Below are 230,686 nucleotides of genomic sequence, written 5' to 3'. Positions count from 1 at the left end.
AGCCAAGGGTGCAGGCACTCCAAGTCCTATAAAACTTAAAAAGGCTTCTGTAAATATAGCTCCAGGAACGGCAAAGGTCAGTCTTACTATTATAGGTCCTATAGTATTAGGTATAAGATGCTTCATAATAATTCTTTTACCATCAGCACCGAGAGTTCTGGCTGCAAGGACGAACTCCTGCTCACGAAGCTGAAGAGTCTGACCTCTGACCAATCTTGCCATTCCAAGCCAGTTTGTGAGGGCTATGGCAATAATTATTGTATGAAGACCGGGACCCATAACCATAATAAGGAGAATTACTATAACCAGATTCGGTATGGTATAAAGAACATCCACTATTCTCATCATAATTTCATCGGCATATCCGCCTAAATAGCCGGCTATACCACCATATATGATGCCTATAAAGAATTCTATGACTGCCCCTGCTATACCTATAAACAACGAAATCCTGGCTCCTACCCAAATCCTTACAAATAAATCCCTGCCTAAGCTATCAGTGCCGAAAATATGTCCCCCTATGCCAGGTGCCTTATCTACCATACTGAGATCCTGATCCGAATATGAGTAAGAGTACATCATAGGGCCAAGGACAGCCATGGCCGTGAGCAGCACAAGAAAAATCAATGCCAAAAGTGCGGCTTTGTTATATTTAAGTCTTCTCCAAGCATCCTGGAAATAAGTCATGCTTGGGCGCACTAAAACCTGGCTCTGCTCAATATTCTTTCCTACAACTACAAAATCTTCCTTGATGATTTCCATATAGAACACCTCCCGCTAAGAACTGCGCTTGCTTATTCTTATCCTTGGATCTATCAATCCATATGCAATATCTACAAGCATGTTCATCAATACCAATATACTTCCAAAGAATGCAGTAATACCCGTTATCAGAGTATAATCCTGCATGTTAATACTCTGTACATAAAACTTGCCTAAACCTGGAATGGCGAATACTGTTTCAATAACAAAGGTGCCTGTTATTATCACCGCTATCCATGGACCCAAAATGGTTATAACAGGCAAGATAGCATTTCTTAACTGATGCCTCCATACTATCTCAAAAGGCGACAATCCCTTTGCTTTTGCGGTTTTTATATAGTCTTGACCTATTACGTCCAGCATACTGGAGCGCATAAATCTTGCAAGATTTGCAACTAAACCCAGAGATAGTGAAAATGTAGGCATGATTGTATGTCCAAAAGTTTTCCATTGAGCAACAGGAAGCCACCTTAGTTTAACTCCGAAAACCCATTGAAGTAATGCCGCTATTACAAAGCCAGGTATGGATACTCCGATTATAGCTACAAATATTGAGAATCTGTCCCACCCCTTATTATGATTCAAAGCCGCTATCACCCCAAGGAAGATCCCTGCAATAAGCCCCACTATAAGCGCCCTCATTCCAAGACTTGCCGAAATAGGAAATCCATTTGTGATTATTTCATTCACCGTTCTGTTTTTATATTGGAAGGACATGCCCAGCTTGCCCGTCATAAGATTTTTCATATATATGAAATATTGTTCATGCAAGGGTTTATCTAAACCGTAATATTTTCTGAGGTTTTCTTTTATTTCCGGTATGACCCTTTTTTCATTCATAAAGGGATCCCCGGGTATGGCCTGCATCATGAAGAATGTAGCGCTCACCACTATCCAAATCGTAATAAAAGCATATAACAGCTTTTTTGCAATATATTTTACCACCCTTGACACCTTCCTTATCTAAGAAGGTATATGCATAGCACATATACCTTCTTAATCAATATAAGAATCAGCTATTTGTTTTTGCCCTCTATATATGCATAAACGACGTCAACCTCTACTCCGACTCCTTTTTTATAAACGCCCTTAACATATTCTCTTATGCCATAGTCAGTGTAACCATACCATATAGGACCTATTGGCAGGTCCCTTATAAGTATATCCTCTGCCTGGTGCATCAGCTTAAACTTCTCAGCTCTGTCCGGCTCATTCTGAGCTTTCTTTATCAATTCATCATATTCCGTATTGTAATATCCCGGGTCGTTATTGCCTGACCAGGAGGTATATAGATCAAGATCAGTCATCGGATCAGGGTAATCAGGGCCCCAGCCGCCTAAGGAGATTTCAAAATCATGTTTAGACTGCCTGTCTATCCTTACAGAGGATGGAACAGGTTCAAGCTCTACTTCAAAATCTAAATTTTTCTTCCACATCTCCTGAAAAGCTTGGGCATATAACTGGTTGGTAGCAGTATCATTACACATGAATTTTAACTTAGGCAGCTTTGTCAGGCCTAATTCCTTCATGCCCTGCTCTAAACACTTCTTTGCAGTTTCTATATCATTATCCTTAAAATATTCGCCGCCAACCTCTCTAAAGGTTTTGTTTTCATCAGCATCGGGTATGATATCAGGCTGAACCAGCGCAAATGCCGGTTTCCAAGGCCTTTTAGCAACATTTTCGATAAAGCTTTTTCTATCGATTCCTAAAGTCAGAGCTTTTCTGATGTTTAGATTCTTAAGAACAGGATGGCTCAAATTAAAGTTGAAAAACCATGTAGAGCCATTGTTAAACTGCTCTACCCCGCCCTTTGTCAAGGCAGCCTTCTGATCTCCATTCAAAGCAATAGTCATATCCAACTCTTCTGCTTCATACATATTAAATTCTGTTTGATCATCTGAGATGTATGGTCCAATGATTTTCTCAAGCTTGATTTCTGATGCATTCCAATAATCCATATTTTTTACAAATGTCATTTCAGATTCATGCTTCCATGTCTCTACCTTAAAGGGTCCGCAGGTAACAAAATTCTCTGCTTCAGCATTAAACTTCGTGCCATACTTTTCGACTATATCCTTTCTCGTAGGGTAATAGGTAGCAAAGGAAACCAGATAATCAAAATATGTCACAGGTGTTTTTAGTGTTACTTCCAAGGTTTTGTCATCAATAACCTTTATTGCTACATCCTCTGCTTTTCCCTTATTGCTGTTGAATTCTTGCGCACCGACAATATCGTATAAAAAGTATGCATAATCCATGGGGTCTGCCGGATCTAAGGCTCTTAACCAGCCATATTTGAAATCCTCTGCTTTTACGGGCTGTCCATCTGTCCATTTCGCATCTCTTAAGTGGAAGGTATAAACCTTTCCATCTTCGCTGACATCCCACTTCTCGGCTAAAGCAGGCATTATCTTCCCATACTTATACCTTGTAAGGCCATCCATAACCCAGCTTAGGGTATAGAGTTCAATATTTGCTGTAACTCTCTGCCAATCTAATGTGTTTGGCTCCTGGAACAGGCTTAGCCTCAATACCTGCTCATCCTGTGCCGGCTCTGCTGCTGTCTGCCCTGTCTGTTCTGTTGCTGCGGGCTGCTGCGGAGAGCAGGCCGCAAAGAACATTGACAATACCAGCAGCACAGACAAGATTGAAAATAATCTTTTTCTACTCACAATACTTCCCCCTATAATTTTTATTGGAATATCACTTCCTATTACAAAGGTAATTCATAAAAAAGAATTTTTCCAAAGATTGAGATTCCATTTTCTTGCTAAGTCTTGCTCGCTTTGTCAACAAATTTTATTCAAAAATTTGTCACTTAATTTTAATGAAATGCAGGAATTCACCGTTCAGACCATGAATCTCCTCTCTTTGCCAGATTTTTGTATGATGTTTTTTCTTTTAATAAATAAAATCAATAAATATAAGCAACAATATTATTGGTATAGATTATATTAAATAGGGTGGTGTAAAAATGGAGATCAAGGAAGGAGTTATGGTTCCTCTTGGATATGGCAAATTTGCTCGTTCTGATAAAATAATCAGCCTTGAACCAATTGAAGACGACCGTGGTCCGGGCAGAAGGACAGTTGTACATGTTGAGGAGGTTAAGTCTCCAATAATAGCTTCTCGCACCGAGAATTCAATTCTGGCAAGCATGGTAGAAATACCGAGAAATGAATTGGAGGCCTCTGCGGCTCTAGAGCTTCTATATGACATACGGGATGATATACTGCAAATTGGTCCTATGCTTAGAAAAAGCATAAAGAAGGAGGCCGACTTTGACTTGGACAGAATCGAAAAGCGCATCAATGAAATACTTCAGCATGAGATTGAATTCGATGAAATACACTAATTCATCAAATACGTCGATGAAATAGGCCGATCTTCCAATCTTTTCTTTCTCTGAAGATGATTATACTTACAGCATAAATTTTGTGATTTATTTGATACTAGCTGCCATTAAAAGGAATGAAATGAAAAAATGAGTCTTATAGACTATGCTATAAGACCCCGCTTGTTTTCATATTTTTCATAGACTTTATTGTCCATGATATCTTTTATCTTATGTATTACGACCCATGCATCATGATAAGAAACATAAAGCGGTACAGGGGCCAATCGTATAACATTGGGGCGCCTATAATCCGGAATCACACCCATATCCTTCAAAGCAGCGTTTATCCTCACTGCATCCTCATGCTCCAGCGCGATATGACCCCCCCTTCTCTTATCTTCCCTTGGATTTCCTATAGTGAAGCCATATCGGGATAATTCATTATCTATCAGATACATCATGTAATCAGTAAGCCTTAAGGATTTCTCCCGCAGATTCTCTATCCCTGCTTCATTATACATCTTCAATGAACCCTCCAATGGTGCCATGCTCAGAATATGGGGAGTACCCATCTGCCATCCCCCTGCATTATCAGCCGATTCAAATTCATCCAACAAATCAAACATTTTATCATGCACATATCCATGCCAGCCTGCCATCCCGGGCTCCTTGTCAAAATGCCTCTTGTTTATATAAATGGCTGCCGGTCCTCCGGGCCCTGCATTCAGATATTTATAATTACACCAAACTGCAAAATCTACTCCCCATTCAGAAAGATGATGAGGCACTGCACCCGCAGAATGACAGCAATCAAATCCTATTATTATACCCCTTTTATGCGCTTCGGCAGTTAAGTATTCCATGTCCAGCAACTGCCCGCTTCTATATAGAACTGCAGGCAGAAAAACTAAAGCTACGTCATCACTCATCTTTGCAACTATGTCATTTTCATCAAAGGTTCTCCCATCTTCACTTTTCACAACCACAAGATGCTCTTTGGGGTCCAATCCCCTTAGTGAAATCTGGCTTTCAACTGCATACCTGTCAGTAGGAAAATTTAAGGAATCAACCAATATTTTGTTTTTCTTGCTATCAGGCCTGAAAAAAGTCGATATCACAGCATGGATATTTACAGTAGTAGATGAATGAATTGTAATTTCATCCGCCTCTGCCCCTACCAGAGGAGCCATAAGCTTAGCTAATTCTTTAGAAAAATAAAACCAGGGCACCTCTGCATTTGACCAACCGTTTATCCCTAGATTTTTCCACTCTTCTACAACCCTGAGCAAGCTTTTCTCCGCATCCTTTGACATAAGGCCGAGGGAATTCCCATCCATATAGATTTCATCTTCTTTCAGATAAAATCTTTGCCGAAATGCTGCTATAGGGTCTTGCTCATCCAATTTTGCGGCAAACGCCTCACTCAATTCAAATTTTTCTTTCATTCAAGTCTCCTCCACTATTATTATAATCACTATGCATTTATAATTTAATCTGTTTGCTATATATAACGCAATAAATGCATTTGTAGTTTTAAAAAGACATATGCCGTCATTCTGAGCGTATGCGAAGAATCTTAGCCAGATTCTTCACTCCACTTTGTTTCGTTCAGAATGACAGTTTTGTAAAATATTTAATGCGTTATATATAGCTGATAACAAGTTAATTTTATTTCCTAACATTATAATTATACTTATATATGTTATTAGAATAATAATAGCATGTATTTCTCAACATTGTCAATAATATATATATGGTTAGGATAGTGCATTTATCACTGTACTATGTTAAAATATGTATATCACTGAATGAATTCTCTTTCAATAACTCGGCAACAGGTCATTTATATAGAAAAGGAAGGGTCTTTAATGAACAACAAAACGGAAGATGATGAATTGGTTTTCAATAGGAATGAAGTAGCAAAAATACTTGGTGTTTCACCGGCTACAATATTGAATTGGGAAAAAAACGGCCTTTTTATCGCAAAAAGGAAGGATAATAATTACCGGGTTTATAGCCTTGATGATATTGAGGTTATGAAAAAAATCAGAGCATTGTCCATTGAAGAAAAAATGGGAGGCAAGGCAATAAAAAAATTATTGATGCCCAAGATGCAATCAGCAGATGCATCAACTGAATATTCAAAAAAGTTTTTAGGCAAAAAATGGAGGTCTTATAGAGAGAGCATGAATATAACACTTGAAGAAGTAAGCCGTCAAGTAAATATATCGCCCTCATATCTTAGCAAGCTGGAAAACAACCAGGCCAATGCTTCCTTTGATTTGCTGAACAAGCTGGCTAATTTTTATGGAGGGAGCATTTTAGATTTTTTTGAAAAAGGTGATGACGAAAAGCATATAGTGAAAAGCGGTTCGGGAGAAATGACAGAAATCGGCTTGCCGGGAGTCACCATAGAATCCCTTATATCCCAAAAAAGCCACGCTCTTGATTCTATGCTCTTTACAATCGAACCCGGCAGTAATTCCGCCGAAGCCCACAAGCATCACGGCGAAGAGTTCATCTATGTGCTATCCGGCAAATTGCGCGTAACACTAAACAATAAAGATGTATATCAGCTCACAAAAGGAGACTCTATGTACTTTAAGTCATCGGATTTACACTTCTGGGAAAACCCCGGAAGCAAGATATGCAAGCTGCTATGGGTGCATTCCCATTTTGAGTCTGGTATATGAGGTGAAGAATTATGAAAATTGACCGTTTGCTCGGAATAATAACCATGCTTTTAAACAATGACAAAGTAAAGGCTAAGGATTTGGCTGAAAAATTTGAGGTATCCATACGCACTATACACAGAGATATTGAAGATATTTGCATGGCGGGAATACCGATCGTAACCTATCAAGGAGGAGCCGGAGGAATCAGCATTGCAGAGGGGTATAAATTTGATAAGAGCGTATTGACCATAGATGAGCTTGACAATATAATTACCGGCTTAAAAGGCATTGAAAGCATATCACAGGATATCAAAATAAAATTGCTTATGGAAAAGCTTAGTCCGAAGCAAGAGGATATCATGTCTGTCAGCAATAATATATTTATTGATCTATCCTCCTTTTATAAGACAAGCCTTTCCCAAAAGATAAACCAATTAAAGGAAGCAATGAACAGCAAAAAGGAAGTAAGTTTCGACTATTATTCCAACAAGGGAGTATCTCAAAGATACATGGAACCATATTTCATAACCTTTAAATGGTCTTCATGGTATGTCTTTGGCTACTGTAAATTAAAAAAAGATTTCCGGCTTTTCAAGCTCAACAGGATGGATGATCTGAAAATAACCGATGCGACCTTTGATATGCGTGATATACCAGATGAAAGAGCACAGCTTGATAATTATTTTAGAGATACGCAAACCGTCATTATGCTCATAAACCGATCCCTTGAATATCAAATAGTTGAAAGCTATGGAGTCGGGTCTTATAAAATAACGGAGGATAACCGCATCAAATTTGATTTGCAGTATACCAATCATGATTATGCAATGCAGTTTATACTGGGCTTTGGCGACAAAGCTCAAGTTTTGGCGCCTGAACATATAATTGAAGAGCTAAAAGCTCATGCCAAAAATATTTTAGATATGTATAAATGAACATGACATGCTGTTGACATATTCACTATGGTATCCTTTATTTAACGGAAAGCAGGTATTAATGCAACCTATGCTCTCCCATGCATTATGAAAAAAGAAAGCGGGGTTTTATAATGACAAATGAATTGTTGAAAAAAGCCGAGGACTTTATAAAGAATTCAGAAACGGCTGCATTGTCTTCTATTGATGAGAACGGCTATCCCAGAACTGCTGCAATGTCCAGCATAAAAACAGAGGGAATAAAAACTGTATGGTTTTCGACGGGGACAAAATCAAACAAAACAAAGAATTTCAGAAAGAATAGCAAGGCAAGTGTATGCTATTATTCAGAAGGCAGCAATATTACTCTGATCGGTGAGATTACAATTGTCGAAGATATGGATATAAAAAAACAACTTTGGGTTGACTGGTTTATTGAACATTTTCCTCTTGGGGTAACAGATCCTAATTACTGTGTTTTAAAATTTGAAGCAAAATACATACAAGTTTGGCTTGAGAACAATTTCGAGGAATTCTTCCTTGATTGATTGTGTGGTGAAGAGCAATGGCTGATGATTATACAAATGCAAAAATAACTGAATACGGCAAGTTTCTCGATATAGTGGAGGATGTCGGGTTCATGCCCCTATCCAAAAATTGCATTGATTTTATCAATCTTTCGGATTTAACTCTGACGGAGCAATGGCATACAGGACTGGCATCAGATCCATGGCAATGGAGGATAAAGATAGAAGCAGATAATAAGGCTGGATACGCAAAGCTGTTTGACAAGAAACCGGGATTTATATCTCTCCAATGGTACCCTGTGTTTCTTGCTGCACGAAGAAGGGGACGGAGCTTCGAAGACATGTACTCAGAGGGTCTTATAAGCAATTATGCAAAGAAAATCTATGCTTTGTTTGAAAAACATGAAAACCTGGCCATCTTTGAGATAAAAGCGATGGCAGGCTTTACAAGGGAATCTAATTCAAAATTTGAAGCTGCTATGTGCGAACTGCAAATGGGAATGTTTATCACAATAAATGGAACCAAGCAGAAAATCAGTGCAAAAGGAGATTTATACGGCTGGCCTGCCACAGCTTATTCAACGGTTGAAAAGTGGGCAGGCGAGGAGCTTATTTCAAAAGCACAGCGCATAAATCCCAAGGATGCAGCGGATGAAATCTTAGAAAGAATTGAACAGTTTTCTCCAAATATGGAGTCTAAAAAGGCAAGAAGGTTTGCAGGGTTGTAAATTTTATTCAACCCTGCCATCGTCCACATCAAACATTGGTGGAAAAGCAATGATGCCCGGCTGTATTTCACCTTTTTCAACGAAACGCCTCGTAATTGACGTTTGCCGTACTATTATAATCCGATACTCTTTCACTTCTTATTTTTATATTCATTGTCTATTTCCTCCCTTTATAGTATTGCTTTTGAAACTTGGCAATCTGCTTACCCCATTGTTTTTGCTGCAATCTGAGCTTCCCTTCTTTTCTAGCTTCGAGATGTGCCAATTCTTTTTGCAGCTTGAGCCAGCTCTCCCATCTCACAGCATCCAGGGCACCTGTCTCCAAGGCTTCCCTAACGGCACAGCCCGGTTCATTTCCATGACTGCAATCATGGAAACGGCATGATTGCACCAATTGCTCGACATCGCCAAACATGGCCTCTATGCCGGTTTCTGCTTCCCACAGGGATAGCGTGCGCATTCCGGGCGTATCCAAAATCAATCCTCCTCCAGGTAAAAGCACCAGCTCTCTATGAGTTGTAGTATGCCTACCTCTGCTGTCGTTTTCACGGATTTCGTGAGTCTTCAGCAATTCCTCTCCAGCCAAAACATTTACCAAAGTTGATTTGCCGACACCGGAGGAGCCGAGCAAAGCAATGGTTTTCCCAGGTTGAAAATATTTTTTTATCTCATTTATGCCTTCTCCCGTAATGCTGCTAACCGCGTGGACCTCTATGCCTGGTGCAGTAGCATACACTGTTGCCATCTTGACAGGAATATCGTCGCAGCAATCAGTTTTAGTCAATACAATTACAGGTTCTGCACCGCTTTCCCATGCAGCGATAAGATACCTTTCAAGCCTCCTCATATTGAAATCTCTGTTCAAGGATTGAATAAGGAAAACAGTATCTACGTTTGCTGCTACAATTTGTTCTTTAACCTCTATTCCTGCAGCAGTCCTTGAAAATTTTGTCTTCCTTTGCAATACATATCTGATACATGTTGAAGCACTGTCTATTGACTCCAATGCAACCCAGTCTCCGGCCGCCATGTGGAAGTCATCACCAAATTTTTGCACCGGCCTGTTGACGCAAATCTCACCATGATCACAAGCTACTCGCAGGATCTGACCATAATCTGCAATTATCCTTCCCGGAAACAATCCCTCTTTGAATTTTTTATTCCATTGATTTTCAAAGTATTCATTCCACCCATATTCATTTATGCTCATTTTTTCATCCTTTCTTAATCACTTTTTAACACTATGCCCTAGGGCACCTTCTCTTGCCCCTCTGGGGTAATTCGCCTTGAATAAAGTCTCGTTCAATTTTTGCTTATACCGCAGTCAAGCAAAAAAGCATAGAAAAATCCCGCAGATAACGACCACCTGCGGGATTTGCACAAAAGCAATAAAAAAACACGCTACCAGTGCGTGTTAATATTCATTAGATACACGATTCAGGTTGCTCGTAAGAAGCTGCATAGGCAACGCAAACAAAGCCTTGAATGAGGCACATTGTATACCTATGCCGATATTTTATTAACTAAAAATCACCTCTATATATATTTCAGACATAAAACACTACCCCTTTCCTATGTAAAATTTCTTATTTGCATAAATACTTCAACAATTTTATTATATAAGCGGTGTCAATAATTGTCAATAAGGGTTTCTAGGATATATCTTTATTCCTAAGAAAATATTTTATCGATGGCCACCCAATGTTTGTTATCACTAATCCAAGGATTATTACTAAGCCGCCCAACCACTGCATCTCAGTAAGTTGTTCACCAAGAATGATGCGGGCGGTGACCAGACCTGTGATGGGGACCATAAGAGAAAGCGGGGCCACCTTGCCTGCCGGATATTTTGCAAGCAGCACGCTCCATGTGCCATAGCCAAACAATGTAGCAAAGCAGACCAGATAAAAAACAGCAAATAGAGATGTGGCATTTAAGCTTCTTATTGCTTGCATCAATGCCTGCGGCGTATCCATCATCAAGGCGAGCCCAATAAAAGGGAGCGGCGGCACGAGGCTTGACCAGACCACAAAGCTTAGCATATCTAATTTTTCTTCCTTTAATGCCGCCCTATTCACTGCATACCTGACTATTATATTTGAAAGTCCCCAAAAAACAGCCGCTGATACAGTCAAAAAAAGTGCTCCGAGAGGTATCGAGGTCAATCCGTCCGTACCTGCACTGCTTCCTATTAAGATGAGCCCAAGCGCTGCAACAGCAAGCCCGGATATCTGGTTGGCCTTTAATGGCTCTTTTAGCGCTATCGCTGCAAACAAGGGAGTGAAGAAGGCTTGAGATTGAAGTATGATCGAAGAAATCCCTGCCGGCATGCCTATATCCATTGCATAAAACAAACAGGCAAACTGGCCGACCCCTACGGTCAATCCATATGCAATGCAGTAGCGCCACTCCACAGCGGGACGCTTTACAAAAGCTATTGCAGGCAAAGCCGTAAAGGTATATCTCATAGCGGCAAGCAGCATAGGCGGTACGCCGCCAAGCCCCAGCTTGATGACCGTAAAGTTGGCTCCCCAGACCGTTACTACCAATAAAGCAAAGCTGAGGTCTCTCTTATTCATAGTATCCCTCCAAGTCTAATATGCGTATTGAAATGCTTTCATCTCATGCTTCCCAATGCCCTCTGAATTCTGTATGGTCGTTTCCCAAGTAATCTATATTTGCACTGATCCTCACAACCGTACTGTTGTTTTGATGCTGGATATGAACATCCGACGGCCTCCCGTCATCGCCTCTGTTCTCCAGATGATTTTGTAAAATTTCTGATGCAATCTCATCACTATACCGATCATAAATTTTATTATACTCATCTGCCGGAATCTCAAGCACCACGCTGTGCCGGCCATCATTTACGTTTCTTCTTTCTATAATACTGTTGTACATGTCGGTTATCTCCTTCCTCGGATTATTGTTTATCTATTATTTAGCTTCTCTACAAAAGAGATTTTTATCCGACTTCTTCAGATATCCGGGAATGAGAGATAAAGCCTCCGCTAAAATGCTCATTATTGCAATATTGGAATATCGATCAGGCAATATAAAGCTTATTAAGCCTAAAATTATAATCATAATGACAGAAAGATACTTTAATCTTTTTCTTCTGTCTGTACTGATAATCGGCTTATTGGGATGATCTACGGGAGCATAGATAAACGCTAGAATTATGCTTACAAGCAAAAGGATTATTTTTACTGGCATTGCCATTTGGAAGCTTATACCGATGTATAAGGCTGCGGTAAAAATAGCCAATGTTGTAGTAAAGCATCTCCAGTATGTTTCCTCATGATAGCCCCCGGCAAAAGACCTTGTCACGATAAAAAACATTAATACAGTAATAAATTCCAGAGTGTACGAGAAGAAAGAAAAAATGAACAGGTAAATTATAATTTTTGAGGCTTCGCTAAAAAGGCATTCAAGCCCAAACTTTATCTTTATTAGCTGTAAATCAGTGAGGCCCGGTACGTTATTCTTAATATGCTTTGTCATATATTCTGCAATCTTATTCATGCTTCTCATCCTTTAGGGGAAATTTGATCAAAAATTGTGTCTCTATATCGCTGCTATATGCTTCAATATGTCCGTCATATTTTTTCACCAGATTATTTACAATATATAGACCCAATCCATGCTCGGATTTTTGAGCTTTAGTCGAAAATCCATTTTCAAATATTTTCGGAAGTATGTCTTCCGATATTTTAGGCCCGGTATTTGCGATAGAAATAAAGTATTCATTGCCTTCTATATATGTACACAATGACACAACTCTGTTGTCATGGTCTTCGATGGAGGTTATGGAATCAAAAGCATTGTCCAGTATATTGCTTATAATGCTTATTATATCATTGTCTTTAATATCTAAATGGCTTAATGGCGCCTCAATTTCCACATCTAAGCTTATATCATTCCTATGAGCAAAGTTGCTCTTTACAACCAATAACCCATCTATATAAACATTTCCTGTGTCGAAGACTTTATATGATTCCTTTAGATCATCGGCAAGCTTGCCCACATAGCTTTTTATGCGCTCAGCCGAGTCGGGCTTATTCAGTATGCATAGGGCATTTATAGCATTCAGGTGATTTAGGTAGTCATGCTTTTCCCTTCTTAAAATATTGATTATAGCATCCAGATTGTTTATGTACTCAATCTGTAAAGTATACTTATTCTTTATAGCCAAAAGCTTTGTTCTGTCATGGTAATCAAAAATACCAAACAAAATATAAGCTAAAAATATAAAGAACAGCAATATTTCATACTTGAGTAAATCTTTAGGGTTATATATGATATAGTTTAAGCTTGCAAAAAAAATACTCATCAGAAAAATACCAAGAACAGAATAGTTCAGCAAATTTGTGCTTTCCTTATTTTCAGAGACTTTTATTACCGGTTTTAAGTCGCTTCTGAATAATAATACGCCGATGGTCATTTGAACTATCTTTGCAATCACAGAAAATCTCATTTTTATCGTAGGATTAGATATAATATCGTTTACGCTTATTTGAAAAAATAAATTCAGTAAAACAGCTATCAAAGCTTCCGTTACAATTATAACTATTATAGGTATCGCAAAGCCCACAATTGACAATATAAGACTGTTCTTTGTTATCGCACTCAGTACTACACCAGAGAAAATACTTAATATCAAAGTATGATAACCATTTGGAAAGCTTAAAGTAATCCAAAATGAAAAAATCGTATAGATTGCAATAAAAAGCCATACTTTATGCTTGTTTTCATGTATATACTTTTTCCTTTCACCAATAAGTACTGTTGAAAATATTAAAAAAATAAATATACCTTCCAATATTGCAAAAAATATTTCGTTTATAATAAGCTCCTTCATGAAAATTCCCTCCGCAAATGATTAAAATAAGGGGGTAACCCCCTTATTTTAATAGTTCTTCCGGACACTTTGCTTGCTGCGATAACCAAGCAGTCGCTACGGAAACAGAGGTTGTCCCAACAAATAGTGCGAATAAAGCTAGTATTGATAGCGATTGTCTGTTAAAAAACTTAACTATTTTTTTCATAACGATCCTCCTTTCAACAATATTTAAGCAATTGCGGGTTTTCTACCATCATTGCAATAGTAAACATTTCTATATGTAATCGCAACTGGCAGCTTTCCCACAATGGTTTAAGCTATGGAAAACCTTTCAAATAACTATATCACTTAAATAATAGCAAAAGGCCGTTTAGACTTCAATAGCAGTTTAGCATGAATTAGAGAAAAGTATCTGTGCCAGAGCACAGATACTTCCACAAATTCCTATTCCTTTGAAACAGAGTTTAAAATATCCATAAACTCATCACCCATTATAGTTTCCTTTTGAATGAGATATGATGATATTTTGCCCAATGCCTCCATATTTTCCTTCAGCAAATCCTTTGCTTTTTCATAGCAGTTCTTCAAAATTTCTTGGACTTCCCGGTCGACCTCAGCGGAGGTTTCGCTTGAACAGTTTTGAACCGGTCGGCCGTCAAGATATCTGTTTTGAATGGATTCGAGGCCCATCATCCCAAATTTATCAGACATGCCGTACATGGTTACCATCTGCCTTGCAAGCTGTGTGGCTCTTTCAATATCATTTGATGCTCCGGTAGTTATCTCATTAAACACAAGCTCTTCGGCAGCTCTCCCTGCTAATAATACAACAATTTGTTCAGTTATTTCATCTTTGGTCATCAAGAACTTTTCTTCCTCAGGCATTTGCATCGTATATCCCAAAGCTCCCATAGTCCTTGGTATGATGGTGATCTTGTGTACAGGCTGGGTTTTCTTTTGGAGGGCTGATGCCAATGCATGCCCTACCTCGTGAAAAGCAACAAGATTTTTTTCATTTTGTCCCATAACCCTGTCCTTTTTCTCCTTGCCTGCAATAACAGTCTCTACCGCTTCAAACAAATCATCCTGTCTCACTTTATCTCTTCCCATCCTCACCGCTCTAAGGGCCGCTTCATTGACCATATTGGCTAGGTCCGCTCCTACAGCGCCTGCTGTAGCCAAGGCAATTTCCTTGAGGTTCACCCCTTCATCCATCACTATATTTTTCGAATGAACCTTAAGTATCTCTTCCCTTCCCCTCAGGTCCGGCTTATCAACAATGACTCTTCTGTCGAAACGCCCCGGTCTCAGCAAGGCCTTATCAAGAACCTCAGGCCTGTTGGTAGCTGCTAGTATAACGACTCCCTTTGAAGAATCAAAGCCGTCCATTTCAGCAAGGAGCTGATTTAAGGTCTGTTCTCTTTCATCATTGCCTCCGATATTGCCTTCCCTGCTCTTGCCTATTGCATCTATTTCATCAATAAAAACTATACATGGTGCTTGTTTCTCAGTTTGTTTAAACAAATCCCTTACTCTTGCAGCACCTACCCCTACAAACATCTCTACGAAGTCCGAGCCTGACAGTGTGAAGAACGGTACCTTAGCCTCACCTGCTACAGCCTTGGCCAGAAGGGTTTTGCCTGTACCCGGAGGCCCTACCAGAAGGGCTCCCTTTGGCAGCTTTGCTCCTATCTTTGTATATTTCCCCGGGCTATGGAGGAAATCAACTATTTCCTTTAAAGATTCCTTGGCTTCTTCCTGGCCGGCTACATCATTAAAGGTAACCCCGGTGCTTTTTTCAACATATACCTTGGCATTGCTTTTTCCAAAGGACATGGTCCCGCCGCCCATCTTCTTGCTGAGCGACCCCATGAGCATGGAACTGAACAAGTAAAATATTCCAAACGGTAAAATCCATGAAAGTATGAAATTTACGATCGGGGACTGCTTATTATCAACCGGTGTTTTAAAATCTACACCTGAACTATATAACTTATCATAAATCTCCGGATAGTCCAATCTGCCCGTATAAAACATTTTCTTATCGGCCATGGAAACATCCTTATCAGTCTTAGGGATTATTATGATTCTATCTCCAGTGATTTGAACTGATTTTATCTCATTATTATCCAGCATTTTAAGAAATCTGCTGTATTCGATCTCTTGAAAGGCTGATTGGGAAATCAAAGACATCATCCAATTGATTGCCAGAGTAATAATAAGAGCTACTACAATAAACTTAGGCAAGCCTTCTTTTTTGGGCAACATATATCCCCCTCCTCAGCATCATTATAGTTCCGATCCCGTGCTTGCTAACATTTTTCCGACAGATTGATCAGCCTGTCCTCTATTCTTTTCATATCATCATCAGAAAGCGCCTCAAGGCCAAAAAGATTGGAGAATGCAATTCCATAGCATGCAAAGCAGATAATCATGGCCATTATAGGGTCTTCCATATTGCTGATATTTTGAAACCACTCTTTCCGTTTTTCTCTTACCGGCTCCAAAAGTTCATGATCCATAGCTATCGCCGCAAGAAAACCTGCCATGGTATTTGTATCTGCCGTATTTTGATTGAATTGCTCTTTGATAAAAGATGTTAGCCAATTTGCAGAAGTGATCTGACATTCAAATTGCTCCATATGATATTCAATCAGAGCCTTTATCAGCTTATCTTTGCTCGGATAGTGATATAAAAGGCCACCCTTGCTTACACCGGCTTTTCTGGCTACCTCTTCCAATGTGAAACAATTCAATCCTTTATTCGCAATAACTTTATTTGCTTCACATAAAATTCTTTCCTTAACAGAGATATCCATGAGCTAACAACTCCTCTCAACCGTCTGGACGGTATAGTAATACCGTATCAAATATTGCTATGCCTGTCAAGTATTCGTGGTATAAAAACAGATAAACGCTATATTATTTGCTATCCCCAGGTCAATCTCTCCAAAGAGATATGTTTCCTATACCAATCATCATTTTGCAATAGTGTTTCAGGCGAGCCTGCACTTCTTATCCTCCCGTTTTCCAAAATAACGACTGTATCGCTGAAAGCCACGGAAGACAAGCGATGGGATATGGATAATATGGTATGGGCGTGGCCTGCCTTTTGCAGGACTGACACAATCTTTTCTTCTGTTATCGAGTCAAGGTTTGCGGTGATTTCATCAAGCAATAAAATGGGAGGGCTGGTCACAATAGCTCTCGCTATAGATAAAAGCTGCTTCTGGCCCTGTGAAAAAAGAGAATCGCCGGTAATCTCCGTTTCAATACCATTTTCCAAAGATTCTACATAATCTGCAAGGCCCACAAAGTTCAGCGCATTGCAGATTTGCTCTTTTGTTATGCTCTCATCCTGGAGGCTTATCTGTTCGGCAACAGTGCCTTTTATCATATGAAAGCTTTGGTCTACATATCCGAATATTTTGCGTTTTTCAGAGTTCGGTATGCTGTATACATCATATCCGTTTATGGTGATGCTTCCCTTAGCCGGCTTCAACAGGCCTATGATCAATTTGAATAATGTAGATTTTCCTACTCCTGTCCTTCCGGCAAATGCAACCTTCTCCTGGGGTTTTATCTTCAGGTTGATGTTCTGCAAAACATCAGTATCTTTCTCATAATTAAAGGCTACATCATTAAATGATATCTTTATTTTCTCACGGTTTTGGATGATATCATCCGCTTTTATTTGATCATCCTTGCATTCATCCTCAGGCTCATTGTAGAAGTCATTAACTCTGCGGATGCCGGATACTGCATGTTGAATGCTCTGAAGCTCCATACCCAGGTTTTCGATAGGCGAAAACAAATTTGAGATTAAGTCAATGGATGCAGCCACCATTCCCAATGATATTCCTAAATAGTTGAGTTGTCCGGAGGACAGTATTACCATAAAACCGATTACAACAGCACGGGTGAGCTGTATGATAGGAGAGAATACAGAATCATAAAAATTTACTTTTCCCACCGTTTTGAAATTTTCCAGCAGATACTCAGCATAGTTATCTTCCATATAGCTTTCCTTGCTGCAGGATTTGATCATCTCAATATTTTTTAAGCTTTCTGAAATATGATTGTTCACCTTGCCCACCAGAACCCGGTTTTCCATTTGTGCTTTCAGCATTCGCTTTTGAAAAAGCCTGGTAATCCCATAAATAAAAGGCAGCAGCAGCAAGGTGACAATTCCAAGCTTTCCGCTGAACATCCAGATGGAAGCAATAATGCCTATGATCTTAAAGCAATCGATCATCATCCCCACAATGCCGCCGGTAAACAATGAACTCACAGCTTCAACATCATTAGTAAATCGTGATACCACTGCACCGGATTCATTATAAGAAAAGAAGAGTGCATTTATTTTTTCCAGCTTATGCATCATTTCAAGCCTGATCTCTTTGATAATCTTTTGACCTATGATCGTAAGGATTGCCCCCTTGATAAAATCAAACAAGCCTATAAGCAGCAGCACCGCCATATAAGCGATTGCCAATGCAAACAACCCGCTGCCCTTTTCAGGTACAAGATTGTTATCGATGATATGCTTCAATATCTGAGGGGGAATCAGGCTTGAAATAACAACGCCGCAAACAGCAAAAATTAAAAGCCCGTTTAATAAAATGTTTTGCTTGATCACATTGATGACAGATCTTTTTACCAAGCTATTTTTAGTCATTGTTATCACCTGCCATGCATTGTAAATTAAATATCTCTGCATAGAGCCCGGAGCTTTTCATCAGATCATCATGGGTTCCATAGCTTGCTGTTTTGTCGCTGTGCAGAAATATAATCTTATTGATCCTGCTGAAAATTGTTAAGCGATGAGAGATAAGTATTATTATACTGTTTTTATAATTAGCCTTAAGATTTTCAATGATCCTCTCTTCTGTCTTCATATCAATTGCAGAAAACGGATCATCTAAAATTATGATTTTGCTTTTGTTCAAAAGCGTCCTCGCAAGTGCGATCCTCGCCTGCTGGCCCCCGCTTAACCTTATCCCGCTGCTGCCCACTAATGTATCTACACCATCCGGCATGGATTGCAAATCAATATCGAAACAGACATCTTTCATAACAGAGGTTATGTCCTTCTCATTCCCGAGAGTGATATTGTTGTATATGGTATCGGATAGCAGCTGGGGCTTATGACCAAGATATGAAATCATCATGCTGCGCTCGTATTCGGAATAATCTTTCAGCTCCTTGCCATCTATCCTTATGCTGCCTATATAGGGGTACAGTCCCAGCAAAGAGAATCCGAGTGTAGATTTGCCGGAGGCAATAGGGCCTGTCACGCCGATGATTTCTCCATGATTGGCTTCGAAGCTTATATTTTTAATTATGGCCTCCCTGCCTGCAGGATAACAAAAGCTGAGGTTTTTTACCGATAGCTCAGTGCTGCTTTCATCAATATCTGATGCCTTATCTTTTATTTGATATTCTGCAAGATAAGGCTTGATACGCTTCCATGATACCTGTGACTTTTGCACAGAATTGAACAGTTTGGCTGCTTTGCTTGCTTTATTGGCCATCGCGGCAAACATTACGATGTATGTAGAAAATATGCCTACAGTCCAGCTGCCCTCAATAACCTTTGTACCGCCAAGATAGATTACAGTTATAACTCCCAGCATGGCAATAACATTATATATGGGCTGCATGGAATTTTCTAAAATATTGGCTTTGATTGCCTTTCTTTGCAGATCCTCTAAATCGTCATCATATTTTTGTCCGTTTTGAGCCTCTATGCCATTGGCGCGATAGAGCATGGCATTCTCAATAGCGTCGTACACGATACCGGCTATGTAGCTGCTTTTTGAGCGAAAGGAAGCTGAATATTTATAAATAACGTTTTTCAGCTTTTCGGCAAGGGCCATGGCGACGGGAATATATAGCGTGGAAAGGACCGTTATTTTTGCATCGTACGCCAGCATTGATACGAGATAGGATGCCATAAGCACTCCGGTGTCAAATAACTCTGTAGTAAACTTGCGCATTCCTTCAACACACACATCAACATCCGAAACGGCTCTTGTAATCAAATTCCCTATATTTTCATTCCCCAGTTCCTCAAGGCTTTTATGCATTATATTATTGTATATCATAAACCTCATAACGGCACTGGTATTATTGGCAAAGCGCCTTATATAAAAGCGCTTAAAATAACGCAATAGTTGTATCATTCCGATTAAAAAGACAAAAGACCCAGCCAGCCTTATGACTGAGTCCAAGCTTTCAGCGCCGGCGATGGAATCTATCAGCTTGCCTTGGTAAATAGGACCTAAAACAGTGGCACTGTTAAAGGTAAGGCCGAATATTACAATGCATGCTACAGTAAATTTTTCTTTTTTCCAATAATTGATGATCTTATCGGGCTCTTTCATTGGCTCAATCTTCAATCTTGTCATAATGAACCGCCTATCTTTTCTATCCCACAGCTAACCAACGCTAATACTCCCACTCCTTTATTAAATGTGAGATAAGTGGGCTAAGCTCCTTGATAAAAAGATATTTGATAACCTCCTTTTCCCTTTTAACAAATTATTTAAAGCCATTTATTAATAATACCAATGCAGCAATCCATATTAGGGCAATCATTGCTGCGCCAATTTTTTTGTATTTACTCTCAATACTAAATCCATTTTCCGAATTAGCCTTGCATTCTTCCCATACACTTTGGGGAATGATCTTTATAGCAATGATAACTCCTAATGGTATTAATACAATGTCATCGAGCAAACCTAAAACGGGAATAAAGTCAGGTATTAAATCTATCGGGCTAGCTGCATATACAAGTATTAATAGTAAAAACGCTTTTTTATACCATTTAACATCTTTATGCATATATGCAAGATATACGGTTATGATTTGCTTCTTAAGTTCTTTTGCCCGTGACTTTATATTTTCTATCATAAATATGCTCCTAATATAATATCACTATTTGTTGTTATGTTTATAAACAAGCTCGCTATATTCTTCGAAGGCTTTTTGTATCTGTCCCAGTCTCTCTTTTGCAATGCTTCCAGTAAGAGCGCCGAAGTTGTCTCTTGCCTGAATCTTTACATACCATGAAATGAGTTTTTGAAGTTCTTCCTCTTCTTCTTCAAGCTCGGCAAAGGTGAACTTTTCTATCGAAATTTCCTTTTCCAGTTCTTTAAGATATTCATCGCACTTTTCTATAAATTCCTTATATTCCTCATCTCTGACATTATTAAAAAGCGAAATCACTCTCTCTTCATGCTTGTCATCAAAAAAAACACTTTCCATTAAAAGGGCTTCACCATTGTTCGATTCAATATCTTGGGATATTTTCTGCAGAGCAAGATAATTCTCCTCATTGTACCCAAGAACCCACATTGATTGCTGTATATTAAGGGCTCCTATTTTTTTTAGGGCTCTCCATGTTGCTACTCTGTATCTTGACGGATCCGTAGGAAGATTATAATTTACAACCAGCCACTTTCTCTTTCCCATAACAGTCCCCCCTAAGTAATATCGGTTACAAATATATTAGCATATTGTAACGGCTATTACAACAAGGAATATTGCTATGCCTCCAACTGGAGACAGCCTCAGCAGCTAATGCAAACAGGCACCCAAATTGTATGGATGCCTGTTTACATTAATTTTTAGTATATCGATAAAATTATACTCTACATTAATGGGGCAAAAACGCGCAGCAATGAGCTGATAAGAGCTTTATGCCAATTAATGTTTTCAAAGCCACTTGTTGTTATTTCCTCACACACTTTCAATGTATTTAAAAAATCATTTTTCATATCATGAATGCAACTGTTCTTATAAAGCCAAACTCCACACTCAAAATGCAAGAAAAGGCTTCTATAGTCCATATTTATAGTTCCTACTACGCCATATTCATCATCCACTACATAAGTTTTAGCATGAACAAATCCAGGAGTATATTCATAAATTTTTACACCGCTCTCAATAAGATTTTTATAGTATGATCTGGTGACCTCATGAACATACCACTTATCAGGACAATGGGGAGTGATTATTCGAACATCCACTCCTCCTTTTGCAGCCGTAGATAGAGCTGTTACCATTTCATTATCGATGATCAAATAAGGAGTCATTATATAAACATATTTTTTAGCTTTGTTAATCAAATTCAGATAAATAATTTCCCCAACAGGTTCATCATCCAATGGGCTATCTGCGAAAGGCTGTACATATCCATTTCTTTCAATTTGATCCCCTATGGGAATATTCTTTCTATGCTCATTGAAATCTTCATCCACTCCTCTAAGATAATCCCACATAGATAGGAACATTACAGTCAGACTCCAAACTGCTTCACCTTTGAGCATAATGGCAGCATCCTTCCAATGTCCATGCTTTTCATTTACATTTATATACTCGTCCGCCAGATTAATGCCTCCTGTAAATCCTACATAGCCATCAATTACTGCAATTTTTCGGTGATCCCTATTATTTAATCTTGGAGACAAGATAGGGATTAATGGATTGAAAATACAGCATTTTATGCCCAATTCTTCCAGCTTTTTATCATATCTATAAGGTAGCTTGAACAAACAGCCTGCATCATCATATATCACCCGGACGTCTACGCCTTTGGATGCTTTTTCTGCTAATATTTCCAGTATACTATTCCACATCACGCCTTCTTCAATGATAAAATACTCTAAAAATATATAATGCTTTGCTTTCTTGATTTCTTCCTTTAATCTCTCATATTTTAATTCACCAGTCGGAAGGTATTCGGTTATGGTATTGCTATAGGGAGGATAGTAGGCATAGTTCTGAATATATCTTGATTGATTGGCAGCATTCTCATTTTGCAATAATATTTCATCCAAGATATGTTGCTTAGGAGATAATACCCCTCTTGTCTTATCTTCAATAAACTTCATTCTACGCCTTGTCCTTTTGCTTAATTTGTTGCGGCCAAGAAATATGTAAAATAATCCGCCAAATATGGGAAATAGCATTATAGGAATTATCCATGCTATTTTGTATGCTGGATTATCGTTATTGTTTATGATCCATAGTACCGCAATCATGCTGATAAATAAACTCGCTCCATAGAAAAAAGCAAAATAGTCCTTGAACCCTATTACTGTTCCTATCAAAACAAATACTTGCATTGATATTGCAAAGAATACAAAAGCAGCTCTATGGAATAAAAAATTTTTAATAAATTTCATTTTTTCATCACTTCTCATTTTTTATAATTTTACAATAGCCAGTTAACATCTCTATATTATATATATCATTTAGTACAAATAAAAATCCTATTCTTTCACTATTGGGAAAAAGTGATTTCATCATGTCTAAGAGGCTAATATATTTAGAATCCGATGCTGTAAGGCAGCTCATAATAGCCTAAAGCCATTTTTGAATTGACTCTCATAAGCTATTTTCGACAGAGCCATAGAAATTCCTTCAAAAAAAACCTCCCATAACTACTGACATGCTCATTTTGATACAATAATTTCACGCTATCATACTATATAAGTTGCAATAAATACGTTACATAGCTTTTATCACTGAACTAACCCGCTCTATGAGTTTGTAAGCTTACTGATGTAAAATATTTAATGCGTTATATATAAATTATATTGGAAGCAAGGAATATTATAGTACAAAGGGAATCATATGAGCAAAGATATAACCGATAAGCTGGGTAAAGAGAAGGACTTTTATCTGATGTATGAAGCCCCGCTAGAACAACTGACTACACTATTTCATATTATATATATGAGATGGTGTAGTTAGGAGGAAGCAGTATGTTTGAAAAAATGAAAAAGCGGCCTGTTGAAGTTGTTGACATAACAAGCCCAACAATGAATTCTATACTGGGAAGGTATTTCATTGGGCAAACCGGTATACTTAATTTTGGAAATAGATATAATGCTTGGGGGGGAATAATAAATCCCGATAATTCAGGAGTAAATCTTTATTTTGATATCTTTACCATTACAAACTTTTCAACTCAGGATTTTACCGCAGAAATCTGGTTAAATGTCAGGACACCAAGCAAAGCTATAGTCTCTTCCACAGTTACTCCATCAAATCAATCCATCTCACCTCCTCCTAAACCAAAGACAGTAATGAAATATGCTGATTATCTATCTGAGCCTCTGACAAAAGGAGTGAACATTTTTGGAAGGATAGTCACTTCCAATTCTACTCTTGTAAGCGATTCCCATAAGGGTTCTATAATTATCGGTCCCGGCGGCTCATTTTCAATACTTCTTAAGTCGCCAAGATCTGAAAATATCACAGGGACAATTGTTTTGACCTGGTGGGAGGAAAAAATCTGATGAGTTCGGTCTACAGATATTCACTAGGAGGTAGGTTATGAGCTTGATATTAGTAAAAAAAGAAAAATCGGTCAGAGATGTCATTGTTTTATCAGAGACTGTATATCATTCATATATCGGCAAATATTTTCTAGGGCAGACTGATATTATAACCTTCGGAGATGGCCATCATGCTTGGGGAGGCTTAATAAACCCAGCTAAATCAAATGTAAATATGTTTTTGAATGCTTATACTATCTCCAATTTTTCCAATCAACCAATAACGGCTGAGGGATGGCTAAGCAGCACACTTCCCGGAAAAGGTAAAGCATCACCATATTTTGCTTCTGGAAACCAATCCATTACTCCGCCGCCAATACCTAATGTAGAAATTCAAAATGCTAGTTTTGTATCAAAAAAACCTACAGGCGGAACTTACGCATTTGTGAGAAGGATCGAACCCAACCTGACGCTTACAAAGCATGACTTTCAAGGCATGTATATCATTCCGCCCAACAGCTCCTTTGTATTATTCTTTCTATCCCCTGAAAAAGAACAAGCTCATGTAAGAGTAGCGTTTGGCTGGTGGGAAGAAAAAATTTAATGGGGCAAGAGCAATATGTTACCGTATTGACAAAGCCAAGGCTTGATGATTATGCATATATAGTTGTAAGGGCGGACTCAGGATATCCTGCTATAGAAGCTGCCTATACTCGCGTTAAAGATGACGGCAATTTGTATTTCGGGCCATATTCAAGCAAGAATACTGTAGATAGTGCTTTAGACGGCATAAAAGAATTCTATAAGATACTCTGCAGCAATCCTTTGAAAAAGAATGCCCCATGCTTAAGCTACTCCTTAGGCCTGTGCATCGGGGTGTGCCTCGGGGGATCTGCTGCAGCACGAATATTAAAAGCTTCAAAATAAGTCATCGAATACTAGACGGTTTTATCACAGTGTTGAGGAACTTTTGATTAAACCGGCAGACTTGCATAATACAAGTACGGATTATTAGCTTTTTCCCAGATCTATACACTCCGGGTCAAGATAATAAATCATATCCTTTCTTTCAACTACGATACTGATCCTACTTTTTAGTGCGGGATTTTCCAATACCTTGGTTACCAGCTCCCTCGTCGGGTTAACACATACCGGATGACCAACGGCTTCGAACATTGCATAGTCACCTGTTGTATCCCCATAGCTGTAGCTTTTTGAAAGATCAATATCATATTTTTCAACTAATTCCTTCATCGCTTGCTTCTTGCTTTCGCTATCCCACATGGGGATAATAGTCCCGGAATATATTCCATTTTCGTCAATCTCATAGGTCGCTCCCTTGAAATCATCAAAACCATGCTTCAGAGCCATCTCTTTAACCAATTCAATAGGACTTCCCGATATAGTTATCAGCTTATGCCCGTTCTCTCTATGCCACTTTATCCTGTCTCTCGTATATGTATATACCCTATCGCCCTTCTGGTTTATTACCAACCTGGCAATAAACTCAACCTGAGATCTGTGAAGCCCCTTTATAGCCTGGGTATATATCTCAGCCATCTTTAACAGATAATTATCGTAGTTGCCCTGTCTTTTATCATACCGCTGATACTCAGGCCTTACCTCATTATACCACTTCCCGTTATCGATGATTTCCGCTTTTACGAGCTTCTTAAAAATCTCGGAAATCAAGCCTTCCCTATACAACGTTCCATCTATATCAAAAAAAGCAGCTGCGGCTTTCATAGTATTTACCCACCTTCCTTCAAGCTTTGATATATTCTATCATAAAGCAAGGGAATTTGAAATTTAAATATTCTCTATTCCGTTTTTATAAAAATAAGAGCAGATAGATCGATTCTTATATTCCTACTTAAACCGCTATCTGCTTAAGATTATTATATATAGAATTTTATTGCTAGTTTGTTAAAATTTTATCCTTCACCAGACAACAGAGATCGTTCTTGATCTGTTCATTTATGATACAGTTCTCTATTGCCTCCAGCATGTTACGTCTCTTAAATTCTTTATTTTGAAATAGTTTCTCCAGGCTTTTAAAGGCTTCGGGTACAATGGCATCCGTGAATACCTTGCAATCCTTTATCACCCCGTCAGAAACTTCCAGATTGATCTCAAAGATACCCCAATTGAATTTATCCTCTGCGGTAATTGCAAAATCAGGGCTCTCTGTATGGTTCCATTTCCATGAACCATACTTTCCCATATAGGCTGTGACATCGATGGCTTTCTCATTTAAAAGAATTATTTGAGCTTCGGCTTTGTAAAACTCATTAAAGCTTATTATAAGGGCATCCTTCAAGCTGTCGACAGTTATTTGCGAAGAAAATTCTTTCAGATTTATTACTCTGGATGCCACCGAATCAATGCCCTTTGACTTAAGCTTTAAAGGTGATACGGTCAGGTATTTGGATAGCTTATACAGATCAGCATCAACGAGCAGAGTGCCGTGATGGCAATTCATTCCGTTATCGCTGATAAAAGCATTTCCGGAGAACTTTCTTCCCTGCACCAGCAAATCATTTCTGCCGTTAAAACAGCCATGGACTCCAAAGCGTGAAACCCCGTTCAAGATAATTTCCATATTGCTCTCAACATCATAGCTTTCATCAGAAGCAATAAAGGTAAAGTTCAGGTTCCCATGATCATGATATACGGCTCCACCACCTGATAATCTTCTTACCAGGTGGACATCATCCTCTTTGAGCTTTTTAACATCGCATTCTTTATAAGGATTCTGGTTTCTTCCTATGACAATAGTGTTTGCATTCTGCCAAAGGAAAAACACAATATCGTTAAGCTCATTACATGCCATCAACCACTCTTCGACGGAAAGATTGAACTTAGGATCAAAGGATTCTGAAATATATATTTTAAATTTCTTATGCAAAGTGAATTCCCCTGCCATCTATGCTTAATAATGCTTCATGAATAGATTCGGCTGTTGTAGGATGTGCATAAATCACATGGGCCGCTTTATCTATAGTTAAGCCTGAAGCGATGATATTGCTGATTGTGCTGAGCATATCGGTGGCATGCACCCCCACTATAGTCCCTCCAATTATTTTTCTTGTTTCTTTGCCGGCAATAAGCTTCACGAACCCTTCCGTCTCTCCCATGGCCTGCGCTTTACCGTTTGCCATCAACGGAAACTTTCCAATTATATAATCAAGCTTTTGTGAGACGGCGTCCTTTTCTGTCAATCCGACATGGCCGATCTCAGGCATCGTAAATATTGCACTGGGTACTAAGTCATAACACATCTCATCTTGCATTCCATTGATATGGTCAGCAGCTATAATACCTTGATGTGAAGCAACATGAGCCAATTGAATTTTATTTGTTATATCTCCTATGGCGTATACATTTGGATTGCTCGTTCGCATATGGGCATCCACCGAAATGCCATTACGCTTTTCATTCAGTTCAACCTTGAGCATCTCCAGATCAAGAGATTCCAGATTTGCTTTCCTTCCAACCGCCATAGCCACTTTTTCGCTTATTAAATACTTTGTTTGATTATTTTCATCTATCTCAACAATTTTCGTTCCGTCTAATGCAGTTTTTATCGACAATGCTTTGGCGCCTTCATAGAGATTAATTCCTCTCTGGGCGGCAGATTCTCTTATTATATCTGCTGCATCCTCATCCATAGTGTTTAAAATTTGCGGGAAATACTCAACTACATTTACTTTTGCACCTAAAGCATTATAAATGAAGGCAAATTCCATCCCAATAACGCCGCCGCCAATGATTGTGATTGAGGAAGGCACTTCCGTTAATTCCAATAGATCCTGACTGGTAAGAATATCTTCGCCGTCGGCTCCTTCTATCGGAAGAATGGCCGGTTTAGAACCCGCGGCTATTATCAGCTTTTCGAATTTTATAGTGGCATCAATAGATTTATTTTTAACGGTTAGGGTTTCTATATCTTGGACTTCTGCCTTGCCATTTATATACTCTATTTGGTGAACCTCCATCAAATGCTCAATTCCGGATACCAATGTATCGACCACTTCATTTTTCCTTTGCATTATTCTTTCAAGAGAAGCTTTTACCCCTTCGACTTCTATGCCAAAGCTTTGAGCATTTCTGATCTTCTCTAAAGCATCTATGCTGCTGACAAGGGCTTTTGTGGGGATACACCCATAGTTGAGGCACGTTCCTCCCAACCTGTCTTGCTCAATTATCAGAACTCTTTTGCCGCCCTGGGCTGCCCTTATGGCGGCGACGTAACCCCCGGGACCTCCTCCAACAATTGCTACATCCACCTCATAGCTTTTGCTTAAAGGCTTGGCAAGCCCAAAGGAGTAAGATGTCTTTTTCAGTTCTTGCTGAATCAATTCTCCCTCTACACTGCCAATAACCTGCCCTTTCTTTATAGTATCCCCCTCAGCAATCAATAATTGTTCCAGAGTACCCTTATATTTTGATATATATTTGATGGTTCCCTTGCCGGACTCGATGGTAAATATTATATCGTCTGGGTTTAAAATATCGCCGGTTTTTTTGTTTATTTTGCCTACTTTCCCGGACATGTCATGACCGGAAAGCTTTTCTATAATCAAATCATATTTCATTTCGATTCCTCCAAAATTCAATCAAAGCAAAAAAGGGCAAAGCCCTTTCTATTTGAAATCGCCTTCGAATTCAGCTATGCAATCCTTAAGCAATGTTACCGAATATGCCATAGACGGTCCTCCGCCGAAGGCTACTGCTACCATAGCTGCCTCTAAGATTTCTTCCTTTGATGCACCTGCTTCAAAAGCTTTATAGGAGTGGTATACAATGCAGTATTCACATCTGTTGTAACATCCGATTGCTACACTCATCAATTCCTTTGTTTTTAAATCCAGTGTTTTGGGCTCATATGAGGCTCCTAACAATCCCATAAAGGCACCTACATTTTCAGGATTTGTTGCTGAAAGATTCTCCAATCCTCCCACAAATGAATTAAGCATTTCTCTTACATTATACGCCATCTTACTTCCTCCTTATTTTGTTTGCATATGCAACGTTAAGCATAGCAATCATTTATATTAAGTATAGCAAACAGTTTGTTAAATATCAAACTTTTTTGACAAAATAAAAACACTTGCTTCTAATAGCATCTAGTATGCCATTAGAAGCAAGTGTTTATGCGCTTTCCTATTTACTCGATCACATTTGAAAGCATTTTATTTAGGATCTTTTCATAAATAATAAGTTCTTGCTCGTCAATCCCTTTCAGCAAATCATCATTGAAGTGCAAGCCTATAGGCATTAAATCAGAAATAAGCTGATCTCCTTTATCAGTGAGCTTAATATAAATGACCCTTCTATCAAAATCATTGCGCTCTCTTTCAATCAAACCATCCCGTTCCAGGCGATCGATCAATCTGCCTGCACTTGAATCCTTAACATTCATGAGATTGGATAAATCCCTTTAGGAAATTCTTCCTTTAGCTTTTACATAGTAAAGTGCAATCCATTGAACACGCGTTATACCTGTATCTTGCAGCCTTCGACCGAAGGCTTCCGAGATCTGCTTTATAGCATTCTCAGTAATATGCCCCACTCATTTATCAAGATTAAAAAACATAATTGCCTCCTTCTTCAAGCTTACACATATCTTGTACATGTCGTACAGCTTTGCTGCTCTCCGATTTTGCAAGCCTGCACACCCGATCATCATATCTTACTTCAATGTTGTTATTCAACAGTCAAGCCTATTTTCCTCCATAAAGCTTTAAAATATTATTCTTCCAAGTCCATCAGCGAATATTCTATGGCTTGCATTATCCCATAACTTGCTGGGGAAAGCTATACTCTTTTTCGTCATGTTTTTTTATATTGATGCCCTCAAGGATAAAGTGCAAGTTATCTTCCTTATAAAAGCTTGGAACAGAAAAACAGCTATGCAGCGGTAATCCGTGCAGACCCCGAGGAATTGTTTTTTCCCTGTCATTTCCCGCAAGAAAAATGGCTGTAGGGCCGCATGAGCCGCCAATAATACCAATGGATGAGGCCCCATGAGGGCTGAATCTGCCCTCTTCCGGAGGCTCTGCATATTGTATGCTGCTGCCAAACTGCAGTGAATCCCCCTGAGGCAAAGCGGGATCTATTTCATATGTGGCCTGCACGGTGTAAAGGCTGCGGCTCCCGTCTTTGTCCATTGGCATTTCAACAAGCTCCGAATCCTGGAAGTACAATGTATGTGTGACCCCTGTTTCGGGATGTACAAAGCAAACCTCTCTTGTGCTTTCTTTGTCCGGTATTTCAAAATTTATATCCAACGGTAAAAACCATTGGACAGGCCATGTAGACAGCTTTATGCTTTTTATTCTGGAGAGCCGGAAAAAGCGCAGCAATTTTTGCACTTTGGATCCTGCTTCAGGGTATGGCACGCAAAAGCGTTCACAAGCAAAGCAGGTCCTATCCTTTAGGAGCGAGGAGTATGCCTCTCGCACAAGGCTCAGTTCTTCATCCTGACTGCCCCACGGTATGCTGACGGCACGGCTGGAAGAATGACCGCTTTCTGCTCGTTTTCCGTTTATGCATATTTCTTTGGCCGATATAGACTGATAGGGGTGCTCCTGCTCTGCACAGCGCTGCTGCAATGGAGTCAGCGTTTCCTCAATGGCTTCATATTTTTCAAAAAACCCACGGAGCTTTGCTTCATCCAAAAGGGTTATGATATCAAAAACAATACCTTTTGAAAAGCGGTATATGATAGGGATGAAGTGTCTGGCTCCCGCATGCTCAAACTTCCAGTTTACTTTCTGCGGTACTCCGCAAAGTCCTTTCCCTTTCTCATTTCCCCATAAACTGGGGTTATAATATGTTTTCATCTATACGTATCCTCCTACCCAAAACATACATCTTGTTTTATCCGTAAATATGCTCATATAAATTTAATGGCTTTCGGGTGTTTTCATAAAATCTTCAACCTTCACAGAATACTGAGGAACAAGTTCATCAAGGTAAGTATGCTGACCCAGATCATCATTTATATATTCAATAGCAACCTGTAATGGATCTAAAAGCCATGATTTATGACCATCATCGCACTGCTTTTGTAAATCCTTATAATAATCTGCTGTCAATGCATCAGTCTTTGGTGCAGCATGGTACACAGTACCGTTTTCATCCATCCATCGCTCTACGCACCAGATCCCTGAATCTCCTTGAACAACAGGCTGGGATAAAAACAGCCGGCAGATTTCACCTGTCGATAGCGGGAATTTAACAATTATATGATTTCCGCTGTAGGTTTCATTAGGCAATAATCCAATACCCTCAAAAAATATACGAAGCGCCGCTTCCTGTCCCGATAGCGTAGTAAAATCATTTTCTCCGCTCCAGGTACAGCCTAAATACTTAACCTTTGAGCCTTCATAAGAAAAAATCAACATGGGCTTGCCCATACTGCTGTCTTCAGTGAGCCATCCGTCTACCTCGTTCATACCGCCCGGCAGCACGGCTTTGGTTATGTCATCAGGCTTCATGCGGTATTCAAGGCGCCAAACTTCTACGGGTGATGAAATCAGATTGTCAAAGGATGCGATCTTTTCAAGCCTTGTTATTTTGCTGTCGATAATCTTTACATCATTCCATTCCGAACTTTCATAGGCTTCAATTTCTTGCTCGATAAAACCCTTAGCATAATCTTCCACTGTCAGTAATCTTTCTTGCGGATCAGTCATAAGCCCTATACAAATAGCTGCCACTGCAATAATTGCCACTATAATAACCCAAAACGCAGGCTTCTTATAGTTTAATATATTCTTAATGCGTCCTTTAGTATTATTTTCACCAAAAGCAAGGGGGCAACCCCTCGCCGTACGCCTGCCTGTAGATAGTGACAAAAGAGAAGCTGAGTAGCTTTTTTTAATCTCACTGCCCATTTGCTTAATAACACTTTCATCGCAGGATAGCTCCATATCCTCTTCCATTAGAAAAAAAGCAATCCAAACAAGAGGGTTAAACCAGTGAATGCACAATACTAAAAATGCAAAAGGCTTAATAATATAGTCCAGCCTCTTAATATGAACCTGCTCATGCTTAATGATATATGCCCTGTCATTTTCTGAAAGGATCGGAGGAAGATAGATTTTAGGCTTTAGCACGCCAAAAACAAATGGGGTTTTAACGCCGTCCATCTCATATATATTATCATAAATCCGTTTTGCAGGCTTCAATTTGTTTCGAAGCCTTACAGCCGTGTAAGCACTGTATATAAGCAATGCTGCAATACCAAACAGCCATACCGCTTCGCCCAGAGCAATCCATACCTGCAAAGGGTTCGCACTGACACCAACTGCAGGTGCAGGCAAAGAGTTATTCGCTGCTTGATCTATTGCTGCAATACCGCTATGAATTTGCGGTGCCTGGGAGTACATAATATTATGGGGCACAGTTTGTGTGTTTATAGGCATAAGGCTGAACATGCTTTCAAAGGAAAAGGGACATATGAGTCTGAATAAAACCACAGACCAAAGCGCATATGAAAAAATCTTAGGCGCTTTTTTCAATAGCAGGCGAGCTGCAATGACAAATAGAATAACATATCCCGCCGTAATATTCATATTCAGGATTTGCAAGAACAATTTATCCACAGCTATCCCTCCTTATGTTCATCGATCAGTCTTTGCAGTTCATCAATTTCTTTGTCACTCAACCTCTTGCTTCTCGTAAATGCGGCTAAAAACTTAGGCAGCGAACCATCAAAGGTTTCCTCGACAAACTGCTTGCTTTGTTCTGCATAGAACTCATCCTTTTTTACCAAAGCTGATACCATACCGCTTTTGTTTTTAAATATTCCTTTGTTCTCAAGCCTTTTCAGCATGGTGTAGGTGGTGGACTTTTTCCAGGATAGCTCCTCATCGCACAGCTTTACCAGGTCTCCCGACGGAATAGGCTCATTAGTCCAAATGATATCCGCAAATTTTGATTCCATATCCGTAAGCTTATATTCCCTCATCATAAAAGCTCCTTTCGGTCTACATATTTTAGACTTTCATATCTTTAGTTTACATTTTGTAGACTGATTTGTCAAGAATATTAACCTCACTGAACAAGGGAAAAACTCATAAAAAGGGGCTTTGCAGATATGAAAGAAAAGCATGACATGCATTGGACAACCTTAACTATATGAAATTTTGAAAAATGCCGTTCCCTCATTTCCAGAAACGGCATTTTTCTATAAACTAAGCCTTTGGAATATCGCTTCCAAAGGCTTAGTTTATACTTTTCTGCATATATTATTATTAAAGATCATACAGGTCGCTCTCTTCATCGATAAATTCTGCTTTCAAGCCCATTTTCTTAAAAAAATCCGTCATTGCAATGCAGGCGAATTTTTCCGTAGAGCAATGGGTTCCGCCTATGAGGTTAATTCCATATTGCTTTGCCCTCTCATGGATTTTACTGACCCACTCAGCTTTTTGCGGGTTGGTAACCCCTGTGACAAAGGTATTTACACCTTTTCCTGCCAAATATTCATATATATCGGAATTTGAAGCTCCTCCTGCCATTACGGCAATCCTTCCGCCATCTAAAAAAGCCTCTCCGTAAGAGTACAATTTTGCTCTATGCCCAATCAGTTTCTCCAGCCTTTTCTTTACTTCATAAGCTGTGGTAAAGCTTGAATTACATAATACACCCATAAAAACATTATCTTGAAAGTAAAATTCTTCATAAGGTATCATCCCCATGGCTTTTGCAAGATTATTCCCTGGGGAATATTCTCCGTTCCGGTCTAAAGGAATATGGTATGAAAAGAGCGATACCTTATTTTCTTTCATTTTCATAAGCAAGGACCGTGAGATTTCACCGGACTTATAATCAGGCGCTTTTCTCTGGGGTAATGGATGATGAGTAAACAACAGGATATCTTCTTCTCTTCTTTTTAAAATTTCATTGATGACAGACCCTGCTGCAAAGGTTGCTGTATATACCTTCTCAATCTCTTCGGCATTATCATATTGTATCCCGTTTTTCACCACATCCGTGCAGTGATCCGGTTTAAAATATTCTTCCAATATATCATATACAGCTTTTGCTTTCATACTGACAGCCTTCACTACTTTTCAAGCTTTACTTTACTGAACTCATTAACAAATTCAGCGAAATAATTTGCCGTAGCTTCCAACATCTCTTTGCCCCACTCTATAGTAGCATTGGAGGGATGGTCGGGCCCTACCCAGCCGTTTGCTGTCAGGTTGCGGACCGTTCTTGTTACATTTACATTGATGCCCTTGAATTCTACTGTTTTAAAGCCTGTTGCCTTCAGGTTCTCAGACACATCATTGAGCACCATTGGCTCAATGGCATTCATATCAACAAAATCCGGATTAACTGCCATCACTGCCGCTGTTTCCTCAGCTCCTCCATGGCCGCCCTTCCATGCCGGATTTAAGTCCCATGCAATAAGCCACCAGTTGAAGGTTGCGGCTAATGCGCCTTTTCTGTTTAAATTAAGAGCCACTGCATCCAGTGCTCCTATATTCCCGCCGTGTCCATTTAAAAATACAAATTTCCTTACTCCGAAATTATATAGAGAATCAGTAATCTTGGTCATTATTGTATATAACCCGTCATAACCTATAGATATTGTACCGGGAAAATCGGCCAAAGAATCTGCATTTCCATAGGGTACAGTAGGTGCTATGGCAACATCTGTTTTGTCTTCCATAAGCTCTAGGATCTTATCGGGAACTAATGTGTCCGTTCCTAGGGCGATATGTGTCCCATGATTTTCGATACTTCCTATTGCAATTATAACTGTATCATGAGTTTTAAAATACTCTTCTGCCTTTTTCCAAGAAATGTGCTCTAATCTCATGTCATATACTTCCTTCTATATTTATTTTAATATATTAATTTCACACCGGAACTCACCTGGTGCCAGGTGAATTCCGGTATTATTAATATTATTTTGCAGCAGTTACGTTAAAGTAGCTGTGATATCCTGCCGGCTGAACCTCAAAGCCTTGAACCTTGTTGGATGTACCAACATTTACTTTGTTGTAGAATAATGGAGCAACCGGTGACTCTTCCGCTATTATGCCTTCAAGAGCTTTATAATTTTCAAGCCTTGCAGCACTGTCTGCAGTTATTCTGGCATTTTCGATATATTTGTCAACATCCGGATTTGCGATAAAGGATCTATTGCCAGGTGCACCATGCTGTGATGAATGATAAATGGGATAATAAGTATAGTCGGCATCTGCTGTTGAGGTTGTCCAGCCGAAGAAGCCCATGTCATGTTTAGCTTTGTTGGTGTTTTCAATGAATGTAGCAAATTCAAGCACTACTACTTCTACATTGATGCCTATTTCTTTTAATTGGCTTTGTATTACCTGGCATATCTCAATTCTCTGCTGATTATCATTTACATAAAGCTTTGCATCGAAGCCATTGGGATAGCCTGCCTGTGCCAATAATTCCTTTGCTTTTTCTTTATTGTATTCATACTTGGCAACATCCTGGTATCCGAATGCTATCGGAGGGATGATCGAGCCCGCCACTTCACCTGCTCCGTATAAAATAGTATCAACTATTGTCTGTGAATCTATGGCATATCTGACTGCTTGTCTTACCAATTTGTTGTCAAAGGGCTTATTCTTCATATTGAACTGCAAGAACCATGCGCTTAAGGATGTTCCCTCGAGCAATTTCAAATCCGGGTTTTCAGCAACCTTTGATAAATCGTTTGCCGAAAGATCATATGCTATGTCAACCTCGCCTGTTTCAAGTGCGATGGTTCTTTGTGCTGCTTCCGGTATAACTTTCATTATAACATATTTAGTTTTCGGAGCGCCGTCAAAGTAATCCTGGTTAGCTTCCAATTTTACATATTCGCCCGGTTTCCATTCGACAAATTTGTAGGGTCCTGTTCCGATAGGATTTGTCTTTATTGATTCCGGATTCTTTTCTGTAATTGCCTTTGAAACAATTGCTGCTGATGGGTGAGTCAGATTCATCAGTGTCGGAGCATAAGGCTCTTTAGTATTAACAATAACAGTATACTTATCTGCAACTTCAACATTATCGATGAAGTTAACGATATATGATACATAAGAAGATGCCATTGCCCTGTCTAAAGAGAATTTTACATCCTCTGCCGTTAATTCGCTTCCATCATGGAATTTAACGTCTTTTCTGATATTGAACTTGTAAGAAGTATCAGATAGCATTTCCCAGCTTTCTGCCAAGCAAGGCACAACATTCATATCTTTATCTGTTGTAACAAGCGGGTTAAAAATCTGTCCATGTACGGTTACTGCCGGTGTTTCCTTACCGATATGAGGATCCAAGGATGTTACATCGGCTCCCTGAGCAAAGATTACTGTGTCTTTCAATCCGCCGTCTTGACCTTCAGCAGCTGGTGTCGGCTCGTTAGCCGGGCTTCCGCATCCAGCCAGTAAAAGCGAGATTGCAAGAATAAGTGCAAAGACTCTTTTTGTGTTTTTCATTTCAATTCCTCCTCTTTTTTTCTATAATCGGTTATGCATGTACATAACTAATTAACTCATTTCTTTATATCATCCAATCTGCTGCATGCTGCGAAATGTCCCGGTTCTACTTCCTTTAATGAATATTCCTGATTGAGACATTCCGGTGCGGCATAAATGCATCTTTTTGCAAATCTGCATCCGGGTTCCGGATTGATGGGTGATGTAAGCTCTCCCTGGAGCAGGATTCTTTCCATTATATAATCAGGGTCAGGAACGGGTATGGCTGATAACAATGCATTAGTATATGGATGCAATGGATTTTTGAAAAGCATCTTTGCAGGCGCTTTCTCCACTATTTGTCCTAAATACATAACAGCTATATTGTCCGAAATATGTCTGACAACGGATAAATCATGCGTTATGAACATATATGTCAATCCGAGGTCTTCCTGTAAATCCTGCATCAGATTTAGAACCTGTGCCTGTATGGAAACATCCAATGCAGAAACCGGCTCATCACAAACTATGAACTTAGGATTCAATGCCAGGGCTCTCCCTATTCCAATCCTCTGTCTTCTTCCTCCATCAAGCTCGTGAGGATATGTGTTTATAAGCTTTTGTGAAAGACCGACCAGGTCCATTATCTCCCTTACTTTTTTCTTGAGCCCTTCCCTGTCATTCTTTTTATATTTCCCTTGAATGATCAATGGATCTACGATAGTTTCGCTGACTGTCATACGGGGATTTAATGAAGCAAATGGATCTTGAAATATGATCTGCATTTCCTCCCGCAGCTTTTTCATTCTTTTTTTATCATACTTTAATATATTTTCCCCCTTGAAAATTACTTCACCGAAGGTAGGCTCATGCAATCTCAATATCGCACGCCCCATTGTAGACTTGCCGCAGCCTGATTCTCCCACTACGCCCAGGGTCTCACCTTCCAATATATTAAAAGATACGTCATCAACTGCATGGAGCAGGCCTTTTGGGGTTTTAAAGTATTTCTTCAAATTTTTAACCTGTAAAATCTCCGCCTTCTGTGCATTCTCTTCCATATGTTTTACCTCCGTCTATAATAGCCCCTGCGCTTCAAAACATTTTACGACGTGGCTCCCACCTATTTCTGCCATTTGGGGGGCTTCACATCGGCATTTTTCTCCTGCATATTCGCATCTCGGGTTAAATTTGCATCCTTCCGGCAAGCATGTGGGATCAGGCATCAATCCTTTGATCGGCTTCAGCCTATCCACATCATCGGCCAAACTGGGTATGGAGCCAAACAAGCCTTTTGTATACGGGTGCTGAGGGTTCTTGAACACTTCTCTTAAGGTTCCGTATTCCACAATCTCACCTGCATACATGATCGCAACATAATCGCAGGTCTGTGTCACCACACCTAAGTCATGGGTGATCAATATCATCGAAGTATTAAGCTTATTCTTCAGCTTTTTCATCATCTCAAGCACCTGGGCTTGAATGGTCACATCCAATGCTGTGGTAGGTTCATCTGCAATCAATAAGCTCGGATTGCACGCCAGCGCAATGGCGATGATCACTCTTTGCTTCATCCCTCCGGAAAACTGATGGGGATATTCCTCTGAGCGTTCGGCAGGAATCCCGACCAGCTCTAGCATTTCCTTTGCCTTTTGACTGGCTTCCTTGCTTTTTACCTTTTCATGTATGCTGATGACTTCTGCAATTTGTTCTTCAACTGTCATCACAGGATTTAAAGATGTCATGGGATCCTGAAATATCATCGATATTTTTTTACCCCTAACCATTCTCATCTCAGCATCAGAAAGCTTCAAAAGATCCTGCCCGTCGAATATTATTTCTCCTCCTCCAATTTTGCCCGGAGGGTTTGGTATAAGCCTCATGATACCTTTTGCCAGAGTTGTCTTCCCTGCTCCGGTTTCTCCTACCAGTCCCAGAGTGGAGCCCTTATCCAGCTTCAGCGAAATACCGTTTACAGCTTCTACAACTCCATCGACGGTCTCATATCTTATAAATAAATCACGTATTTCTAAAAGTTCTGCCATTTTTCCCCCTCCAATCCCTAGTTCTTCAGTCTCGGGTCTAAGGCATCACGGAGTCCGTCCCCTACAACATTTAGCGATAGGATGGTCAACATAATTCCTAAACCTGGTATTACAGTAATGTGCCATGCATCTCTGATATAAGTCCTTGCATTTGACAGCATGGCTCCCCATTCCGGCATAGGGGGTTGAATTCCCAGTCCAAGGAACGAAAGCCCTGCTATGGACAAAATCGCACCGGCTACACCCAAAGTTGCTTGTACAATAATCGGCGCTAAAGAATTCGGAATAATATATTTGAATATTATCCTTGCGTCACCTGCGCCCACAGCTCGTGCTGCTTCGATAAACTCCTGATCTTTTATAGACATAACCTTTGCCCGGACAACACGGGCAAAAGTTGGAATATATGATATTGCAATGGCTATCAATATATTTACCAGGCCGGGCCCTAATGCTGCTACGATTGCAATAGCAAGCAATATTGACGGAATAGCCAGAAGTATATCCATAAATCTCATAATAATATTATCTACCTTGCCTCCATAAAAACCTGAAATTGCACCCAACGTCCCTCCTATGACAGTTGATGCTGCAATTCCTATTGCTCCTAAGAATAAAGAGTAACGAGTCCCCCATAACATTCTAAGTAAAATATCTCTGCCAAACTCATCAAGGCCAAGGATATGTTCTGCAGAAGGCCCCTTCAGCCTTAACTTTAAATTCTGGCTGATCACATATGTATCATAAATTCTTTTGTTTGTTGCAAAATCTATAACAGTTGTTGCCACTGAAATTGCTGTCAGCAATATAAGAAACCACATCCCAACCATGGCCAATTTATTTTGCTTAAACCTTCTCCACGATTCCTGAAATAAAGTCTTCTCTTTTCTTTGATCTTTTTCCACTTCATTCACCTCTTCTTCCTGCAGCCGATTGTACCTTGTACTGTGATTTAATTCTCGGATCTACATATGCATATAGAATATCGATCAATAAGTTAACAATGGAAAAAGCTACTGATAAGAATATTACGGCTCCGAGAACGGAAGGCGTGTCTTTCTTCTTGATTGCCTCTACCATGAAACGCCCCAGACCCGGCCAGGAAAATACGGTTTCGGTCAATACAGCACCGCCAAGCAGGTGTCCGAACTGAAGACCGACTACGGTGATAATCGGTATCAATGCATTTTTCAGCATATGTTTTATCGTAATAGTGGATTCTTTTACACCCTTTGATCTTGCTGTATCTATGTAATCCTGCCTGATCACCTCAAGCATTGAGGATCTTGTCATACGGGTCACCATGGCGGCAGACCCTGCGCCTAGTGAAAAAGCAGGCAGTATCAGGCTCTTCAATACCCCGATGAAGCCTTGTCCCATTCCCTGAGAGGGCAGCCATCTCAATTTGAGAGAAAATACTATGACCAAAAGCAATCCAAGCCAGAATACCGGCATAGAAACCCCCATTAGCGCGGTTATCATGGAAGTATTGTCAATCCAGGTGTACTGCTTCTTCGCTGAGATTATCCCCACAGGTATTCCTATAAGCAATGAAACAAAGATCGCTGCTGCTGCCAATATCAAAGTGTTTGGGAATCTATCTGCAATTTGATCCAATACGCTTAGCTGATTGCTGTAGGATTTGCCTAAATCTCCTTTCAGCAGACCTCCCATATAGCGTACATACCTTATAATGAGCGGATCATTCAATCCTAATTCCTCTGTCAGCTTTGCTACATTTTCTGCGGTAGCATTATCACCTAAGATAATGGTTACCGGATCTCCCGGTGTTAACGCCATGATGAAAAATACGATAAAGGTTACCCCAATCAATACCGGTATTAACATAGCAAATCTCTTTAACACATATTTATGCATAATTGCTCCCTCTTCTCTTATTAACAGTATTCCAGTTCAGCCGGACTTAATAAATCCAGATAAACTTTAGAAGGCGTTGTACCCTAGGGTACCTTATCTTGCTAAAAATTTGCAATTGTTTCCTTATTAAGGCATTTTAATATCTCACAAGCCAGCCGCACTCCATTAGTATAATCTTCATAGGAAGATATTCCATAATGTGTATGTGCATAGCGAACAGGTATACCAATAACTATTGTCGGTATGCCATGTTCAGATAGATGTATGGCGGCCCCGTTGGTGGATCCGGACAAGCGCACCGCATCTTGTACGGGTATTTGTAATTTTTCTGCCATGTCAAGAGCGTATCTTTGAAACCTTGGATTTGTTATCATTTTTGCATCGATATGACGAAGCATCGGTCCCTTCTTAATAGCAGTCTGTACTGCGTATTCTTCAACGCATGTATCATCTGCCGGGCATCCCTCAAACACAATCGCTATATCAGGTTTTACAGTTCTTGCCGTAACCGTCGCTCCGCGCACGCCGACCTCTTCCTGTGTAGAAATAGCTCCTACTACATCCACATTTAAATTGCAGCTCTCCAGCTCTTGCAATGTGCTTATAATTGCCGCACAACCAAGCCGACAGTCAAAGCTTTTTCCGATCATAATATCTTTTTTTTCATCATATTCGAATGCCGCATCAGGAACAATGGGTTCTCCCACACGTATTTTAAATTTCTCGATAGCTTCACGGCGTGAAGTAGCACCAACATCAACAGTGATATTATTCATTTCCAATGGTGCCTTTCTTTCCGTTTCACTCATAAAATGCGGTGGCTTACTGGTTACAATCCCGCGTATGTACTTTCCTTCCGCGTTTCTTATCCATACCAAATGTGCGGGTATATTGCTTGTTATCCATCCTCCAATTTGAATAATATGCATTGTTCCATTAGGCCGAATAGATTGAACCATAAATCCAACTTCATCGCTGTGCGCATCCAGTTGAACGATGGGCTGCTTTCCATTATTGCCTTTTCTATAAATATAGAAATTGCGCAGACTGTCTTCCTTTTGCTCACCACAATCTTGTGAATAAGCACGAATCACGTTCACTGCCTCATCCTCAAAACCAGATACCCCCTTAGCATTCGAAATATCAGCTATCATTTCTAATGTCCTTTTTTTATCCATTTCTTTCTCCTATCCTTTTTGATTTTAATATAAAGCAGATTCTCTTAAATTTTTGCTTTCTATAATTCTTCAATAAGGCCGGCAATGTATTAAATATTTATTATAACATCGTCGACAATTATTCACAATTTACCACCATTGTCTATATATTTCAATAATTCGACTTATTTTTTATATGCAACTCGACTTATTTTTTACTTTTATCCAGATTAGGTTGTTTATCAAATCAATTTAGCCTATAATTAACCTATTACAACAAGGGAGGAGAATTTCTGGATGAGAAAAGGAATTCTTATTATTACAAAAAGTTTGTCTACTCAAAACGGTATCTATAAATATCTGGAGCCGATCTTCCAGCCATACCTTCAAGTAGATGCAACCCTTTTCAGCCAACTGGACTCCGTTGACTGGGATAAATACGATCTTTTGATTTTTGCTTCACAGTCTTCGCTTCAACTGGTTCAGCCTATGCTTCCATCAAATATTAAAACAATCATATGTACACGAATATTGAATCACGCATACCTAAGCAAAATTCTGATCATACCGCCCGGATCAAAAGCATATCTTGTCAATGATGCAGAATTCTCGACATTGTTTGTTATTGACCAGTTAAAAGAAATGGGGTTTACCCAATATACATATGTACCTTTTTATCCAGGCTGTACGATACAGGATAAATCCATCAAATATGCAATTACCGCCGGCGAACCGCATCTTGTCCCACAAGGTATTCCGACTGTTATAGACATTGGCAATCGTATAGTAGATATATCTACTATACAGGAAATTGCTTTGCATTTTGATCTTCCTATTTCTTTGTCTAACGAAATAACCAAAAACTATATTATCCATATGGTTCAGATAATGAAACTATCCAATTATCAGTTGTCCATCTCATTGAGCACCCAAAAGCTGACCTCGGATATCATAAATTGTCTGAATATAGGTATTTGTGTATATGACGATTCAAATATTATAAAAATGTTCAATAACCATTTTATTAAACTATTTTGCCTGACAAAGCAATATCTGAACGATACAAATTTGGAAGCTTTGCTGAAGAGCCATTCACTCCCTACCACTTTTCTATCCATCTATAATACAGCAATGTATATACAAAACACTAACGGACAAACAATTCAGATAAAGACCGTGGAAATACCTTCAGACTCTCACCGGCATCTTTATCTCATGATGCTTAATGATGTAAAGGCAGAATCTATTGAACAGCAAGCTATAGCTTATAAAGCAAATGAAAAGATAGCAGCTGACTCTCTTTATAGCTTCGAGGATTACATCACAAAGGATGCAGCAACACTGAAAATGGTGGAGAACGCCAAAAAAATCTCACTTACGGATTATCATATTGTTATACATGGCGAAAATGGTACAGGAAAAGAGATCCTTGCTCGGGCCATCCATAACAATTCACCGAGAAAGAACAATCCTTTTATTAGCATCCCAATCAAAACCCTTATATCTAACTATTTTGAAGTGGAGCTGTTTGGCTATGAAGAAGGAGCTTTCCCCGGAGCAAGAGAGGGAGGAAAGCCAGGCCTTCTTGAGCTGGCGAACAACGGTACGCTATTTATTGATGGAATTGACCATATCTCCTATGATCATCAGCCTATATTGTTAAGCGCAATCAAAGAAGGAAAGATACGTCGCTTAGGAGGTACCACAGACATACCCATAGATATCAGGATTATCGCTTCTACTACTCAGGATTTATATAAATTAGTTGCTGAAAAAAAATTAATGAATGAATTGTTCTATAGCATCAACATTATGTCACTTTATACTGTTCCACTTCGCAACAGGCGTGATGATATACCAATGCTTTTTGAATATTATTTAAAAAATTTATTGAAAAGCTCAAAATTTGCATTTAAGTCAATCTGCTCAGACAGTCTTTATGATTTTCTAATTTCATATAGCTGGCCCGGCAATACAAGAGAAGTATCGAACTTATGCCGATATCTTACATGCATCGGAGAAAAAGGCAAGCTCAATATTAGTGATCTGCCTCGCTATATTATTGATAATTCAAATTTTGTATTGGATGATATCAGTGTCATAAACAAAGAAGTTATCAGATTTATTGATGCTAATCCGAAAATTGGCCGTTCGAAGCTATGTAAATTGATGAAAAATATTGATATAGAAATAACTGAAGGCCAGATGCGCAGTATCCTCCAAGAACTCTCAGAAAAGAAGATAATTATAATAAATCGTACTCGCGGCGGATGCGAGATCACTGAATATGGGAAGCTATTGCTTTAATTTCTCCATCCAGATATGTTCATACTCATTATAATTTCTGCGCCGAGGAAGATATTGACGCTACAGTAGATCTGGCAGTGGAAGTGATCAAAAACTTAAGCGAAGAATCTATCAACCGCATAATGAGAAGATAAGCTTTTTTGCCCGTTTTGAAAGGACAGGCTTTAGCTTGAATAATAAGGAATACAATTATACAATAAAAGAGAAATATTTTAGAAAGGCTTGATTTTTATGCAGATTGATCGGATGCTGCAGATAGTTTATATATTGCTGAATAGAAAAACCATTACGGCAAGCAAACTTGCAGAACGGTTTGAGGTATCCCAGAGAACGATTTATCGCGACATAGACGCTTTATGCCAGGCCGGAATACCTGTTTATACAAGCAAAGGCAAAAACGGAGGTATAAGCATTCTTGATAACTTTGTTTTGAATAAATCCGTTTTTTCAAAAGGCGAACAAAATGAAATAATTGCTGCTTTGCAAAGCTTAAGCGCAGTAAATTACCCTGAAGCCGACCGTGTCCTTTCAAAGCTGAGCAATATTTTCGACAGCAAATCAAATGACTGGATTGAGATTGATTTTTCAGGTTGGGGAAATTTAAAGCAGGAGATGCTGGCCTCGATTAAAAATGCTGTAATAAACAAAAAAGTGATTTCTTTTGAGTACTATAATACCTATAGAGAAAAAGCCCTCCGCACTGTTGAGCCTTTGCAGCTATTGTTTAAAGGAAAAGCCTGGTATTTGAAGGCATTTTGCAGAGCCAAACGATCCATGCGCCTTTTCAAACTTAGCCGCATTAAAAATATTCAAATCCTGGATGAGCATTTTAACAGGCAATTGGAAAATGAAGCTTCGGTTGCATTTGATATAGGACCTGACAAAAATATCGTAGATATTATGATGAAAATCCACTCCTCACAAGCATACCGAGTATATGACGAATTTGATGATGCACAGATATCGTTGAATGAGGACGGGAGCTTTACGATTTGCGTATCCTACCCCGAAGATGAGTGGGTATATGGCTATATATTATCTTTCGGAATGTATGCAGAGGTCATTGAGCCAGCCCGCATCAAAAAAATTATAAAAGAACAGCTTGAAAAAACTTTGGACTTTTATAGATAATATGACATGCTGTTGTCAAATTATCGGGTGTATACTGCAAATATCAAGATAAAATACGAGGAGAGGTGCTAATGAACATGCAAAATTTCTGTCAAAGCTGCGCAATGCCTATGACTGAAGAAAGTCATTTCGGCACAAACGCCGACGGAACAAAGAATAAGGATTACTGCTGCTACTGCTATCAGAGCGGAAATTTTACCAAAGAAGAAAACATGGAAGAAATGATTGAAAATTGTATTCCCTTCACACTTGAAGCCGGGGTATATCCCGATGAAAATGCAGCAAGAGCTGCCATGCTTGAGTATTTCCCTAATTTAAAGCGCTGGAAAAAGATTTAATTACCAAGACGGTTCTTTAAAACTGCTATTATTTCTCAGTTTCAAAGAACCGTCCATATTTTTTCTTTATCCTTATCCAATTCCAGCATAAATATATTTGAATGCTGGTTAATTTTTCATTTATACATTTGCTTATATAAGTGACGGAATCTGTTTTATTTAATCGCTGCGGTCAAATCAATTATTGCTTCCGGCTTCCGAAAGAGTGCCGTTATTTGTAAATGTTCCGCTCTCTTCCGTAAAAATGTTACTATTGTTGATCACAACCGCACCTGTATTATTGATAAAAGCTCCGTTTTCAATGCGAAGAAAGAATCCGTCCACGATGACTACAGCATCATTTGTAAATGTACCGTCTATTACAGCGGCCATACCGCCGTGCGTGTTGACAAGTCCGGCTTCAAGGTAAAGGGACCCTTTGTTCTCAAAGGAACCGTCAAAAACACGGAGCTGACCGCCTACCGGCCCGCGGTCTTCCTCATCCCCGATGACAGATGCGCACAAACTCAGCCTGCCGTTGTTGATCACCTTTCCACCCTTTTGAAGAGCCATCACGGAGTAATTGATAAAATCCGCAGTGTAGGAATCGGCACCCAGGACCTTGATCGTTCCGTTGTTTATCAAGGTACCCTCGATATAGAAATCGTTCCCGCGGTTTACCGTTACGGTGACTCCCTTTGGTATGGCGAGTTCACCCGTAACAACCAGGGGTTTCCCCAGGGAGTCAATAGATATGGACTTCACATTTTTATCCGCCAGAGCCGTCTTAAGCGCCTCATAAGAAGGAACGGAAACGGGTTCGGGCTTTTGTTCGTTTACCAGCTTGATTGCACTTACATGACCATCGCCTGTGAACACGCCTTCCGACAATAATTTCTGGGCGAGAGTCTGGACGCCGCCCTTCAAATCCGCTTCCAATGCGGCCCATGACACGAGCACGGCATCCCCACGCAAGAAATTCACCGTATCCACTCCGTCAGGAAGGATGCCGACCGCCATAGCCAGGGTATCCGGTGCATTCCAGGCAAAATCCCCTGAAGCATCGCTGTAATTCAGCGCGCGGAGCATGAAGGTCAGATACATATCCGAATCTGCATTGCCGGTGCCAAACTTTGTAGCCGAAACGCCCTTGGTTAGCCCCTTTTCGTAGCCATAGCCGATATATTTATCGGCCCATGAATCCACATCCGTAAAAGGGTGCCGCCAACTGCCGCTTAAGGCTTCCGATTCCTTCCCAAGCATACGGATCAGCATGATCAGCGCTTCCGTGCGGCTAGGCGCCCTGTCAAGATCAAAGTCGGTTTCAGATACACCTTTAAATAGCCCAAGCTGTTTAAGAGCTGCGGCTTTCACATTTGCCCCATCAGAATTTGCCCCATATGCCGGCATGAGCGTTGCAAGGCTTAAGGCCAGCATCAGAATAATGGCAATGATACCTTTGGTTTTTTTCTTCATATTTCGTCCTCCTTTTCTTGAATGATTGATAGATTTTCAATACATCACCCTCATTTTACAAAATGGGAAAGTACAAAAGGTGAGCTGTCAGCCCACCTTTTGTACATTTTTCGAGTGGACTTCATCTGTATGATATTGTGAATTTCGCCTTGCCTTCAATTGCTTCAGCCGCATGCCGCATATCCTCGCCCAATATGACATTTTCGAGATATGCCAGCGAAAGCAGCGGCGTAAGGTCGCCATCGATGACGTTTTCAACCTCAATAAATCTAAGTTGCGTCAGTTTTTCAATCCCGGCAAGGGTGTCTAACGTTGTCTCATAAAGATTGAGCCTTTGCAGTCCGCTGAATCCATCAAGCGCTGCCGGAGATCGAATCGGCAGCTTACCTGCGTCAATCTCATAGAGCATGGAGCAGTTTTCTAACGGTGACAAATCAGTAATACGAGTATCAAACAAGCAAGCACGCTTCAAAAACTTTAGTTCACCCAAGGGCGAAATATCTGTAATGGGATTATTCTTTATATCCAAAACCTCTAGATTCGCCAAAACAGTAATGGAGAAATATCCGTAATCCCCTGCATGGAAATGGAAATTTGTTTTAGATTGGACATTTTTGCAAGGTCAGCAAGAGATCGGATAGGACCTTCCTTCATTTTGTTGCTTTTGATAAGACGATCAGCTGCGCTGTGCAGCTCCTCTCCGGTTTTTGCAATCAAAGCATCTCCGAAAATATACAACCCTGTGACCGAAAGCAGATCGCCCTCAGTGATGATTTCATCTTCCCCTTTGTCCAGTTGAAGCCGAACAGCCTTTTCAATCACAGGCTCTTCAAAAGCAACACTCACAGAAGGCTCTAAGGCGGAAGACAAGAAATCAGTATAGCGCCCGATGGAAAAGCCTGCACAAAGAAATGCCATGCAGGACAGTATCGTTGCCATCCATCTCAGGGCAGCCTTTTTGCTCCTGCCATCCACGTGGAGTAAAGCAGATTTTAGTTTTGCTGCCGAAGAAAATCTGTTCTCCGGTGAAAAAGTCGTGCATTTTTTATATATACTTGCAAGCCGGTCATGACCCAGTTTACGGATGACCTCTTCAGCGTTGGTCTCTCCGGTGAGCAGCCAGCCCAACACCACTCCTATGGAATAAATATCGGTGCGGCAATCAGTTTGCGAAAAGCCGTATTGCTCCGGAGGAGCATACTCCCTGGTGCCGAAGAACTGGGTATCAGTATCCGCTCCGCTTCTATAGATTCTGGCAATATCAAAATCAATGAGAATAACCTGTCCATCATCCTTAACGATAATATTCTGAGGCTTGATGTCCCTGTGGATGACAGGATTTTCCCGTCCGTGGATATAGGCGAGGATATCGCAAAGCTGTACGCAAATTCCTATAATGTCCTTCTTTGTCAGATTGTTTTCCGTTGCAAATCGATCGAGAGTCTCACCTTCCATATATTCGCGTACAATGCATACTGCCTTGTCATTTTGGAATTCATCTACAAAGGCAGGAAGGCTGATGTGATGGAGAGATTTCAATATATTGCTTTCATGCACAAAAGAATAGAGATTTTTGTCATAGAATTTTGCAACATAAAACCGTTCACCGTTTTTTTGCTTAACCAAAAATGTCTCCGTACCGTGGCTGCATGCCAGGCACTCCATCTGAACGTATTTCTCCAGAAATCCTGCAGGATATTCCGGTTCATCAAAGGTATTTAAAATATCGGTGACAGCTGCACTTATATCATTCATTTTACTCTGCTGCTTCCTCCAATCAAAGGTAATTCCAATTCGTTGAGAACACTTTGTGTTTCTACAATGGTAAAGTGATTATGCAAGCAGTAGATGACCGCCGCATCCCGTTTAATGCGCGGATATAGAGCGCTCATTCCGGCATGTTTTAAAAGCTCCTGAGCCGTGTCTACATCGGCATCAAACCCAAAGGCCAATTGGAGAACTGTATCCCTTGACGGCTTTCTTGTCCCTTTGAAAAGCTGATGCCCAAAGGAGCGTTCAATATTCGCCCGTTTGATAATACGCTCCGGCACTTGACCTTGATTTTTGCACAGTTTAGTTATGTATTCACTGAAAGACTGTAACTGCATTTGACCTGTGTTCTTTTTCATGAATTGCTCTAAATTTGATGTTTTGAACAGGCGTTTGAATAATGTGCTTGTTCCGATTTTATTTGCTTCTTCATCCATGTTACTCACTTCTTTCTTTGATACGAACCTCTGTTGGCTTCATGGCATATTTGGATACCCGTTTCTGACTTAGTCTTCCGAATTAATGTCAATAAAACGGCTGCCTCTCCCCCAAACTGACAGGATCGGCAATACCTTTACAAATGCAGACTGATCAATTCCCTTAATAAACTTCTGTATCATGATGGATTGATTTGGTGAGCAAACGGATTCTATTTGAATTTTTTCATCATTTGTATAGCCGCCTTTTATTTTAGAAACCGTTACTCCTCTTCCTAATTGGAACATGATGAATCTACTGATCTCTTCATACTTGCTGCTGATTATTTCCAGCTTGTACAACTTGGTACCGAATCCAAACATTATATAATCACAAACCTTTGTAACTACCAATTGACTGATAACAGAATACAATGCTATATTTCTTCCAAAGGCAAAAGCTGATATGAGTATCACAATTCCATCTAAAACCATCATAATATAGCTTATATTTATTGCCGGGAAAACTTTTTTATTTAAAATTCTTGCGATGGTATCTGTTCCTCCGAAGGAAAATCCTTTGCGGAGTATCATTCCTACTCCAATTCCGTAAAAAATCGAGAAATAAATTGAAGCAAGAAGAAGGTCGTTTTCTATAAATTTAAATTTAATATCCTGCATGACCAATAAAACCGTCGGGTATAAAACAGAAAGAAAAACAATTTTCAAAATTTCTTTCTTCCCCATAAGTAAAAATGTAACGATAAGTATAATAAATGTCATAAAATAATAAATATAAGAATAATTAATATTCATATATTTTTCTAAAATAATTGCCAATCCTGTTATTCCGCTTGTAATAAGACCGTTTGGCTTGAGAATATAATTCACGGCAAAGGCGGTAATAAAACAGCCAAGGGTTAAGTAAACAATATTATTTAATAAATTTTTTATATTTATTTTATCCATATGTCACCTATATCAAATTTACTGTGAAACCGTAAATTTTCTGCTCTTATGATTGTTTTTTTACATAACCCATTATACATTATTAGCCGTCACACAACAACTTAAAATAGGTGAAATTATTATTCCAATTCCCGGAGCCTATGCACAACGTTATACCTCGAAATATCATCCTTCTCGTCCCATTTTGCATTTATTTGAGGGGTGACTGACGAAGTAGCCCATGTGTCAAAAACAGAGCTCTCAGGCACAAACTCGTCACCTCCGCAATAACAAGGCTTATCAGGCTTTGCTTCAAGAGGGTTTACAGGCAGCATCTTTTCACTTGCAACTATAACCTCACCACAGTTTTTGCAATACCATACAGGGAAAGGAACACCAAAGTAACGCTGACGGTAGGCGGCGGCGTATCAAAAGTTTTGCATCTCTTTTTCTGCTTGTTTAAAGTCATAGTTTTTCTGCATGGCAATACCTCCTTAAATTTTACGAACACAAAACAAAAATCCGCCCGAAGCTTTTTATATTTGTTTAGGGCGGAACGTATGCGTCCGCGGTACCACCTAAATTCAGATATGACTATCTGCACTCTGACAATACGGGATAAATAAATTATCCGATACTGCTTTCCTTTTAACGGCGGAAATTTCCGTTGAAGCCTACTAAGATTATATCCTTTCGGTTCACAGCTCAAAGACTACTTCCATACTTTCTTCACGAAGATTTTCACCAGCTCAAAAAGTCAATATCTATAATATAAGCAGCGGGCCGATTATGCTCATTTTCTATTCTTAGAAATATATGCTCCTATGCCGCTTCCAATCAAAGCAATTGCTCCATATACTACAGTGTAAATCCAAGCGCTTGAATTATAGAAAATGAATATAGACGGAATAAATAAGATTGCTACAATTACAGAATAAAACAAACTGAATGGCTTTTTTAAACCATATATCATAGAGCAAACAAAACCTATCACAGGGATAATTATTAAAAGGATTAGAATGGCTGATCCTGTATCTTTAATGAATAATGGCAGGAGATAAAAACTAAATAAAGTAACCAATAAAAACGGCAGCATATCTTTCAACTTTTTCATTGTTATTCTCCTTTGCAAATAAAATATTGAAGGTATCTTTGTCTCCATTTATCAGACGAAAAATTTCGTTAAATGTTCTATATAATTAAAAACACAGGCTGACCACCTGTGCTTTATTCTTTATAACTAATAATAGGTATTCCTTCTTCTATGTTATCGAAAATTGTTTTTGCCAAATATAACGGAGCATTTATGCATCCATGAGTCCCATTTCTTTTATATATTTCTCCTCCAAAAGAATGTCTCCAGCTGGCATCATGTATTCCCATATTCCCGAAGAAAGGCATCCAATAGGTTACTTCAGATGCATAATTTGTTCCCCTTAAGGTCGCATCCTTTTGCTTATAGTTAAGCATATAAGTCCCCGTCACAGTGGAATGCCCCCTATTAGGATTTCCTGTTACTACAGGGCCCTGGGTGATCAGCTTTCCATTTTTATAAAACCATAAATACTGTCTCGTTATATTGACCTCCACATAAGTATCTCCTATTTCATCTGCGCCCCTGAATAATGCCTTTTGAGCATATATAGGCTCTTTTTCAAGAGTCTCACCGAGGTCTATATTTTTCAATAATGCTTTTGTTTCAGCAGCGAGATCAATCTTCCACCCATAAAGTCCGCCTTCCACCTCTATTACTTTACCTGTGGATGTTTTAAAACTCCTTTTCATCCCAACCGTATCATATTTTCTGCTCAATTCCTTTATATATCCCATCACTCCTGTTTTGTCTATTAGCACATCCAAATTTTCATCTATAATAAGCCATTTATTTATTTTATCTCCATCCACTATCTCACTCTCACTGCCAAATTTATAATTTATATTTGCGGATACATACTTGTTTAACAGCCTTAATGTTTCAGGTGTCTTATCAGAGTTTAAGGTATACTTAGGATTATTGTAGCAACGCTTTTCATCTATATCCAGTTTCAAATCGCCCTTTAATATGCTTAGCTTTATAGCTTCATACAGTTTATCCTTCAATATTTTATTTCCCTGAACTTCTTCAATCAATTCATAGGAACCACTTGAGTACTTAAAATCCACATTTTGGGGCTCAATTATATCCTTTTTCAAGCAATTTAGATTATTTATTTCATTATCCAAATCATTCACATCATAAACAAACAGATCATTTACATAATATTTTTGTTCTTTAAACAATGAACTTATCCATGTAAGCGGATTTTTCTTGCGCAATATCTCAGGGATGCTGTTTCCTTTATTGTATTGCATCTGTATAGCCTGCCCTGTTATCTCTTGTGTTCCGCCATTTCTTTCTATCAACTGCAGCTTATAGCCTTTAATATAATTTCTTACCACATGGCCCGTCTCATTATGCGCTTTAAGTGAGAGGTCTATCCCGTTTATAACTGTGTTGAAAAAGAAATGATTGATAAAGTATAATGAAATAATTAAATAGATCAGTATAATGGAAAGTATTGGAATGAGGATATTCCCTGTAAATCTATTCATAAAAAGCTTTTTTATATTATTATTCTTCATACCGACTTATACCTACTATTGAATCAGAAAGTTATATCAAGATAATTATATGTTTGTGTTAATGTTATATTCATTTTCCCTATATTTAGTTTGCCATAAGAATACCATGCCCTGTAAAAGGGCAATAGCATACATGAGCCAAACATTTCTCTCTTTCCTTATTATTGTTGTTCTCTCGTCTTCTGTGCAATTTTGAAAATAACAAATTCTTTCAGTTTCTTTACGGAACCTGAATCGTCACTTGCCCCGCATCAATGATCTGAATCACACCACCCCACACACACATCAATTTAGAGGTATTATTCAGGGCTGGCATACCATCAATGAGCACCGTGGGCGAACCGGGCGTCCACGGTGCAACTGCGACAGGGATGCAAGGCATCGGCGTCAATACGCCTAATGCTGCCGCCGTAGCAGCTGCTACCGCCGGATTTGCCAGGGACTGGCACATGCCGAAAGGCAGAACATTAACCATCGGCTTATTGTCCATGATATTGGCAACAGGCCCTCCGGAAGTGATCACCCTGCTTTGGGGCATCACCATAAGAGAAGATGGCGCCGAACCGAAAGAGCACGACAGTATGGCACCATTGCACACACACATTCCCAACGTATTTTCCCCCTTTTTTCTGCGTTTTCAGCAGATCAAGCTAATTTGTTTTATCCAATGCCTGCTGGCTTTCTGCGCCTGGATTGATAAAAATTCGTTCTCAATTGATTTTGATCATTGAGCCTTTCAGATCCAAGATGCCGCAAGATTGAATTCTTAAAGAGGCATTAGCTGTCAGTTCGGTCTCGCTCTCTCCATTTATCTGCAACCTTTGTCGGGCTTTCAGTGAGATGATATCTGCTTTTAATGCGGCTTTCCCACCACTGCCGTCCAGTTCCAGAGAAGCTCTATCTCTGCCTGCGTTGAAGGATATGCTTCTTTCTGCTGCTACCACAATTTTTCCGTTTTTTCCGTCGATCTGCAGCATATTCTTCCCATCTTTATCCTGGATCACGATCATTTGCTTCTCATCTTCCAGAGTGATTTTCAAATTTTTCGGGGTATGTATCTCCAGACGCTCCTTATCTTTTTCTTCCTCAAAAATGATTTCATGCCCGCCCTTGGTCTTGATCCTTTTCACCGCATTTGTTTTATTGGCTGTCTGGAGAGGAATTTTATCTTCCTTTCTCCAGAGTGAGCCGATGACATAATACCGGCTTGCCTCACCCGCATTAAAGGCCAGAAGCACTTCGTCACCTGCTTCCGGCAGCCAATAAGTACCATGGCCATTGCCTGCGTAGGGCTGGGCCACCTGCATCCAATCGGTCATGGTCTTATTTTCTTCCTCCAGGAAAACCTGTACCTTGACCATGCCCGGATGTTTTCCGTCCGCATCCCAGTTTTCTGTCACAACCCCTGTTGTTATCCCATGGACATTCCTAACTTTTTCTTTTTCCATTTTTCTTCCACTCCCTTGTCCTAATTTTATCATTTTTTTACTAAGAGTGGATCGAAATTTGGAAAAAAGTGTTGGCCCGTTAATGAACTATTGCAACATCAAAACTCGTTCTCATATTTTTTGAAGAATTCATAATATGTGCGCACATTTTCCAATTCTGTCCACCGTTTCACATCGACAGGATTTTCATCCAGATCATATATCTTTGCTCCGTGCATGGCAAGCAAAAATGGCGAATGTGTCGATATAATAAACTGACAGCCCAAGAACCTTGCAGAATCCTCAATAAATTTCATCAATTCCATCTGGCGTTTTGGAGAAAGACTGTTTTCCGGCTCATCCAATATATAAAGTCCTTTTTCGGCGATTTTTTCGGTAAAATATAGGAAAGCACTTTCTCCATTCGAATATTCTCGTACATTATCCATCAATTCATGTCTCACAAAGCGGGACTGGGTTTTACTTCTGGCTGAATTTACTTTTTTAAGCTGCTCGTAATCCGCTATAGATTTCATCATAAAATTAGAATATTTCGCATCCAAATATTCATCAAAAAGTTTTTCCCGTTTTTGGTTAATTCCCTCATTGAGATTGCGGATGTTCAGCATATAATCAAATACATCATCACTGGTGATAATCCTGCTGCTTTCAGGGATGCCGGCTTCAATCTCCATATCACACATATTGACATAGTCGGGATAAAAATTAGATTTGTTATATATAGAATCACGATGTATTCCTGTTTTTTCTGCTATCACATTTAAAGCCGTCGATTTTCCCGAGCCGTTTCCGCCATATAAGATAGTAACCGACTCAAAATCAATTCTTTCAAAACCATGCCTTGATAATATCCTAAACGGATAAAACGAGTCATAGCATGTTCTTTTTATACCAATAAAAAAGTTGAATTCCATATCTCCATTTGGAAATGTAAAAGTATTTAAATAAATCATTATCATCTTCCTTTTCCGGCACTGCATATATAATATCATAATCCTGAAATATATCTTTAGACACATTAAAATTCGTCCGGGAGCCATTCATATATACGGCACAGATACATTTGTAACCAGACCATACAAAGGTGTAAAAGCTGCTAAGATAGCATAATACTAAAGGAAGAAATCGGGGTTCCTCACCGCCGGACTGATTCTGCTTCTCATATCTCTTTGATGCTTCAACTAATAATAATTTGCACATAATATTCCTTTCTTTTCATCTGCATCATCTTTATTAATCATATTCCATTACCACCCTTTTTCTTATTATAAAAGAAAAGGTTATATCTGTAAATTGAGTTTTATTTAATATAGCCGTAACGGTTATATTGTCTTTGCCATACGTCTTTGTCAAATCTTTGAACTGTAAAATGGCCATTATTTGCCTCCCTATTTTCTTATGCTGTTGTATACAGCTATTGCATCGGTAATATTAAACTGTTCCGAATGGTTATCTCCTTCTGCACCGGCTGTAACCAAAACATATTCTTGATTACCCACTTTGGCGAGACTTGCGAGACACAGGCCAGCCTCATCAGTATATCCGGTTTTTCCTCCTAAAATTTCTCCGCCAACAATGTTTTGATCACTGAGTCCTTTAAACATGGTACTGTAAAAGGTTATCCCATAAGGATGCCTATTCGTAGGCCGTGTGGAATGACGTGACGACGTAAAAACCTCCCGGAAAGTATCATTTTGCAAAGCATAACTTAGAAGAATAGCCATATCTTTGACTGTTGTGTAATGGTTTTCATCGTGAAGTCCGATCGCATTTTCAAAATGGGTATTATCCATGCCGAGATCGGCCGCCTTTTTATTCATCATCTTTACAAAGTCTTGTTCTGAGCCTGCGATCTTATCCGCCAGCGCAATGCAAGACTCTGCACCGCTTGGAAGCAGCACCCCGTATATAAGGTCAATGCCCCTCACCTTCTCACCCGGCTGAAAACCTGCCATTGATGCATCTGCTTCGTACAGCCCCTGGAACATAGAATTGGTAAGTTTGATTTCTTCCTTCAGATCAGGTAAATTTTCTATCGCAACAATGGCTGTCATCATTTTACTCAAAGAAGCAGGATAGATTTTTTTTTCGCTATTTTTCTGCATTAGGATGGCATGATCTTTCAAACGGATCAAAATTGCATTAGGACTGTTCAGTCTGTCGGAAGATATAGAAAAAGAGGGATGGGGTTCTATCTTTGACGGAGGAACCAGTGTTATTTTATCGGCATATTTTTTCTCAAATATTTGATGGTTTTCTGGAGTAATGATAGATTTATAAACAAAAGCAGCAATGACAACTATCAACAAAAGTGCTACAAATATGCATACTCCTAGCTTTTTCTTTTTTACTTTTCGCACCATAATAAAACAGCTCCTTATTCTGTGATGATATTATTCAATCACAGAACAAGGAGCTATGTTGGAATTCCATCTTATGAACTTCTTAAGATTTTCTTATACCGAATAGGAGATTTCAACTTTTTCTTGAAAAAAGCTTCATTGATCTAATAAACTTCGATATAAGCCTTTTTTATAATGGAAGATTTACTGTAAATGTAGTGTTTTCTGGGTTGCTTTCCACAGATATTGTTCCACCGTGAGCCGTGATAATTTCTCGTGCGATTGCCAAACCCAGCCCTGCTCCACCGGTATTTGTGGAACGTGCAGAATCTAAGCGGTAAAATTTTTCAAAAATAGTTTCAAGCTTTTTCTGCGGGATTGGATTTCCCTGATTCGTAAAAGTTATAACCATAGTTTTGTCCTGCTGTTCAGCAGAAATGTCAATGACGCTGTTTTCATAGCTATAGGCTATTGCGTTTTTCAGAATGTTATTGAACACACGGGCCAGTTTGTCCGCATCCCCGCACAGAGTGAGGCCGTCAGGCACATTGACTGACACCTGCTTCCCTTGTGGAGTCAGCATTGGATAGAATTCATCTGCCAGCTGCTGGAGCATGAAAAGTAAATTTATTTTTTCTTTATTCAAAACAATAGTTTGAAGATTAAATCTTGTGATTTCAAAAAACTCATTGATAAGCTGCTCTAAGCGATAAGCTTTTTCCAAGGTAATACCGACATATTTTGCCTTCTGTTCAGGAGGCATATCAGAGGCTTCATCGAGAAGACTTAAGTATCCTATAACGGAGGTCAGAGGTGTCTTTATATCATGAGCCAAATAAACGACTAAATCATTTTTGCGTTGCTCGGCCTCAAGCGCGGCTTTCTTTTGTTTTTCCAAGTTGTTTTTTATCTGATTTAGCTTATTTTCCATAAAATCCAATTCCGGCGATAATGTAATTTCATCAACGGATTCCTCGGCAAGTTTATCCATTCCGGCACTGACCTCATCGAAGTATTTAGTAAACCAGGAAGTTGAAAATTTAAATATAATAACCAAAAATACAAGAATTACAATTAATGTAATAACTTCTATATTGTTGTAAAATATTAACCGGTAAATTGATAAAGCAACGTTTTCGCGCAAATGTAACGTATCCTTTAAAAATTGTACAATACTATCCCCAACACTAAAGTTTTTTTGAATTACAAAACGCAGGAGGATAACAGTTGCAGCCGTGGCAAAAATAATAAGAAACATTCGAAAGAATACTTTTCTTTTTAATTTTGTATAATCATTCCTTCTTTTATCTCTCCTACTTTTCAATTTTATAGCCAACCCCCCATACCGTTTTGATATATTTAGGATGTTCTGCGCTGTCGTGCATTTTTTCTCTCAAATGTCGGATATGGACCATTACCGTATTATTGCTATTGGTGAAATACTTGTCTCCCCATACCTCATGGAACAATTCTTCCGAACTGACCACACGTCCGCGATTGGAACAAAGGACCCAGAGAATTGAGAACTCTGTAGGAGTAAGAGATAGCTTTTTTTCATTCAGCGTACATTCATGGGTATCCATGTCCAATACCAAACCGGAAAAGGCAATCAAGTGTTCTTCTCGGTTTGGCTCCCCAGAATTATATTTGGTAAATCTTCGGAGCTGCGCCTTTACACGGGCAATAAGTTCCAAAGGGCGGAACGGTTTAGTGATATAATCGTCCGCACCTAATGTCAGCCCGGTAATTTTATCGATTTCTTCTTCTTTGGCTGTCAGCATGATAACCGGAAAATTATGCTTTTCCCGGATTTGCTGACAGATTGAAAAACCGTCTACATCAGGTAGCATGACATCCAAAATAGCCAAATCCAATCTTTCATTTTCAATGCAGTTAAGAGCATCCTTCCCGTTATAAAATTTAAAGACCTTATAATTCTCATTTTTCAAATAGACTTCAACCAAATCGGCAATTGCTTGCTCATCATCAACTATTAAAATATTTCCAGCCAAAAGCGTCATCTTCTTTCTTTTAAGTATATATCCCCATGATTATTATATCACGAAGCAAAAATCCATTTTATAGCTTTTTACTTATTAAAATCTTAAGATTTTCTTAATATCGCAATAATGACGCTTAACATAATTTAACCCTTCCGGCCCTTTTTCCGCAAATTCCGCTATTCCTGTTTCAAGAATTTCCGCCAGTTTTTCTTCTGTCAGCTTTTTCAGCATATATTTTACCTCATTATTTTTTCATCTTCGAATATTTCTTTACATATATAATTCGTTGAATGCAAGCATCCGCTGTGCTTAGCCGGTCTGTCCTATGCAGTGCGGCAGCATATAAATCTGCCGCGCACCCCTTCCTCAGCACCATAGCCACCGCTTCCGCATCGCTTTCGGTTATTCCCGTACACAGGGCACCTTCATTCTCCAGCAAAACAGCGTTTTTATTCTTTAATTCCTTTGCCACAGCTTTTATATTTATAAAGCCGTTTTTTACCGTCTTGATATTTACGCCTGCAATCTGGGCAAGGTCATCTAACAATGGCTTTAAAATCCGTCCGGTGCTGCTGGCTTCCACTACCTCATCCTCTGTGGAATGGATGATATGAATAGCATTGCCGCATTTATAAATTTCAGCATGAAGCACCGCCGCTTTTGGGGCACCTTCAGGCAGCCCGTCTATCTTGTATTCGGCAGTATGCCCGCCGCATTCCAGAATAAATATATTCCCTTCCCGTTTACTCCTTCCGTAATCCGGAATGGAGACCGGCGGCTTTTTATTTTCTCCGCATGCCTTTCGGTACCTTTCTTCTGCCATATTTTCAAGAGCCAGCGCAATTTCAAAGGAGTTCTCAAGGTCTTTTCCCATACACATTGTTCCGTGATACTTCATCAGTACAGCTTTACTCCCGGGATAATTGCATACCGCTTCCGCCACCTTCTTACGAAGCTTCCCGGTTGACGGCATTCCATAGGCTGCACAGGGAACTGTGTCTCCCAATATTCTTTTATATTCGTCATCATGCACTTCAATGTCTTTTCCTTCAATGCTTAGGACAGAAGCCATTACCTGGTGCGTATGGATTATAAAATTAACCTCCGGCCGCATCCGGTAGGCTTCCGCATGTATCCCCTTTTCACTGGAGGGTTTTATGTTCCCCTCATAGGAGCAATCCGCGATATCAACCGCCACTATCTGCTCTGGGTTGAGTGTCTCATAGGCCAAGCCGCTTGGAGTTACTACAAATTGTTCATCTGAAATCCTAGCGCTGATATTTCCCCATGTCCTTGCTATAAGGCCCTTTTCCACCAGTATTTTTCCTGCTCGGATTACAAGCTCTTTTGCCTCTTCTATTGAATATGCCATATTAACTCCAATCTATGCGCTCACGCGCATGTACAAATCAAGAAATATCAACAGGTTCGCATTTTGACAAAACACGTTGAAACCTTACTAATACATCATCTATCATATCTTCAGCATATGCAGCACTTGTATATAATCTTGAGCCGGCCAATGTTACAATTCCTTCCGCCATATATGCGGCTCCCATATGCGCCATACAATCTTTGTGGCCTCCTACTCCGCCTGCAGCAAGTCATAATACCAATTCCCGTCAATATCATATAATTTTGCGCCTTCAGCTTTCGTTATTACGATAGGAAACGGATAATTAAACGCCAGATTATGCTGTACCCCATCGGGTATTATTTGTTTTGCTTCATCAATACTGGCTTATAGTCATCAGGCAGTTCTTCTTCACTTAAAAATTTGAAATTGTCATCATTAAGTATTGGTATAAATACTTCGTATGGAATCCTGGAAAACTCACAGGCATAATCACTGGCTCCGAACCACATACCTTCTTTGCTGCTCAAATTTAAGCCTCGAGCAAACTTCGTATAGTTTGAGCAATCATGAACTGCTAAATCCCAGCTCTCTTCATCGGCTATTTTCATGAATTTCAGAGTTAATTCCCTGCTCCAAATCGGGGATATATAGCCTTGCCTGGAAATATACATGTTTTCTCCGTAATAATTGTATATGTTATTCTCATTTAAATGCAATTCTGCACAATTGATAAAATCGAGTTTTGTCTCTAAAATCGCTTGCTTTTTCTTAAAAAATGCTTCGAAAAACTCAAGAGTCATGGGAGTTTCAATACCTACATTTTCAATATATTTTTTGGCTATTCCAATATTTTCAATAACTTTATCTGAACAATTAGTAGCACCCAGGTTGAAACGTATCTCATCAAGACCGGCTTCACCTAATGCTTTCAATGTCTCTTCCGCAGCTAAAGTGCCATTTGTATATAGATGTTGATAAATTTGAGCATCACTAAATTTCTTTATAATCGAATAGTATTTTTCAATTTCTATGAATGGCTCTAAATAAACGTAGGAAATGCCAGTGGGCTTCTGTTGGATAGAAAGAAGCAAATCAATATCCTTCTCATAAAATTTAGTGCCTCCGATTTCCCACATACCTTCGCCAACGGGAGAAATATCATCTAGTTCTCCATAATTATAACAGAACTTGCACTCTAGGTTGCATTTGTTCGTTTTCCTAATTGCACCCAAGCCAGTGCCCAACAGGCAAGAACGGCATCCTTTTGGAAATTTATTTTCATTTCCTACAAAAAAAGTTCTATTCTCTAAAGTTTTCAAACCTCTAATTCCCAACATTAACGCATCATTTCTATGATCTATCGCTGCCTCAATTTGTGCAAAGGTAGAGCAAATGATTTCTTCATGTTTTGTACTAATCTTCGCTTTCTCAGGCAATTGTGAAAAAAAATCAAACCATATCAAAGCATCTTTCTTTGAAATTTTCATAACGTATCATCCCCTAATTAAATGATTGCTGTAAAGTGATTCTAAATAACCACTAAACCTTTATACCTGTCTTTTGGCAAAACTCCCGGAATTACCCGCTGCCATTCCAAGCCATTTTCACACCGTTTACAACTATTTTGGAAGGTATGGGCAATCGCAAACCCCTCGCTGAACCGAGCTATTGCTATGAAAGTTTTACGATTCATATAAATGATTCCTCATATTTTAGCTACCACGTTCCGAATAATTCAGACACAACTTATGGAACATGATCTTATTAAGCCATCCATGAATGTCCATTAAATAAATATTCTGCTTTAACATTATGACATTTAGTGGCTTATTTTTCAAGTTTAGTTTAAAATACAAACCTCGAGGCTATTCCGTTTATTTCCTCTGCTGCCCCCGCTATTACAAGACCCAGTGGCATGTATCTATATAATACTATTTTGGATTTTGATGCTGCAGAAATGGACAGCTTTATAAAATTATTGAAAAAGCAGGACTAAACTACACTGATGGCCTGCTGCAGAAATACAAAATCGTATTGAGCTATATAAAAAGCAAAGGCATCGGAGCTTTTGGTTTCAATGCCTTCGCTTTCATTTGTTTTTTGAACTTCATTATCCAGCAGCATATGCTTCAGCTGCAAAGCAGATATAGTAGCTTAAACCTGTCTGTTGTCCTTCGATCATTTGCCTATGGAAATCATCTGTCATTAAAAACCTCGTTTGAGCTGCAAAACCATTTGCATCGATGCTCATATCCTGCTGCATGAACTTGATATGCTTTTCAATTGCATCTGATACATTCTTGTCATTTACACTGACACCGTTCTTCAGCGAGGCTGCCATAAACGACATGAATTCAGCTGCTTCATGGGCTTTTTGGTTCATTGCATCTGCATTGATTTCGCTTGTATCAATCTCATAGCCGTATTTTCCCCGCAAATGCTCATTCTGACCAGCAATTGCTTCCTCCCATTCCTTTTTATTTAATCCGTTAAACATTTTTTCCTCACTCATAGGTACTCCTTTCTCTTCATGTTGGATCGTTTCCTCCAGGGTACGCAAAATGCCGACAAGCCTTTGCTCTCTTGCTTTTAACAGTGAATACTGTTCGCTAAGACAATTCAGCCGGTCCGGTTCATTGTCCAATGTGTTTTTAATATTTTCCAAAGATAAATCCAACTCGCGATAAAATAAAATCTGCTGCAATCGTTTTAGTTCCTTATCGCCATAATAGCGATAACCATTTTCGGCTATACTTTCCGGCATTAATAATCCGATTTTCTGATAGTGGTACAATGTCTTAATTGTCACACCGGAAAGTTCAGCTACTTCATGTACTGTATAGGGCACTTGACTTCACCTCGTTATCAAGTATAAACTCTTACCTTAGGTTGGAGTCAAGCATTTTTTGAAGATTTTATTTCTAACTGTCTCGCAGTTCGGTCTTTTAATGTAACAGCTGTAAAGCTTGGGTTTATTCTAAGCAGCAGTCATCGTATTCCCATGGACTGACCGTTGGATCCTTCCGGATATGGGAATATATATTTTTCTTTATTTTCTATTGTGAATTTGGCTAATTTTGCAGCGATACTCCATTTTTTATACAAAAATTATACCCCCGATACGTTCCCATGAACGCATATCGAGGGTTGAAGTTAATCTAGTAATTTTTAATCACGTGAAGGAAGAATTAAAAATTGATTCCTATATAATTGGATAGCAGCAACACCTAGGAGGATTGCCATTCCACCAAGGGATACCATTTGCACAATAGGAAATTCCCCGTTAAAGCCTTCTGGTGAACTTAAGAATTGATAAATTCCAAAGTAAGCCCATGCAACCGGAAGGGGAAAAGCAGCATTAAGGTTCTTTAAAAGCGTTGCAATGATTAATAAGACTGCTACTATAAGAATGATGATAGCCCAAACATCATCAGAAATACCGAATCTGCTCCATTCTAACTTGATAAGTGTAGCTGCTATATTAACAACTGTTGCTATAAATAACCAACCTGTATAAAGCCCAAAGCTTAAAGGAAGAATCCAGTGTTTTCCTTTCTGTATTTTAAGAAGTTTCTGGCATATTAAGGATAATATTATTACAAATCCTAGAATAAAAAGTACGGATAGTTCAAGCAGCATATAAGAGAAAGCAATAATCCAAGCTATATTTAAAATACAAGAGATTCTAAATAGTAATGTAATTTGATCTATAGCGCTCTGATAATACGGATCATTTCTTTTAACTATCATTACAATAACTGAAATAATCAATAATGAGTAGATAACACTCCATATACTGAAAGTAGTTGGACTTGGTGTTATTAAAGTAACATACATATCCGATATTTGTTTTTGTGTAAAGCCATTGATTAACCCTATAGCACCTAATAAATTAATTGCCAGGGCAGCTACCAAAAATATAAGATTAATCCATGCGTCTTTGACAATATTCATATATTTCCTCCTCAAATGAGTATTTAGATATTATTACCTATCCTAAGTCAATTATATATCACGCATAGTAATATCTCAAGATTTATATTTATTATTATTATGTTCTGTGATATATTATATCTTGAAAAGAGGTGTAAAATGAACATAGAACTTTCGATGCAAATAAAATCCCTGAGAAAATTAAATGGATACACTCAAAGAGAATTTGCGGACCTCCTTGGTGTGGGTCAAGCCACTGTGTCCAACTATGAGAAAGGCATCAGGGTGCCAGACACAGAAAAACTAGCTAAGATTGCAAGCCTCTTTGAGGTTACTTTGGATTACCTTTTAGGAAGAGATATAGATAGCCTCTCTAAAAAGGAAATTAATACAAAGATTATGGCTTTTAAATCCCTTGATGAAGCCTGCAGAATATTCTTGCGCCTTCTCATTGAGGGAGACCGTAAGGAGGCAGAGAGACTTATATATAATCTTCGTGAAAGTAAAGTTAATATAAGAGATATTTATTTTGGGATTCTCGGCAGAGCACTTAAGGAAGTTGGCGTACTTTGGGAAAGGGGCAATATAGATGTTTGGAAGGAGCATTATATTTCTGAGGTAGTAATGGATATTATGAGGGAACTGAAGGTTAGGGAGAGAAAAAACAAGAACGAGTCCCACTCAGTGCTAGCCCTCACTCCAGGTCCCGAAATGCATAACATTGGCCTTAAGATGATAGCCGACCTTCTTGAGCTAGAGGGCCGGGAGGTAACCTATATTGGCTCTAATGTACCTGTTTTGAGTATTATTAAAGCTATTGAAATTATTAAACCGAATATAATAGCCTTTTCTGTTACCATGCCCTATCATATAGAAGCTGCAAAGAATACCATAGCAGCACTTAGAAACTACTTTGATAATAAAGTTCCAAGGATAATAGTAGGCGGTTTAGCCTTTTTAAACTGCAAGGACCCTTGTGGAGAGAGCGGAGCAGATTTTTATGGTTTAAGCCTTGAAGATGTAAGCAGGGCAATAGAGAAGGGAGGAATTTAATTGATCACCAATGGTCGGATCGGTTATGCCTGTACTCCCATTTCCATACCTTATAGAACCTCTAGAAGCTTTCTTCTTAAGAATTTTAAGGAGGAAGTTTTTAAGGAGTGTGTTATGGACAATTTAAATGATTTAATGAACATACTCAGATGGAACGTTGATAGTAATATATACCTTTTTCGAATAAGCTCCGACATAATCCCCTTTGGTAGCCATTCAATAAATAAAATAGCTTGGTGGGAGATTTTTAGAGAAGAGCTTTCAAAAATCGGTGTCTTTATCAGGGAGAACAAGATCAGGATATCCATGCATCCCGGTCAATATACTGTCCTTAACTCCCCGAAGAAAGAGGTACTTCAAAAGAGTCTTGCAGATCTGGAGTATCACTGCAGATTTTTAGATGCACTTAATGTTGACTACACAAACAAGCTAGTACTCCATGTTGGTGGTGTATACGAAGACAAGAATTTCGCTATCAAGAGGTTTGTTGAAAACTTTCAAAGGCTTTCTCCTTCCGCCCAGAAGAGGCTTGTAATAGAGAATGATGATAAGAGCTACACCATTGAGGATATTCTTGAGATTTGTAACCTTCTTAAAATTCCTGCTGTCTTTGACAACCTCCATCATAAACTCAATCCCTGCAGCCTTAAATGGAAGAATATCATCTCATGTGTTAAAGATACTTGGAAAGAAGATGACGGAAGGGTCAAGTTTCATTATTCGGATCAGGATACGGTGAAAAAAGGGGGAGCCCACTCAAAGTCCGTAGTAACAGAAAATTTTTTGAATTACATGGAAAGCATCAAAGGTATTGAAGCGGATGTAATGCTAGAGGTCAAAGATAAGGAAATATCGGCAATAAAATGCATATACTCCTTAGATGAGATTCTGCCCGTCTCAAAAAGAACAGATCAGTGGGCAAAGTACAAATACTCTATAATGGAGAAAAACTATTCCTTTTGTAAACAATGTAGCAATCTCATAAATTCAAATATCCCAATATCTGAGGTTTACATTTACATGGATGAATGCCTGAGCATGCCCTTTCAAGAGGGAAGTTTTGTAAACACTGCCCATCATGTATACGGATATGTAAAGAATAGAGCAACAGAAAAGGAAAAGGAAATTTTTAATAACCTTTTAAGAGAGCCTGTGGAAAACAAGGATAAGATAAAGGGCCATTTAAGAAAGCTATGCAAGAAATATGATGTTAAGTATATGAACAAGTCCTATTACTTTATTTTGTAATTTGGATTTCCAGTACCTTTAGAAAGATGAATGATTCTGATTGATGAAAATAACTGTATTTATCTCAGCAAACCACCTTTTGTCTCAATGATTAGACCTATGAATGGCAGTATGTAAGCATATTCCCGATTTTCATCAAATGATATTGCCGTCCATGCCTCGATGGCCTTGAGTATATCATCATATTGATTATGAGTACACCAAGTATAATAACGGCTGACCTTAGGCCTGATATAAACAATATCCGGTTTCTGCTCATACCGTCAGCCGCCATCAGTACCGTGAGCATAAGGATGACAGCAGCTATTCTTCAATGTTTGCACGAACTGAATAGGCCGAGATCCTCTTCTGATATCTTATCGTCGGTATGGAACATAATATTCCCAAAATGCCAAATGCAATTACCCCCTTGGAAATAAACCCTTTATCAATAAATTGCCAAGCAACGAAGGTTAAAAGCATAACGACAGTTACCAGCCACGCGTTTCTTAAGGACTTGTAATAATTGAATTTATCGGAATTTGTGGTATGCAGCTCGAAAGGTTTGCCGGTATTCCTTTTTTCAACAATAAATAATTCTTTATTATAGTTCCCGGGTTTAGTGGAAATCTGCCCCATACCGCTGCCATATGGTCTCCATCTCAATTTGATTGCTGAAAAATTGAGATTGGCATTTTTATAGAACACTTTATAACCGAGTTCCTCTAAAAAAGCCCTATATTCTCTTTCTTTTTTAAAACTCTGTTGAGCAACAAACTCAATAGCATATTGATATTCAGCAGGCTGGCACTCTTCAAAATCATAAGTCATTTTCCCTGTTTTTATTAGTCGATACCCTTTTTGTGCCATTTGATTTAACCAGTTTTCCTGAGTATCCAAAAATCCGCCAAAAAAACGATAACATTTTTTCATTGTTCTTGCCCCCCAATAATTTCTTCCGCTATATTGATTAAGCTTTTTAGTCTTTTCATCTCTGCTTCTGCTATTTCCTTACCAATCTCTGTAATAACATATTCTTTTTTTCTGCCGCTTCCATCGTCAACAGGCATTATCCAATTCCGTTCCTGCAAGGTGTTTATCGCACCGTAGAGCGAACCTGCTCCCAAAATTAAACGGCCTTGTGTTTTATCTTCTACAAATTTCATAATTCCATATCCATGACTTGGAGTATATAAAGACAGCAATATAAAAAAAGTTACTTCTGTTAAAGCACCGCCTTTTGCGTTGTCTCTCATCATTTCCCCTCCTGTATAGTTATTACGGTTACTGTAATAACTATATCACTAACTGTAATATGTGTCAATAGAAAAAGCATTATCATGCGATAATGCTTTTAAGCCCAATTTTTGTTTCAAAACCACAATATCTTGTGGTTGACTCCTCTTCCTTTTAACCCCAATACGTCATCAGAATTATACTCTCAACGTGACTTGCGGATACAAAAGCGTCAATTTTCGATTCAATAAATTCTGTTGATTCAGAATTAGACAAGTCAAAAAATTCTACCGACTTTATTACTTACTCAGTTCTTACAAGTCCTGAATAAATAGTCACAACGCTAATATTATCTATTGTTGATTACCATCCAACCCTAAACTGAGTAAAAGGTCTATGGTTATAAGCTTGTTTCCTTTTTTAGTCTGTGCAATGCCCATGAAAAACTAATACTGCACATAACCGCAAGTAAAAGAAATACAAATGTAACATCGCGGACAGCAATATTTCCATGTAAAATCAAATCTCTTAACACATTAATTACTTGAGTAAACGGGTTTAGATTAACTGCGATTGCCAAGCCCCCTGATAATCTGTCTGCCGGAAATAATGCCGTGCTTAGAAAGAAGATTGGCAAGACAATTGCGTTCATCACGGTTTCGTAAATGACCTCATTAGGAAGGCAAAGGCTAATCGCATAAGTAAGTCCTGCTATAAAAAATGCTGTCATAAATATCAACAAAGCAATTAGGAGCGCTCCTATAAACCCAGAAGCAATTTTTACAGAAAATAACAGACTGACAATGCACATAATAGCAGCTTCAATAAAAGTACATAATACTGCTTCTAATACTTGACCCAGTACAATTGAGCTTCTTTGAACCGGGGCAATCAACACCCTGTAAAAACTCCCATCGGTTTTCATCAGATAATTCATGATACCGCTGCTGCTGCAAGCTCCAAAACTTACAAGTACAACAAGCCCAGGAAGAATAAAGGCCGTATAGTTTTCAATTCCAATACCCTGCATGGACTGTCCGGCAACAGCGCTATATAAAACCAGCCAAAGTATAGGCTGCAGAATTGTCATTACAATAGTAAAAGCGTTGTGAAAGCGCCACTTAATATTGCGCTGAAGTAGAGTAAAAACATCCATCAGCATGCCCCCTTACCATCTTCACCGGTTAGCCTGATAAAAACGTCTTCCAAAGTAGGCTGCATAATTTCTATCCCCAAGAAAGGAATAGCATGCTCCAGCAGCCACCAATTCGCTTTTTCTAAATCGTTATGCCCGTTTTTTAAACCGGCAATAATTTTATCACGGCGCAAGTCAGATTCTTTCAGATCTACAACACTTTTTAATGACTCAAAACAGTTTTGAGCTTGTTCTTTTGATGCAAAGCTTATTTTCAGCATGTCTTGTCGCAAGTATTCTCTGAGAGCATGAGGAGTACCTTGAAGTATATCTTTCCCATTCTTCATAATGCATATGGTATCACTTAATCGGTCAGCTTCCTCTAAATAATGGGTTGTCAAAAAAATCGTGGTTCCAAAATCATTTCTGATTTTTTTCATCATGTCCCACATTGCCGTGCGGGATTGAATGTCCATACCGACGGTTGGCTCGTCCAAGAATAATACTTTTGGATTTGACATCATATTCAGTGCAATATCAAGCCGTCTTTTTATTCCCCCGGAATAAGAGGAGACAGGGTGTTTTAAATATCGCTCTAATCCAAAGCAGGCAATCAAGGTTTCCATCCGCTTTCTTGCTTCGGCTTTCGGCACCTTGTAGAGCTTGCTTTGAAACATCATATTTTCCGTAAGGGACAAATGCGTATCAATGGAAGTCCGCTGTGCCACGCAGGATATTTGTGTGCGAATTTCGGGCGCTTCCCTGTAAATGTCTTTTCCAAACATGGTAACAAGACCGGAGGTAGGAGCCAGATAAGTGGTCAGTATATTAATAAGCGTTGATTTTCCCGCACCATTTTGTCCTAAAAGTGAGAAAATTTCTCCTTTCTTGACTGTTACGTTCAAGCCATTTAATGCCTGTACGCCGTTCTTATACTTTTTTATTAACTTTTCGGTTCGAATAGCGAGCATATTATTCCTCCTTAATAGGGAATAGAACTTCCGTAACATATTGGGCGGGGTTCCCTTTCAGGAACATTCCGGGTCCTTTGATGAAAACCTCTCTAAATGGCAGCCTAAGCTGGAGATTATGTTGAGCCGCATATCGGTCAATTGCTGTATAAGCATTATGCAGGGTCTCATAAGAACCAGTATGTGTAACGCTGATTGCTTTAATAGGAGGAAATTCTTTTATTTCAATTCCATTTTTGACGGGTGTTTCCTCAGTTGGTACGCACAGGTCCATTTCACCCATTTTTGTTTCAGGATTCATCACATAATAGCAAAAAAATGGCGCGCCGCTTGTCTTTCCTTTAATAGACTGAAAAACACTGGGAAAAACCTTGTTGGCCTCTGCTGCAATTCCCTTGTATCTCAGAAAAGCAACTCGAATCGGTTCAATATCTCTGATTTCAATTTGGTATTCCATTTTTTAATTCCCCTTTTCCTTTTTTATAGCAATCCATACTTCGGAATGCCCCTCTTGTGGTTTTTCTTTACTGATGGGATACACTTCTACGTCCGGCAGTTCTGCGTAAGCATACCCTGAAAACGGAAGCCATTCTGTAAGAAAACGTCTGAAGATATTTTGAATGGATTCTTTGAAATGTCCGTCACTTTCAAATATCACCCATGTTGCTGCCGGGATTTCATATTCAGACATTCCTGCAGGAACGGGCTGATCCGTCGCAGCTGCAATATAATAATAAATCTCATCCGGATTTTGATAAACAGTAACACCCAGCACTGCATCCGGATTTTTATTAGACAGTTCGCAGACTTCTGTGAATCGGTTATCCTGTAATGCTCTGTTCCAAAAAGGCGGAACCAGTTTTTGGTTTTCCTCCATGTCCTCTGTTAATGGAATGCGTATACCTACAATCCTCATAGACTCTTTTTCTTCCATACGATATGGCATAGCATCACCTCCTGTAACTTTAACGGAAAATTTAATGGAGGGATATGCATGAAGCACACACCCTTGAGATTTGGCAGCAGAGGGAGAAATTCCATGAACGCTCTGAAACGCCCGGTTAAAAGATGTCGGGGAATTGTATCCGTATTTAAGTGCAACATCCAGTACCTTTGTATCTGTGGATTGCAATTCAAAGGCAGCCTGTGTCATTCTCCGGCGGCGGATATATTCAGACAACGGAATACCGGCTACATAGGTAAACATACGTCCGAAATAATAAGGCGAGCAACACGCTATTTTTGCTGCTTCCTCACATGAGATCTCGTTATCCAAGTTCTTTTCGATATAATCAATAGCGTTGCTTAACTTTTTTAGCCACTCCATTTCTCCACCTCCTTGTAAAAATCATAGTCGGTGTTCAGCAAAGCTGAACCCATTGATTTTACTTGATTTATAGTAACTGGAAACAAGTAACTTCACCTCACATGCTCCAAACCTGCTAAAATAGGGGTTTAGGAAGGGGGATGAGGTCATTTGTTACCACCAAATCAAAGCCATTTAGCTTATAGATTAAATCTCTATCAGAACGTTAAACAAACTGATAGTATTGCAAAAATTCTTTCACATATTGATCTTTCTTGTGTCTATGACCTTTGTAAACGTTTTTACTCCAGCAATCCATGGGGACGTATCGCAAATTATCTTCCTCAAGATGCTTTAAGGTCACTATTAGTGATGTATCTTGCAGGTTTTACATCCATTAACAAATGGGTCAAAGAACTAAAAGATACACCCCGGTATGCTTACCTATCCGGATTTACCCCTGAGAAAACGCCCTCAAAAGCCTATTTCTCTTGGTTTATGTCTAACCTGTTTGGAGAGGATTTTGACATAAATGATATCATGACTCAGGGTACGTTGCTTAAGAAGATATTTGAACTTGTATTCGTCAATAAATCCATTGCGCTTGGTATTATTGATCCCCATGATAAAGTGATTTTTGATGGTTGCAAGGTCAAGACTTTCTGTAAGCAGAAGTATGTTCCGGAAAAGTACTGTAGGTGCTCCAGCAATAGCATTAAGCCTTTTAAATGTTCTATGTGTAAAGACCCAGAAGCCACCAAAGGATATGACCATAACCTTGACCGATATTTAATAGGCTATGGACTACATTTTGCAGCAACCCCTATAGTTGATAATCAATCCAAATGTTTACCGCTTACTTTTTTTGTTGCAGGAGCCGATGTCCATGATTCCAAAGTAGCTTCACATCTTTTAATGTACCTTTATCACGATATGAAAGTGGATTTTAACCATGTCATCCTGGATTCAGGCTATGATGCATACTACATTTACTGGTGGATCTCTTTGCTGGGTGGTAAGCCGATTATCGCGATCAACCCAAGAAACTCGCAAACTCCTACACAAGAGAATAAATACGGGTTACCTGTTTGTTCTGCCGGTCATGTTTACTATTACTGGGGAATTGATAGAAAGAAGCGTAGATACAAGTGGCGATGCCCTTTGAAAGCATCAAAGAAATTAGCTAAGAAGCTTAAGTGTGATAAACCTTGTTGTGATTCCAACTATGGCAAGACAGTCTATACTCACATTGAAGATGACATCCGCTGGTTTACACAAGTCCCTAGAGGCTCGCAACTCTGGAAAGACCTATACTCAAGAAGAGCACGCATCGAATCTGTGATCGGCGATACGGTCCTCAATAACGGATTAAAGTCCCCATTATTCCGGGGTACAAAAAACTTCTTCGTGAGGACTGCCTTGGTATGCATGACCCAACATGCAAAAGCCATAGCTGAAGTCCTTGAGAGTATAGATTACCAGAAAAATGCCGCTTAATCCATAGGAAATTTAATCCTTTACTCCTATGTTTAGCTAAGCTCTGCCATTTTACAATGGTAAACTCTTCCTATCAACTGCACCTTTTTTAATTTTCAATGATCAGTCCTTTTGTTATTGCTTTACTGTTAATTACTGTTACTTTTTGGTGTCCGTAACCAATTTATTTCACTTTACTGAACACCTACAAAATCATACTATGTAAAGTAAATTTATTCCTCGCTTTTTATGTCCTCTTTTGTAAACTCTACTTTATCGCAATAAAATTTATATATCAACAATAGCAGCCCACACTTTTTATAATAAAAGTGTGGGCTGCTTGCTACTAAACTACATCTCTATTAATTTTTTTAACGTAGAAAGAATTTTTGAAAGCCTTCGGCTGACCGTATATTGGCTTAACGTAAACTCTCAACAAGATAAACGGCAAGACCACGTCCCCTCTCACTAGGCAGTTTATCTTTCCGGATGATTGCAAGGATTTTATCCTCCAGACTGCTGACATTTTATGTATGTAAACAGCCTGAGCTATTTATTAAAAATAGACTGCATATTTTTTTCTACTGCTTTTAGCAGTTCTTTCGGCAGTTTTTCTACTTGTTCACCAATCATTACCCCGTGTGGTTGTTTGTATCCTTCATTCCATACGAAATTAAAAATCTTTTCATTTGTTTCGCTATTTTTTCCTATTTGGAACGCATAGACTTCCACATTTTTGGACAACAATCCCTGTACAGCTTCTTTTGCTGCTCCTGGAAAACTTGATGCACCGTCTGTAATTTCGAAGACTATCTTTATTTGCTTTCCATTTTTGAGTTCCCTTTCCTGCATGGGCGCAATTCTATCGGATATTTCCCTAAGACAGCTTCCATCATCGGTTGCTCCATCTGTTGCATCCAGCTTTACGATTGAGCTAATTATGTCGCTTTTTTCTTTTTTCTTTGCATTTTTAGTGTTAAATTCTTTAACATTATAATACTTACTGCCAAAAAACCAGGTTTCGCTTAAAACTTCTACTTTTTGATTCAATTGTTCTGCATTGCTTTTCAAATATCGATTAAAATCATCAATTGACAGCAATGTCACTGCCAGAGCTTTTCTTGCCGCCTCAATTTTTGACGCATTCATTGACCCTGAGTTGTCTATCACAAAAGAAATCTCTATTCTTTCAGGCATTATATCTGTCTGAGGCTCTAGTAAGTATCTATTAAAAATAGGGATATTTTTGTAATTCCCCTTTTTTTCCGCTTCTATAAAATCTGGATAGTATTTAACTAAGCTATCGACATCTAGTTTTCCCTTTGTTTGACCATCCTTTTTTACGCTTACTTCCTTTTTTGCATCCCCTATCAGCTTTTTCCAAAATTTACGCATTTGTTCTCTTTCCGATTTCATTTTATTTGAATAAAATTGAAATAACTGTTGATCGGCCTGGCTAACCCCATAAGGCTCTAAATCTACCTTACCTTGTATTGTATTTTTTACGTTTGAGCTTATTTGGTCTTGTTGATCTAACATTTCTTCTAGTATCTCTTTCTCTTCTTCCTGCGTAGATTCCAGTGAATCCACTATGTCATCCGCTTTAGATTGTTCAAAAGGATTTTCACTTCCTTTGCCTTGATCTTTATTCTGTCCTTCTGATTTATAAAACACCATTTCATCGATTTCTTCTTTCCACAATTGCTCAAAAATTGGAAAGGTAAAAGAACGAATAAATGGATCTCTTTCTATAATTCCTTGACCGTTATTTATCTGTCTAACTAATTGATAATGAATAAAGTCAAAAAAAGGTTGATTGAAAATTTTTCTGTCAAATGGATTTTCTACACATCCTTCGATCTTAGGCTCTCTTTTGTATAATTCAATAATTAGGAAACTGTTTGCAAAAGCTCTATGCCTAGGCATTTGAGAAATCGACTCAATGGTCCTGCCTGTTTGTCTCATATATGAAACAATTTTCCGGAAATCTTCTTCATCCCTGTATATAGGACACATCTGCAAAACTCTCAGAAATGATATCTGCTTATCCAATAGATATAACAAATCAAGAATTTCTTTTCTTACATAATTCGAAATAATTTTGGGTTGATATGCTTGATCTTTTTCCATTCCTTCTTTTTTTATCCTATCTAGAATATAGCTTGTCATGCGATCAATTTCTTTCTGCCAATCTTTTTTTCTATTCAGATATTTTTTAGTTTGCTTTTTCCAATCAGGGTATAGGGCTAACTCGTAGTAGATATGCCACATGATTTGATTGTCATCTAATTTTTCACCCAAAAAGCTTTGAAGCGGCAAGTATAAAACTCCTTTGGATGGATCTAATAGAAATCTTTCTAATTTTGGGTCAGGAATATAAATCAAACTAGGATCTCTCGTAAATGTGGCCAATGAGCGCTGTTCTCTTTGCAAAAATTCTTCGCAATGATTTTTAGATTCTTCAATTAAAGTTTGTTCATCGAAGTCAAACATACTCATTTCCTCCTAATGATACAGCGGCATAGCCCACAAGTCTTTTGGTGTATCAATTCGATCAATGTCCAACAGATTTAATTTACCTTCTACATCCATAAGCAAATATTTTGAAATATCTAGTTTTATGACATTTGTAAAAAAGACATCCTTGATTGCCGCCTCATCATTTAGATACCAATTTCCGAAATTCTCTTCAAGTAAGTATATGATTCCATCTTCACTTAAAACTACAGCTGTACCTTTTTTAGATTGAACATCAAACAAATTGCCTTTTAAATTGCCCAATTCTATTTTTACGGTTTTTGCATCTTCATATAGAGAAAATATCTTAAGATGCCCTTTATTTCCTATCGCCATAAGGGAACTCTTGCTGCCATTTTCATCCTCCAGGCATCTAATTTGCCTTATTTCATCATTTAGAAAATTAATTTTTTCTGTAATAGTAAGCTGCTTGTTCTCATATTTGATAAAATATAATTCCCCCATTTTTGTCCCAGCTGCAAAATAATCGTCACTTATTTTTTCCAATGCAGTCCAATTTGGAATAGTGCAACATATATCTTTATGAAAAACAAGACGATATTCATCTTTTTCTTTTATTATTTTAAGTAAGTTTAACTTTTCGTCTCCATTTTCCACTGCAAATAAATTATCATTAATTGCTAAACACCTTCCAAATCCATTAAAATCATGTTCTGTTTGAATCCTTTTAACTTTAACCTGTCCATTAACATCAGGCATTTGGCTAAAATTATCGCTTGAAAGCAGATAGCATCCCCCTCTGACTCCAAAAAGCAAAATTTCTTTATCATTCAATTTATATATAAAGGAAACCCTCTCTTTTATTTCTTTAATAGGGGAGCTCCACTCTCCTTCAATTTGATTATTATCAGAATCATCTGCAATATAAAAAAATTGAACTTTTCCATCTATACCGCTTGTAATAAAAAGATTTTCATTAATCCTCAATGCAGTTTGTAAGAAACTATCAAAACTAAAGGCTCCCAATTGTTTTATGGGTTTTATCTGCATTGATGTCTTTTTTATATTATTTGCATAAACCCGGTAATAGGGAATTAATTCAGTTAATAAATCTTGTTCTATTTGTGAAAGTTTGTCCAATTGTTCTTGGAAGCTATCATCCAAAATCCCGTTCGTTAGGCATCCATCCAGCTTTTTTCTTAAATCTTTAACCTGATTCTTGAAATCCTTTCTGTCTACTGACAAATTCATTTTCACTTTTCTCCTTCATTATCTTCTAAGTATTCAAGCAGATCTTTGGAATGCTCTAAATGAGATAATTGCTGATCTAGTTTTTGATATTTTTTCGCATCAATCCGCAGTGAATCATCAATATCAGTTTTAAAGCGTTCCTTTAGTCCTTTTGGCAAAGTTCTCCTCAGGGTTCCTTTCCCAAATACCAGATGAACTACGTCTAAATAGCTTAAAGTTTCTATTGCTGGGCGAACATAGTGATATGGGCGGGTACGAATTTCGTCATATGTTGTCGTTGATTCTCCTATGCCTTTTGTCTCAATCTTCCATCCTTCTACTGCAGGGAAAAAGCCAAAACGCACCGCTTGTGAGAGAATATAGTTTTGGTCGTCAGGATAAGTTATTGAACTAATAAAACCATCCCACAAAGCCTTGCTCAAGTCTTTTTCTTCGCCTTGATTCCAATCACCTAATACGTGCAAAATATTTCGGATTGATAATACAGATTCTCTAAGCTCCGGTTCATCCAGCCCGGAATCTTTTTCAACTTCATTTTCCTTCCACTTGCCCATAAAAACATTCTGAGTAACCCTGCACAACTGAGAAAAGCGAAACAATTCTTCTAATGTTCTTTTGGAATCAGGAATATGAATATTCCCATTTTTGTCAGCCAATTGTGCTATTATTATTCTAAAAAGTTCATTCTCCCACAGGAACTCTTGATCTTCCAACGAACCAGTTATCTTTTGAGGCACATAATTGTATTCAATCGTTACAAATCGTGATTTAAAGGCTGGATTCAGCTCATTTGTTCCATCATAATTGACCATTTGGGTTGATAGATTTCCTGTGCCGATAAATCCAAATCCAGGTTTAATCAAAATAGGGCCAACTCCTGTAATGTAAGCCGTACTTCCTGCATGACGCTGCAATATATCATTCAAAGCAATTAAGTTTTGCATGGCAATTGTATTTAATTCGTCTACGATTACAGGGCGGCCTTCCTTTACTGCAATCAAAATTTCTCTTTCTATTTTTTTGATTACAGTACCAAAGCTACTATTACTTGCTACCAATAAATCAGAAAAACTCTTCCATATCTGAATCTTAAGCTGCAGCTGCTCTTCATCTGTCATCTGCTCCAATCTTGCTTTGTGCTCATCCATCCACTTATAAAAATCTCCTATAATCATATTCAGATAATCCGCATAGGATCCCTGTGAGAAACTGTGTGTAAGGGACAAGGTTTTCTCCACAAACATATCTTCGTAGGTTAAATTATGTGAACCAGATATAAATAGCGGCTGTAAAGCTTCTATTTCCTCTTTACTTCCATTGGTTAATATATTTTTATAGTAGAGCTTTCTTTCTTCATTAAATTCTTTAAATTTTTGAATGGCATCTTTTTCTTTCACATTTGGATTGGCAGAAAACCATTCCTCCATTTTGTCTTCTAATTCTTTTTGCATTTTATTTTGGATAGTAAAATCCATAGCTGCTTCAGTTGCTAATTGGGTTTTACCGCTTCCTAAATGTCCTACAATATATACAGGAACACCTAAATTCAGTGAGTCTATTACTTTTTGTTTTGCTTTAACTACATAAGGGACAGTTACTAAACGCTGTTGGTGTTGAGTCTGTATATCTCTTATCAATTGACGTTTATAATAAAATTCCCAGGCTTCCGGAGAGTTTTCTAGGATTTTCTCTAATTCTCTTTCCAGTTTTTCTATGCGATCAATGCGATATCTTGTAGCTGAATTACTCCCGTATGGGCCGTAATTATTACTCTCGCTATTAACTCTCCTCTCGAATCGAAGAAAAAACCTTTCATATTCTATTAAATTTTCAATTTCTAGTATCTTTTTTCCCACATTTACTGTTTCTTCTTCTACATAAGCTTTATACTTATCGTAATAAATATTATTTTTTTTAGAATCAGGAGCATTTTTGTCATCTCCTTCTTCAAATTTTCGAAAAGTTTTAAAAAACGATCCTTGTTCTTCTATTTTTTTATTATTCTCGTATTCTAATGATTTTAAGGCTTCCCTGCGCAAATCATCTTCATACCAGCTTTGCATTTCTTCTATAGTAGGAATATAATCTTGCTTAATATTTTTTTGCTCTTTCATAGAAGTTTCCTCCATTTTATGATGTTTATTATAATAATTGCATATAAATTAAAATCCCGATTTTTTTGAAATTCGGGATTTTAATCAAATTATCTAATTCTAAATGTAATTAAATAATTCCATATTCTTTCAATAACTTTTCAATTTCTGTTCCAGCTATTTGCTTTTGAATTTTACGTTTAACTAATGGCGGCAAATCCATTTTTGGTTTTTCACCATCCAATAAGTTCAAACCTGCATTTAACAAATAGCGGATATCATATCTCGAAGCAAATACCTCGGGAACTCCTTTTTCAACTCCAGTCAATACATATACTGCTTCCATTGCTGTACGTCCTGAGTATTCGATAGTAAATACAGTATCACGTCCCGGATCATCCAATGTTTCAGTAAATTGTCCAAGGAAAGCAAAGTTTACTGCATTCTTTGGTACAACATAAGGACGATCTCCAAATTCACGAGGCATAAACATTGATGTAATAAATGGCATCATAACAGGAACTGCAGTACAGCTTTCTGCCAATTCTTCTATTTTATCTGTAGGAACCCCTATATGATATAACCATTCTTTTGTAATTTCCTTACCGGTGCAATCCCTTAAAGGTTTTTTAATATAATCTCCAGGAACATCAGTGAACAATCCATATACCCAAACAACAACGTCTTTTTCAGGTTGACCATAGTATTGTTCTTGACGGTTTATAGTCCAGCTCATCAACCAGGAAGAGTCAACTGCTGTGACTATACCGCCTGTTACAGTGCGTCCAGTATATGGGGAACGTTTTGTAATCTTTTCAATATATTCAGGAACACGTTCATCATGACAAGTTACTGTACAAGATTCCCAATTAGATTTTTCTGTACTTGTGCAGAACTTATCTGGATTTCCAAATTCATCACATTGAGCTGCTATATTTCTCCACAAAGTCCAACATCCTTTTGGTTCCTTGTTAAATGGAGCTGGAGTATTGTCATCACCATATCCACTACCTTCAGTCATGGAACCATTGGTAATAAGTACTAAGTCATTTTCTGTTAAGTCAATAGAAATATCATTTCCTCTTTTATCCCTTGCAACTATTCTATTTGCAACTTTTTTATCATTTGAAATTGAGAACTCAACGTTATCAACAGTGACTCCATATTCAAATTTAGCACCATGGTCTTCCAAATATTTAACCATAGGCTTTACAAATGAAGTGTACTGATCATGGCGTGAAAATTGTAGTGCTGAAAGATCTGTTAAGCCGTCAACATGATGGATGAAACGATTCATATATAATTTCATCTCTAAAGCACTATGCCAGTTCTCAAAAGCAAACATTGTTCTCCATATTGTCCAGAAATCAGTGTTTAAAAGCTCTTCAGAAAAAATATCTTCAATGGATTTGTTTTGAAGTTCTTCATCTGTCATCATTGTAAAAGCAGCTATTTCTTTTGCCAAGTCTTGACCTAAATTGAATTTTCCATTATCATAGCGTTCGCCTTGGTTATTAGTAATACGGCAATTGCTAAAATTTGGGTCGTCATGATTTGTATAATAGAAATAGTCTAACACGGTCATATTGGGATCTTCTGTAGATGGCAAGGAACTAAACAAATCCCATAAAACCTCAAAATGATGTCCCTGTTCACGTCCGCCACGTGCCACATAACCAATGTTTTGGCGAACTTGGCCGTCCAAACATCCTCCAGGAATATCTAATTGCTCTAAAAAAGTAATATTACTTCCATCCATGTGAGCGTCACGAATCAAAAAACAGCCCGCAGCCAAAGCACCAATTCCTGTACCAATTAAATAAGCCTTTTTATCATCAATTCCTTCAGGCTTTCTTGCATTTACTAAAGAATGATAATTTCCATTTGTAAGTGTAAGCCTATCATCATGTGTTTTTAGTTTCATTTTATCTCCTTCTTTCTAAATTTTTAATAGTCTTCTAAAGACTATAATCATATTTGGATTTCTTTCTTTAACTTTGTGAATAGTTGCTGTCTGTATGATTTGCTTATACTTATAATATAGCTTCTTTATGTCTTTCACATTAGATAAACAAACTGCGGTGTTCGAAATTCGAACACCGCAGTTAATTTGTCTAATATTAAGGCATTGAGATTAAACCAGCACTTCGCTTAAGGGATAGGGCAATGTATCCATCGAAGAGCTGCCCGATTCGTCTGACGATAGTATCAGGGTCTTCCTTCATTCCGGAAGCAATCCAGCGTAATACCATTTCAGTGAGGGCACACTGATAAAAGGAGGCAATCAGTTTTTTATCCCCTGAAGAGGCTGGGATATCGCCGCTTACTTTTTCAACATACCGAATCATGACATTTCCTGATACATTGTATATATAGTCCTCTAATTCTTCTCTTTGCATGGAATTATATACATGATAAATAGCTTTTTTGTTTTCTAAAGCAAACTTAGCAGCCACAATAAAGCTTTCTTCCCAAGAGAGTGTATCATTATATTCATCAATGACTGTCTGAAGTTCTGTTTGGAAGATCTCTGACAGAATTGCATAAATATCTGTATAGTAATAATAAAAAGTATTTCTGTTGATCTCACATTCTTTAACAATAGCCGTAACTGTGATTTTGTTAAGCGGAAGCTCATTCAGCATCTTTATGAATGCCTCACGAATCATTTTTCTGGTATATTGCTGTGCCAAGTCGCCGCCTCCTTAATGCATTGTCTGCATTCAAAATTATAACACATGGTAAGTTATTTGCAAATAAACTGCTATCACATGATCACGGCAAAATTTAGTCCAAGCTTTTTTAGCTAGGTTGAGTAAAGCTGCATGCTCATTGGGTAATTGAGGTATTGCCCATTCTGGCTAAAGTTAAAATTACATTGCGTTCATCACCTTTAATATCCGCTATCAACCCGGGTAAAGATTCTTTAATCGCTCTTCGTATGTCTGTCATTGGTACAGGCTCAAGTACTTCTGTTGCTTTTGGTCCAGAAAGATTAATGCCATTTTTTCTTACTTGATTTATAACTGTAACTTCAAGTGGTCTCATAGCATTTGTGTTTCCTATTTTCCCAGATATAGTCATTAGCCTATCTGTAAGTTCTCTTCGAGTTCTTTCAGATAAACTATGATTTGTTACCACCAAAATATCTACATCGCTATTAATGCGTAAACCTTCCATTACAGCAGAACCATATAAATATACCCCAACTAATATACTATCAAGCAGTTCCTCTATAATTTTTAATGCTTGAATTGCTTCTTTCGGTATTTTTTTGTTACTCAAATATATACTCAACTGAGATCTCCTTTCATCTAAAACTATATTTAACACTCCTTTCTACCTCTTATTGGTGCTTTAAAAATATTTAATGCGGTCATAATGCTACTTAATACCATTCGCTCGTTCCATGATTTCCTGGACTATTGATGTTTTGGCATCTGCGTAGTGCTGTACATGCCGCCACTTATTCTTTTCTCGCTGCATCGATCACCTTTTGAATAAATTCTGTTTTTGAGCGTGTATATTCCTCCATGGTGTTGCCATTTTTTATAGCGGCTCTCTTTTTTACTTATCCATATCTGAATCCTCTAAAGCTACAACTCAGGTTTAGAGGCTGGCTTCCCTGCCTCAATCAGCACTTTATTACAGAGCATAAATATACCAAGTACAAAAATCAGTAAGCCTGTACCTATGAAAAGCCATTTTATCTTAATAATGTCCGAAATTATTCATTTCCTTTATCAAGAGAACTTTTTACATAATTTGAGATAGCCTCTTTAATAAACTCAGAAAAGCCTTCTTTTATCTCTTCAAGATGGTTTCGGAAAGCTTCGCTATTTATATAATAATTGCCAAGCTTCGCAAAGCGATCGAGAGTATAAATGCCACCATGAGTTTTGTTAAGATAGTTATGGTATTCCTTTACAGCCTTTTGAACCTTGATGGATGACGGTTCCTGTCCCACCAACTCAGCAAGCTTCTGCATATGCTTTTCCATTGCATCTGATATATCCCGTTTCATGTCACCGGGCATACTGTTGAGAATCTCTGCACCGTAATTCATTTCTTTTTCACTAAATAGCGCCGGATATTCTTTGACATCTTGCTCTAGGCTGCTCCACATAGCTTCATATGGTCTTTCTAAAATATCCGCTGTTTCAAATACTGCCGTTTGAAGTAATATGAGCTTTTTATCGATCTTTTCTTTCTCTTTTTTTAGATGTTCAATTTGCATTTTAATTGCTGTTGCCCGATCATATGCAGGATCATCCATAATGGCCTTAATCTGCATAAGAGACAAGCCCATATCCTTTAAAAACAGGATCAGGTGCATCTGCAAAAAGTCGTTGCCGCTATATTCTCTTCGATTGTTTATATCACATCTGGATGGGGAAAGCAGACCGATTTCATCGTAATAGTGCAAGGTACGGATGCTTACTCCCATTAACTCAGCAAATTTTGTTATTTTCATAAATTCCCTCTAAAAAATACTTGAACATAACGCTACGTTATATTTTAAACTTTATAAGAAACAGTAATTTATGTCAAGGAGTGATTGCTATGAATAATTATGTTATAAATGCACTTGGATATAATAAACGAGCCCGCATTTTTTACAGTGAAACAACCGACCTCATAAGACAGGCTCAGGGTAATTTACAACTTAACCAAACACTTGAGCCGGTATATCTGGAATTTATTACTGCAATGAGTATCCTCTCCGGTTCGCTTGTGGATAATGAAAAATTGTTTATTAAGTTTACAGGTGACTGTTCTAACCGGCAAATGACAGGCTTAATTGATGCCAGCGGCAATATACGCGGCTTAATCAAGGAAGGGTTCACCCCTGCGCAAACTAAAGCAGTGTTTGGCAACCGCGGTTTTATCACTGTAAATCGAGATAACGGACGTTTCAGTGGATATACAGGAATTGTGGAAATGTCCTATGCCTCTGTTGCTAAGAATTTGGAGAATTATTTCAGAAAAAGTGAACAGCTGCCGACATATATGCGGTTGTTTCTGAATTTTGACAATAACAGAAATGCGGTATTGGCAAGAGGAGTAATGCTTCAGCTTTTACCTGGAGAAACCAAATCTATTATTTCGGATTTTAATAGCGTAATTACAAAAAATATAAGTCTTTTTCATAATCCGTATATTAGGATCGATGTAGATATGTGGGATAAACTTCTGAACTCAGACTTTGATTATATGTCTCAAAAACCTGTTCAGTATAAATGTGATTGTGTAAAAGAGCAGTATTATGGCATTATCTTTTCGCTTTCACCGGCTGAAATAGATGAAATTATAAAAAACAAACAAACGCTTGAAGCTGCATGTTCCTCATGTGGCAAGAAATATTGCTTTCCTTATAATGAAATTGCAGAGTTGTTCGGTATATCCGTTGCAAAGTAATATTTGTATTCAGGATTACCTTTGATTAGATGTCTAAAAGCCTTTAACCATGAGCTTTTTGACATCTAATCTTTTTATGCTCAAGTGCATCCGCAGAGATCAATTCTCTGCCTAAATCCTGAGAACTAAAACAATTCATCCAGTAAAATATAATATTTTATCTTCTCCCAATCAGGCTCAATCCCCAGTAAGTCAAAAAATAGCTTAACATACTTTTCCTCTCCAATATCCTCTCTAATAGACCTGATGCAGAAAGCAATATCATACCACCTGTCCGCCTTACCGCTTCTCCCAAGATCAATAAAGCCGCTTATCTTGCCATTTTTCACTAATATGTTGCTGTCTCCCAGATCGCCGTGGGAAAAGACTAATTCCTCTTTGGGCTTTTCCATCTTCAAAAAATTATGCAGCTCGCGCGGATCTTTAAATGGTGTGTCTTCTTCCCAGTTTTCCCAATCCACATCAGCCAAATTGTTGTTCAGCAAATAATCCAGCTCGGCCAAGCGCCTGTCTATATTATTATTAAATGGACAATCAGATATGTCGATGGATTTAAAGAGCCTGATACACTCAGCATACAGTTCGATAATCTTTTCAGGGTTTTGTTCAGCTTCATACTCCTCTGAGCATATGAAACCATCGGCCTCGCTCATGAGCAGATTGTTCCAGCCATCATGCTGTTCAAAGTACAGAACCTTTGGGACAGGCAGCTTTCCTTCCAGCCATAGCATCATGTCCTTTTCCCGTTCCACATCATATGTGGTTCCTTTATACCGGCTGTCCGTCATTTTTAAATATAAGCTTTCATTTTCTCCGACCAATTTATATACTTTGGCAGGAGACATTCCTTCCGTATCTTTTACACATCGGTATTCTTTAATCAGTTTTTTCAATTCCGGTGATATTCCCAGTATAGCCATTTATATTTTCCTTCCTTATATTAGTTTGCATATTTTTTATACATGTCCAGGGTATATTTTGTTATATTTTCATCATATTCCGGGTAGGCATAATGAAGCCTTTCTCTTCAGCCAGAAACAACTCCATATCCTCCGGTTTTTGCATCATTATAATATTCCCGAAGCTTTTAAGCCATTCATCGTTTGAAATAAAAGCTTCCATATCTGTTACAAAGTATGTGACATCGTAGTCCTGGAATTCGTCATTAGGAATATTAATGTTGGTACGTGATCCTTCTATTGTCATGATCCTGATACGGCTGTCCTGCCGTGCTATATCAAGTATCAAATCCATCATTTCCTGCTCAGTCCTCATAAAGCCCTCCAATTTTATTAATATGTGCGTTGAAGTTTCTTTTATATATTGACTATATAATACCTTAACAATAAATAAAATTCTATTTATTAATATAAGCTCTATAAAGTCTTCGCCATAGCCCATGGGACAAATCAGTGAGGCGATGTCGATAGCAGGGTCATCAACGGATGTCTGTCCAAAGTCAATGATCCCGCTGACTCTTTTTTTCTCTGCATCAAAAATAATATTGGATGATCCCAAATCTCCATGGATGATTACCGGCTCATATCGGAAATTTTCTCTGTCAGTTTGTCGATGTTGTCATATTTTCGGAAGGTAGCCAAAAACGGATTTTCAATGTCTAAGCTGTTTTCCAGTTCGTCCCGCTCTTTTTCTTTTGCAGAAATCAATTCACTCAGCCGCACAGATTGACTCTTTTTAAGCGGAGTCAAGTTGATTTGGGAAACGATAGCGGAATAGCTAACCGCAAGGTGTACTTGTTGCCTGATTGCGTACAATATAGCCGCTCCATTCATCATGTTTGCAAATTGCTTCCCGGGTAACAGGTTGATGAATGGAGAAAAGCGGCTTTGGTTTTCGTTCTTCAAAACCGCCGTTTGGCTACTACTTTTTAATTACATAACTATCGGCCAATCGCCACAATACGGCTCATAATTGTTCGTTTGTTTTCCAAATATTTACCTCTGGCCGCCTAAATACTGTTTTAGATGAACACTTGTAACGGATTGTTTACAATTAAGCAGCTCTTGCGGTGTTCCCTCAAACATAATTTTGCCGCCCTGTTCTCCGGCTCCGGGGCCTAAATCAATTACCCAGTCCGCATGACAAATCATCTCTAAATTGTGTTCAATTACAATTAGTGTACAGCCATGATTTAATAATTCTTCAAACACTGCTAACAGTGTTTCTATATCAGAAAAATGCAGCCCTGTTGTTGGTTCGTCAAACACATATATTTTTCCCGGCTGTCCTAATTCAGTGGCTAATTTTAACCGTTGCAGTTCTCCACCAGATAATGTGGTAAGAGATTGCCCTAAACTCAAGTATCCTAAACCAACTTTTTTCAGTTGGCTTAAGCTGTCGGTTATTTGCGGTTCCATGAAAAATCTTACCGCTTCATCAACATCCATATCAAGCACATCGCTAATGCTTTTTCCGTGCCACAAATATTTCAGCACTTGTTTAATAAAGCGTTTCCCACCACAAACCTCGCATACATCTGTCACACTTTCCATAAAGGCCAAGTCAAGCTCGACTAAACCAAGCCCCTTACAATTCGGACAGGCTCCCTTTGAATTGAAGCTGAAACATGCATCGCTCACACTATTCTTACGCGCAAACAAATTTCTTATATCATCAAAGATGCCGGTGAAAGTAGCAATGTTGGAACGACGGTTAGTTGTAATCGGTTTTTGATTGATAACGACACATTCGGGATAGTGCTGCGGAAGTATTCTATCAAACAAAGTGCTTTTCCCAGAACCAGCAACACCGGTCACCATTGTTAATATACCTTTTGGTATCTGTACATTTACATTGTGAATGTTGAACATAGAAGCATTGCTGATTTCAAGCCAGCCGCTCGGTTTTTTGTAATTGCTCTTAATACTATGCTTTTGCAGCATGTATCTTGAGGTCAGGGTGGGGGTCGCGTAAAAAGCGTTCATATCCCCTTGAAACATAACTCGCCCACCGTTTTTTCCCGAATAAGGCCCTATTTCAATTATGTTGTCCGCAATTTGAATAACGTCTGGGTCGTGTTCTACAATCAGAATAGTGTTGCCCTTATCCCTTAGCTTGAAAAATAGTTGGTTAATTTTATAAATATCAGCCGGATGCAGACCCACGCTCGGTTCATCAAAAATATAAATAAGTCCATTCAGGCTGCTTCCAAGTTGTCGTATCATTTTGATACGCTGTGATTCGCCCCCCGACAAAGTTGAAGTGGCACGATTCAGCGTTAAATATCCAAGACCAACACTTTCTGCAAAGGCAAGCTGCTGTAAAATAGCCTGTGTCACAGTATCAACTTGATTGACTTTTATAGCCTCAATAAAAGCAATTAGTTCCGTAATTGACATATTGGCGCAATCCGTAATATTTTTCCCGTTAATTTTGCAACTGGATACTTTAGGATTCAGCCGGCTGCCGGAACAGACCGGGCAAACTTTTTCCATCACAACCCGGTTAATATCTGCTTGATATAGCTTTGCGTCACGGCAGCTTTTTGACAAGTACGTTCTTTTAATACGCGGTATCACACCCTCGTATTTTGAGGTAGGAGGCCATTCGCTTGTCGGATTTTTAGGTTTGAACCCGGATTTATAAAGCAAGGTGTCAAGTTCATCAGGCGTATAGTCTTTCAGCTTTTTATCATTGTCAAAAAGTCCTGTGTGTATATAGCGTTTCCATCGGACGCCGCCGGGATAAAAAGTAGGAAAACGGATAGCCCCCTCATTAAGGGATTTCTCTTTATCCAATAATTTGTCAATATCAAAATCCTGCACAACTCCAAGCCCTTGACATTCTTTGCACATCCCCTGCGGATTATTGAACGAAAATACATCAGAGTATCCAACAAATGGAGTGCCGATTCTTGAAAACAAAAGCCTCAGCAAGCTATAAATATCTGTAACCGTGCCAACAGTAGAACGATTGTTGTCACCAAGTCTTTTTTGATTGATGATAATGGAAACAGACAGGTTTTGTATAGACTCCACATTGGGCTTTCCATAGTGAGGCAGGCGATTCCTGATAAAACTGGAGTAGGTTTCATTTAATTGCCTTTGTGATTCCGCTGCAATAGTATCGAACACCAATGCGGATTTTCCAGAGCCGGAAACACCGACAACGGAAGTTATCTTGCTCTTGGGTATGGATACGCTCACATTTTTTAAATTTTTTTCTTTTGCTCCGCTTATAATTATTTCATTAGTAATGATAATACTTACCTCCAATCTTGATATGTTCTCATTCTTATTGTATAATAAAACCATGACAATACTTGTCATGGTTTTGCAAAGAGGGTAAGAAAAATGAGTAAAACTACAAAGCTGTTTGATTTGCTGCTTTATGTGAATACAAAACGAAGCTTTACGGCAAACGACGTTGCCCAAGAGTTTGGTATTTCCGTTAGAACAGCACATAGATATTTGCTGGAATTAGGAGAAATGGGTGTGCCGCTATACACAGAGCCGGGGAGAAATGGCGGGTATCGGATTTTATCCAGCCGGGTGTTACCTCCCATCATTTTTAACGAAGACGAAGCACTCGCAATCTTTTTTTCATTTCAATCTTTGAAATACTTCAAGTCCTTACCTTTTGAAGTGGATATTGAATCTGCATCCAGAAAGCTATTAGCGCGATTGCCCGAAGATGTAAAAAAGCATGTGGACAATTTAGAAACCACATTGTTATTTTGGAACCATAAGCGAGATATAGAAACACCTTTACTAAAAAACGCCATTAAAAAAGCAGCCGACAAATCAATAATTGAAATCAAATATCAATCAAAGCAACAACTCACTACCAGAACGGTAGCCCCCATCGGCGTATATACAAACAACGGAATATGGTACATGCCCGCTTACGACTATCAAAATAAAGGAGTACGCTTATTTAGGGTCGATAGAATTTTAGAAATCACCGATTCAAAAAAGGAATATCCTTTCCCCGACACAACCTTGGAAGACATATTATATTCATATAAAATAACGGAACCAGTTCACTTATATGTGAAGCTGTCCGATAAAGGAATGATTTCTTGTAAGGATAATCCGTATTTTCAAACGAGTGTTTGTGTTAATACTGATGGTAAAGGTGGATTTATTGAACAAACAATTGACCAAAGGGACTTAGATTATGTCAGTCGCTTTTTTATGGGCTTGGGTGTAGATGCGGAGGTTATTGAGCCTTTAGAAATACGCAAAACCATTTACAGTATGGCGCGAGATATACAAGAACAATATAAATAAACAATAGATTAGCATGTATGATCTGTATCAATATACTTTCTGTTTTATTAGGTATATAATTCTCTTCAGCTCTATTATTCCGCAAAGTGTAACAAAATGTCCTCGACTGATTGTTCGGGGGACTGTTCCGAGGTATCCAGCCAAAAGCCGATTTTCGGAGTCTCCTTCATAAAATCCGCATATAAAGCCTCTATCGTAAAGCTAGTATAACCGGCCTTTCCCCGCATCTTTTCACGCTTTTTTACAGTCTCCGCATTCGGGCAGAGTACTATTGTTCATTGTTCCTTATTATTAGAAAATCTCACATAAACCGTCGAGATATTATTCAAGTCGTGGCAACTATAGCAAATGAAATAGCCTCGAACAAGGAAAGATTCCCAAAGAAACTGTTTTTAATACGCGTTTCAGCGAGTTTTTTAAACTTTATGATATCAATGTTGATGGTAGGGATATAGAAAAAATATATGTGGAGTCCATAATACATCGATAATCATGGTAGGCGATAGTCCTACTTCTGATATACAGGGAGCCGTTAATGCAGAAATTGATTCCTGTTTCTATCAACATAACAAAAGCGTTATATGTACCTATGCGAAATACACCATCCGTGACATTTCCGAACTCTTGGATATAGTTTAGCTGATTTGAATAAGAAATGATTGTAACACAATTAAAATACTTCTTAATCCAAAGGCCCTCAGGGTTATTGTGAAAGACATGCTTTCTCCAGGTAACGTGTCCCTGTAGAATAAGATTATGCAATAACTCCGAAAGCCAGCATGGCAATCCCTGCCCATGCTGGCTTCAGTGATGAATTATAGAAAGCAGCTATTTATATTCAGATAGTAAGTTATACAGCATCTGTGCCATTTCTGCCCTGGTAGTTGTATCTATCGGGAAGAGTTTGCCTCCGTTTCCTTTGATGATTCCGGTTTCAACCAGCAATGCTGTAGCCTCCTTAGCCCAGGATGCAATGTTCTCTGCATCACTGAAGGATGATAGCGGTTTGCCGGCTGTTCCTTCCGGCAGCCTTCCAATAGCTCTCAATGCATTGTACAGAAGGGCTAACATTTCCTGACGAGTGATCTCCCTGTCCGGTGCAAAATTATTGTCTCCAACACCGTTGGATATGCTTAAGTGTTTTGCAGCCGCCAGATAGCCAGTATACCAGGTGTTACCTGCGTCTGAAAAATTGTCTTTAGAATCTGCATCGGAGGATATATCGTATGCTCTCATCATCATGACGATGAACTGACCTCTGGTCAGCTTTGCTTCCGGACTGAAATTGCCGCCTCCCGTGCCTGTGGTGATGTTTCTCGCTGCGATAAAACTCACCGCTTTGTCATACCAGGCACCCGCCATCACATCATTGAAGCTCACCTTGTTATAGCCCACTGCATAATAGCTGAAATGAGCGGTTGTGAAGGTTACAGTCCCTGTAGCAGGGTCATAATGACCGTTAGGCACGGAAACCACCTTGCCAGCGCCGTCGATATACCAAATGATGATGCTTTCAGAGTGAGCAAGCTCTTCTGCTGTCGGTGTATAAGGAATGGATACCGTTACCGGTGCGGCCGGATTGTTCCAGCCGGTCTGTTGTCCATCCATGGTTAGTATAAGCTGAATCAGCGGATGTTTGCCTATAGCGGCCTTAGTATCATCAGGGAGCTTAGATTTGTCACCGACAGCGATTGTGATATTTGCAGTTCTTCCTCCCTGGTATGACATCCCTGACAGCATTCCTGATGGAATAGTAATACTCCCTATACCGGTATTTAGTGTCAGCGAAGCCTTACCGTACCTACCGTTCAATGAATCTGCAGGTATTTCAAGAGTATAGGCACTCACATTTGGAATTACAGGAATGTTAATTACAACGCTTTCGTCGCCGGAAAAGATATCTGCAGCGTGGCCTGCCAAGTTTATTCTTGCCCCGTCAGGGCCAATGCGAATGTTAATAATCCGTTGACTTCTGCCAATGAATATACTGATCCTGCTATTATTATCTCCATCCCCGCTATCTTCTTCCTTTCTGATGCTATCTTCGTCCTCTTCTCCTTCACCGCTAGGCTTATCATTTCCTCCACCACCAGGCCCATCATCTCCTTCACTTGCGTCGCCTGTGGTGAATACCAGCACATAATCCTCATACAGTACTTCTCCGTTGTCATTTTGCACTGCTCCTCTGGGTACTTCGAGAGAGTAAGTGGTGTTTTCACTAAGGCTTCCGTTATAATCCAAAGTCAGGAACTCCCCTTCTATGGCTGCGTTAACAGGAATCATCCTGTCTTCAGGTCCAGACAGGGAAATGTCTGAAAAATTGTTCCCCTTGAGCATCTTCTGGTTGAACTTCAATCGGATATCGGTGTCCAATGCCGTATTTTCCATGAACTCTCCAGGATATGCAGAGATGATCTCCGGATTAGTTAGAACCGTCCTAAAACTAAGACTGAAGTCGCTCTTCATGGAATGTCCATAGGCATCACCCAGAGCATCGGCGGGTATGATCAGGGTATATTCGGTCCCATTGTCCAGAACATGCTGTGGTGTTATGGTTAAGGTATTTCCCTGAATCACTTTATTTACTGCAATTTCATTTAGGTCTTCATCCATCAGCCTTATGCGGTCATATCCTGCATCTTGTGCAATATTCATGTTAAATGCGATGCTCAAGGCACTGGACGGAGCAACATGCTTGTCACCCGGGCCTGGGTTTACCTTGTCTACAGTAATCGCTGCCGGTTCCAAAGAAAAGCTGCGGGTATTGTTCTCGGTGAAATCCTCCTTTACCCCTTCCGGCGGGTTGACACGAATACGCAGGTTGATTTGTCCCTTTCCATCCCTTGCCAGCCCCGCTGAAGATACCATAGTTGTCAAAACGGTCTGCTGCCCCGGTTCCATGAGTTTAAGTGGTGAAGTCTTCAATATCTGGTCATCGTTAACATTTTCCATCACCACCGTGGCTCCCTCCAGTATCTTGCCTCCACTGTTTGCGATGGTTGCCGTCACCAAATAATCATCCTGCGCCATGTTTTCACAGATCAGACCCGTAATGGAAAGATCCGCAGTTGAAAATTCTAAATTGAGGGTATTATTATCGGTATTTATCTCCTGTACACCTTCGCCGGGCTGAACCACTGCATATAAATCATATGCATCTTTTTCTTCCGGGCCAACCAGCCACGCTATCTCCACCTCTTCGTATGAGCGTGCAGGTATAAGCCTCCAAGGTGCCTCACCGATGAGTTCTCCTCCGTCATCAGGATCTCCATCATAGATGCAGATCCTTGCATTCTCCGCAAAATCCCCTTCATTCCGAAGGGTCGCATATACCGTTGTCACCGTACCGGACAACGGGAATTCTGTCGACAGGAAGATGCCATCTTTCTCCGAAAGTGCTACATCATGCACCGGTGTATAAGTCAGCAGCTTCATGTCCACTTTGTTGCTGACATTAGGTTGTTCAACCAACTGCTCAGCACCGTCAATCATTACCGGCACTGCTTCGGTAATGATATCTGCCTGTGAAAAAGCTACATTCAACTTTCCATCCTCTGTAAACAACGCGCTGATGGCATCAGCATACTTGTTCCCGGCTTCTAGTGAAACTCCATCACCCCATCGCCCATTGTCCAAATCGTAGAAGGATGTTGAAATGCCCACTGCTTTATCTTCGCCAGGCTGCATGTACACCAGCGAAATCAGCGGTCTTGTACCTGATTTAGCGGCAAGCTGATAATCACCTTGAATGTTTTTCAGTCGTTCCTCTGCTTTTGTCTCCCCGTTCAAACCTACCTTGTACAGAACGTTCCCCTCCTGCAGCCATGTAATGAACCATTGTCCATCTGCATAAACTGCCTTTGGAGCAGAATCATCGAAAGTATTACTGGTAAGCCGAATTGCTTCACTCCAGGCTTCTCCTTCATAAAGCCTTGCAAAGACCTCCCTGTCTTCAAACGTGAAAAGATTGTTATCCATATCCAGGGTATAAAGGAGCAAGCCTTTCTCCCCAACCATGGACAAGCTGGAATCAAGAACTGTAGAAGATGCATCTCCAACGGGTTTGGGTGCACTCCATGTACTATTGTTCCATGAAGAAAAGTATAATTGGTTACCTTTCTCTGATTCCGAAACTTCTTCATCACCAATACTAAAGCCCATTGATTTCGATTTGGTCCATACCAGCAACGCTTTGTCACCGTCTGCTGCAAGTTTTGGTGAGTGGTCTATGAAATCATCATTTGTCAGAGTAATGATATTGGGACTTATGCCATCTGCTGTATAAACGCTTTCAGTAACGCTGATTTCAGAATTTTCAAGCATTCCTGCAAGACCTTCCTCTTCGGCTACTGCTTTTCCGATATTATGCCATGCCATAAGGACTCCGTTTCCGGCAGCTGCCACTGCAGGGGTAAAATCAGCTGTTCGGTCATCACCTACCCACACAGGTTCACCCCACGCACCATCCTTCAAGACAGAATAGCGAAGCTGTGTCCGGTTTACCGCATCCCTTGCGGGATTGTCATCAGACCACACCAGCCATAACTCATCCTGGTTTCTAATCAGCTGAAGCTCGGTGTGAGGATATATATTTTCCATCATTACACTGACAGCCGGATTAGCCACTGCTGCAGCCTTCCAAGTTCCAGCCATCCCTATGCTTCTTAGGGAAGCCAGGACACCTATCTTCTCTTCCGGTACAATTTCTCTATCCCCAGCCAGCCAGCTGGACTGCCTGTTGCTGTAGTCTCTTGATATCAACTGTAGAGACGTATTGTCTTTGCCTGCAAAATCCTCCATCCGCTCCTGCAGGGATCCTAAAATAACCTTTTCCTTTCCATTGTCCCAATGCACCTTATATAGATCTTTTTTGTATATGTAATCCCCCCACAATAACGCTCTTGCGTAGATTTCAGCATAAGCTCTGATATCCGCCCCGATATAGCCCGTTGGGAAATGTATTTCAGCTGGAAGACGTGCGTTCAAATATCCGTCCACTCTGGCCAGTACAAAGTCTCCCGATACCCTGAGATAAGCATGAGGTGCAATCCCTATGATTCCACTGTATTGGGTTTTATTTTTACTGTTATCAATCTTCAAGCCCCCATACACTTCAGATCCAATGCCTACTCCTGCCGAAAATCCAATGCCCATGAATTCATATCCCTTGGACCACTCCTTTGTACCATCTCCGGCAAGTAAAATATAAAAGTTATACATGCCCCACTCTTTAGTTTCTGAATTATAAATAAAGTTTAATTCGCCCTCAACCGATATTTCAAATTCATAGCCCACCACAGTGACTTTCTTCAGTTTTTTGTATTTTGTGTCTGCTTTTGTCTTGCTCTTTTCTCCATAGCCCCCGCTTATTCCAAATTCAAGATCGATAAAGGGATAAATAACGTTCCCTGTAAGATATCCCTCAAATTTAGGCATACCGCTGCCAATACCGAAGTTTCCCCCGCCTACGACAGGGATGCCATCAAGAATACCAATGGTTCCTCCCAAAGCGCCATCAAACACTGTAGGCCAGTTTACTGCATATTCTCCGCTCTGAATCGAAATTGGTAGTTCTTTTCCCAAAAAGCTCGGCTGAGTAATAACATGAATATAAGGGCAATAATACCAGATGGACGCAACTCCATATTTTGTCACCATACGAATAATTAACGTATCTCCGGCTTTAAGCTGGAGACCGGGATCAAGCGTGATTTTCTGAATCCCATCTCTGTTATTGCAGTTTACTTTCAGGATAAATTTGTCATCCTTCCAGGTTTTGATTTCATAATATCCCTCTTCAGCGTTCTTCCAATCCCCCTCCACGTTTAATACCAGTTTGGCCGACACACCTTCAAAATATAGATCTCTAAAATAAGGATCCTTAACAGTGTTTTCAGAATAATCGACACTTACGTTTTTTATACCTTCTGGTTTAATGGATCTTCCATATATTACGAAGGGATCGGAAGTATCCTTTCCCACATAAACATTTTTATGAATGTTCCCGCTTATCCAGGCCTCCACCTGAAATTCATAATATGTATTGGCATAAATAGACTCATTTACTATGGTATAGGCATAATAATTTTTATCCGGGTACCATTTTTTAACCGCATGCATCTTTTTACCATTTAAAAACACATTAAGCGATTCCGGTGCCTCATAATAGCCTGCCGTATCCACGTCATACAATCTGAATTTGAACTCCTCGGCTATGGCAGGTTTACCGGATATTACATTTACCGGTATGCGGATAACCTGATCATACCCTATGCCTTTATAGGTAAACTCCAGCTCATAGATACCATGTTCCCCGTATTGAGGTTTAAATGTAAATTTATAGACATCCTCTCCGTATTGAGCGCTGATTACATTTAATGCTCGTTGTCGGACTCCATCCTTGAACAGCTCTACCAAAATCCTTTCACCGTATATAAACTGACCCTCCTGTAGCAGTTTCAGCTCATAAACAAGGCCGGGCTGACTGCCGATTTCCTCTGCAATTACGCTGCGGGGAAATAATTCGCTGTCTTTTATGGTCATCCTTATGTCTGTCAAATTCTGAATTTCAATGTTCTTTTTGAATACATAGGAAATGCCCTTATTATCCTTAATGGTTAATTCCACCTCATGGGATCCTGCAGAGCGGAATAAATGGTAGATATAACTCTTAGTACCTGCAGCTTCACCATCAACGCTCCATTCATAGGATACAATCTTGCAACCTGTTCTTCTGGCAATGTTCTCAGCTTCGGACGCATCAAACATGGCATGCTTGTTTACAAACCCCATATCGGGTATATGTATGTTGCGCAGGTTTAAATCAAGCTTATTTACAGTAGAAAATGTAAACTGATATGGGTCATTGGTGGTATCCCTCTCACCTTTAAAGGCTTCCTCGGGGATTGTTACCGTATAGCTCTTTGATGGTGAAAGCATGGAAGCAGGTGTTAAAATTACTTTTTTCCCTGCTTCCTGCCCGGTGAACTCCACAGAAACCCCTTCAGAATCTTTTATGGTGATATCTGCAAAAGAAGAGCCTTTTTCACAAGGGGCACTAAACATGACTTCCACAACAGCATCAAGAGGAACTTCTCTCTTCCATGCAACAGGAGTTGTGCTTTCCAATACCAGCTCATTTGTACTGGTTGTAAATTGGCAATTGAACTCCATCTGGGATGGATTTTCCATGGTACCATACTGACCGGATAAGGTATACACCGTATTGGGCCGGAACTGTTTGATAGCGTTCGGCACTAACCTCAGTTTATTTTTATCGGGTGTGGTATACCCTGTTAAGACATATTGATTTCCCTTATCATCGTTAAGCGTAAACTGATGATAGAAGGGTTTTACTTCCTGTGAAAAAAGCACTTCCATTTCAGCTGTGTTTACGTTCACACCAGTCTGTCCATTGGTAGGACTTGTACTGATGACCAGCGGATTTCCTGCAGCATATTTTGTTCTGAACTGAATAACCTTTTCTTCGTTTATATTATCAAACCTATCCCGGACAACACCTGCCGGTATGACAATTTCATATACCGTTCCGGGGTCAAGAGGTCCGAATACCTTCAGAGTCGCTATATCTCCTGTCAGTGAACCCACGTTGGACCTCATGAATCCATGCCTTTTGTCCCTCAGCATCATCATGTAATATTCTTCACCCAGCACCAGATCCCTTGAATCGAAACGGATTTGAATTTCTTTGATATTGATATCCACTTCTTTTTCAAGATCCTGCGGTGTTGCGGAAACAACGGCTATTTTTCTGACTGGCTTCGGTTCTACGGTAAACTTCAATTCATATGCCTCTGCCGGATTTCTCGCCGCGTCGGTAACAGCGCCTGCAGGTATGATAAGCCTGTTTTCTCCCGGGCTTAAGTCGCCATAGGGTGTTATCAACAGCTTATTTCCTTCAATTGCGGCATCAAATCGTACAGTGCCGGATGCCTTAAGATCTATGCCAAAGGTTTGCGGACTATCATCGGCAGCCGACCCCCGGACAATGTTCTCGCTGAAAGTTACGGTGATCGTATTGATATCCCATGGAACTTCCGTGCTGTTATTCTCCGGTGTTGTACCCACTACCGCAGGAGGAGTGGTATCGGGTTTTTCCAAGACAACGCAGGTGAAGGTTCTTTTAGTTTGAGACTCACCCTTAGTCAAAGTGGCGGTAACTTTTACAGATTTATGTCCCGCCCCGTTTTCAGGTCGTGTGACGGTGCCATCATTGGAAATAACAGAGGGCATATCAGACTCCCAGGTGATGGAGGAATTGTTTGGACCTGAAACAGGCTGGGACAGATTTCGTGTCACAGAATTCGCAGAAGGATTCAGAGCCAATATATTATACCTGTATAGCCATTGTTCGTCTAAAAATACGACTTCTCCATCGGTTATATCAAGGGGCTTCACAGTAAGTACAAAAGTTTTCCTTGCGAAGGTACCGGACCCCATGGTAATGGTTGCTGTGATGGTCACTGTCTTGCTGCCGGCGGTGAATGACGGCCTTGTCACTTTCCCTTCGGCAGATACCACATTGGGATATACGGAGTACCAGGTGATGTTACTACCATTTTCACCGAGGATCGGAAGCGCTAAATCGGTTGTAATATTATCCAAAGCACTGTTCCCGTTCAGGATTTGTGCATCGGTCAGCCATGCGGCATCTGCTTCCACTTTTTCCTGGGCATTTTGAGGAAGTTTTTTAACAATAACCGTGAAGTCCTTCCTAGCTGTGGCCGACGTACCCTTGCTGATTGTAGCTGTGAGGGTAACCTCCTTATCTCCGGCGGTAAAAGTCGGCCTTGTTACCTTGCCGGTGCTATCCACAACAGCGGTATTGTTTGATGCCCAACTGATAGTGACCCCGTCTGGACCACTGGCCAGAAGGGTTATATTTTGGATAACATTATCCAAAGAACCGTTTACGCCCGTCATAAAGTCTGTCAGCCACGGAACAGCGGCATTCACCGCTTCCAAATCCGTTTGTTCAAGGGCTTTTACGATTACTGTGAAAGCCTTTGTTGTGGTGAACGAGCCCTTGCTGATCGTCGCTGTCAGGGTTACAATCTCGTCTCCATGCGTAAATGTTGGCCTTGTTACCTTGCCGGTGCCGTCTACAATAGCTATATTGCCGGATTCCCAACTGATATTGCTTCCATTGGGGCCTTCGCCAGGCAGGTTCAGATTCCCCACAACATGGATTAAAGAAGTGTTGCCATTTAGAATTTGAAGTTCGGTCAGCCATTCTTTATCTGCCTCGAGAATCTCAGCATCGGTTTGCTCAAGTGCTTTTACTGTGACTGTAAAGGTTCTGGTGATGGATGAACCGTTACTGATGATTGCTGTCAGGGTCACAGTTTGATCGCCATAAGAATGGGGCTGCCTTGCTACAGTACCATCGGTGTTCACAACTGCGGGATTGGAAGATGACCAGCTAATGCTGCTCCCGCTGGTTCCAAGGCTGGGAAGGTATAAATCTCCTGTTACATTGTCCAAGGCACTGTTTTCTTTCAGTATAAGTGTTTCAGTCAACCATAAATCATCAGCAGCTAACTTTTCCGCATTGGTTTGTTCAAGTTTTATTACTGTTACTGTGAATGCCTTTGTTGTTGTGAACGAGCCCTTTCTGATTGTCGCTGTCAGGGTTACGATCTCGTCTCCATGCGTAAATGTTGGCCTTGTTACCTTGCCGGTGCCGTCTACAATAGCTATATTGTCGGATTCCCAGCTGATGGTGCTTCCATTGGGGCCTTCGCCAGGCAGGTTCAGATTCCCGACAACATGGATTAAAGAAGTGTTGCCATTTAGAATTTGAAGTTCTGTCAGCCATTCTTTATCTGCCTCGAGAATTTCAGCATCGGTTTGCTCAAGTGCTTTTACTGTGACTGTGAATTCTTTTGTTTTGGTGAATGCCCCCTTGCTTACTGTTGCTGTCAGGGTTACAGTCTCATCCCCATTTGTATATGCCGGCCTTGTTACCTTTCCTTCCGTATCCACAAGCGCGTCATTGCCGGATGTCCAACTGATGGTGCTTCCATACTGACCGGATGTGGGAAGGTTTATATCCGCCGTCACATAATTTAAATCAGCATTTCCGTTCAGCAGCTGTGTACTGGTCAGCCATGAATAGTCGGCTTGCATGATGTCTTCATCGGTCATTCCCAATGCTTTTACAGTGATATTGAAAGTCTTTTCCAATGTCACCGTATTCATAGTGATATAAGCCGTAAGGGTAACCTCCTTGTCGCCATCGTTATAGGCAGGTCTGGACACAGTTCCATCCCAATCCACCACGACAGTATTGGTGGAAGACCAACTTATGGTGCTTCCGCAACAACCGGAGGTGGGAAGAAATAAATCGGAAACAATATTATCCATAGCATCATTCTCATTCAGTATCCTGGAATTAGTAAGCCAGTCGCAATCTGCAGTTACTATATCAATATCAGGCACTTTAACTGTAATTGTAAAAGATCTTGTTTTGCGCTCTGCAGATCCTTTTGTTATCGTTGCTGCCAGTGTCACAGTCTGGTTCCCCTGCTCCAGAGATGGTGGTTTTACCGTTCCATCTGCCTCCACCACATCGGTATTGCTGGATGCCCAGCTGATGATGCTTCCGTATTGGCCAATAAGAGGGAGAAAGAAATTATCAACAGGGTTATCTTCAAGTATTTCCATCTCGTCGGTCAGCCAAGCTGCATCGGCATCTACTATGGCTTCATCGATAATGCTCAAATCGTTTTTGAAGTACCAACTGCCGATTTCACTTGTATTACCGGCATTTCCCAATGATCCCATAAAACCTGCATATACTTCATTTGTAACCGTTTTATCAGAAAGATCCAAACTATTGCTAAAATATGTATACTCGCCCGAGGGACCTAAGTACAAACTATAAAGAGACTTTTCTACACCGTCGTACCCGATCCATACATTATAATATTGGGACGTTTCATCAACCGCATAATATGTATCTATCGGCCATCGGGATGTGGCGCTGTTGAAATCTCCATCAATGTATGGCACAGCAGATATCTCGCAACGGGTTATGGGCCCCCCAGCTAACTTAAAGCCAGTCAGAGAAGCAAGACGCAAATTCCCGAACTGCTGAATTAAGCTGGCTGTACTGCCTGTCTCCATATAATCCGAAGTAAAAGCAATACTAAGACTGGGCTCAATACTTTCATCGTGGAAATCATTTGTGGCTGCAGTATTGCCAACCGACTGCAGGGTAAAGGTAAATCCGCCTTTTGTTCCGGCTGCGGGCGTGAATGGTGAGATATTTCTGAAAGAAAAAGCTGTACTAAAGGAAAGGTCCGTGCCTAAGGTGACCTTGTCTTTGGTAAAGACGCTTTCTCCAGTGCCCCCACCGCTTTCAAACTTTATGGCATTGTCTTCAATCAGGGAATCGCCATTCAATTGCAGATTCTCTGTATTGGCAAAATTGTCATAGCTTAAGTCAACAGTTGGTGTACTTTCAGCAGCACAGGCATATGGAATTGCGTCAAAATTCATAAACTGAAGAGGCAAGCCAGTAAAAACCAGAATAAAAGCAAGAGCAATACTAATGACTTTCTTACATAATTTCATAATGATTTCCCCCTTTAATGCCTCACAATAAAAGGCACAATCTTATTTCGGCTATAGAAACATGGCTACAAAAAATATAAAATATATGGTATAATTATTTTTGATAGCTTTAATGACTTTAGTCACATACTATAGTCATTATATTGTGTTTGCATATAAAAGTCAATTTTACAAGGAGAAAAAAGATGAAAAAAGAAAGCATGAGCAAAAGAAAACTACAGGCGATCGAAACAAAAAAGAAAATTTATGAAGCCGCCCGGCAATTAGTTATAAAACATGGATTTGAAAATGTAAGCGTGGATTCAATCGTAGAAGCTGCAGCAGTATCCAAAGGTGCTTTTTATGTGCACTTTGAATCCAAGGACGCTCTGGCAGCTGCTTTGGTCAATGATTACACAAACATAGCAGATATAGATTATAAATCCTTTTTGATAACTCATTCCGACAGTAAGTCCGCCCTTGATATTCTTATTCTTTTGACAGAAAAAATCTCCGATTTTATAGTTATAAATATTGGATTTGAAAATATGAGGATACTCTATAAAGCCCACTTAACAAAAACTATCAACACAGAATCTGCTATGAGCTATAACAGGGAGCTCTATAAAATGTTTACCGAAGTATTGGAAAGAGGAGTTCGTCAGGGAGAGATAAGAGAAGACTTACCTGTTGATTCTCTGGCAAAACACTTGATTCTATCTATCAGAGGTATTACCTTTGAATGGTGTATTCGTTATCCCGATTTCGATTTGAAGGAGCAAGTTATGGACCACTTTAAAATACTGCTGTACGGCTTGAAAAAGTGAAAATAATGAGGGTCTGCTGAACTGACCCCAGCTTTTATCCAACCGTACACAGTAGTTTTAGAAAGATTATGATGCCTTGCAACAAGGGAAATGTTACATGAATCACCAGCAGTAGGGTAATGCTCGCCTCTCTCATATAAGCCATGTAAGCCAATCCAAGAATTACGCACGCACTCCACATGGCTCGAGAGGACAGAATAAATGTCATTTGAGTATGTCCGTTCCCGGAAACATATCCACCCTCGCTCGCATTGTTTACGAAAAGGGCACTCTAACTAGGAGCGCCCTCAATCATAAACATTGATGTAACTAATATTCTTTTTTCTTTACTGGAATCCAGATTTCGCTTCGATACTTTGGATTTCCAGTGTCTGGACTCTCGTTCCATAAAATTTCAGGACCTTCAACTGCTTCATATCCTGAAGATGGAAACCACTCTGAGTATATCCTTCCCCATACATTTTGAAGTGTTTCCGGGAATGATCCAATGGATTCGAAAACTGCCCAGGTACTGGCTTCTATTCTCAATACATCGAATTCTGCTGTTTCATCACTTGAAGTTGCTATACCGATATAATGATCCAGCTTACCCTTTTCTTCCATTCTTCCTTCCGAGAAGTTAGTAGATGCACTAATAATCCCTGTTGGTTCTACATTTGAAAGTGCTTTTAATTCATTAATAACCTCAGGGGTTAAAAGTTCAGTCATTTTTGCAATCTCTGGATTGACACCTTCAAAAATAATTGGGACTCTCTTCTTAAATCCTACTAACTTAAAAGGTCCTTTCTCAACAATACGATAATTCATTTCGCATCCTCCTTTAATTGATAATTGAAAGGTCATTCTAGGATAGGCTTTTAACTGTGTATTCTCACTTCTTGCTTCAGAAGGAAGAATACCATGCATAGAATGAAAAGCACGGGAGAATGAATCAGCTGAATCATAACCATATTTGACAGCAACATCTATTATTCTCAAATTTGTATCTTTCAAATCAAGGGCAGCCAGCGTTAGTCTCCTTCTTCGAATATATTCTGACAAACCAATTCCTGATAAAAAAGAAAACATCCTTTTAAAATGATACTCTGAGCAGTAAGCTATTTTTGATACTTCACTATAATCAATATCCTCCGTTAGGTGCTCTTCAATATATGACAAGGCTTTATTCATACTACTTAACGAATCCATCAAACAACCTCCTTTCATCATCGATATTATCAAAGGATGCGCTTACCCATCCGACAATCTGTGCACAGTATAGTCGACTCATATTATTAAGGTTTTAATGCACCCTGTTGTCAAGACATATTTTTTCAGAATTTAAGTTATGTAATATGCCTCGTTTTATAGTGTAATTTTACAGGTAAAGTTAAAGAAGTATAACTATTGTAGCGGCCGTTTGACTTGACACGAAGCCTCTATGTGCATGGTTTGTTGCCAAAGGAGCAAGCGATGAATGACTTTGGCTTTGCCCCAGAGAGCATACCATGCACATCTCTTCATGTTCTGCCATCCATGCTTATATTGATATTGTTAGATTTGAGCAACTCGATATATTTATTGCTGGTAAACTGACAGCCCTAATGGCTGTTTATTATCTGAGGCTTAGCTTTAGAGAATGCTTTCATAAGGCATCTTGTAATAAAGGCTGTATCTAAGGTATTGGATAATTCCCAGGCGACTATGCAGCGGGAATACCAGTCTATTACTGCAAACATGTACATCCATCCATTTTTCATGGGTAGATAAGTTATATCCACTCCCCATACTTGATTGGGGTGAGTAATTTCAACATTCCTCAATAGATAAGGATATGTGTGGTGCATCATATTTCTAAAACGCTGCCACAAATTTTGCATGAGAATTCCTTATCCAGTTTAAACTGTATGAGCAAAAAAGCAAGCATATCCTAAACTGTGCTTGCCTTGTTCGCTTTATATAAATATTGCGAAACAGACTAAGCATTATGGTACTCTAAATAATCAACCCTTTTCCCAGTCTTTATAGCGTATTCTATTTCACCTTTTGTACTTTCGCCTATATAACCATTTTTATTAATCACATAAATTTCATCAGACATATCGATTTTTCTTTTATGTATATCGTCAAGCATTACTTTAATTTCAGGAGTGATAACATTTTCAAACTCACCATCAGCATGTTCAAAAAATCCTACTGAAATAATTATATTCCCTTCTAGAGTTAATTGTTTTTGCACTTTCAAGAACTCATCTTTAAACCTTGTACTCCCGCACAAAGTTATTATTTTATACTTTCCTATCATAATATCCTCCATTCAATTCGCAATTTTCTACTAACATGCATTAGCATACCTTCCTCCGGTCTGCAGTTTTTGAATAATATAAATAATAAACGGAATGTGGCCTTAAACGAAAACCATAGCATGAGGCTTATATAGACTGTATACAAGCCTCATGCTATAAACTATTTTTTCTTAGCTGAGATTATCAGCATCATGGGTCTGCGAAGCTCATCTTCCATCCCTCTAACTGTATGAAGTAAATATTCTGATGGCTGAGGTTCTACAATCCCGGTTAATTCAAAGCCTCCCTGTATCAAATCATTCAAATAGGTTGTAAGCGTTTTATGATATTTGATCACTTTTTCTCCAAGAAAGTTTGCGGTTCTTTTGCCTTCAAAAAAATAATTATCAACCGGAAAGTGAAGTATATTTCCGTTTTCATCATAATACCAATCCTGGTTTCCGTATGCAGTAAAAACCGGGTGCTCAACAGAGAAAACAAAATCTCCATCAGGTATAAGGCAGCCAGAAACCCTCTCTACAATTTGTTCAAAGGATTCAATATAGTGAAAAGCAAGCGAACTAATTACTGCGTCAAATGAGTTTTCACCAAAAGCGATATCTTCAATAGGCATCTGGATATAGCGAATTTTCGAATCTGTTTTCTCTTTTGCAACCGTCAGCATTTTTTCGGAAATATCAACTCCTGTGACGGCCTTGGCACCATGCTCGATGGCATATTGACAATGCCAGCCGAATCCGCAGCCTAAATCCAGTACGCGCTTATCCTTAAAATCAGGAAGTAACTTTTGGAGTGTTTTCCATTCGCCCGCACCTGCAAGCCCTTTTGTTGAGCGATCCATTTTGCTGTATTTCTCAAAGAACATTTTGTCATCATATTTATTCTGTTTCATTTTTAATTTCTCCCATACAAATTAATATTTTTATCTTTTATTTGTATGGGTATCTGCAATCTTTTGACTGATTATCATTTGCATCACTTCCTTTGAAAATAATTATATCATAGTTGGATGACTTATCTTATTCCAGTAGAATTGGTTGTATTTCATTAGTCAGACCCTCAACCTCACCATGCAACTCATCCAAAACTTGATAAGCTTTTTCTGCATCCCCATCTGCAAAAAACTTGTAAACAGTCCTAACTCTTACTTCCATATCGATCGGTTTCATTTCAAAAGCATCTACCCATTTTAGTGCTCCTTTTTCATTCATTAAGTAGCGGTTATTTAAGGCATACAATACTTCAACCCAAGAGCAAACCGCCCTAAACACTGAACCCATAGCGTAGTTAATATCGCCCTTAAATGCTGCCTTGCGTCCGCAAGTAAGAGAAAACCATGCCTCCCACAAGAATTTCTTTACCACAGCTTCCCTCATTTGAGGCGAATATTCACCTTTTGAGTAAAGCAGAGCTTTCAGCCTGTTAAGAGGCTCAGATTTATCTTGCCAAAGTGGCTTACAGTAATGAGTTTCGGCAGCGTAAATGGTGTTTACAAAACCGAATGGATGTCCACACTGGTAATCGATTGTTATGTTTCCTTCAATGCAGTCCTGCAATACTGCTTCAACTCTTTTTATGTCGCGGAGAAGTATATCAACGGGCATATCATTGAAGGTAATCCAGGCACCTCCATTAATCCACGGCCCCCATTGACCCAGGGGGTTTAATAGGTCATCTTTATGACCATCGTCCAATTCTTTCAAACGTTGTTCAAGGGCAGTTATATCCAATGTATCTGCATCATAATAAACCCCAATGTCATAATCGGACTGTATATCCGCTTCGCCCCTGCTTTGAGAACCACCAAGAGCAATAGCCTTTACACCCTGCACTGTCGATATTGATTCAACGATTTTATCTATCAGCATAGCTAATACCTCCTTTTATGCTTCTGTATTTCATGTTTTGCTAGAGAATAATACGAATTGTATCCTTTCTAGGGTCAGCCAGTTTTGATTCATATGCCGGATACCCTATTTCACAATTGAGCCATGTATTATTTCATTAACTGATTTATACTGCCTTCGGATGTTAACTTTTCAAGATTATCGAATATCTTCTCTTCGTCCCAGTTCCACCATTGAAGCTTTAGTAAGAACTCAACTTTTTCATCACTGAATCTTTTCTTAATAAATTTAGCTGGATTACCACCATATATTGCATAAGGCTCAATATTTTTTGTTACAGTTGAGTTAGCAGCAATAATAGCACCATCACCAACTTTAACACCCGGCATGATAGTAACATTTTGGCCTATCCAAACATCATTGCCGATCACTGTGTCCCCCTTGAAAGGCAGCTGTTCTATTGTGGGGGTAACCTTTTCCCAACCACAGCCAAAGATGTTAAACGGATAGGTTGTAATTCCATCCATTCTGTGGTTTGCCCCATTCATAATAAACTTAACACCCTCTGCAATTGCACAGAACTTGCCTATAATGAGCTTATCCCCCAGGAATTCGTAGTGGTGCTCTATGTTATCATAAAATTTCTCTGGAGATTTTTTATTATCGCTATAATAAGTATAATCTCCAATCTCAATATTGGGTCTTTTAGGTAGATTGCTTATATAGCAAACCGTCTTTATATTTTCATTCGGATAAAGTTTTTTCTTATCTGGTCCAGCCATAGAATGCTTCCTCCTTTTTCATCTCTTACATATTTTATCGGATTAAGTTCAATCTCTTATCTTTGATTTCATAAATCACATCAGCCACATTATCAAGCAGCCGTTTGTCATGGGTGATAAACACTATAGTTCCAGCATACCCTTTCATCAGCATTTCCAAAGCCTCTAAACTTGGCAGGTCAAGGAAATTGCTCGGTTCGTCCATTAACAAGATATTATACCTATCCATAAGCATTTTTGCCAGCAGCAATTTAATAATTTCACCGCCGCTTAAAACAGATAACCTTTTTCCAATATCATTTTGCACAAAACCCATGGAGGCAAGTACTGAACGGATTTCTGACACATTGTAATCACAATCCTCCTCCATAAATTCCATGACCTCCTTATTACGGTTGTACTTATAACCATTTTGGGCAAAGTAACCTATTTCAGCCTTAGGAGAAATTGAGATACTATCTTCGCGATTTAATCTAATTTCCTAATATCGTTCACCAGCGGACAAATTGTAGCAATGCCGATAATTAAAATACCTGATATTAGAAACCAATAATTTACGCCGATTCTATCAGCAAATGCTCCTGAAAGGATTAATCCAATAGGCATGGCAAGTGATATAATGCTTCCCGTCAGAGAAAACACACGCCCCAAATATTCAGGCTTAATTTTCTCCTGAAAAAGAGCTGTTTGAACACCGCTGTAAAACGGAACTGAAAGGCCCATAATTACACAGCAGACTACAAATATCACAAATCCGCTTGAGGGAAGTAACCCTGAAATAGTCAAACTGACTCCCATCATAAAAATAGATGCCGTTATTAATGCAATTCGCTTTTTAAAGCTGCCGAACTGTCCCAGTAGCAAACCACCTATCAGCATACCAGAGGCATAGGCAATTTCGGTAATAGAGACATGTATCGGTGTTCCATCAAAATATTCCATGGTGATTAAAGGATAAAGCGCATTGATTGGCATATAAACAAACATATATAGCGTGCCTATAAGCAGCAATGCAAATAATCCTCTGTTTTCTTTCAAAGCAATTAATCCTTCTTTCATCTCTTTTATAAAATTCCGATTCAAGCTTTGTTCGTCGATACTCAGCTTGGGAATACGTACAAACGCTAAAGTGATACATGCAATCACGGCACCTAGGACATCAACGGCTATAATCGCATTTAGTTCCCAAACAGAATATAAAAACGCCGCAGCAACTGGACTAAGAATATAGCTTATGGACTGCAGGGATTGGCTGTAGCCTGCACATTTGGTTAGCTGTTCTTCTGGTACTAAAAGAGGCATAACCGCACTTAGTGCCGGGGAATGGAAAGCTGTCCCAATGCTCCGGATAAACAATACTGCCATAACCATCCAAACTGGCAGTTCCATATATAGGGCGATCATAGCCAGTGCTGCACCACCTGCGGCAATAATTAAATCAGCGCCAATCATTATCTTTTTTCTGTCATAGCGGTCAACTAATACTCCTATCATAGGCCCAAAGACTGCATATGGCAGAAACCCAACTAACGAAGCAATTGATAGCACCATCGCTGATCCTGTTTTTTCTGTAAGATAAAAAATTATCGCCATTTGCAGGATGGCACTAGTGATAAGCGAAATTGCCTGTCCTGTCCATATCGTAAAAAAATCTCGTTTCCATTTTGAAGTTCTATTTATCATATCTGTTTTCTCCTTGCCTTTTTGTTTTTGGTTTATTTCTGTTTATAGGCAATAAAAAATGCAGACTAAAATCCACAGTGCGAGCTTTTAGTCTGCATTTTAACGTAAAAAGACATTGGCAAAAAACATATAACCTCAAATGGTTACACTTTACCCGTATCTATGTCTCAATTCGTAAAATAAGCACAACAAAAAAGCCCACCGTTGTGGATGAAATTACCGCTTTTTCATTGCCAGCTTATCTTAAACGAACAGAATACATAGATAGAATGTCCTCCTTTAATTAACTAAGTACAAATAATTTTATCATAAATAAAATAATTTTGTCAATTTCCTAGCACTGTATGATTATACAACTGCTAATCTTAATATTAGCAATATATCACAATAAATGTACAGTAGTGTTTATATACTGTATTTATCTTGATTTATTAAGCTCCGTAACTGGGGCTCTTTCTATATTTGCGGTATAGCATCGCTAGGAGGGTAAATCAAGTTTACCATACTTACTATATTGCATGCCATGTTTGCCAGCATTATATGAACTTTTGCACCTTTGAGCCTTAAGTATCTGCACCTTCTAAGCGCATGGGTCCTTACCATCGTCGCAAATCTTCTTTCTACCTTGAATCTATTGTTGCTGGCTTCTTCGAATGCTTGCGTATCATTCCTTTTCATATCTCTCAAAATCGCATCATACCTTAACGGAACTTCCAATCGCCTTCCTTTATGCAAAAGCTTCACGATACTTGTTATTTGTCTGAAGCTCGATATCAGTCTTAAGATAAAGCTGCTACATCTGTATTTATTCTATCTCAAACCTCTACAGTAGAAGGGGTTTAAGCTTACCTAAACCCCTTCTACTGAATAATTATTTTTTTGCATTGCATATTTATTTAGGAACTTTCGTTTTTCGGAGATTTCACTGGCACAGTAACTCCCATAACTCTTATATACTGAAATAGCTGTGAGGGCGAATTCATTTTTATTGCGGCTCTGTATTTTTAGATGAGCTTTGCCTGTTTGAGCAGTCCTCTTACTATTGTATCAAAGCTTTATTTATCCATTCGAAGAGTATCTTAGCAGCTTCTTCTCTTTTTATACTGTTTTGGGGCTTGAAGCTTCCGTCATCGTATCCGTTTATAATTTTGCTGAGACTGAAGTTCTCAATTGCTTCTTTTGCATATTGTGATATTTTATCGCTGTCTTTAAATGTTGTTTTGCCTTCGGCTTTTGCAGCTGCTTTTATTGTAAGCTTGGGTATTTTCCTTATACTGAGGATACCCACAAGGCTGATGCCTCTTAAGCCTAATGTCAGGTCGAAATCCCCGTCCAATGTTTCTACTACTTTTACGCCTGCCTGGAGGTTCATAGTAAGCGGCGGCACTATGGAAATGCCTGCTTCTGTCGCCGCCCGGAAGTGAAACTGATTCAGAGCAGTTCATAAATTGCTCTGCTACGTAATAGTCTATCTTGCTAGAAAGATTGTTTTCAATATATTCCATAGCTCGGTTCATGCGCTTCTGCCAATCCATAGCCTCACCTTGTGTAAGGATTATATCAAAGAGTTGAAAGACATTCTTTGCAGTAGGTGTATTTAAATGTAAAGTACATCATGCTAATAATATTTTTTAATCTACTATCCCTAAACCAATGAACTAATTCTAATTTGTCTTCGTGACAGACTACTATTTCTTCACCCTTCAACCTTTTCTAAGCCTTCCTAAACCTTCATAAACACCCGTCACTTCACATTGGCAGCTTGATTTCAGTGTTTTTCTCAAAGGGTATGCCTTGAGTAGACAAAAAAGATGCTGACAAAGCCTGGTAATCCCTTGGCTGAAGGGTGGATTTCTAAAATCCGAGCCTATATACACATTTGGAGATTTTTACTTCCAATCAGATATATTATATTTAGTCAATAATTCCCTTGACAATTTCATACCCTCATCTGTAATTGCCACCGACTTGGAGCGGTGGCTTCCCTGCCGTATATAGCCTTCTTTATCAAGTTCATTAATAATGTCAAAATCATATCCCTTCCATGCCATATCCAAATCTGACTCGAAACGACTTTGTTCATTGAATCTTGTCAAATACATAAGCAGTATGGTCAATTCTTTAGCTGCCTTCTCCGGGCTAGTTTTATCCGTCATGAAACTTCCCCTTTCTCTATTTTAATATTACAGATGTTCACTTTTATTCATGACATCACTTTCACTCCAAATTTCATTCCAAACTTGTAATAATCCCGTGTTCTATCGCATTATCATACATCTCACGGAAAGCCGCCTTTGCACCTTCCCCAAATCCTATAGACATGGAACTTATAAAGCTGTCGTAGATAATCTTGCCTTTGAATGGAAGCAAAACCGTTTCAATTTGAGCGGGCAAGCCCCGTCGCAACGTGTTTGCTACCGAATTACTTATCCCTTTTATCCCATAAAGTCTGTCTTCGCCTTGTTCATCCGAAGCGAGCATAACGGCGTATTCGGGACGATACTCCAAAATAAAGAACATCCCTTTTTTATGTTTTGTTCTCCACAGCTTCAGAATGTCGATTTTCTCTTGCGGAAGTTCTGTTTCATTGATATATTCGTCTATCAGTTCCGGCTTTTTCCACAGTACTTCTCTGACTTTGTGCACCATCATATCGTTGACGACGTTAGGATATTCCGACTTGATTTTGGCTTTAATTACACCCATTTGTTCATTGACAAAGCCCATTAAGCCATACCACGTCTCATAGAAAAGTCTGCATTCCTCAGAGTTTAACTGTGCCGATTTTGTATCGTCAACCATGGCACAACATTTCTTGTATTTCTTTCCGCTTCCGCACGGGCATGGGTCATTACGCCCAACTTGCGGTCTTTGCAATGTTGGAAATTTAACAATATTTTCATTACGTTTCCTAATAATCTCGTGAAGCTCGGACGGTGTGTACCCGTTGTTTTCCCAAATGCGTGTGTTGTTCTTTGCAATCATAATAAGATTTATAAACTCCTGCAGCTGTTTTTCACCGTCAAATATGAGATTATGGCTGTCCAGAATGGACCCCAATTCACTTATCCCGTCACCGTAAGTTATATAACTCCTAACTTTCTCATAGCCTTTCGAGGTATTTTTACTGTAGCCAAAAACGTCAAACATAAAACGACGTACATTACACCAGTGGTCGTTATCCGCATAATCTTCAATTATGTATTTGAGAAATTCGTCTTTTTTGGGTATGTAGCGTGGCTTGTCCGCTTGGTGCTTCAGCAAATAATCTGCGTGGTCAAAGTTGTCAAAAAATAAATAATGAACAATGTATTCTTTATAAAAACAGTACCAGCCATCTTTTAACACAAGCGGCAGAAGGAGAATATAAATCTCTTCGCCGGTCGTCTGGTCGATGTTTTGTTTGTTGAAGATATCAACAAAGTCTTCACGGCTTATAATGCCATATAGGTTTACCGCAGCCCTTGCATAAGAATCAAGCAGCTTGCGGGTAACTGCCCTTCCGTTTGGGCAACGGACGATATCTGACGCGCGGTTATATTGTTCAAAAATTTTCTTTGCCTTTTCTCCTATCATATATTCCCTCTCCTGTCCTCTGAAGTATTTTATTACTATATCATATCGGGATATTCAAATGAGATTTAATAGTAATTATTATATGCCTCACAGTCGTCCTGCCAGATTTTTATATTTTCTTTAATGATATCACATAAATTCGTATAATCGTCTTTAAAAATGTAACCATGCTCATTCATGCTTCTATAAAAACTTCTTTATACTCGCTGCTGTTGTTTTTATAGTGCCTGACGTCGACCACATACACTTGCGAATGAAAAAATAACCTAAATAAATATCTATTCTAAATCCACATTAATAAGATGTTTTCTTATTGTCTTTTGAGCTAAACCTGATTGAATTAAATCTCTATTCAAACACATTAAGGTATTCTTAGTTCTTTTCGTGTTGTTGTTTGCATAATTTTTCATACTCTTCGTAAGTCATATATTCATCTCCAAATGTTTAATATAAACAAACTTGAATTCTAATTGTGGCGGATTCGCCTTAATGCCTTCATAATTTGCATTTTCTTATACCCTTTTGTAAATCATAAACTTGCCATAGTATCGATATATACGGCTAGTTTTCTTTTTTATAGTTTATCAACGTCTCAGGTTCTAACAGGATTACGGCTTCCGTATGGAACGATAGGCTCACCTCGATGTCTGGTCTGTATTTTTCATTTTGTCCGTTCGCGGAAATAGGTCGATACTGGATTTGATGGGTACTATCTGTTCGCGGGAACAGTTCAACAGCTTTTGCCCGTTCGCGGGAATAAGTCAATGCATGTTCAAATCTCGCCAACTCCAACACCTTCGCACCACATAGAGGGATGCAAAGATTAGATGGGTCAGTGTCAATAGTCTGTCACTAGGTCACAATCATATTACTTCAATATTTTCATCAATGTAGCTGCGATGGTATTAACATCATCAGCAGTGTTATTCTTTCCAAGAGATATACGAATTGTACCCTTTGCATGTTTCTCATCCAAGCCGATAGCCTTAAGCACATGTGATATTTCTGTGCTCTCACTATTACATGCAGACCCTGTGGATATGCAAATACCAGCCAAGTCCATGCGATGAAGAATTGCTTCGCCGTCAGCACCAGCAAAGGACAAACTAATCAATCCGGGAAGCGTTTTGTCTCCACCATTGCGTATATACGAGATATGCGCATCGGAGAGCATACTAAGCAGCTGATGTTCCAGCGTACAGATGCTTGTCGAATGATCATCCAAACAATCACAGTTTTCCTTCAGTGCAACTGCCATTCCTACTATGGATGCGATATTCTCTGTGCCAGCTCGACGCGATTTTTCCTGTGCACCGCCATCTACATATGAAGTAATTTCTGTCCCTTTGCGTATGTAAAGGAAACCAATTCCTTTAGGACCGTTAAACTTATGCGCAGATGCCGATAGCATATCGACACCGAGTTCCCGGACATCAATTTTAATATGACCGACGGCTTGTACAGCATCCGTGTGAAATAATGCGCCATGAGCGTGAGCTACATCACAGAGTTCTTTAATCGGCTGAATTGTACCAATTTCATTATTTGCAAACATTATCGACACGAGTCGCGTGGAATCACAAATCATATTGCTCAGCGAATCAGGCGTAATGATGCCTGTCACTGTCGGCATAAGATAGGCAACGGGGTATCCGAGTTTCTCAATTGCGGCGCATGAATGTAGCACGGCATGATGCTCAAATGCAGATGTTATCGTAGCTCGCTTATTGGAGTCAGCGAAAGCTGATCCTTTGATTGCCCAGTTGTCGCTTTCAGTGCCACCGGAAGTAAAGATAATCTCCTCTGGCTGCGCATTAATACATTCAGCTATAATATCCCTTGCTTCTGCGAGGGCTTTTTTAGGTTTCCTTGAAAAAGAATAGGGCTGTGATGCGTTACCGTATTCATCGATCAGCCACGGCATCATCGCTTCAAAGGCAGCTTTATTTAGTTGTGTTGTTGCCGCGTTATCGGCATAAATCATCTATGACCACCTCACTTGAAAAGCGTACAACCTTCATCTTTGAAATCCTGGATTTTATCAAGAAGTTCCTGCACCGTACAGCCAAGATATTCAGCCAAACACTCCATACAATAAAAATTGGTTATATCTATACCCAAGAGTTTTTTATTTATCCCAATTGCGTCCTTATCGAGATCCTCTTTACCACAAATGACACAATTAATCCTCATCACTTACCTCCCTTAGAGAAAATGTCGGCATCTGCTTTTCTTCCTTTGCATACTCCTTGTCAAGAATAGCAAGCTGTTTTTGAATAATACCACGCATCCTTACAGCAGGACGTAAGCAGTATTGTTGAAATTTTTTCGCATTAATATCCTTAACACTTCTGACATTCGGAAATAGCAATTTCAGATATGCGGTTGCAATGCGCTTCACAGCTTCAATATGCCTTTCATAACCATTATCAGATACTTCAACAAGCTGTTCTACAATGGCACGATATGTTATATCATCGCGAAGAGCGTGCAGTATTGTACAGAAATACTCTGTATTAAGCGCCCAGCCGGACACTTTTAAGCCGGGCTGCATAGGTGGAATGTCCCAACCTTTTATAAATCCGTGAATTCTGTCTACCATTGCGCTTTCTTGAAAAAGTGAAGGCAACTCGGTAAGCATATTCCTATACTCATCCATGTTATCAGTTTCAATGTTTCCGAGGAAGACAATGCCTGCATCGGATGCCACCTCGAAGCCGTTGACATCGCATCTGCCTTTTTCCATATATCCCTGGAGAATAGAGCGCATTTCATTCACATCGCTAAATTGAACCAGCTTTACCTCATCAATCGCGACATAATCATGTCCAGTAATATAGCCAAGAGTTTTTCTGGCGGTATCATAAAACATTTTTGCTCTTGACACTTTACCACCGTCTGTAAGAAGCCCGTATTTGCTAATATTCCCATACACATAGGATTTCCCTGTACCCTTAGGCGCTAACTCAATCAAATTTAAATTTTTTTCTACGAAAGGAAGAAGACGAGTAAGCATGGCTAGCTTCTGTTCTTCGTTGGCATACCCTTCGGCGTTATAATCCATTGCACCGAGAAGAATATCGATCCATTCGTCAGTAGTAAATTCTGAACGAACATCTTTATAGAAATCCATGTCAATCGAATACGGACAGAAGTCGGTGAAGCCTGTTAACATTATCTTTCCCGGGATTTTTGGTTTTGCAGAATCATCTGGCTGTCTGTACCCAAGTTCCACGATTCCCCATGTTTCATGACCTTTAACCAATTCTTTTTTAAATGTATCCCAAATGTGGGGCTCTATAACAGTTTCCTTGTTCGACAATCCAAAGTCCGGAAGACTGAAAGTAATCTCCTCGGTCTTAATGTCAATATCAATCGAAATCTTTGTAAGTATCTTAACACGTTCATTTTCAACGATGATTCGATTTTTTATCTTCAGCCATTCTTCCTTCTTGGGCATATAGGCTTCAACAAAGCTGGACAATTCATCAACATCAAAATGTCCATCTTCATCTTCAAATTTTTTGAGAACCCAATCCCGCAAAAAGGAGGGTAGCTTCAAAGCCTTAAAAGTGCTATTCTGCTTCAGGTCTTTGTATACCACCATTTCATCGAAACAATCTCTTAATTTATCCATTATGATTCCCCCCTTACAGTAGGTCTTTTACACTGGAACCTTCGTTTCTAACAACGATAGGAAGATTTGATGCAACCAAATTTCCACACGCATATACATCTACAGAGTATTGCCTTGCACGTTTGATATCTGGCATTTCCACTAAGAAGAAATTACCGTCTATTGGCGTTGCGTCGTAGTACTTACCGTTAACACACACGCTTACATCCTGCAGTGTTCTTGTAGAGAACAGTTTTACAGCCGCTTTTTTACGATAGCTAACAAGAATTTCAGGTACTCCAACAAAGCTGGCTGGGGCATCAGACGGCATCAGCTTAATTTCAATTGTCCCAGGCGTATAAGTAATTTCTATTATCGGTACGGTTACTTCTTCGAGAGTCGCGCCGCCATGTACTTCAAAATTCGCCTTGCGCCCCCCTTTGAAACGGTCATAATTCGCAAGTGCCCAGAAATCATCAGCATCTGTTGCAAAGTCAGGCTGAACGTCAATTTCAGATTTAGGGCAGCATCTGCCGGAATGGATACCATTACTGCCCATTTCCCACTGGTTTTCCGTTTCGTGGATAACTGCAAGTCGGCTAGCCCCGTGGTCTGATATTATTATAGCTTTATCAATTGTACCATTCGCTAATTTAACTTTTATCTTGTCGATTACATCCTCGATAATTGATAGTTCCTGTGAAATATAAATTGGAGGTTTCACCGGCTGATAATCATAGTCATCTTTGCCATGGTGTTTGATTTCATCGATATCTTTTATTGAAATAATCGGATGCGTTGAATTTGCAAATGCATCAATGAATTCCTTGTTACGGCTTGTAATCGACGGCAATTCACAGCGACACACATCCACACGAGCCATCATTCCTCTATCGTGGCATAAAGACATGATAAAACCGAGGTATTCTACACCAAGAGCATCGATGAAATATAACTGCGCCCCATGTTTGTCAATAGCCTCGACTCGTGAAGCGCGAGGTTCAAGAATGCTATTATATTCTCGCTTTTCTGCTTGCTCCATGACAATGGCCTCGAATTCAGGAAGTACCTTGTTGATGATTTTTTCATACTTGTATGCCTGGAAGTAATCATCAAGCAAAGAATTTTTAAATCTAAATGGCAATAGATATGCATGCAGTTTAGGATATACGATTTTCAAAATTGCGGTCAGTTCTTCCTTACTAAATTCAAGACCATACCTATCAAGCAAGAAGAATATCGTTTCCTTTTCCTGTTGAGTGTTATCAGTTAAGTAATAAATCGCAGTCTTTTCCTTACTAATAACAATTTTACAGAAATCGACAACATCATCAATCGGATTGCCAAATGCATTTAGTAACGCTTTTCTTGTATTGTAGCAATCCATGAAAGTGCTGCTTGTTGGCTCGACTTCCAAGATATCTCGATATGCATGACGAACCAAATCGACTACGCTTGCGGCTCTGGATGCAGCAGTATTAAGGCACCAATTATTCTTCGCTCCATATAATTTCAATGCAATAAAGTACAACCACTTTTTCTCGGAATCAAAGTTTAAGTAATTGGGTATTACAAGGTCAAGAGTTTTAGTATTGCCAAACTCAGCTGTTATGAGAGCCTCCCAAGTGCCACTTTTCTTTAATTTCTCAAGAGCGTATTTCCAATCTATATCAGTACCCAGAGCTTCAGTCAGCGTCTGCGTTGCGGTATCTTTGAATGCGAGAGCATCATAAGCTTTTTTTAGATCTGATATTAGATAGAGAGAATCTGGGAAGTTTTTTCGTTCCTTCTCTGTGTTGATATAAATTGTAGCAACTTTCTTCGTTTCTACTACATCCGCAAAAGCATGAATTCCTGAAACAATAGTAATACCCTTCGGAAGCGGCAACTCGCTTGATGTGAAGATGAGTTTTGTATGGTCATCTTCGACGCCGTCTACTATACAGATACGCCCAGAGAGACGCGGGTCGGAGAAATTCAAATACACCCTGCATTGAAACGACAGAACAACAACGTGACCAGCAATAGTCATAGCAAGGAGATTTGATAATTCACTTTTAAGTTCTGTTTCACCCTTGAGCTTCAAAAAGGAAGTCAACCCCGTCAGAAAAACAGGTTCCTCCTTTTTCGCAATAACATCAAGTAATGTATCCATACGTGGAAGCTCATCGGTTTTGCAATAGTCGGCTGTAGCAATAAAAGTATTGCCACTGACTTTGAAGTGAGAAACAATATCCGATAAATCGGCAGAGTTTTGCACATCAACCACAAGCACGCCAACATCGCTTTTTGAAAGGTACTTTTCTATTTTCTTTATACACGCCTCGGTGTTCATGTGCTCGCCTCCTTTACTTTCCTTTGATAATCTCCATACCGACAATCATATTGTCTTTGATAAGGCTCTTTAGATACTCTCGTGCATCCTCAATACCCATCTTGTCAATTTTCTCAAGCGCGCGGGTACAACCACTTTGAGAGTATTTTGCCTCAGCCATTTGTTTTAGACGCTTGTCGACTTCAGGTAAACCAAACCAATCATATGGATCTGATGTTAAGGTTCGGTCAAGATAATCCTTGACTTCTTCAATATTTGTAAGCAGAACAGCATAATCCTTAATAATTGCATCGCGAAATGCAACATCCAGTGCATTATCATTGTTCAGCGATTCAAAAAAATCTGCCGTTTCAAGATACTCTATAGCCTTATCAATAGACTGCGCATCAGGATGGCTCTTGTTTATGGTACCAAATGCAGCTCGTGCCTTTTGTACTTCTTCATCACGGATTAAGCAGAGTATCGGCATTTTATGCTTCTTCGACCATTCTCTCGGAGAGCTGGAGCCAGTTTTATCCTGCCATAATTTCTTCAGCTTAGCACTTCCGAGCGTTGCCTTATATGCTTTAACCTTATCTTCGACAGAAACAAAATAATCATTTTTCTCTTGCGTGAAGGCACCAGCGGGCATAGTAGCATAGAGTTCACGGATTTCATCGTCCGATAGGTCGCTCAAGTAGTAAGTGCAAACGCGCTTGAACAGGTCGGCTTGATTATTATACAGATTGCGGAAAGCTTCACCATTTAACACAAGTAAATCATAGAATTTTTGCTTCTGGGAATCTAGAAGTTGTCCCGATTTTTTTATTGCACATAGGAGTTCCATGAAAGGCGATATTTCGTCAAGATAATTTTTTGCGGCAGCAAAAGAAACCCGAATGTATCCACACTTGGTACACCATTCTTTTATGGTCGCTTCAAAAGTGATGTTTTTAGAAAGTGTCTTATTGCTTTCATCAATAATTTTATATTCAAGAATTACCTCGCGGATTTTCTGTTGTACGGTGTCAACATTCCATACCCAGTTAGCGGCATCCGCATCGAATTTACGGCGCAGAACGTTGATATACTGCCCGCCATCACCGATGGTTGATGCGAGTGAAATAAGCTCGCCATTTTCAAATGTCTTCAGGTATTCTGTCATACCTTGAGCGCATTTTTCTTTAGTAAGGATGCTCTTCAAATCTTCTGCAGCATTCGGATGGTCAATACAAGCGTGACCGATACACATGGCAATATCGCTGTCTGTTTTGGTTGCGCCCATATTATTGCTGTTCGCAATACCACAGAAACTATCGATAATCGTTTCAAGAACATCAGTATCTGTCTTAAGACTTTCGTTTGACAGAATGTATTTCAACGTCCAAATCGGGAAAGCGAATTCCTTCATTCTGTTACGAATACGTTCACGGGTCTGTTCCACAGAAGTGCAGAGATTGAGTGGAATATTGAAGGCAATAGACGTTGCTTCATTAAAGGCCTTTTCATCATCGGTCATTGCGACGATATACTTGTCCCTGTATCGAGGGTTAGGCGTGATTTGCAACCGAATCACTTCGTCGACCATTTCTTTGAGCTTATTAATGTCAAGCAGGTCGTTGGTAAGCCCGTCACTCCAGCTATACGAACCAGTAGCATATTCTTTTAACACGAATCCGAGGATAAATGCCGAAAGATTGCAAGGCATAAAGCCATAAGGTGGTAGACTCAATGTATCATATATCCGTTTAATAGAAACGCGACCACCGCCGGTTTCAAAAGCATCAGTGATAATTTTATCAACAAGCAGTTTAATCTTTGATATGAGCAGATGTGGAGATGCTATCCAATACTCATCAACTTTCCATGCTCCATCAAGGGCGTTTTCAAGTTTCGTCGATGGGCTTCCAGAAAGGAATGTACCGGACGTTTTCTGAGTTGCACCACACTCAACACCCTGCTTCAGGCTACTTGGTGTAAACATATTGGCTATAACACTATATGTTCCTTCAAGGCAACTTGGGAACCTCTGTTTATTAATCTCTTCCAACGCCAAATAAAGTGCCTCAATCGTGGTAACTCTTTCTCCATTTGGCTTGCTTTCAGAGAAGACCATAAACTCGCCGTTGGAAATACGGTTTTTCCATCTTTTTAGCGCTTCCTTTGCATTGTTGGCATATTGTGTAGCAAGGGTATTGTCTTTGCCCTGTTGATACATGGACTGTGCCATATCGTTACGATACTGGGTATACCCATCAGCACCGAATGGGGTCCGAGAGGCATCGATGAAGACAATATGATTGTCACTGCTGTTGACTACATCGCTAATCTTCTTACCAATGACAACACTTTCCGCGTCGTCTTTTGCAAAGCATACAACAGCAACTATTTTATTTGTAAAATTCGCTTCCTGATTGCGGAGTAGGCGAACAGTTGAATCAAGGTCGGTTGACGATACATATCGAAGTTCATAACGGAGTTTTAGCGCCCCACCGAGAGTAATTGCGTCAGTGATTCTTGTCCTGTCGACAAGCTCCTCGGTGACAAGCTGTGTCGTTGTTTTTTTATCAATCTGGTCTAAGAACGGCTTAAGGTCGGCACCACTGACTTCATTCACATAGGCGCAATATTGAAATTTGCCACCGCCGAGCTGCTTTTTGAATAACACTTTATCGCGCACCAATTTTTCGGCGCAACGGCCAGCTCTGCTTCCATCAAGGTCAGAACCTTCAAAGGCGTTATTTATGTTGCGTTCATTCGGAATGAAGAGCTCGACAGAGTCGCCGGCATTCTGAGAAATAGCCTGCAGGAGCAATACTGTTTTTAGCACTCTGGTTTCATCTGGTTGCAAGTGCTGATTTCCGGCACGAGTGAAATAATCAAGAATAGCGCGGATATCGTGCGCAAGATATTCTTTGCCCTTTTCATAGAAGAATTCCCATAACATATCTATTGTTAGGAGCGGATTTTCATCATCAGGACCGAAGTTGTCGATAAACCACTGGAAGCCCTTTATTTCATCACCACGGTCGTTTTTAATAAAGTCAAACATGCTGCGCTGATTAGAGTCAAATGCAGAGGAGATATACTTGAGCAGCAGTGCCGTGTAAGGATGAATCGGGAGAATATCCAGCATCTCTGAGTCGCTAATACGTGCAGCATTCTTAACGAGTTTGCGTGATTCGGTAGTACGACCCGCCAAATCGCCTGTCGTAATATTCCAATCTCTTACAACTTCGGGATCTTTGTTTTTTTCCATTGCTGCACCCATCAGCTTAAAAGCGATGTTTTCTGGCAGACTAATTAAGCAGTGCGGGTTAACGAAACGCCCGTTTAGCTTTATGAAATCCTGATCGCGTTCGTGGAACAAACCGGAGCTTACATGCGTGACGATAATAAAATAGAAAGGTTCTGTTTCACTGATTTCGCACAATTCTTGGAAGCCTGTCAGATTACGCGCATTATTATAAAAATACTCTGTGAACTCATCCCAAATGAAAACAATAGCCTTCAGATTGTTCGCATGGATGATTTCACGAATCCAGTCACAAAGCGCTGTTGTACTCAGAGAAAGCGCTTTGATTTGACGCTCGTCCGAAACCTTAAATATTTTATCCATCAACTTGGCAAGCGCATCACCCGTGAAGGTAGAAAGCTTTTCAAGAACAGCATCGACATCATCTCCGCCAAAAAGGTCGGAGTACTTGCCGGTCATCAGACTGTTAAAGTAGTTCTTGTTATCTGTATCGGTCAGCCATTTGATAGTGGCGCTTTTAAGTGCATTGCCGCCCTTGTTTTCTATTCCGCTATCAATCATAGCTTTCTCAATGCTTTCTTGAATAGCAAAAACAAGGTTGTGGTCACTGCGAATAGTTGCCGAGCCATAACGATGAACCGTCAAAATCTTACCGCTGTTTTTTACGCGCTGGAAATTAGAGCAAAGGTCTTTATCCATGACGTACCGTTCAAAGTACGCGCGGGTATCCTCTTCACTTGCGTCGAGCAATTTCTTGAGAGTCAACACTGCATGGGATTTTCCGGTGCCATAAGCACCCTCAACCCAAAGGGAGAGCTTTTGTTTACGATCGAGCATACTTACCGTATTGCGAACAAGCTTAACGAAGGTATCATGAGGAAAAAATTTCTTCCACATTTCAGGATTCTTTGAAATAACAGCTTCATTTACAGCCGGAAAGTAATCCGGATCAATGTCAAAATAATGACGATATTTCTCAAGCATCGGCATATCTCATATCCTCCTTACATTAACGACAGAACATCCTGCGATGTTTTGTCAGCATTTAACGTGATATTATCCAAATCAAGCGTGAAGCTGGTCGTAATGAAGTCAGGATAGTTTACGGAGAGTCCGTTGAGCAGTTTTTCCATTTGGTCGCGTTCAAGTCCGAAGATTTGCGTAGGACTTACGCCATCGCTGTCAATATCGTGAGCAAGCAAGCGGTTTAATGTGAACTGATAATAATCACCACAAGCTTCAGCAAATTTGTAGAGTGAGTAGAGAATAACAAGCGGGTCAGGGTTTTGCCATCTACCACGATTTAATGACCTAAGTGTTATCGTTTCATTGCCAAGTGCATTGGTTTTTTCATCATAATCACAGCGCCCCAGTCCAATTTCTGCACCAAATGGCGTTTTAATTAGGAGCGATTTGAAAGCGTCGGTTATGTTTCTTTTCCCAAGCCCCTTGGTATCATTTTCCATTATATCTTCCAGCATATATTTCAGCTGTTCTGTTGTGACCTCCTCGTGAAAAGGAACATTCTTAATGAACCAATTGAACTCGGGGGTGTATGCCAAATTACACAGAAGCATAGCCCACATTGTCTCAGAATCACAGCCATATTTAAACATAACTATAGCGAAGGAACTCGGTTCGTTCTTAGTATACTTGTCTCCGCCGTTGTTCTTGTTATAAGTTACAAGTCCAGCATCTTTTAAAAAATTCAGAAAAGCATCTTTTTTCTTGTTTGGCACAGCACCATGCCCATCGGTAAGCCAAAACTCAGCGGCACCATGGTCTCTAAAATATGACTCAAGCCAACCTTTTCTGATACCAAAGCTAAAATATCTGTCTAAACCTTTCATTTTTCTTTCTCCGCCTCCTGTTTTATTTCTAATCGAATTATACCGTAAACAATGCTCATGAATATCATGACACTGATAGCAATGAATGCATTTGTTGGAGATTGAAAATCCATGTCGCATATCAATGCATCCAACAGAACAATTTGCTGCACAGACACCACAATCTATACAATACACACTCTTTATAATAACGCTCCGAAACAGTGATATAAACTTAATATCATCTTTTGTTGTCCCACAGTTGGGGAAAGTAAAGGTTGTCCCGTTTAAGCTTTGAGTTAGTGTCACTTCGTATGCTTTTTTGCAATAATCTATAGTGTATTGTGTATCGCTTATTTCAACTAGTTCGCCAATTGTTTTTGCCCATTCTTTCCAACGCGGATTTGCTACAAATACCGAAATAATTGTTTTCCCTTTATCAGTTTCAACAATATGATGGTCGTTTCCAAAATTAAGCTCTCTTCCAGTTTTTCTACTTTTCCATTTTCCCTGTTCAATAAAATCCAGCAATTCTGAGTCAGTAAAGCTAGATTTTCCACTAGTGTTTTTTATTTTATCGACGAACCAGTTTACTTCATTGGTATAGCATTGTTGCTTCATAAACTCATGCTTCCCTGATGACATGGGGCATAAAAGGCATCCAGCACGAGAATTTCCCTTACAATATGTTCTGTTTAGTGCGAGCTTTTCCTGATAAATATATAAGAAAACTTCGGCAGAATTCCACTCGTGTATCGGGTGACAACTATATTGCCCACGTATTTTTTCGCCCAAGCTCACATCAGTATATTCACTTCGGGCAGTACTTTCATCCCCGCGAATTCCTGTAAAAGCCATACCTGTGAAGCCTTGCTTATTTGTTTGTTCCTGTAAGAGCATAATTTGAGGAGATGTTTTATGAACACTGCAACACCAACGATTTGTAACTGCCGGTGGACCAAAGCTGCTCCATGTCAAGTCTGTTGATAAATTTGATTTTGCTCGAAGAAAAGTAATACCTTGCTGTTCACAAAAACTCTCAATAACATCCATAACTTCATATGTGTCAGGAAACTCCATACCTGTATCGCCAAACAACACCTTAAATGCATTATGTGGCAGTGTGCGTTGCACTAAGTCTAGTGTAACGATGCTGTCTTTACCGCCACTAAAGGCAACGTAGAAAACATCTACCTTGTCTTTGTATTCCACATATGTATTGAAAATTCTCTTGATAGCATCCTGTGCAAGGATCTCAAGCAGATTACGGTTTTTGTCTACCATTGCGGCAATGTCCACGAAACGCAGTGGCTGACCATCCGGCTCTGGGTCTTCAACAAGGATAATTTCCGGTGCGGTGTAGAGTGAACCACCCTTCGTTTTGGCTACGAGTCTCCCACGATAAAAGTAATTATTCGATTCAGCCCACATATAAGGGTAGGCATCGTTCTTTTCGTAATTCCATATTTGGTCAAAGCCTAAGATGTCGAGTTCTTCATAGTAAACAGGACGTGGCTCCTTGCTGAATGCCAGTGGTGAGCTATTCAACAGCAACCCTCCTGTCTCAATATCCCATGTGTAAGAGTACATATCAATTCGCTTCCTTTCTGTTTCTTTGCGCGGTCGCTCTGATGAGAAGCTCCTCGATATTGGTATAAATGCGGCGGGCTATGTAGCCTTCATCGCATAAATATTGCAAGGCGTGCTGCTTCTTCAATGTAATGTTGCTGTCTGCGAGAACTGTGACAATGCAGTCGTCGAAGCTCTCGAATCCAGCGCTTTTTTTCACGATAGCACCGACGCATTTGTTGGCGTTAAAGCCAGTATGCAAAAGCGTGTATTTTTCACTATATGCTGCAACATAGTGTTCCAGCAGATACTCGTTCCAAGGAAATCCCGCATTGGGGAAAAGACTATAGCCGTTGATTTTTTCAATAGAGATATAATCTCCCCTGCAAAAACGGTCAAGCACAGCATCGGTTTCTTGCACAAGGAAGTGTGCCCGTTTCTTCGCCACAAAACGGTCATGACTGATTCGTAGCGAATTCTCATAAACAGGATCAAAGTAGATAACTGTGCCAAGTTCACTCGCAAGCACATTTAGTTCGTCAAGAGTAAACGTATCCCTGCTACGACAATAATCCGCAAAAACATCGGACATGGTAAGATCGCTACCAAGCCTGCTGATAATGTTGCCTGAAAAAGAGAACTTGTGGCAGAGATAGTATTTTATCGCATCGCGTAGACCGACCACAGAGAAAGCTGAATTTTTCTCGTATATGTAAGGATACTTCGACTTGATGGCTTCTACGAGCTCGTTACCACTCAGAAATTTCTTCTCTTCAATAGCCGAAGCAATAATTTCTTCGATGTTGTCCATTTCCTCATCAGAGAAATGGACTGCAGAAACATGAAAATATTCTCCGCGACCGTTGCTGATAAATTCACCGTTTGCCGCAAGAATCTGCTTGATTTTCTGTTGTGGTATATGTGGGAGATTTTCAAACATTGAATCATAGGTCATCGGCACGGCATATTCTTTTAGGCAAGTGCGAATTTCATCTATGGGATCTACCGTTGTATTAGCGTTTATAGAAAGATAGCTCCTGCCGAAAAAGTACTTTTCACCCAGCATAAACGAGAGATATGCCTTGAGCATATCCGCATTGTAAATGAAATAATCCAAAAAATCTTCGGAGAATTCATTAAAGAGAGCCTGATAATATAGGGCGGTTTTCCCTTCGTCAAAGCTCTTCTGAATGTATGCAAATAGACACTCACGCGTTTCATCTCCGAGCATGGTTTGTGGTACAAAAACCTTGTCTTCAAACTGAATACCGCAAATAGTAATTTTGCTCTCAACTGTAGCATCATCATCATCGAGTGCTTTCCCGTTCATTTGTTCATAGCAACGCTTAAATTTGCGGAGCTCTATGGGCGAGCCCAAACGGAAACCTTTACGGAAATTCTGAGTGAGAACATCAATATATTTTTCGTCCGCAACCGGTTGCGGCACAGAAAGACCAGTTGCATTGTTACCAGCTGCTGTAATAACTGAAGGGTCTGCTCGTAAAAAAAGAAGCAGCTTCTTCATTGCGGCACGAAAACGATTGTGCTGCTGGTCATTGTATTCGACAAAAACGGGGTCACTAAACAGAGCATCAACCGTGGCTTTTGCTTCACGCCAATCGGAAGTGAAAAGCCGATGGTGCTCAAAATGGTGCTCTTTGGCATAGTGTTCAGCAGTGCCAATAGCAGAAACATAGCTACGGCAAGTACTGTCTGCCATTCCTTCATGATTACTTAGAAACGCAGTAAAACTATTACTGTCGATCATCATGCCTGAATACATAGGGCTATCTTGAGCAGTAGTGACACGGGACATAGCTACTGTATCTGACTTCCTTTGATATTCAATAATGACATTCTCGTAGTCCACTCTGCAAATATCAAGCAGAGCTTTTATTTTTCCTACGATATTTGTCGCACTTAAGTTAGTTTCCAAGTACATCTGCATAAATATAGGTTTAGGCGCAGTCATGGTTCTTGCAATCTCTTTATTTCCAAAATCGACTCGTCCAGATCCTGTGAAAGATTTGCCTACAGGGATAGAGCTCGAATAGTCATCATATAAGTTTGATACCAGCTTTACATATACATCCGTCCAAGAAGTCACGTCTGTTATTCTGTCATCAAAGTAGGAAATGCTAATTGGTTTCGTATATGAGTAATCGCCAATATTATTGAAGTCAACAACATTAAATTCCGCCTTGGGTTGCACAACTTCAAGTTCCAATAAATCCGCCGAAACCTCAACGGGCTCGTCATGACGAGAAATTTCTTCAGAAAATTTATATCGTCTATCTTCGCACGTTGACCAGCTAACATTATCAAGAATATCTTCAATATCAGCGCACCGCGCTATGTGATTTATCCGCTCAGACAACGCTGCAATTGTTGTTCCGCCTTCACCGCGTTCAAACATATCACGCAAGGAAAAGAATATACGCTTGTAAACAAGCGGGTACTTAGCAATAAGTCGCCTGTCCTGCTCTGTTCGAACGTATAGCTCTGGCACATTTTCGGGCACTTTCTGTGGTTTCTCCGAAACTATTTGTGTTTCAGGTTGCTTTGAAGCCAATACATCCTGTGCGGGTGCGATTTTTGCATTGACCTTTTCATGGTTACCTTCTCTAACATATTTGAGCAGACAGAACATAGCTGTATCAATATGCTTTATTTGCTTTTTGTTGACGATGCGAAAAATTTTATTTTGAGATACCGTCTTTTGGACGGCCTTTAATATATCTAAATCTGTCGTTTCAAACAACGGAGTTTTCAATATTTTGAGCTTTAGGCAGAATTGTTCAATCGTGTCATATGAAGCAAGCACCGCCTTTATTGAAGCAGTTGGCATAACTCCGGCAAGCCATGACAAAAAGTTTTCTTTATAATTGAGTTTGCCATCAATCATAGTCCTTGCCTCCTTCAATAGCTTTTCGTATTCTCCACGGTTCTCTTTATATAAAGTTACAATCTCAGTAAAGAGCAATGTTGCTGCTTTCATCACTGTTCTACCACAATACGCGGATTCCATGCTTTGCATCTGAAAAGAGATACCATTCTCATTCCGAAAAATATCGTCAATTTCCATCCCGTTGTTAATAGCCATCTTTCGCAAATCAGCTGATACTCTTTTTATAATGCGCAACCTTGGAAGTTCGCCTTTTAGAACTTCAATGTAGCCGTCCAGTAGGATTGCTGCTTCGTGGCGGCTCCATGCTATTTTAGTTCCCATCGTTAAACAACTCGATTAGCACGGATGTCAATGTTCTAATTTCGTCCTTAGAAAGTGTGACACCTTTACCCATCTTTGTATGATCGGGAGACCATGCGCGAATATCATATTTAGCTTCGTTGCCATTCCAAGAAACAAGATTAATCTCCTTTATCCATCCACCTTTTTCTTCAGATAGGCAAGCTATTTTCTGCTTGATTTCATATTTTAAGTCAGGCATAATTTGTCACACTCCTTTATAAACGCAAGTATTATTTGCTTTCTGCGGCACCGCCGGAGCGAATCCACTCGTCGACCTCGGATTTTTTAAACTTCCATAGGCGTCCGACTTTACTTGCGGGCATACTTCGGTTGCTAATCCATTGCAATACAGTCTCTCTGCTAACATCAAGGTATGACGTTATTTCTTTCATTGATACCCAGTTTTCGGCTTGCTTATTTTCGGACATTTCTTTACCTCCGTATTCATTTTCAAACATTCGCGGCGCATTACGGCTCATACAGGAGTCCGATTCTTCCTGTATCGGGGTCTTTCGTAAACTGCACGATATTGGTTTCCCCATAGTCGATATCAGGAATGTTGTTCTCCAAAATGATTATCTGACAGCACTTCTGATGTTCAACAAAATAATGGAACAGTGACGCTTTCATTGTATCCGACGCTTTTTCTTCTCCCGGTTCCTTTAGCGACAGAATGGGGGAGTCAATTGCTAAAAGCCCTGGTGAATACATGCCATACTCGCTCAAGTACCGCATAAAAGTAAATGCTACGATCGTATTGAGAAAAGCTCTATATCCTTTGCCATATGAATACTTTGTTTTGCCATCAATTACAATATCAAACACCGACTTTATATCAATACGAACTTGACCGAAACTATCAAAATTGCATGCCTTCAGGGTTTCACTCAGGTAGTCATCAATGATATTCATAATATCAGGACCAAAGCGGGTTTTGATATCAAAGAGTGTTTCAGTATCTTCGTCTTCATTTTCCTTTTGGAAAAGTTCGCTTTTGAGGCTTGTCTCATCTTCCTTAAGCATTGCAGCTTCTTTAGCAAGTTCGACCGCATATTTAAAAGTGCGTAGTGCCTGTTGCAAGGTGCTCATTTTGGGTTGCAACTCGGTTTTTATCAGCGATTCAACGTCTTCTCGCTTACTAAGCAAAGCATTCAAATGGTCATACAGCTCATCACGGTCCGATGTGAAAGCGAGCTCTGCTTCGGCGATATCATTTAGCTGCATTCTCAAATTCGTCAGTTCAACGGTGGATGCTGCGACATAGCTCTCTTCCTCCTTTTTCGGCAAGTCGTTATGACAGAGCGGGCATTTATGGAGATGCGATATCTCACATGCATGCGCTTCCCCATCAATGACAAACCCCAATCGCCGGATGTCAGATACATACTGCGACTTCAGCGCGTTTTGTCGTTCTAGCAAATGTTCGCATTCAGTGATTTGGTCATTCACTGAATATATTTCTTCCAATAGACGTTTACTTTTTGCTACAGCATCTATAATCTGGGTTTCAGTTTGAGAAATCTCATCGATAATTTCATGAATCTTCAACTCTATTACATGAGTGTCCAGAGCGGGCAATTCTTCAAGTTTTTTCTTCTTTTCACCAATTACGTTAAGGCGCACGTTGATATAATCAATAACTGCCTTTTTTCGTTCCTCACGGATTGTCTTATCAATGTGCGGTGTAACGCCCTTGAAATCTTCGCCTGTTATCATGAAATACAGGCTTGAAAGATACGCTGTTGACTGGTAGGTCGGTATCAACACAGATGGACGCTGAATCACGTTCTCTTCCTTTACCAACATCATGTGTAGAATGGAACGGATTGTAAGTCGTTGTGTCTTATATTTTTGCGTACTGATAATATCATGGTGCTCGGTTACACCCATGATTTTTAGCCACACATCTTCGTTTAAGTTGGGAGTCCCTTTTTTGATTTTATAATTGCCGGAGTCAATTCTGTTATCGGAGCTAATCACTTCAGCAGTGGTCGTTTTGTCTCCATTCTCGACCTTTCTACGGACAATGACCTTACCACGAGACGTGTGCACATACATTTCAAAAGTATCATAGCCATGCTTCACATCAATCGGGATATGGTCACTGCCAAACAGATAATCTAATATTTCGATAACATAACTTTTTCCAGTGTCAGAGGGTCCACAAATGATATTTAGACCCGGTGTTAGCTCAATAGAGGAGGGCTTTTTCCCTTTGCCGGATATCGTAATTTTCTTTACATAGAAATCAAGCATTTTCATCCCTCCCTATATTTGGCTGAGATTTGTGTAGTATTTCTGACCGAATCACCTTTATTCCGTGAGAAGAAATATAATGTAAAGCGCGCTGTGAATACAGTAAATACTCCTTTGCGTATGTGCTTTCAAGTCTTTCACAAAGGGCATAGCCGGCACTATTGATTATGTAGACCATACCTGTTTTTTCAGATAATACAAGGTCTATAACTCCACGAAGTGTAAGGTCTTTTAGCGCATCATCCATTTTCTTACGTCTCGTTGCCAATTCGCAATATTTATAAGAATTGGCTCCATGCAAGTTTACATCAGCGATACCAAATTCCGTGCCGTACACAGCAATAAAATCTGCAGTGGCTACTTCCTCTTCAGTTAATGCACGCTGAGCGTTTTTCAAAACCAAAAGAGCTCGAAGAGATAATTCAAATATCGAATTAAATATTTCACCCATCCTTGACCACCCACTTCAACTCACCATCTTTTACAAGAAAGTGGCAAACACCCTTTTTCTCACGCGCGCTGACCCATGCCAGCTTGCTCAGCAGAATGCACCTATTTGCAGAAGAAAGAGCCGCTTGGCTCATTACGCTGTTCAACCGATCCATCGATGATGGATGAGCTTTTATGTACTCGTCGTATACGCTATCGAGAATATCTTCCTTCAATGTCGAAAAATTTGATTCTTCCGTATCACCAAAGGTATCCCTTGTTCCTTCACGAATTGTTTCAGCAGCATAGTAATCCTTGCGGCGGCGAGATAAATCTTTCTTGAAAGCGGGGGCGTCATCCAAATCAGTCAATTCGAGTGTTTCCTCTGTTTTCAATTCTTCTGCATATACAGCAAGAAGGGCTCGTATGTATTCCATTTCCTCATCATCAGGAAATTCCGGTACCGGTATTTCTTGAGGACGAGGATATTTTTTTATGATGGTTTCCACATTATCAAGTTCTGATATAGCCTGTTTCATAAGGCTATCACTGCTCGCGGCGGCTATTAACGGAGAAACCTTGTTTTCTTTTTTTATCGCATATAAAAATGTTTTTGACAGAAAGGCTGCCAAATGTTTTCTATCGGCAATAGCTGTGAACTCATATTTTAGTGTTGGCGGAACATCGTTATCATCTTCGTAGATATTGCATATGTCCAGGATTAAATTATCAATAAGAAGGGGTTCCAACTCAGGAATTACTTTATCGGAAAAATATTTTTCCGATGCTTTGGTTACTACTGGCATTCCAGATGCATATATAATAGCCTGCAATACATGATCTTTGCAATTCAGATAAAGGCTGGCAGTTTTATCTGACAAGTCAAATGGTTCATCGTTTTGATTTTTGACATCAACATTATCAGTAACCAGTGACAGAAGAAGTCCCGCAACAACAATGTTTGTTTTTGGGGACTTCTTCGCTTTTTTTACCGCTTGTCCGTATGAACCAAAACAAAGTGTCATATCAGGAACCCCTTTCATGAAAAATCGTGTCAAGCGCGGGTCAAACTCAGAGGAAATACTTCTTCTCCAGAATCAAGTATCCTTATATTGTGGTTTGACGTAAGTGCATTTTGTTTATTGTGAAAGCCGTAGATCCCATGGGTACAAAAATACTAATATAGTATAACACATAATCTCCCATAAATCAATTCATTTTAACAAAATCTTACGTAAATCCACAAAGAATCACTTTCGATGCCGCTGTTCGCTACAGCGGGTCCAGCACGAAAGGATGCAACTGTATATAACAGCTGACCACTGGAAGGAAAGCTGCAATCCGAAACGGAGAAATCTGTGATGGACTGCGGTCGGGCTCTTATTGCCTTTTTCAGCTGAGCAGCGCATTTCCTCCGTTTCAAGAAATCGAAAAACGGAGGAATTCTTAATGACAAACCAAGCAAATCAGAGTCAAACACGTATCTACAAGATCTACCTGCCCCGTGAAAAGCAGTGGGTCGAAGTCACCAAGACGCAATATTACGCTTACTACCGCGACATCTGGGCTACCAGAAAACATGCTCAGGAGCATCATCAGTGCATGTGTCCCAAAAATAAGCATTGGCTGTGTGACGGAGACTGCCTCATCTGTCCATTCCACGCACCGGGAGATAGCCTTTCCCTTGACCTTACATACCAAAACAGCGAAGGCGAGGAGTTCTCCATGTTAGACAAGCTCGCCGATCCAACCGCCAGCATCGAAGATGTCGTTACCGACCAGATCGTATTGGACATGCTCTTTCAGCGTCTCGCTGAGATCATGCCGGAAGCCCGTCCTATTGGCGACCTGCGTATGGCCGGAATGTCCGATGCGGAGATCGCTGACAAAATTGGTATCCCACGCACTACATTTCTTTCCCGCCTAAAGAAGGCCAAAGAACTCCTGCAGCGCGAATACCCAGACCTATTCTAAACCTACATCTCCGGCCGTCCCATAAAACGGCCGGAGATATTTTTTTCAAAATATTTTCTTTACCTTCGTCAAAACGGTCTCCTCACCTCCAGTGGATAGTGGAAAGAGCAAAAACGACAACCGCTCCTTCCAAGGAGGTGAACGAGATGTACGGAACCGATACCCGAACCCGCGCTGTAGACGGGGAGCTTATTGAAGTTCTGACCGCAATTAGTGTCGTGTCCAAACGCCTGGCAAGAAAACTGACGATACTTGCCGATCAGAGTCAACACATGGAAGGAGGAAAAGCAGATGAGCAAAATGAGCGAAATGGCTGCGTCTATCGAAGAACTGCGCAACGCTGCTGCCGCTATTAACGACGTGGCAAACTGGCTGGCCGAGGCGTTCAGCGCTAATGAGCCGGCCGAAGAAGCTCCCGCATCAGAGCCGTTACTGACACTGGAAGAAGTAAGAGCTGTGCTCGCGGAAAAGTCCCGCAAGGGCCACACTGCCGAGATACGCTCACTGCTTCAGAAGTACGGCGCAGATAAGCTCTCGCAGCTTGACCCTGCCAACTACAAGGCGCTGCTTGTCGATGTGGAGGTACTGAACGATGCCACCTAAAGGACATGCAATTCTCTCCGCATCCAGCGCTGACCGCTGGCTCCATTGCCCGCCTTCCGCACGGCTTTGTGAAAGCTACGAGGACAAGGGTAGCGATTACGCCGCTGAAGGGACCGATGCCCACGCTCTTTGCGAGTACAAACTCCGCAAGGCGCTGGGGCTCCCAGCCGATGATCCGACCGAAAACCTGACATGGTTCAATGAGGAAATGAACGACTGCGCCACTGGTTATGCCGCTTATGTACTTGAACAGGTCGAAGCCGCTAAGCAGGTCTGTACCGATCCGGTGGTGCTCATCGAACAGCGCGTCGACTTTTCACGCTGGGTGGAGGGCGGATTCGGAACGGCGGATGCGTTAATTATCGCGGATGTCACCCTAAAAATCTGTGATTACAAGCATGGGCTTGGCGTGCTCGTCCGAGCAGAGGAAAATCCGCAGCTCATGTGCTACGCCCTCGGTGCGCTTGAACTCTTTGACAAGATCTACGACATCGAAACGGTCAGCATGACCATCTACCAACCACGCAGAGACAACGTCAGCACCTATGAAATATCCAAGGATAACCTGTACCGCTGGGCTGACGAAGTCCTAAAGCCCACCGCCGAGCTTGCTTTTGCTGGTGACGGCAACTTTCTCTGCGGCGAATGGTGCGGCTTCTGCAAGGCAAAGAATGACTGCCGTGCCCGCGCTGAAGCGAATCTTGCTCTGGCGCAGTATGAATTCAAGCTTCCGCCACTCCTCACAGATGAGGATATTGAGGAAATCCTCTCGAAGGTGGATGAGCTTGTCTCGTGGGCCTCGGACATCAAGGAATACGCCCTGCAGCAGGCAATCAGCGGCAAGGAATGGGCCGGCTGGAAGCTGGTCGAGGGCCGTTCCAACAGGAAATACGTTAACGACACGGTTGTCGCCGATGTCGTCAAGCACGCAGGCTTCGATCCGTATGAGCGCAAGGTGCTCGGTGTTACAGCCATGCAGAAACTGCTCGGAAAATCCCGCTTTGATGAACTCTTAAGTCCTTACATTGAAAAGCCGCAAGGTAAACCCACTCTTGTGCCGGAGAGCGATAAACGTCCGGTAATGTCAACGGCAGCAGCCGATTTTAATGAAAATTAAGGAGGACAATCATATGTCTAACAATACGAACAAGGTCAACAACCCCATGAAAGTTATCACCGGTCCCGATACCCGCTGGTCCTATGCAAACGTCTGGGAGCCTAAATCCATCAACGGCGGCACTCCGAAATACAGTGTCAGCCTCATTATCCCGAAGTCCGACACTAAGACCGTCGCCAAGCTAAAGGCTGCCATTGAAGCTGCCTATCGCGAAGGCGAGTCCAAGCTCAAGGGCAACGGCAAGACCGTGCCGCCTCTGGCTGCAATCAAAAACCCGCTTCGTGACGGCGACGTCGAGCGCCCTGATGATCCGGCTTATGCAAACGCTTACTTCATCAATGCCAACTCCACGACAGCACCCGGTATTGTAGATGCTGATCGCAACCCCGTTATCACCCGCTCCGAGGTGTACTCCGGAGTGTACGGCCGCGCCAGCATCAATTTCTATGCCTTCAACAGCAACGGCAACAAGGGTATTGCCTGCGGTCTGAATAACCTGCAGCTCATCCGCGCCGGCGAGCCTCTTGGCGGCAAGACAAGCGCAGAGAATGACTTCGCGTCCGACAACGACGCCGATTTCCTGTCCTGATGGAGGTGGCTGACATGTCTGAAATTCAAAGCATGATGCTTTCCGTGTGTTTCGGAGCCACTGTTGGTTACTTAATCGGAAACCTTGTGGGGATTATCATCTTCGCCGTAGGAGAGTTCAAAGAAAAGCGCCGCAAACGCCAGAAAGCCGAGGATACTTCCATCAAAACGGAGTAAACACGCGGCGGCAGGGACTCGCTCTCTGCCGCCCTTGTTTCCATGAAAGGACAATCCTATGAAAACACTCTCTATAGATATTGAAACCTACAGCAGCGCACCGCTCTCCAAATGCGGTGTTTATAAATATGTAGAAGCTCCTGACTTCGAGATTCTTCTGTTCGGCTTTAGCGCAGATTGTGGTCCTGTTCAGGTCATTGACCTTGCCTGCGGGGAGAAACTCCCGTATGAAATCACAACTGCGCTAACTGACGAGGCCGTAATGAAATGGGCATTCAATGCCAGTTTCGAACGTATCTGCCTCTCCCGCTTCCTTGGGCTTCCGACTGGTGAATATCTCGACCCATCTCAGTGGCGCTGCTCAATGGTATGGGCTGCAACGATGGGACTGCCGCTGTCGCTGGAAGGCGTAGGTGCAGTACTTGGACTTGAGAAGCAGAAACTCACCGAGGGCAAAGACCTCATCAAATATTTCTGCCAGCCTTGCACTCCGACAAAATCCAATGACGGCCGCACCCGTAATCGTCCGTATCATTCACCGGATAAATGGACCAACCTCAAGCGGTATAACGCCCGCGATGTGGAAACGGAAATGTCCGTTCAAGAAAAGCTCTCCAAATTCCCGGTACCGGATCGAGTATGGGATGAATACCACCTTGATCAGGAAATAAACGACCGTGGCGTCGCTCTGGATATGACGCTGGTCAAGCAAGCCATTGACATGGACAGCCGGTCCCGACTGCAGCTTACCACGGCAATGAAAGAACTTACAGATTTGGATAACCCGAACTCTGTGCAGCAGATGAAGCAATGGCTCGCTGATAACGGGTTGGAAACGGATACGCTCGGCAAGAAAGCTGTTGCAGAGTTTTTGAAAACCGCACCGGAGCCGCTCGGCAATGCGCTCTCCCTTCGACAGCAGCTTGCCAAATCGTCGGTACGGAAGTACCAGGCGATGGAAGCCGCCGTCTGTGCCGATGGTCGTGCTCGCGGTATGTTCCAGTTTTATGGTGCTAACCGAACCGGACGCTGGGCTGGCAGACTCATTCAAATGCAAAACCTGCCTCAAAATCATCTTCCCGATTTGGAGCAAGCCCATGCTCTTGTACGCTGCGGAGATTTCGATGCGCTGGAGCTTCTGTATGAAGATGTCTCGGACACGCTCTCTCAGCTTATCCGTACTGCATTCATTCCACGTACCGGCACGAAGCTCATCGTTTCTGATTTTTCGGCAATCGAAACCCGTGTTATCGCATGGCTGGCCGGCGAACAGTGGCGTCAAGATATCTTTGCCAAGGGCGGCGACATTTATTGCGCCAGCGCCAGCCAGATGTTCAAGGTTCCGGTTGAGAAACATGGCGTCAACGGCCACCTGCGTCAAAAAGGCAAAATCGCAGAATTAGCGCTCGGTTATGGCGGTTCTGTCGGTGCACTGAAAGCGATGGGCGCTCTGGAAATGGGACTAACCGAGGACGAGCTTCCTCTGCTGGTTGATGCGTGGAGGCAGGCTAACCCGAATATCGTGAAGTTTTGGTGGGATGTTGACCGGGCTGCGCTTGAGGCTGTCCGGAACAAGCACACCAACATCTCGCATGGCATTGTGTTCTCCTGTCAGAGCGGGATGCTCTTTATCACGCTGCCTTCCGGCCGGAGGCTTTCATATGTGAAGCCGCGCATCGGCGAGAACAAGTTCGGCGGACAGTGTATCACCTATGAAGGCGTCGGCAGCACAAAGAAATGGGAACGCCTCGATTCCTACGGTCCAAAATTCGTGGAAAACATTGTGCAGGCCACATCGCGCGACATTCTTAGCTATGCCATGCAGACACTGCGGAACTGCTCTATTGTCATGCACATACACGACGAAATCGTCATTGAAGCCGACCCGAGTGTGTCTCTTCAGGCAGTCTGCGAACAGATGGGCAGAACACCGCCGTGGGCGAAGGGACTTCTGCTCCGTGCTGATGGGTACGAAACAAATTTCTATAAAAAAGACTGATTATTTTCGTCAAAAGCGGGCTGTCACCTCCAGTGGTTAGTAAATACGGGCGATGACAGCCCGTCGAGAAAGGAGGCTCACGATGAGTATCGATATACGCAATAGCGAAGGTTATCCTGACCCAACCGCCTACGAAGCCTTGTTGCTAATCGAGAAAGAGGAACGCGCACTCCGCGCATTCCGGCCAATTGTTTATATCTGTTCTCCCTATGCGGGAGACATCGAAAAGAATGTAAAAGCAGCGCGGGATTATTGCCGTTTCGCTGTGGACAAGGGGTTCATCCCGGTCGCACCACATCTGCTTTTCCCGCAGTTCATGGACGACACCGACCCGAAGGAGCGTGAACTGGGATTATTCTTTGGAAATGCCCTTATGAGCAAATGCTCCGAAGTGTGGGTGTTCGGCAGCGTAATCTCTCCCGGCATGCAGGCAGAAATAAAAAGAGCCAGGTGGAAAAACTACCGCCTGCGTTGCTTCACAGAAGATTTTGAGGAGGTACAAGATGTTTGCAATCACTGAAGGTATACGCCGCATCGGCGGCATAGAAGTTCCTACTTATAAGCGTGAAATCATAAGCGCCAATGTTCTTGAAGTCGAAGCCGGCACGAACGGGTATCAGGGCGGCGATACAGGACATGGCAGCCGTACCTATTTCCGCATTGAAAATGAAGGCGGCACAGATATTCAGGTCTGCCCACTTGGCCGTTATGGTGATGAAGGTTTCGAAGTTACCCTAGGCGGCGACTGTGAGCTCGAAACGATCATCACTGCGCTCAAATTCATCACCAAGGTTCTGGAGGATGGTGCAAAGGAGGTACACGACTGATGTTCACTCTGTATAGTGCCGATATCATCGGTAACCCAAGCAACTGCTCGTATCCCAATAAAACTGAGGTCACGGATGTGGACAGCTTGCGGGCGGCAGTTTGCCACGATTACGTCTGTGCGGAGTACAAAAACAACTACCGAAGCGGCGACAACTTTCTCGGTGCGGATTGCCTACCAGTCGACTGTGACAACGACCATTCAGAGGACCCTGCCGATTGGGTCCTACCAGCTGACGTCGCTGCCGCTTTCCCAGATGCCTGCTTTGCAGTTCATTACAGTCGTTATAACATGCGCGAAAAAAATGGAAAGCCCGCTCGGCCGAAGTTCCATATTCTTTTCCCAATCACACACATGACCGATGCGGTCGCTTACAGCGACATGAAGAAGCTGGTCAACTCCATCTTTCCGTACTTCGATAACAAGGCGCTGGATTCGGCACGTTTCTTCTTCGGCACCACTAATGTCGAGGTTGAGCTCTTTCCTGGCAGCATGAATCTGACCGAGTTTCTGGAGAACGACGACTTTGACGCGGATATAGCTGGTGGCTATGGGGCCAGTCTGGTAATCCCAGAAGGCAGCCGCAATGCCACCATGTCACGCTTTGCCGGTCGGGTCATCAAGAAATATGGCGACAGCGCGGAGGCATACCAATGCTTCCTTGATGAAGCTACTAAATGCACGCCGCCTTTGGAAGACTCTGAGCTTTCAACCATCTGGCACAGTGCCCAGCGATTTTACGCCAGAGTACAACAGCAGGACGGTTATGTTCCACCGGAGGTCTATAACGACGATACATCGTATAAACCTGAAGATTTCTCCGACGTTGGGCAGGCCGAGGTGTTGGCGAAACACTTCTCCGGCGAGCTGCGCTATTCCCCGGCGACACATTTTATCCGTTACACAGAGCATTACTGGAAAGAAACCGAGCCCGGTGCGCAGGCGGTCGCCCATGAGCTTACCCGCCGCCAACTCGAAGAAGCGACGAAAGACCTGCTGACCGCTGCCAAGAAGCTGACCGACTGTGGCGCACAGAGCATTCTCGATACGACATCAAAGGCGAAAGCTGAATCTTTGTTCAATGACACGCAGTCCGAAGCCTATGCTGAATTTCTCGCGGCTAAAGCATACCAGTCCTTCGCAATTCGCCGCCGCGACTCCAAGAACATCTCAGCGACGCTGAAAGAATCACGCCCGATGTTGGAGATCTCCCCGCGTGATCTTGACGCAGACTGTTTTCTTCTCTGCACACCGGAATCTACCTACGATCTCCGTAAAGGTGTAGCAGGTGCACGGGAACACTCGCCAGCTGACTATATCACCAAAATAACCTCAGTTTCTCCAAGCAATAAAGGTGAGCAGCTTTGGCATGACAGCCTTGACCTCATATTCTGCAAAGATCAGGAGCTCATCAATTATGTTCAGATGATTTGCGGCCTTGCCGCTATAGGCAAGGTCTATGTTGAGGCGCTGATCATCGCCTATGGCTGCGGGCGCAACGGCAAGTCTACCTTCTGGAATGCAGTCTCCCGTGTGCTGGGCCTATACAGCGGCAACATCTCCGCTGACACTTTGACGGTTGGCTGTCGCCGCAACATCAAGCCAGAACTGGCCGAGGTCAAGGGCAAGCGACTGTTAATCGCAGCTGAGATGCAGGAAGGTGCTCGGCTCAACGATTCCACTGTCAAGCAGCTGTGCTCCACCGATGATGTTTTCGCAGAGAAAAAGTACAAGGACCCGTTCAGCTTCACGCCCTGCCATACGCTGGTCCTCTACACCAATCACCTGCCGAAGGTCAGCGCTTCCGACGACGGTATCTGGCGCAGGCTAATCGTGATTCCGTTCAATGCAAAGATTGAAGGCTCCGACGATATCAAGAACTACGGCGAGTACCTCTACAACAACGCCGGAGAGAGCATTCTGTCGTGGATCATTGAAGGCGCACAGAAGGTTATCGAGCTGGATTACAATATTCCCGTTCCGGCATGCGTGCAGAAAGCAATTGATGAATATCGGGCGCAGAACGATTGGTTTGGCCATTTTCTCGACGACAAATGTGAGCTTGATCCCAGTTTCCGTGAAAGCTCCGGTGCATTGTATCAGGCGTATCGAAATTACAGCATTGACACAAACGAATATGTCCGCAGCACCGCAGATTTTTACTTTGCACTTGAAAAGGCCGGATTTGTGCGAATTGTCCGTGATGGCAGACGACTTTTTACCGGGCTTCGGCTCAAAACCGATAACGGAGATTTTGAGAACTTTCTACAGTAAAAGAGATAATCAGGTGACCTCGACGAAGGTCTATTACAAAAATTTTCTTAGGAGTATAAAAAACTCAATAAGAAAAAGTTCAGTAAATGACATACGCCGAGGTCACTTGTAAGGAGAAAACGATTATGAGAGAAAAAGAAATCGAGCAAAAATTCGTCCTGATGGTAAAGCAGGCGGGCGGTCTGGCTCTGAAGTTCATATCACCTGGCATGAGCGGCATGCCGGACCGCATTGTTCTTTTACCGGGTGGCCGCATGGCTTTCGTGGAAGTCAAGGCTCCCGGCAAGGTATCGCGCCCTTTGCAAGAAGCCAGACACCGGATTCTGCGAAAACTGGGCTTTAAGGTTTACGTGTTGGACAACGCCGATCAGATTGGAGGGATTCTTGATGAAATACGAGCCACATAACTACCAGATCTATGCCATCAATTACATCGAGACGCACCCCATTTCGGCAGTCCTACTGGATATGGGCCTTGGCAAGACAAGCATTACACTTACTGCTATCCTAAACCTGTTGTTTGACAGCTTCGTGGCCCATCGCGTTCTGGTTATCGCGCCGCTGCGTGTGGCACGCGATACATGGCCGTCCGAAATTCAGAAATGGGACCACTTGTCGCTGTTGACTTATTCCATAGCGGTTGGAACCGAAGCTGAACGCAAAGCTGCGCTCCTAAAGCAGACGGACATCTGCATTATCAACCGGGAGAATGTCCAGTGGCTCATAGAGGACAGCGGTGTACCCTTTGACTTCGATACTGTGGTTGTCGACGAGCTGTCTTCCTTCAAAAGCTATCAGGCAAAACGCTTCCGAGCACTGATGAAAGTTCGCCCTCATATCCGCCGCATTTTAGGGCTAACCGGTACCCCGTCTGCGAACGGCCTCATGGATTTGTGGGCTGAATACAGGCTTCTGGACATGGGCCAGCGTCTTGGCCGCTTCATCGGACAATACCGCACCAACTACTTCATGCCGGATAAGCGGAACGGCCAGATTATATACTCCTACAAACCGCTGCCCGGTGCTGAGAAGGCCATCTACACCAAGATTGCGGATATTACCATCAGCATGAAATCCACCGACCACCTGCAGATGCCGGAACTCGTCAGCAGCGAATATGAGGTGCAGCTTTCCGAGGAAGAACAGGAACACTACAACAATTTGAAGGACGATCTCGTACTGCAGCTCCCGGATGGCGATATCACCGTTGCCAATGCTGCCGCCCTGTCAAATAAGCTCTCGCAGATGGCCAACGGCGCTGTCTATGACGATGTTGGCGGAATAGTCCATATTCACGACCGCAAGCTGGACGCGCTGGAGGATTTAATTGAGGCAGCGAACGGCAAGCCAGTGCTTGTAGCTTACTGGTTCAAGCACGATCTCAAAAGAATCTCCGAGCGATTGCAAAAACTCCACATTCCTTTTTCCAAACTTGACACACCGGAGAGCATCCGCAGATGGAACGCTGGCGAGCTGCTTGTAGCACTAGTACACCCCGCCTCTGCCGGACATGGTCTTAACCTGCAGAGCGGAGGCTCTACCATCATCTGGTTCGGGCTGACCTGGTCTCTTGAGCTTTACCAACAGACCAACGCCCGTCTGTGGAGGCAGGGTCAAACTGCAGATACTGTTGTAGTGCAGCATATCATCACGAAGGGCACCATAGACAGCCGGATATTGAAGGCACTTTCCGCCAAGGATCGCACACAAACAGCCCTGATTGATGCCGTAAAGGCCGATTTGAAAATCTGATGACAATAAGGGACTTCGTCCCTGAGACAATCCGTGCCAATCCGAGGGAAATAAAAATTCGGAGGTACAGATTATGAATACACCCTATGAAAACTTGGCAAACGCTATCATCTTGAGGGCCGTTGAGGATTATCGGGAGGCTCTTGGCACTCTTCGATACAGTCCACATGATAAGGATGCGTTCATCAGCAAAGATGAAATTGAGCGGTTCTTCCGTTCGGGCTGGTTTGGACTTCTGACAAGTATTGACCCTGAAATGCTTATGAACAGGCTCCGTAAAGAGGTGGCGTAATATGAGGGCAAGAGAATATCTCTCACAAGCCTATCGCCTTGATCAGCGCATAAACTCTAAACTGGAGCAGGTGCAATCGCTGAACGAGCTGGCTACAAAAGCGACATCAACTCTCACAGGTATGCCGCGTAATCCGAACCGTGCTACTTCCACGATGGCAGACGCTGTTGCAAAGATTGTTGACTTACAGGCGGAAATCAACCGTGACATAGACCGCCTTGTTGACCTTAAGCGAGACATTGTTGCACTGGTGAAATCCGTTGACAACACGGAATTTCAAACCCTTCTGGAAAAACGCTACCTTTGCTACATGAGTTGGGAGCAGATTGCTGTCGATATGAACTACAGCATCCACCATCTATACAAATTACACACTGGCGCATTAGATACTTGTGATGCAATTCTCCATCGTGATACCTGATGATACCACATGATACCTGTTCCTTATGATAGTATTATAATGCGGAAGTAAAATGTTGTAAGCCTTGTGGGAGCAATCCCGCAGGGCTTTTCTTATACCCAAGGAGGTGAACCAATGCCATATAAACCAAAACGTCCTTGTGCCTACCCCGGCTGCGGTCGGCTCGCTGCACGTGAGCAATACTGTGCCGAGCATCAGAAGGTCATGGATAAACAGTACAACCAGTACGAGCGTGACCCCAAGTCCAATAAGCGCTACGGCAGAAGCTGGAAACGAATCCGTGACCGCTACATCAAGGCGCACCCTCTCTGCGAGGAATGCCAAAAGCAAGGTAAGCTGACACCCGCAGAGGAAGTCCACCACATCCTTCCACTCTCCAAAGGCGGCAGCAATGAGAAGAGCAATCTCATGGCCCTTTGTAAATCCTGTCACTCTCGAATGACTGTCGAGAGCGGTGACCGGTGGGGGCGGTCAAATCTCTAAAACTTTTTTAAACGGACAGCGGCGTGGGGCTTCGTGTTGAAAAACACAGTTTCAAACGGGGGAATAGCCCCAACCCCGCTAAGTGAGGTGATATTTTTGGCAAAAGACGGTACTAATCGTGGCGGTGCTCGTATCGGCGCGGGCGCAAAAAAGAAGCCATTAGCCGACAAAATAGCCGAAGGCAATCCAAGCGGCAGAAAACTGACCGTGATGGAATTTCAGGATACAGCAGATCTCAAAGGACTTGAAATGCCTGAGCCAAATAAAATGCTTGAAGCAGTACAGAAGGACGGCAAAACACTCGTCGCAAGCGAGATATATAAATCCACATGGACGTGGCTAAACGAGCGAGGTTGTGCGGTGCTTGTTTCTCCGCAGCTTCTTGAACGCTACGCCATGAGCGTGGCTCGATGGATTCAATGCGAGGAAGCAGTTACTGAATACGGCTTTTTAGCAAAGCACCCTACAACAGGCAATGCGATTCAAAGTCCGTATGTGGCGATGGGCCAGAACTATATGAATCAGACAAACCGCCTATGGATGGAGATTTTTCAGATCGTCAAGGAAAACTGCACCGGCGAGTACAGCGGTGCGAATCCGCAGGACGATGTGATGGAACGTTTACTTAACGCTCGGAAAGGTGGCAAAAAGCCATGATAATTGAAAAAATACAAACTGCGCGGCTCATCCCCGCTGACTATAATCCACGTAAAGACCTAAAGCCCGGCGATATGGAATATGAAAAGTTGAAACGTTCGCTTGAGGAATTTGGGTATGTTGAACCCGTTATATGGAACAAGACCACGTCACATGTCGTTGGTGGACACCAGAGGCTGAAGGTACTACTCGACATGGGTATTACCGAAGTCGAGTGTGTGGTGGTCGAGATGGATACTGAAAAGGAAAAAGCGCTAAATATTGCACTCAATAAAATCAGCGGGGACTGGGATAAAGACAAGCTGGCTTTGCTTATTGCAGATTTGCAGGGTACAGATTTTGATGTATCGCTCACGGGTTTTGATCCTGTTGAAATCGATGACCTTTTCAAGGATTCACTTAAGGACGGCATTAAAGACGATGACTTTGATGTTGATGCAGTACTGAAAAAGCCAGCCATTACAAAGCTCGGTGATGTATGGACGCTAGGTCGGCATCGGCTGGCCTGCGGCGATTCAACCAAGGCTGACACCTTCACCAATCTGATGGACGGAAAGCTCGCGAACCTCGTGGTAACTGACCCACCGTACAACGTCAACTACGAAGGTACGGCCGGCAAGATCAAAAACGATAATATGGGTGACGAAGCATTCTATGACTTTCTGCTGGCGGCATTTACGAACACCGAGGCAGTAATGGCACAGGACGCTTCTATTTATGTATTCCACGCTGACACCGAAGGTTTGAATTTCCGCAAGGCATTCGCGGATGCAGGCTTTCAACTTTCCGGGTGCTGTATCTGGAAAAAGCCGTCTTTGGTACTGGGACGCTCTCCTTATCAGTGGCAGCACGAGCCTGTGCTGTTCGGCTGGAAGAAAAAAGGCAAGCACAACTGGTACGCCGACCGCAAGCAGACCACTATCTGGGAGTTCGATAAACCAAAGAAAAACGCCGATCACCCTACCATGAAGCCGGTTGCACTTGTGGCCTATCCTATTTTGAACAGTAGCCTAACAAACTGCATCGTGCTCGACCCCTTCGGCGGCAGCGGGTCTACCCTCATCGCCTGTGAGCAGTCCGACAGAATTTGCTTCACTATAGAACTTGATGAAAAATACTGCGACGTCATTGTAAAACGGTATATTGAACAGGTTGGTAGCGCTGATGCCGTTTCCGTTGTTCGTAATGGTGTCACGATGAAATATGCGGATATAGCTGTTGATGAGTAAACATCTGCTCAGATCATTTTTCGACGACAAGGATACTATTTGTTTTATCTACACAAGAAACCACCAAATAATCGGTACAGTATTCTATACAGAAATCGCATAAAACCGTTGCTATATAAGCGATTCAGAGTGATTAATGTATGTACCGAAGCCGGATGAATTCGGCTCAAAGAAAGGCGGTTTGAAAAATGAAACTCAACTACAATGTAACAGGCAGCAAACGCAAATCACTGATTGGAGCAATCAGTACAGCGCTCGATGCTCCGACTAACTACCTCGGTGCGCCTACCTTTGCCTACGAGGTCGGAAAATATCACATCGATAAGGCAGGAGTGCTTACGGGTCCCGATAACCTCGAACTTGAAGACGCACTCCACCAACAGGGCTTTGTTGCAGACGGCGAAAGCCGCCTCTACGATGAACCCGACACCTACGAGAGCGGACTTGGCGGCATGGGTGCGATGGATGAGTTTTCGGATATCGACCACAACCCCGGACGGTATGTCAATCTAAACTCAACCATTACCGAAACCATGCAAAGACAGATAGATGAGGTGAGTGCCTTTGAAGACCTAAGGATGGATGGTCGTGAAGAACTGGGACTTGGACATACCCGGCGCGAAGACGTCCAAGGCGAAAACGGTATGCAGGCAAGCGATGTCCCCAAACTATATGAGGACATCGGACTGGTTATTGAAATGCCGCGCTCCTCCTTCACCGACACCGCTCTGGAAAACCTCAAGCGGCTGATCAAAAGTAAAGGCAGCCTTATCAAAAAGGCGCTCGGTGTGAAAATTCTTGAACTTGAAACAGCAGATGACAAGGTTAGATTTCCGTGGTTTGAGGATGGCACCGACCCTGATGCAGTCAAGGCATACACACATTTTGTGACTGCCCTCTGCGAGATGGCAAGGTTGCAAAAACGTGTCTCCGCAAAGGAAAAGGATATCGATAACGACAAATATACTTTTCGCTGCTTTCTCCTGCGGCTTGGATTCATCGGCGACGAGTACAAAGCCGAACGAAAGCTCCTGCTCCGCAACCTTACTGGCAGCGCTGCTTTCAAGAGCGGTCAAAAGAAAGGCTTCTCGCAGGAAGACCTTGAGAGAGTAAAATCCAACCCAGCTGTACGCGCCGAAATTATGACCATTTTAGGAGGAAACGACGATGAGCAATAATTTTCCATCAAGAGAATCTGTTGAGCGTATCCGCAAACAGTACCCGGTTGGCTGCCGTGTGGAACTCCTACGCATGGACGATCCTCAAGCGCCGCCAATCGGCACAAAAGGCACTGTTCGGTATGTCGATGACATCGGCAGCCTGGGTGTTGCGTGGGACAACGGCAGTACGCTTCAAGTAGTTTATGGCGAGGACATTTGCCGGAGGTGTGACGATGACAGATAAAGTATGTAAGCAGATTCTGGCTATCCGCGACACAGGGCTGACGAATATGTTCGATGTCAGCACAGTTCAGCGCATCGCAAACGACATGGGTTTCTACGAGCTGGTAGTGTATCTCGAAGAAAACCGCAAGGAATATGCCCAGTTCATCCAAACTGGCGAAGCATAATAGTCACGTTTTTCGGCTCAAATATTTGGTACTTTTATGCCGGTATATTTATCTGAATTGTCTTGCTATTGTGTGCTTTTAGAGCGAATATACACATACAAAAACGAAAGGAGCACACCACCATGACCGAAAAACAAATTAAGCAAATTGAAAGCCAACTGCCGCAGGGCGAGAAAATCGACAGAATGTACACCGCCTTTGAGGGCGGCATCCGAGTGATTACCAAAAACGCTGACGGCTACGAAATCCGCTACAACGTGAGCTTTGACGCCGACGGCAACGCCAGTATCAAGAAATTTTAGGAGGACGTAGCCATGTGGAAAGAAGGAAGCCTGAAGATACACGACAGTGTTTTTCACTACTGGATGAAGCAATACGACGAGGGTTCAGAGTTCGGCATTGAAGGCGGCAGAATCAGCAAACTGACGCTCAAACGTAACGGCGAGGTTGTTTGCAACTACGACAGAGGCTGGGATGTTGAACCCGCCGACCCGGATACGCAGCTTGCCCTTGAGCTCCTCCTTCACAGCGAAAACCACTAAACTCGCTCCAACAAAATAGCCGAGGTTCAGCCCTGCATGGGGCTGTATCTCGTACAGATAATTCTTGAAGGCTTGCACTTGCAAACGTTGCATTTGGCAGGTCTATTTTTATGCTCGGAAGGAGGTGGTCAGCATACAGAAGCTTAAGAAATACAAACCGACACGATTTAAATCTACAGATTCGATTTACGACAAAGCCGCCGCCGATTATGCTGTTGCTTTTATCGAAGCTCTCTCACATACCAAAGGTACGTGGGCCGGTAAACCTTTTGAGCTTATCGACTGGCAGGAACAGATTATTCGTGACATCTTTGGAACACTCAAGCCCAATGGCTACCGACAATTCAACACCGCATATGTGGAAATTCCGAAGAAGATGGGTAAATCAGAGCTTGCTGCTGCTGTGGCACTCCTGCTCACTTGTGGCGACGGAGAGGAACGCGCCGAGGTCTACGGCTGCGCTGCAGACCGAAATCAGGCGTCCATCGTGTTCAATGTGGCGGCAGATATGGTACGAATGTGTCCGGCACTCTCCAAACGCGTCAAAATACTTGATGCAACGAAACGGCTTATCTATCAACCGACCGGGAGCATCTACCAGGTGCTGTCCGCCGATGTTGGCAACAAGCATGGTTTTAACACCCACGGCGTCGTTTTTGACGAGCTGCATACACAGCCGAACCGAAAGCTATTCGATGTCATGACCAAGGGCAGCGGTGATGCGAGAATGCAGCCGCTGTATTTTTTAATCACCACCGCCGGAGACAACCAGAACAGCATCTGCTGGGAGGTGCATCAGAAGGCGCTGGATATCATCGATGGCCGCAAGACTGACCCAACCTTCTACCCGGTCATCTACGGTGCAGCACCAGAGGATGATTGGTCAGACCCTAAGGTATGGAAAAAAGCAAATCCATCCCTCGGCATTACGGTGAGTATGGATAAGGTCAAAGCTGCTTTTGAATCTGCAAGACAGAATCCCGCCGAGGAGAATAGCTTTCGCCAGCTTCGTTTGAACCAGTGGGTCAAACAGGCTGTACGCTGGATGCCTATGGATAAATGGGATGCCTGCGCTTTTACGGTTGACCCGGAAGCCTTACGAGGCCGCGTCTGCTATGGCGGTCTTGATCTTTCCTCTTCCACCGATATCACTGCTTTTGTGCTGGTTTTCCCGCCAATGGACGAGGATGACAAGTATGCCGTACTTCCGTTCTTCTGGATACCGGAAGACAACATCGATTTGCGTGTGCGCAGAGACCATGTGAATTATGATGTGTGGAAAAAACAAGGCCATTTGCAAACCACAGAAGGTAATGTTGTCCATTATGGATACATTGAAAAGTTCATTGAGCAACTTGGCGAGAAATACAACATTCGTGAAATAGCCTTTGACCGCTGGGGCGCTGTGCAGATGGTACAGAACCTTGAGAGCATGGGTTTCACAGTTGCTCCGTTCGGTCAGGGCTTCAAGGATATGAGCCCTCCCACAAAAGAACTAATGAAACTAACTCTTGAACAGAAACTTGCCCACAGCGGCCATCCTGTTCTTCGCTGGATGATGGATAACATATATATCCGCACCGATCCGGCAGGCAACATCAAAGCGGACAAAGAAAAATCCACAGAGAAGATCGATGGTGCAGTCGCCACCATAATGGCACTGGACCGGGCAATACGGTGCGGCAATGTTACGAGCGAAAGCGTGTATGACACACGCGGACTGCTCGTTTTTTGATTGGAGGTTAATGCCTATGAGCATCTTTCAGGGAATATTCAAAGCCCGAGATAAGCCTAAAGACACCATTGGCGGCAATCGATACAACTTCTTTTTCGGCAGTACGAGCTCGGGAAAGCCGGTCAACGAACATACTGCCATGCAGATGACGGCGGTCTATTCCTGCGTGAGGATATTGTCCGAAACGCTGGCGGGTCTGCCGCTACATGTATATAAGTACAACGACAGCGGTGGTAAAGAGAAATATCTGAAACACCCGTTATATAAACTGCTCCACGACGAGCCGAACCCGGAGATGACTTCATTTGCGTTCCGAGAAACTCTGATGAGTCATCTTTTATTATGGGGCAATGCCTATGCGCAGATTATACGCAACGCCAAGGGTGAGGTCATTTCCCTCTATCCGCTGATGCCGAACAAGATGACAGTCGACCGTGATGCAAACGGCCAGCTTTTCTATTTATATCAGCGCAGCTTGGAGGACGGACCCTCACTCGGAAAAGACAATCAAGTCTACCTCGCCCCTACCGATGTCCTGCATATTCCGGGCTTGGGCTTTGATGGGCTTGTCGGTTACTCACCAATTGCTATGGCAAAGAACGCAGTGGGTTTGGCTATCGCCACAGAGGAATACGGAGCGAAGTTTTTCGCAAACGGTGCCGCACCGGGCGGTGTGCTTGAACATCCCGGCACGATTAAGGACCCGCAGAAGGTCAAGGAATCCTGGAATGCCGCCTACCAAGGTTCAGCAAATTCACACAGGGTGGCCGTGCTTGAGGAAGGCATGAAGTATCAGCCCATTGGGATTTCACCTGAACAGGCGCAGTTTCTGGAAACACGGAAGTTTCAGATCAATGAGATTGCACGTATTTTCAGAGTGCCTCCGCATATGCTCGCCGATCTTGAAAAGTCGTCCTTCAGCAACATCGAGCAGCAGAGCCTTGAGTTTGTGAAATACACGCTCGACCCGTGGGTGGTGCGCTGGGAGCAGTCCATGTGCCGCGCCCTGCTTTCCGACAGCGAAAAACCTACAGTATTTATCAAGTTCAACGTTGACGGACTTCTGCGCGGCGACTACGCAAGCCGCATGAGCGGTTATGCAACTGCAAGACAAAACGGATGGATGAGCGCGAACGATATCCGTGAACTTGAAAACCTCGACCGCATCCCTGCTGAACTTGGCGGCGATCTTTACCTCATCAACGGTGCGATGACCAAATTACAGGACGCGGGTGCGTTCGCAAATTCAAAAGGAATGGAGGAAACAACCAAATGAAGAAATTCTGGAACTGGGCACGGGATGAAGATTCCGGTGTCAGAACACTCTATCTGGACGGCACAATTGCCGAAGAGTCATGGTTCGACGACGATGTCACCCCGAAAGCATTTAAAGCAGATCTTAATGCTGGAGAGGGTGACATTGTTATTTGGATCAACTCTCCCGGTGGGGACTGTATCGCTGCGAGTCAGATCTATACCATGCTCATGGATTACAAGGGCAAAGTCACTGTAAAAATCGATGGTATTGCAGCGTCGGCAGCAAGCGTTATCGCAATGGCGGGAACTGAGGTGCTGATGGCCCCAACAGCCCTCATGATGGTGCATAACCCGCTTACCATCGCAATCGGCGACAGCGAAGAAATGCAGAAAGCCATCGCCATGCTGGACGAAGTCAAAGAAAGCATCATCAATGCCTATGAAATCAAAACCGGACAGTCCCGGGCGAAGCTCTCTCACCTTATGGATGCTGAAACCTGGCTAAATGCCAACAAAGCAATTGAATTAGGCTTTGCCGACGGCATTCTGGAAGATGAGAAAAAGCGGATTCAGCCGGACGACATCACCTATGCTTTCAGTCGTCGAGCAGTAACAAACTCGCTGCTTAACAAGGTCAAACCCAAGATACCCAAACAGAACAAAGGAACACCCGTTGATGTCGCCAAAGCCACTCCTGCAGATTGGCTTGAGAAGCGGCTCTCTTTAATTTCCCACTAAATTTTATGGAGGTAATATCAATGAACAAAATTCTTGAACTGCGCGAAAAGCGCGCCAAGGCATGGGAAGCCGCTAAGGCTTTTCTCGATACCAAGCGCGGTACTGACGGCCTGGTTTCCGCCGAAGACACCGCAACCTACGAGAAAATGGAAGCCGACGTGGTTGCTCTCGGAAAGGAGATCGACCGTCTGGAAAAGCAGGAGGCTTTAGACCGTGAGCTTTCAAAGCCGCTCAACACACCCCTCACGGGCAAACCGACCGTTCTCGGAATGGAAGTAAAAACAGGCAGAGCATCTGATGAGTACAGGAAAGCATTCTGGAACGCCATGCGTACCCGCGCCGGTGAGGGTCTTGACCCTATCGTGAAAAATGCTCTGCAGATCGGCACCGATTCTGAAGGCGGATACCTTGTCCCGGACGAGTTCGAACGTACGCTTGTAGAGGCTCTTGATGAGGAGAACCTCTTCCGCAGACTGGCTAAGGTCGTTACAACTTCCTCCGGGGATCGAAAAATTCCGGTCGTGGCTTCAAAGGGTACAGCCTCCTGGATTGATGAGGAGGGCGCTATCCTCGACAGTGACGACAGCTTCGGTCAGGTTTCCATCGGTGCTTACAAGCTGGGAACGATGATCAAGGTTTCCGAGGAGCTGCTGAACGACAGTGTATTTCCGCTTGAATCCTATATTTCTCGGGAGTTCGCAAGGCGTATCGGCAGTAAGGAAGAGGAAGCCTTCTTCACGGGAGACGGCTCCGGTAAACCGACCGGCATCCTTGCTGCTACCGGTGGTGCGCAGATCGGCGTAACCACGGCGGGAGCTACCGCTATCACCATTGAAGAGGTGCTTGACCTGTTCTATTCGCTGAAAGCACCTTATAGAAACAAAGCGGTGTTCGTCATGAACGATGCCACTGTAAAGGCGATCCGCAAGCTGAAGGACGGCAACGGTCAGTATCTCTGGCAGCCCTCTCTGCAGGCCGGTACTCCTGATACCATTTTGAACCGTCCGCTGTATACCTCGGCATATGTACCCGCAATTGCCGCAGGCGCAAAGAGCATCGTGTTCGGCGATTTCAGTTATTACTGGGTAGCCGACCGCCAGGGACGTGTGTTTAAGAGACTCAATGAGCTCTACGCTGCAACCGGTCAGGTAGGCTTTGTTGCCACGCAGCGTGTTGACGGCAAACTCATTCTGCCGGAGGCTATCAAGGTACTCCAGCAGAAGGCTTAAAGGAGGTGCGGTATGAGTTATAACACGAAAAACTACACCGAACAGGGCGGCGAGAAAACCGTAATCGGCGGAACGCTTGAAATTAAGGAGGGAGCCTCGGTAACGGGGCTTACCTCCACTGCTGCGCCCGCTTCAGCAACCGCTCTCGGTGGTGTGAAAGCAGCTGCAAAGGAGGAAACCGACACTGTACCCGTCAAAATTGGTGAAGACGGAATCCTCTATGTTCCAACATATCCAGTCGTACCCGAGATACCTGCGGCTGCAAATCAGGCGGACAGCACTGCCACTGATGCCACTGGTCTGGTCGCTGACTTCAATGCTCTTCTCGCCAAGCTGAAAGCGGCGGGTCTGATGGTCCCCGACGAAGAATGACCGAAGGGAGGCGGATGGCATGACGGCAAATAACCTTCTCCCCAAAGTCAAAGCACACCTCATTTTGTCACACGACGAGGACGACAGCCTGCTGCTCAGTTATATTGCCGCCGCTGTCTCCTATGCCGAAAGCTACCAGCATTTTTCCAAGGGATATTACGAGGAAACTCCCATGCCGCCTACCACAGAGCAAGCCGTCATTATGCTGTCGTCCTTCTTTTTCGAAAGCCGGGACGGCAGTACAGCCGGCTTTTTTGCGGATAGCGTGCAGGCCGGCCAGCAGGTGTGGGATACGGTCAATCTGCTTCTTCGACTTGACCGGGATTGGAAGGTGTGACAATGAGCTACGGAAAAATGAATACATCCATTGATATCATCTCCAGTGCCCCGGTTAAGGATGCGGACGGATTTGTTGCCAAGGGCGACCATATTGTTGCTTCGATCCGCGCATATAAAGAAGATCGCCACGGCAACGAGCGGTGGGCAAATATGGCGGCATTTAGCGAAGCGACGGCCCTTTTCCGCTTCCGGAAGATACCCGATGTAGCAATCACTACCTCGTTGTTTATCATTTGTGGCGACGAGCGTTACCGCATTGTCAGCGTCGAGGATGTTCGCAGGCGCGGAATGTACATTGAGGTGCTCGCGGAAAAACAGGAAGGAACGGTGAGGTAATGGCAAAAGCTCAAATTAAGATGCCCGTGGATTATATGCTTAAGGTTTCGCAGCTTGCCGAGAAAACAGATACGATTATCCCCAAGGTGCTGGAGGCGGGCGGAAATGTCGTTCTCGACAAAGTGAAAGAAAACCTATCCGCCGTAGTCGGCAGCAGCACAAAGGAAAAAAGCCGTTCTACAGGCGAACTGGAACGTTCCCTCGGACTTTCTCCAGCCATGCAGAATCGGGACGGTAACTGGGATGTGAAGGTCGGGTTTTCTGAACCGAGGAGTGACGGCGGCTCCAACGCTAAAATTGCCAACATCCTCGAATACGGCAAATACGGTCAGCCGCCTAAGCCTTTTTTGAAACCAGCAAGGTCGCAGAGCAAAAACGCCTGTATTGAAACCATGAAGGCAAAGCTTCAGGAGGAGGTCGACGGATTATAAGCATTTTAACAGAATTGAATACGTTGCTTTCTCCTGTCCTGCCTGTGGAGACGGGAGTTTTCTCCGGCGTTCCTCCCGATGAATACCTCGTGTTAACACCAATGACAGACGAATTTGCACTGTTTGGGGATAACACCCCGTTATTTGATATATCCGAGGTGCGGATTTCACTGTTTTCCAAAAGCAACTATCTACAAAGGAAAAAGCAGATAACATCGCTGCTTCTGGCAGCTGAATTTACGATTACCGACCGCCGGTATATTGGCCATGAGGACGATACCGGCTACCACCATTACGCCATTGATGTGGCAAAACATTGTGAATTGAAGGAGGATTAAGATATGGCGACAATCGGTCTTGACAAACTGTACTATTCAAAAATCACCGAGGATTCCAACGGTGAAGAAACCTACTCCACACCTCTCGTGCTCGCCAAAGCCATCACCGCCGAACTTTCGGTGGAACTGGTGGAAGCTATACTGTACGCCGACGACGGTGCAGCTGAGGTAGTGAAAGACTTCAACAGCGGTACGCTCACACTCGGCGTTGACGACATTGGCCCTACGGCAGCGGCAGATCTGACCGGCGCGTCCACAGACGACAACGGCGTGCTTATCTCAGCAAGCGAAAATGTGGGGACACCTGTTGCGGTAGGATTCCGTGCGCAGAAGGCTAACGGAACATACCGCTATTTCTGGCTTTACCGTGTGAAATTCGGCCTGCCCGCGACAAATCTGCAAACCAAGGCGGATTCCATCACTTTCTCCACGCCTACTATCGAAGGAACGGTCATGCGCCGGAACAAGCTGGACACCTTTGGCAAACACCCATGGAAAGCCGAGGTCACCGAAGGCGACGCCGGAGTATCTTCCGCCACAATCACCGGCTGGTTTACCGAAGTTTACGAACCGGTCTACACACCGGCACCATAAGGAGGACGCAGAATGGATAATGTCATTTTTACAGATTCGGCCGAAAGAAGCGCTGCTATCAATATTGGCGGCAAGGAGTATGAACTGGTACTGACCACCCGCGCGACCAAGGCGATAGCAGGCCGATACGGCGGACTTGAAAATCTCGGTGAAAAGCTGATGAAGTCAGAAAATTTTGAGATGGCGCTGGATGAGATTGTATGGCTTTTAACCCTTCTTGCCAACCAGTCAATCCTGATTCACAATCTTAAAAACAAGGACGGCATTCAGGAACTTCTAACGGAAGATGAGGTTGAGCTTCTTACCTCGCCCCTCGATCTGGCAGCATACAAAAACGCCATCACGGAAGCCATGTTCCGGGGCACCAAGCGCAACGTGGAAAGCGAAGAGGAAAATCTCTCAAAAAACGCGGAAGTCGGGTAACAGACGCAGAGGTCTTTACCCGGCTTTTTTATTACGGAACAGTGCAGATGGGTATGGGCGCGGAGGACTTCTGGCTCATGCCCATCGGTCTGTTTCTGGACCTATGGGCATGCCATAAACAGTTTATAGGCATTGAGAAGCCAAAGAAAACCCGGACAATTGACGATATCATTCCGCCGGGCATTTAGGGAGGTGAGTATGTATGGCAGATAATTTCGGTTTAAAAATCGGTGTCGAAGGCGAGCGTGAGTTCAAAAAAGCGCTCTCGGATATCAACCAGAGCTTTAAGGTTCTTGGTTCGGAAATGCAGCTGGTCACCAGTCAGTTTGATAAAAACGACAAGTCTGTGCAAGCGCTCACCTCCCGGAATGAGGTTCTAAACAAGGAAATCGACGCCCAGAAAGAAAAAATATCCACGCTGAAAGCTGCGTTGGATAATGCCGCGTCCTCCTTCGGAGAAAACGACAAGCGCACGCAGAACTGGCAGATTCAGCTGAACAAGGCGCAGGCTGAACTCAACGGTATGGAGGGCGAACTCGCGAATAACGAGAAGTCTCTCCGGGATGTTAATCGCGGTTATAACGATGCTGGACAGAAAGTCGATGAATTCGGAAACATTGTCGAAGAGTCAACCACCGATGTGGAGAAATCCTCCGATAAACTTGAAAAACTTGGCTCGGTACTCAAAGGCATCGGAGTTGCGATGGGAGCTGCGTTTGCAGCAGTAGGTACGGCTGCAGTTGGAGCGGCCAAGGCCCTGACGGATATGACCGTTGGCGCATCGCAGTATGCAGACGATATTATCACCATGTCTACCGTCACCGGCATGAGCACCGAATCACTCCAGGCGTATCAGTACGCAGCCGAACTGGTAGACACCTCGATGGAAACCCTGACGGGCAGCATGGCCCGGAATGTCCGTTCCATGACCTCCGCCAGAGATGGTACCGGTGCAGCTTCTAAAGCATACAAAGCGCTGGGCATCTCCGTCACCGACGCCAGCGGCAACCTCCGCGATTCGGAGACAGTATATTGGGAAGCCATTGATGCATTGGGAAACGTGTCCAACGAGACTGAACGGGATGCCCTTGCCATGCAGCTTTTCGGCAAATCGGCTCGGGAATTGAATCCTTTGATCGCACAGGGGTCGGAGGGAATCCAGCAGCTGACTGAAGAAGCCAAGTCGATGGGTGCCGTTATGAGCCAGGAATCGCTGGAGGCCCTCGCCAAGTTCGACGATTCCATGCAGCGGCTCAAGTCCGGCGGCGAAGCAGCCAAGAACGCCCTCGGCATGGTGCTCCTGCCACAACTGCAGATTCTCGCTGACGACGGCGTGAGCCTGCTGGGTGATTTCACCCGGGGTCTGAATGAGGCCAATGGTGACTGGACGAAGATCAGCGAGGTAATCGGCAATACAGTGGGTGGTCTGGTAAACATGATCATGGAGCAGCTCCCGCAGATTATCGAGCTGGCAATGAGCATCGTATCCAGCATCGGCGGGGCTATCGTGGACAATCTCCCCATGTTGGTAGACGCAGCGTCGCAGATTGTCATGACCCTGCTTCAAGGGCTGATTTCTGCTTTACCCGGTATCACGGAGGGCGCTCTCCAGCTTGTTCTGGCATTAGTGAACGGCATCATCGCCAATCTTCCCGCCATCGTGGAAGCGGCGGTGCAAATGATCGCTACGTTGGTCAACGGCATCGCGCAAGCGCTACCCGAACTTATCCCGGCCGCCGTGTCTGCCGTAACCCAGATCGTGACGGCCCTCATCGAAAGCCTGCCTCTGCTCCTTGACGCGGCACTTCAGCTGGTGCTCGGTCTGGCGAAGGGCATCGTCGATGCGATCCCGGTGCTGATCGAGGCTCTGCCAGCCGTCATAGACGCGCTGATCCAATTTGTCACCGACGCTATTCCTCAGATCGTCGCGGTCATTCCTGAGATCGTTCAGGCACTGGTCACTGTGATCACTGAGAACATTCCCCAAATCGTGCAGGCGGGTGTTACTCTTTTCGTTTCTCTTATTCAGGCTCTCCCCACTATCATCACGCAGATATTGGAAGCCGTCCCACAAATTATCGACGGAATCGTTGGAGCAGTGTTGGATGCTCTACCACAGATTGTGCAAGCGGGCATCGAGCTTTTAACATCTCTTGTGGATGCTTTACCGGAGATCATCGATGCAATCGTGAAGGCAATCCCTGAGATAATCGATAGTATTCTTGTCGCTGTGTTTGAGGCGATTCCTTTGATTGTTGATGCAGGCATAAAGCTGCTGGTGGCACTGATACATAACCTCCCCAAAATCATTACTACGATTGTAGCGGCTATACCTAAAATCATCACTTCACTTGTGAGCGCCATTATCGGTAACATTGACAAGATCATTCTTGCAGGAGTCCAGCTGTTGGTTGCTTTGGTAACCAACCTGCCGACGATTATCGAAGAAGTCGTCAAGGCTATCCCTCAGATCATCGTGGCTATCGTTAAGGCAATTGTGCAGAGCATACCCGAGTTGGCCAAGGCAGGACTTGAACTAATCAAGGGATTGTGGAAAGGAATCAACGATGCGGCCGCATGGCTGTGGGAGAAGATATCTGGCTTCTTTGGGGATGTGATGAGCAAGATCAAGAAATTCTTCGGCATCAATTCTCCATCCACTCTATTTGCCGGGCTCGGTGAGAATATGGGCCTCGGCATCGGTGTGGGTTTTGAGCGGGCTATGGGGCGCGTCGGTGAGGATATGAAGAACGCTATTCCCACTGACTTCGATGTGGATGCCGGATTGAACTTGTCCGGTTCCCTTACCCGGGACGCCAGAGGTCTAAGCGCAGCCGGCACCACAATCAACCAGAGTATTTCCGTGGTAACGCCCAAGGCGCTGTCCGAAAAGGAGCTGGCGCGGGAATTCAAGAATCTCTCGCGCAAGCTGGCACTGGAATATTAAAGGAGGGACGGCTATGGAACTAACTTATATCAATGCAAGCGGCAAAAGCATTACGCTAAAACAAGGCCGCCCATATTTCCTTACAAAGATAGACGGCATAGGCGATATACGCCAGACCGTCAACACTTTCAAAGCGCCGGACCAGGACGGTGCTTTTTACATCTCCTCTACGTTGGATATGCGCAATATTACGCTGGAAGGCACAGTTATAGCGGACACGCCTGATGAAGCCTATACGCTAAGGCACCGCTTTCTTCAAATCTTCAGCCCTAAGGTTAGTGGAACGCTTCTGTACCGAGAGCGGCAAATTGCATGTGTCGTAGAAGAAGCAGGCTTTACGATTTCCACGCGGCAGCGGATACCCAGCTTTTTCGTCAGCCTGCTCTGCCCGTCGCCTTTCTTTGAGACGCAGGATGAAGTGCGTGAAGAACTGGCATCCTGGATACCGATGTTCGAATTTGAATTGGAGCTACCCGAAAGCGGCATGGAATTTGGAATGCGCCAGCCCAGTCAGATTATCACGGTAGACAATATTGGCGACGTTTCTTGCGGTTGTGAGATTATTTTTCAAGCTTTGGGAACGGTGACGAATCCTGAACTGCTGAACATGGACACTGGGGAGTACATCCGTCTCCTTACGACGATGAGTGCAGGAGACGAGCTGCGTGTATATACCCATTTCGCAGGCAAGCGTGTCGTTAGCGTCAACGGCACAACAGTAACAAACGCTTTCTCACTTTTAGATACCGGTTCTGCGTTCTTTCAGCTCGCCGCCGGGGTTAATACTCTGCGTTACGACGCTTCAGTCAATATGGAGTTACTGGAGGTCAGCATATATTACCGTCCGCAGTTTTTGGGGGTGTGAGTATGGAACTGTATATCTACAATTCAAACCGCGAGCTTACAGGGATCGTGGAATCCTTTGAATACCTGCGCTGGACGAGACGTTACTCACAGTGCGGCTCCTTTGAACTGAAGGCCATCGCGACACCAGAAAACACTGCGCTTCTGCAAGAAGGTAACTTCATCTGGAAGAACGATGATGAGGAAGCCGGTATCATTGAGCATCTTGAAATGGCTCAGGCGGAAAAAGAAATCATTACCGCAAGCGGCCGCTTTGCTACATCATTACTCTCCCGCCGTATTTTATGGCAAACCGAAGTACTATCCGGAGATCTCTCCGACTGCGTTGAGCAGCTAATAAATCATAACCTCCTCAGCCCCTCTGATGCGGCAAGGAAAATCGATGGCATCGTCTTCTCGTCCCCGAATCTGGGCGTGTCCGTCAGCACCCAGATATCGTACCGGAACCTGATGGATACAGTGACGGAGCTATGCGGTGCCTCGGATATCGGAATTAAAACCGTATTTACTCCGGCTACACGTATCTTTACCGTGACACTGTATAAGGGCGTTAATTCTCAAGCAGTGTTCTCCAAGGAATATGAGAACCTGACGGAACAGAGCTATACAGAGGGCGCGACAGATTATGCCAACACTGCTCTAATCGGCGGCGAAGGCGAGGGAGAAAGCCGAACATTTGCCGCCATTACAAACGGCTCCGGCGAGACCCGGCGCGAAATTTTTGTGGACGCTAAAGACCTGCAGGAGGCTGACTTCGGTACAGGTTATAATGATGCACTGATTTTCCGGGGACAGAGCAAGCTGAGCGAACAGGGAATTCGTTATTCGTTCGATACCTCTGTGAACCCCCACGGCAACTTAACCTACAAGACTGATTTCGACCTTGGACAGACCGTCAAAGTAATCTCCAAGGCATGGGGCGTATCGATGACGACGCGCATCACCGAAGTTGAAGAAAACTATGACGCAGACGGTTTGAACATCAGCGTTGTATTCGGAAAGGCTGAGCTTACAATCGCACAGAAGATCCGTTCCGACATGAGTGCGGTCAAAACGGCGTTATCGGCCCCGACCGGTATAGCTCAGGTAGCGGAAACGCTGGGAGATCTGTCGGAGGTGGACCCGGATATTCAAGGAGAAACCTTTACAGCTACCATGAACAATTTATTCGGAAAGCTGCCCGCGCTTGAAATCAACGTGGGTGCGGGTACTATATCGGCCGGCCAGTATGCTCTTCACAACATGGCAGCAGGAGAAGCCTTTTATTTCACTTCATGGAGCGGCAATAAATTCAGCGACCAGCCGAGTGATGACGGGCATGTCTTTCTGGTAAAACACAACGGTGACAGCACGGGGACCGGTTACCAGAGAGCAATGGGATTCTTTATATCCCGCAACACCATGACTTTCTATGTAATATCTCTTTTCGTATACAACAATCCGTCTGGTACGGCGAACTGGCTGAGCTTTCCACTCGGTGCGCTTACAGACATCGTTGCTGTAGTTCGGGGTAGTACATTTGCGGCCAGTATTAACAATGTATATAACGCACCGGTATCAGGGACGAGGATTGCTAATGGTGCTGTCACTACTGCAAAAATGGCTCAGGAAGTGGATACATCACTCACTTACTCGCTTGGCAGCGATGTGACTATGGGCTATAACATGTCATTTGTAAATAAGGGGGTTGTTTCAATCGGAATGCAGATCAATGTGGGTTCTTCAGGTGTTGCTTCCGGTGGCACGATTCTCACAATCACGAACGCGAACTTTTACCCCTATTCGACGGTGCGCTCAGTGGCGACTGCGGTGGGTGGCAACGGTACCAATATGCCGATTACAATCAATGCAAGCGGCGTGGTGGCGAATGCTGCCGCGTCCACTCTACCTACGGGCTATTATCTAATATCCTGCTCTTACGCGCGGGCTTAACGGGAGGAAATCAATATGGAGAAAAGCGGATTTTTCAACTCATCGGATGGAGACAGAGTTTATGACGCAGCGGATTTCGCATCGTATTTCGGAAGCCTTGTCTCGAACGGTGTATTTTATGCGGTGCCTACAAATCTTCAAGTGTCTCCGGGAAGCGGATTGGCGGTGAGTGTGGCGGCTGGCAGCGCGTGGATTAATGGGTATCGGTATGAGAATACAGACACCTTGAATATACCTCTCACCACGGCAAACGGTAGCAATCCCCGAATTGACCGGATTGTGGTTCGTTTAAGCAAGGTCAGCCGGAATATGCAGCTTGCCATCGTCGTTGGTACACCCGCTGCTACGCCATCGGCTCCGGCACTGACAAGAACCAGTGATGTTTATGAACTTGGTATCGCAGATGTACTGATACCAGCTGCCGCCACGTTGATCGCCGGGAATAACATTACCGATACCAGACTAAATACCAGCCTTTGCGGATTGGTCAATTCACTTGTAACGGCAGTCTATGAATAAGGAGGCGAAGGACAATGGCGGATATTAATGGCGTATCATTTCAGGCGGGTTCAGGCCCAACCGTACATTATACGATAACCTATTCTAAAAGCCGGCCGAACAACAGCCAGATGACCTATAACTTCACCATCTCCGCTGCGCTGGGTTCCTCGGGCTCATACATCCACAGCGGTTATGCTTTGCTTTGTACCATGACCGTAAACGGCTCATCTGCACAAGTGCGCATCAAGGCGGCGGACGGAGACGATTGGGACGGGACCACTCCGAGGCTTAGGTATGTTACAGTCACCTGTGCTTCCACAACGGGAAACGCCACACAGGGTGTGCGCTTCAAGGTGGTGTCGGACGGAAGAATGTCGCTTTCTTCCGGTGTAATCGACAACTCAAGCTATACGGTGTTAAGTTCAGCGCTCCTTACCACAGCTTGCACCGCACCGACTTCCTGTTCGGTAAGCCCTGTACTTTCGGAAGGCGGGGTTACACTTTCATGGAGTGGAGCGTCGGGCGGCATAAGCAATGCAATTTCCAGTTATGAGATTCAGTACAGCGATTCAATAGATAATTCCACATGGGGAGCATGGACAGCGCTGGCCACTGTGGACACCACCGCGACAAGCGGCAGTGTGGCTACATCTCCTCCTTCCACAAGAGGCAATTACCGTAGATTTCAAGTGCGAACACGCGGAACGGCAGGAGCAAGCTATTACTCCGGATGGAAAGTATCCACGAACTCCGTCCGCAGAAATACTGCTCCAAAATCGGCGACTTCAGCCGTCGCTTCTCCCGCAGTATACAGTAACGAGACAATTACGCTGACCTGGAGCGGTGCATCAGGAGGAACCAGTGCGGTGAAGGGCTACCAGATCGCCAGACGCACCTCAACAGACAACAGCACCTGGAGCGCGTGGAGTGTGCTGGCCACGTTGACATTGTCGGCCAGCGGAGGCAGCTATAATCCAGCTGTATCGAGCACGCCAGGAACGTATACTCAATTCGGCATTTGGACGATAGACACGTTTGACGTTTATTCAGTGGAAATAATCAGCAATAGTATCTTCTGCGACGTCACAGCCTGCGGAGCGCCAACCGTCTGCTCGGTGAGTGCGGCACTGGCTGAAGGAAACATTACCCTCTCGTGGAGCGGTGCATCTGACGGCGCAGGCAATGCTATCACGTCTTATGAAATACATTATAGGGACTCGTCCGACAACAGCAGCTGGGGTAATTGGACAGCCCTGATGACTGTGAACACTACCTCCACAAGCAATAGTGTCAGCGTCAGTCCTCCTGTCACGAGGGGTAATTACCGTCAGTTCAGAGTGAGAACACAAGGTGCTGCCGGTGAAAGTTACTACTCTGATTGGACAGTGTCCAGCAATACTGTTCGCAAAAATACACTTCCAACGCCTCCGGTATCCTTTACCGCCGCGCCCGCGATCTATGAAGGAAACACCGTAACCCTTGCGTGGAGCGGAGCAGCGCCGGGAACCAGTGCCATTAAACAGTATGTCATTCAGCGGGCCACCTCCACGGACGGAACGAACTGGTCAGCATACGAAGCACTGACTACCGTCGTTTCAAGTGCCACCTCGGGGACGTATTCAGCGAATGCCTCTCAGATAATCGGAACATATACCCGCTACCGAATCAGCGTAACCGATACCTTAGACGCTGTTTCTTCTTATGTAGTCAGCGGAACAGTGAAGAAAAACAGTCCTCCAACTGCTCCCGTTATCGTCTGTCCGATATCCGGAAGTTCCATCTATAATTCCACTCCACGCTTTATGATTACAACAGGCATCGAGCCGGACGGACAGTCACAGATTGTAGAAGTTAAAATCGATGCGGGTGCCTGGGTTAACAGCGTAGACAATCCCGAGAGGTTTTCCATGAGCGGCTATCTCGGCAACGGTGCTAAAACAATATATCAAGCAGAAACTTTAGAAGCTGGAAACCACACGATTACTATCCGCTGCCTTGATAGTGTTATCGAGTCAGCAAGTCCTGCGGTTGTGCGGACTTTTTCAGTACTGCCGACACCATTTGAGGCAATCACTGCGAACGAAACCCATGTGAAGGCTGCGCATATCAAAACGCTCCGAATAGCAGTAAACACTGTACGGAGTTATTACAATCTGGCCTCCGTAGCTTGGATCGAAGAAATTGTTGCCGGAAAGACCACCATTAAAAACTGGCCGTTCCATATTTCAGAGCTACGAAAAGCCATAGAGCCTGTCATTACAGCGGTTAACAGCTTTGATTCCTCATCAGTCTTTGATGTCCCGCCTGTAACATGGCTGTCCATTGGGACCGGCCGGCCTAAAGCTGCGGTCATGATCCAGCTGCAGGAACTGCTCCTGTCCCTGTAGCCGGATATATGTTTCAGCGTTCTCGCTACGGCGGGAGCGCTTTTTATATACCAAAATTCACATACGGAGGTTTTGTAAATGAAAGAAGTTTGGAACTGGATTCAAGTATTAGTGGCAGCAATAGGCGGCTTTTTGGGCTGGTTTTTCGGTGGCTTTGATGGCTTCCTCTACGCGCTGCTCGTATTCGTAGTCGTGGACTACATTACCGGTGTCATGTGCGCCATCGCTGACAAAAAGCTGTCCAGCGAGGTCGGCTTTAAGGGTATCTGCAAGAAGGTGCTGATTTTCGCAATGGTGGGTGTCGGGCATATCATGGACATCTATCTCATCGGAAACGGCGAGGTTCTTCGCACCGCCGTTATCTTTTTCTACTGCTCCAATGAGGGCGTGTCCATGCTAGAAAACGCGGCGCACCTGGGATTACCTATCCCCGACAAGCTCAAGGCAGCTCTGGAACAGCTTCACGGGCGCAGTGGCGATTCAACAAAGCCGGGTGATGGAGCATGATTGATTTGAAAAAGTCTGCAACGGTGTTCATCGGTCGGCGTGGAGAGAACCATTTCCGCAAGCTGGAGTTTGATGTCTCCGGTTTGCTTGGCAACGAATATCCCAGCGAGACGTTGACTGCCATATATAAACGGCCGGACGGTATTGCCTATCCCGTGGTCACAAGCTACTCAGACGGCGTGCTGACCTGGTCACCCGGCACGGCTGAAACCGAAATCGTCGGTGTGGGACAGCTGGAAATCAGGGTTACCCATGAAGATGTGGTCGGGAAAAGCGCGCGAGTGCTCACCATCGTGGAGGAGGCTCTTTCGGACGGTATTGCCGAACCGCCGGAGCCTCCCGCACAAGAATGGCTGAATCAGGTGCTTTCTGCCCTTGCGGCAATCGATGTGAACGACGCTTATGCGCTGCTCAATCTCACCTACAACCTGTTAAATGATAACTACACCTTGCTTGGCACTACGCACGGATTACTGAACGACAATTATACGTTGCTCAATACCTCACACGGGCTGCTAAATGACAGCCATACACTTCTTAATACTACGCACAACGAAATGTTGAGCATGCGCGACAAGCTGTATACCCGAACTGGAATTATCCTCAACCATCTGCACCCGGTTGAAACAGCCTCAGCACCGGACATGGCGAGCCGGAGAGCGTCCATTACCTTTGCCGGTATCTCGGCGGGCAACAACATGATTTTAGACAGCGTGACCTATACGTTTGTTACAGTTTTGAGCATCCCTGCGGCAAATACCGTGCAGGTACTGGTTCAGAACAATCTCAGCAGCACTGTGAAAAAGCTGGCTGAAGCCATAAGGGGTGTACAGGATGCGGTGAACATTGCCTACGGTAGCGGAACAAATCCGCATCCTACCTGTACGGGTTACTGGACTAAACAGCGGTTTTCTGTGGGGGATATATCCATTGCCCCCGGAGAAAGTCTATTCTTGTTGGAAAAGTCTGAGGACACCAACACAGCTCTGACACTGACCTCCACCGCTGCGTCAACCATCAACGCTTTCACTCGAATGCCACACCTTCGGTACGTCTTGTCGGGGAATATCACCGGATCGGGTGGTGCAAACAGCGTCAGAGGTCCTCTGCATACAATTCTGCCCATAGGTAGTGTGGTAATCGGCGGTCAAGACGACCCTCTTATCCCAGTGCCATATGATTGCCACCTGGTCACTATCTGCCGTCAATCGGATACAAGCGAAAAAGAACTGGATTTCTATATTTCAAACGACGAGCAGACATTTACTCGAATCTCAAGGAGCACGCCTATTGGTTCGGACAGCTCCGCAGAGGCCCAGCACGTTCAGATCGCCATGCGGCAAAGTCGGGTGCCCGCCGGTTACGGACTGTATATCCGCATCGGAAGCAATGGCACATCAGCCTCTGCCTATTGCGACTTGAAGTTTACTTATCATCTGTATCCAGCCGCACTTGCGGCTGATAACTAAATTGAACTGTGAGGTGCTTTTCATGAACCTGCATAAACTCATTCTGACGAATAACGCCTGCTACAAAACAGGTAGATCAATTAACCCTAAAGGAATTATGGTTCATTCCACCGGAGCCAACAACCCTAATTTGAAACGTTACGTCAGCCCGGATGACGGACTGCTTGGTAAAAACCAGTACAGCAACCACTGGAACCAGAACACACCGGATGGCCGGCAGGTCTGCGTCCATGCCTTTATTGGTAAGCTGGCGGATGGTTCCATCGCCACGTACCAGACACTACCGTGGAATATGCGCGGCTGGCACTGCGGCAGTGGTTCCAAGGGCTCCGGCAACGACACGCATATTTCATTTGAGATTTGTGAGGATGGCTTGACTGATGCAACCTATTTCAATAAAGTATATACAGAAGCAGTCGAACTTTGCGTGCATCTTTGCAAGCAGTATGGGCTGACGGAAAAGGATGTCATTTGCCATAGTGAGGGTTATAAACTCGGTATCGCCAGCAATCACGGTGATGTGATACACTGGTTCCCGAAGCACGGCAAATCGATGGACACCTTCCGTGCCGATGTAAAAGCGGGGCTTGCTTCAGCCGCACCCGTCGAGGCGACCACACCGAAGAAATACTACCGTGTGCAACTTGGCGCATTTTCTGTGAAGGCGAATGCTGAAGCAATGCTAAACAAGGTCAAAGCGGCTGGTTTCACTGATGCCTTCATCAAATACAGCGAATAAACATATACGTAGTCATGCCTACTGGAAATTATCTCTCTGGTAGGCATTATTTTTTTGCTCATTTTTCGTCAAAACGGCTCTCTCACCTCCAGTGGGTAGTGAAGACAGAGATTTTTAGACTGGAGGAGAAATACATGGCTAATGTTACTGGTGCAATACCAGAAATCAATTATGAAAAGAAATCTGTTCCACAGGAGCAATTGCAACGCGAGGTTGATTATGTGCGAGCACAGCGGATACTCAATTCCATGCTTCAAAGTGGACTTATTTCCTTGTCGGAATTCAACAAGATAACCGCACTAAACCGCAAATCTTTCTCACCGGTGCTGGCACAGATTATGCCTGGAAATCGTTGATATTACTGAACTTCAGAGTTAATATGTCACACTGACAAGGAGGTGAGAAATTGAAAAAGGTAACGAAAATCGCTGAAAATACATCAGATTTTACAGAGTCTCCTAAACTGCGTGTTGCTGCTTACTGCCGTGTGTCTACAGACAGCGATGAACAGCTCGAGAGTTTGGACACTCAAATAAAGCACTATCAATCCTACATCAATGCAAATCCCGAATGGGAGTTTGCCGGACTTTATTATGACGAGGGCATCACCGGCACCAAAAAGGAAAAGCGCCCTGATCTACTCCGAATGATTGCTGACTGTGAAAACAGAAAAATCGACCTCATCGTAACGAAGTCTATCAGCAGGTTTGCCCGGAACACGACAGACTGCTTGGAACTGGTCAGAAAGCTGCTTGACCTTGGTGTTTTCATTTACTTTGAGAAAGAAAACATCAACACAGGCTCAATGGAAAGCGAACTCATGCTGTCAATCCTGAGTGGACTGGCCGAAAACGAGTCGTTCTCTATTGCTGAAAATAACAAATGGTCGATAAAGCGCAGGTTCCAAAACGGGACGTTCAAGATTTCCTATCCGCCTTATGGCTACGATACTACTGAAGGAAAGCTGGTCATAAACAAGCCACAGGCGGAAATAGTGCGTTTTATCTTCTCTGAAATTTTATCCGGCAATGGCACCGGGAAAATTGCGAATGAGCTGAACCACCGCAACGTGCCCTCCAAGAAAGGCGGCCGTTGGACAGCGACCACTATTCGCGGAATAGTCGGTAATGAAAAATACACAGGCGACGCTATTTTTCAAAAGACCTACACCGATACGCACTTCAACCGCCACTACAATTACGGCGAAAAAGACCAGTATCTGATTAAGAACCATCATGACGCGATTATCAACCATGAAGATTTTGATGCCGCGCAAGCTATCATTGAACAGCGCGGCAAAGAAAAAGGCGTGGAAAAATATCAGGATAAGTATCAGAACCGATATCCGTTTTCAGGTAAAATCATCTGCAGTCAATGTGGCGGCAAATTCAAGCGCCGTATCCACTCTACCGGCAGGCATAATATCGCCTGGTGCTGTACCAATCATATTGAGGACGCCAAGAAATGTTCAATGAAGTACATTCCAGAGTCTGATTTTGAATATGTGTTTGTAACTATGATGAATAAGCTCATCTTTGGCCATCAAATTGTTTTAAGGCCTTTGCTGATGAGCCTTCGCGGTATCAACTCCGAGGACATTATAGCAAAGCTGTACGACCTTGATAAAAAGCTCGAAGAAAACGCGGATCAGCGAAAGGTACTGGTTGGTCTTATGACCAAAGGCTATCTTGAGCCTGCTGTTTACAATAAGGGGAATAATGAACTTCTGCAGGAAGCGGAACGTATACAGCGCCAGAAAGAATCCATATCCCGCTTCATAAACAGCGATAATATAAACCTACATGAGGTCAGCGAGCTCCTGCAATATGCAACAAAGTCGGAAATGCTCAATGGCTTTGACGGTGAACTGTTTACCCGCTTTGTTGAGCGGATTCTTGTATATTCACGGACAGAAATCGGGTTCGAATTAAAATGCGGCATTACGCTGAAAGAAAGGTTGGTGAGATAAATGAGCCACACTCCATATGGCTACCGGATTATAAATGGAAGAGCCGTTGTTGATGAACAAGCTGCAAAGCAGATAAAAACATTATTTCAATCTTATCTAACCGGTGATTCATTGGCAACGGCAGCAAAGAAAGCCAGAATTATATCCTTCCATGCTGGAATCAGCAGGATGCTTCAGAATAAGCACTACCTCGGTGATGAATATTATCCTGAAATAATCGATCCAGACATATATGTGGCTGCCCAAGCGGAACGTATCAGACGGGCAGAAAAACTTGGACGAATTCGCAAATCAGATACACAAAAAGAGGTTGTCTATCCATCTAAATTCCGTATCAGCGAAGGAACAGAACGGTTTGACGATCCGTTCCAGCAGGCGGAATATGCATACAGCCTGATAGAAAGCGAGGAACTGTAAAAATGGAAGAAAAAATGACAGTTACACTACTTCCGGCAAGGAAAAAAGCTGGTTTAGTAAAAAGGGATGAAGAAAACCCGAAGCTCCGTGTAGCTGCTTACTGCCGCGTTTCCACCGACAGCGACGAACAGGAAACCAGTTATGACGCGCAGATTACTCACTATACTGCATACATAAACAGCCACCCAGACTGGGAATTAGCTGGCATTTATGCAGATGACGGTATCTCTGGCACCAACACAAAAAAACGTGAGGGATTTAACCGTATGATTGATGACTGTATGGCGGGCAAAATCGACAAGGTAATCACTAAGTCGATAAGCCGATTTGCTCGGAATACAGTGGATTGCTTGAATTACATCAGAAAGCTTAAAGACAAAAACATCCCGGTATATTTCGAGAAAGAAAACATTGATAGCATGGATTCCAAGGGTGAAATCATGCTCACCATCATGGCGTCCCTCGCTCAACAGGAAAGCCAATCCTTAAGCCAGAATGTAAAACTGGGTCTACAGTACCGTTATCAGCAAGGTGAAATCCAGATAAACTGTGCACGATTTCTCGGTTATACCAAAAACGAAAACAAGAAACTGATCATTGTTCCGGAAGAAGCCGAGGTTGTAAAACGTATTTACCGGGAATATCTCGAGGGTGCCAGTATGTTGAAAATTGCTCGTGGCCTCGAGGCTGACGGCATTCTGAACGGCGCGGGCAATAAAAGATGGCACACAAGCAACATTAACCAGATTTTGCGAAATGAAAAATATATCGGTGATGCTCTTTTGCAAAAAACATATACCACTGACTTCCTCACTAAAACAAGAGTGAAGAACCATGGCCTTGTTCCTCAGTATTATGTTGAAAACAGCCATGAAGCCATCATCCCGCGTGAAATTTTCATGCAGGTACAGGAGGAGCTCATCCGTCGCCGCATCGTCCACACTAGCCCAAATGGGAAAAATAGGACCTTTAGCAGTACGCACAGCTTTTCAAATATGATTATCTGTGGATGCTGCGGCGAATTTTTCCGCAGGATTCATTGGAACAACCGGGGAAAAAGGTCGGTTGTATGGCGCTGCATCAGCAGGCTGGAAAACACCGGCCAATTCTGCGATGCCCGCACAGTGTTGGAGAGCACCATTGAGCAGGCACTGGTAAGCGCTATCAATCAGACACTCTGTGACAAAGACGCCTTTCTTTCCATTCTTAAGGACAACATCGAAACCGTCCTAAGCCATGAAAACGACACAACCCTGGCTGACATCGACAAGCGGCTGGCGGAGCTTCAGTTAGAGCTTGTGAAGCTGGCAAGTTCCAAGGCTGATTATGAGAAGGTCGGCAATGAAATCTACCGCCTGCGAGATGAAAAGCAAAAAGTACAGGTGGAAAATATCAACCGTGACGAAGTCAAGAAGCGCATCGCCGATATGGACGCTTTCCTGCGAGAACAGCCCACCACCATTACTGAATATGATGAATCCCTTGTCCGGCGGATGATTGAAAAAATCACCGTCTACGTGGATAAATTCACTGTGGAATTTAAGTCTGGAGTAACGGTGGATGTGAATGAATGAGCATAAAAACAAACGAGGCACTCTACGAAATTACAACGTAGGGTGCCTTGGTTTTTAAATGTAAGTGAACTCTCTTATTGACGATTCTATAGGTCTTGCATCGCTTACATTGAACAAAACTAAATTCTTCCCAATAATTTTTTGTGTTCTCGTACAAGGATAAATAATTCCCGTTACCCCGTTGTTTTCCAGGTACTTTGATAAAATATGAAATGACTTATATGCTTTTTCTTTCTTGTCCTCATCCTTTTCGTCTACTTTTTTATATATACAGCTACATACCATCTTTAAGTATTGCTTTGCATATGACTCTTCAATAATATTTTTATCTACTGGGTTTTTATCCATAAGGGCCAAAATATCTTTTTTCAATTTCTTTTTATTTTTATATTTCTCATATGCATTGGGGTTCGACAATAGCTCATCAATCATCTTCTTGACACTATCATTATAATAATCATCTACGATGCTTTTAATTTTGGATAAGGATACATCGTTATATGATAAATCTAAAATATTGCCTTCTTTTACTGGCTCAAAACGGCAAAAAGAATAGTTACATCCAATATTCGCCCTATATTCTTCTAAGCAGATATATTCATTTAATGATAGCTGATCTGTGTATTTTGCTTCTTTGTCACTAAATGATAAATATAGATACTGCTTTCCCGGAGGATTCCATCTGTTATTTGTTTTACTTGGCCAAGGAATAAAGCGATCTGCTTTATGTCCAACGCCTTCTACAACTCTACATAAAACATCACTGTCTTTTAACTTATAAAAAAATCTATCTTTATGTAAATTAATGCATTTTTTAAATATATCATCGAAAATTTCTAAAAATCCTTTGTAGCCATCATCCTTTTTATAAACATCCTCCCACTGTTGCTCGATCAAATATGCTGCACTTTCTAACTGAATGTCACTAATTAATTCTTGAAAATACTGTGCATCCAATGCACTATTATAGAAAATACTATATTTCCCCAAAATTTTAATGTATTCAATAACTGTATCAAGAGTAAAAAAAGCGTCAGTTCCTATAATATCGTTCATTGCTGCAAACACGCTGGTTATCTTGTTTAAAAAATATGCTAACTTTTGTGAATTCACTCCTGGTATCCAAATATCATTTCTGATACGTTTGCTAATATAGTTCATTTCATGAACATAATTCGTTGAGAGATTTTCTAATTTATTGAGTTCGATCAAGACTAGCATATCCATATCTGGCATATATTAACCTTGCTCCCTTCACTAGTAATAATAAGAAACAACGGATGGGTTATTATAATTACCAGGTAATGATCAAATTGTATGCAAACATCCAACCTGACCACACAACCCTGCCAAAATCAAAAAACATCTAAATCGACCACTCGCAAACCTATGTTATCTAAATCGACCACTGGTCAAGCACTGACATCTAAATCGCTCTGTCAGCTAAAATATCATGGCTCTGGACTTGTTCCCACGAAGCAATATTTTCACGATTTTAGTACATCGAATATTTTCTCTCAAACCTCAATAAGCCCAGTATTACTGGGCTTTCCAAACACCTACTCTTTTACCCTTGACATCAATACCACGCACTCAACATGCCTTGAGTGCGTAAAAAAGATGTCGCACCCCTCTGGTACCCCCTTGGCGGGGAGGTATATTTCAGAAACAGACGCCTGGATAGGCCCTTTTCCCCGTCGATTTAGCATCTGCTTTTACGTTACAATTTAGGTGAATTGTAAGCAATAAAACCCTCAAAAGTGTGTTCATCTCTTGAAGGCTTTATTCGGTACAATTTCTTGTCAGCATAAGCATTCTTAAACGCTACCGGCAGAGCAGGGAAGTATCACCGTTTTTTACTCTTGCTCGATTCCTTTTATATACTTAGATTTACTCGTATCATTTTCCTCGAAAACAATCTCCGTAATTTCTTCACATTCTTCACATTGTAAGAACAACTTTTTAACTATTCCATCTTCGGTTGTTTCGTCGTTGACTATCTTCAGCTTTTTACTTTTACATGACCTACATTTATATTGAGATATTGGATCAAAAACCTTTTGCCGAATATTCTCATAAACACCTACTAAAGATGTACAGAGAGTAACACACGTCGATATCTCATAAAAGGTCGCACTGATAGAATGTGTAATTTTACAAGCATAATCCCATGTCGCTTCTGTAAGTTTCTTAATGATGCTTCTATAGTCACTATTTTCAGAACCAGCTAAATAAAACTGGACAAACAATTCTGCTTTCCTTTTGAAATTAGATGCTTGTGGTTGTTCACCATCACCAGCCATATCTGCAGAATAAATAGAATTTCCCAATTCTATTAGAATCTCTCTGCATTGAACTCCTATTGACTGAAAATCTTCAATTTCAGCGGCAGAATCAATCAATGTGGCTACACTTTTTAACTTCCTGAATAATTGAGGAGCTATGTCATTATTTAAGGTAATAGCTTCAACAAATTCCTCTGGTTTATAATCAATCGAAGCATTCATTCTTTCCATTAAGCCCATGTGAAAGGAGTAAACTTCATCTGCCGAAAAATAGTAAGCTTCTTGTGGGTACAAATTCATGGGAACAGAGTCCCCTTCCACAACCCACCAGGCGCCATCCGAATCAGTTTTAACATTCCAAACTCGCACTTCTGTACCCAGATCATTAAAAGTATGTTCCGGTTTGGCACTTAAAACTTTACATTTATTTTGACTCTGCCATTCAACATATTGAGCAACTTCTTCAAAATTTCTTTCGGCCATCTCAATTGTATCCTCCTATATATCAACAGTATCAACAAATGCAGATAATACTTTAACATTTACGCTAAGCTATAAAACCTAGAGAAGTTTTTTGCTCGATACTTTTCGAACTGCGATTTTGCGTATTCTTTTGGTTCACCCGTTATAGGATCTTTTTTCTTTCCATTAAACCATATACTACGTTTCCCGGCATTTTTGCCGGTCTTATTTGTTACACATTCTTTTAAAAACTCTTCCGACGACATGATCCACATTTTCTCTAAGCGTTCCGAATAAAATATAAAGAAATAATTAGGTCTATACTCATGAGTCATTGCGGCAAATAATGCCGCATCGCCATCCGTAACATCCTTAGATCTTGCTTTGATCTGAACTTCTATAAAACTTCCGTCCTGTTTTCGAATAACGACATCAATTCCATCATCATCTACTAAAGGAACATAACAATCAATGCCTTCTTTCAGCATTAAACCTATTATGTAATACTCCATTCTTTTACCGAATCCCGCACTATGCCTGAATGAAATTGCCATACAACTCACCGCCTAACTATTCTAATCGCTCTCATCTTCTATTAGCTCAAATATATGTTTACTTTTACCTAAAAGCTCGTCATCCTTTTCTGTAAGAGGATCAAGCCAATCAGCCTTATCACGAGCCCATTTCAGCCATTTAGAGAGCATCTCCTTTTTTCCTTCGTCGGAAACGTCGTTTATTTGTCTTTCCATACAGTAAGCAAATCTTCTTATTTTTTCGGCTTTGTCCCAGTCCGAAGCGGCTTGCTCTAGAAGCTTTATCTCTTCTAATTCGCCCTTTCTCATCTGCTCAAGGCGCCGCTGTCTTTTGTGTTCTTCCCATTCTCTTTTTTCTTCTCGTTCCTTCAATTCGTCTAAAGCTAAATGCTTATTTGCAACAACAAACATATCATAAATAATTTTCCCTACCTGGGTTTCCAAGGGTTCGTTATCATTATCTTTATAATCCATATTGCAATGGCCACTATCAGTAAACCAACTCTTCGCAGACATGGATAACACCAAATATGTCTGGGCTTCAGAGCTATTTTGAGAGCCGCGTTTTTTTCTTAACTCTTCTTTTAGCTCAAAATAAAACGCTGAACGCATAATAACAAAATAGGCTCTGTCCTTGCCCTCTTCTATACTAACGCGAGTATATCCCTCCATCTCTTCAAGCGTACTCATAATTGCATCCAGAATTCTATACGCTTTGTTTATGCTAGATTCAGAAACATTTATCGGGAGGATGGGATTATTATCTCTGTATTTGCTTTTCACGTTAGCATAATAGCTTGAACTGAAATTAGCCTGTTTTAGCGCCTTGTCTCTCTTTTTTCTATAAATAACTTCTTCCTTATGCTCTGTAATTAAACGATGAGGACTTCTAAGCTGGCCTTTCACCTGAACTTGAGAACATATTTCCTTTATAAACTTCTTTGTCTCATCTTTTAGCAAACATAATTCTTCATCAGCCATTAACTCTGCATCAGTTAATCGTTCAATGTCGGTCCTATACTTTATAGCATAATTACGGACATGCTTCTTAAGTTCACCTGTTACTTTCGGCAAAGCTGTTTTTGGCACTTTTTGCCCTGCTTTAACTCTCGCCCAATAACCACTAGGTGGCAGCGGAATTCCGAGCCTTTTGCAATGCTTACGTAGCCCGTTATCGGACATTCCATACCTTTTCGCAACAGTAATTACAGGCTCAGACCATATCTCATTATATAATTCTTCTCTTTCATCTGCAGTTATATATTTAAAATCCACAAAACCACCTTCACTATAAGTGTCATCAACATATTTCAAATAATCGACGGCTTGTTTCAGCAATGCATGTCGATACTTCATTTCCCTTTATTGTAGCTAACTCATTAAGGCAATAAGTTAACTTTCGTTTGAGCTGATCAACCGTCTTTATATCTGAAATGAATGGAGCATCAGATTCTAATAATAATCGGTCGCCAGGAACTTTCTGTACTATCAACCGCCCATTTGGAGAATTAAGCATATACTCATTAACCGAGAAAAAGCAGCCAAGTTCTATGGCTCTATCGAGTTGTTTTAATGTTCCTGAATACCAATGCAAGATACAATTATTATGTTTTGTACAATCGTATCTTTCCAAAATATCCAGTACGTTTTTATCTGACCGGACGGAATGGATTGATATAATTTTCATTGGTGATCTTTGACACCACCCGATAATTTGTGAGAAAACATCAATCTGACTTTCTTTGGAGTGATAAAACTGCTTGTTGAAATCCAGGCCAATCTCACCAACAAATCTGGTTGTGCTTATATATTTTTCAATTAAAGCGAGTTCATTGATTCTTTCAAAGACAAGCTGCGGATGTAATCCCAAAGCAACTTGGACATTGGAGAAACCACTGAGCTTTTGCTTTTCAATCTCATACGCCTTTGGCGTTGTTGTCATTGCCAATAGATTGATTCGTTCTTCCAATGCTGATTTGCTGAATTCAACCATGGATTGCATCAAATCTACATGGCAATGCATATCATAAATATCCATAACCAGTCACCACACAATACAAGCTTTATTATGTCTGCCTCTCGCTTTCGGTACTTTTAATTATGAAATCATCAACCTCCAACAGCCCTCTCAGGTATACATCCGATAATTCCTGCAGATAAGCGCTATCTCCAGAAAGAGGACCGCTTTTGTGTATTAGAATTTTAGCCCGTTGCGGCTGTTCCTTGATTTTATTAATAGAAATTTGAAAAGAACGGAGTTGTACTCCTTTGCCTTTTTCATGGTTGGCAGCTATTTCTGAAACGTTGTCTATTAAGTAAGGGGTGCTGTCTCCTTCTTCCCTAAATGCCTTGTTCATTGCCGCTCTACGGATGATACATGGAACACAATACCCGCAATGCTGAGGAGCAGCACCGCTCCAACGAGCTTTCTGCGGGGAAGAACAGGAAATTGAATCTTGAATCACTTGCAATAGAAATTCCTTGTTCAAACACTCGTCAGCCATTTCTCCCTTTGTTCTATTCCAATATGGATTTTGAATGGAAAACTCGATTCCTAAGCCTCGTAGCACCTGATTCCACGAATCCAAGTAAAAGGGATGTGTTGTCCGTGTGCTGTGCGAGCCGATGCGCAGTTCATCCAACGGTACATTTAATGCTATCAAGCCATTTTCGGGAACTTCCAGGGTCGATACTCCCTTCATCCCACTCATGGCAAAGATACCAAGCGCTATGAATAGAAACGACCGGCTTCTCGTTGTGTTTTCATTCCCTCCGCCTGGAATCAGGTTTTTCTCAAAAACCATCCATAAGTCGAGATATAGCGGAGCAAGCTCGGTATATTTACCTTGGAAATGAGCTAGCAACTTGCTTTGGGCATTTTTTGTATGCGCGTCACCCGCATGGCTTATAAGAGCAGTTTTATGATGGTTTTCCAAGTGATTGATCGTCCCGATCAAACTATCCATTCCGCCTGAAAAAAGGGTAACCGCGTCAAATTCCGGCGGGGGAGTTTCATCTTTAGGTTTCTCCGAAAGTTCCTCGTCTCTTTTTCTGAACGATATTGTCCATCTGTCTCCCGTCAGGAAATTTAACATCCTTGTAAACAATCCTCCAAGAGGCGTCCATTTTTCAAGGTTATAAACAGGTATTTCAATAGCGATTTCTCTTGTCCAGCTGTCTTGTGAGTGGAGGCTTCGGGAAATCCGTGTATCGGCAAGATAGACTAAGCCCGCGAGGCTGAGAATATCGATTCCATCTTCGGTTGGATATATACCATTCTCCTTAAGCTTTTTCATGGCATGACTTATCCCATATTGAAGCGTGCCATCATCACTCCTGAAAGGTACGGTAACCGCTATGTAATCCGCTCTGTTCGCCGATGCGACTTCTTTGTGAACATAATCACCGACAAGAAGATACTTATTCATGCGCTATTCCTCCAGTCCTGATAAAATATCATAAGCTGTGCGATAGATTGAATCAACTATGGCTTTCGTTTGCGATGTATCTATGGAACGGATATCTACATTCAGCTTGGAAACCGAATCCGAAACCGCTCCCTTTATATAGTCCTTGAGTTGCCCCTGAAGGCTCTCAACTTGAGCGACATCATCGGGCAAGGCGAATAATTTGTTCCCGATGTCATTTACAAGCCTTTCCTCGATAACATTAGCCATATAGATTTCCGTAAAAGCGAGAAACTCGGGAGGGGTGAGAGATTCAATCGTCTTGTCCTCCCAATCAGGCAATGTGGAAAGCGCTTCGATATAAGAGTTTCTGGCAATTCCTTCATCAGTGCTCCCGCCGTCCGGACAAACAAAGTCCATTATACGGAGCAAAACATCAGACGCGCTTTTTCCGATAATATCCCCAAGCTTATAATCTCTGCTCGTTTCCGCTACGCCGCGATTAACGAAACTGCTGAACACGGAAACTAAGCGGGCAGTACTGTTTCGTGCAGAACCCAACCGAGTAGTCGCGTTTTGAGATCCCCCCAATGAGTGCCGCACGTAATTAGACGTAGCTCGATGTAAACTTCCGCCTCCACTGCCACCACTATTTACATATCGTGTAAAATTACTGCGAGGAGCTGAAAAGCGTTTTGGGTCGGCCGGTTGAGGTTGTGCCGGTTGGGGCTGCTCTGGTTGAGGTTGTCCTGGCCCTGGTTGTAATGGCTGTTGATCACCATCATTATCACCCAACCAGGAAGGTACCAGCGGCGTATTACCGTTTTGCCCACGGTTACTTGTTGATGTTCCCATTTTTCACCCCTCACTTCCGCGTATTATTCAAAGCCGCTTTCACCAAGCCATTACCCTCTTTTGAAAGGCTTTCATAATATTTACCTAAACGTGATTTCGGATTTTCAGTGGTTACGCATTTATCCCATCCGCTGCAAATCCAAACTCCGACTCTCTTACAATCAAACGTTTCAATTAACGCAATTAAGGATGGCTCTAAATCGCTATGCTGTGAAACAAGCGCCTTAATGCCTTCAATACCTTTCGGCATCATAGTAATATCGCCATTCTTAAGTATCTTTGATGATAGAACCTCAAAGACTTTCCTGGCATCTGCGTGAGACAATGCTTTAATCTCGTCATTGGCACTAGCTATATTCATTGAGCCACCCATGAGCTTACTGATGAGAATCCGTAGCTGATCAGACTTAACTTGATCAAAGAAAAAGTCTTCTTTTTCTTTACTGGCGAAAAAGTATGGACGTAAATCAATTTCGCCCAATAGGGGTTCACTGGATGCCCACGCGGTAAAATCCGCATTATTTTCCCATGGTTCTAAGTCTTTGTTTTTTTCAGGCTTAGGGACCACAGCCAGGGTTTTCGTTTTTTCTGACTTTGGTTTGTCCGTATCCTCAGCCGATGTTTCTGCTTCTTTAGTAGGTTCCAGGAGCAGTATTTCAAAGGTGTGAAGCAAATCACATTTTCCGTTATCATCTGTTAAAGCGGCTATTTTTTTATATTCGTCTACGAAGAAATATTCTGCGAGCATCATTTTAGCCAAAATGGGGATTTGAATGGAATCTCCAAAACCTCTTGCTTCAGCAATTCTATCCCGCAACAGCAACATGTTGATAAAACGCTTGATTTTTCGCGGATTACCTTGGGTGTTCTTCGCCAATATATCCGCTATCTGGTTCGATACGGTTATTTCATTCGATATAGAAGAATATGTTTCGCCGAGAGCTTCTTTAAGCTGTTCAATTGTGAAGCCTAAATTCTCCCACGGCTTCTTCATTTTATCAATCGCGACCGTCAATAGCTTATTAAACTCAACGCCATCCTCTTTTAAACATGACCCTATCAGCAGTAGAGTTATGTACATTCCAGATTCAATTTCGCCTAACGCGGGAATGCGAAACGGCACTTGAATTAATTTTTCTAAATAACGCTTAGAGTATTCAAACCCTGTCCGGATGTCACCGTCATCGGGCAGATCAGGGAAGTGATTGCGTACTGCGTACTCAATCATAGCTTCATCTGCGGCTATAACGAAGGCTGTGGACTTAGAGAACATAAATAGGCGAACAGCCTCCAACGTCTCGATTGTGACCTTGGGCAGACATCTGTCTAAATCATCTATGAGCACGACAAGTTTTTTAACCTTTGATTCTTGCAAAAGTTCTTCAAAAGACTTTTGAAATTCTGAGAATTCCTTTGCCAGAGAATTATCTTCAAACACTTTGGCGTCTGTGAGATATTGGCCCACACTTTCAATGGCGGTCGTCACTTTTTCTTTATCGGTTACTGAACCTTTCAGATTATCCATCAAGTTGCTTAATAATCCAATGGGAGGAATACCAGTAGCAGCAGAAAAAGCTACGCTACCTGCAGCTTTTGCCACGCTGAGCCAATTGATGTTCTTCCAGAGTTTTTTCAATATGATCTTTGCCTCTGCGGATGGTTTTCGCTTTTCCGTTAATTCGGAAACAATCGCGCTCATCAAGGCGATTTTAGCGTCTTCGAAACCTTGATGTTTCCAACCGTTGAAGCGTATGCACTCGATTCCACCTTTTTGCGCTGAAAGCTCATCCTCAACCATCGCTAAGATGCTCGATTTCCCGGCACCCCAATCCCCGTGAACCCCAATAGAGATAGGACGGTCGTCACACTCTTTAATGAGTTCAGCAACTGTCTTCGCGATGGCGCGATTATTCAGCATGTCAATTTTGGTTTCATTATCCGATAGAATCATACCGATACCCCCGAGTGCCGTTTAAATCTCTTTGAATAATAATTAAAATCAATATCGCACTTTCAGTAGAATTTTCTATATTATACCATATTCAAGGGTAAATTTGTAGAAAATTCTGTGTATATAGACTCAGAAAGCAGAATATATAGCAAAAAACAAGCCTTTCGGCTCGTTTCTTCAATCTGGCTCAATGATAATCGGCTCGGAAACATCTTCTCCGGCTACAACGATAGGAGCAACTTCTGACAAATACTTTCTGAGCTTTTTCGCCATAGGCTTGAAAGTAGCCAATGTAAGCAGACCAGACGTTGCAGCACCGATGCCGGGAATGATTTTAGAAACTCCTTTTCCAAACACATCCTTTGTCATTTTGACACCGAGATACCCCGCCACTTTTTTGACTATTGGGTAAATCGCGCCTTTGGTTAGTGGCTTTGCCGCTATTTTTGCTCCTATTTTTGGCGCGGCGTTCGCCGCTATCTTATTCAGTGCTGCATTAGCCATTTGAACGCCCGACATCACACCGATGAATAATGTCAACGTTTGCTCCGTACCGTCATCCATACCGTTTTCGCTAAACAGCTCGTCCCAACCGTAGAGGTATGCCAGTTTTTGGGCAATCCGTAGGACATGAGCGTAAAACTGTGCCAAATCAGCGGGTATCGTAGCGGCTATAGCCGCTCCTCCGGGAAGACCCGCTGCTGCTGAAATTGCGGTGACTTTCGTAGTTTCAAAGTCTATGCTACCTTTAGCGAGTTTTCGATTATGTCCTGCGATACGCCAGCTGCTATTGGTCCCCTTTCAACAGCCGTATCAACCATTTCAGGGGAAACACGCCCTGAAAGCTGTTTGCGGAGGAATTCTGCTCTGTCGATTCTAACAAGCGGCGCTTTTGCCGCCGCGTTTAGCACGCTTTCAAAGGAAAATTGTAGTTTTTCGCTCATATCAACCCTCTCTTATTTTCTCTCCGAGTGTCGGAATTATCATTTCTAACATAGGCTGTGTAATTTCTGCGAGTTCTCATTAAGACTGACTGAATCCCCGCAGGCCTTCGTAGTGCATTAAAACAACAGGGGAGTCTGTTTTCTTCTTTTTTGAAAAAAGCAGTTCAACCATCCTTTCTCTATCATAGTTATCCCTCTTGTTGAACTGCATCCTTACTTCGGTTTATCTTTTCACGTAGGTTTTAATGAGATCAACCATCACCTGTTCGACCTCAAATTGTTTCGCAATAGCCTCACTCGCATCGTTACCCTCAATCAAGGTTTGAACTATTTTCAGTACCTTACCAATAGTAATGTTCTTCTTGAACTTGGAATTATCGAGCAATGCATTTACGCCATTTTCGTCTAAGACAAGCTGTCGCTGCTTTTTTTGCGGAACAACATTATGGGAGGTAATCTCTTGCACAGGCAGAGTTGTCTGAACCTGAACCGGCGGTTTAGATTCAGAGCGAGGCTGTGCATCCATATCATACAATGAAGGCTGCTGAGGCAACGGCAACCGACTATCTTTGCGTTTAGGCTGATTATCGAGCTTTTGCATATCTTTCGTGTATAAGGTCTGTCCCAGCGCGGATTTCCATTTTGTAATGGTTACAATAGCGTATTTACCGTTCGGAACAGTTGCCGTGCCGATTTTACGCATACGACCGATTGCGGTATTTATCCAATCGGATTCATGAGTCTTTGCCTCTGTCACATCGGCTTTTTCAGCATATTTACTGTTATTAGCGAGTAAGAGATCAGTAAGCCGGATAAGGCAATCGTAGTCCTGGACCACTTTCCACTCGATCGGAATCCAATTCATGCCACAAAGCATACCCAATAAACCGCCAGTAATGGAGGCAATGGTATCTGTATCTGTTCCGAACGAAAAGGCGGGAACCTTTATACCGAGCGTAGGATTGGTTGCATACCTTGAAGCCAGATAAATTGCGGCCAAGATAGCTACATCACCAGCGCCGTTTGCAGTCGAGAAGCATTCTAACTGAGTCAATACTTTTGTATCGTCCAGCATTAGGCCCTTCTTGAGTGAATCCTTGATGAACACGAGTTGCTTCACCATACGGGAGCGAGTATTCTCCCATTCCGTTGCGTACTCATAGTCGCGATGCTGGCTTGCAACATTAAGCCAGTTTCCAAAGGCATCATAACTAAGGTATGCCCCCCAAATTTCCTTTCCTTCTATCACTGCGGTCACAAGTTCGCCGTATTCTAATACAGCATCTTTCCTTAGAAGATAGTCCAGCGCATATGCGTAGCAGGTGGTGCCCAAAATTGCCCGCGGATGACCATGGGTGATAATGGCGTTTTTTATAACATCAAGCAACACACCCTTGATATCAGACGTTTGTGACGATGCTATGACGTGAGGTAAAATACGCATGACAGCACCGTTGCCGCCCGCGTTAAAGTAGTCCTTTGTATAGCTGGACTGCCACAGCAGCGAACCTTCTTTGCAGGATTTTGCCGCCTTTAATAAGGCCCCGCCGCCACCGCGCTCGTAATTAAGCCAGAAAGGGAGTTCTTTTTCAGCGAAAAATTTCTCCCAGTTGCCCGTGATAATGCTTCTTGCTACAGATAAGGTTATCTGGGTGTCGTCGCTGTATTCACCAGGGAGAATCTTCTCGTCATGATAGCATGGCTTGTTATTGCGACGAGTCCACTCAACAAAATAGTCGTTGACTTTGGAGTTCTTTATTTTGTTTTTTGAGCGTGGCTCGTTAGGCCAACCTAAAGCATCACCAATGGCGGTGGCCAGCATTGCTCCTTTGCATTTTTCTATATGGGTTGGTATCGCCGTAGACATAACTTACACCTCCTCTGACCAGCCGCACTGGGTCTCGATTGGTCGACGACCATTCTTAATCATACTGCTCCAATTCGGCGTCACTACATCTGGAGCAACATAAAGCGGTATTTGTTCCATGCCGTACATTTTCAGCATCCCATAAATCCGCTTCGCAACCTCCTCATTCCCAACGGCCATGCCGATAATGTACTCTCGTGGAATACTGTCCCTAATCAAGATTTCCGCTTGCCCGTCTGTCGGGCAGGAAGCGAGCATTTGTGGAGACCTCGGGTATGCAAATGTAGAGACAGAAGTTGCAAAGATTGAATCGATATTTTCCATCCTGTCATCTATATGGGTTCCATATGATTTGCTCGCATTGCAAGGGCAGAATTTCGCGTTTTTATATTTTAGTATGCTCAAATCGACATACAGAACAACCCAATCTTTGAAGATCTTATCGGGGTTGTTCTGCATAGCCTTTTTCAAGAACCACGAGTTTGGGTACTGAACAGAGCAGCACACATAATCCAATTCGCCGTCGTACCGAGCCGTGTCGGTGACGTTTTTCGTATCTTGGCGTATCGAGCTGCTCGCCAGAATGCCATCCGCCGAAGGAATAATGTGCGTCAGGCTCTGGAACTTCGTAAAGTGGCATAAGCGTGTCACACCACGAGCCGTCAAAATTTCGTATGCGCTCATTCCACTTCCTCCTCATCGTGAAAATCATAGCTATCTGAATCCTCAGGAAACAGCGGAGACAACGTGCCGCTATATGTCATGTATAGCCCGTATTTCGAGCGGGTTGTCGCAACGTAAAGCAGCTTTATCTCATCGACATATGCATCCTCTTCAGATACGGCATTCGCAACTGTGTCGGGGTCTGGGAGTTTATCGTCCGTCAAAAACGGGACAAACACGTTTTCGAACTCCAGTCCTTTTGCGGCGTGGAAGGTCGTGAGATAAACCGTCTTTATATGGGCATATCCGGGAGTGTCCTTATCGATTTCCGTTGCGTCGCATCCTTTGTTCTTCAACACTCGCAAAAAAGAATCAATGTCAGCCCTGGTCCTGCAAACAATCACCGTAGACGAGGTTTTTCCTGTGGATATAGCTCGCTCAGCTACCCAAGCCATCTCTCGCGGCTTGTTTGAGAATTTCACGAGTATGGGCTTAGGTCCTTCGGCAATCTGGGCAGTAGCTTCGACCATATCGCCGTCTTGCCGCCAGTATTCACTTTCGGTTATGTCTTTAGCAAAAGCCGTAATGGTGGCGGGGTTGCGGTAATTCACATCGAACCGCCAGATCTTATCAGCGTTAATTCCAGAGTCACGCCAAGATAGACGGCTGCCGTAAATCTGCTGCGCTACATCCCCGAAGAAGGTAAACGACCCGCCGTCGGCCACAGCGTCTACCAACGACTTAATCATCATTGGGGAGAAATCCTGCCCCTCGTCCACGATGATGTGGGTATATCTGCGTTCGTTTTCGTCATCTTGCAGTTCGCTGTAGACATAAAAAGCCAAATCGTCCCAGTCATATTTCCGACTAGCTGCCTCGCGCAGTTCTATGTATTTTTTATATACTGCAAAAATCCATTTGCGGTTTTCTCGCTTAATATTAGCGGCTGCACGACCGATACGTTCTGCTTCATTGTATGTGGCAAGATCGGTAAACCCGAATTTCTCGATGAAGGTTATCTCGTCAATAAAGAACCCCTTAGAGCGCCTTAACGTGGATTCGGCAGGGTGCTCCCTTTTTAATACATCTACGGCTTGCTCTATGTAATAAGCCTTTTCGTCCGGGCTCAGAATTCCGTTCCAGCGAGGCATCTTCCCTCTGCTGTTCAAATAGCCCCTGGCAAACTTGTGATAGTTCTCGACAACAAGTTTTGCTGACCGAGATTTACTTATACCACGCATATATTCGACTAACGCGCCGTTGAATGTAACGAGTAACACCCTGCCGCTTTCGGGTATGTTGGCGAGGTGATGAGCGCGAAGCAAAGCAATGGTAGTCTTGCCGCTACCGGCAGTACCAAGCACAACGATGTGGCCTTTGGCGGGCAGAGCCATGACCTCTTCCTGTTTTCCCTTTGGTGTAATCCCATGCATACTTTATCCCCCTCGAACTGTCCTATTCCATGTAATCGAAGCGTCTGCTCGTTCAGCGTAACCTTGACTTCTCTCCACTTCGGCATATATTTGTCCATCAGCGAAACAAACCGCTCATGGTGTTGGTATTTGTTTATAGTGCCTATTTATGTAAGTAAGTAAATCATTCTTATATTTTATATCTGTATTTGCTAAATCATCCTTCCAAAACTCATAATACTTTACTGATTCTGGTGAAACTAAAAATGGTATTTCCATTCTGATTAATGTATTTGGAAAATTCTCATAAGAATCATAATCTTCGTCATAGTCAATAGCAAACAAACCCCAACAATTATTTATAAAGGGATCTATTACTTCAAAAACAAACTTAAGTGTAGTATTTGAAGCATCTATATTACGTGGTATTGGTGAAAAATGTTGTATTCCATTTCTTAGTCTACCAAAATCTTCAAAACTTCTTTGGTTCGGAATTTTAATTCCTGTTGTAGCCCAAAGCCTTGTAGGCAAGTCACTCCACTGAGCGGTTTTTCCTTTTTCGAATAAACACTGTATTGTGAGTGGAATACCTTCATCTTTAGGTAGCTTTGGAAATTCCTCGAAAATAAGTAGTGGGTGTTCCTGTGCTATTCTTGCTTTGATAATTATTTCTGCTGCGTGTGCGGCTTGTAAAATTGATAATTCTGACCATCGTGAATTTTCAGGATCATAGTACGCAGCATGCCGATTTGCATGTGCCAAAGCAGCTAATCCAAGATCTCGCATATGTTCCCATATTCCTTCTAATTCTCGATTCATTCATCGACCTCCAATGATGTTTAAAATATCATTATTGTGCAACCATTTCATTAACTGTCCGCTCAACAGTCTGACTGATCATAACTTTCCATTCCGGAGCCTCACAGTCTGATCGGTATTGCTCACAATCATTCATTAAATTAATAACTGCTTCTGGCGCGACGTTGTTTGTAGTAAACAACGCCTTAAAAAACATATTGAATTGAGAAATAGTTATGGGGATAATATGCAGTTGCATTCTCTCATCGCTTCGTGAATACCACACGCCAATTCTGAATGTTTCTGCGGTGTTGGAATCTATATTGTTGGCAATAAACAAGCCATACACGGGCTTCCCATTAGCTTCGGCATACTGGTTCACAAGATCAGCCACATGACGACGGACGGGTTCTCCTTCGGCAGCCTCCTGTCTAGAGCTCTCGGTCAAAGTAACTTCGATAACAATAACGAAATCACGAAATTCCATAATTAAGTCTGGGCCGTTGCCAGGTGCGGTACCCACTGGTAAAAAGTCCTGATCAATCCTAAAACGCCTTGCTTCATATGGCTTATTCTCCAAACTGTCAATAGCCAAGAATGCGCGCCATAAAGTCCACTCTAGATATGCTGGAGTCTCGCTTCGAGGAATAATGATCTCGGTTTCCTCATCAATACGGCGACGATCTCTACGCGAAGCAATGAGATCAATGTATGTAGCAATTTCTTCCCATTGACCCGCTTGCTCGCTTGCGTAAATTTCTTCTTTTTTCTTAAAAATAATATCTTCAACTTCGTGCCGGATGATGGCGATGTCAGCCGGCGTATTAACTGGTCGATCACCAAGTACAAACGGAATACCCATCTGTGATAACTGTGCAAGAAGATCGTGTAGAACGTCCAACGCCGCATCCTGTGTGTCTGTAGGAAGCGCCGCGCCATTGCACAGCGTAGTATACCTATCAAGTTCAGTTGCCGGAGCAGAAGCATCTCTTGCCATCAACTCTGAAAACAGACGTTTTTCTGGTACTAAAGCAATACCGCGTCCTCTATTTTGGACAAGACCCGTAGCTTTCAAGTATCTGAAATTCGCGTCAGCATAATCACGGAAGGTTGATGCTTTTAGACCAAAAGCAATACCTGCCTCTTCGTATTTGGCTGAATCGAAACGTCGTTTCGATTCAGCGGCGTTGCGTTCATCTCTTAACGCGATTATGCGTTCAGCTACAGCCACAATGTTATCTGCGCTGCTGGTAGTCTGAACATGAAGAGCCATCTCTATAAAGCTAACAGTAGCCACACCAGTTTGCCGTTCCACTTCGAGAAGAACTGCCAATGTGTGCCGGAGCGGTGAAAACCATGTAGATTGCCCATCCGTATTTGGGATTTCTATATATTGAGCAGCTAGAGCACGCAAAAAGCACTCTTGCATGGCAGGCACGGTTTCCGAGCGGATAAGTCGCCATCCATTGGGAGTGATGGTATCCATGGCACCAACGTCTTCCTGACGAATTGTAGCAGAACTCGGAATCTCCGGGTACAGAAATCCCAACTTGCCAAGAGCTGATCGCCATTTCCGTCCTACGCTGTTTGTTTCGTCTGTTCCAAGCGAAACAATGCCATGCTGTCCCAGCAATTGACGAAAAGCGCGGTCACCTTCTTGACCACGCATGTTGCCTTGTAGGTAAGACGTAGAAAGCGCAACTAAACCGTCACGTAGGCGGAATGCACTTCTGACGGATGTGTTACCTATATACCAAAGTGTCATATCTACGCCTCCTTAATATCCTACAAAAAGGTATTCTTGGACTTGGTTTTTGTTGTTTCCTACTTTGTTACCCTGATTACCGAAAGAGTACCGGTAGTCCACTGGAATAACTTCAACGTGTCCCTTGTGCTTTGAGAGAATGGAAACCATCTCATCAAGTGTTGGCAAACTGTTTGACGAATAGGAAACAATGATTATACTACTTGCATACTTTTTGAAAAGTAGATCAAAAGCATCTGCGGCACCTTTTCTCGTGGAGAAGGGTGTAGGATAAGACTTAAACTTTTTTGTTTGCGTATGCTGCTGTATCTCAACGCCTTCCCAATTGCGAGCGAGGCCCTCAACAAAATGGTAACGGCGTACATACTCATTATCGGAATATGGGGAATAATATGGAGGATCAATGTATACCATATCCGGCATTTCAATTCGTAACTGCATGGCATCACTGTTTTTTGCTTTGTTAGCTTTCCCATTATTAAAAACAGAACTATTTACAGCAGTTACCGCATCCATGAACTGCTCTTCAAACGATTTTTTAAGATCTTTTCTTCCATCGTCATAGCGTTCCCCAGTGTAAGTAAAAATGCCTCGAGCGCGCTTCTTAATACACGCGCGGATTAATGCAGACATACCTATTGCGCGTTTATAGGGGTCTCGGATAGCTGCTATATTTGCACGTAACGTGTCAATAACTTCGTTATCATGATCAGAAAAATATAATCCGGCAAAAGTAGTGTAAACGAAATGATCAGACGCTTGTGATTCTATCAGAAGTTTTTGCGCTTCATTCCGTGGAAGGATAACCGAATTGTTCTCAATCATGGCTTTTGCATAGGTTGCAGACATAGCCATGTAATCATTGCTAATAACTGTTTTGCCTTGAGCTTTAAACATATATCCCACAATACCAGATCCCGCAAATAGGTCAACAACGCTATCAAATTTGAATTGGGAGGCAATATCCCATATCTGTAATAGTAATTTACTCTTAGAACCCATATAGCGAGTAGACGGATATTTATCAACCTGTGCAGGTAAAGGTGCAGGCACAATTGATAAAGCAATACTCCTTTTCGGAGGAATTGTAATGATAACATCTTCACCTTTACGACTGTTGCCATTGCATGAGATATAGCGCTTGGTTTGCACAACATCAATATTAAAGGTACTATAAAGCTCATGCACTAATGGGTGGTTGGAATTTGTAAGAATTACATAGCAGCCCAACTCATGAAGCCGCTGTACCTCATTTGCAAGTTCTACGTGATCTTCCTCATAGAATTGCTCCTTTGTGTATCGTTTGAAATCCGAGTACTCTGATACAGGAAGATACGGCGGGTCAAGAAACACAAAGTCGCCCGGCTGTGCATAATCTTTTAAAATCTGAAGATAATCCGCGCACACAATTGTAGCTCTTTGCAGAACAGCAGATGCCGCATATAAAGCTTCAGCATCACAAATTTTTGGGTTCTTATATCGTCCGAAAGGCGCATTAAACTGCCCCTTTTTATTTACTCTGTATAAACCATTAAAGCATGTTTTATTAAGAAAAATTGTCCTAGCTGCGGCTTCTGATGGTGAAAGTTCATGCCATTCAAGTGATCTGACGGCATAAAACATTTCTTCTGTATTACTGTAAGTTTGAAGGTATGTAATAACATCTTCAACATGCTCTGCCACTTGCCTGTACATATTGATTAATTCAGGATTGCTATCTGCGATAATACTATTGGAAGGATTAAGTGCAAAGAATAGCGCTCCTCCGCCAAAAAACGGCTCTATATATCGACCATACGAAGTCGGTATTTTAGGTAAAATATCATTGAGCATTTGTGTTTTGCCGCCCGCCCATTTAAGTAAAGGACGTGCCAGAATGCTCGATTGGTGCTGTTCAGCTTTGTTGCGTATTGAATTTGGCACTGTATACAGCCCCCTTTCTTTTGCAGTTATTATTTATCAGACGTATTTGAATCGTTTATGATCTCCATAATATCACTAATGTCACAACTCAAAGCAGAACAAATCCGAACAAGTACATCCGTTGTCACATTTTCGTTCTTCCCAAGTTTGGCCATTGACGCATGACTTATGCCAGCTTTATAACAGAGGTCTTTCTTTTTCATTTCGCGATCAATTAAGAGCTTCCATAGTTTTTTGTAGCTCACAGACAAAACAATCACCTCGCTGTCAGGCTTATCTTTCCATAAATTATATCGTAATAATTCCGCGATTACAATATTCAATTCAGCGAAAGCATAGAAAAATACACATATAGCTTAATAGAACTCTTGTTCTCCATCTCATTAATCGTTAGTAAGTGATAAATAAAAACTGCCAAGACTAAAATCCTCAGCCCTCTGAGGATTTTAGTCTTAACAGTTGCTATCTTAAGGCAGGAACAACTTTCAAGCTGTCCCTGCCATGTGTTAATCAAAGTATGAAACTCGCTGATTCATCACGATTCCGGAATTGAATTGGATCTCTATCAGATCATCCTTGACGGCCTTGATGCTCTGCAGGAGCCTCCTGACCAGGTCGTTGTCAAAATCCCTGACCTCACAGGTGGTTTTCTTGATGCAGGCGTCCATAGCGTCGAGCCTCTGCTGAAAATTTTCAGCCATTTTCTGCTCCCGCACCCGCTCCAGCTTTTTTTGTTTCAGATCGTTTATCTGCTCGGAGATCCCTTTGTACCGCTCGTCGAAATCCTCCGTGACAACACCTTGCTTGGCGTTTTCCTCTATCAAAGCCAGCATCTCACCCTGCAGCTTTTCTATCTGCCCGTCATATTCGGTGGAGATGTTCCTGGTGGAGTAGCTGCCGATGACCCTAATGACATTCTCTCTGAAGGCACCGACAAACTCGCCACGATTTTCCACGACGCTGTTGATGGCGGTCATTATGGCTTCATGTAGGACATTTTCTTTAAACGTAGGGGAGTGCTTGCAGTTCTTTGTCCCGTTCTTCAGACGGTTCTCGCACCGCCACACCGCGCTTTTCTGTCCGTATTTCGACCATACCTGTCTGCGGTAGGGTTGACCGCATTCCTTGCATACCATAATGTCTGATAAAGCAAATTTGGAGCTGTACTTGCTTTTTTTCTTTTCCTGTTCCTGCTTTGCCCTGCGGGCTGCCGCCGTCTTACTCAGGCTTGCCCTCCTCGCTTTTTCTTCCTGTACCTGATAAAAAAGCTCCTTGGGGATAATGGCTTCGTGGTCATCCTCTATGTAATACTGGGGGACGATACCATCGTTCTTAACTCGCTTTTTGGTAAGGAAGTCGATGGTATAAGTTTTCTGCTGAAGAACGTCGCCCATGTATTTTTCATTGCTTAGCATCTTGTTGATGGTACTGTCCCACCACTTAGTCCCGCCGGTAACAGTGGTAATGCCTTCCGCCTCTAATAGCTTGGCAATCTGTATAACACTGCTCCCTTCGAGGTAAAGCCGGAAAATCCGTCTGACCAGCTCCGCTTCCTCCGGCACGATAATCAGCTCACCGTTCTTATCCTTGGTATAGCCTAAAAACTTATTGTGGTTGACCGAGACGATACCGTTCTCAAACCGTCTGACAAGACCCCACCGGGTGTTTTCGCTGAGGTTCCGGCTTTCTTCCTGCGCCTGACTGCTCAGGATGGTTATTAAAAGCTCGCCGGTACCCTCCAGCGTATTCACGCCCTCCTTCTCGAAGAAGACGGCGACATTCTTTTCCTTAAGCTTTCGGATATTCTGGAGGCTGTCCACCGTGTTTCTGGCGAATCGGCTGACCGACTTGGTAATGACCATGTCGATTTTTCCGGCCATGCAGTCCTCAATCATGGCGTTGAAGTCATCCCTTTTTTTGGTGTTGGTAGCGCTTTTGCCGTCATCCGCATAGATTCCGGCAAGCTTCCAGTTGGGATTGCTTTTGATTTTTTCGGTGTAGTAGGAAACCTGGGCTTCGTAGCTGGTTTCCTGCTGCTCCAGCGTGGTGCTGACTCGGCAGTATGCCGCCACTCGCAGGGCTTTAAACTGAGGCTTTATACTCCTGTCATACTCCGGCTTGGAGGGTATCATGGATATGCTTTTCTTTTTAGCTGTCGCTGTCTGCATTGTGCTTTCTCCTTCCTTGGTTTAGTATCCGGCTTCCATGGTCAGGCCGTTTATAAATTCAAACGCCAGCCTATGGTCGGTATGGACCGTGATTTGCCTGACCACCGCCAGAAACAGTTCCTCATCAAATTCCGTGAGAGGCTCCCGGTTTGTGAATGCCTGTTTCATTTTCTCCGCGTTATGGTCGGCGTCATCGATCCTCGCCGTTTTATATAGGGCTTTTGCCCTGTTAAAAATAAGAGTCGGAAGTTCTTTGGACGAATACCGTCCTTCTGCTTCCAGCTCTTTAATTCTCTGATCCAACTTTTGAAACTCGTGGTTATTGGGGATTGGCTCTTTCGGGGGCCTCCGGTCGAGGATTTGCAGTCGCGCCAGAATTCGGTTGGCTGCTTCAAGGACGGCTTTTTCGATTTGCTCGTCTGTCAGGAAGGCACATTTACAGCATACTCGGTTCTTGTAAATATACCGTTTGCATTTCCAGAAGGACTTCTCCGACGCCTTGCCGCAATGCTCGATGTATTTGCGGTATACCTCACCGCATTCTCCGCACCGGAGCCTGCCGGTGAATGGGTGCTGATGTTTAGCGCTGTTGGGCTGAAGGCTTCGCCCCAACTGTTCACAGCGCTCCTGACGGCGTTTCTGCACCTGCTCGAATACCTCTGCGTCAATCATCCCTGGGTAGAATTCATCTCCAAGGTATTTGACATTCTCCAGTATCTTACCGATGGAGCCATGATTCCAGGAGGCTTTGTTGTTGGCATTCGGGAAGCCCATTTGGGTTAGTTGCTTTGCGAGGACAAAGGTGGAGGTGCCGGACTGGTAGTCTGAAAATATCCTTTTCACAATATCCGCTTTTGCCTCGTCAAGCTGTATTTTGCCATCCACCAGCTTATATCCGATGGGCATATGCCTTTGCATCATCTTTTATTTCCTCCTTCCTGCAGGGTTCGGATAGCTCCAGCAGGTTTATGAGCCGGAATGTGATTTGTCCGTTTTTCTGTACGATGACTTTGTCTATCGCCTGTAAAAATAAATCCTCACGGTATTCTTCAATAACGTGAGGATTGTTTCTGATTAGCTCCATTAGCTGTTCTGTTCCGGCTATCTCTCGGTCGAAGCCGTTATTGTCCAGCAACTGGCTTCGTTTCTTTTTTGCGGCGGCAAGCTCTATAGCCAGGGTGTTTTGCCGCTCTATAAAAACTGCATGGTCGATATACCCCTTCGATACCAGTCTGCTGAGTATATGACCCTGCTCTGTCAGCTCCATAATCCGGTTACTGCATTCCCCGATTTCCTGTTCCTGCTGTTCGTCTATCCGAAGCTTTTTGAGCAGCTCCAGAAGGGGAGTGAGGATTTCGGTATAATTACTTACGAGCTTGTTCCACATCAAAGTGAAAGTCCATTGAACGTCATCCTCTCGGACTGCCTTTTGGTTGCATTTGGTGCTGTCGAAAATGTGCTGACGGCAGCACCATTGGATTTTCTCATATGGCTTGCCGATGTAAATTTTCTGCCTCCGGAACAGACTGCCGCATTCACCGCAGAGGATTTTACTACTGAAGGCATACCGGCTTTGGTATTTCTCCAAATCGTCCACCCCCATCTGTTTTCTGCGGTATTCAAAGATTTCTTTTACTGCCTCCGCCTGTTCGTATGAGATAATGGCTTCATGGTTGTCCTCAATCAGATATTGGGGAAGCTGGCCTTTGTTTCTCTGCCTCTTAAAGGGCAGCACTTCTGTGGTTATGGTTTTCTGATGAAGCAGCCTGCCAGTATAAATGGGATTTAGGAGCATTTCCTTTATCACACCGTCATTCCATTTCTCAGCCGAGCGTATCGTGGGGAGTCCTTCCTCTGATAAATCCTTGGCGATGGCATATGTACCTTTGCCGTTCAGGTATTCACGGAAGATGCGGCGAACCACTTCGGCTTCTTCCTCCTGTATGACCAGTTCTCCGGTTTCATCCTTGGTATAGCCGTATGCGGGAGTGCCGAGGATGAAGGTTCCATCCTGAAAGCGCTTTACTGCCGCCCATTTGTTGTTGGTGGAGACGCTTTCCGCTTCTCCCTGTGCCAGAGAGCTTAAGATGGTCAGCATCTGTTCGCTTTTCTCCGACAGGCTGTTGATGCTTTCCTTCTCGAAAAAAACAGCGACGCCAAGCTCCTTTAATCTCCGGATTGCCTGAATGCTGTCTACTGTGTTTCTTGCGAAGCGGGTCACGGATTTCGTGATGATCATATCGATTTTGCCATCTTCGCAGTCCTTCATCATCCGCAGGAAGTCATCTCTTTTTTGGAGCTTCGTCCCGCTTCGGGCTTCGTCGGCATAAATACCTGCGAACTGCCACTCCTCGTGATTTTCAATCAGGCTTTTATAATATGCCAGTTGTACAGAAAAAGAATTCTGCTGTTCACGGGAGTCGGTGCTTACCCGACAGTAGGCGCAAACCCGCTTCTGGGGCTGCAGCTGTTTTGCAATCTGTTGCTTAACAGGATCGATTCTTACTATTTTCTTTGCCATGGTATTTCTCCTTTCTCGTGTATTTGGCCTCCTGTTAGCAACACACAATACCACAGAAAAAATCATATATCCAGGTGTTTTTACGCATATACCTTAGAAAGTTCGGGCGTGAAGGTTTCTCTGTTCAATTCGTCTATTTTCTTGTACTCAGTGGGGGAGATAAGGCCGTTACGGAGCATTATATCCAACAGCTTTAACGCCACCTTGTATTTCACCTCATTGGCTGACTGATCCTTTGACATCGCGCACCCTCCCTTACTGCATGGAAAGGTAAGGGCTTTGCTCCAGCTGAATTTCGCCCTCCAGCGGTGAATAAAGCCCGACGCCCAGCTGTTCCAAGCCTCGGATGAATTCCAGAGTCTTGGCGGTATCCCGTCCTAAACGGTCAAGCTTCTTAACCAGTAAAACATCCATTTTGCCTTCTCCGGCGGCCTTCGTAACCTCGGCGAGACCGGCGCGGTCAAACTCCATACCGCTGCCGAGATCCTCGGAGCACCCAACAACTTCAAAGCCCATTTGCTCGGCATAATCCATAAGCTCCTTTTTCTGTCCTTTTAAGGCTCCGTGGGCATCCTCCGGTGCATCAATACGGCAGTAAACCCAGGCTTTCTTCTGCTCCTGATGATTCCAGAAGGCTTGGGCTTCCTCCATGCTGACAATCGCTATATCATCAGGCTTCTTATCGCCCATCTGCATGGGTACCAGCTCTTTTGTGATTTCCCGAAGAAGCTTCTGATCATGGCAGCGGTTGATAAATTCGCCAAAGGTATTCAATATCAGCCTATCCATCGTATCCGTCAGGACAATTTTGTCCGCATGCTCCTTTTTCAGCATGATAAAGCTGGCGATGTTGGACGGAGACTTCTCAAAGTAGTATTCCTGCCTCTCACCATCAAGCCCGTACACATATCCGACGACGAGATCCTTTTTTAGCAGTTCTGGTAATACTTCCTTTTGCATATCTATTTCCTCCTTGATATTTTTGTTTTAATCTCAGAAGGATACGACAGGACGGAAAAAGCCCGCCCTGCCGCATAGTTTCCAAGATCAAAAAATGATCTGCTTGTTCTTCATTGCGAATTGACGCTTCTATTCGACACTACTTCCCGAAGCGAAAAGAGCCTTACGGCTCTCAGGGCGACAGCATAAACGGCTTGTGGTCAATAAGCCTCATAGGAATCTTACCTCTCCCAGGATCTCTGCGAGCCGCCCCCATTGCTTGAGTCTGTGGCTGGACGGAAGTAGCATTATCACTGCCCATTTCATTGCGAAACAGTCCACCAAAGACTGTTTTATGACCGGGCGTTCCCGCTCGTCACCTTCGATGCCATCGGTTCGACGGATGTCTTACAATCCGCAGGCAGTCTCCGCGCGCCCGTCAATGTCGCTGCCGCTTTTCACACGGCTGGACAGCTCATGTATTTATGCTGTCGGATATGAAATTTTCAAAGAGCAACAGGGGAATAAAAAAATCCCCTCACTTCTTTAAGGAAAAAAGTGAGGGGCTGGACCAAAAAACTTTTTATTTTTCTAAAATTTTTTTGAGCTGACTCAGTATTCGTTTTTTACGATTGTGTATAGTCATGCGCGGAATGCCAGTCTCCGCAGCCAATTGATGCTCGCTTTTTTCGAGGTAAAACAGCGCTATAATCAGCTGGCGTTCAGCTTCGTTTAGCAGAAGCAGGCATTGCCGGAGCCTTTCAAGCATATCCCGCTGAGTAATTTCATCCTCCACAGAATTCTGTCTTGAGGCTATTATGTATTCCAGTGAAATACCTTTTTCCTCAGCTTCCTCCAGAGAGATGGTATTGTTTGAGTAAAGTTCACCCTCATAAATCTCATGCTCCCTGTGCTGGTAATAAGCCTTATAGACTTCTTTGGTCACAGGGATGCGTTTTTTGTTGACTACCAATGTATATTTTTTCTGCTCCATGAGCTTGTCCTCCATTTCGTGAATTTGAAAATCCGGAAATGAAGAACAAACGGAGGAGAGCGGCATCTTAGGGCAATTCTGTGCAACAAAAAAAGAGCGTACTTACAGACACAACTGTCTATTTGTACACTCTTAGTATTTATTTCATTTTTGATATGCTCTGATGGTTCGTGTTGATGACCGTACTGCCCTAATAAACAGTACAGGCTTTTTTTAACCGTTTACCGATTAAAACAACGCATTCAATGATGTCCGCTTCATCACGCCAGGCCGCTGATCGGCAGCGGCCGTTCGTTTCTTACGACATACTGCGAAAGCATAAAAACGCCCTCCAATCCCGCAAGTCGGAGGGTTTCGTTTCTGGTCATTTAGGCATGTAGACAGACCCGCCAAACTCACGTTTTTTTTATTTGGCGGGTGTCGCCTGATGTTGACCTGTCATATGAAAAAACCTGCCGCAAAAGGGCAGGCTTAGCAAGTAATCCTTTACGGCAGCCAGGCTATCGTAATGCGCTCGCATTTTAGACCCTTGGCTTTGCGTCCTTGTCTTTCGGCAAGTTTGCCCTTACTCTCTTATGGATCTTCCTTGCAAAATTATAACAATATATGATTGTATAGATTTAATAAATATTGCTTTTGTTTTATTTTCTTGCTCAAGCGCCGTAAAGCAGGTAAACGGTTATTACTGTGCAGCCTGCAGTCCCCGGCAGCAAAGTATACTGTGAAATCGTCATCAAGCGGGTTACCGCATGTTTCAATTAAATCGCAATTAAAATTAAAAATAGCATCCTTAATTTTGATATAATTAGCTCGGTCATTTTATCGTGCATGTGTAATATAAGGAAATTATTTAGCGGTTCATGGCAATTAATTTTGATGGATGAAGTTCACTTAAACCTATGATTGGCTCCTTATATACCTGCTTGCCAGGTGTTACATAATCGCCTCACCTATATGTTATTTACTTATTAGAAATCACTTGCAATTTCTATATTATTGAGTAATAAATGTATATACTAACATGCGCAATTTTAATTAAAGGTTAGCAATTTCGTATTGTTATAATCAGAAAACGATTATAACGGAAAGGAGACACTATGAAAAATCTTGAAATAGTGATAGCCGCTATCCAATATATTGAAGCACATTTGACAAGCGAAAAGATCAACCTGGATATTGTTGCCGAGGCAGTACACTATTCGAAATACCACCTCCACCGCATTTTCACCGATACGGTAGGGCTTTCTATACATGACTATACGCAGCGCAGGCAGCTGACTGAAGCTGCGAAACTGCTGGTTTTTTCAGACAAACCCATTATTGATATAGCAATTTTAGCCGGCTACGACAGTCAGCAAGCTTTCAGTAATGTATTCAAGGTTATGTATAAGCAGTCTCCTAACCAATATCGAAGAAATGAGGTGTTTTATCCATTGCATCTTGAATACAACTTCAAGGACCAACACGAATCGCTTGAGAGCACGCGAAAAAGCTCTGTGAGGAAAATCCGCTTTGCCAAAGAAGAGGATATTCCGTTATGGATGGATTTAGTGCTCCTTGTTATTGACGGGTTCCCCTATCTGGAAGAGGATGAGCATTTAACGACTCTAAAACGCTATATCGCAAACAAAGGCGCAATTCTTATGACCGATAATAGCATTTCTATTGGAGGTATGATGATCAACTACGAAACAGGCAGCATCGATTTTTTAGCGGTACATCCGCTTTACAGGAACCAGGGTATTTCTCAAGATCTCTTGAATGTGGCGCTCACCGAGCTGCTGGAGAATAAGGAAATCAGCATAACCACATTCCGAGAGGGCGACAAAGCAGATACAGGATATCGAAAGGCTCTTAAGGAGCTGGGCTTCGCCGAGGCGGAGCTTTTAACAGAATTCGGATATCCGACGCAAAAAATGATTTTACCCAGGGAGGATTCAAATGACTAATGCACAGCAGCTAGACAAGGGCGCATTGCGTACGTCTGTCCGTATAAATGAAAGTAAAAAGCAACCACCAAATGATACTTCAGCTTTTCCCGATGAAATCGCGCATCTTGAGGATACCAGGTTCAAATTGGATGATGCCATAAAGCAGGCGAATGCTTCAGTCGAGCAAATTGACAAAGAATATATGGCTTCTAAGCATTACATGGTGCAGTATCGAGGTGAAATCGATCCACACGAGATGTTCCAAAGTGAGCTTGCATTAAAGCAAATTGACAACCGCGGAGCCTTTGCGGTAAAGATTCGAGATAAACTTTTGAAGCTCCTTGATTCACCTTACTTTGCCCGGATTGACTTTCAAGAAGCATCCCAGGAGACACCTGCCGCCTTTTACATTGGCAGGTTTGCTTTCAGCCATGATAACGAGCTTTTGATTTCGGATTGGCGCTCCCCGGTCGCAAGCATGTTTTATGATTGCGAAGTTGGCCCGGCGGGATACGATGCCCCTATTGGAAGAATCAGCGGCAAGCTGACACGTAAGCGGCAATTTAAAATCAAGAATGGCAATATGGAATACGCGCTGGAGAGCTCGGTTAATATCCGGGATGATATTTTGCAGCGCGAATTGAGCCATACTTCTGACGAAAAGATGAAATCCATCATCGCTACCATTCAAAAGGAGCAAAACTTGATCATCCGAAACGAAAAGGCGGGAACCCTTGTTATTCAGGGAGTTGCTGGTTCAGGAAAGACATCCATCGCACTGCATCGGATTGCTTACTTACTATACCGCTTCAAAGACAGGTTATCGGCAAAAAACGTAGCAATTCTGTCCCCAAACAAGGTGTTTGGAGATTATATTTCCAACGTACTGCCGGAACTCGGCGAGGAACCTATTTATGAGATGAGCTTTGAAGATATTGCCAGGATACAGCTTGATGGCGTCATCCGTTTTGAGCAGGACAAGGATCCTTTTGAAGCAAGCGACCCCAAATGGACAGAACGAGTACGGTTCAAATCCACGCTGGATTTTGTAAAGCTTATGGACGAGTATTTATCCCGGATGCCTGAAGCTGTCTTTAATCCATCAGATTACACTTTCGGCAGATTCTCTGCCGAAAGCGAATGGATACAAAGCCGTTTTGCCGCTTATCATAAATATCCGGTTAAACGGCGGCTTCAAATAATCGCGGAGGATATTCATAACCGTTTTGAAACCGACAACTTCATGGAGGAACCTTTGCCAAAGCCCAGGGCTATCTTAAAAAGCCTGACCACGATGTTGAAGGTTAAGAATACTCTAGCGCTCTATAAAGACTTTTATAAGCAGATGAATATAACCGATAAATTTGTGATGCCCGCAAAAGAAATCCTCGAATGGTCTGATATATACCCATTTATCTATTTTTACGCCGCTTTTGAGGGCTTGCAGGAGAGCCGGGCTATTCGCCATCTGGTTATCGACGAAATGCAGGACTACACACCGGTTCAATATGCGGTGATAAATATCCTATTTCAATGTCATAAAACAATTCTCGGTGACTTTGGACAGTTTATTAATCCAAATCATTTGCACACGCTGGGAGACCTGCGTGTGCTATATGAAGGCTCGGAATTTATTGAGCTTAACAAGAGCTACCGCTCAACCTATGAGATTATTACATTCGCCAAACGGATTAAAAATATTGCAGCCCTTGAAGCGGTCGAGCGTCATGGAGATGATCCCAGCCTCATATGTTGCAGTAATGAGCAGGAAGAGCTGGCGCAGATAATGGAGAATATGGACTCATTTCAGAATAGCGAGAATGTGACCCTTGGAATAATCCTGAAAACGAACGGCGAAGCTAAAGCCCTTTATGATTCGCTGTCTAAAAACTACGAGGTTCACTTAATTTCACCGGAAAGCTTGAACTTCAAGAACGGCATAACAATTACCTCAGTCCAAATGTCAAAAGGCCTTGAATTTGATGAGGTCATCATTCCTGCGGCTAATGACCGTACTTACTTCAGCGAATACGACCGAAGCCTTCTTTATATTGCTTGCACAAGGGCAATGCACAGATTATCTCTAATATATGCCGGTGAATTGACCCATTTAATTGGTCCATAAGACAGAAAACCAGTTTTTCTACTCTGGTCCCTATATTAAGAGTCCTGAAAAATCAGCCAAAGGCCTAAAACTCAAGCCCGTCCCTTTAGGTATCGGGCTAGCCACCTTTTTTCACAAAAGGCAGCAGCTTCTCGCCAAGATATTTGGGGTTAAGCCCGAAAAAGTTACAGGGCCATTCATAGCATAAAAGTGACTGTCAAAAACCCGAGTACACACATCATAATATTGATTGAAATAAATCATATCATACATAAAAATTGACTTGGAAATGAAACGTGTCTTAGCTATAATATAAAAGATAGGGGGGATGTACTATAAGCGATTTGCATTGTTACACAAGAGCAATCCGGCATTTATGAAATTAAGAATATTGTTACTGTTCCTGAATATCAACGGAAAGCCTGTTGAGAATATAATTCTTTCAAGGCATAAAAGACCGCTATAACTGTGTCAATTATAATAAGAGCTATCCATTTAAATGCTTCATAAACACATCCCTCAAAAAATCTTTATAAATTCTAACATGTTAACCGATATTACATTTTTCTACGAGCGTCTAGACTGCAGATTCCATCCGCATGCTCTCACAATTCGTTTTCTGACAGGCTTTTTTTATCCTCCACAATATTTATTAGTGTTGTGTCAGGCTCATGATACCTACGATAAAAGTGTGTAAAAGTTGTGTATGTAAAAAATTTATTAACTAAAGGAATTTTAATAAGCCAGGAAAGAATGAAGTATGCTGCAAAAAATGAAATCAACATGTAAATATAACTAAGCAGTATCAGAAAGAAGAAAAAATAATTTTCAATTGGTATTATTTTACTTAATCCATTTAATACATTGAAAGGAACTGGCAGAGTTGCCACAAAATATAAACCTATTGCAAATGAATGGCTTGCTTCAACTGCCTTATTAGGACAATAGCCCATACATCTCATACAGCTTTCACATGCAAATGTCCAATAAGGACGTAATTTCTTACTCCCTACCATTCTTATTGCCTGAACTGGACAACTCCTAGCGCAAAAACCACAACCCGTACAATTTCCTGAAGCGAAGAACAATTTCGATAGGAAAAATCGACCTATGACTAAATAACCTAGAGAAACAGGACTTAGTATAAGACCTAAAATCAAAAATATAATTCCCCTGTAGGTTTTTTTCCCTTCAAAAATCCTTTTCATAAAAGAATCTGTCTTAACCTTTGCTCTACCAATAATAAATCTGGAGTTTTCAAGATTTATACCCCAGTGTAAAGACATCCAGTTTGATGGCATGTCAAGGCCCATGATTCCACGAACAATGTAACCCTTTAAAAGTAGTATGAGTGCAATAAGATAACCTGCTGTACCTTCGAGTCCTGGAAAAGGAATCGATGCAATTATGCTCCCAGCTCTAGTCGCCACTACAAAAGCATGTTTTCCATTTCCATGTGGCAAGTGTAAAACATACCGAATTACCTGCCAAGGCGCTGTAAAGCCATGTGTTGGGAAAACTACCCCGACCAAGTTTTTGGCTTTATCTCCCAACTCTGATTCTTTATAGTATTTTGATATCTGATGTAGCTTTGAGGTTATGCCTTTTTTGTTGGCTATTTCCTCCATCCATGTAGCCGCTCGATAAGAATTTCCTGTTCCACTCATGAAGTATATTACCATTGAACTATACTGCATACTTTGCCCCCCTACCAAATAAAGGACCCAGCCATCGTCTTGCGCACCCGGGACTCCCGACGTGTTTGTCCCGCCAGGGCTGGAATACCCCAACAGTTTTCCTAACCGCACCCTCGCGGGGAATCCTCGTGTTATATGACGTTTCCTGCCCGCGAAGCCAGAGCACCATGGACGGCACACTCTATAATAGACAGCTCCTAATCAACTATATAGTTGCAGCGTGAGGGCAGTGTTTAGGCGGAGTACTCCTTAAGCACTTTCTTCTTTTTAGCTTCTATGAACATGACATCATTACTTGTAAACTCGTTTTCAGCTACTAATTTATTATTAATTGATAGTAAAATAAACCCATTATTATTTAATACCTCTTTAATACTATCTTCTGTATAGTAATGATCCCAGGTAATATACTCCCTAGGGCTTTCCCCCTCTTGAATTATTATTGTCCGTGACCCCCAAGCCTTTTGATCTATAAAATGCTTGACTTCTTCTAATATAAAATGAGGTTTATCACACCAGAATCCACCTTCATCTGAATAATGCCAATTTCTAGTTTCATGCATATTTTCACATAAGCCAGTTTTGAAGACATCGAATATAAAAATACCTTCATCCGATAGCGCACAATTGATTTTTTTGAGAAAAATAGACTGTTCTAAAGATGTTAGTGCACCAAAATCACAATAGATACATAAAACAGCATCGTATCCTATGCCAATATCATCTTTAATATAATCTGCACAATGATAATCTATCTGAAGATTATCTTCTATTGCTTTCTTTCTGGCGTAGGATAATGATCGTTGTGATATATCTATTCCGGTAACTAAATATCCCATTTTTGCTAACAATGAAGTATACAGACCGGGACCACAGCCAAGATCTAAAACTTTTCCTCCTTTAGGAATCTTTTTTATTATCCAATCAATAGTCTTTCCTATTGTTTTAATATTTCTACTTGCAGCATCATTACCAAAGTCAAGGTGAGCATCTAGCATATTATTTGAAATATATTCATCTGTCCAAATAAAGTGACCACTTCTTTGATATAGCTTTAATTCATTAAGAATCAATTAATATCTCTCCTTTCCAACAGTTTGCGCCAGTACTCCACTAATGCATTTCTGGAATAATACCCCTTGCCTATAACAAAACCGTCCAATTTCTATCTCTGTACAACTTACCACCCTCATTCGTATCAGTTTTAGCACATAATATATAAATAATCTATGTGTGCACAATATTTCTAATTCTCTTGTATAATATTTATTTTGCCTCCTTAATTTAATAGAATGTGTAGATAGGAACCTACAACATTCTCCAGAATAAATTAGTTTCAGCGATAAGAAAACTAAGGATGAATCCTATGGTAACCACCTTAATTATTTGCTTTGGAGACTGGTATAAAATAAAAATCATCGCTATCCAGAGTAACAATTCCAGTTTATATTTAATGTAAAAATACCAAACTCCAAACCCGAAAGCCAGTCTTGAAACAAGCATAAATATTAAAGATGAAATGGAAATAGCAATTGTTCCTTTTCCTTTTGCATACCAACATATGAAAGCCAAAAATGGCGAAACAACAGTCATGATAACCCAAATCATCATATATGATTTAGGAAAAAAACCAGCTATCCTAATAGTATAAAGATAATAACTACCTACCATGCCTACGAAAAACAAAAAAACATTTATGGCAGACCTAACAGGTGATTTGCTATACACAGATATTAGCACCGCAAGAAAAATCCAAACTCCCATACGGGAAAAAAAATTTCTTAAATCCAACACTTCAAGAAAATACGGTAATAAATTACTGGCGGTTTCATCAAGCGCCTTGGAAATTACGCCTAATATAACCCCCATGACAAATATTGATGCCGTATATAAAAGTTTTTTTGATAGTGGCAAATTTATTGGTCTTCGGATTTCATTCAAAATTTTCATAAAGTCAATCTCCTAAAATATTATTTTATAATCAAGTCGCATAACCGAATAAACCTGTTTTTTTTCATTTATGTGATTCCACTACCTATTCACACACCCATAGACCATTTTGTCTGTATCATCAAACATTATTGATAAAGCGGTCGTACCTACCGTCTGCAGTCTTATCCGCTCGTATAAATGCTGCGATTAGGATAAGAGCTATACCAGATCCGACCATAATCCATTGTAACGGGATTGCATCTGCCATCGGTCCGAAAATTATCATTCCGATAGGGAGAAATCCCGAATACATCGACCCCATCAATCCAAAGACACGCCCTTGCATTGAGCTTTCTGCCTTTTCTTGAATCAATGTGGTTGTTGATGTCTGTATCAATGTAAGAGCAACGCCGTATAATACCATCATCACAAGGTAGAGGATAAAATTGCGGGCTATCCCCATACCGATTGCCATTGCTCCAAAACCGCAAAGACCAACCATAAGGGTTTTTATACGGCTCTTAAAACCTCCCCAAGTTCCCATTAACATTCCGCCGACAGCCATTCCTGCAAAGCCTACAAGTTCTACGGCCGTCAGATACCAATAAGTATCGCCATAAACACGGCTCACCAATAGTCCTGCCATAAAGCCAGCAGGTACGCATAAAAGTACAAACAAGCCGTAAATGATCAGAAGTTTAGCTAATAACTTATCTGAAAAGGCATAGCCAATTCCGATTTTCATATCTGCAAAAATAGATAGCTTCTCTTTAGGAGCTTCTTGCTTCGGTATCAACACACAGGATAAAATACCTATGCCAAACACAGCAGTCAGTATATCGACAAGAAGTGTTGAATGGAGCGTCCCAATGGTTAAAATAGCTCCTGCAGCGGCAGGGGCCGCAAACTGCACAATAGATTGCATCGTTGCATTTATTCCGTTGTAACGCATCAAATGTTCTTCGGGAACAATCTGCGGAATAACCGCATTGACCGAAGGCGTCTGGATGCCTGCTCCGAGTGAACGAATAACCGACATAATAAGCAATGCGCTAAGCATCAACGGCCCAGAGGAAATAAACGGCATAGTGCAAAACATCACGAGTGTAATCGCCGCTATCATTGCATCTGAGAGAATAATCAGTTTTTTTCGGTTGTATCTGTCAGCCCATACACCGCCAACAAATGAAATCAAAAACTGCGGCATATATGAGCAGACAGAAAATGCGGCCACCCAAGCGCCGCTCGAGGTTTCCAGAGTAACATACCAGACGATTGCCATCTGGACGAGTGTTGAGCCAAACAATGTAGTGCATTGACTGATTAGAAAAAGGATTGTCCACTTTTGCCAACTATTCTTTGACTTTATCATTTTGTGCATCCTCCTTGTGTTTCGAAGGATGCACAAATCGCTTCGTCTGGATAACCGCGCATGCTACAAGCAATTCTCTTTCTGCAAAACCAAGTCGGTTATATTCGTCACGATAGTCTGTATCTGCTTTATCGCCTGTGTCGGCTGAAAAGCCCATAATACTGATTGCCATACCCTCGTCCCGCAAAATCAAGGCTTTTGGGGCATGTGAAGCGATGTGCGTTGTCTGACCTTGCATTTTGCTTCCTCCTTTCCGATGTAATATTGTAACACGAAGAGACTTCTATCTTTTCATCATTCTTGCGGAGTTTATCTCTTTCGGAGATGAACTTTTTTGCTCCACTCAGAGTGTATTGACGGTCTCTCTTTGCTACTCGTTGCTCTCGGCTTTGTGGTTTCCGTTCAAGTTTATTTTCTCGAGAAAATGTTCCAGGCAATTTTAACAATAATATTTGTATAAATACTTATAAACCCTTATCTATGCTGACCATTAGCGATAAGAATATTACTCTCAAGTAAATATTAATAGCAAATCCATCCTTAGCTATTTTAGTCTCCAAGTTATTATTCATTTGTTTTATTTGGATTGTAATATTTCGTGTTATCTAACACTGTCAGTACGTTCTCATTTTTATTCCTCCACTGTAATATTTGATTGGAGGTGAACTGACAGTGGATGAATTACTGAAAACATTTGGCCAGAAAATAAAGGTCGCCCGACAGGCTGCCGGACTGACACAGGAAGAACTCGCCGAGCAGGTCGGAATCACAACAAGGTACATAATGGCCATTGAGAATGAAAACAAGCAGCCAAGCATGAAGGTGCTGATTAAGATTATCCGAGCCTTGAAGATATCTACAGATAAAATCTTTTTCCCAGAAATCCAACACACAAACACCAAAAAAGAACACCTCATCCACATGATTAATCTTTGCGATGAACGTGATTTACAAGTAGCTGAGGCTACGATCAAGGCATTACTAGATACTAAATAAGTAAGAGCCATCACAGAAGATGGTTCTTTATTATAATACAAAATATTTTTTCTCTGTTGTTAAAGCTCTGTTTTAAAGTGAGATGTTCACCTTCATGGTTCATCCTGAACCCTTCCATAGTCCATAAGCATGGTAGACCTTCCCCTTGGCGGGGAAGGTCCTTTTTAGCTGTTTCAGGAATTCGTCTGCTTGATGTAGTACAGATTGCTGCTCTTGCCGCCGTTCTCTCTCCAGCGCTGCTCCTTATGGAGACGGCCGCTTTGTTCAAGATCTGTTATTGCACGTTTGACTGTGCTGCGCGACAGCTTCAGCTCTCTGGCAATGGTACCAATCGACGGGTAGCATTTGCCATCCTTGTCGGCACGGTCATGCAGGTACATATAGACAGCTCTTGCCCGGTGCGGCAGCTCTGAGGTATAAACGGATGTAAAGTAACCCACAGCTTCACCTCCTACTCAATCCGAACAGGTGCTTTTGCCCTGGACGGCATATCCGGCTCCATAACCTGCGAATGCAGAAGCCCGCCCGACGCAGCCGCTTCTATATCTTCTTCCGGCACATCCACACATGCGGAATGGCGGCGTATTATTTCTTCCTCTACCTTTCGCCTGTCAGCATATTTAACCTCTCTGGCAGATTGCTCGGCAATATCATAAGGCTTGCCGAAGGTGATCCCCCATTCCGTAAACAGCTTCAAGCGAGTACGCATGGGGTAAACTCCGGTCTTTGTGACTATAAAATGACCCTTGGGCATTGACTTTAACTCATCCGGCGTCATCAGCGGGCGCTCAATCATCTGCAGGCTCTGCGACGGATCGTTTTTCCCCCGGCTGACCGAGCCGCTCATAACGGTCTTGCTACCCATGGCTTTCGATAAAATTTGCGCCGATTCACTATTGGGAGCAAAGCCGCCGAACACCGTGTCCTGGCAGTTATCGATGATGATGGCCGAACCTTCTCTGCCATAGTTTTTCTCCAGCTGCGCGAAGCTCTGTATAATGGCTACAATGGACACGCGGCGGGAGCGGGAGGCGGAGAACATGATCTCCGCCGACTCAATTTTCGGAATGGTGCCAATCTCATCGAGAAACATCATCACGCGGTTGGGGAGCTTTCCGCCATGCTCGTCGGCTACCGATAGAATCTCACGGTAGAGCTGCTGGACGATCAGGCTAATGATAAAATACTTTGTGTTATCTTCCTCCGGCATAACGAGAAAGATGGCGCTTTTCTTTGTACAGAATTTCTCCGCGTCAATGGCTGTATCAAAGCACAGTATCTGCTCCAGCTCGGAATCCAGAAAAGCGTTGAGTCTGGAGAGAGCTGTGGAGAGAACACTTTGCATAGCCTGCTCCGCAGAGTTGAGTGCCGCTCCAGCAAACCACTTTGTTTTATGCGTATCGGGCAGATGTGCAAGGAGCAGCTGGAACAATGTCCTGCCCTTGACTCCGCTGGGAGCCAGCAGATCCTGAATGAGCTTAAACACCGACACGATGTGCCGCTGCTTCGGCTCGCAGTATTCCGCGATGAGCAGGATCACGGAGGTCAGCAGACCTTCCGCCGCGTCATAGAAGAAAGCGTTTTGTCCAGCCATAGCAGAATCAAAGCCTCCGGAGGATATGATGGTCTTGGCGGTGATCTTGGCGTACTTCTCCGCTCTGGCCTTGTACGCAAGGTTCTCCGGATTTTTCAGGTAAGCGTCCATATAGCGGTTGACCAAATGGAGCAGATTGTTTCCGTCCGAGCGGGTGGGGTTTCTCAGGTCTATGACGGCCACATCATAGCCGTAATGCTCTTTTGCGATACCGGCGTAGTTTCTGTAGAGGTCGCCCTTGGTGTCGGTAGTCACGAAGCTCATACCGCAGGCGCAGGCGTATTCAAGATTGGGATAGAGAAAGTTGGCGGTCTTACCGACGCCAGCCGCTCCGATCATCAGGCAGTGGATATCGTTATCATCCACCAGCGCGTATCCGTGAGGCGAGGCATCGTCAAACAGCGACGCTTTCCTCCAGCCGACTATGAGTCCCTGCGCTTTCGGCAGGCTTTCTCCCTTGCGCCATTTCTCCGGCTCATACGGCACTTCGGTATATGTCTTTTTTATCTCCTGCTTTGTCGCCCAACGGGCCGTACCGTGCTGACCGTCGCCTACGGTTTTGCTCTTAATGCCGTTTAAAGTGTAGCAGTGCGATATGAGTGATAACAGCCCGATAACGCCGAACATGATCAGCCCCGCGGCAATCAGGATGATGATTTGTGATGCATGCAATTAGATTCCCCCTTTACATAGCCATAATAAAATTTGACACCTGCTCCTGTGCCGGAAGCATCTTCGGCATTTCCAGCTCGACAAAGAGCAGCGCTTTGACACAGTCCAGCGCAAGGCGCTGATAGGAGGACAGGAGCTTTTCCTTATCCTCCAATGTACGGATGCCCGATGCCTGGAGCTGGCGGCCGATGTCCGAAACATCTTGGCTTATATGTTCTGTCTTAGTTCTGAGCCAGCCTCTATCCTCATGGGGATGGTAGCTTTCCCGCAGCTTTTGGATGAGCTGCTCCATTGTCACAGGCCGTTCCATCTGATGGAGCTTTCTTTGCATGACAACCAAAGAACCCGCCGCCATACACTGCAGGCATTCCCGAACAGCATCCGTGTTCTCTGCCGCCGTCTTACTGGAGACAAGAAACGGCACCACCGCCTCGGAACACTCCGATAGGAAGGAGTCAAGGTCTTTTTGTGCTGAAAGGACTTTGCACAAATCGTGCAGCTCGGCGACAACCTCTGGCAACAGCGCCAGCTTAGGATGCTCCTGCGCCGGAATTGGACTGACGCCATTTTTGGCTTTCAGATCCTCGTTCCAATCTTTGTACTGAGACTGCATTACAGGAATATCTGCATAGCCTTTTCCAGACAGAATCTCTTTCAGACGACCGGTGGCTTCGATGCCCGCTTCGTCATGGTCCAGGCACAGCACGACACTTTTCTGATGAGGATTCAGCTCCAGCTGACGAAGCATGGCGTGTTCCGAGACACCGTCCAGTGTCACATAGCTGTGCAGCTGCCAGCCGTTCTTGTTCAGCGTGATGAAGGACAGCATATCTACCGGCGCCTCGAACACATGGAGAATGTCGCTCTCTCCAATCCAGTGAAAGCTGTATTTCAGATCGCTGCCCTCCACGTTACCCTTATAGGGTTCTCTCTGCGTATAGGTACCGAGCTTATGAGCGTGACGAGCGACGCCCTTTTCATCCAGCCCCACAAATACTGCGTTGTGATATTCCTTATCCTCATAAACCAGCTTTTCATGAGCGAAATGAGACAACACATCTCTATCAATAAAACGTTGCTTGATAAGGTAAGCAAACACACGGCGCATATCCGGATTGGCCTCAGGCAACGTGAAGTCCTTTCGGAGAGCAGGAGCGCTTTTGGAGGTCTGGTTCCACTCTAGGCCGTACTCGCCGCCTAAGAGGAGTGTCACCGCTTCGGGAAAGCTCAGGTCAAAAAACTGCTGAACAAAATCTATGGCGTGACCGCCCTCCTTACGGCTGTGGCGGAACCACTCATTGCCTCGTACAGTTACGCTGTCGAAGCGCTTCCAGCGCCACTCCCGTCCGGAGCGAATGAGCTGCTCACCCTGTCGCTGGAGGAAATCCACCAGGTCGACAGAGTTTGCTCGTTGCTTTTGTTCGTCTGTAAAATGAATATATGCCATACTGCAAATCCTCCTTTGTCAGCGTTTGCGCTTACTGCACCGGCGAAAAAAAGCCACCCGCCGATGAGCGGATGGTTTGAGTGACGCCGGTTTTATTTTTTCAGAGAATGGTTCTTTTTTCTGCAGATGTTTTAATTGTAGCTTCTGCATGGGAGCCCTCCTTTTAATATGTTGTTTGTCTGAGCTCGTGATCGTCCGGCGCATGCCCCTGGGCGATCTTCTTCTCACGTATTTTTCTGCGGAGCTTACTGTCTGTCTGCATGCCGGGACCGCCGGAGAGCCTTTTCTGTTCGTCACGGAATATCCGGCTTAAATGATGCAGAAGCCTTGTTGCCGCCAGAAAGAGGGAAGGATCACGGAAGGAGTCCAGATGCTCAAGGAAAAACCGAGCATAAATGTTGCCCTGTTCAGCCGAGAGGGTGAGCCAGTGCACTGCGGCATCACGGTCACGGGGGACATCTCTGCCTATGAGATATAGCTTCCCAAGAGCATACTGCGCGTACTGGTTACCCAACTCAGCGGATTTGGTCAGCCATTTAACAGCCGACTCCACATCCTTAGGAACATCCTCTCCGAGCAGATAGAGCTTTCCAAGCTGATACATAGCGAATGAATTGTTCTGTTCAGCCGCTTTCGTGAACAGCTCCACTGCTTTTCCGATATCCTTCGCCACATGAGTACCGTCACGATAGAGCTTGCCAAGGGCATACTGTGCCATGCTGTTGCCGCTATCCGCAGCCTTTGTCAGCCATTCCACAGCCTTCTCCAAATTCACATGGCCGCTGTCCGTGTCGGAATAAATCCTGCCCAGCATATACTGAGCCTGGACGTTGCCAAGCCGTGCAGCCTTTTCAAGGTATTCGATGGCTGCCGGTATATCCTTTTCCGTGCCTGTTCCGGTATAAAGCATCTGACCGAGGCGGTATTGGAGCTTATCGTCATGGCTTTGCTCCTCCAGACGCTTGAAGCCATAAAAGGCTTTCTCAAAGTTCAACTCCGCTTCATCGGCATTCTTCTCGGTGCCGATACCATCACGGTACATCTTCGCCAGCTCGTAATAGGCATAGGGAACACGCTGGACGGCAGCTTTACCGTAAAGCTGGAACGCTATTTCGTAGTCCTGCCTCACACCCTGCCCTCGGTAGTACAAACCGGCAAGAGAATATTGGGCATACTTGTGATTTCGGGAAGCCGCCATTTCAAACCAGCCTGCCGCTTCTGCATAATCCTGTTCTGTTCCGAGTCCAGCCGCATGCATTTTCCCGATGCGGTATTCCACATACCGGCTGTTCCTGTTCGCTTCGATATCCATAAATGTCGAAAGAGCTTTTTCATACCACATAAATGCGATATCCGCATCCATGTTGACGCCAAGTCCGTCAGCATACATCCTGCCGAGGTCATGCATGGCAAGAGCATTTCCGGCTTCGGCTTCCTCCATAAACAAACGGAGAGCCTGCATGAAGTCAGGCTCCGTATCGTCGCCGCCATAGAGGAAAGTACGAGCCTCTTTGTAGCGGTCACTCCATTTGATATGGGGATTTCCGACATCAGCTTCATCGTCCTCCGGAGCCTCATCAATAGCCGCTTGGTATTCATCTACCGGCAAAGGAGAATCGGATTCCACTGAGGCTTGAAGCTCGACCGCCGACTCGTCACCCTCGAAGGTGAAACGGTGACCGCCGATGTTCATCGCCTCTGTAATCACCATGTTTTTAATGTGCTTGAATTCCTTTTGTTGTGAAAGCAGAACGGAATCGGGGATCTTATCCACGTATGTGCGCAGGACTTCATTGCGAAGCTCTTGCCATTTTACGTAGACTTCGGCGACACGAGAGTCCTTCGCCAACTCATCGACAATTTTATCCACGACGGTTTTCAGAGGCGCTTTGAGATAGCCGTATTGCTTTTTGCCAGAGATATGCTTCAGCCTCTCCGCCAGATGTGAGAGCAGAGCCTCTATGGTTTCACTTTCGCATATGCTTCCGCTCATCCTGCCGATGATTTCTTTTAAGACTTCACGGCTTTTCTCAGCAAGCTCATTCCTCTGAGTGGTCTGCTCGGAATATATCTGAATCAAATCCTGCTGAAAAATCTCCCTTGCCATACTGCTTCGCATTTTATCAATAGCTGACTTTGTAACATATCCCTCACGAGGATTGATAGAATACACCAGCATATGACAGTGAGGATGATGCCCCTCGTTATGAAAGGCAGCGTACCAACGCAGGTTCTCCGGAGCAATCTTCATCTGCTCGGCAAACATATTCCGCTGCTTGCGGATGAGAGCCATCCACGCGGCGGCGTTATCATATCCCAGCCGCACGGCGTCCTCCCGCCTCAGAGAAATGATAGGGGTCCACACATTACCTGTATGTTCAGCAATCTCCGACATCACTCTTGACAGTACCAGCGGAGTATCTGCGTCAGTGAAGAGTCCGTGAGTTCCCAGCTTCTCCGCGCGGGGACGGGTGGCGATGTAATTGACGTAGACTTCTTGATGGGACAACTGATCCAGATTCTGGTCCAGCACCGCACTAATGAATTCTGATGCAGTTTCCACAGCCGGCTGTTTCATGTAATCCTCATATTCAAACAAGTCAACCGAGCCGGGGAACTGCGAGAGGATATCCGTAATGAACTGCTCCTGTTTTTGTGTTGCAGGCAGCATCCGTATGTCCGGCGAGATTTTTTCCACTCCTTCCCTCGTAGCAATGTACTCTACCACGTTTTCCAGATGCACCGCAGAGTTTTTTATATATCGGCATTTGAAAATAATCCTTGGCATGGCTATTCACCCTTTTGGAATTTAGCCACATCCTCAAAGTTCACAGCGCCGATGGATTTTTTCACGTCCGAAACGCATTTCCCGCGCAAGCGCCGCAGGGTATTTTCATCCACGTCTGCGGTGGATGCCAGGATATTCATCATCATGGACATCTCTACAGCCAGCTTGAACATCACGCGGGCGATGCGGTTTTCTGTCGTACTGACGATACCGGACATCGCCGAGGTGATAGCGGTCGGCAAAAACATTGCGCCTTTCTCACCCGCAATGTACCCGCTGTAAAGACGGACAGCCTTTTCAATGAATTCGCTCCTGCTTTTGCAGTTGTCCATTTCTAAAAGCGCATCCATACATTCAATCGTGCTGGGGTAAAGCCAGACCGGAATGCGGTCTTTGGTTTCTTCCGTCATATGGAGTCCTCCTTTTCTGAAAATGCTCCGGAACCACCTATCGGGTGTACCCCGGAAAAGCCTTAATTTTTCTGCATTTAGATCGGTTTATAAGAGTTACCGACCACCTGAAAGGTGACCAAAACCTATATCAGGTGTACCTTAGGGAACGTCCCCGACCCGCGTTGCGGGGCGGTGTGAGGGGGCAGGAGGTCGCATAGCGACCACCTGCCTTTAACCCGCATGGAATTCAACCCCCCGGTTCACCCCTCAAAGCGACTTTTATGAGGCTCTGTCCAGAGGATGGTTTTTGTCCTCTCAAGCTCCGTAACAAAGCCTCAACAAAAGGCGTTGTCCTGCCCACAAGTGTTACGATGCCACCCCTGCTGTCAAAACGCGACACAGGGGCACACAGGCGGCAACACGCGCGTTTGCAGGTTGTTATTTCTCACTGTCCGCATCTGGACTACTCTGTCCTGAAGAGGCTGTTGGGCGGGTGCTGCGCATAGGGGCGTCCGTCACGCTTTTATCCCGGCTTTCGATGTACTCCCGGACAGGAGCGGGAACGTGCTTTTCATACAGTGTTTGCAGCAAAGTGTCTAGTTCGGCCTGCAGTTCTGTTTCATCTTTCATGTACTGGTGGATAGCACGAAGCTTTTCAGCTTCAAAGCTGATCTGTACATTAGTTTTTTTCATGAAGCTTTACTCCTTTCATACGCCAAAATCTAATGAAAATATAGCGGAGGCATCCTCAACCTGTTCCTGGGTGAAGGCTTCCGGCTTTTGAAATCGATCACTGTACTGCCGGATTTTATCCTCAGTCAGCGACACAAAATCCCCATCATCATTGCTGCCAGCTACAAAAAATGTACCAGCAATGATGTCGTTTCCAAGAGAACGGTTGCCGGGAAGCCCGAGCAGCTTTCCCTCTTCATTGCAGACCAGCACAACATAATCCTCCAGATATACCGTTTCAATATATCCTCCAACCGCCTTCTGCAATCCTTCCAAAGTGTTTTCAACATCAGCAGGATAGGGTTCTTTCATCGGTTCCACCATTATCACCTTTATCGTTTTCTCCATGTTCGCCTCCTAAATACTCATTGTCATGCTCTGGGTTTCCTTTAAATTTTTTGGCTGCTCCTGCTTCACAGGCTGTTGTTTGAGGAAATAGTGAGCCATGATGGTGTACTTTTCAGTCATCTGGTATAAGGGCAGCAGGAAAGTGAGCCAACATGGTTACAATTCCTCTAGTGCATGGATCAGACTGCCAGGAAGATCGGATAGCTGAACATCGGTGTTCGTTTCCCCCAGCAGTGTGGCTTGAAGCTGTGGCGCGGCATTTCTTAGTTCGTCCCTGATTGCTTGCCGTACAATCTGCTCCAGAATTTCAGACTGATGTGCCGTCAGTATGCTGTTGACCACGTACTCGGTGCGCTGCCTGCTGGCCTGTTGTGCAAAGAGCGCCTCGGCCTCCTTATGCCTTGGGTTGTCCATATCGAAGGATAAATAATATCGTTTTCGCTCGGACATAGTCTCACCCTATCAGGAGCTTGTAGCCGTCCGCGTTGGCGAACCGGTTCAGCACCGCCACCGTATTGAGTGTGTTTTCATGCAGCCTGGGTTCCAGCAGCTCTGCACCGCCCCCCGCGAACACCATAGGCAACCGCAGATCCAATCCGCGTTCACGGAGCGCATTGAACAGTTCCTTGCAATAGGCGGTCACGGTCTGCTCCACAACAGCCCCAATCAACTTGCTTTCGGTATGCTGTATCTCCCCACGGATAGCATCCGTGATGAGCCCATCCGACAGGAGAATTTCACTGCGCTGGAGCGTATCCTGAATCCGGCTGTACAGGGTGATGGTACCCATGCGGAGACTGGCACAGCTTGATCTGTCAAGCCGGAAATCATGAAGTGTGAGAATATCCAACGTATAACCGCCGATGTCCACCAGCGTGATGCTTCGGTAATCCTTAAGCTGCGGATAATACCTGCACAGCGCCGCATGCCCCTGTGCGAACACCTTGCATTCCGCAATACAGCAGCGGTAGAATGCTCCCTCGAACCGGAACGAGATATTGTCACGCAGGAAATATCGCCTGAAGGCTTCCTTCTGTGTGCCATAGCTGTCAATGGGCAGCCCCACGCCAAGAGCGATTTCTGCATTGGTTGTCCCTGCTTTTTTCATGGCGTCCGCAATTGCCGGGAGCGTCAGAATAAACGTATCCGGCTCCCTGGTCTTGTCCTGCTGAAAACGCAGACGACGCTCACCGATGGCGTAATACTTTCCCTCGAAAAAGAGCTGCATCTCCGGCACAATGAATTCTTTGTCACTAGCGGCATACCCGGAGGCATAGAGCATCCCTTCCGAGGATTTGGTGTTGTAGTTTCCGTTGTCCACACCAAGCTTTATCATAATCATCACCTTCTTTCTTTTCTGTGGTTTACATGCGCATGGTCATGCCCTGAGCTTTTTCCTCGGCAATGGCTTCAGCCTCTGACTGAGCCTCCGGAGCGGAAGGCGCTTCGGTCGCCGCCTGCTCACGCTGACGGCGGGATTGACGGGGCTGCCGTTCTCTCGGAACGGGAGTCTGATTATCTCCTGAAGCGGAAGTCTGCTGCGGCTCTGCCGCCTGTTCCTGAGCCGTTTCCGGCTCCAAACGGCTCTCAACATATTCACGGACATTGAGAGGAACCAGCCGTTCATAGGTCTTGTTGAGGTAATCTTTCAGCTCCTGTTCGATGGTTCGATCCTTCTTCTCCATGAAAAAACGGAGGGCGTCCAGCCGCTCCGAGGGGAAAGGGACCTTTAATTCGGTTGTACTCATTTTCGTTTTCCTCCTTATAAATTCATTTGCATATCGGGTGAGAGCTTTTCTTTTTCATCAAGGTTCGGGCAGTAATCCAGATAAAACACCATGTCGAAGCCGTCCTCCATGGGTTCAAGCTCCGCCATCTCCGGCCTTACTTCAAGGATATTTTTAAGCATAGAGCCGATGCCGTTGCTCTCTGAAACGGGAACATGATGCCGCTCCTGTATCTCGTCGAAGTAAATCGACCACGTCCCGTTTGAGGTGCTTTGCGTACTCTCACGGATGATTTGGTCGGCCAACTGGTTCAGGCGGGCGGTCACAAATTCACGCGCCCCCGGCATGAAGCTGGAGTATCTGGCGTAGTTGTATCCTTCTGCTTCGATCAGGACGCCGTCCGAACAGCCCTCGCCCAACACCAGCAGGCAGTGAGCCGTACCATTTTCGTCCTTGTGCATGACCTCAGCATTTTCGGCAATGAAGGACATATCACGAAGGGGAGCCGACTTAAAATACTTATACTCGGTTTCGGGAAGCTCGACGATTTTGTCAATTACACAGCCCCATACGGGATAATCTGTCGCCTTCCGTTCAAAGATTGCTTGCAGATTTAACATGATATTCACTCTCCTGTGTTATAGTTGATATAGGGAATTTCGAGCCACGCCGACCATGAACGGTCGGCGAGATTGGTTTTCACGACGCCGTACTTGGTTCCCATGGCTTCGACAACCTTGCCGTTTCCGACGTAAATTCCGATATGTCCGGACTTCCAAACAGCAAGACCGGGGACGTTGGGCATGGTATCCATTGGACCGGAAATCGCTGCGTTTTTATACATACTATCCGCACCGATATCCGGCATGCCATTGGTTCCATATTCGATTTCCAAGGTTTCAGGATCAAGCCAGCCGTAACCTTTTATCAGTCCGACACAGTCAGTTGTCCTGCCGCCGAGCCAGTTGCTTCGGATGAATTCCTCGTAGTTGCCGACGCCGTCAGGGTATTGCTCCAGCTTGTAGCTGAACAGCGAATCCGTGAGGATGTCGCCGTATGTACCCCAGACATAACCCCAGCCGGCTTCAAAGGCTTGTTCCGCATAGGCGGCCAGATCCAGATTGTTCTTGGTCGCCGGGTCTGTGAATGCGGAGATATCCAGTACGGTACGCCCTATACCGCCGCGTTCAATCTCGCCGGTGAACAGCCCCGCGCCGCCGAATGCAATCCTTTCATAAATTTTCTGAGCGTTGGCTTTGACCTCGGAGGTCACCGCGAATCCCAGCCGTAACAACCTTTGATATGCGGTTTCCAGGCTGGCGGGAACAGCAGAGCTATCCTCGGCGGTAACGAAGCAATCGACAAAGCTGCGGGCTTCGGCTGCGGATAAGGACAGATTTTCAGCGCCGAAATTCAGAGAATAAAAAAGAGACTTGATGCGGATATTGTCCAAAGCACCGCCCTCCATCCGGGCTTCAGCGTCGGATATGGCTTTGTCCAGAACAGTGAAGCATCCGTTCATTTCACTGATGTGCGAGGCGTATTCGGCAGGCATGGCCGCGGGAATATTGCCGTCGTTGAAGGATAGGTCGATGGCGGCTTTGTTGTGGTCAGAGCCTGCCGAGAGGATGCTGGCGATCATTACGACAATCAGGATGATGGGCGTCAGGATGGAAGCTATGACCACGCCGATTGTTTTCCACGTCCGCTTGTCGGTAGCGAGGGCAACGGCGGCTTTGACCGCCATGGCAATGGTTGCGGGATCTGCCATTACTGATCACCACCATTTCATGTCGAACAGCGTGCCCTGATCCGGCTCCCGTTCCTGCTGCTCTTTCGCCAGACGGATGGACTTCTCCACGGCCTGCTCCAGAAATTCCGTGTCAAAGCCTGCCGACTTATACCCCTCCATGATGGTGTCGAGGTAATAATCCGAGGGTGAACCGAAGGGATGCCCGTCGTTCATGATGTAGACCATGGCGGCAATCGTCTTGCCCTTCATCTCTATGGGCAGTATTTCCTTGCGGTAAAAGGATGGAAATCCCTCATAGCGGTCGAGAGCCTGCAGGTCGCGCTCCTTCAGCTTCCACAGGAGAACAGGGACGCTGGAGCCTTTAAGCGGTTCCACGGTTGCGACTGAGCTTTTCAGTCCGCCCCTGAACAGCAGCTCATAATCCTTGATTTCACTGGCGCCGACCACCTTGGCGGTCGGGCAGCGGAATGCCATCTGCGGCAGATTCAGGTTGCTGCCGTAGGCGATATACAGGGTTTCGGGTTTCATATTTCTTCATTCCTCCTTGCTACATTGACATGGAAAGGCCGGGGCTTTCGTCTGCCACCCCGGCCTGTTCCTGTTCGTTTTCGGTTGTCTGCTCCTGCTGTTCCGCCGCTTGAGCCGCTTCCGCCAGCTCTTTTTCTTTTTTCTGCCTTAATCGTTCCTTTTGCTGGAGCGCCTGCGCCGGGTCCTTCCATGCGATGCAGCCGTCCAGATGCTCCAGCAGATGAAGCCGGGCGGTCTTGAATTCATCGCCGATAAGTCCCAGCCGCAGGAGCCAGGTGCGGAAAGTATATTTCTCGTTGGTGCTATGTGTTTTCTGGCGGCTGGCGCACCGCTGATTCAGAGCCTGGGCTGAGATGGCGAGGCAGAGCTGGATGTACGCCTTAATTTTTCCTGCGTGAGTGGTGGAATTAAAGAGCCGGAACTCAACAGTACCCTTCTGGAACACACTGTGAAGGTTCAGGCAGTGATAGCGGCTGTCATGATAATGCTCATGGCGCCCATCGTTACCGTTGTACCAGATGCGGCTGACCGCATCCAGCGTCCGGGGCTTTTTGCGGTTCAGTTCTTCGAGAAAGCTCTGCTCAACCTTTTTACAATACTGCCGCTCTCTCGCCACCTCCACCTGCATTGCCTTGTAAATCAGATCCTCTTTGGATGCCATGATGTTGGTGATGTTTCGCAGGGTGTTGGCATTAAAAGGAGAGGCATCTATATGGACATGGATACCGCACTTGTTATTTACAATCGCCCCGGCGCCGCGGAGCTTTCTCACAAGCTCCTGTATGGTTTCAATATCTTCGTAGCGGCAGATGGGAGTGACCATCTCGGTTTTATACTCATCAGAGGCTTCTACTATTGTTCTTCCGACCTTCTGCTGGGCAGTGATGCTGCTGTCGTAGGTAAAGCTCCACTTGCGGTTTTGTCCATCCAGCGCCGAATATGTTTTGTAAAAACTGCCGTCATAATGGGAAGCTGTACCGAAGTGAGAAGCCGCTATTTCAGACGCTTTTTGCCTTGTTATGCCTGTCATTTCAATTTCTACTCCGAAGCGCTGTTCCTTCATCTCCATGCTTTCTCACCCCTTTCGTCATCGTCCGCCTGCCTTTCCGAAGAGCGCCGCCTTATGTTCAGGAGCCTGAACCACAAGGTTATACCGCTCGTTTCCGCACTTATACAGGCATACGCCCCGCTGGGGATACCGGATAAGGTTGTATTCCGATTCCTCCAGCTGCAGGGAATCCATATAGAAATGTTTGTCGATGTTGCCAGCGTTGAACAGAAAGGCGTGAGCCGGAATGGAGAACAGCGGTTTGGTATACTCCCTGATACCCTCCAGATTGAAGTCCTCTAGATTCTGCGAGGAGAGGATCACGGCGCTGTCTTTCTTCCTGACACGTTTCATAAAATTCCGGACATATTCCACGGCGGTCAGGTTGGAGAGGAACAGATAGAACTCGTCGATGCTGGCGGCGGTATTGCCGGTGGTTAGAAGCTCGTTGCTCATGTAGGACAGCACATTGAACAGCAGGGCGTTTCTCAGATTTTTGCTGGCCTGCAGAAGCCCCTTGACGCCGAAGGTCACGAACTCGCTATTTTTTATATTGGTGTACCCGTTAAAGAATTTTGACTCCGCACTTTTGCACAGAGAATGGAGCCCAAGGCAGATTTCCCGCAGGGTGTCCGCCGTATAAAGCTGGCGGCGGCTTTCGTCAAAGGTCTTGTATTCTTCCTCAATCAGCCCGTACAGGTCGGACAGGATGGGGTAATCGTCAGGCTTCAGGCGGTCGAAGTTACTGTGGTCGGTGATGCCCCATTTGTCGTAGAGCTTGCCCAGCATGATCTCGATGGTGTCGATCTGACAGTCATCAAAATCTTTGTAGGTTCTGAAAAAATCCTTTAGAAAGCTAATGTGCTGACTGAGCTTGGACGTCTGCCGGAACGCATGGGGCACTTCAGTATCACTTGGGTCACCGGCCTCGTCCCAGGTCTTTGGCTCCAGAACATTGATGATGTACTCTCCGGTCATCAGGTCGATGAAGCAGCCACCCAGGTTATTGGTGAGATCCTCGAACTCCATTTCGGGGTCAAGGCAGATAATTCGCATACCGGATTCCCTGAGATTGCAGAGAATGAGCTTAAGCAAATAGCTCTTGCCCTGACCGGAGTTACCAAGGATGAGGATGTTGGCGTTGGTTTTATCGTCGGCTCGGCGGTTGAAGTCCACGAGGATATTGCTGCCGAATTTGTCCCTGCCTAGGCAGAAGCCGTTGGGGTCTGTCTTGCCGCTGTAGTTGAAGGGATAAAGGTTGGCGACCGAGCTTGCGGGCAGCACCCGTTCAAATTGATCGCCGAACACGTTCCAGCCGGAGGGCATGACAGAAAGAAAACCCTGATGCTGACGGAGGAGGAGCCTGTCCACATTGAGCTTGCTCCGCACCAGCTCGGTCAGCACCTCGGTCTGCAGGAGCTTCAGCTGGTCAGGATCGTGAGCGGACAGCTCGATGTAAACAGCCGCGTGAAGGAGCGGTTCCTTGCTCCGATGCATCTTTGCGACGATGGTCGCCACGTCCTGCAGATTGCTTTCCGCCGTAACCGTCTGCTGTAAATCCTGGGTGCTGCTTCTCTGCATCCGGTTCTTATTGGCGGCGTTTGAAATGATTTTCCGTTCTTCAACAGGACTCACATGCCTGGTGTAGATGTGCAGGGTTACGCCGTCCTTTTCTCCGAGGTGGCGCAGGATGGCCTGTTCCTCGGTGGCGGTCGGGTACTCTCGCAGCGCCCATACGGAGCGGTAGGTATTGCCGCAAATAAAATAGTCCGTGAAAAATTTAATCACAGACGGGGCGATCATATCGAGGAATTCCTGAATGCGGACGTTATCTGTCTGCGGCGCCCGTGTCTTGCCTTGGTGTGCCATGGGGTTCACTTCCTTTCCATATATTTCATTCATTCAGAACAATCCAGCGCTCTCCGTCGAAGTCCTCAAAGCGCTCCGTCGTGACGTTTTGCTCAAAGTAAATCGCCAACATGCGCTTGACGTCCTCCCGTTCCGCCCGCTTGGAGGAGAAGCCCTGCTCCCGCAGAGTCTTTTCGATACGGTTTAAATATGGGAACACCTCGGATTCCTTTTCGCCTTTCAGCCGGATGACTACGAGGAATTCTCTGGCTGTTGCCATCTGTACCTGTATCCGGTCAAGGTGGTGGAGGTCATGTTCCAGCAGCCTGCGGACGGCGGGATTGTTCTCCTGTTCCATTCGCTTTTTCAGGAACTGCTTGTTGTCCTCGAAGTTTTCACGGCTGTTCAGGCACAGGAATTCCAACTCCGCCATCCCTTTAAGCACGGTCATCAGGGCATAGATTCGCGCTGATACGCTGTCCTCGGACAGGACGGAGATGTTGGTGGGCTTGACGATAAAATACACCAGCTCATCGCCGCGGCCGGTCAACAGACTGTAATCGGTGATGTTCTTGGTGTTGATGAGCTGGCGGGTGTACTGCTTTTGCTTTACCGTCTTTTTTTCTTTTCTGTTCATTGCTTTCCGTACCCCCATTCGTAGGTCTGCTGCTTCGTGATAAAGAAAGCGCAGGCGTATTTTATAAAGTCCAAAATGCTGGTGTCATCGAAACGGATGGTCAGGAAGGCATAGAGAGCCGTGACGACGACAGGCGGCAGGAGCTTAAGCTGAGCCAGTGCAAACACAGAAAGCAAAAGACCGACGCCGATGACGCCGATATCTCTGAGCTGCCACAGCCACAGCACCGCCTTGGATTTCAGGTTGTCGGGGTAGATGTACATTCGGATTCCTCCTGTTCTTCGTAAAATTTTTGAAAAAAATATGCAATCCCCCGGAGGACATTCTCCACACAGGGAATCGCAACGCTGTTGCCGAGAGCTTTATACCTTGCACTGTCTGAGGCGCCAGGGATGTCCGTCCAGTAATCAGGGAAGCCCTGGAGCCTTTCGCATTCCAGAGGCGTGAGCCGCCTGATGAGCTTTCCGATGCGGACGGGATGCACGTTGTTCAGCGAATATCCGCCGTCCGTTTTGGACTGGAGTGTTCCGCTTAAATCGCCGTTTTCAATACCGTTTCTGCAGTCAAGCCCGGCGACGTCCATCTCACACACGAGGTCGGTCGAGTCTTTATATTGCCTTGCGCTCTGCGTGCTGACCACATCGTTGGAGACATATTCGTCGCTCCGTTGCTGGGAGAAGACGCAATGCCGGTCTGCGGTATTGAGCGTATAGCTGATATCCGGCTGGAAGCCCATGCCGTTGCCGCCGTTGTGATCCTGACGGTCGATGATGTTTCCGGCGATGCAATAGGTTTCTGAATGCGGCATATCGCCACATTCATCCTCGGAAGGAACAGCATTTTGTGAGATAAGCGGCACGTTGTTGCCGCCTGTACCGTACTGTGCAGACATGGTGGGAGCCACTGCATGGGGGCCTGTATAACGCGAGTCTATGGCATGATTTTCAAACAAAACGGGCTGATCATTTCCGCTGGTTCCCGCCGCCGACGTAATGGTTGGACATAAATCATCACAAATTTCCGCACCGCCCTGCTGGCTGCCCAGCACGAGCGGAGGGTGACCATCCATCTGAGCACGCAGTGTCGCCGTTATATTTTCCATCACGTCCATGCGGTTGCCACCCTGATCATTCAGGCACACGATGGACGGCACCATGTTGGAGCCGCTCTCAGACGCTTTCAGAGTCGGGGCGCATTCCTCCTGATAACCGATACCTCCGGCCTTTGAACCCTGCCCGGCTGAAAAAGCCGCGGCGATGAAGGTTTGCTGCTTCATGCCCGGCTGCGCCTGGATTGCTCCGGAGACATCATGCAGATCCCGCACCTCATCACGCTGATTACAAGCGAAAGCAACGGGGCCTCTATCGGTTATTCTGTCGGCCGAACTCCCGCCTGGAGCTCCAGCGCCTGCTTCAGAACAGCCGGCAGCTCCTTGCCCCGCTTCTTCGCTCGGCGCAGAATCCCCAAGCAGGCTGTCTTGCTTAAATAATATTTGTGGTGCGGTGTGGCCTCCAAAATCTGCGACAAGATAGATTCTTTTGCGCCTTTGTGGGACGGACCAGTATTGAGCGTCGTATACCCTCCAAGCAAGTGAGAATTGATCTCCCAATATGGCCCCAGCAGACTTCCATACCCCTCCCGGAGGTCGAGGTATAGAAACGGAACTGTCAGCAATTCTGCAGACTTCCTCCAGCACCGCACGGAAGTCCTCTCCGTCTGCGGAGGAGAAAGCTCCGGGGACATTCTCCCAGACCATATATCTGGGTCTAAGTCGAACAGGGTCAGCTGTCTGTTTTCTTCTTGCGTCATGCTCTCTCAGCTCCTTTATGACACGAATCTGCTCCATGAACAGGCCGGAGCGCTCGCCCTGAAGTCCGGCGCGTTTTCCCGCGACCGATAAATCCTGACATGGAGAACCCCCGCAGACCACGTCCACGGGGGCAAGCTCGGCTCCTTTCAGTTTTGTAATGTCACCGACATGGAGCATTTCCGGAAACCGTATTTTCGTGACTTCAATGGGAAATGTCTCGATTTCGCTGGCCCACACAGGGGTGAAACCCTGCCGGACGCCTGCCAGCGGAAATCCGCCGATCCCGTCAAACAGGCTTCCGAGGGACAGCGATAAGGTCACAGATGAAGCTTCATACCATGGGAAGGCGTTTCCTCCGGCATGACTGTTCTTTCTTCAGGATCGTTGTTTTTCATGCAACATCCTCCTTGTATCTGTTCTGTTGATATGTTTCTGACAGGTATGCCAAACCGCTCGGCTTCCGCGATTTCACAGCCCATGCCATGACTGATACGCGATCCGCATATCCAAAGCTCATCGCAGGAAGCAAGCACCCGCAGCCCCATTCGGATGCCTGTTTCCCGCTGGGCGGGTATGCTGTCATCCAGTATTTGCGGGTATAGCAGGTGGACGGCGATAGGCGCACAGCCATGCTCTGCGGCATACCGGCAGGCATCCTTGGCAAACCGGATGTTGGTTTCAATGTCCCCCGCGTAAGGAGAACAGATATACACCAGCTTCATTTCGCAGCCACCGCCTTCACCACAGTTCTCGTCATGTTGACGGCGGTCTGCGCCGTATAGACCGCGCTCATCAGATTGCCTTTGGTGCTGGTGTCCAGCCCAAATGCCCCGGCGATTCTCGGCACCTCTCCGGCCGCCAGCATCAGTCCAAGCCCAAGCAGGGCGTGATCCTTAACCACCATAAGCCCTGCGATGAGGATTGTGGACTGCAGGAAGGCTGTCAGGCAAAGACCGATAATCTGCTTGCTCCAGCTGACAAAGCCGTCAAGATACCCGCGCGGGACAGAGAACATATACAGGCTGCCGACTGCGATCTGAATGAGCAGGATGCCACCCCTTTTCAGGTTGGCGAAGAACACCTTGATCACGGCGTAGCCCATAAGGATGACGATAAAAAGCATCATGATCGGGCTGGTGACAGATCCGAAGCCGAAAACGCTTCCCGCGCTTTCAAGGCTTCCGACCGCACTCAGTTCACTGATGATATTGCTTGCGATGGTGTCTATTCCATCGCCGAACCCTGTGATTCCAACCGTGAGACTGCTCTGCAGGGAGATGGACAGCTTATATAGCTCCACCGGCACGATGGAGAACAGACTGACAGCCATAAAGCCTTTAATGGCATTCATGGCAGCGTCCTTGATACTGCCCCTGCCGTTCTGGTACTCGATGCCGCACTCAAAAGCCGATACCACCAGCCCGGTTCCATAGAGCGCCCAAGCCAGATAAACAAAAAACAGGACGATGGACTGCACCCAGGTCATATCAAACAGATCTGCCCCCATGTTGTTCATCTCGGTGAAGAAATTGCCAAGGAAGCCGATTACCTGACCGTAGAACCAATCGACAATCTGCCCCAGCACGGTTTCGGCGACAAAATCCCATATAAACACGGGCGATCACCTCCTTTCCGGATAAAAAAATATGGGAGCCTGTTTTTTACACAAGCTCCCGAAATATGTGCTTATATGCCCCGCATTGTCAGGCCATTTTCGCTGTGGCCGGACTGCTCCATCTCCTGCAACGGCTCTCTAAATACGTCAAGGTAATTGTTGATGGACTCGGATATCTGATTATAGTCAGCTTTATTCGGCTTGTAGACATACCAATTGATTTCCTCCCCATACTTCCATATATATGGGGTGATGCCATTTTTGAAATTCGGGTTGCTGACCGCTTTCTTTCCAAGCAGGTCGGAAAATCGCAGCGTTACAGAGTCCACCGGTCCGTCGTTTCGGTTGATGACGGTTGCCTTGAGCGCTTCGTAATGGTCCGCCGTACCCGTCGTGACAAATTCGATTCTCACACGAAGGCTGTCGGTGAGCTTTCCGAAGAAAGCCCTGCCGACAAACCTTTTATCAGAGATAGCAGCGTCATTTCCGAACAGCTTACGAAGCTCCTGTTCAAAGTAGTTCATCTTTTCTTACCTCCTACATCCCGAGTATCTGCCAGATGTATAGCGGCGCGGTCAAGGTAAACACGAGGCAGGCGAACAGGATGGCGGGCGCCGCCCATTCAAACTGTCCGTGTTTTCGGTAGTCAAAGTAGGCTGTGCCGAGCTTGGCGAAGAAAAACACCGCCAGAATCAGGTCGATTGCGGGGAATACCACCTTGTTAACCACGGTCTTGATCTGACCGGAGGCATCGTTCCAGGTGTTTTCGATTGCTCCGGCCACATCGCCTGTGGGCGCGGCATATGCAGTCGTGCAGAACGCAAAGCCCAGCAGCAAAACCACGAGGAGAACAGGCAGGATTCGTTTGAGTTTCATTAGGATTACCACCTTTCTTTTCTAATTTTTTGCATAGAAAAAGACCGCAAAGCCCTTGCCCTGCGGTCGTGTTTCTTTTTCTGTTGATTACGGTTTTACCGGTGCAATGTGCCAGTCATCCCAAAGGCTTCCCCCGATTGTCACCGAGTCGGTGAGATTCATAGAAAGCATACCGGCCGGAGTCCAGCAGTCAATGAGACAGGTGTAAGGCGTATAGCTTCCATCTGGGAACCATATGGGAGAGAAGTGTGTCCGACGCTTATAGGTCGAGTATTTGTTGGACTTAAACTCGAATTTGGAGCCGTATCCGGCCTGTGTGCGCTCCAGCTGCCGCCAGTATGTTTCGTACCGGAATTCGGGGAAATATGTGACGGCTGTCTGCGCGTCGGTTACCGCCGAGGATTGATTGGTGCTGACATTGGCGGTTACCGTCTGATTGATTCCGTACCCGCTTTTCATGTTTTTTCCGGATGCGGTTGGGGCTTTAGCGTCCGGCACGACATTCATGGAGGCTGAAAGGCAGGCGGAGTATGAGAGCCAGTCGAACTCCCACCATCCGTGATCGCACCAATAGCCGTCCTCATCAGTTCCGTGCCATACCCAATAGGCATGCCACCACGGTCGCCATACACCCCATGAGGCAGAGGTTTTCTGTGCTTTGTTGGGTATAGCGGCTGCGGAAAAGGTGTCGTTCCGGTCGTCAGCCACCGGATTGGGCGGATCGTTTCCAGAGAGATCCACGATCCTTGCTACGATGGTTCCCTGACTTGCCAAGCCTCCGCCCGACACCGACACATGGATTGTCATCGTCTGCTGAACTGCTGGAGTCCTCCAGCGAACCCACACCAGCTGACTGTCGCCCTCCGGATAATACACATTGCTTACCGTATAGGTCTGGCCGCCGATTGTGAACCTTACCGTTACAGGATGATCAGGATCAGCCTGGCCTCCCCGAACAGTCACCGATGTAATAACCTCGGTATTTACCCTGTACTCATAATCGGCTGATGTTACCTCCGGAGGCTCCGGCTCCGCTTCGTTGAAGCGTACAATGCCAAGGCCGAGGGATGAGATAATGTCCGCATCTGAAGCGGCCGTGGTCGTAGAGCCATCCCATGCCGGGTAGCCGAGATCAGGTATTTCAAGGAACATCGCCAACGGTAGGTTCTTATGACTGAGGGACACCATCTTGCTCCGCAAACCGCCGTTTAACTGCTGGTCATAGAGCGCTGCTTCGGTTGCTGTCATCGCCATTTTTATTCCTTGAAAGGTCATGTAAGCAATGGGTTCCAACATGAGCTTATATTCACCGTTGGTTAAAACATCGTAGTCCATTCCGGTAACCTGAGCAATGGTCATGACCATATACTCAGAACAGAAGTATTGCTTTATTTGTTCGATGCTTACCTGTCCGCTTCCGGTGCTAATTATTATCGGAATAGCAATATCCGGCTTTTCGCAGACATACGTTGTCGTAAAAGGCGACAAAGCTCTGCCTGCCGTATATGATAATTTTGATACTTTTCCGAAATGAACGGTAACAGAAGGTGTTCTATTTGAGAAGTCTACGGGTGTGGTTACAGGTAATCTGTCGCTGGCTCGAACCACCGTAATCCTTACTCCTTCATCACCGCCATTCCAGTAATTTTCGTTGCTTCCGCTGCCCATTCCGCCGCCACCGTTGTCTATGTTGCCTTCACCTTCGGCATAGGCTGTAACAGGCAAAAGCATGGAGAGCAGCAGAACCAACACAAGAAAAATGCTGAGACGTCGTTTCATACAATACCTCCATGAAAAGCAAAAAGCACCGAAGCTTCGGTGCTTTCTGCCTTATGTGTTAATTGTTCTTTAGTCCATGTTTCCGACTTGTTTATTAATATCACCATCGGAGCCAACATCATTTTGCTGTACTCCGCCGTCGTTATCTCCAATCCATCCGAAGCCGGGGACATATATTTTGCCATCTTTCTTATCACCGGACTTAGGTGTTTCAGTCGATGGAGGATTCTCCGGCTTTGTTACATTATCATGCTCCACAGGGGTAACCGTGTCTACTTTCTCACCGTCCGGTGTTTTAGACGGTTCGGTCTTTACCTCCTGCGGCGGTTCGGTGGGCTTGGTAACCTCCGCCTGTATGCTCTGCTCGGTGCCGGTTGAATCTCCGATGCCCGCAGGCTGGGCGGAAGTCTCAGCCGGATTGATGGGCGGGACGTTTACCTCCTCCGACGGCGAAGGGATTACCTCAGTGGGGTTTACCTCATCAGACACCGTGCTTGAAGGTTGGATGGATACCTCCTTGGGAGCCTCCGGCTTAAACTGTGAGGCTATTGCTATCACAAGGACTATGCAGATCACGCCAAGTCCGGCAAGGGCAAGGCGCTTTTTTGCTTTGTCTGTCAGTTTCATTTAGGATACCTCCTTTGTGTTAAGTGTTGATCTGTCTTTTCAATGACACACCATACTACAAAAGCTTCCGGAAGTCTATGACCAATCCGAAAACAGCTAAAATATCGGCATATATTTGGCCTGCACCCTGAGATTAATCACCATGGGTGGCAGGGTTTCCCCGCCAAAGGATACCGGAACCTCCAATCTGATGACCGCGTCGGCCAGTAAACCTGTCGAATTGTCAGGATTTGAAGGTGCCAGAGGCATGTTGTCAAGGTCAACTGAGAGACCCGACAGCCGTAACTCCACGTCATCCCCGGCATACTTTACATGATAGCCGTTTTCCTTCCTGAGTCCCAGCAGTTGGTCCAGCCTGCCGTACATTTTTCCATAGTTCAGGCTTTCCTCAAAGTCAGAAGCGCCGGGCTGATAAGCCCCGCTATAGCCCTCCCGCACTCCATGATACACATCATCGTAATTGTCATTGATTGTCGATATAACAGCGGATTGAACGGCATCCCGAACACCCTGGGCGACAATCATCAGCCGTATATATTCGGAAATGCCGCAGAAGACAATTACAAGCGCCAGCGTAACGGCTACAACGAGAGGAAAGGACGTCCCTCTTTTGCTTCTAAGTATACCACATATTTTTCCAGCTGTCATTTCCAATACACCTCGCTTTTTCCGCTGGCCTGCGCCTTTAGGGTAATAGGGAAGCTCCCGAATCCTCCGAAGATGCCGATGTCAGTCTGTATTGTTACGGTCACAGTGAATTCCTCGTTAAGCTGGAGCCTTCCGGTTTTCGACCACGAGACATTCGGTGCAAGCCCGGTTTTTTCGGTGAGAACCTGTGCCCGCAGGGTGGTTTCACTGCCGACGCGCCCGGCGATCTCCGCCTCCCGGCAGAGCTCCGCAGCGTAGGTATCCAGCTTGTTTTTTGTAACGAACACCGGCAGGACGCTTACTGCCAAGGCGATGACCAGCATCACGCACAACACCAGCACCGCCACGTCGATATACCCCTCGCCGCGTTTGCTCCTTAACAGCTTCAGCACATCCGCACCCCCTGTCCGGGCTGCAGGAATGCCTCGTCAAGCTCGTAGTCCTGCTCGGCGTCCTGCTTATCGACAATTGACCAGAGAGCGTGGTTCATGTCATCATAATGCACCATTTCAGAGCCGTTTTCCTCAATCCATTTATCCCGCACCACCTCCAGTGGGTTTTTAAAGCGCAGCAGGTATTCCAGATAATCCGTACTGTACCCGCCGTCCTTCATTTCCTCAAATACCAGCTTGGTGGCGGCGATTTCCTCCGCCTTTTCAATGAGCTGAATCGGCTCCAGCTTCAGCCACTGCCGCATGAAGGTGATATAGTTTGCCTCAAGCTTTTCCGTAAGCTCTGCTTTGATTTCTTTTTGCTTCATGTCGCACCTCCTTCTAAAACATTGTGCCAAGGGAGTTGAGTATCTCCATGGCGATGATGACAAGATATGTCAAGAGAAAGCACATCAGCATGATAAACGAGAACACCCTGATCTTTGGGGGGATCTTCTGCGCCTGGCCTTTGAGCCGCTGAAGCTCCAGAGCCTTGAAATCATGAGCCAGCATCTGAAAGTACACGGCACTGTCATCGCCGCGTAGTACGCCGATGAGTCCTCTGACCACGTCGGAGAGCATAGGCGAATTGAGCCTTGCCTCGAACCGGGTCAGCGCCGCCTCATAAGAGGATGAGCGCATATCTGCGGTCAGCACATCCATTTCACCGGCAAAGGCGTGACCGGCGTTTTTCTTATAGTTCTCTATCATCGCCAGCACGTCGCGGCTGGCCTTTAAGGTCTGCTCAATGGTAGAAACAAACCTCGGCAGCTCGCCCTCGATCTGCTCACGCTTTTCCTTGAGCTGCTCGTCGGCCTTACGGGTTTCCTTGAAATATGTCAGGACGGCGATAATGACCAGCACCGGCGAGAGCAACGGGAGAACGAGCAGGCATGGGATCACGCCCAGCAGGATGGCACCGGCTTTTGTGATGGCATAAGCCGAATAAACCTCTGGCGTCATGCTGATGCCAGCCGCTTTCAGGACGTTTGCCATACGGCTGCGTTTGTACTCGTCCATCCGGATATGTTTTGAGAGCTTAACCGCTCCCGACATGAGCCATGCCTCCAGCGTTTTAGCCGCCTTTTTGTTCTTCCTTCCCGCGTTCAGCATGGCTTTAGCCGTGTCCATGGTCGGCAGCTTCAGGAGACTCGCCAGAATGAAATACAGGCCTGCGGCAAGGAGTATTCCAGTAAAAAACAGTTGTGTCATTCTTTTCGTCACCTCCTGTACTCGATGGGTTTGGTCAGCCTGATAACAAAGGCCGTAGAGATAAATATCGCCGCAGCGCATACCGCGAGGATGATTTGCCCCACCGCCGTGTGCATCAGGGTGTGGTACCAGTCCTTGTTGAGAAAATACATGATTGGCACATTGCCGACCACCATCAGAGCCATGATGATGAATTCCTTTCGGGGTTCAAACACCAGGTATTCCAGCTCGGCGTTCACAATGCGCATGTCTGAGAGCTTGCTGACAATCGGAGTCAGCGTTGTCTTGAGGCTGCGGTCATGCTGACAGGCGGCGATGGCGTCGCACCACTCATGGAATACCTCGTTGTCGATTTTGGGCTTCATGCTGTGGAGCGCCTTGTCCAGATCGGGATCGATGAGCTTCACCTGTGTCTGAAATCCGGCGAATACGCTCCGCACAGGAGGATTGAGGTATTGGATGCTTTCCTCCACCGCAGTCAGAATATCCTCGCTTCGCAGGTATGCCGTGGTTATGATGGACAGAGCCGTTTCCAACTCTGCAGCGATGTTCTTTTTGTAATGCGTGGCTGTCAGCCTGATGTACCAAAAAGGGCTGAACATCATCCCTACCGCCATCACTGGCACGAGGAATACGTTGCCGATAAGGATGGCAATGCTGGCGCCTATTGCGAGGAACACCAGCGACGTCGCACAGATTATGGAAAAGAGGGAGCTTCGTCCGGTGATGGCGAGTATCTCCTGCACCTCGGTGATTTCTCTGCGGAGGAAGGATAGCTTTTTGCGCCGGGCGGTTTCGTTGATCTCCGCCTTGATGCTCTTGTTTTTACGGGTCAGAAACCCGAACAGCCCGTTGGTAAACTCCAGCGGAGATAGTCCGAGCAAAAGAAAAGTGCCGGTGATAAAACCGGCACAGGCAATTAACAGGATTGTTATCATCATTCAGCACCTCCTGCCGTAAGGATTTGCTTCAGGGTATCCTGCGGCATTCCGTTTTCCAAAAACCGCTTTTGAAGGCTTGGGGAGATTCCCTGCAGTGCGCTGTGGTAGCCGTTTATAATGAATTTGCCGTCCTCCACTCGGTTCTCTGTGATTTGGAACTGAAACAGGCTTCGGAAGTTTCGGGAACCGTCCGGCAGGATTTCGCACTCCATGATCTCCATCAGCCTTCTCTGTTTGTTCTCCAACTGCTTGGAAAAGACCACGATGGGGAACGCCTCTGTCACCAAATCCATGAGCGTGTTGTCCGCCATGTCATATTTTCTTTTACAGAGGGTGACCATACGGCGCCAGGTGGCTTCGCAGCTGTTGGAGTGGATGGTGGTCAGCACTGTGTGTCCGGTTCTGGCCGACTCCTGTGCGGCATAGGCCTCCGGTCC

215 protein-coding genes, 10 pseudogenes and 1 riboswitch (2 of these 226 cut by a window edge) are annotated in these 230,686 nt (G+C 43.1%); of the genes and pseudogenes, 66 read left to right on the top strand and 159 right to left on the bottom strand.

Annotation, left to right across the window (positions count from 1 at the left end):
* From AC4HCY_RS10730 to AC4HCY_RS10720, 3 genes are all read right to left on the bottom strand, one after another.
* Positions 1–762 carry the 5' portion of an ABC transporter permease gene (locus tag AC4HCY_RS10730; RefSeq protein ID WP_323432112.1) on the bottom strand. The gene continues 156 nt to the left of window position 1, outside the view, so only the first 762 of its 918 coding nucleotides appear in the window; it begins with the start codon at positions 760–762; its stop codon lies beyond the left edge, outside the window.
* 15 nt (positions 763–777) lie between these two features.
* Complete coding sequence (locus AC4HCY_RS10725; RefSeq protein WP_323432111.1) at positions 778–1,707, bottom strand: ABC transporter permease; 930 nt, start codon at positions 1,705–1,707, stop codon at positions 778–780.
* Positions 1,708–1,778: 71 nt separating this feature from the next.
* Positions 1,779–3,437: a peptide ABC transporter substrate-binding protein gene (locus AC4HCY_RS10720; RefSeq protein ID WP_323432110.1), complete on the bottom strand. Its 1,659-nt coding sequence runs from the start codon at positions 3,435–3,437 to the stop codon at positions 1,779–1,781.
* Positions 3,438–3,739: 302 nt separating this feature from the next.
* Between AC4HCY_RS10720 and AC4HCY_RS10715 the strand changes: the two genes are divergently transcribed.
* Positions 3,740–4,120 (top strand): hypothetical protein, encoded by a 381-nt coding sequence (locus tag AC4HCY_RS10715; protein ID WP_491094250.1) that lies wholly within the window; start codon positions 3,740–3,742, stop codon positions 4,118–4,120.
* Between the two features lie 143 nt (positions 4,121–4,263).
* On the opposite strand, the gene kynU is transcribed toward AC4HCY_RS10715, so the two are convergent.
* Complete coding sequence (gene kynU / locus AC4HCY_RS10710) at positions 4,264–5,547, bottom strand: kynureninase (RefSeq protein ID WP_491094249.1); 1,284 nt, start codon at positions 5,545–5,547, stop codon at positions 4,264–4,266.
* Between the two features lie 423 nt (positions 5,548–5,970).
* On the opposite strand from kynU, the gene AC4HCY_RS10705 reads away from it, so the two are divergent.
* From AC4HCY_RS10705 to AC4HCY_RS10690, 4 genes are all read left to right on the top strand, one after another.
* Positions 5,971–6,795 (top strand): cupin domain-containing protein, encoded by an 825-nt coding sequence (locus AC4HCY_RS10705; RefSeq protein WP_491094248.1) that lies wholly within the window; start codon positions 5,971–5,973, stop codon positions 6,793–6,795.
* Positions 6,796–6,806: 11 nt separating this feature from the next.
* Positions 6,807–7,712, top strand: a complete 906-nt coding sequence (locus AC4HCY_RS10700; RefSeq protein WP_491094247.1) for a helix-turn-helix transcriptional regulator — start codon at positions 6,807–6,809, stop codon at positions 7,710–7,712.
* Positions 7,713–7,825: 113 nt separating this feature from the next.
* The gene (locus AC4HCY_RS10695; RefSeq protein WP_491094246.1) at positions 7,826–8,239 is read left to right on the top strand and encodes a pyridoxamine 5'-phosphate oxidase family protein; all 414 of its coding nucleotides are present in this window, start codon (positions 7,826–7,828) and stop codon (positions 8,237–8,239) included.
* A gap of 17 nt (positions 8,240–8,256) precedes the next feature.
* On the top strand, positions 8,257–8,946 hold the full coding sequence (locus AC4HCY_RS10690) for an AlkZ-related protein (protein WP_491094245.1): 690 nt from the start codon (positions 8,257–8,259) through the stop codon (positions 8,944–8,946).
* A 157-nt stretch (positions 8,947–9,103) separates the two neighbouring features.
* Here the strand turns inward: AC4HCY_RS10690 and rsgA are convergent, their stop codons facing one another.
* The 13 genes from rsgA to cls form a co-directional block, all read right to left on the bottom strand.
* Positions 9,104–10,156, bottom strand: a complete 1,053-nt coding sequence (gene rsgA, locus AC4HCY_RS10685) for a ribosome small subunit-dependent GTPase A (RefSeq protein WP_323432103.1) — start codon at positions 10,154–10,156, stop codon at positions 9,104–9,106.
* Positions 10,157–10,598: 442 nt separating this feature from the next.
* Complete coding sequence (locus AC4HCY_RS10680) at positions 10,599–11,525, bottom strand: EamA family transporter (RefSeq protein ID WP_323432295.1); 927 nt, start codon at positions 11,523–11,525, stop codon at positions 10,599–10,601.
* Between the two features lie 43 nt (positions 11,526–11,568).
* Positions 11,569–11,847 (bottom strand): hypothetical protein, encoded by a 279-nt coding sequence (locus AC4HCY_RS10675; protein WP_323432296.1) that lies wholly within the window; start codon positions 11,845–11,847, stop codon positions 11,569–11,571.
* 36 nt (positions 11,848–11,883) lie between these two features.
* Positions 11,884–12,471, bottom strand: coding sequence for an accessory gene regulator ArgB-like protein (locus tag AC4HCY_RS10670; RefSeq protein ID WP_491094244.1), 588 nt, complete (start codon positions 12,469–12,471; stop codon positions 11,884–11,886).
* On the bottom strand, positions 12,464–13,807 hold the full coding sequence (locus AC4HCY_RS10665; protein WP_323432298.1) for a sensor histidine kinase: 1,344 nt from the start codon (positions 13,805–13,807) through the stop codon (positions 12,464–12,466). Before AC4HCY_RS10665 ends, AC4HCY_RS10670 begins: the two co-directional genes overlap by 8 nt.
* 43 nt (positions 13,808–13,850) lie before the next feature.
* Entirely contained in the window at positions 13,851–13,994 is a 144-nt protein-coding gene (locus AC4HCY_RS10660; protein WP_323432299.1) for an AgrD family cyclic lactone autoinducer peptide, read from the bottom strand.
* 239 nt (positions 13,995–14,233) lie between these two features.
* Entirely contained in the window at positions 14,234–16,057 is a 1,824-nt protein-coding gene (gene ftsH / locus AC4HCY_RS10655) for an ATP-dependent zinc metalloprotease FtsH (protein ID WP_491094243.1), read from the bottom strand.
* Between the two features lie 44 nt (positions 16,058–16,101).
* On the bottom strand, positions 16,102–16,608 hold the full coding sequence (locus tag AC4HCY_RS10650; RefSeq protein WP_323432301.1) for a TetR/AcrR family transcriptional regulator: 507 nt from the start codon (positions 16,606–16,608) through the stop codon (positions 16,102–16,104).
* Between the two features lie 110 nt (positions 16,609–16,718).
* Positions 16,719–18,467, bottom strand: a complete 1,749-nt coding sequence (locus AC4HCY_RS10645; RefSeq protein ID WP_491094242.1) for an ABC transporter ATP-binding protein — start codon at positions 18,465–18,467, stop codon at positions 16,719–16,721.
* On the bottom strand, positions 18,460–20,199 hold the full coding sequence (locus AC4HCY_RS10640) for an ABC transporter ATP-binding protein (protein ID WP_491094241.1): 1,740 nt from the start codon (positions 20,197–20,199) through the stop codon (positions 18,460–18,462). The genes AC4HCY_RS10645 and AC4HCY_RS10640 overlap by 8 nt, the downstream gene beginning before the upstream one ends.
* Positions 20,200–20,332: 133 nt before the next feature.
* On the bottom strand, positions 20,333–20,704 hold the full coding sequence (locus AC4HCY_RS10635) for a YkvA family protein (RefSeq protein ID WP_491094240.1): 372 nt from the start codon (positions 20,702–20,704) through the stop codon (positions 20,333–20,335).
* A 24-nt stretch (positions 20,705–20,728) separates the two neighbouring features.
* On the bottom strand, positions 20,729–21,265 hold the full coding sequence (locus tag AC4HCY_RS10630; protein WP_491094239.1) for a Chromate resistance protein ChrB: 537 nt from the start codon (positions 21,263–21,265) through the stop codon (positions 20,729–20,731).
* A 179-nt stretch (positions 21,266–21,444) separates the two neighbouring features.
* On the bottom strand, positions 21,445–22,980 hold the full coding sequence (gene cls, locus AC4HCY_RS10625) for a cardiolipin synthase (RefSeq protein ID WP_323432306.1): 1,536 nt from the start codon (positions 22,978–22,980) through the stop codon (positions 21,445–21,447).
* Positions 22,981–23,562: 582 nt separating this feature from the next.
* Here cls and AC4HCY_RS10620 point away from each other — a divergent pair.
* Genes AC4HCY_RS10620 through AC4HCY_RS10610 form a run of 3 tightly spaced genes read left to right on the top strand, consistent with a single transcriptional unit; the run spans position 23,563 to position 25,005 of the window.
* On the top strand, positions 23,563–24,099 hold the full coding sequence (locus tag AC4HCY_RS10620; RefSeq protein ID WP_491094237.1) for a DUF6143 family protein: 537 nt from the start codon (positions 23,563–23,565) through the stop codon (positions 24,097–24,099).
* Between the two features lie 37 nt (positions 24,100–24,136).
* Positions 24,137–24,682 (top strand): DUF6143 family protein, encoded by a 546-nt coding sequence (locus AC4HCY_RS10615; protein WP_323432308.1) that lies wholly within the window; start codon positions 24,137–24,139, stop codon positions 24,680–24,682.
* Positions 24,682–25,005 carry a hypothetical protein gene (locus tag AC4HCY_RS10610; protein ID WP_323432309.1) on the top strand — a complete coding sequence of 108 codons (324 nt, stop codon included), beginning with the start codon at positions 24,682–24,684 and terminating at the stop codon, positions 25,003–25,005. Before AC4HCY_RS10615 ends, AC4HCY_RS10610 begins: the two co-directional genes overlap by 1 nt.
* Before the next feature lie 84 nt (positions 25,006–25,089).
* Here the strand turns inward: AC4HCY_RS10610 and AC4HCY_RS10605 are convergent, their stop codons facing one another.
* The 16 genes from AC4HCY_RS10605 to AC4HCY_RS10530 form a co-directional block, all read right to left on the bottom strand.
* Positions 25,090–25,824: an HAD-IB family hydrolase gene (locus AC4HCY_RS10605; protein WP_491094236.1), complete on the bottom strand. Its 735-nt coding sequence runs from the start codon at positions 25,822–25,824 to the stop codon at positions 25,090–25,092.
* 172 nt (positions 25,825–25,996) lie between these two features.
* Positions 25,997–26,986, bottom strand: a complete 990-nt coding sequence (gene lplA / locus AC4HCY_RS10600) for a lipoate--protein ligase (protein ID WP_491094235.1) — start codon at positions 26,984–26,986, stop codon at positions 25,997–25,999.
* Complete coding sequence (gene lpdA, locus AC4HCY_RS10595; protein WP_491094234.1) at positions 26,979–28,676, bottom strand: dihydrolipoyl dehydrogenase; 1,698 nt, start codon at positions 28,674–28,676, stop codon at positions 26,979–26,981. The genes lplA and lpdA overlap by 8 nt, the downstream gene beginning before the upstream one ends.
* Positions 28,677–28,724: 48 nt before the next feature.
* Positions 28,725–29,078 (bottom strand): carboxymuconolactone decarboxylase family protein, encoded by a 354-nt coding sequence (locus AC4HCY_RS10590; RefSeq protein ID WP_255227937.1) that lies wholly within the window; start codon positions 29,076–29,078, stop codon positions 28,725–28,727.
* 170 nt (positions 29,079–29,248) lie between these two features.
* On the bottom strand, positions 29,249–29,503 hold the full coding sequence (locus tag AC4HCY_RS10585) for a MarR family winged helix-turn-helix transcriptional regulator (RefSeq protein ID WP_491094233.1): 255 nt from the start codon (positions 29,501–29,503) through the stop codon (positions 29,249–29,251).
* Positions 29,504–29,873: 370 nt separating this feature from the next.
* A complete protein-coding gene (locus tag AC4HCY_RS10580; RefSeq protein WP_323432314.1) occupies positions 29,874–30,926 on the bottom strand; it encodes a hypothetical protein in 1,053 nt (350 codons plus the stop codon).
* A 63-nt stretch (positions 30,927–30,989) separates the two neighbouring features.
* Entirely contained in the window at positions 30,990–32,693 is a 1,704-nt protein-coding gene (locus tag AC4HCY_RS10575) for a M56 family metallopeptidase (protein ID WP_323432315.1), read from the bottom strand.
* 2 nt (positions 32,694–32,695) lie between these two features.
* Positions 32,696–33,058 carry a BlaI/MecI/CopY family transcriptional regulator gene (locus AC4HCY_RS10570; protein ID WP_323432316.1) on the bottom strand — a complete coding sequence of 121 codons (363 nt, stop codon included), beginning with the start codon at positions 33,056–33,058 and terminating at the stop codon, positions 32,696–32,698.
* 286 nt (positions 33,059–33,344) lie between these two features.
* Entirely contained in the window at positions 33,345–34,145 is an 801-nt protein-coding gene (locus AC4HCY_RS10565; protein ID WP_491094232.1) for a Nif3-like dinuclear metal center hexameric protein, read from the bottom strand.
* 14 nt (positions 34,146–34,159) lie between these two features.
* A complete protein-coding gene (locus AC4HCY_RS10560; RefSeq protein WP_491094231.1) occupies positions 34,160–34,921 on the bottom strand; it encodes a creatininase family protein in 762 nt (253 codons plus the stop codon).
* 88 nt (positions 34,922–35,009) lie between these two features.
* Positions 35,010–36,554 carry a glutathione ABC transporter substrate-binding protein gene (locus AC4HCY_RS10555; protein ID WP_491094230.1) on the bottom strand — a complete coding sequence of 515 codons (1,545 nt, stop codon included), beginning with the start codon at positions 36,552–36,554 and terminating at the stop codon, positions 35,010–35,012.
* Between the two features lie 56 nt (positions 36,555–36,610).
* Positions 36,611–37,594, bottom strand: a complete 984-nt coding sequence (locus AC4HCY_RS10550) for an ABC transporter ATP-binding protein (RefSeq protein WP_491094229.1) — start codon at positions 37,592–37,594, stop codon at positions 36,611–36,613.
* A 15-nt stretch (positions 37,595–37,609) separates the two neighbouring features.
* A complete protein-coding gene (locus tag AC4HCY_RS10545) occupies positions 37,610–38,578 on the bottom strand; it encodes an ABC transporter ATP-binding protein (protein WP_491094228.1) in 969 nt (322 codons plus the stop codon).
* Positions 38,579–38,595: 17 nt separating this feature from the next.
* Positions 38,596–39,492 (bottom strand): ABC transporter permease, encoded by an 897-nt coding sequence (locus AC4HCY_RS10540; protein WP_323432322.1) that lies wholly within the window; start codon positions 39,490–39,492, stop codon positions 38,596–38,598.
* The gene (nikB, locus tag AC4HCY_RS10535; RefSeq protein ID WP_323432323.1) at positions 39,485–40,456 is read right to left on the bottom strand and encodes a nickel ABC transporter permease; all 972 of its coding nucleotides are present in this window, start codon (positions 40,454–40,456) and stop codon (positions 39,485–39,487) included. The genes AC4HCY_RS10540 and nikB overlap by 8 nt, the downstream gene beginning before the upstream one ends.
* A gap of 101 nt (positions 40,457–40,557) precedes the next feature.
* A complete protein-coding gene (locus AC4HCY_RS10530) occupies positions 40,558–41,634 on the bottom strand; it encodes a M42 family metallopeptidase (RefSeq protein WP_323432324.1) in 1,077 nt (358 codons plus the stop codon).
* A 276-nt stretch (positions 41,635–41,910) separates the two neighbouring features.
* On the opposite strand from AC4HCY_RS10530, the gene AC4HCY_RS10525 reads away from it, so the two are divergent.
* The 4 genes and pseudogenes from AC4HCY_RS10525 (at position 41,911) to AC4HCY_RS10510 (ending at position 45,389) form a co-directional block, all read left to right on the top strand.
* Positions 41,911–43,920: a sigma 54-interacting transcriptional regulator gene (locus AC4HCY_RS10525; RefSeq protein ID WP_323432325.1), complete on the top strand. Its 2,010-nt coding sequence runs from the start codon at positions 41,911–41,913 to the stop codon at positions 43,918–43,920.
* A gap of 5 nt (positions 43,921–43,925) precedes the next feature.
* A pseudogene (locus AC4HCY_RS10520) lies at positions 43,926–44,054 on the top strand (M42 family metallopeptidase); the annotation flags it as partial.
* A 112-nt stretch (positions 44,055–44,166) separates the two neighbouring features.
* Positions 44,167–45,051: a helix-turn-helix transcriptional regulator gene (locus AC4HCY_RS10515; protein ID WP_323432326.1), complete on the top strand. Its 885-nt coding sequence runs from the start codon at positions 44,167–44,169 to the stop codon at positions 45,049–45,051.
* A gap of 71 nt (positions 45,052–45,122) precedes the next feature.
* Positions 45,123–45,389: a zinc ribbon domain-containing protein gene (locus AC4HCY_RS10510; RefSeq protein ID WP_491094227.1), complete on the top strand. Its 267-nt coding sequence runs from the start codon at positions 45,123–45,125 to the stop codon at positions 45,387–45,389.
* Between the two features lie 177 nt (positions 45,390–45,566).
* Here the strand turns inward: AC4HCY_RS10510 and AC4HCY_RS10505 are convergent, their stop codons facing one another.
* The 24 genes and pseudogenes from AC4HCY_RS10505 to AC4HCY_RS10390 all read right to left on the bottom strand — a co-directional run bounded on the left by AC4HCY_RS10505 (position 45,567) and on the right by AC4HCY_RS10390 (position 63,704).
* Entirely contained in the window at positions 45,567–46,844 is a 1,278-nt protein-coding gene (locus tag AC4HCY_RS10505; RefSeq protein WP_491094226.1) for a hypothetical protein, read from the bottom strand.
* A gap of 121 nt (positions 46,845–46,965) precedes the next feature.
* Complete coding sequence (locus AC4HCY_RS10500) at positions 46,966–47,373, bottom strand: hypothetical protein (RefSeq protein ID WP_491094225.1); 408 nt, start codon at positions 47,371–47,373, stop codon at positions 46,966–46,968.
* Between the two features lie 5 nt (positions 47,374–47,378).
* On the bottom strand, positions 47,379–48,599 hold the full coding sequence (locus AC4HCY_RS10495; protein ID WP_491094224.1) for a serine/threonine protein kinase: 1,221 nt from the start codon (positions 48,597–48,599) through the stop codon (positions 47,379–47,381).
* The gene (locus AC4HCY_RS10490; RefSeq protein WP_323432329.1) at positions 48,596–49,051 is read right to left on the bottom strand and encodes a hypothetical protein; all 456 of its coding nucleotides are present in this window, start codon (positions 49,049–49,051) and stop codon (positions 48,596–48,598) included. Before AC4HCY_RS10490 ends, AC4HCY_RS10495 begins: the two co-directional genes overlap by 4 nt.
* A gap of 69 nt (positions 49,052–49,120) precedes the next feature.
* Positions 49,121–49,999 (bottom strand): YitT family protein, encoded by an 879-nt coding sequence (locus AC4HCY_RS10485; RefSeq protein ID WP_323432330.1) that lies wholly within the window; start codon positions 49,997–49,999, stop codon positions 49,121–49,123.
* Between the two features lie 119 nt (positions 50,000–50,118).
* Positions 50,119–50,331, bottom strand: coding sequence for a hypothetical protein (locus tag AC4HCY_RS10480; RefSeq protein WP_323432345.1), 213 nt, complete (start codon positions 50,329–50,331; stop codon positions 50,119–50,121).
* A complete protein-coding gene (locus AC4HCY_RS10475) occupies positions 50,328–50,465 on the bottom strand; it encodes a hypothetical protein (RefSeq protein WP_491094223.1) in 138 nt (45 codons plus the stop codon). Before AC4HCY_RS10475 ends, AC4HCY_RS10480 begins: the two co-directional genes overlap by 4 nt.
* Before the next feature lie 306 nt (positions 50,466–50,771).
* Complete coding sequence (locus AC4HCY_RS10470) at positions 50,772–51,092, bottom strand: DUF2651 family protein (RefSeq protein WP_323432332.1); 321 nt, start codon at positions 51,090–51,092, stop codon at positions 50,772–50,774.
* Between the two features lie 113 nt (positions 51,093–51,205).
* The gene (locus AC4HCY_RS10465; protein ID WP_323432333.1) at positions 51,206–52,600 is read right to left on the bottom strand and encodes a L,D-transpeptidase family protein; all 1,395 of its coding nucleotides are present in this window, start codon (positions 52,598–52,600) and stop codon (positions 51,206–51,208) included.
* A gap of 220 nt (positions 52,601–52,820) precedes the next feature.
* Complete coding sequence (locus AC4HCY_RS10460) at positions 52,821–53,210, bottom strand: DUF4280 domain-containing protein (protein WP_442916703.1); 390 nt, start codon at positions 53,208–53,210, stop codon at positions 52,821–52,823.
* Between the two features lie 100 nt (positions 53,211–53,310).
* Positions 53,311–54,048, bottom strand: a complete 738-nt coding sequence (locus tag AC4HCY_RS10455) for a phage baseplate assembly protein V (RefSeq protein WP_323432334.1) — start codon at positions 54,046–54,048, stop codon at positions 53,311–53,313.
* A gap of 98 nt (positions 54,049–54,146) precedes the next feature.
* Entirely contained in the window at positions 54,147–55,001 is an 855-nt protein-coding gene (locus AC4HCY_RS10450; RefSeq protein WP_323432335.1) for an AAA family ATPase, read from the bottom strand.
* Between the two features lie 13 nt (positions 55,002–55,014).
* Positions 55,015–55,107: pseudogene (locus AC4HCY_RS10445) on the bottom strand (aminoglycoside 6-adenylyltransferase); the annotation flags it as partial.
* Positions 55,108–55,281: 174 nt separating this feature from the next.
* A complete protein-coding gene (locus AC4HCY_RS10440; RefSeq protein WP_323432336.1) occupies positions 55,282–55,425 on the bottom strand; it encodes a hypothetical protein in 144 nt (47 codons plus the stop codon).
* An 11-nt stretch (positions 55,426–55,436) separates the two neighbouring features.
* Positions 55,437–56,411, bottom strand: coding sequence for a D-alanyl-D-alanine carboxypeptidase family protein (locus tag AC4HCY_RS10435; protein WP_491096058.1), 975 nt, complete (start codon positions 56,409–56,411; stop codon positions 55,437–55,439).
* A 169-nt stretch (positions 56,412–56,580) separates the two neighbouring features.
* Positions 56,581–57,726 carry a vancomycin resistance histidine kinase VanS gene (gene vanS / locus AC4HCY_RS10430; protein WP_442916705.1) on the bottom strand — a complete coding sequence of 382 codons (1,146 nt, stop codon included), beginning with the start codon at positions 57,724–57,726 and terminating at the stop codon, positions 56,581–56,583.
* Positions 57,704–58,411, bottom strand: coding sequence for a VanR-ABDEGLN family response regulator transcription factor (vanR, locus tag AC4HCY_RS10425; protein WP_442916706.1), 708 nt, complete (start codon positions 58,409–58,411; stop codon positions 57,704–57,706). Before vanR ends, vanS begins: the two co-directional genes overlap by 23 nt.
* Positions 58,412–58,486: 75 nt before the next feature.
* Entirely contained in the window at positions 58,487–58,624 is a 138-nt protein-coding gene (locus tag AC4HCY_RS10420; protein ID WP_491096057.1) for a hypothetical protein, read from the bottom strand.
* Positions 58,625–58,637: 13 nt separating this feature from the next.
* Positions 58,638–59,765, bottom strand: coding sequence for a class II aldolase/adducin family protein (locus tag AC4HCY_RS10415; protein ID WP_491096056.1), 1,128 nt, complete (start codon positions 59,763–59,765; stop codon positions 58,638–58,640).
* A gap of 37 nt (positions 59,766–59,802) precedes the next feature.
* Positions 59,803–59,970: pseudogene (locus AC4HCY_RS10410) on the bottom strand (aspartate aminotransferase family protein); the annotation flags it as partial.
* A gap of 136 nt (positions 59,971–60,106) precedes the next feature.
* Positions 60,107–61,237 carry a radical SAM protein gene (locus AC4HCY_RS10405; protein ID WP_491096055.1) on the bottom strand — a complete coding sequence of 377 codons (1,131 nt, stop codon included), beginning with the start codon at positions 61,235–61,237 and terminating at the stop codon, positions 60,107–60,109.
* A gap of 505 nt (positions 61,238–61,742) precedes the next feature.
* Positions 61,743–61,874 (bottom strand): hypothetical protein, encoded by a 132-nt coding sequence (locus AC4HCY_RS10400; protein ID WP_323431699.1) that lies wholly within the window; start codon positions 61,872–61,874, stop codon positions 61,743–61,745.
* Complete coding sequence (locus tag AC4HCY_RS10395) at positions 61,861–62,598, bottom strand: MerR family transcriptional regulator (protein WP_323431700.1); 738 nt, start codon at positions 62,596–62,598, stop codon at positions 61,861–61,863. Before AC4HCY_RS10395 ends, AC4HCY_RS10400 begins: the two co-directional genes overlap by 14 nt.
* Positions 62,599–62,918: 320 nt before the next feature.
* Positions 62,919–63,704, bottom strand: coding sequence for a TspO/MBR family protein (locus tag AC4HCY_RS10390; RefSeq protein WP_323431701.1), 786 nt, complete (start codon positions 63,702–63,704; stop codon positions 62,919–62,921).
* Positions 63,705–63,842: 138 nt separating this feature from the next.
* Between AC4HCY_RS10390 and AC4HCY_RS10385 the strand changes: the two genes are divergently transcribed.
* Both AC4HCY_RS10385 and uvsE read left to right on the top strand, forming a co-directional pair.
* Complete coding sequence (locus AC4HCY_RS10385) at positions 63,843–64,736, top strand: helix-turn-helix domain-containing protein (RefSeq protein ID WP_491096054.1); 894 nt, start codon at positions 63,843–63,845, stop codon at positions 64,734–64,736.
* Positions 64,737–65,984 carry a UV DNA damage repair endonuclease UvsE gene (gene uvsE / locus AC4HCY_RS10380; protein WP_491096053.1) on the top strand — a complete coding sequence of 416 codons (1,248 nt, stop codon included), beginning with the start codon at positions 64,737–64,739 and terminating at the stop codon, positions 65,982–65,984.
* A 303-nt stretch (positions 65,985–66,287) separates the two neighbouring features.
* Here uvsE and AC4HCY_RS10375 read toward each other — a convergent pair whose 3' ends face one another.
* The 6 genes from AC4HCY_RS10375 to AC4HCY_RS10350 all read right to left on the bottom strand — a co-directional run bounded on the left by AC4HCY_RS10375 (position 66,288) and on the right by AC4HCY_RS10350 (position 70,632).
* Entirely contained in the window at positions 66,288–66,896 is a 609-nt protein-coding gene (locus AC4HCY_RS10375) for a DUF2812 domain-containing protein (protein ID WP_491096052.1), read from the bottom strand.
* A complete protein-coding gene (locus tag AC4HCY_RS10370) occupies positions 66,893–67,219 on the bottom strand; it encodes a PadR family transcriptional regulator (protein ID WP_323431705.1) in 327 nt (108 codons plus the stop codon). The genes AC4HCY_RS10375 and AC4HCY_RS10370 overlap by 4 nt, the downstream gene beginning before the upstream one ends.
* Before the next feature lie 380 nt (positions 67,220–67,599).
* Positions 67,600–68,355 (bottom strand): ABC transporter permease, encoded by a 756-nt coding sequence (locus AC4HCY_RS10365; RefSeq protein ID WP_491096051.1) that lies wholly within the window; start codon positions 68,353–68,355, stop codon positions 67,600–67,602.
* A complete protein-coding gene (locus AC4HCY_RS10360; protein ID WP_491096050.1) occupies positions 68,355–69,305 on the bottom strand; it encodes an ABC transporter ATP-binding protein in 951 nt (316 codons plus the stop codon). The genes AC4HCY_RS10365 and AC4HCY_RS10360 overlap by 1 nt, the downstream gene beginning before the upstream one ends.
* 1 nt (position 69,306) lies before the next feature.
* Positions 69,307–69,762 carry a GyrI-like domain-containing protein gene (locus AC4HCY_RS10355; RefSeq protein ID WP_323431708.1) on the bottom strand — a complete coding sequence of 152 codons (456 nt, stop codon included), beginning with the start codon at positions 69,760–69,762 and terminating at the stop codon, positions 69,307–69,309.
* Between the two features lie 3 nt (positions 69,763–69,765).
* Positions 69,766–70,632, bottom strand: coding sequence for an AraC family transcriptional regulator (locus AC4HCY_RS10350; RefSeq protein ID WP_491096049.1), 867 nt, complete (start codon positions 70,630–70,632; stop codon positions 69,766–69,768).
* Positions 70,633–70,782: 150 nt separating this feature from the next.
* On the opposite strand from AC4HCY_RS10350, the gene AC4HCY_RS10345 reads away from it, so the two are divergent.
* The gene (locus tag AC4HCY_RS10345; protein WP_491094266.1) at positions 70,783–72,108 is read left to right on the top strand and encodes a transposase; all 1,326 of its coding nucleotides are present in this window, start codon (positions 70,783–70,785) and stop codon (positions 72,106–72,108) included.
* Between the two features lie 528 nt (positions 72,109–72,636).
* Here the strand turns inward: AC4HCY_RS10345 and AC4HCY_RS10340 are convergent.
* From AC4HCY_RS10340 to AC4HCY_RS10305, 8 genes and pseudogenes are all read right to left on the bottom strand, one after another.
* Positions 72,637–74,580, bottom strand: a complete 1,944-nt coding sequence (locus tag AC4HCY_RS10340) for a vWA domain-containing protein (RefSeq protein WP_491096048.1) — start codon at positions 74,578–74,580, stop codon at positions 72,637–72,639.
* A 12-nt stretch (positions 74,581–74,592) separates the two neighbouring features.
* Positions 74,593–75,822, bottom strand: coding sequence for a hypothetical protein (locus AC4HCY_RS10335; protein ID WP_491096047.1), 1,230 nt, complete (start codon positions 75,820–75,822; stop codon positions 74,593–74,595).
* A complete protein-coding gene (locus AC4HCY_RS10330; RefSeq protein ID WP_491096046.1) occupies positions 75,819–77,930 on the bottom strand; it encodes a P-loop NTPase family protein in 2,112 nt (703 codons plus the stop codon). Before AC4HCY_RS10330 ends, AC4HCY_RS10335 begins: the two co-directional genes overlap by 4 nt.
* Before the next feature lie 109 nt (positions 77,931–78,039).
* Positions 78,040–79,833 (bottom strand): oleate hydratase, encoded by a 1,794-nt coding sequence (locus AC4HCY_RS10325; RefSeq protein ID WP_323431713.1) that lies wholly within the window; start codon positions 79,831–79,833, stop codon positions 78,040–78,042.
* Between the two features lie 196 nt (positions 79,834–80,029).
* Positions 80,030–80,602, bottom strand: coding sequence for a TetR-like C-terminal domain-containing protein (locus AC4HCY_RS10320; RefSeq protein WP_323431714.1), 573 nt, complete (start codon positions 80,600–80,602; stop codon positions 80,030–80,032).
* 81 nt (positions 80,603–80,683) lie between these two features.
* Positions 80,684–81,206: pseudogene (locus tag AC4HCY_RS10315) on the bottom strand (aminoglycoside adenylyltransferase domain-containing protein); the annotation flags it as partial.
* An 87-nt stretch (positions 81,207–81,293) separates the two neighbouring features.
* A pseudogene (locus tag AC4HCY_RS10310) lies at positions 81,294–81,383 on the bottom strand (GrpB family protein); the annotation flags it as partial.
* 253 nt (positions 81,384–81,636) lie between these two features.
* Positions 81,637–82,383 (bottom strand): MerR family transcriptional regulator, encoded by a 747-nt coding sequence (locus tag AC4HCY_RS10305; protein ID WP_323431715.1) that lies wholly within the window; start codon positions 82,381–82,383, stop codon positions 81,637–81,639.
* A gap of 89 nt (positions 82,384–82,472) precedes the next feature.
* On the opposite strand from AC4HCY_RS10305, the gene AC4HCY_RS10300 reads away from it, so the two are divergent.
* Positions 82,473–83,327 carry an Hsp33 family molecular chaperone HslO gene (locus tag AC4HCY_RS10300; protein ID WP_323431716.1) on the top strand — a complete coding sequence of 285 codons (855 nt, stop codon included), beginning with the start codon at positions 82,473–82,475 and terminating at the stop codon, positions 83,325–83,327.
* Positions 83,328–83,452: 125 nt separating this feature from the next.
* Here the strand turns inward: AC4HCY_RS10300 and aph(3')-IIIa are convergent, their stop codons facing one another.
* From aph(3')-IIIa to AC4HCY_RS10275, 5 genes and pseudogenes are all read right to left on the bottom strand, one after another.
* Positions 83,453–84,247, bottom strand: coding sequence for an aminoglycoside O-phosphotransferase APH(3')-IIIa (gene aph(3')-IIIa, locus AC4HCY_RS10295; RefSeq protein WP_323431717.1), 795 nt, complete (start codon positions 84,245–84,247; stop codon positions 83,453–83,455).
* 94 nt (positions 84,248–84,341) lie between these two features.
* A pseudogene (locus tag AC4HCY_RS10290) lies at positions 84,342–84,602 on the bottom strand (aminoglycoside 6-adenylyltransferase); the annotation flags it as partial.
* A 189-nt stretch (positions 84,603–84,791) separates the two neighbouring features.
* Positions 84,792–84,845, bottom strand: a pseudogene (locus AC4HCY_RS10285) (hypothetical protein); the annotation flags it as partial.
* 14 nt (positions 84,846–84,859) lie between these two features.
* Positions 84,860–85,192, bottom strand: coding sequence for a hypothetical protein (locus AC4HCY_RS10280; RefSeq protein ID WP_333783292.1), 333 nt, complete (start codon positions 85,190–85,192; stop codon positions 84,860–84,862).
* Between the two features lie 90 nt (positions 85,193–85,282).
* Positions 85,283–87,547 carry an ATP-binding cassette domain-containing protein gene (locus AC4HCY_RS10275; protein ID WP_491096108.1) on the bottom strand — a complete coding sequence of 755 codons (2,265 nt, stop codon included), beginning with the start codon at positions 87,545–87,547 and terminating at the stop codon, positions 85,283–85,285.
* A 93-nt stretch (positions 87,548–87,640) separates the two neighbouring features.
* Here AC4HCY_RS10275 and AC4HCY_RS10270 point away from each other — a divergent pair, with 93 nt between their 5' ends.
* Complete coding sequence (locus AC4HCY_RS10270) at positions 87,641–88,579, top strand: helix-turn-helix transcriptional regulator (protein ID WP_491096045.1); 939 nt, start codon at positions 87,641–87,643, stop codon at positions 88,577–88,579.
* A 492-nt stretch (positions 88,580–89,071) separates the two neighbouring features.
* Positions 89,072–89,218 (top strand): HAD hydrolase-like protein, encoded by a 147-nt coding sequence (locus tag AC4HCY_RS10265; protein ID WP_323431720.1) that lies wholly within the window; start codon positions 89,072–89,074, stop codon positions 89,216–89,218.
* Between the two features lie 189 nt (positions 89,219–89,407).
* On the opposite strand, the gene AC4HCY_RS10260 is transcribed toward AC4HCY_RS10265, so the two are convergent.
* Positions 89,408–100,177: an immunoglobulin-like domain-containing protein gene (locus tag AC4HCY_RS10260; RefSeq protein WP_491096044.1), complete on the bottom strand. Its 10,770-nt coding sequence runs from the start codon at positions 100,175–100,177 to the stop codon at positions 89,408–89,410.
* A 185-nt stretch (positions 100,178–100,362) separates the two neighbouring features.
* On the opposite strand from AC4HCY_RS10260, the gene AC4HCY_RS10255 reads away from it, so the two are divergent.
* Entirely contained in the window at positions 100,363–100,983 is a 621-nt protein-coding gene (locus tag AC4HCY_RS10255) for a TetR/AcrR family transcriptional regulator (RefSeq protein ID WP_323431722.1), read from the top strand.
* 309 nt (positions 100,984–101,292) lie between these two features.
* Here AC4HCY_RS10255 and AC4HCY_RS10250 read toward each other — a convergent pair whose 3' ends face one another.
* The 24 genes and pseudogenes from AC4HCY_RS10250 to AC4HCY_RS10135 form a co-directional block, all read right to left on the bottom strand.
* Positions 101,293–102,171 (bottom strand): AraC family transcriptional regulator, encoded by an 879-nt coding sequence (locus AC4HCY_RS10250; RefSeq protein ID WP_491096043.1) that lies wholly within the window; start codon positions 102,169–102,171, stop codon positions 101,293–101,295.
* 317 nt (positions 102,172–102,488) lie between these two features.
* Positions 102,489–102,797, bottom strand: a pseudogene (locus AC4HCY_RS10245) (transposase); the annotation flags it as partial.
* A 143-nt stretch (positions 102,798–102,940) separates the two neighbouring features.
* Complete coding sequence (locus AC4HCY_RS10240) at positions 102,941–103,267, bottom strand: hypothetical protein (protein ID WP_491096042.1); 327 nt, start codon at positions 103,265–103,267, stop codon at positions 102,941–102,943.
* A gap of 161 nt (positions 103,268–103,428) precedes the next feature.
* Positions 103,429–104,160, bottom strand: coding sequence for a class I SAM-dependent methyltransferase (locus AC4HCY_RS10235; RefSeq protein WP_323432422.1), 732 nt, complete (start codon positions 104,158–104,160; stop codon positions 103,429–103,431).
* 127 nt (positions 104,161–104,287) lie between these two features.
* The gene (locus AC4HCY_RS10230) at positions 104,288–105,136 is read right to left on the bottom strand and encodes a nucleotidyltransferase domain-containing protein (protein WP_323432423.1); all 849 of its coding nucleotides are present in this window, start codon (positions 105,134–105,136) and stop codon (positions 104,288–104,290) included.
* Positions 105,137–105,264: 128 nt separating this feature from the next.
* Entirely contained in the window at positions 105,265–105,897 is a 633-nt protein-coding gene (locus AC4HCY_RS10225; RefSeq protein ID WP_491096041.1) for a Vat family streptogramin A O-acetyltransferase, read from the bottom strand.
* Positions 105,898–105,931: 34 nt separating this feature from the next.
* A pseudogene (locus AC4HCY_RS10220) lies at positions 105,932–106,369 on the bottom strand (ATP-binding cassette domain-containing protein); the annotation flags it as partial.
* Complete coding sequence (gene mef(A), locus AC4HCY_RS10215) at positions 106,366–107,580, bottom strand: macrolide efflux MFS transporter Mef(A) (RefSeq protein WP_491096040.1); 1,215 nt, start codon at positions 107,578–107,580, stop codon at positions 106,366–106,368. The pseudogene AC4HCY_RS10220 and the gene mef(A), both read right to left, overlap by 4 nt.
* A gap of 456 nt (positions 107,581–108,036) precedes the next feature.
* A complete protein-coding gene (locus AC4HCY_RS10210; protein WP_323434146.1) occupies positions 108,037–108,297 on the bottom strand; it encodes a transposase in 261 nt (86 codons plus the stop codon).
* A 322-nt stretch (positions 108,298–108,619) separates the two neighbouring features.
* Positions 108,620–108,967 carry an S-layer homology domain-containing protein gene (locus AC4HCY_RS10205; RefSeq protein ID WP_491096039.1) on the bottom strand — a complete coding sequence of 116 codons (348 nt, stop codon included), beginning with the start codon at positions 108,965–108,967 and terminating at the stop codon, positions 108,620–108,622.
* Between the two features lie 502 nt (positions 108,968–109,469).
* On the bottom strand, positions 109,470–109,736 hold the full coding sequence (locus AC4HCY_RS10200) for a DUF6429 family protein (RefSeq protein WP_491096038.1): 267 nt from the start codon (positions 109,734–109,736) through the stop codon (positions 109,470–109,472).
* A gap of 73 nt (positions 109,737–109,809) precedes the next feature.
* Entirely contained in the window at positions 109,810–111,156 is a 1,347-nt protein-coding gene (locus tag AC4HCY_RS10195; protein ID WP_491096037.1) for an SEC-C metal-binding domain-containing protein, read from the bottom strand.
* Between the two features lie 868 nt (positions 111,157–112,024).
* Positions 112,025–113,140, bottom strand: a complete 1,116-nt coding sequence (locus AC4HCY_RS10190) for a cysteine desulfurase family protein (protein WP_491096036.1) — start codon at positions 113,138–113,140, stop codon at positions 112,025–112,027.
* Between the two features lie 11 nt (positions 113,141–113,151).
* Positions 113,152–113,349 carry a hypothetical protein gene (locus tag AC4HCY_RS10185; RefSeq protein ID WP_491096035.1) on the bottom strand — a complete coding sequence of 66 codons (198 nt, stop codon included), beginning with the start codon at positions 113,347–113,349 and terminating at the stop codon, positions 113,152–113,154.
* A complete protein-coding gene (gene brxL, locus AC4HCY_RS10180) occupies positions 113,339–114,793 on the bottom strand; it encodes a BREX system Lon protease-like protein BrxL (protein ID WP_491096034.1) in 1,455 nt (484 codons plus the stop codon). Before brxL ends, AC4HCY_RS10185 begins: the two co-directional genes overlap by 11 nt.
* Positions 114,794–114,806: 13 nt before the next feature.
* Positions 114,807–117,107, bottom strand: a complete 2,301-nt coding sequence (gene pglZ / locus AC4HCY_RS10175) for a BREX-4 system phosphatase PglZ (RefSeq protein WP_491096033.1) — start codon at positions 117,105–117,107, stop codon at positions 114,807–114,809.
* A 13-nt stretch (positions 117,108–117,120) separates the two neighbouring features.
* A complete protein-coding gene (locus AC4HCY_RS10170) occupies positions 117,121–121,332 on the bottom strand; it encodes a hypothetical protein (protein WP_491096032.1) in 4,212 nt (1,403 codons plus the stop codon).
* 14 nt (positions 121,333–121,346) lie between these two features.
* Positions 121,347–123,719, bottom strand: coding sequence for a phosphoadenosine phosphosulfate reductase domain-containing protein (locus tag AC4HCY_RS10165; protein WP_491096031.1), 2,373 nt, complete (start codon positions 123,717–123,719; stop codon positions 121,347–121,349).
* A gap of 43 nt (positions 123,720–123,762) precedes the next feature.
* Positions 123,763–126,969 carry a hypothetical protein gene (locus tag AC4HCY_RS10160; protein ID WP_491096030.1) on the bottom strand — a complete coding sequence of 1,069 codons (3,207 nt, stop codon included), beginning with the start codon at positions 126,967–126,969 and terminating at the stop codon, positions 123,763–123,765.
* Positions 126,959–127,189, bottom strand: coding sequence for a YdbC family protein (locus AC4HCY_RS10155; RefSeq protein ID WP_491096029.1), 231 nt, complete (start codon positions 127,187–127,189; stop codon positions 126,959–126,961). Before AC4HCY_RS10155 ends, AC4HCY_RS10160 begins: the two co-directional genes overlap by 11 nt.
* Positions 127,190–127,220: 31 nt before the next feature.
* Positions 127,221–127,418: a helix-turn-helix domain-containing protein gene (locus AC4HCY_RS10150; protein WP_491096028.1), complete on the bottom strand. Its 198-nt coding sequence runs from the start codon at positions 127,416–127,418 to the stop codon at positions 127,221–127,223.
* Between the two features lie 40 nt (positions 127,419–127,458).
* Complete coding sequence (locus AC4HCY_RS10145) at positions 127,459–129,246, bottom strand: AAA family ATPase (RefSeq protein ID WP_491096027.1); 1,788 nt, start codon at positions 129,244–129,246, stop codon at positions 127,459–127,461.
* Positions 129,239–129,697, bottom strand: coding sequence for an ABC-three component system middle component 2 (locus tag AC4HCY_RS10140; RefSeq protein WP_491096026.1), 459 nt, complete (start codon positions 129,695–129,697; stop codon positions 129,239–129,241). Before AC4HCY_RS10140 ends, AC4HCY_RS10145 begins: the two co-directional genes overlap by 8 nt.
* Positions 129,690–130,700: an ABC-three component system protein gene (locus AC4HCY_RS10135; RefSeq protein ID WP_491096025.1), complete on the bottom strand. Its 1,011-nt coding sequence runs from the start codon at positions 130,698–130,700 to the stop codon at positions 129,690–129,692. Before AC4HCY_RS10135 ends, AC4HCY_RS10140 begins: the two co-directional genes overlap by 8 nt.
* A gap of 424 nt (positions 130,701–131,124) precedes the next feature.
* Here AC4HCY_RS10135 and AC4HCY_RS10130 point away from each other — a divergent pair, with 424 nt between their 5' ends.
* The 44 genes and pseudogenes from AC4HCY_RS10130 to AC4HCY_RS09915 all read left to right on the top strand — a co-directional run bounded on the left by AC4HCY_RS10130 (position 131,125) and on the right by AC4HCY_RS09915 (position 169,277).
* Positions 131,125–131,649, top strand: coding sequence for an RNA polymerase sigma factor (locus AC4HCY_RS10130; protein ID WP_491096024.1), 525 nt, complete (start codon positions 131,125–131,127; stop codon positions 131,647–131,649).
* A gap of 291 nt (positions 131,650–131,940) precedes the next feature.
* The gene (locus AC4HCY_RS10125; RefSeq protein ID WP_491096023.1) at positions 131,941–132,252 is read left to right on the top strand and encodes a DNA ligase; all 312 of its coding nucleotides are present in this window, start codon (positions 131,941–131,943) and stop codon (positions 132,250–132,252) included.
* Positions 132,242–133,369, top strand: coding sequence for a DUF2800 domain-containing protein (locus AC4HCY_RS10120; protein WP_491096022.1), 1,128 nt, complete (start codon positions 132,242–132,244; stop codon positions 133,367–133,369). The genes AC4HCY_RS10125 and AC4HCY_RS10120 overlap by 11 nt, the downstream gene beginning before the upstream one ends.
* A gap of 13 nt (positions 133,370–133,382) precedes the next feature.
* Entirely contained in the window at positions 133,383–133,958 is a 576-nt protein-coding gene (locus AC4HCY_RS10115) for a DUF2815 family protein (RefSeq protein ID WP_491096021.1), read from the top strand.
* Between the two features lie 14 nt (positions 133,959–133,972).
* Positions 133,973–134,134: a hypothetical protein gene (locus AC4HCY_RS10110; RefSeq protein ID WP_491096020.1), complete on the top strand. Its 162-nt coding sequence runs from the start codon at positions 133,973–133,975 to the stop codon at positions 134,132–134,134.
* A 58-nt stretch (positions 134,135–134,192) separates the two neighbouring features.
* Positions 134,193–136,133, top strand: coding sequence for a DNA polymerase (locus AC4HCY_RS10105; RefSeq protein WP_491096019.1), 1,941 nt, complete (start codon positions 134,193–134,195; stop codon positions 136,131–136,133).
* Between the two features lie 82 nt (positions 136,134–136,215).
* Positions 136,216–136,653, top strand: coding sequence for a DUF7768 domain-containing protein (locus AC4HCY_RS10100; RefSeq protein WP_491096018.1), 438 nt, complete (start codon positions 136,216–136,218; stop codon positions 136,651–136,653).
* The gene (locus AC4HCY_RS10095) at positions 136,637–136,960 is read left to right on the top strand and encodes a hypothetical protein (protein WP_491096017.1); all 324 of its coding nucleotides are present in this window, start codon (positions 136,637–136,639) and stop codon (positions 136,958–136,960) included. Before AC4HCY_RS10100 ends, AC4HCY_RS10095 begins: the two co-directional genes overlap by 17 nt.
* Positions 136,960–139,233 carry a phage/plasmid primase, P4 family gene (locus AC4HCY_RS10090; protein WP_491096016.1) on the top strand — a complete coding sequence of 758 codons (2,274 nt, stop codon included), beginning with the start codon at positions 136,960–136,962 and terminating at the stop codon, positions 139,231–139,233. Before AC4HCY_RS10095 ends, AC4HCY_RS10090 begins: the two co-directional genes overlap by 1 nt.
* Positions 139,234–139,358: 125 nt before the next feature.
* The gene (locus AC4HCY_RS10085; RefSeq protein ID WP_491096015.1) at positions 139,359–139,640 is read left to right on the top strand and encodes a VRR-NUC domain-containing protein; all 282 of its coding nucleotides are present in this window, start codon (positions 139,359–139,361) and stop codon (positions 139,638–139,640) included.
* Positions 139,621–140,985 carry an SNF2-related protein gene (locus tag AC4HCY_RS10080; RefSeq protein WP_491096014.1) on the top strand — a complete coding sequence of 455 codons (1,365 nt, stop codon included), beginning with the start codon at positions 139,621–139,623 and terminating at the stop codon, positions 140,983–140,985. The genes AC4HCY_RS10085 and AC4HCY_RS10080 overlap by 20 nt, the downstream gene beginning before the upstream one ends.
* A 73-nt stretch (positions 140,986–141,058) precedes the next feature.
* A complete protein-coding gene (locus AC4HCY_RS10075) occupies positions 141,059–141,277 on the top strand; it encodes a hypothetical protein (RefSeq protein ID WP_491096013.1) in 219 nt (72 codons plus the stop codon).
* 1 nt (position 141,278) lies between these two features.
* Positions 141,279–141,698 (top strand): DUF1492 domain-containing protein, encoded by a 420-nt coding sequence (locus AC4HCY_RS10070; RefSeq protein WP_491096012.1) that lies wholly within the window; start codon positions 141,279–141,281, stop codon positions 141,696–141,698.
* A gap of 114 nt (positions 141,699–141,812) precedes the next feature.
* Entirely contained in the window at positions 141,813–142,181 is a 369-nt protein-coding gene (locus tag AC4HCY_RS10065) for an HNH endonuclease (RefSeq protein ID WP_491096011.1), read from the top strand.
* A gap of 96 nt (positions 142,182–142,277) precedes the next feature.
* Entirely contained in the window at positions 142,278–142,838 is a 561-nt protein-coding gene (locus AC4HCY_RS10060; RefSeq protein ID WP_491096010.1) for a P27 family phage terminase small subunit, read from the top strand.
* On the top strand, positions 142,835–144,067 hold the full coding sequence (locus AC4HCY_RS10055) for a site-specific DNA-methyltransferase (RefSeq protein WP_491096009.1): 1,233 nt from the start codon (positions 142,835–142,837) through the stop codon (positions 144,065–144,067). The genes AC4HCY_RS10060 and AC4HCY_RS10055 overlap by 4 nt, the downstream gene beginning before the upstream one ends.
* Before the next feature lie 188 nt (positions 144,068–144,255).
* Positions 144,256–145,245 (top strand): virulence protein, encoded by a 990-nt coding sequence (locus AC4HCY_RS10050; protein WP_491096008.1) that lies wholly within the window; start codon positions 144,256–144,258, stop codon positions 145,243–145,245.
* The gene (locus AC4HCY_RS10045; protein WP_491096007.1) at positions 145,235–145,471 is read left to right on the top strand and encodes a DUF4314 domain-containing protein; all 237 of its coding nucleotides are present in this window, start codon (positions 145,235–145,237) and stop codon (positions 145,469–145,471) included. The genes AC4HCY_RS10050 and AC4HCY_RS10045 overlap by 11 nt, the downstream gene beginning before the upstream one ends.
* Positions 145,461–145,637 carry a DUF5049 domain-containing protein gene (locus AC4HCY_RS10040; protein WP_491096006.1) on the top strand — a complete coding sequence of 59 codons (177 nt, stop codon included), beginning with the start codon at positions 145,461–145,463 and terminating at the stop codon, positions 145,635–145,637. Before AC4HCY_RS10045 ends, AC4HCY_RS10040 begins: the two co-directional genes overlap by 11 nt.
* A gap of 122 nt (positions 145,638–145,759) precedes the next feature.
* A complete protein-coding gene (locus tag AC4HCY_RS10035) occupies positions 145,760–145,939 on the top strand; it encodes a hypothetical protein (protein ID WP_491096005.1) in 180 nt (59 codons plus the stop codon).
* Between the two features lie 12 nt (positions 145,940–145,951).
* Positions 145,952–146,179 (top strand): DUF7678 domain-containing protein, encoded by a 228-nt coding sequence (locus AC4HCY_RS10030; protein WP_491096004.1) that lies wholly within the window; start codon positions 145,952–145,954, stop codon positions 146,177–146,179.
* A gap of 133 nt (positions 146,180–146,312) precedes the next feature.
* Positions 146,313–147,914 (top strand): terminase large subunit, encoded by a 1,602-nt coding sequence (locus AC4HCY_RS10025; protein WP_491096107.1) that lies wholly within the window; start codon positions 146,313–146,315, stop codon positions 147,912–147,914.
* Positions 147,915–147,930: 16 nt separating this feature from the next.
* Entirely contained in the window at positions 147,931–149,190 is a 1,260-nt protein-coding gene (locus AC4HCY_RS10020; RefSeq protein ID WP_491096003.1) for a phage portal protein, read from the top strand.
* Positions 149,187–149,909: a head maturation protease, ClpP-related gene (locus tag AC4HCY_RS10015; protein WP_219938403.1), complete on the top strand. Its 723-nt coding sequence runs from the start codon at positions 149,187–149,189 to the stop codon at positions 149,907–149,909. Before AC4HCY_RS10020 ends, AC4HCY_RS10015 begins: the two co-directional genes overlap by 4 nt.
* Positions 149,910–149,929: 20 nt before the next feature.
* Positions 149,930–151,138 carry a phage major capsid protein gene (locus AC4HCY_RS10010; RefSeq protein WP_491096002.1) on the top strand — a complete coding sequence of 403 codons (1,209 nt, stop codon included), beginning with the start codon at positions 149,930–149,932 and terminating at the stop codon, positions 151,136–151,138.
* 252 nt (positions 151,139–151,390) lie between these two features.
* Positions 151,391–151,510: pseudogene (locus AC4HCY_RS10005) on the top strand (head fiber protein); the annotation flags it as partial.
* Between the two features lie 19 nt (positions 151,511–151,529).
* Entirely contained in the window at positions 151,530–151,847 is a 318-nt protein-coding gene (locus tag AC4HCY_RS10000; protein ID WP_491096001.1) for a head-tail connector protein, read from the top strand.
* A 2-nt stretch (positions 151,848–151,849) separates the two neighbouring features.
* Positions 151,850–152,185, top strand: coding sequence for a head-tail adaptor protein (locus tag AC4HCY_RS09995; protein ID WP_491096000.1), 336 nt, complete (start codon positions 151,850–151,852; stop codon positions 152,183–152,185).
* Entirely contained in the window at positions 152,185–152,616 is a 432-nt protein-coding gene (locus tag AC4HCY_RS09990; protein WP_491095999.1) for an HK97-gp10 family putative phage morphogenesis protein, read from the top strand. Before AC4HCY_RS09995 ends, AC4HCY_RS09990 begins: the two co-directional genes overlap by 1 nt.
* Positions 152,613–152,954, top strand: coding sequence for a hypothetical protein (locus tag AC4HCY_RS09985; RefSeq protein WP_491096106.1), 342 nt, complete (start codon positions 152,613–152,615; stop codon positions 152,952–152,954). The genes AC4HCY_RS09990 and AC4HCY_RS09985 overlap by 4 nt, the downstream gene beginning before the upstream one ends.
* 3 nt (positions 152,955–152,957) lie before the next feature.
* The gene (locus AC4HCY_RS09980; protein ID WP_491095998.1) at positions 152,958–153,548 is read left to right on the top strand and encodes a major tail protein; all 591 of its coding nucleotides are present in this window, start codon (positions 152,958–152,960) and stop codon (positions 153,546–153,548) included.
* A gap of 12 nt (positions 153,549–153,560) precedes the next feature.
* Positions 153,561–153,971 (top strand): hypothetical protein, encoded by a 411-nt coding sequence (locus AC4HCY_RS09975; protein WP_491095997.1) that lies wholly within the window; start codon positions 153,561–153,563, stop codon positions 153,969–153,971.
* Positions 153,972–154,173: 202 nt separating this feature from the next.
* Positions 154,174–156,918 (top strand): phage tail protein, encoded by a 2,745-nt coding sequence (locus AC4HCY_RS09970; protein ID WP_491095996.1) that lies wholly within the window; start codon positions 154,174–154,176, stop codon positions 156,916–156,918.
* Between the two features lie 13 nt (positions 156,919–156,931).
* Positions 156,932–157,783, top strand: coding sequence for a phage tail family protein (locus tag AC4HCY_RS09965; protein ID WP_491095995.1), 852 nt, complete (start codon positions 156,932–156,934; stop codon positions 157,781–157,783).
* A gap of 2 nt (positions 157,784–157,785) precedes the next feature.
* Positions 157,786–159,714, top strand: a complete 1,929-nt coding sequence (locus AC4HCY_RS09960; protein WP_491095994.1) for a siphovirus ReqiPepy6 Gp37-like family protein — start codon at positions 157,786–157,788, stop codon at positions 159,712–159,714.
* A 15-nt stretch (positions 159,715–159,729) separates the two neighbouring features.
* Positions 159,730–160,233, top strand: a complete 504-nt coding sequence (locus AC4HCY_RS09955; RefSeq protein WP_491095993.1) for a hypothetical protein — start codon at positions 159,730–159,732, stop codon at positions 160,231–160,233.
* 14 nt (positions 160,234–160,247) lie between these two features.
* A complete protein-coding gene (locus tag AC4HCY_RS09950; RefSeq protein ID WP_491095992.1) occupies positions 160,248–162,602 on the top strand; it encodes a hypothetical protein in 2,355 nt (784 codons plus the stop codon).
* A 78-nt stretch (positions 162,603–162,680) separates the two neighbouring features.
* Positions 162,681–163,109 (top strand): phage holin family protein, encoded by a 429-nt coding sequence (locus AC4HCY_RS09945; protein WP_491095991.1) that lies wholly within the window; start codon positions 162,681–162,683, stop codon positions 163,107–163,109.
* Entirely contained in the window at positions 163,106–164,578 is a 1,473-nt protein-coding gene (locus AC4HCY_RS09940) for a hypothetical protein (protein WP_491095990.1), read from the top strand. The genes AC4HCY_RS09945 and AC4HCY_RS09940 overlap by 4 nt, the downstream gene beginning before the upstream one ends.
* Positions 164,579–164,600: 22 nt before the next feature.
* The gene (locus AC4HCY_RS09935; RefSeq protein ID WP_491095989.1) at positions 164,601–165,317 is read left to right on the top strand and encodes an N-acetylmuramoyl-L-alanine amidase; all 717 of its coding nucleotides are present in this window, start codon (positions 164,601–164,603) and stop codon (positions 165,315–165,317) included.
* A gap of 134 nt (positions 165,318–165,451) precedes the next feature.
* Positions 165,452–165,673, top strand: coding sequence for an SHOCT domain-containing protein (locus AC4HCY_RS09930; RefSeq protein ID WP_491095988.1), 222 nt, complete (start codon positions 165,452–165,454; stop codon positions 165,671–165,673).
* 50 nt (positions 165,674–165,723) lie between these two features.
* Entirely contained in the window at positions 165,724–167,286 is a 1,563-nt protein-coding gene (locus tag AC4HCY_RS09925) for a recombinase family protein (protein WP_491095987.1), read from the top strand.
* Complete coding sequence (locus AC4HCY_RS09920) at positions 167,287–167,703, top strand: recombinase (RefSeq protein ID WP_491095986.1); 417 nt, start codon at positions 167,287–167,289, stop codon at positions 167,701–167,703.
* Between the two features lie 2 nt (positions 167,704–167,705).
* The gene (locus tag AC4HCY_RS09915) at positions 167,706–169,277 is read left to right on the top strand and encodes a recombinase family protein (protein WP_491095985.1); all 1,572 of its coding nucleotides are present in this window, start codon (positions 167,706–167,708) and stop codon (positions 169,275–169,277) included.
* Positions 169,278–169,331: 54 nt separating this feature from the next.
* On the opposite strand, the gene AC4HCY_RS09910 is transcribed toward AC4HCY_RS09915, so the two are convergent.
* The 23 genes from AC4HCY_RS09910 to AC4HCY_RS09800 form a co-directional block, all read right to left on the bottom strand.
* The gene (locus AC4HCY_RS09910) at positions 169,332–170,513 is read right to left on the bottom strand and encodes a hypothetical protein (RefSeq protein WP_491095984.1); all 1,182 of its coding nucleotides are present in this window, start codon (positions 170,511–170,513) and stop codon (positions 169,332–169,334) included.
* A 620-nt stretch (positions 170,514–171,133) separates the two neighbouring features.
* On the bottom strand, positions 171,134–172,045 hold the full coding sequence (locus AC4HCY_RS09905; protein WP_491095983.1) for a hypothetical protein: 912 nt from the start codon (positions 172,043–172,045) through the stop codon (positions 171,134–171,136).
* A gap of 59 nt (positions 172,046–172,104) precedes the next feature.
* Positions 172,105–172,578: a hypothetical protein gene (locus AC4HCY_RS09900; RefSeq protein WP_491095982.1), complete on the bottom strand. Its 474-nt coding sequence runs from the start codon at positions 172,576–172,578 to the stop codon at positions 172,105–172,107.
* A 21-nt stretch (positions 172,579–172,599) separates the two neighbouring features.
* Complete coding sequence (locus AC4HCY_RS09895) at positions 172,600–173,832, bottom strand: hypothetical protein (protein WP_491095981.1); 1,233 nt, start codon at positions 173,830–173,832, stop codon at positions 172,600–172,602.
* Between the two features lie 25 nt (positions 173,833–173,857).
* Positions 173,858–174,595 carry a Qat anti-phage system TatD family nuclease QatD gene (qatD, locus tag AC4HCY_RS09890; protein WP_491095980.1) on the bottom strand — a complete coding sequence of 246 codons (738 nt, stop codon included), beginning with the start codon at positions 174,593–174,595 and terminating at the stop codon, positions 173,858–173,860.
* A gap of 28 nt (positions 174,596–174,623) precedes the next feature.
* Complete coding sequence (gene qatC, locus AC4HCY_RS09885; RefSeq protein WP_491095979.1) at positions 174,624–175,985, bottom strand: Qat anti-phage system QueC-like protein QatC; 1,362 nt, start codon at positions 175,983–175,985, stop codon at positions 174,624–174,626.
* 3 nt (positions 175,986–175,988) lie between these two features.
* Entirely contained in the window at positions 175,989–176,525 is a 537-nt protein-coding gene (gene qatB, locus AC4HCY_RS09880) for a Qat anti-phage system associated protein QatB (RefSeq protein WP_491095978.1), read from the bottom strand.
* A gap of 304 nt (positions 176,526–176,829) precedes the next feature.
* Complete coding sequence (qatA, locus tag AC4HCY_RS09875) at positions 176,830–178,770, bottom strand: Qat anti-phage system ATPase QatA (protein ID WP_491095977.1); 1,941 nt, start codon at positions 178,768–178,770, stop codon at positions 176,830–176,832.
* Positions 178,771–178,947: 177 nt separating this feature from the next.
* Positions 178,948–179,421, bottom strand: a complete 474-nt coding sequence (locus tag AC4HCY_RS09870; protein WP_491095976.1) for a hypothetical protein — start codon at positions 179,419–179,421, stop codon at positions 178,948–178,950.
* A gap of 86 nt (positions 179,422–179,507) precedes the next feature.
* Positions 179,508–179,714: a hypothetical protein gene (locus AC4HCY_RS09865; protein WP_491095975.1), complete on the bottom strand. Its 207-nt coding sequence runs from the start codon at positions 179,712–179,714 to the stop codon at positions 179,508–179,510.
* Between the two features lie 223 nt (positions 179,715–179,937).
* On the bottom strand, positions 179,938–181,581 hold the full coding sequence (locus tag AC4HCY_RS09860) for an ADP-ribosylglycohydrolase family protein (RefSeq protein ID WP_491095974.1): 1,644 nt from the start codon (positions 181,579–181,581) through the stop codon (positions 179,938–179,940).
* Positions 181,582–181,584: 3 nt separating this feature from the next.
* A complete protein-coding gene (locus AC4HCY_RS09855; protein ID WP_491095973.1) occupies positions 181,585–182,265 on the bottom strand; it encodes a DUF4433 domain-containing protein in 681 nt (226 codons plus the stop codon).
* The gene (locus tag AC4HCY_RS09850) at positions 182,262–183,677 is read right to left on the bottom strand and encodes a 3'-5' exonuclease (protein WP_491095972.1); all 1,416 of its coding nucleotides are present in this window, start codon (positions 183,675–183,677) and stop codon (positions 182,262–182,264) included. Before AC4HCY_RS09850 ends, AC4HCY_RS09855 begins: the two co-directional genes overlap by 4 nt.
* Positions 183,678–183,791: 114 nt before the next feature.
* Complete coding sequence (locus AC4HCY_RS09845; RefSeq protein WP_491095971.1) at positions 183,792–184,475, bottom strand: hypothetical protein; 684 nt, start codon at positions 184,473–184,475, stop codon at positions 183,792–183,794.
* Positions 184,476–184,506: 31 nt separating this feature from the next.
* On the bottom strand, positions 184,507–186,219 hold the full coding sequence (locus AC4HCY_RS09840; RefSeq protein WP_491095970.1) for an AlwI family type II restriction endonuclease: 1,713 nt from the start codon (positions 186,217–186,219) through the stop codon (positions 184,507–184,509).
* Positions 186,220–186,231: 12 nt separating this feature from the next.
* Entirely contained in the window at positions 186,232–188,142 is a 1,911-nt protein-coding gene (locus AC4HCY_RS09835; RefSeq protein ID WP_491095969.1) for a Dam family site-specific DNA-(adenine-N6)-methyltransferase, read from the bottom strand.
* 29 nt (positions 188,143–188,171) lie between these two features.
* Complete coding sequence (locus AC4HCY_RS09830; protein WP_491095968.1) at positions 188,172–188,393, bottom strand: helix-turn-helix domain-containing protein; 222 nt, start codon at positions 188,391–188,393, stop codon at positions 188,172–188,174.
* Positions 188,394–188,648: 255 nt separating this feature from the next.
* Positions 188,649–190,310, bottom strand: a complete 1,662-nt coding sequence (locus AC4HCY_RS09825; protein WP_491095967.1) for a recombinase family protein — start codon at positions 190,308–190,310, stop codon at positions 188,649–188,651.
* 21 nt (positions 190,311–190,331) lie between these two features.
* The gene (locus tag AC4HCY_RS09820; protein WP_491095966.1) at positions 190,332–191,231 is read right to left on the bottom strand and encodes a recombinase family protein; all 900 of its coding nucleotides are present in this window, start codon (positions 191,229–191,231) and stop codon (positions 190,332–190,334) included.
* Positions 191,200–192,831 (bottom strand): recombinase family protein, encoded by a 1,632-nt coding sequence (locus AC4HCY_RS09815; RefSeq protein WP_491095965.1) that lies wholly within the window; start codon positions 192,829–192,831, stop codon positions 191,200–191,202. Before AC4HCY_RS09815 ends, AC4HCY_RS09820 begins: the two co-directional genes overlap by 32 nt.
* A gap of 80 nt (positions 192,832–192,911) precedes the next feature.
* Positions 192,912–193,073 carry an SHOCT domain-containing protein gene (locus tag AC4HCY_RS09810; protein ID WP_491095964.1) on the bottom strand — a complete coding sequence of 54 codons (162 nt, stop codon included), beginning with the start codon at positions 193,071–193,073 and terminating at the stop codon, positions 192,912–192,914.
* Positions 193,074–193,086: 13 nt separating this feature from the next.
* Positions 193,087–193,791 carry a recombinase family protein gene (locus AC4HCY_RS09805; RefSeq protein WP_491095963.1) on the bottom strand — a complete coding sequence of 235 codons (705 nt, stop codon included), beginning with the start codon at positions 193,789–193,791 and terminating at the stop codon, positions 193,087–193,089.
* A 562-nt stretch (positions 193,792–194,353) separates the two neighbouring features.
* Positions 194,354–194,764: a sigma factor-like helix-turn-helix DNA-binding protein gene (locus AC4HCY_RS09800; protein WP_255227608.1), complete on the bottom strand. Its 411-nt coding sequence runs from the start codon at positions 194,762–194,764 to the stop codon at positions 194,354–194,356.
* A 487-nt stretch (positions 194,765–195,251) separates the two neighbouring features.
* Positions 195,252–195,338: riboswitch (cyclic di-GMP riboswitch) on the bottom strand.
* Between the two features lie 523 nt (positions 195,339–195,861).
* Between AC4HCY_RS09800 and AC4HCY_RS09795 the strand changes: the two genes are divergently transcribed.
* Complete coding sequence (locus AC4HCY_RS09795) at positions 195,862–196,713, top strand: GNAT family N-acetyltransferase (RefSeq protein WP_255227609.1); 852 nt, start codon at positions 195,862–195,864, stop codon at positions 196,711–196,713.
* A complete protein-coding gene (locus AC4HCY_RS09790) occupies positions 196,706–198,820 on the top strand; it encodes a HelD family protein (RefSeq protein ID WP_491095962.1) in 2,115 nt (704 codons plus the stop codon). Before AC4HCY_RS09795 ends, AC4HCY_RS09790 begins: the two co-directional genes overlap by 8 nt.
* 584 nt (positions 198,821–199,404) lie before the next feature.
* Here AC4HCY_RS09790 and AC4HCY_RS09785 read toward each other — a convergent pair.
* The 5 genes from AC4HCY_RS09785 to AC4HCY_RS09765 all read right to left on the bottom strand — a co-directional run bounded on the left by AC4HCY_RS09785 (position 199,405) and on the right by AC4HCY_RS09765 (position 204,038).
* Positions 199,405–200,496 carry an EFR1 family ferrodoxin gene (locus tag AC4HCY_RS09785; protein WP_491095961.1) on the bottom strand — a complete coding sequence of 364 codons (1,092 nt, stop codon included), beginning with the start codon at positions 200,494–200,496 and terminating at the stop codon, positions 199,405–199,407.
* Between the two features lie 233 nt (positions 200,497–200,729).
* The gene (locus AC4HCY_RS09780) at positions 200,730–201,569 is read right to left on the bottom strand and encodes a class I SAM-dependent methyltransferase (protein WP_491095960.1); all 840 of its coding nucleotides are present in this window, start codon (positions 201,567–201,569) and stop codon (positions 200,730–200,732) included.
* A 235-nt stretch (positions 201,570–201,804) separates the two neighbouring features.
* Positions 201,805–202,446 (bottom strand): hypothetical protein, encoded by a 642-nt coding sequence (locus AC4HCY_RS09775; RefSeq protein ID WP_491095959.1) that lies wholly within the window; start codon positions 202,444–202,446, stop codon positions 201,805–201,807.
* Positions 202,447–202,567: 121 nt separating this feature from the next.
* Positions 202,568–203,800, bottom strand: a complete 1,233-nt coding sequence (locus AC4HCY_RS09770; RefSeq protein WP_491095958.1) for an MFS transporter — start codon at positions 203,798–203,800, stop codon at positions 202,568–202,570.
* Complete coding sequence (locus AC4HCY_RS09765; protein WP_491095957.1) at positions 203,781–204,038, bottom strand: hypothetical protein; 258 nt, start codon at positions 204,036–204,038, stop codon at positions 203,781–203,783. The genes AC4HCY_RS09770 and AC4HCY_RS09765 overlap by 20 nt, the downstream gene beginning before the upstream one ends.
* A 434-nt stretch (positions 204,039–204,472) precedes the next feature.
* On the opposite strand from AC4HCY_RS09765, the gene AC4HCY_RS09760 reads away from it, so the two are divergent.
* Entirely contained in the window at positions 204,473–204,796 is a 324-nt protein-coding gene (locus AC4HCY_RS09760) for a helix-turn-helix domain-containing protein (protein ID WP_491095956.1), read from the top strand.
* Positions 204,797–204,969: 173 nt separating this feature from the next.
* Here AC4HCY_RS09760 and AC4HCY_RS09755 read toward each other — a convergent pair whose 3' ends face one another.
* The 30 genes from AC4HCY_RS09755 to AC4HCY_RS09610 all read right to left on the bottom strand — a co-directional run.
* Positions 204,970–205,236, bottom strand: coding sequence for a helix-turn-helix domain-containing protein (locus AC4HCY_RS09755; RefSeq protein WP_491095955.1), 267 nt, complete (start codon positions 205,234–205,236; stop codon positions 204,970–204,972).
* 11 nt (positions 205,237–205,247) lie between these two features.
* Entirely contained in the window at positions 205,248–207,062 is a 1,815-nt protein-coding gene (locus AC4HCY_RS09750) for a VirD4-like conjugal transfer protein, CD1115 family (RefSeq protein ID WP_491095954.1), read from the bottom strand.
* Positions 207,063–207,075: 13 nt separating this feature from the next.
* Positions 207,076–208,509, bottom strand: coding sequence for a DUF3991 domain-containing protein (locus AC4HCY_RS09745; RefSeq protein WP_491095953.1), 1,434 nt, complete (start codon positions 208,507–208,509; stop codon positions 207,076–207,078).
* Positions 208,510–208,672: 163 nt separating this feature from the next.
* Positions 208,673–211,297: a MobP3 family relaxase gene (gene mobP3, locus AC4HCY_RS09740; protein ID WP_491095952.1), complete on the bottom strand. Its 2,625-nt coding sequence runs from the start codon at positions 211,295–211,297 to the stop codon at positions 208,673–208,675.
* A gap of 2 nt (positions 211,298–211,299) precedes the next feature.
* A complete protein-coding gene (locus AC4HCY_RS09735) occupies positions 211,300–211,707 on the bottom strand; it encodes a hypothetical protein (RefSeq protein ID WP_255227621.1) in 408 nt (135 codons plus the stop codon).
* Between the two features lie 420 nt (positions 211,708–212,127).
* The gene (locus tag AC4HCY_RS09730; protein ID WP_491095951.1) at positions 212,128–212,382 is read right to left on the bottom strand and encodes a DUF6103 family protein; all 255 of its coding nucleotides are present in this window, start codon (positions 212,380–212,382) and stop codon (positions 212,128–212,130) included.
* 15 nt (positions 212,383–212,397) lie between these two features.
* On the bottom strand, positions 212,398–212,769 hold the full coding sequence (locus tag AC4HCY_RS09725) for a DUF3846 domain-containing protein (protein ID WP_491095950.1): 372 nt from the start codon (positions 212,767–212,769) through the stop codon (positions 212,398–212,400).
* A gap of 156 nt (positions 212,770–212,925) precedes the next feature.
* Positions 212,926–213,219 (bottom strand): plasmid segregation centromere-binding protein ParR, encoded by a 294-nt coding sequence (locus AC4HCY_RS09720; RefSeq protein WP_491095949.1) that lies wholly within the window; start codon positions 213,217–213,219, stop codon positions 212,926–212,928.
* Positions 213,220–213,223: 4 nt separating this feature from the next.
* Entirely contained in the window at positions 213,224–214,105 is an 882-nt protein-coding gene (locus AC4HCY_RS09715; protein ID WP_491095948.1) for a ParM/StbA family protein, read from the bottom strand.
* A gap of 28 nt (positions 214,106–214,133) precedes the next feature.
* Positions 214,134–214,517, bottom strand: a complete 384-nt coding sequence (locus AC4HCY_RS09710; protein ID WP_491095947.1) for a DUF6103 family protein — start codon at positions 214,515–214,517, stop codon at positions 214,134–214,136.
* Between the two features lie 14 nt (positions 214,518–214,531).
* Positions 214,532–215,116, bottom strand: a complete 585-nt coding sequence (locus AC4HCY_RS09705) for a DUF6329 domain-containing protein (RefSeq protein ID WP_491095946.1) — start codon at positions 215,114–215,116, stop codon at positions 214,532–214,534.
* A 5-nt stretch (positions 215,117–215,121) separates the two neighbouring features.
* A complete protein-coding gene (locus AC4HCY_RS09700; RefSeq protein ID WP_491095945.1) occupies positions 215,122–216,267 on the bottom strand; it encodes a hypothetical protein in 1,146 nt (381 codons plus the stop codon).
* Positions 216,268–216,273: 6 nt separating this feature from the next.
* Positions 216,274–216,777 carry a gamma-glutamylcyclotransferase family protein gene (locus AC4HCY_RS09695; RefSeq protein ID WP_491095944.1) on the bottom strand — a complete coding sequence of 168 codons (504 nt, stop codon included), beginning with the start codon at positions 216,775–216,777 and terminating at the stop codon, positions 216,274–216,276.
* Between the two features lie 19 nt (positions 216,778–216,796).
* The gene (locus tag AC4HCY_RS09690) at positions 216,797–217,846 is read right to left on the bottom strand and encodes an amidoligase family protein (RefSeq protein ID WP_255227630.1); all 1,050 of its coding nucleotides are present in this window, start codon (positions 217,844–217,846) and stop codon (positions 216,797–216,799) included.
* An 18-nt stretch (positions 217,847–217,864) separates the two neighbouring features.
* Positions 217,865–219,694, bottom strand: coding sequence for a VirB4 family type IV secretion system protein (locus AC4HCY_RS09685; protein ID WP_491096105.1), 1,830 nt, complete (start codon positions 219,692–219,694; stop codon positions 217,865–217,867).
* 25 nt (positions 219,695–219,719) lie between these two features.
* Entirely contained in the window at positions 219,720–220,310 is a 591-nt protein-coding gene (locus tag AC4HCY_RS09680; protein WP_491095943.1) for a hypothetical protein, read from the bottom strand.
* Positions 220,307–220,573, bottom strand: coding sequence for a hypothetical protein (locus AC4HCY_RS09675; protein ID WP_491095942.1), 267 nt, complete (start codon positions 220,571–220,573; stop codon positions 220,307–220,309). The genes AC4HCY_RS09680 and AC4HCY_RS09675 overlap by 4 nt, the downstream gene beginning before the upstream one ends.
* Positions 220,549–222,441, bottom strand: a complete 1,893-nt coding sequence (locus AC4HCY_RS09670) for a DNA cytosine methyltransferase (protein ID WP_491095941.1) — start codon at positions 222,439–222,441, stop codon at positions 220,549–220,551. The genes AC4HCY_RS09675 and AC4HCY_RS09670 overlap by 25 nt, the downstream gene beginning before the upstream one ends.
* Complete coding sequence (locus AC4HCY_RS09665; RefSeq protein ID WP_491095940.1) at positions 222,438–222,842, bottom strand: DUF7768 domain-containing protein; 405 nt, start codon at positions 222,840–222,842, stop codon at positions 222,438–222,440. Before AC4HCY_RS09665 ends, AC4HCY_RS09670 begins: the two co-directional genes overlap by 4 nt.
* Positions 222,839–223,735, bottom strand: coding sequence for a conjugal transfer protein TrbL family protein (locus AC4HCY_RS09660; protein WP_491095939.1), 897 nt, complete (start codon positions 223,733–223,735; stop codon positions 222,839–222,841). The genes AC4HCY_RS09665 and AC4HCY_RS09660 overlap by 4 nt, the downstream gene beginning before the upstream one ends.
* Positions 223,736–223,806: 71 nt before the next feature.
* Positions 223,807–224,259, bottom strand: a complete 453-nt coding sequence (locus AC4HCY_RS09655) for a hypothetical protein (RefSeq protein WP_491095938.1) — start codon at positions 224,257–224,259, stop codon at positions 223,807–223,809.
* 13 nt (positions 224,260–224,272) lie between these two features.
* The gene (locus AC4HCY_RS09650) at positions 224,273–224,611 is read right to left on the bottom strand and encodes a DUF3852 domain-containing protein (RefSeq protein ID WP_491095937.1); all 339 of its coding nucleotides are present in this window, start codon (positions 224,609–224,611) and stop codon (positions 224,273–224,275) included.
* An 87-nt stretch (positions 224,612–224,698) separates the two neighbouring features.
* Positions 224,699–226,390, bottom strand: a complete 1,692-nt coding sequence (locus AC4HCY_RS09645) for a DUF8193 domain-containing protein (RefSeq protein ID WP_491095936.1) — start codon at positions 226,388–226,390, stop codon at positions 224,699–224,701.
* A 69-nt stretch (positions 226,391–226,459) separates the two neighbouring features.
* Complete coding sequence (locus tag AC4HCY_RS09640) at positions 226,460–227,017, bottom strand: DUF6550 family protein (RefSeq protein WP_491095935.1); 558 nt, start codon at positions 227,015–227,017, stop codon at positions 226,460–226,462.
* Between the two features lie 96 nt (positions 227,018–227,113).
* Entirely contained in the window at positions 227,114–227,665 is a 552-nt protein-coding gene (locus tag AC4HCY_RS09635; protein ID WP_491095934.1) for a hypothetical protein, read from the bottom strand.
* Entirely contained in the window at positions 227,662–228,057 is a 396-nt protein-coding gene (locus AC4HCY_RS09630; protein ID WP_491095933.1) for a DUF4320 family protein, read from the bottom strand. The genes AC4HCY_RS09635 and AC4HCY_RS09630 overlap by 4 nt, the downstream gene beginning before the upstream one ends.
* Positions 228,051–228,425, bottom strand: a complete 375-nt coding sequence (locus AC4HCY_RS09625) for a DUF3848 domain-containing protein (RefSeq protein ID WP_491095932.1) — start codon at positions 228,423–228,425, stop codon at positions 228,051–228,053. Before AC4HCY_RS09625 ends, AC4HCY_RS09630 begins: the two co-directional genes overlap by 7 nt.
* A 13-nt stretch (positions 228,426–228,438) precedes the next feature.
* Positions 228,439–229,308, bottom strand: coding sequence for a secretion protein F (locus AC4HCY_RS09620; RefSeq protein ID WP_491095931.1), 870 nt, complete (start codon positions 229,306–229,308; stop codon positions 228,439–228,441).
* Between the two features lie 8 nt (positions 229,309–229,316).
* A complete protein-coding gene (locus AC4HCY_RS09615; protein WP_491096104.1) occupies positions 229,317–230,246 on the bottom strand; it encodes a type II secretion system F family protein in 930 nt (309 codons plus the stop codon).
* Positions 230,246–230,686 carry the 3' end of a type II/IV secretion system ATPase subunit gene (locus AC4HCY_RS09610; protein ID WP_491095930.1) on the bottom strand. Its footprint extends 984 nt past the window's final position, so only the last 441 of its 1,425 coding nucleotides appear in the window; its start codon lies off the right edge, out of view; it ends in the stop codon at positions 230,246–230,248. Before AC4HCY_RS09610 ends, AC4HCY_RS09615 begins: the two co-directional genes overlap by 1 nt.

The sequence above is a fragment of the Lutispora sp. QWL-02 genome, from assembly GCF_058315355.1.
The sequence above is the reverse complement of the archived record's forward strand: the minus strand, read 5'-3'. Positions and strand labels throughout refer to the sequence as shown.

Coding starts and splice junctions, on each gene's coding strand:
- AC4HCY_RS10715 (WP_491094250.1), top strand. CDS start 3,740: ATGGAGATCAAGGAAGGAGTTATGGTTCCTCTTGGATATGGCAAATTT.
- kynU (WP_491094249.1), bottom strand. CDS start 5,547: ATGAAAGAAAAATTTGAATTGAGTGAGGCGTTTGCCGCAAAATTGGAT.
- AC4HCY_RS10705 (WP_491094248.1), top strand. CDS start 5,971: ATGAACAACAAAACGGAAGATGATGAATTGGTTTTCAATAGGAATGAA.
- AC4HCY_RS10700 (WP_491094247.1), top strand. CDS start 6,807: ATGAAAATTGACCGTTTGCTCGGAATAATAACCATGCTTTTAAACAAT.
- AC4HCY_RS10695 (WP_491094246.1), top strand. CDS start 7,826: ATGACAAATGAATTGTTGAAAAAAGCCGAGGACTTTATAAAGAATTCA.
- AC4HCY_RS10690 (WP_491094245.1), top strand. CDS start 8,257: ATGGCTGATGATTATACAAATGCAAAAATAACTGAATACGGCAAGTTT.
- rsgA (WP_323432103.1), bottom strand. CDS start 10,156: ATGAGCATAAATGAATATGGGTGGAATGAATACTTTGAAAATCAATGG.
- AC4HCY_RS10680 (WP_323432295.1), bottom strand. CDS start 11,525: ATGAATAAGAGAGACCTCAGCTTTGCTTTATTGGTAGTAACGGTCTGG.
- AC4HCY_RS10675 (WP_323432296.1), bottom strand. CDS start 11,847: ATGTACAACAGTATTATAGAAAGAAGAAACGTAAATGATGGCCGGCAC.
- AC4HCY_RS10670 (WP_491094244.1), bottom strand. CDS start 12,471: ATGAATAAGATTGCAGAATATATGACAAAGCATATTAAGAATAACGTA.
- AC4HCY_RS10665 (WP_323432298.1), bottom strand. CDS start 13,807: ATGAAGGAGCTTATTATAAACGAAATATTTTTTGCAATATTGGAAGGT.
- AC4HCY_RS10660 (WP_323432299.1), bottom strand. CDS start 13,994: ATGAAAAAAATAGTTAAGTTTTTTAACAGACAATCGCTATCAATACTA.
- ftsH (WP_491094243.1), bottom strand. CDS start 16,057: ATGTTGCCCAAAAAAGAAGGCTTGCCTAAGTTTATTGTAGTAGCTCTT.
- AC4HCY_RS10650 (WP_323432301.1), bottom strand. CDS start 16,608: ATGGATATCTCTGTTAAGGAAAGAATTTTATGTGAAGCAAATAAAGTT.
- AC4HCY_RS10645 (WP_491094242.1), bottom strand. CDS start 18,467: ATGACTAAAAATAGCTTGGTAAAAAGATCTGTCATCAATGTGATCAAG.
- AC4HCY_RS10640 (WP_491094241.1), bottom strand. CDS start 20,199: ATGACAAGATTGAAGATTGAGCCAATGAAAGAGCCCGATAAGATCATC.
- AC4HCY_RS10635 (WP_491094240.1), bottom strand. CDS start 20,704: ATGATAGAAAATATAAAGTCACGGGCAAAAGAACTTAAGAAGCAAATC.
- AC4HCY_RS10630 (WP_491094239.1), bottom strand. CDS start 21,265: ATGGGAAAGAGAAAGTGGCTGGTTGTAAATTATAATCTTCCTACGGAT.
- cls (WP_323432306.1), bottom strand. CDS start 22,980: ATGAAATTTATTAAAAATTTTTTATTCCATAGAGCTGCTTTTGTATTC.
- AC4HCY_RS10620 (WP_491094237.1), top strand. CDS start 23,563: ATGTTTGAAAAAATGAAAAAGCGGCCTGTTGAAGTTGTTGACATAACA.
- AC4HCY_RS10615 (WP_323432308.1), top strand. CDS start 24,137: ATGAGCTTGATATTAGTAAAAAAAGAAAAATCGGTCAGAGATGTCATT.
- AC4HCY_RS10610 (WP_323432309.1), top strand. CDS start 24,682: ATGGGGCAAGAGCAATATGTTACCGTATTGACAAAGCCAAGGCTTGAT.
- AC4HCY_RS10605 (WP_491094236.1), bottom strand. CDS start 25,824: ATGAAAGCCGCAGCTGCTTTTTTTGATATAGATGGAACGTTGTATAGG.
- lpdA (WP_491094234.1), bottom strand. CDS start 28,676: ATGAAATATGATTTGATTATAGAAAAGCTTTCCGGTCATGACATGTCC.
- AC4HCY_RS10590 (WP_255227937.1), bottom strand. CDS start 29,078: ATGGCGTATAATGTAAGAGAAATGCTTAATTCATTTGTGGGAGGATTG.
- AC4HCY_RS10585 (WP_491094233.1), bottom strand. CDS start 29,503: ATGAATGTTAAGGATTCAAGTGCAGGCAGATTGATCGATCGCCTGGAA.
- AC4HCY_RS10580 (WP_323432314.1), bottom strand. CDS start 30,926: ATGAAAACATATTATAACCCCAGTTTATGGGGAAATGAGAAAGGGAAA.
- AC4HCY_RS10570 (WP_323432316.1), bottom strand. CDS start 33,058: ATGAGGGAATATAAGCTTACGGATATGGAATCAAAATTTGCGGATATC.
- AC4HCY_RS10565 (WP_491094232.1), bottom strand. CDS start 34,145: ATGAAAGCAAAAGCTGTATATGATATATTGGAAGAATATTTTAAACCG.
- AC4HCY_RS10560 (WP_491094231.1), bottom strand. CDS start 34,921: ATGAGATTAGAGCACATTTCTTGGAAAAAGGCAGAAGAGTATTTTAAA.
- AC4HCY_RS10555 (WP_491094230.1), bottom strand. CDS start 36,554: ATGAAAAACACAAAAAGAGTCTTTGCACTTATTCTTGCAATCTCGCTT.
- AC4HCY_RS10550 (WP_491094229.1), bottom strand. CDS start 37,594: ATGGAAGAGAATGCACAGAAGGCGGAGATTTTACAGGTTAAAAATTTG.
- AC4HCY_RS10545 (WP_491094228.1), bottom strand. CDS start 38,578: ATGGCAGAACTTTTAGAAATACGTGATTTATTTATAAGATATGAGACC.
- nikB (WP_323432323.1), bottom strand. CDS start 40,456: ATGCATAAATATGTGTTAAAGAGATTTGCTATGTTAATACCGGTATTG.
- AC4HCY_RS10530 (WP_323432324.1), bottom strand. CDS start 41,634: ATGGATAAAAAAAGGACATTAGAAATGATAGCTGATATTTCGAATGCT.
- AC4HCY_RS10525 (WP_323432325.1), top strand. CDS start 41,911: ATGAGAAAAGGAATTCTTATTATTACAAAAAGTTTGTCTACTCAAAAC.
- AC4HCY_RS10515 (WP_323432326.1), top strand. CDS start 44,167: ATGCTGCAGATAGTTTATATATTGCTGAATAGAAAAACCATTACGGCA.
- AC4HCY_RS10510 (WP_491094227.1), top strand. CDS start 45,123: ATGAACATGCAAAATTTCTGTCAAAGCTGCGCAATGCCTATGACTGAA.
- AC4HCY_RS10505 (WP_491094226.1), bottom strand. CDS start 46,844: ATGAAGAAAAAAACCAAAGGTATCATTGCCATTATTCTGATGCTGGCC.
- AC4HCY_RS10495 (WP_491094224.1), bottom strand. CDS start 48,599: ATGAATGATATAAGTGCAGCTGTCACCGATATTTTAAATACCTTTGAT.
- AC4HCY_RS10490 (WP_323432329.1), bottom strand. CDS start 49,051: ATGGATGAAGAAGCAAATAAAATCGGAACAAGCACATTATTCAAACGC.
- AC4HCY_RS10485 (WP_323432330.1), bottom strand. CDS start 49,999: ATGGATAAAATAAATATAAAAAATTTATTAAATAATATTGTTTACTTA.
- AC4HCY_RS10470 (WP_323432332.1), bottom strand. CDS start 51,092: ATGAAAAAGTTGAAAGATATGCTGCCGTTTTTATTGGTTACTTTATTT.
- AC4HCY_RS10465 (WP_323432333.1), bottom strand. CDS start 52,600: ATGAAGAATAATAATATAAAAAAGCTTTTTATGAATAGATTTACAGGG.
- AC4HCY_RS10455 (WP_323432334.1), bottom strand. CDS start 54,048: ATGGAAAAAGAAAAAGTTAGGAATGTCCATGGGATAACAACAGGGGTT.
- AC4HCY_RS10450 (WP_323432335.1), bottom strand. CDS start 55,001: ATGATTTATTTAAATACTTTTACATTTCCAAATGGAGATATGGAATTC.
- AC4HCY_RS10440 (WP_323432336.1), bottom strand. CDS start 55,425: ATGGCCATTTTACAGTTCAAAGATTTGACAAAGACGTATGGCAAAGAC.
- AC4HCY_RS10435 (WP_491096058.1), bottom strand. CDS start 56,411: ATGGTGCGAAAAGTAAAAAAGAAAAAGCTAGGAGTATGCATATTTGTA.
- vanR (WP_442916706.1), bottom strand. CDS start 58,411: ATGACGCTTTTGGCTGGAAATATTTTAATAGTTGATGATGAGCAAGCA.
- AC4HCY_RS10420 (WP_491096057.1), bottom strand. CDS start 58,624: ATGCTGAAAAAGCTGACAGAAGAAAAACTGGCGGAAATTCTTGAAACA.
- AC4HCY_RS10415 (WP_491096056.1), bottom strand. CDS start 59,765: ATGGCATATTCAATAGAAGAGGCAAAAGAGCTTGTAATCCGAGCAGGA.
- AC4HCY_RS10405 (WP_491096055.1), bottom strand. CDS start 61,237: ATGAAAATTTCAAAGAAAGATGCTTTGATATGGTTTGATTTTTTTTCA.
- AC4HCY_RS10400 (WP_323431699.1), bottom strand. CDS start 61,874: ATGCTGCTGGATAATGAAGTTCAAAAAACAAATGAAAGCGAAGGCATT.
- AC4HCY_RS10390 (WP_323431701.1), bottom strand. CDS start 63,704: ATGAATATTGTCAAAGACGCATGGATTAATCTTATATTTTTGGTAGCT.
- AC4HCY_RS10385 (WP_491096054.1), top strand. CDS start 63,843: ATGAACATAGAACTTTCGATGCAAATAAAATCCCTGAGAAAATTAAAT.
- AC4HCY_RS10375 (WP_491096052.1), bottom strand. CDS start 66,896: ATGAAAAAATGTTATCGTTTTTTTGGCGGATTTTTGGATACTCAGGAA.
- AC4HCY_RS10370 (WP_323431705.1), bottom strand. CDS start 67,219: ATGAGAGACAACGCAAAAGGCGGTGCTTTAACAGAAGTAACTTTTTTT.
- AC4HCY_RS10365 (WP_491096051.1), bottom strand. CDS start 68,355: ATGGATGTTTTTACTCTACTTCAGCGCAATATTAAGTGGCGCTTTCAC.
- AC4HCY_RS10360 (WP_491096050.1), bottom strand. CDS start 69,305: ATGCTCGCTATTCGAACCGAAAAGTTAATAAAAAAGTATAAGAACGGC.
- AC4HCY_RS10355 (WP_323431708.1), bottom strand. CDS start 69,762: ATGGAATACCAAATTGAAATCAGAGATATTGAACCGATTCGAGTTGCT.
- AC4HCY_RS10350 (WP_491096049.1), bottom strand. CDS start 70,632: ATGGAGTGGCTAAAAAAGTTAAGCAACGCTATTGATTATATCGAAAAG.
- AC4HCY_RS10340 (WP_491096048.1), bottom strand. CDS start 74,580: ATGTTTGACTTCGATGAACAAACTTTAATTGAAGAATCTAAAAATCAT.
- AC4HCY_RS10330 (WP_491096046.1), bottom strand. CDS start 77,930: ATGAAAGAGCAAAAAAATATTAAGCAAGATTATATTCCTACTATAGAA.
- AC4HCY_RS10325 (WP_323431713.1), bottom strand. CDS start 79,833: ATGAAACTAAAAACACATGATGATAGGCTTACACTTACAAATGGAAAT.
- AC4HCY_RS10305 (WP_323431715.1), bottom strand. CDS start 82,383: ATGAAAATAACAAAATTTGCTGAGTTAATGGGAGTAAGCATCCGTACC.
- AC4HCY_RS10300 (WP_323431716.1), top strand. CDS start 82,473: ATGAATAATTATGTTATAAATGCACTTGGATATAATAAACGAGCCCGC.
- AC4HCY_RS10270 (WP_491096045.1), top strand. CDS start 87,641: ATGAGTAAAACTACAAAGCTGTTTGATTTGCTGCTTTATGTGAATACA.
- AC4HCY_RS10265 (WP_323431720.1), top strand. CDS start 89,072: ATGGTAGGCGATAGTCCTACTTCTGATATACAGGGAGCCGTTAATGCA.
- AC4HCY_RS10260 (WP_491096044.1), bottom strand. CDS start 100,177: ATGAAATTATGTAAGAAAGTCATTAGTATTGCTCTTGCTTTTATTCTG.
- AC4HCY_RS10255 (WP_323431722.1), top strand. CDS start 100,363: ATGAAAAAAGAAAGCATGAGCAAAAGAAAACTACAGGCGATCGAAACA.
- AC4HCY_RS10250 (WP_491096043.1), bottom strand. CDS start 102,171: ATGGATTCGTTAAGTAGTATGAATAAAGCCTTGTCATATATTGAAGAG.
- AC4HCY_RS10240 (WP_491096042.1), bottom strand. CDS start 103,267: ATGATAGGAAAGTATAAAATAATAACTTTGTGCGGGAGTACAAGGTTT.
- AC4HCY_RS10235 (WP_323432422.1), bottom strand. CDS start 104,160: ATGAAACAGAATAAATATGATGACAAAATGTTCTTTGAGAAATACAGC.
- AC4HCY_RS10230 (WP_323432423.1), bottom strand. CDS start 105,136: ATGCTGATAGATAAAATCGTTGAATCAATATCGACAGTGCAGGGTGTA.
- AC4HCY_RS10225 (WP_491096041.1), bottom strand. CDS start 105,897: ATGGCTGGACCAGATAAGAAAAAACTTTATCCGAATGAAAATATAAAG.
- AC4HCY_RS10200 (WP_491096038.1), bottom strand. CDS start 109,736: ATGACGGATAAAACTAGCCCGGAGAAGGCAGCTAAAGAATTGACCATA.
- AC4HCY_RS10195 (WP_491096037.1), bottom strand. CDS start 111,156: ATGATAGGAGAAAAGGCAAAGAAAATTTTTGAACAATATAACCGCGCG.
- AC4HCY_RS10190 (WP_491096036.1), bottom strand. CDS start 113,140: ATGATTTATGCCGATAACGCGGCAACAACACAACTAAATAAAGCTGCC.
- AC4HCY_RS10185 (WP_491096035.1), bottom strand. CDS start 113,349: ATGAGGATTAATTGTGTCATTTGTGGTAAAGAGGATCTCGATAAGGAC.
- brxL (WP_491096034.1), bottom strand. CDS start 114,793: ATGGATAAATTAAGAGATTGTTTCGATGAAATGGTGGTATACAAAGAC.
- pglZ (WP_491096033.1), bottom strand. CDS start 117,107: ATGAACACCGAGGCGTGTATAAAGAAAATAGAAAAGTACCTTTCAAAA.
- AC4HCY_RS10170 (WP_491096032.1), bottom strand. CDS start 121,332: ATGCCGATGCTTGAGAAATATCGTCATTATTTTGACATTGATCCGGAT.
- AC4HCY_RS10160 (WP_491096030.1), bottom strand. CDS start 126,969: ATGGGAACTAAAATAGCATGGAGCCGCCACGAAGCAGCAATCCTACTG.
- AC4HCY_RS10155 (WP_491096029.1), bottom strand. CDS start 127,189: ATGCCTGACTTAAAATATGAAATCAAGCAGAAAATAGCTTGCCTATCT.
- AC4HCY_RS10150 (WP_491096028.1), bottom strand. CDS start 127,418: ATGTCCGAAAATAAGCAAGCCGAAAACTGGGTATCAATGAAAGAAATA.
- AC4HCY_RS10145 (WP_491096027.1), bottom strand. CDS start 129,246: ATGCTTGATTTCTATGTAAAGAAAATTACGATATCCGGCAAAGGGAAA.
- AC4HCY_RS10140 (WP_491096026.1), bottom strand. CDS start 129,697: ATGGGTGAAATATTTAATTCGATATTTGAATTATCTCTTCGAGCTCTT.
- AC4HCY_RS10135 (WP_491096025.1), bottom strand. CDS start 130,700: ATGACACTTTGTTTTGGTTCATACGGACAAGCGGTAAAAAAAGCGAAG.
- AC4HCY_RS10130 (WP_491096024.1), top strand. CDS start 131,125: ATGACAAACCAAGCAAATCAGAGTCAAACACGTATCTACAAGATCTAC.
- AC4HCY_RS10125 (WP_491096023.1), top strand. CDS start 131,941: ATGAGCAAAATGAGCGAAATGGCTGCGTCTATCGAAGAACTGCGCAAC.
- AC4HCY_RS10120 (WP_491096022.1), top strand. CDS start 132,242: ATGCCACCTAAAGGACATGCAATTCTCTCCGCATCCAGCGCTGACCGC.
- AC4HCY_RS10115 (WP_491096021.1), top strand. CDS start 133,383: ATGTCTAACAATACGAACAAGGTCAACAACCCCATGAAAGTTATCACC.
- AC4HCY_RS10110 (WP_491096020.1), top strand. CDS start 133,973: ATGTCTGAAATTCAAAGCATGATGCTTTCCGTGTGTTTCGGAGCCACT.
- AC4HCY_RS10105 (WP_491096019.1), top strand. CDS start 134,193: ATGAAAACACTCTCTATAGATATTGAAACCTACAGCAGCGCACCGCTC.
- AC4HCY_RS10100 (WP_491096018.1), top strand. CDS start 136,216: ATGAGTATCGATATACGCAATAGCGAAGGTTATCCTGACCCAACCGCC.
- AC4HCY_RS10095 (WP_491096017.1), top strand. CDS start 136,637: ATGTTTGCAATCACTGAAGGTATACGCCGCATCGGCGGCATAGAAGTT.
- AC4HCY_RS10090 (WP_491096016.1), top strand. CDS start 136,960: ATGTTCACTCTGTATAGTGCCGATATCATCGGTAACCCAAGCAACTGC.
- AC4HCY_RS10085 (WP_491096015.1), top strand. CDS start 139,359: ATGAGAGAAAAAGAAATCGAGCAAAAATTCGTCCTGATGGTAAAGCAG.
- AC4HCY_RS10080 (WP_491096014.1), top strand. CDS start 139,621: ATGAAATACGAGCCACATAACTACCAGATCTATGCCATCAATTACATC.
- AC4HCY_RS10075 (WP_491096013.1), top strand. CDS start 141,059: ATGAATACACCCTATGAAAACTTGGCAAACGCTATCATCTTGAGGGCC.
- AC4HCY_RS10070 (WP_491096012.1), top strand. CDS start 141,279: ATGAGGGCAAGAGAATATCTCTCACAAGCCTATCGCCTTGATCAGCGC.
- AC4HCY_RS10065 (WP_491096011.1), top strand. CDS start 141,813: ATGCCATATAAACCAAAACGTCCTTGTGCCTACCCCGGCTGCGGTCGG.
- AC4HCY_RS10055 (WP_491096009.1), top strand. CDS start 142,835: ATGATAATTGAAAAAATACAAACTGCGCGGCTCATCCCCGCTGACTAT.
- AC4HCY_RS10050 (WP_491096008.1), top strand. CDS start 144,256: ATGAAACTCAACTACAATGTAACAGGCAGCAAACGCAAATCACTGATT.
- AC4HCY_RS10045 (WP_491096007.1), top strand. CDS start 145,235: ATGAGCAATAATTTTCCATCAAGAGAATCTGTTGAGCGTATCCGCAAA.
- AC4HCY_RS10040 (WP_491096006.1), top strand. CDS start 145,461: ATGACAGATAAAGTATGTAAGCAGATTCTGGCTATCCGCGACACAGGG.
- AC4HCY_RS10035 (WP_491096005.1), top strand. CDS start 145,760: ATGACCGAAAAACAAATTAAGCAAATTGAAAGCCAACTGCCGCAGGGC.
- AC4HCY_RS10030 (WP_491096004.1), top strand. CDS start 145,952: ATGTGGAAAGAAGGAAGCCTGAAGATACACGACAGTGTTTTTCACTAC.
- AC4HCY_RS10020 (WP_491096003.1), top strand. CDS start 147,931: ATGAGCATCTTTCAGGGAATATTCAAAGCCCGAGATAAGCCTAAAGAC.
- AC4HCY_RS10015 (WP_219938403.1), top strand. CDS start 149,187: ATGAAGAAATTCTGGAACTGGGCACGGGATGAAGATTCCGGTGTCAGA.
- AC4HCY_RS10010 (WP_491096002.1), top strand. CDS start 149,930: ATGAACAAAATTCTTGAACTGCGCGAAAAGCGCGCCAAGGCATGGGAA.
- AC4HCY_RS10000 (WP_491096001.1), top strand. CDS start 151,530: ATGACGGCAAATAACCTTCTCCCCAAAGTCAAAGCACACCTCATTTTG.
- AC4HCY_RS09995 (WP_491096000.1), top strand. CDS start 151,850: ATGAGCTACGGAAAAATGAATACATCCATTGATATCATCTCCAGTGCC.
- AC4HCY_RS09990 (WP_491095999.1), top strand. CDS start 152,185: ATGGCAAAAGCTCAAATTAAGATGCCCGTGGATTATATGCTTAAGGTT.
- AC4HCY_RS09980 (WP_491095998.1), top strand. CDS start 152,958: ATGGCGACAATCGGTCTTGACAAACTGTACTATTCAAAAATCACCGAG.
- AC4HCY_RS09975 (WP_491095997.1), top strand. CDS start 153,561: ATGGATAATGTCATTTTTACAGATTCGGCCGAAAGAAGCGCTGCTATC.
- AC4HCY_RS09970 (WP_491095996.1), top strand. CDS start 154,174: ATGGCAGATAATTTCGGTTTAAAAATCGGTGTCGAAGGCGAGCGTGAG.
- AC4HCY_RS09965 (WP_491095995.1), top strand. CDS start 156,932: ATGGAACTAACTTATATCAATGCAAGCGGCAAAAGCATTACGCTAAAA.
- AC4HCY_RS09960 (WP_491095994.1), top strand. CDS start 157,786: ATGGAACTGTATATCTACAATTCAAACCGCGAGCTTACAGGGATCGTG.
- AC4HCY_RS09955 (WP_491095993.1), top strand. CDS start 159,730: ATGGAGAAAAGCGGATTTTTCAACTCATCGGATGGAGACAGAGTTTAT.
- AC4HCY_RS09950 (WP_491095992.1), top strand. CDS start 160,248: ATGGCGGATATTAATGGCGTATCATTTCAGGCGGGTTCAGGCCCAACC.
- AC4HCY_RS09945 (WP_491095991.1), top strand. CDS start 162,681: ATGAAAGAAGTTTGGAACTGGATTCAAGTATTAGTGGCAGCAATAGGC.
- AC4HCY_RS09940 (WP_491095990.1), top strand. CDS start 163,106: ATGATTGATTTGAAAAAGTCTGCAACGGTGTTCATCGGTCGGCGTGGA.
- AC4HCY_RS09935 (WP_491095989.1), top strand. CDS start 164,601: ATGAACCTGCATAAACTCATTCTGACGAATAACGCCTGCTACAAAACA.
- AC4HCY_RS09930 (WP_491095988.1), top strand. CDS start 165,452: ATGGCTAATGTTACTGGTGCAATACCAGAAATCAATTATGAAAAGAAA.
- AC4HCY_RS09920 (WP_491095986.1), top strand. CDS start 167,287: ATGAGCCACACTCCATATGGCTACCGGATTATAAATGGAAGAGCCGTT.
- AC4HCY_RS09915 (WP_491095985.1), top strand. CDS start 167,706: ATGGAAGAAAAAATGACAGTTACACTACTTCCGGCAAGGAAAAAAGCT.
- AC4HCY_RS09910 (WP_491095984.1), bottom strand. CDS start 170,513: ATGCCAGATATGGATATGCTAGTCTTGATCGAACTCAATAAATTAGAA.
- AC4HCY_RS09905 (WP_491095983.1), bottom strand. CDS start 172,045: ATGGCCGAAAGAAATTTTGAAGAAGTTGCTCAATATGTTGAATGGCAG.
- AC4HCY_RS09900 (WP_491095982.1), bottom strand. CDS start 172,578: ATGGCAATTTCATTCAGGCATAGTGCGGGATTCGGTAAAAGAATGGAG.
- qatD (WP_491095980.1), bottom strand. CDS start 174,595: ATGGATATTTATGATATGCATTGCCATGTAGATTTGATGCAATCCATG.
- qatC (WP_491095979.1), bottom strand. CDS start 175,985: ATGAATAAGTATCTTCTTGTCGGTGATTATGTTCACAAAGAAGTCGCA.
- qatA (WP_491095977.1), bottom strand. CDS start 178,770: ATGATTCTATCGGATAATGAAACCAAAATTGACATGCTGAATAATCGC.
- AC4HCY_RS09865 (WP_491095975.1), bottom strand. CDS start 179,714: ATGAGCGAAAAACTACAATTTTCCTTTGAAAGCGTGCTAAACGCGGCG.
- AC4HCY_RS09860 (WP_491095974.1), bottom strand. CDS start 181,581: ATGTCTACGGCGATACCAACCCATATAGAAAAATGCAAAGGAGCAATG.
- AC4HCY_RS09855 (WP_491095973.1), bottom strand. CDS start 182,265: ATGAGCGCATACGAAATTTTGACGGCTCGTGGTGTGACACGCTTATGC.
- AC4HCY_RS09850 (WP_491095972.1), bottom strand. CDS start 183,677: ATGCATGGGATTACACCAAAGGGAAAACAGGAAGAGGTCATGGCTCTG.
- AC4HCY_RS09845 (WP_491095971.1), bottom strand. CDS start 184,475: ATGAATCGAGAATTAGAAGGAATATGGGAACATATGCGAGATCTTGGA.
- AC4HCY_RS09840 (WP_491095970.1), bottom strand. CDS start 186,219: ATGACACTTTGGTATATAGGTAACACATCCGTCAGAAGTGCATTCCGC.
- AC4HCY_RS09825 (WP_491095967.1), bottom strand. CDS start 190,310: ATGCAGACAGCGACAGCTAAAAAGAAAAGCATATCCATGATACCCTCC.
- AC4HCY_RS09820 (WP_491095966.1), bottom strand. CDS start 191,231: ATGATGCAAAGGCATATGCCCATCGGATATAAGCTGGTGGATGGCAAA.
- AC4HCY_RS09815 (WP_491095965.1), bottom strand. CDS start 192,831: ATGGCAAAGAAAATAGTAAGAATCGATCCTGTTAAGCAACAGATTGCA.
- AC4HCY_RS09810 (WP_491095964.1), bottom strand. CDS start 193,073: ATGTCAAAGGATCAGTCAGCCAATGAGGTGAAATACAAGGTGGCGTTA.
- AC4HCY_RS09805 (WP_491095963.1), bottom strand. CDS start 193,791: ATGCAAAAGGAAGTATTACCAGAACTGCTAAAAAAGGATCTCGTCGTC.
- AC4HCY_RS09800 (WP_255227608.1), bottom strand. CDS start 194,764: ATGGAGCAGAAAAAATATACATTGGTAGTCAACAAAAAACGCATCCCT.
- AC4HCY_RS09795 (WP_255227609.1), top strand. CDS start 195,862: ATGAAAAATCTTGAAATAGTGATAGCCGCTATCCAATATATTGAAGCA.
- AC4HCY_RS09790 (WP_491095962.1), top strand. CDS start 196,706: ATGACTAATGCACAGCAGCTAGACAAGGGCGCATTGCGTACGTCTGTC.
- AC4HCY_RS09785 (WP_491095961.1), bottom strand. CDS start 200,496: ATGCAGTATAGTTCAATGGTAATATACTTCATGAGTGGAACAGGAAAT.
- AC4HCY_RS09775 (WP_491095959.1), bottom strand. CDS start 202,446: ATGAAAATTTTGAATGAAATCCGAAGACCAATAAATTTGCCACTATCA.
- AC4HCY_RS09770 (WP_491095958.1), bottom strand. CDS start 203,800: ATGATAAAGTCAAAGAATAGTTGGCAAAAGTGGACAATCCTTTTTCTA.
- AC4HCY_RS09765 (WP_491095957.1), bottom strand. CDS start 204,038: ATGCAAGGTCAGACAACGCACATCGCTTCACATGCCCCAAAAGCCTTG.
- AC4HCY_RS09745 (WP_491095953.1), bottom strand. CDS start 208,509: ATGGCATATATTCATTTTACAGACGAACAAAAGCAACGAGCAAACTCT.
- mobP3 (WP_491095952.1), bottom strand. CDS start 211,297: ATGCCAAGGATTATTTTCAAATGCCGATATATAAAAAACTCTGCGGTG.
- AC4HCY_RS09735 (WP_255227621.1), bottom strand. CDS start 211,707: ATGACGGAAGAAACCAAAGACCGCATTCCGGTCTGGCTTTACCCCAGC.
- AC4HCY_RS09730 (WP_491095951.1), bottom strand. CDS start 212,382: ATGAAAAAAACTAATGTACAGATCAGCTTTGAAGCTGAAAAGCTTCGT.
- AC4HCY_RS09725 (WP_491095950.1), bottom strand. CDS start 212,769: ATGGAGAAAACGATAAAGGTGATAATGGTGGAACCGATGAAAGAACCC.
- AC4HCY_RS09720 (WP_491095949.1), bottom strand. CDS start 213,219: ATGTCCGAGCGAAAACGATATTATTTATCCTTCGATATGGACAACCCA.
- AC4HCY_RS09715 (WP_491095948.1), bottom strand. CDS start 214,105: ATGATAAAGCTTGGTGTGGACAACGGAAACTACAACACCAAATCCTCG.
- AC4HCY_RS09710 (WP_491095947.1), bottom strand. CDS start 214,517: ATGAGTACAACCGAATTAAAGGTCCCTTTCCCCTCGGAGCGGCTGGAC.
- AC4HCY_RS09705 (WP_491095946.1), bottom strand. CDS start 215,116: ATGTTAAATCTGCAAGCAATCTTTGAACGGAAGGCGACAGATTATCCC.
- AC4HCY_RS09700 (WP_491095945.1), bottom strand. CDS start 216,267: ATGGCAGATCCCGCAACCATTGCCATGGCGGTCAAAGCCGCCGTTGCC.
- AC4HCY_RS09695 (WP_491095944.1), bottom strand. CDS start 216,777: ATGAAACCCGAAACCCTGTATATCGCCTACGGCAGCAACCTGAATCTG.
- AC4HCY_RS09690 (WP_255227630.1), bottom strand. CDS start 217,846: ATGGAGATGAAGGAACAGCGCTTCGGAGTAGAAATTGAAATGACAGGC.
- AC4HCY_RS09685 (WP_491096105.1), bottom strand. CDS start 219,694: ATGGCACACCAAGGCAAGACACGGGCGCCGCAGACAGATAACGTCCGC.
- AC4HCY_RS09680 (WP_491095943.1), bottom strand. CDS start 220,310: ATGAACAGAAAAGAAAAAAAGACGGTAAAGCAAAAGCAGTACACCCGC.
- AC4HCY_RS09675 (WP_491095942.1), bottom strand. CDS start 220,573: ATGTACATCTACCCCGACAACCTGAAATCCAAGGCGGTGCTGTGGCTG.
- AC4HCY_RS09665 (WP_491095940.1), bottom strand. CDS start 222,842: ATGAAGCTGGTGTATATCTGTTCTCCTTACGCGGGGGACATTGAAACC.
- AC4HCY_RS09655 (WP_491095938.1), bottom strand. CDS start 224,259: ATGAACTACTTTGAACAGGAGCTTCGTAAGCTGTTCGGAAATGACGCT.
- AC4HCY_RS09650 (WP_491095937.1), bottom strand. CDS start 224,611: ATGAAACTCAAACGAATCCTGCCTGTTCTCCTCGTGGTTTTGCTGCTG.
- AC4HCY_RS09645 (WP_491095936.1), bottom strand. CDS start 226,390: ATGAAACGACGTCTCAGCATTTTTCTTGTGTTGGTTCTGCTGCTCTCC.
- AC4HCY_RS09640 (WP_491095935.1), bottom strand. CDS start 227,017: ATGAAACTGACAGACAAAGCAAAAAAGCGCCTTGCCCTTGCCGGACTT.
- AC4HCY_RS09635 (WP_491095934.1), bottom strand. CDS start 227,665: ATGACAGCTGGAAAAATATGTGGTATACTTAGAAGCAAAAGAGGGACG.
- AC4HCY_RS09625 (WP_491095932.1), bottom strand. CDS start 228,425: ATGAAGCAAAAAGAAATCAAAGCAGAGCTTACGGAAAAGCTTGAGGCA.
- AC4HCY_RS09620 (WP_491095931.1), bottom strand. CDS start 229,308: ATGACACAACTGTTTTTTACTGGAATACTCCTTGCCGCAGGCCTGTAT.
- AC4HCY_RS09615 (WP_491096104.1), bottom strand. CDS start 230,246: ATGATAACAATCCTGTTAATTGCCTGTGCCGGTTTTATCACCGGCACT.